This window comes from Blastococcus litoris (assembly GCF_003075095.1).
Taxonomy (GTDB): Bacteria; Actinomycetota; Actinomycetes; order Mycobacteriales; family Geodermatophilaceae; genus Blastococcus_B; species Blastococcus_B litoris.
On the sequence record NZ_QCZF01000009.1, the window covers coordinates 1 to 189017 of the forward strand.

General features: G+C 74.1%; 178 protein-coding genes and 5 tRNA genes. 147 read left to right on the forward strand and 36 right to left on the reverse strand.

From position 1 onward, the window contains the following. Window positions 1-3740: DNA polymerase III subunit alpha (locus DCS98_RS17885; protein ID WP_164704640.1), on the forward strand; the 3740-nt coding region annotated here is incomplete at its 5' end. A gap of 3 nt (window positions 3741-3743) precedes the next feature. Here DCS98_RS17885 and DCS98_RS17890 read toward each other — a convergent pair. After that, complete coding sequence (locus DCS98_RS17890; RefSeq protein WP_116452758.1) at window positions 3744-3950, reverse strand: hypothetical protein; 207 nt, start codon at window positions 3948-3950, stop codon at window positions 3744-3746. A 231-nt stretch (window positions 3951-4181) separates the two neighbouring features. On the opposite strand from DCS98_RS17890, the gene DCS98_RS17895 reads away from it, so the two are divergent. From DCS98_RS17895 to DCS98_RS17910, 4 genes are all read left to right on the forward strand, one after another. Further along, window positions 4182-4667 carry a VOC family protein gene (locus DCS98_RS17895; protein ID WP_116452759.1) on the forward strand — a complete coding sequence of 162 codons (486 nt, stop codon included), beginning with the start codon at window positions 4182-4184 and terminating at the stop codon, window positions 4665-4667. Between the two features lie 84 nt (window positions 4668-4751). Next, window positions 4752-6275, forward strand: coding sequence for an LCP family protein (locus DCS98_RS17900; protein ID WP_116452760.1), 1524 nt, complete (start codon window positions 4752-4754; stop codon window positions 6273-6275). A gap of 50 nt (window positions 6276-6325) precedes the next feature. Then, window positions 6326-7078 carry a class I SAM-dependent methyltransferase gene (locus DCS98_RS17905; RefSeq protein ID WP_116452761.1) on the forward strand — a complete coding sequence of 251 codons (753 nt, stop codon included), beginning with the start codon at window positions 6326-6328 and terminating at the stop codon, window positions 7076-7078. Next, the gene (locus DCS98_RS17910; protein ID WP_116452762.1) at window positions 7075-8247 is read left to right on the forward strand and encodes an alkaline phosphatase family protein; all 1173 of its coding nucleotides are present in this window, start codon (window positions 7075-7077) and stop codon (window positions 8245-8247) included. Before DCS98_RS17905 ends, DCS98_RS17910 begins: the two co-directional genes overlap by 4 nt. Window positions 8248-8250: 3 nt before the next feature. Here the strand turns inward: DCS98_RS17910 and DCS98_RS17915 are convergent, their stop codons facing one another. The 3 genes from DCS98_RS17915 to DCS98_RS17925 form a co-directional block, all read right to left on the reverse strand. Then, a complete protein-coding gene (locus tag DCS98_RS17915) occupies window positions 8251-9219 on the reverse strand; it encodes a sucrase ferredoxin (RefSeq protein WP_116452763.1) in 969 nt (322 codons plus the stop codon). Beyond that, a complete protein-coding gene (locus DCS98_RS17920; RefSeq protein ID WP_241038298.1) occupies window positions 9216-10400 on the reverse strand; it encodes a cupin domain-containing protein in 1185 nt (394 codons plus the stop codon). Before DCS98_RS17920 ends, DCS98_RS17915 begins: the two co-directional genes overlap by 4 nt. An 80-nt stretch (window positions 10401-10480) precedes the next feature. Further along, on the reverse strand, window positions 10481-10732 hold the full coding sequence (locus DCS98_RS17925; protein ID WP_116452909.1) for a BatC protein: 252 nt from the start codon (window positions 10730-10732) through the stop codon (window positions 10481-10483). A gap of 226 nt (window positions 10733-10958) precedes the next feature. Between DCS98_RS17925 and dinB the strand changes: the two genes are divergently transcribed. Then, on the forward strand, window positions 10959-12239 hold the full coding sequence (dinB, locus tag DCS98_RS17930; RefSeq protein WP_241038301.1) for a DNA polymerase IV: 1281 nt from the start codon (window positions 10959-10961) through the stop codon (window positions 12237-12239). A gap of 125 nt (window positions 12240-12364) precedes the next feature. Beyond that, window positions 12365-12775, forward strand: coding sequence for a DUF3040 domain-containing protein (locus DCS98_RS17935; protein WP_116452764.1), 411 nt, complete (start codon window positions 12365-12367; stop codon window positions 12773-12775). A 69-nt stretch (window positions 12776-12844) separates the two neighbouring features. On the opposite strand, the gene DCS98_RS17940 is transcribed toward DCS98_RS17935, so the two are convergent. From DCS98_RS17940 to DCS98_RS17950, 3 genes are read right to left on the reverse strand one after another with little or no spacing between them, the layout of a single operon-like run. Continuing rightward, window positions 12845-15205: a transglutaminase TgpA family protein gene (locus DCS98_RS17940; RefSeq protein WP_116452911.1), complete on the reverse strand. Its 2361-nt coding sequence runs from the start codon at window positions 15203-15205 to the stop codon at window positions 12845-12847. Further along, the gene (locus DCS98_RS17945; RefSeq protein ID WP_116452765.1) at window positions 15202-16584 is read right to left on the reverse strand and encodes a DUF58 domain-containing protein; all 1383 of its coding nucleotides are present in this window, start codon (window positions 16582-16584) and stop codon (window positions 15202-15204) included. The genes DCS98_RS17940 and DCS98_RS17945 overlap by 4 nt, the downstream gene beginning before the upstream one ends. A gap of 6 nt (window positions 16585-16590) precedes the next feature. Then, window positions 16591-17574 carry an AAA family ATPase gene (locus tag DCS98_RS17950; RefSeq protein WP_116452766.1) on the reverse strand — a complete coding sequence of 328 codons (984 nt, stop codon included), beginning with the start codon at window positions 17572-17574 and terminating at the stop codon, window positions 16591-16593. A gap of 270 nt (window positions 17575-17844) precedes the next feature. Between DCS98_RS17950 and mraZ the strand changes: the two genes are divergently transcribed. From mraZ to DCS98_RS18040, 18 genes are all read left to right on the forward strand, one after another. Continuing rightward, window positions 17845-18279, forward strand: coding sequence for a division/cell wall cluster transcriptional repressor MraZ (mraZ, locus tag DCS98_RS17955; RefSeq protein ID WP_116452767.1), 435 nt, complete (start codon window positions 17845-17847; stop codon window positions 18277-18279). Between the two features lie 287 nt (window positions 18280-18566). Then, entirely contained in the window at window positions 18567-19556 is a 990-nt protein-coding gene (gene rsmH / locus DCS98_RS17960; RefSeq protein ID WP_116452768.1) for a 16S rRNA (cytosine(1402)-N(4))-methyltransferase RsmH, read from the forward strand. Next, window positions 19553-20035 carry a cell division protein FtsL gene (gene ftsL, locus DCS98_RS17965; protein WP_164704641.1) on the forward strand — a complete coding sequence of 161 codons (483 nt, stop codon included), beginning with the start codon at window positions 19553-19555 and terminating at the stop codon, window positions 20033-20035. The genes rsmH and ftsL overlap by 4 nt, the downstream gene beginning before the upstream one ends. Before the next feature lie 3 nt (window positions 20036-20038). After that, on the forward strand, window positions 20039-21862 hold the full coding sequence (locus DCS98_RS17970) for a peptidoglycan D,D-transpeptidase FtsI family protein (protein ID WP_116452770.1): 1824 nt from the start codon (window positions 20039-20041) through the stop codon (window positions 21860-21862). Between the two features lie 101 nt (window positions 21863-21963). Next, entirely contained in the window at window positions 21964-23484 is a 1521-nt protein-coding gene (locus DCS98_RS17975; protein WP_116452771.1) for a UDP-N-acetylmuramoyl-L-alanyl-D-glutamate--2,6-diaminopimelate ligase, read from the forward strand. Beyond that, window positions 23481-24890 (forward strand): UDP-N-acetylmuramoyl-tripeptide--D-alanyl-D-alanine ligase, encoded by a 1410-nt coding sequence (locus DCS98_RS17980; RefSeq protein WP_116452772.1) that lies wholly within the window; start codon window positions 23481-23483, stop codon window positions 24888-24890. The genes DCS98_RS17975 and DCS98_RS17980 overlap by 4 nt, the downstream gene beginning before the upstream one ends. Then, window positions 24887-25966 carry a phospho-N-acetylmuramoyl-pentapeptide-transferase gene (gene mraY / locus DCS98_RS17985; protein ID WP_116452773.1) on the forward strand — a complete coding sequence of 360 codons (1080 nt, stop codon included), beginning with the start codon at window positions 24887-24889 and terminating at the stop codon, window positions 25964-25966. The genes DCS98_RS17980 and mraY overlap by 4 nt, the downstream gene beginning before the upstream one ends. Before the next feature lie 112 nt (window positions 25967-26078). Beyond that, window positions 26079-27617 carry a putative lipid II flippase FtsW gene (gene ftsW, locus DCS98_RS17990; RefSeq protein WP_241038303.1) on the forward strand — a complete coding sequence of 513 codons (1539 nt, stop codon included), beginning with the start codon at window positions 26079-26081 and terminating at the stop codon, window positions 27615-27617. Then, the gene (gene murG, locus DCS98_RS17995) at window positions 27614-28726 is read left to right on the forward strand and encodes an undecaprenyldiphospho-muramoylpentapeptide beta-N-acetylglucosaminyltransferase (protein ID WP_116452774.1); all 1113 of its coding nucleotides are present in this window, start codon (window positions 27614-27616) and stop codon (window positions 28724-28726) included. Before ftsW ends, murG begins: the two co-directional genes overlap by 4 nt. Beyond that, a complete protein-coding gene (gene murC / locus DCS98_RS18000; RefSeq protein ID WP_116452775.1) occupies window positions 28723-30189 on the forward strand; it encodes a UDP-N-acetylmuramate--L-alanine ligase in 1467 nt (488 codons plus the stop codon). The genes murG and murC overlap by 4 nt, the downstream gene beginning before the upstream one ends. Then, window positions 30186-31037, forward strand: a complete 852-nt coding sequence (locus tag DCS98_RS18005) for a cell division protein FtsQ/DivIB (RefSeq protein WP_116452776.1) — start codon at window positions 30186-30188, stop codon at window positions 31035-31037. Before murC ends, DCS98_RS18005 begins: the two co-directional genes overlap by 4 nt. Window positions 31038-31422: 385 nt before the next feature. Next, window positions 31423-32742 carry a cell division protein FtsZ gene (gene ftsZ, locus DCS98_RS18010; RefSeq protein WP_116452777.1) on the forward strand — a complete coding sequence of 440 codons (1320 nt, stop codon included), beginning with the start codon at window positions 31423-31425 and terminating at the stop codon, window positions 32740-32742. Between the two features lie 23 nt (window positions 32743-32765). After that, entirely contained in the window at window positions 32766-33506 is a 741-nt protein-coding gene (gene pgeF, locus DCS98_RS18015; RefSeq protein WP_206340329.1) for a peptidoglycan editing factor PgeF, read from the forward strand. Between the two features lie 62 nt (window positions 33507-33568). Then, window positions 33569-34303: a YggS family pyridoxal phosphate-dependent enzyme gene (locus DCS98_RS18020; protein WP_116452778.1), complete on the forward strand. Its 735-nt coding sequence runs from the start codon at window positions 33569-33571 to the stop codon at window positions 34301-34303. A gap of 91 nt (window positions 34304-34394) precedes the next feature. After that, window positions 34395-35087, forward strand: a complete 693-nt coding sequence (locus DCS98_RS23950; protein ID WP_277394626.1) for a cell division protein SepF — start codon at window positions 34395-34397, stop codon at window positions 35085-35087. Between the two features lie 66 nt (window positions 35088-35153). After that, window positions 35154-35453 (forward strand): YggT family protein, encoded by a 300-nt coding sequence (locus DCS98_RS18030; RefSeq protein ID WP_116452780.1) that lies wholly within the window; start codon window positions 35154-35156, stop codon window positions 35451-35453. 100 nt (window positions 35454-35553) lie between these two features. Beyond that, entirely contained in the window at window positions 35554-36276 is a 723-nt protein-coding gene (locus tag DCS98_RS18035) for a DivIVA domain-containing protein (protein WP_116452781.1), read from the forward strand. Between the two features lie 95 nt (window positions 36277-36371). Next, on the forward strand, window positions 36372-36938 hold the full coding sequence (locus tag DCS98_RS18040; protein ID WP_116452782.1) for a hypothetical protein: 567 nt from the start codon (window positions 36372-36374) through the stop codon (window positions 36936-36938). On the opposite strand, the gene ileS is transcribed toward DCS98_RS18040, so the two are convergent. Beyond that, window positions 36935-40093: an isoleucine--tRNA ligase gene (gene ileS, locus DCS98_RS18045; RefSeq protein ID WP_116452783.1), complete on the reverse strand. Its 3159-nt coding sequence runs from the start codon at window positions 40091-40093 to the stop codon at window positions 36935-36937. The genes DCS98_RS18040 and ileS overlap by 4 nt on opposite strands. A gap of 113 nt (window positions 40094-40206) precedes the next feature. On the opposite strand from ileS, the gene DCS98_RS18050 reads away from it, so the two are divergent. The 13 genes from DCS98_RS18050 (at window position 40207) to DCS98_RS18110 (ending at window position 56605) form a co-directional block, all read left to right on the forward strand. Further along, window positions 40207-41718, forward strand: a complete 1512-nt coding sequence (locus DCS98_RS18050; RefSeq protein ID WP_116452784.1) for a potassium/proton antiporter — start codon at window positions 40207-40209, stop codon at window positions 41716-41718. 140 nt (window positions 41719-41858) lie between these two features. Continuing rightward, window positions 41859-43097: a DUF4032 domain-containing protein gene (locus tag DCS98_RS18055; protein WP_116452785.1), complete on the forward strand. Its 1239-nt coding sequence runs from the start codon at window positions 41859-41861 to the stop codon at window positions 43095-43097. Between the two features lie 242 nt (window positions 43098-43339). Beyond that, window positions 43340-44611 carry an extracellular solute-binding protein gene (locus tag DCS98_RS18060; RefSeq protein ID WP_241038305.1) on the forward strand — a complete coding sequence of 424 codons (1272 nt, stop codon included), beginning with the start codon at window positions 43340-43342 and terminating at the stop codon, window positions 44609-44611. Beyond that, the gene (locus DCS98_RS18065; RefSeq protein WP_116452787.1) at window positions 44608-45567 is read left to right on the forward strand and encodes a carbohydrate ABC transporter permease; all 960 of its coding nucleotides are present in this window, start codon (window positions 44608-44610) and stop codon (window positions 45565-45567) included. The genes DCS98_RS18060 and DCS98_RS18065 overlap by 4 nt, the downstream gene beginning before the upstream one ends. Before the next feature lie 3 nt (window positions 45568-45570). Then, entirely contained in the window at window positions 45571-46404 is an 834-nt protein-coding gene (locus DCS98_RS18070; protein WP_116452788.1) for a carbohydrate ABC transporter permease, read from the forward strand. Between the two features lie 47 nt (window positions 46405-46451). Next, the gene (locus DCS98_RS18075) at window positions 46452-47708 is read left to right on the forward strand and encodes an ABC transporter ATP-binding protein (protein ID WP_116452789.1); all 1257 of its coding nucleotides are present in this window, start codon (window positions 46452-46454) and stop codon (window positions 47706-47708) included. Between the two features lie 20 nt (window positions 47709-47728). Then, window positions 47729-49363, forward strand: a complete 1635-nt coding sequence (locus DCS98_RS18080) for a glycoside hydrolase family 13 protein (RefSeq protein ID WP_476727146.1) — start codon at window positions 47729-47731, stop codon at window positions 49361-49363. Between the two features lie 35 nt (window positions 49364-49398). Further along, window positions 49399-49962 (forward strand): signal peptidase II, encoded by a 564-nt coding sequence (gene lspA / locus DCS98_RS18085; protein WP_116452914.1) that lies wholly within the window; start codon window positions 49399-49401, stop codon window positions 49960-49962. 35 nt (window positions 49963-49997) lie between these two features. Next, the gene (locus tag DCS98_RS18090; RefSeq protein WP_241038307.1) at window positions 49998-50936 is read left to right on the forward strand and encodes an RluA family pseudouridine synthase; all 939 of its coding nucleotides are present in this window, start codon (window positions 49998-50000) and stop codon (window positions 50934-50936) included. A gap of 11 nt (window positions 50937-50947) precedes the next feature. Further along, window positions 50948-51727, forward strand: a complete 780-nt coding sequence (locus DCS98_RS18095; RefSeq protein WP_116452792.1) for a CPBP family glutamic-type intramembrane protease — start codon at window positions 50948-50950, stop codon at window positions 51725-51727. Beyond that, on the forward strand, window positions 51724-52167 hold the full coding sequence (locus tag DCS98_RS18100; protein ID WP_116452793.1) for a GNAT family N-acetyltransferase: 444 nt from the start codon (window positions 51724-51726) through the stop codon (window positions 52165-52167). The genes DCS98_RS18095 and DCS98_RS18100 overlap by 4 nt, the downstream gene beginning before the upstream one ends. A gap of 185 nt (window positions 52168-52352) precedes the next feature. After that, the gene (gene dnaE, locus DCS98_RS18105) at window positions 52353-55913 is read left to right on the forward strand and encodes a DNA polymerase III subunit alpha (protein WP_116452794.1); all 3561 of its coding nucleotides are present in this window, start codon (window positions 52353-52355) and stop codon (window positions 55911-55913) included. Window positions 55914-55960: 47 nt separating this feature from the next. Beyond that, window positions 55961-56605 carry an LPXTG cell wall anchor domain-containing protein gene (locus tag DCS98_RS18110; RefSeq protein WP_164704642.1) on the forward strand — a complete coding sequence of 215 codons (645 nt, stop codon included), beginning with the start codon at window positions 55961-55963 and terminating at the stop codon, window positions 56603-56605. Here DCS98_RS18110 and DCS98_RS18115 read toward each other — a convergent pair. Next, on the reverse strand, window positions 56598-57431 hold the full coding sequence (locus tag DCS98_RS18115) for an LON peptidase substrate-binding domain-containing protein (RefSeq protein WP_116452796.1): 834 nt from the start codon (window positions 57429-57431) through the stop codon (window positions 56598-56600). The two genes, DCS98_RS18110 and DCS98_RS18115, sit on opposite strands and share 8 nt — an antisense overlap. Before the next feature lie 82 nt (window positions 57432-57513). Between DCS98_RS18115 and hisD the strand changes: the two genes are divergently transcribed. The 6 genes from hisD to DCS98_RS18135 are packed head-to-tail and all read left to right on the forward strand — an operon-like array spanning window position 57514 to window position 61729. Further along, entirely contained in the window at window positions 57514-58818 is a 1305-nt protein-coding gene (hisD, locus tag DCS98_RS18120) for a histidinol dehydrogenase (protein WP_116452797.1), read from the forward strand. Next, a complete protein-coding gene (locus DCS98_RS18125; RefSeq protein ID WP_116452798.1) occupies window positions 58815-59936 on the forward strand; it encodes a histidinol-phosphate transaminase in 1122 nt (373 codons plus the stop codon). Before hisD ends, DCS98_RS18125 begins: the two co-directional genes overlap by 4 nt. Then, on the forward strand, window positions 59933-60529 hold the full coding sequence (hisB, locus tag DCS98_RS18130; RefSeq protein WP_116452799.1) for an imidazoleglycerol-phosphate dehydratase HisB: 597 nt from the start codon (window positions 59933-59935) through the stop codon (window positions 60527-60529). The genes DCS98_RS18125 and hisB overlap by 4 nt, the downstream gene beginning before the upstream one ends. 4 nt (window positions 60530-60533) lie before the next feature. Beyond that, window positions 60534-60710, forward strand: coding sequence for a hypothetical protein (locus DCS98_RS23115; protein ID WP_164704643.1), 177 nt, complete (start codon window positions 60534-60536; stop codon window positions 60708-60710). 24 nt (window positions 60711-60734) lie between these two features. After that, window positions 60735-61106 (forward strand): DUF7674 family protein, encoded by a 372-nt coding sequence (locus DCS98_RS23120; RefSeq protein WP_164704644.1) that lies wholly within the window; start codon window positions 60735-60737, stop codon window positions 61104-61106. After that, window positions 61103-61729: a nucleotidyltransferase family protein gene (locus DCS98_RS18135; RefSeq protein ID WP_241038309.1), complete on the forward strand. Its 627-nt coding sequence runs from the start codon at window positions 61103-61105 to the stop codon at window positions 61727-61729. Before DCS98_RS23120 ends, DCS98_RS18135 begins: the two co-directional genes overlap by 4 nt. Here DCS98_RS18135 and DCS98_RS18140 read toward each other — a convergent pair. Continuing rightward, window positions 61677-62426 carry a hypothetical protein gene (locus DCS98_RS18140; protein ID WP_116452800.1) on the reverse strand — a complete coding sequence of 250 codons (750 nt, stop codon included), beginning with the start codon at window positions 62424-62426 and terminating at the stop codon, window positions 61677-61679. The two genes, DCS98_RS18135 and DCS98_RS18140, sit on opposite strands and share 53 nt — an antisense overlap. Window positions 62427-62543: 117 nt before the next feature. Between DCS98_RS18140 and hisH the strand changes: the two genes are divergently transcribed. Beyond that, window positions 62544-63182: an imidazole glycerol phosphate synthase subunit HisH gene (gene hisH / locus DCS98_RS18145; RefSeq protein ID WP_116452801.1), complete on the forward strand. Its 639-nt coding sequence runs from the start codon at window positions 62544-62546 to the stop codon at window positions 63180-63182. A 40-nt stretch (window positions 63183-63222) separates the two neighbouring features. Further along, window positions 63223-65553: a M20/M25/M40 family metallo-hydrolase gene (locus DCS98_RS18150; RefSeq protein ID WP_206340330.1), complete on the forward strand. Its 2331-nt coding sequence runs from the start codon at window positions 63223-63225 to the stop codon at window positions 65551-65553. Here DCS98_RS18150 and DCS98_RS18155 read toward each other — a convergent pair whose 3' ends face one another. After that, on the reverse strand, window positions 65554-66315 hold the full coding sequence (locus tag DCS98_RS18155) for an SDR family NAD(P)-dependent oxidoreductase (protein WP_116452802.1): 762 nt from the start codon (window positions 66313-66315) through the stop codon (window positions 65554-65556). Beyond that, entirely contained in the window at window positions 66302-66901 is a 600-nt protein-coding gene (locus DCS98_RS18160; protein WP_116452803.1) for a nitroreductase family protein, read from the reverse strand. The genes DCS98_RS18155 and DCS98_RS18160 overlap by 14 nt, the downstream gene beginning before the upstream one ends. A 61-nt stretch (window positions 66902-66962) precedes the next feature. Here DCS98_RS18160 and priA point away from each other — a divergent pair, with 61 nt between their 5' ends. The 3 genes from priA to hisF are packed head-to-tail and all read left to right on the forward strand — an operon-like array spanning window position 66963 to window position 68877. Further along, complete coding sequence (gene priA, locus DCS98_RS18165; protein WP_116452804.1) at window positions 66963-67694, forward strand: bifunctional 1-(5-phosphoribosyl)-5-((5-phosphoribosylamino)methylideneamino)imidazole-4-carboxamide isomerase/phosphoribosylanthranilate isomerase PriA; 732 nt, start codon at window positions 66963-66965, stop codon at window positions 67692-67694. After that, a complete protein-coding gene (locus DCS98_RS18170) occupies window positions 67691-68083 on the forward strand; it encodes a RidA family protein (protein WP_116452805.1) in 393 nt (130 codons plus the stop codon). Before priA ends, DCS98_RS18170 begins: the two co-directional genes overlap by 4 nt. Further along, window positions 68080-68877: an imidazole glycerol phosphate synthase subunit HisF gene (hisF, locus tag DCS98_RS18175; protein ID WP_116452806.1), complete on the forward strand. Its 798-nt coding sequence runs from the start codon at window positions 68080-68082 to the stop codon at window positions 68875-68877. The genes DCS98_RS18170 and hisF overlap by 4 nt, the downstream gene beginning before the upstream one ends. A 24-nt stretch (window positions 68878-68901) precedes the next feature. Here the strand turns inward: hisF and DCS98_RS23125 are convergent, their stop codons facing one another. Both DCS98_RS23125 and DCS98_RS18185 read right to left on the reverse strand, forming a co-directional pair. Next, window positions 68902-69180 (reverse strand): hypothetical protein, encoded by a 279-nt coding sequence (locus tag DCS98_RS23125; RefSeq protein WP_164704645.1) that lies wholly within the window; start codon window positions 69178-69180, stop codon window positions 68902-68904. Window positions 69181-69496: 316 nt separating this feature from the next. Beyond that, the gene (locus DCS98_RS18185; protein ID WP_116452808.1) at window positions 69497-70108 is read right to left on the reverse strand and encodes a TIGR03085 family metal-binding protein; all 612 of its coding nucleotides are present in this window, start codon (window positions 70106-70108) and stop codon (window positions 69497-69499) included. A gap of 102 nt (window positions 70109-70210) precedes the next feature. Between DCS98_RS18185 and DCS98_RS18190 the strand changes: the two genes are divergently transcribed. From DCS98_RS18190 to DCS98_RS18275, 18 genes are all read left to right on the forward strand, one after another. Then, window positions 70211-71986 carry an ABC transporter ATP-binding protein gene (locus tag DCS98_RS18190; RefSeq protein ID WP_164704646.1) on the forward strand — a complete coding sequence of 592 codons (1776 nt, stop codon included), beginning with the start codon at window positions 70211-70213 and terminating at the stop codon, window positions 71984-71986. Further along, window positions 71983-73818, forward strand: coding sequence for an ABC transporter ATP-binding protein (locus DCS98_RS18195; RefSeq protein WP_241038311.1), 1836 nt, complete (start codon window positions 71983-71985; stop codon window positions 73816-73818). The genes DCS98_RS18190 and DCS98_RS18195 overlap by 4 nt, the downstream gene beginning before the upstream one ends. Window positions 73819-73836: 18 nt before the next feature. Next, the gene (locus DCS98_RS18200; protein ID WP_164704647.1) at window positions 73837-74244 is read left to right on the forward strand and encodes a hypothetical protein; all 408 of its coding nucleotides are present in this window, start codon (window positions 73837-73839) and stop codon (window positions 74242-74244) included. Between the two features lie 608 nt (window positions 74245-74852). Continuing rightward, window positions 74853-75401: a hypothetical protein gene (locus DCS98_RS23710; protein ID WP_241038313.1), complete on the forward strand. Its 549-nt coding sequence runs from the start codon at window positions 74853-74855 to the stop codon at window positions 75399-75401. A 119-nt stretch (window positions 75402-75520) separates the two neighbouring features. Further along, window positions 75521-76012: a hypothetical protein gene (locus DCS98_RS18210; RefSeq protein ID WP_116452811.1), complete on the forward strand. Its 492-nt coding sequence runs from the start codon at window positions 75521-75523 to the stop codon at window positions 76010-76012. Between the two features lie 10 nt (window positions 76013-76022). Next, window positions 76023-77696, forward strand: a complete 1674-nt coding sequence (locus DCS98_RS18215; RefSeq protein WP_116452812.1) for an FAD-binding dehydrogenase — start codon at window positions 76023-76025, stop codon at window positions 77694-77696. After that, entirely contained in the window at window positions 77693-78373 is a 681-nt protein-coding gene (locus DCS98_RS18220) for a DUF6264 family protein (RefSeq protein ID WP_116452813.1), read from the forward strand. The genes DCS98_RS18215 and DCS98_RS18220 overlap by 4 nt, the downstream gene beginning before the upstream one ends. Before the next feature lie 25 nt (window positions 78374-78398). Beyond that, window positions 78399-78761: a phosphoribosyl-AMP cyclohydrolase gene (gene hisI / locus DCS98_RS18225; RefSeq protein ID WP_116452814.1), complete on the forward strand. Its 363-nt coding sequence runs from the start codon at window positions 78399-78401 to the stop codon at window positions 78759-78761. After that, window positions 78758-80254: an anthranilate synthase component I gene (locus DCS98_RS18230; protein ID WP_116452815.1), complete on the forward strand. Its 1497-nt coding sequence runs from the start codon at window positions 78758-78760 to the stop codon at window positions 80252-80254. Before hisI ends, DCS98_RS18230 begins: the two co-directional genes overlap by 4 nt. Next, window positions 80251-80805, forward strand: a complete 555-nt coding sequence (locus DCS98_RS18235; RefSeq protein WP_116452816.1) for a Trp biosynthesis-associated membrane protein — start codon at window positions 80251-80253, stop codon at window positions 80803-80805. Before DCS98_RS18230 ends, DCS98_RS18235 begins: the two co-directional genes overlap by 4 nt. Window positions 80806-80965: 160 nt before the next feature. Next, the gene (gene trpC / locus DCS98_RS18240; RefSeq protein ID WP_116452817.1) at window positions 80966-81775 is read left to right on the forward strand and encodes an indole-3-glycerol phosphate synthase TrpC; all 810 of its coding nucleotides are present in this window, start codon (window positions 80966-80968) and stop codon (window positions 81773-81775) included. A 16-nt stretch (window positions 81776-81791) separates the two neighbouring features. Then, window positions 81792-83144 (forward strand): tryptophan synthase subunit beta, encoded by a 1353-nt coding sequence (gene trpB / locus DCS98_RS18245; protein ID WP_116452818.1) that lies wholly within the window; start codon window positions 81792-81794, stop codon window positions 83142-83144. Further along, window positions 83141-83926, forward strand: coding sequence for a tryptophan synthase subunit alpha (trpA, locus tag DCS98_RS18250; RefSeq protein WP_116452819.1), 786 nt, complete (start codon window positions 83141-83143; stop codon window positions 83924-83926). The genes trpB and trpA overlap by 4 nt, the downstream gene beginning before the upstream one ends. Next, window positions 83923-84807 carry a prolipoprotein diacylglyceryl transferase gene (lgt, locus tag DCS98_RS18255; protein ID WP_116452820.1) on the forward strand — a complete coding sequence of 295 codons (885 nt, stop codon included), beginning with the start codon at window positions 83923-83925 and terminating at the stop codon, window positions 84805-84807. The genes trpA and lgt overlap by 4 nt, the downstream gene beginning before the upstream one ends. Window positions 84808-85152: 345 nt before the next feature. Beyond that, window positions 85153-89808 (forward strand): glutamate synthase large subunit, encoded by a 4656-nt coding sequence (gene gltB / locus DCS98_RS18260; RefSeq protein WP_116452821.1) that lies wholly within the window; start codon window positions 85153-85155, stop codon window positions 89806-89808. A gap of 53 nt (window positions 89809-89861) precedes the next feature. Beyond that, complete coding sequence (locus DCS98_RS18265) at window positions 89862-91352, forward strand: glutamate synthase subunit beta (RefSeq protein WP_116452822.1); 1491 nt, start codon at window positions 89862-89864, stop codon at window positions 91350-91352. Between the two features lie 78 nt (window positions 91353-91430). Continuing rightward, complete coding sequence (gene pyk / locus DCS98_RS18270) at window positions 91431-92846, forward strand: pyruvate kinase (protein WP_116452823.1); 1416 nt, start codon at window positions 91431-91433, stop codon at window positions 92844-92846. After that, window positions 92843-93712: an acyl-CoA thioesterase gene (locus tag DCS98_RS18275; RefSeq protein ID WP_116452824.1), complete on the forward strand. Its 870-nt coding sequence runs from the start codon at window positions 92843-92845 to the stop codon at window positions 93710-93712. The genes pyk and DCS98_RS18275 overlap by 4 nt, the downstream gene beginning before the upstream one ends. Here DCS98_RS18275 and DCS98_RS18280 read toward each other — a convergent pair. Both DCS98_RS18280 and DCS98_RS18285 read right to left on the reverse strand, forming a co-directional pair. Beyond that, complete coding sequence (locus DCS98_RS18280) at window positions 93693-95327, reverse strand: aminotransferase class V-fold PLP-dependent enzyme (RefSeq protein WP_241038315.1); 1635 nt, start codon at window positions 95325-95327, stop codon at window positions 93693-93695. The two genes, DCS98_RS18275 and DCS98_RS18280, sit on opposite strands and share 20 nt — an antisense overlap. A gap of 142 nt (window positions 95328-95469) precedes the next feature. Then, window positions 95470-95543 (reverse strand) — tRNA-Leu (locus DCS98_RS18285). Between the two features lie 74 nt (window positions 95544-95617). Between DCS98_RS18285 and DCS98_RS18290 the strand changes: the two genes are divergently transcribed. The 3 genes from DCS98_RS18290 (at window position 95618) to DCS98_RS18300 (ending at window position 98287) form a co-directional block, all read left to right on the forward strand. Next, on the forward strand, window positions 95618-96241 hold the full coding sequence (locus DCS98_RS18290; protein WP_116452826.1) for an ANTAR domain-containing response regulator: 624 nt from the start codon (window positions 95618-95620) through the stop codon (window positions 96239-96241). A gap of 220 nt (window positions 96242-96461) precedes the next feature. After that, window positions 96462-97790, forward strand: coding sequence for an ABC transporter substrate-binding protein (locus DCS98_RS18295; protein ID WP_116452827.1), 1329 nt, complete (start codon window positions 96462-96464; stop codon window positions 97788-97790). 140 nt (window positions 97791-97930) lie between these two features. After that, on the forward strand, window positions 97931-98287 hold the full coding sequence (locus DCS98_RS18300; protein ID WP_116452828.1) for a hypothetical protein: 357 nt from the start codon (window positions 97931-97933) through the stop codon (window positions 98285-98287). 313 nt (window positions 98288-98600) lie between these two features. On the opposite strand, the gene DCS98_RS18305 is transcribed toward DCS98_RS18300, so the two are convergent. The 4 genes from DCS98_RS18305 to DCS98_RS18320 are packed head-to-tail and all read right to left on the reverse strand — an operon-like array spanning window position 98601 to window position 102909. Then, a complete protein-coding gene (locus DCS98_RS18305; protein WP_206340332.1) occupies window positions 98601-99455 on the reverse strand; it encodes an ABC transporter ATP-binding protein in 855 nt (284 codons plus the stop codon). After that, complete coding sequence (locus DCS98_RS18310) at window positions 99452-100555, reverse strand: ABC transporter ATP-binding protein (protein WP_116452829.1); 1104 nt, start codon at window positions 100553-100555, stop codon at window positions 99452-99454. Before DCS98_RS18310 ends, DCS98_RS18305 begins: the two co-directional genes overlap by 4 nt. Further along, a complete protein-coding gene (locus DCS98_RS18315; protein WP_116452830.1) occupies window positions 100545-101543 on the reverse strand; it encodes a branched-chain amino acid ABC transporter permease in 999 nt (332 codons plus the stop codon). The genes DCS98_RS18310 and DCS98_RS18315 overlap by 11 nt, the downstream gene beginning before the upstream one ends. Before the next feature lie 4 nt (window positions 101544-101547). Continuing rightward, complete coding sequence (locus DCS98_RS18320) at window positions 101548-102909, reverse strand: branched-chain amino acid ABC transporter permease (RefSeq protein WP_206340333.1); 1362 nt, start codon at window positions 102907-102909, stop codon at window positions 101548-101550. 215 nt (window positions 102910-103124) lie between these two features. On the opposite strand from DCS98_RS18320, the gene DCS98_RS18325 reads away from it, so the two are divergent. Further along, on the forward strand, window positions 103125-103721 hold the full coding sequence (locus DCS98_RS18325; RefSeq protein WP_164704649.1) for a GNAT family N-acetyltransferase: 597 nt from the start codon (window positions 103125-103127) through the stop codon (window positions 103719-103721). A gap of 4 nt (window positions 103722-103725) precedes the next feature. Here the strand turns inward: DCS98_RS18325 and DCS98_RS18330 are convergent, their stop codons facing one another. Further along, window positions 103726-104127 (reverse strand): PaaI family thioesterase, encoded by a 402-nt coding sequence (locus DCS98_RS18330; RefSeq protein ID WP_116452832.1) that lies wholly within the window; start codon window positions 104125-104127, stop codon window positions 103726-103728. Between the two features lie 46 nt (window positions 104128-104173). Between DCS98_RS18330 and polA the strand changes: the two genes are divergently transcribed. After that, entirely contained in the window at window positions 104174-106912 is a 2739-nt protein-coding gene (gene polA / locus DCS98_RS18335) for a DNA polymerase I (protein ID WP_116452833.1), read from the forward strand. Window positions 106913-107097: 185 nt separating this feature from the next. On the opposite strand, the gene DCS98_RS18340 is transcribed toward polA, so the two are convergent. Then, window positions 107098-107940, reverse strand: a complete 843-nt coding sequence (locus tag DCS98_RS18340) for a class I SAM-dependent methyltransferase (RefSeq protein WP_116452834.1) — start codon at window positions 107938-107940, stop codon at window positions 107098-107100. A gap of 220 nt (window positions 107941-108160) precedes the next feature. On the opposite strand from DCS98_RS18340, the gene rpsA reads away from it, so the two are divergent. Continuing rightward, entirely contained in the window at window positions 108161-109627 is a 1467-nt protein-coding gene (gene rpsA / locus DCS98_RS18345; protein ID WP_116452835.1) for a 30S ribosomal protein S1, read from the forward strand. A 118-nt stretch (window positions 109628-109745) separates the two neighbouring features. On the opposite strand, the gene DCS98_RS18350 is transcribed toward rpsA, so the two are convergent. Beyond that, window positions 109746-110021, reverse strand: a complete 276-nt coding sequence (locus tag DCS98_RS18350) for a hypothetical protein (RefSeq protein ID WP_116452836.1) — start codon at window positions 110019-110021, stop codon at window positions 109746-109748. 161 nt (window positions 110022-110182) lie between these two features. Between DCS98_RS18350 and coaE the strand changes: the two genes are divergently transcribed. After that, entirely contained in the window at window positions 110183-110779 is a 597-nt protein-coding gene (gene coaE, locus DCS98_RS18355) for a dephospho-CoA kinase (protein WP_116452920.1), read from the forward strand. Continuing rightward, the gene (locus DCS98_RS18360; protein ID WP_206340334.1) at window positions 110776-110994 is read left to right on the forward strand and encodes a hypothetical protein; all 219 of its coding nucleotides are present in this window, start codon (window positions 110776-110778) and stop codon (window positions 110992-110994) included. Before coaE ends, DCS98_RS18360 begins: the two co-directional genes overlap by 4 nt. A 44-nt stretch (window positions 110995-111038) precedes the next feature. Here the strand turns inward: DCS98_RS18360 and DCS98_RS18365 are convergent. The 4 genes from DCS98_RS18365 to DCS98_RS18380 form a co-directional block, all read right to left on the reverse strand. Continuing rightward, a tRNA-Val gene (locus tag DCS98_RS18365) sits at window positions 111039-111110 on the reverse strand. 54 nt (window positions 111111-111164) lie between these two features. Continuing rightward, window positions 111165-111235 (reverse strand) — tRNA-Cys (locus tag DCS98_RS18370). A gap of 41 nt (window positions 111236-111276) precedes the next feature. Then, window positions 111277-111349: transfer RNA gene (locus DCS98_RS18375), tRNA-Gly, on the reverse strand. Window positions 111350-111444: 95 nt separating this feature from the next. Then, a complete protein-coding gene (locus tag DCS98_RS18380; protein WP_116452837.1) occupies window positions 111445-111912 on the reverse strand; it encodes an SsgA family sporulation/cell division regulator in 468 nt (155 codons plus the stop codon). 184 nt (window positions 111913-112096) lie between these two features. Here DCS98_RS18380 and DCS98_RS18385 point away from each other — a divergent pair, with 184 nt between their 5' ends. From DCS98_RS18385 to DCS98_RS18400, 4 genes are all read left to right on the forward strand, one after another. Next, window positions 112097-112738 (forward strand): sigma-70 family RNA polymerase sigma factor, encoded by a 642-nt coding sequence (locus tag DCS98_RS18385; protein ID WP_241038317.1) that lies wholly within the window; start codon window positions 112097-112099, stop codon window positions 112736-112738. Then, the gene (locus DCS98_RS18390) at window positions 112735-113574 is read left to right on the forward strand and encodes an anti-sigma factor (RefSeq protein WP_116452839.1); all 840 of its coding nucleotides are present in this window, start codon (window positions 112735-112737) and stop codon (window positions 113572-113574) included. Before DCS98_RS18385 ends, DCS98_RS18390 begins: the two co-directional genes overlap by 4 nt. 104 nt (window positions 113575-113678) lie before the next feature. Further along, the gene (locus tag DCS98_RS18395; RefSeq protein ID WP_116452922.1) at window positions 113679-114056 is read left to right on the forward strand and encodes a TIGR02611 family protein; all 378 of its coding nucleotides are present in this window, start codon (window positions 113679-113681) and stop codon (window positions 114054-114056) included. 43 nt (window positions 114057-114099) lie between these two features. Next, a tRNA-Val gene (locus DCS98_RS18400) sits at window positions 114100-114171 on the forward strand. A 54-nt stretch (window positions 114172-114225) separates the two neighbouring features. On the opposite strand, the gene DCS98_RS18405 is transcribed toward DCS98_RS18400, so the two are convergent. The 3 genes from DCS98_RS18405 to DCS98_RS18415 form a co-directional block, all read right to left on the reverse strand. After that, a complete protein-coding gene (locus tag DCS98_RS18405) occupies window positions 114226-114786 on the reverse strand; it encodes a dihydrofolate reductase family protein (RefSeq protein WP_116452840.1) in 561 nt (186 codons plus the stop codon). A gap of 67 nt (window positions 114787-114853) precedes the next feature. After that, the gene (locus DCS98_RS18410) at window positions 114854-116248 is read right to left on the reverse strand and encodes a multicopper oxidase family protein (protein ID WP_116452841.1); all 1395 of its coding nucleotides are present in this window, start codon (window positions 116246-116248) and stop codon (window positions 114854-114856) included. A gap of 13 nt (window positions 116249-116261) precedes the next feature. After that, window positions 116262-117095 (reverse strand): hypothetical protein, encoded by an 834-nt coding sequence (locus DCS98_RS18415; protein ID WP_116452842.1) that lies wholly within the window; start codon window positions 117093-117095, stop codon window positions 116262-116264. A gap of 201 nt (window positions 117096-117296) precedes the next feature. Between DCS98_RS18415 and DCS98_RS18420 the strand changes: the two genes are divergently transcribed. The 21 genes from DCS98_RS18420 (at window position 117297) to DCS98_RS18520 (ending at window position 138469) form a co-directional block, all read left to right on the forward strand. Further along, window positions 117297-117830 (forward strand): MOSC N-terminal beta barrel domain-containing protein, encoded by a 534-nt coding sequence (locus tag DCS98_RS18420; RefSeq protein WP_241038319.1) that lies wholly within the window; start codon window positions 117297-117299, stop codon window positions 117828-117830. Window positions 117831-117839: 9 nt separating this feature from the next. Further along, complete coding sequence (locus DCS98_RS18425; protein ID WP_116452843.1) at window positions 117840-118937, forward strand: CapA family protein; 1098 nt, start codon at window positions 117840-117842, stop codon at window positions 118935-118937. Window positions 118938-118974: 37 nt separating this feature from the next. Further along, window positions 118975-121017, forward strand: a complete 2043-nt coding sequence (gene thrS, locus DCS98_RS18430; RefSeq protein WP_116452844.1) for a threonine--tRNA ligase — start codon at window positions 118975-118977, stop codon at window positions 121015-121017. After that, a complete protein-coding gene (locus DCS98_RS18435; protein WP_116452845.1) occupies window positions 121014-121565 on the forward strand; it encodes an HIT family protein in 552 nt (183 codons plus the stop codon). The genes thrS and DCS98_RS18435 overlap by 4 nt, the downstream gene beginning before the upstream one ends. Further along, complete coding sequence (gene pgsA, locus DCS98_RS18440) at window positions 121565-122203, forward strand: phosphatidylinositol phosphate synthase (RefSeq protein WP_116452846.1); 639 nt, start codon at window positions 121565-121567, stop codon at window positions 122201-122203. The genes DCS98_RS18435 and pgsA overlap by 1 nt, the downstream gene beginning before the upstream one ends. Further along, window positions 122200-123144 (forward strand): phosphatidylinositol mannoside acyltransferase, encoded by a 945-nt coding sequence (locus tag DCS98_RS18445; protein WP_116452847.1) that lies wholly within the window; start codon window positions 122200-122202, stop codon window positions 123142-123144. The genes pgsA and DCS98_RS18445 overlap by 4 nt, the downstream gene beginning before the upstream one ends. Continuing rightward, complete coding sequence (locus tag DCS98_RS18450) at window positions 123144-124316, forward strand: glycosyltransferase family 4 protein (RefSeq protein WP_116452848.1); 1173 nt, start codon at window positions 123144-123146, stop codon at window positions 124314-124316. Before DCS98_RS18445 ends, DCS98_RS18450 begins: the two co-directional genes overlap by 1 nt. Before the next feature lie 11 nt (window positions 124317-124327). Beyond that, the gene (locus DCS98_RS18455) at window positions 124328-124864 is read left to right on the forward strand and encodes a LemA family protein (RefSeq protein WP_116452849.1); all 537 of its coding nucleotides are present in this window, start codon (window positions 124328-124330) and stop codon (window positions 124862-124864) included. A gap of 53 nt (window positions 124865-124917) precedes the next feature. Then, window positions 124918-125814 (forward strand): pyridoxal 5'-phosphate synthase lyase subunit PdxS, encoded by an 897-nt coding sequence (pdxS, locus tag DCS98_RS18460; protein ID WP_277394627.1) that lies wholly within the window; start codon window positions 124918-124920, stop codon window positions 125812-125814. Then, on the forward strand, window positions 125811-126923 hold the full coding sequence (locus DCS98_RS18465; protein WP_116452851.1) for a heparan-alpha-glucosaminide N-acetyltransferase domain-containing protein: 1113 nt from the start codon (window positions 125811-125813) through the stop codon (window positions 126921-126923). Before pdxS ends, DCS98_RS18465 begins: the two co-directional genes overlap by 4 nt. 11 nt (window positions 126924-126934) lie before the next feature. Further along, the gene (pdxT, locus tag DCS98_RS18470) at window positions 126935-127573 is read left to right on the forward strand and encodes a pyridoxal 5'-phosphate synthase glutaminase subunit PdxT (protein WP_116452852.1); all 639 of its coding nucleotides are present in this window, start codon (window positions 126935-126937) and stop codon (window positions 127571-127573) included. Next, window positions 127570-128322: a YebC/PmpR family DNA-binding transcriptional regulator gene (locus tag DCS98_RS18475; protein WP_116452853.1), complete on the forward strand. Its 753-nt coding sequence runs from the start codon at window positions 127570-127572 to the stop codon at window positions 128320-128322. Before pdxT ends, DCS98_RS18475 begins: the two co-directional genes overlap by 4 nt. Window positions 128323-128599: 277 nt before the next feature. Beyond that, a complete protein-coding gene (locus DCS98_RS18480; protein WP_164704650.1) occupies window positions 128600-129436 on the forward strand; it encodes a L,D-transpeptidase family protein in 837 nt (278 codons plus the stop codon). A gap of 84 nt (window positions 129437-129520) precedes the next feature. Continuing rightward, window positions 129521-130087 (forward strand): crossover junction endodeoxyribonuclease RuvC, encoded by a 567-nt coding sequence (gene ruvC, locus DCS98_RS18485; RefSeq protein ID WP_116452855.1) that lies wholly within the window; start codon window positions 129521-129523, stop codon window positions 130085-130087. Beyond that, on the forward strand, window positions 130084-130716 hold the full coding sequence (gene ruvA / locus DCS98_RS18490; protein ID WP_116452856.1) for a Holliday junction branch migration protein RuvA: 633 nt from the start codon (window positions 130084-130086) through the stop codon (window positions 130714-130716). Before ruvC ends, ruvA begins: the two co-directional genes overlap by 4 nt. Next, the gene (ruvB, locus tag DCS98_RS18495; protein ID WP_116452857.1) at window positions 130713-131858 is read left to right on the forward strand and encodes a Holliday junction branch migration DNA helicase RuvB; all 1146 of its coding nucleotides are present in this window, start codon (window positions 130713-130715) and stop codon (window positions 131856-131858) included. The genes ruvA and ruvB overlap by 4 nt, the downstream gene beginning before the upstream one ends. Before the next feature lie 167 nt (window positions 131859-132025). Further along, on the forward strand, window positions 132026-132358 hold the full coding sequence (gene yajC / locus DCS98_RS18500) for a preprotein translocase subunit YajC (protein WP_116452858.1): 333 nt from the start codon (window positions 132026-132028) through the stop codon (window positions 132356-132358). Between the two features lie 14 nt (window positions 132359-132372). Continuing rightward, window positions 132373-134013 carry a protein translocase subunit SecD gene (gene secD / locus DCS98_RS18505; protein WP_116452859.1) on the forward strand — a complete coding sequence of 547 codons (1641 nt, stop codon included), beginning with the start codon at window positions 132373-132375 and terminating at the stop codon, window positions 134011-134013. Continuing rightward, window positions 134010-135341: a protein translocase subunit SecF gene (gene secF, locus DCS98_RS18510; RefSeq protein ID WP_116452860.1), complete on the forward strand. Its 1332-nt coding sequence runs from the start codon at window positions 134010-134012 to the stop codon at window positions 135339-135341. The genes secD and secF overlap by 4 nt, the downstream gene beginning before the upstream one ends. Further along, window positions 135338-135919: an adenine phosphoribosyltransferase gene (locus DCS98_RS18515; RefSeq protein WP_116452861.1), complete on the forward strand. Its 582-nt coding sequence runs from the start codon at window positions 135338-135340 to the stop codon at window positions 135917-135919. The genes secF and DCS98_RS18515 overlap by 4 nt, the downstream gene beginning before the upstream one ends. Window positions 135920-136012: 93 nt before the next feature. Continuing rightward, the gene (locus DCS98_RS18520) at window positions 136013-138469 is read left to right on the forward strand and encodes a RelA/SpoT family protein (protein ID WP_116452862.1); all 2457 of its coding nucleotides are present in this window, start codon (window positions 136013-136015) and stop codon (window positions 138467-138469) included. A gap of 65 nt (window positions 138470-138534) precedes the next feature. Here the strand turns inward: DCS98_RS18520 and DCS98_RS18525 are convergent, their stop codons facing one another. After that, the gene (locus tag DCS98_RS18525) at window positions 138535-139374 is read right to left on the reverse strand and encodes a peptidylprolyl isomerase (protein WP_116452863.1); all 840 of its coding nucleotides are present in this window, start codon (window positions 139372-139374) and stop codon (window positions 138535-138537) included. Between the two features lie 150 nt (window positions 139375-139524). Here DCS98_RS18525 and DCS98_RS18530 point away from each other — a divergent pair, with 150 nt between their 5' ends. The 4 genes from DCS98_RS18530 to aspS are packed head-to-tail and all read left to right on the forward strand — an operon-like array spanning window position 139525 to window position 144273. Next, window positions 139525-140220 (forward strand): MBL fold metallo-hydrolase, encoded by a 696-nt coding sequence (locus DCS98_RS18530; RefSeq protein WP_116452864.1) that lies wholly within the window; start codon window positions 139525-139527, stop codon window positions 140218-140220. Continuing rightward, the gene (gene hisS / locus DCS98_RS18535) at window positions 140217-141479 is read left to right on the forward strand and encodes a histidine--tRNA ligase (RefSeq protein ID WP_116452865.1); all 1263 of its coding nucleotides are present in this window, start codon (window positions 140217-140219) and stop codon (window positions 141477-141479) included. Before DCS98_RS18530 ends, hisS begins: the two co-directional genes overlap by 4 nt. An 8-nt stretch (window positions 141480-141487) precedes the next feature. Beyond that, a complete protein-coding gene (locus DCS98_RS18540) occupies window positions 141488-142471 on the forward strand; it encodes an aldo/keto reductase (protein WP_116452866.1) in 984 nt (327 codons plus the stop codon). Between the two features lie 26 nt (window positions 142472-142497). Beyond that, window positions 142498-144273 carry an aspartate--tRNA ligase gene (gene aspS / locus DCS98_RS18545; protein ID WP_116452867.1) on the forward strand — a complete coding sequence of 592 codons (1776 nt, stop codon included), beginning with the start codon at window positions 142498-142500 and terminating at the stop codon, window positions 144271-144273. Window positions 144274-144276: 3 nt separating this feature from the next. On the opposite strand, the gene DCS98_RS18550 is transcribed toward aspS, so the two are convergent. Both DCS98_RS18550 and DCS98_RS18555 read right to left on the reverse strand, forming a co-directional pair. Continuing rightward, window positions 144277-144759 (reverse strand): hypothetical protein, encoded by a 483-nt coding sequence (locus DCS98_RS18550; protein WP_116452868.1) that lies wholly within the window; start codon window positions 144757-144759, stop codon window positions 144277-144279. A gap of 41 nt (window positions 144760-144800) precedes the next feature. Then, a complete protein-coding gene (locus tag DCS98_RS18555) occupies window positions 144801-145298 on the reverse strand; it encodes an ASCH domain-containing protein (protein WP_206340335.1) in 498 nt (165 codons plus the stop codon). Window positions 145299-145316: 18 nt separating this feature from the next. Here DCS98_RS18555 and DCS98_RS18560 point away from each other — a divergent pair, with 18 nt between their 5' ends. Then, on the forward strand, window positions 145317-146405 hold the full coding sequence (locus DCS98_RS18560) for a pyridoxal-phosphate-dependent aminotransferase family protein (protein ID WP_116452869.1): 1089 nt from the start codon (window positions 145317-145319) through the stop codon (window positions 146403-146405). 9 nt (window positions 146406-146414) lie between these two features. Then, a complete protein-coding gene (locus tag DCS98_RS18565) occupies window positions 146415-147359 on the forward strand; it encodes a hypothetical protein (RefSeq protein WP_116452870.1) in 945 nt (314 codons plus the stop codon). Here the strand turns inward: DCS98_RS18565 and DCS98_RS18570 are convergent. Then, complete coding sequence (locus DCS98_RS18570; protein ID WP_241038329.1) at window positions 147319-148152, reverse strand: aldo/keto reductase; 834 nt, start codon at window positions 148150-148152, stop codon at window positions 147319-147321. The two genes, DCS98_RS18565 and DCS98_RS18570, sit on opposite strands and share 41 nt — an antisense overlap. Before the next feature lie 59 nt (window positions 148153-148211). On the opposite strand from DCS98_RS18570, the gene DCS98_RS18575 reads away from it, so the two are divergent. The 15 genes from DCS98_RS18575 (at window position 148212) to nusB (ending at window position 162406) form a co-directional block, all read left to right on the forward strand. Beyond that, complete coding sequence (locus DCS98_RS18575; protein WP_116452872.1) at window positions 148212-149546, forward strand: replication-associated recombination protein A; 1335 nt, start codon at window positions 148212-148214, stop codon at window positions 149544-149546. 114 nt (window positions 149547-149660) lie between these two features. Further along, window positions 149661-150086 carry a DUF948 domain-containing protein gene (locus DCS98_RS18580; protein ID WP_116452873.1) on the forward strand — a complete coding sequence of 142 codons (426 nt, stop codon included), beginning with the start codon at window positions 149661-149663 and terminating at the stop codon, window positions 150084-150086. Next, window positions 150086-150367 (forward strand): hypothetical protein, encoded by a 282-nt coding sequence (locus DCS98_RS18585; protein ID WP_116452874.1) that lies wholly within the window; start codon window positions 150086-150088, stop codon window positions 150365-150367. The genes DCS98_RS18580 and DCS98_RS18585 overlap by 1 nt, the downstream gene beginning before the upstream one ends. Before the next feature lie 46 nt (window positions 150368-150413). Beyond that, complete coding sequence (gene alaS / locus DCS98_RS18590; protein ID WP_116452875.1) at window positions 150414-153101, forward strand: alanine--tRNA ligase; 2688 nt, start codon at window positions 150414-150416, stop codon at window positions 153099-153101. A gap of 5 nt (window positions 153102-153106) precedes the next feature. Next, a complete protein-coding gene (gene ruvX / locus DCS98_RS18595) occupies window positions 153107-153778 on the forward strand; it encodes a Holliday junction resolvase RuvX (RefSeq protein ID WP_116452925.1) in 672 nt (223 codons plus the stop codon). Next, window positions 153775-155589 carry an endolytic transglycosylase MltG gene (gene mltG / locus DCS98_RS18600; RefSeq protein WP_241038339.1) on the forward strand — a complete coding sequence of 605 codons (1815 nt, stop codon included), beginning with the start codon at window positions 153775-153777 and terminating at the stop codon, window positions 155587-155589. Before ruvX ends, mltG begins: the two co-directional genes overlap by 4 nt. Before the next feature lie 10 nt (window positions 155590-155599). Next, window positions 155600-156403, forward strand: a complete 804-nt coding sequence (locus tag DCS98_RS18605) for a shikimate dehydrogenase (RefSeq protein ID WP_116452876.1) — start codon at window positions 155600-155602, stop codon at window positions 156401-156403. 6 nt (window positions 156404-156409) lie between these two features. Then, window positions 156410-157072 carry a prepilin peptidase gene (locus DCS98_RS18610; RefSeq protein ID WP_116452877.1) on the forward strand — a complete coding sequence of 221 codons (663 nt, stop codon included), beginning with the start codon at window positions 156410-156412 and terminating at the stop codon, window positions 157070-157072. 39 nt (window positions 157073-157111) lie between these two features. Further along, window positions 157112-158290, forward strand: a complete 1179-nt coding sequence (aroC, locus tag DCS98_RS18615) for a chorismate synthase (RefSeq protein ID WP_116452878.1) — start codon at window positions 157112-157114, stop codon at window positions 158288-158290. After that, window positions 158287-158820 (forward strand): shikimate kinase, encoded by a 534-nt coding sequence (locus DCS98_RS18620; protein ID WP_116452879.1) that lies wholly within the window; start codon window positions 158287-158289, stop codon window positions 158818-158820. The genes aroC and DCS98_RS18620 overlap by 4 nt, the downstream gene beginning before the upstream one ends. After that, window positions 158817-159878 (forward strand): 3-dehydroquinate synthase, encoded by a 1062-nt coding sequence (aroB, locus tag DCS98_RS18625; RefSeq protein ID WP_116452880.1) that lies wholly within the window; start codon window positions 158817-158819, stop codon window positions 159876-159878. Before DCS98_RS18620 ends, aroB begins: the two co-directional genes overlap by 4 nt. Continuing rightward, window positions 159875-160309, forward strand: a complete 435-nt coding sequence (gene aroQ, locus DCS98_RS18630) for a type II 3-dehydroquinate dehydratase (RefSeq protein ID WP_116452881.1) — start codon at window positions 159875-159877, stop codon at window positions 160307-160309. The genes aroB and aroQ overlap by 4 nt, the downstream gene beginning before the upstream one ends. Then, the gene (locus DCS98_RS18635; protein WP_116452882.1) at window positions 160306-161409 is read left to right on the forward strand and encodes a M24 family metallopeptidase; all 1104 of its coding nucleotides are present in this window, start codon (window positions 160306-160308) and stop codon (window positions 161407-161409) included. Before aroQ ends, DCS98_RS18635 begins: the two co-directional genes overlap by 4 nt. Then, entirely contained in the window at window positions 161409-161969 is a 561-nt protein-coding gene (efp, locus tag DCS98_RS18640; RefSeq protein ID WP_116452883.1) for an elongation factor P, read from the forward strand. Before DCS98_RS18635 ends, efp begins: the two co-directional genes overlap by 1 nt. A gap of 14 nt (window positions 161970-161983) precedes the next feature. Further along, entirely contained in the window at window positions 161984-162406 is a 423-nt protein-coding gene (nusB, locus tag DCS98_RS18645; protein ID WP_116452884.1) for a transcription antitermination factor NusB, read from the forward strand. Between the two features lie 106 nt (window positions 162407-162512). On the opposite strand, the gene bldD is transcribed toward nusB, so the two are convergent. Continuing rightward, entirely contained in the window at window positions 162513-163067 is a 555-nt protein-coding gene (gene bldD / locus DCS98_RS18650) for a transcriptional regulator BldD (protein WP_116452885.1), read from the reverse strand. Between the two features lie 251 nt (window positions 163068-163318). Here bldD and pyrR point away from each other — a divergent pair, with 251 nt between their 5' ends. The 24 genes from pyrR to DCS98_RS18770 all read left to right on the forward strand — a co-directional run bounded on the left by pyrR (window position 163319) and on the right by DCS98_RS18770 (window position 186136). Continuing rightward, the gene (pyrR, locus tag DCS98_RS18655; protein WP_116452886.1) at window positions 163319-163918 is read left to right on the forward strand and encodes a bifunctional pyr operon transcriptional regulator/uracil phosphoribosyltransferase PyrR; all 600 of its coding nucleotides are present in this window, start codon (window positions 163319-163321) and stop codon (window positions 163916-163918) included. After that, entirely contained in the window at window positions 163915-164838 is a 924-nt protein-coding gene (locus DCS98_RS18660) for an aspartate carbamoyltransferase catalytic subunit (protein ID WP_116452887.1), read from the forward strand. The genes pyrR and DCS98_RS18660 overlap by 4 nt, the downstream gene beginning before the upstream one ends. Further along, on the forward strand, window positions 164835-166124 hold the full coding sequence (locus DCS98_RS18665; protein WP_116452888.1) for a dihydroorotase: 1290 nt from the start codon (window positions 164835-164837) through the stop codon (window positions 166122-166124). Before DCS98_RS18660 ends, DCS98_RS18665 begins: the two co-directional genes overlap by 4 nt. Beyond that, window positions 166121-167236: a glutamine-hydrolyzing carbamoyl-phosphate synthase small subunit gene (gene carA, locus DCS98_RS18670; RefSeq protein WP_116452889.1), complete on the forward strand. Its 1116-nt coding sequence runs from the start codon at window positions 166121-166123 to the stop codon at window positions 167234-167236. Before DCS98_RS18665 ends, carA begins: the two co-directional genes overlap by 4 nt. Next, window positions 167223-170516, forward strand: a complete 3294-nt coding sequence (gene carB / locus DCS98_RS18675; RefSeq protein ID WP_116452890.1) for a carbamoyl-phosphate synthase large subunit — start codon at window positions 167223-167225, stop codon at window positions 170514-170516. Before carA ends, carB begins: the two co-directional genes overlap by 14 nt. Next, window positions 170513-171388: a dihydroorotate dehydrogenase electron transfer subunit gene (locus DCS98_RS18680; RefSeq protein ID WP_206340336.1), complete on the forward strand. Its 876-nt coding sequence runs from the start codon at window positions 170513-170515 to the stop codon at window positions 171386-171388. The genes carB and DCS98_RS18680 overlap by 4 nt, the downstream gene beginning before the upstream one ends. Before the next feature lie 5 nt (window positions 171389-171393). Continuing rightward, window positions 171394-172323 (forward strand): dihydroorotate dehydrogenase, encoded by a 930-nt coding sequence (locus DCS98_RS18685; RefSeq protein ID WP_241038341.1) that lies wholly within the window; start codon window positions 171394-171396, stop codon window positions 172321-172323. Beyond that, complete coding sequence (pyrF, locus tag DCS98_RS18690) at window positions 172320-173135, forward strand: orotidine-5'-phosphate decarboxylase (RefSeq protein ID WP_116452891.1); 816 nt, start codon at window positions 172320-172322, stop codon at window positions 173133-173135. The genes DCS98_RS18685 and pyrF overlap by 4 nt, the downstream gene beginning before the upstream one ends. Continuing rightward, window positions 173132-173440: a hypothetical protein gene (locus tag DCS98_RS18695; RefSeq protein WP_116452892.1), complete on the forward strand. Its 309-nt coding sequence runs from the start codon at window positions 173132-173134 to the stop codon at window positions 173438-173440. The genes pyrF and DCS98_RS18695 overlap by 4 nt, the downstream gene beginning before the upstream one ends. Before the next feature lie 317 nt (window positions 173441-173757). Further along, on the forward strand, window positions 173758-174087 hold the full coding sequence (gene mihF / locus DCS98_RS18700) for an integration host factor, actinobacterial type (protein ID WP_116452893.1): 330 nt from the start codon (window positions 173758-173760) through the stop codon (window positions 174085-174087). 36 nt (window positions 174088-174123) lie between these two features. Then, on the forward strand, window positions 174124-174711 hold the full coding sequence (gene gmk, locus DCS98_RS18705) for a guanylate kinase (RefSeq protein ID WP_206340337.1): 588 nt from the start codon (window positions 174124-174126) through the stop codon (window positions 174709-174711). Window positions 174712-174787: 76 nt separating this feature from the next. Continuing rightward, complete coding sequence (rpoZ, locus tag DCS98_RS18710) at window positions 174788-175051, forward strand: DNA-directed RNA polymerase subunit omega (protein WP_012949163.1); 264 nt, start codon at window positions 174788-174790, stop codon at window positions 175049-175051. A gap of 133 nt (window positions 175052-175184) precedes the next feature. Beyond that, window positions 175185-176411, forward strand: coding sequence for a bifunctional phosphopantothenoylcysteine decarboxylase/phosphopantothenate--cysteine ligase CoaBC (gene coaBC, locus DCS98_RS18715; RefSeq protein WP_206340338.1), 1227 nt, complete (start codon window positions 175185-175187; stop codon window positions 176409-176411). A 67-nt stretch (window positions 176412-176478) separates the two neighbouring features. After that, window positions 176479-177675 (forward strand): methionine adenosyltransferase, encoded by a 1197-nt coding sequence (gene metK / locus DCS98_RS18720; RefSeq protein ID WP_116452896.1) that lies wholly within the window; start codon window positions 176479-176481, stop codon window positions 177673-177675. A gap of 38 nt (window positions 177676-177713) precedes the next feature. Then, on the forward strand, window positions 177714-179669 hold the full coding sequence (locus tag DCS98_RS23955; protein ID WP_116452897.1) for a primosomal protein N': 1956 nt from the start codon (window positions 177714-177716) through the stop codon (window positions 179667-179669). 8 nt (window positions 179670-179677) lie between these two features. Next, window positions 179678-180403 carry an aspartate/glutamate racemase family protein gene (locus tag DCS98_RS18730; RefSeq protein WP_116452898.1) on the forward strand — a complete coding sequence of 242 codons (726 nt, stop codon included), beginning with the start codon at window positions 179678-179680 and terminating at the stop codon, window positions 180401-180403. Continuing rightward, window positions 180400-180945 (forward strand): peptide deformylase, encoded by a 546-nt coding sequence (def, locus tag DCS98_RS18735; protein WP_116452899.1) that lies wholly within the window; start codon window positions 180400-180402, stop codon window positions 180943-180945. Before DCS98_RS18730 ends, def begins: the two co-directional genes overlap by 4 nt. After that, the gene (gene fmt, locus DCS98_RS18740) at window positions 180882-181871 is read left to right on the forward strand and encodes a methionyl-tRNA formyltransferase (RefSeq protein WP_241038343.1); all 990 of its coding nucleotides are present in this window, start codon (window positions 180882-180884) and stop codon (window positions 181869-181871) included. The genes def and fmt overlap by 64 nt, the downstream gene beginning before the upstream one ends. Further along, window positions 181868-183244: an RsmB/NOP family class I SAM-dependent RNA methyltransferase gene (locus DCS98_RS18745; RefSeq protein ID WP_116452900.1), complete on the forward strand. Its 1377-nt coding sequence runs from the start codon at window positions 181868-181870 to the stop codon at window positions 183242-183244. Before fmt ends, DCS98_RS18745 begins: the two co-directional genes overlap by 4 nt. 1 nt (window position 183245) lies before the next feature. Continuing rightward, a complete protein-coding gene (locus DCS98_RS18750; RefSeq protein WP_116452901.1) occupies window positions 183246-183743 on the forward strand; it encodes a GNAT family N-acetyltransferase in 498 nt (165 codons plus the stop codon). A gap of 95 nt (window positions 183744-183838) precedes the next feature. Beyond that, the gene (locus tag DCS98_RS23130) at window positions 183839-184228 is read left to right on the forward strand and encodes a hypothetical protein (RefSeq protein ID WP_164704651.1); all 390 of its coding nucleotides are present in this window, start codon (window positions 183839-183841) and stop codon (window positions 184226-184228) included. Window positions 184229-184252: 24 nt separating this feature from the next. After that, window positions 184253-184843 (forward strand): DUF2589 domain-containing protein, encoded by a 591-nt coding sequence (locus tag DCS98_RS18760; RefSeq protein WP_116452903.1) that lies wholly within the window; start codon window positions 184253-184255, stop codon window positions 184841-184843. After that, window positions 184840-185523 (forward strand): hypothetical protein, encoded by a 684-nt coding sequence (locus DCS98_RS18765; RefSeq protein WP_116452904.1) that lies wholly within the window; start codon window positions 184840-184842, stop codon window positions 185521-185523. Before DCS98_RS18760 ends, DCS98_RS18765 begins: the two co-directional genes overlap by 4 nt. A gap of 10 nt (window positions 185524-185533) precedes the next feature. After that, window positions 185534-186136: a DUF2589 domain-containing protein gene (locus tag DCS98_RS18770; RefSeq protein ID WP_116452905.1), complete on the forward strand. Its 603-nt coding sequence runs from the start codon at window positions 185534-185536 to the stop codon at window positions 186134-186136. A gap of 2 nt (window positions 186137-186138) precedes the next feature. On the opposite strand, the gene DCS98_RS18775 is transcribed toward DCS98_RS18770, so the two are convergent. Further along, window positions 186139-187611, reverse strand: a complete 1473-nt coding sequence (locus tag DCS98_RS18775) for an aldehyde dehydrogenase family protein (RefSeq protein ID WP_116452906.1) — start codon at window positions 187609-187611, stop codon at window positions 186139-186141. A 97-nt stretch (window positions 187612-187708) separates the two neighbouring features. Here DCS98_RS18775 and rpe point away from each other — a divergent pair, with 97 nt between their 5' ends. Together rpe and ribD are read left to right on the forward strand one after the other, a co-directional pair. Then, window positions 187709-188380 (forward strand): ribulose-phosphate 3-epimerase, encoded by a 672-nt coding sequence (gene rpe / locus DCS98_RS18780; protein WP_241038345.1) that lies wholly within the window; start codon window positions 187709-187711, stop codon window positions 188378-188380. Continuing rightward, window positions 188377-189017: bifunctional diaminohydroxyphosphoribosylaminopyrimidine deaminase/5-amino-6-(5-phosphoribosylamino)uracil reductase RibD (gene ribD, locus DCS98_RS18785; protein WP_241038347.1), on the forward strand; the 641-nt coding region annotated here is incomplete at its 3' end. The genes rpe and ribD, both read left to right, overlap by 4 nt.

Here is a 189017-nt window from a genome sequence, read left to right on the forward strand (position 1 = left end):
ACCCCTTCGTCCACCTGCACGTCGCCTCCGGCTACTCCATGCGGCACGGGGCCAACCACCCCGCCGACCTGGTGGCCCGCCCCGCCGAGCACGGCATGTCGGCGCTGGCGCTCACCGACCGCGACGGCCTGTACGGCGCGGTCAAGTTCGCGCTGGCCTGCCGGTCGGCCGGGGTGCGGCCGATCTTCGGGGTGGACCTCGCCGTCGCGCCCGCGCTCGACGCCACCGTGCCGCCGGCGCTCGCACACGCCCTCGGCGGTGCGGAGTCCGGCGCGCGCCCGCCCCGGCTGCGGGCGCCCGCCCGCAAGGTCCCGGCCCGGGGCGGGGCGAGCGTCGACCCGCGGCTCCCGCGGGTCACCTTCCTCGCCCGGGACGGCGCCGGGTGGCGATCGCTGTGCCGGCTGACCAGCGCCACCCACCTGCGGGGCACCCGGGGGGAGCCGGTGAGCTCGCTGGCCACGGCCGCCGAGCACGCCGGCGGGCTGATCGCGCTGCTCGGGCCCGACTCGCCGGTCGGGCGGGCGCTGCTCACCGGCCGCACCGACCACGCCGCCGCGCACCTGGACGCCTGGCGGGCCGCTTTCGGGCCGGGCCGGCTGGTGCTCGAGCTGGTCCACCACCGCGGCCGCGGTGATCGCGCACGGGCGCAGGCGATGCTGCGGTTCGCCGCCGATCAGGGCGTGCCGGTGGTGCTCAGCAACGCCGTCCGCTACGTCGACGCGCTGGACGCCCCGACCGCCGACGTCCTGGACGCCTCGCGCCGCCTGGTCGCGCTCGACGAGCGGCACGTCGACCGCCGCACCGCCGAGGGCTACCTGAAGTCGGGCAAGGAGATGGCCGCGGTGGCCGAGGACGTCGCCGGTCCCGACCGGGACGCCGCCCTGCGACTGCTCGAGGGCACCGCCCGGCTGGCCGAGCAGTGCGTCGTCGACGTCCGCGCGGACCTCGGCATCGGCAGCGTCCGCTACCCCGAGCTCGACGTCGTCACCACGCCGGCGGAGCGGGGGATGGGCCCCTCGCAGGTGCTGCGGGCCCGGTGCGAGGCGGGCATGGGCCGGCGCGGCATGACGCCCTCGGAGCGGGTGCGGCAGCGGCTGGACGAGGAGCTGGCGGTGATCGACCAGCTGGGCTACCCGTCCTACTTCCTCACCGTCGCCGACGTCGTCGACCTCATCAAGAGCTTGAGGGTCCGGGCGGCCGCGCGGGGGTCGGGCGCCGGCAGCCTGGTCACCTACCTGCTCGGCATCTCCGACGTCGACCCGCTGCGCTACGGGCTGCTGATGGAGCGCTTCCTCTCCCCGCTGCGCCACCAGCTGCCCGACATCGACATCGACGTGGAGTCCGCGCGGCGCATGGAGGTCTACGACGCGGTCATCGACCGCTTCGGCGCCGACCGGGTCAGCTGCATCTCGATGATGGACACCTACCGGGTGCGGCACGCCATCCGCGACGTCGGGGCCGCGCTCGGGCTGCCCCCGGCGGAGATCGACGCGGTCGCCAAGGCGTTCCCGCACATCCGGGCCAACCAGGTGCACGCCGCGCTCAAGGACCTGCCGGAGCTGCGCGCCAGCCGGCTCGGATCCAAGCGCAGCGGCGGCTCTGGTGACCTCGACCTGATGTTCGACCTGGTCGCCCGGCTGGACGGGCTGCCCCGGCACATCGCGCTGCACCCGTGCGGGGTGCTGCTGTCCGACGCCACGCTGCTCGACCGCACCCCGGTGGAGAACAGCTACCTCGGCTACCCGATGAGCCAGTTCGACAAGGACGACGTCGAGGAGCTGGGGCTGCTCAAGCTGGATCTGCTGGGCATCCGGATGCAGTCGGCCATCGCGCACGCGCTCTCCGAGGTGCAACGGGTGGACGACGAGGCAGTCGACATCGACGCCATCCCGCGCGACGACCCGACGACGTTCGAGCTGATCCGCAGCACCCGCACGCTCGGCATGTTCCAGATCGAGTCGCCCGGGCAGCGGGAGCTGGTCGGCAAGTTCGGGCCGCAGACGTTCGAGGACATCGTCATCGACATCTCGCTGTTCCGGCCCGGGCCGGTGAAGAGCGACATGGTCACCCCGTTCCTCATGGCCCGGAACGGCTGGCGGGAGGCGGAGTACCCGCACCCCGACCTCGAGTTCTGCCTCGCGGAGACAGCGGGGGTGGTGGTCTTCCACGAGCAGGTGCTGCAGATCGTGGCGCGGATGGCCGGGGTGACGCTGGCCGAGGCCGACGAGGTGCGTCGCGCGCTGGGGGAGAAGGACGCCCACGCCGAGGTGCGCGCCTGGTTCGTGCCCCGGCTGCTCGACAACGGCTACCCGGTCGAGGTGGCCGAGCGCGTGTGGGAGGTGCTGGCCGCGTTCGGGTCCTTCGGCTTCTGCAAGGCCCATGCGGCGGCGTTCGCGCTGCCCACGTACCAGTCGGCGTGGTTGAAGACCCACCACCCGGCGGCCTTCCTCGCCGGGGTGCTCACCCACGACCCGGGCATGTACCCGAAGCGGCTGATCCTCGACGACGCCCGCAACTTCGGGATCCGGGTGCTCGGGCTGGACGTCAACGCCTCGGCCGACACCTACCGCGTGGAGCTGCTCGAGCGCGACCCTGAGGCTGAGGTCGAGGTCGAGGGCTGGCCGCGTCCGGAGTGGATGCCGGCGGGCATGCGCGACCCGTCCCGCTACGGGATCCGGCTGGCCCTGGCCGACGTGAAGGGCATCTCCGAGGACGAGGTGGCCCGGATCGTCACCGGGCAGCCTTACCGGTCGCTGACCGACTTCTGGCACCGCGCGTCGGTCTCGCGGCCGGTGGTCGAACGCCTCGTGCTCGCCGGGGGCTTCGACTCGCTCTACGGCTTCGGGGTGCGCGACCGCGAGGCCGGCCGGCCGACCCACCGCCGCAAGCAGGTGACCAGGCGCGACCTGCTGCTGCAGATCGGCGAGCTGGACCGCTGGAGCCGCAGCGGCGCCCGGGCGAGCTCGAACGGGCAGCTGAGCCTGGACCTGATGGGCCTGGAGCTGCCGGAGGAGGAGAGCGGGCCGGAGGATACCACGCTGAGCTGGGCGGAGGGCAGCGGGCTGCCGGAGTTCACCGACGCCGAGCTGGTGCGCGCCGAGCTGGAGGTGCTGGGCCTGGACGCCAGCCGGCACGTCGTCGACTTCTACCGGCCGTTCCTCGCCGCCCTGGGCGCGGTGCCGGCCGGCGAGATGCTGGGCTGCCGCAGCGGCGCGGAGGTCCTGGTCGCCGGGGTCAAGGTGGCCACCCAGACGCCGCCGATCCGGTCGGGCAGGCGGGTGGTGTTCGTGACCCTGGACGACGGCACCGGCTGCACCGACTCGACCTTCTTCGAGGACGCGCAGGGGCCCTACGCCGCCACCGTCTTCCACTCGTGGCTGCTGGTCATCCGCGGGGTGCTGCGCCGCACCGGCCCGCGCGGGGTCTCGCTGCGGGCGACCGGCGCGTGGGAGCTGCCGGCGCTGCACGAGGCGTGGGAGGCCGACGGGCTGGACGGCGTCCGCGAGCTGATGACCGCGCCGGGGGAGTACACGGAGCGGGCCATCGCGGGAGCGGCCGCCTCGCACGGCGCGCGTCCCGTCGTCGTCCGGCCGGTGCTCGTGCACCCGACCGGCTTCCGCATGTCGCCCTACGCTGACATCAAACCGGCCGGGGAGGACTCGAAGGTCGCAGCCCGGCGGGCGGCGTCCGGTCCGCCCCGCAAGCTGTGGCACTCCAGCCCCGGCAGCTCCGGCCACTGAGTCCTACGGACGTGCGTGATCCACCACGTCGGGGAGCGCCCGGACGGCGACCGCATGGACCGGCGCGGTCACCGCCGCGCCCCCGATCACCGCTGCGTAGGAGGTCCACGCCGGCCTGCCCAGCTCGACGACGATCGCTCCGGCCACGAGGAAGGCCGCGATGCCGAGATCGGAGGCGTACCGCTGCCCCCGGGGCAGTGCCGCGGACACGTGCCCCGGCCGGACCGGCCCCCCGCGTCGACCGGGCCACCCAGCGCACCTGCAGGACCGCCGCGACGGTCCCCAGCAGGATCAGCACCAGACCGAGTGCGAGCGTCATGCCGCGCAACCTGGCGTCGCGCGTGCGGTCCGCACCGGCGCCGGCCCGAGCCCGATGACTTCGCGGGCCGGCGGGGGTCTACTCGTCAGCCGGCGCACCAGCCGGGAGAGGGAGGAACTCCGATGCCGAAGCAGATCCCGTGCCTCTGGATGGACGGAACCGCCGAGGAGGCCGCGCACCACTACACGTCGATCTTCCCGAACAGCTCGATCGGCACCGTCACGCGCTACGGGCCGGACATGCCCCCGCCCATGGAGGAGGGCGACGTCCTCACCGTCGACTTCACCTTGGACGGGCAGCCCTACACCGCGCTCAACGGCGGCCCGCAGTTCCCCTTCACCGAGGCCATCTCCTTCCAGATCGTGTGCGCCGACCAGGAGGAGTCCGACCGCTACTACGACCGGCTGCTCGAGGGCGGCGAGGAGAGCATGTGCGGCTGGCTCAAGGACAAGTTCGGCGTCTCCTGGCAGGTCTTCCCCGAGGAGCTGAACCGGCTGACCAACGATCCCGACCCCGGCCGGGCACAGCGCGCCACCCAGGCGATGCTGCAGATGAAGCGCATCGACCTGGCCGAGATCCGGCGCGCTGCCGACTCCGTGCCCGTCTGACCTGGGCCGACACCGCGCGGCGAGCAACCACCCTCCGCCCCGGGTGCGCGATGATGGTGGCGTGACGGATGTGGCGGGCTCCCGATGAGCCGGGACGAACGGCGTCCCCTGCCCGCCCACCTCGACCCCCGGGCGGGCCGGGAGCCCCGGGGCGGCCGACCGGCCCCGCGCCCGGCGTCGGGCCGGGCGCCCGGCCCCCGCAGGTCCCCCCGCGGGGTCGTCATCGCCCGCTCGCTGTCCGCGGTGCTCGCCGTCCTCGTGCTCGCCGGCAGCGGATGGGGCTGGTACCTCACCAAGGTCGCCGAGGCCAGCGTGAGCCGCACCGACGCCATCCCGGACTCGGGCAACTCCGACGTCAACGGCAGCGACCACGCCGGCTCGGAGATGAACCTGCTCCTGGTCGGCATGGACTCCCGCGACGGGCTCACCGAGGAGCAGAAGGCGCAGTTCAGCACCGGTGACGCCGACGGCGTGCTGAACACCGACTCGATGATGCTGGTGCACGTGCCCGCCGACGGGTCCGCAGCGTCCTTCGTCTCGCTGCCACGCGACACCTACGTCGAGATCCCCGGTCACGGCGAGGGTCGGCTGAACTCCGCCTACTCCCGCGGCTACAACGACAACCAGGGCACCGACGAGGAGAGCGCCGCCGCCGGCGCCCAGCTGCTCGTGCAGACGGTCAGCCAGTTCACGGGGCTGCAGATCGACCACTTCGCCGAGATCGACCTGCTCGGGTTCATCAACCTCAGCACGATCGTCGGCGGGGTGGAGGTGAACCTCTGCCAGGCCACCAGCGATCCGCTCTCCGGCGCGGACTTCCCGGCCGGCGTCCAGACCATCAGCGGCGCGGACGCGCTGAAGTTCGTCCGGCAGCGCCACGGCCTGCCCGGCACCGACCTCGACCGCGTCGTCCGCCAGCAGGTCTACATCGCCGGGATGCTGCGGAACATCCTCTCCACCAACACCCTGTTCGACCTCGGCAAGCAGAAGCAGATCGTCGAGCAGGTCGGCAGCAGCATCACCTTCGACCGCGGGCTGGACATCTTCGACCTGGCGGCGCAGATGCAGAACGTGCAGCCCGGCAACATCACCTTCCAGACGGTCCCCGGCCTCACGCCGGTCCGGATCGACGGCGCCGACGTGCTGGAGCCGCCGAGCGAGGCGGACATGCACGCGTTCTTCGCCGCTCTCGCCGCCGAGACGGAGCCCGAGGAGGAGGCGCCGGCCGACGACGCCCCGCAGGTGGAGCCCGCCGACGTCACCGTCAGCGTCCTCAACGGCTCGGGCATCTCCGGTGCCGCGGCCACGGCCGCCACCGCGCTCGCCGACGCCGGCTTCGCGGCCGAGAGCGGCGGCAACGCCGACTCCACGGAGACGACGACCGTCCTGCACGCACCCGGCGACGAGGCCGCCGCGGCGCTGGTCGCGGCGCAGATCCCGGGGGCGGCGGTGGCCGTCGACGACAGCCTGACCGCCGGCACGGTGCAGCTGGTCATCGGCGGCGACTGGAACGGCGTGGGCCAGGGCGTCACCCCGCCTGAGACGACCTCCGGCGGCGAACCGGCGACCAACGAGCGGACGGCGACCGACACCGCCTGCATCAACTAGGCCCGCGTCGACCGGGCGCCCCTCCGCGGGCCGCCACTAGGCTCCCTGGGGTGCCGACCGCCCCCGCCTCGCCCACCTCGGAGCAGCTGCCCGCACGGACCGCTGCCGTGTGGGCCGCGCTCGACCCGCTGGTCGGCGCCGGCACCCCGCTGCGGGTCCTCGACGTCGGGGGCGGCAGCGGCATGTTCGCCGTCCCGCTGGCCCGCCTCGGCCACGACGTCACCGTCGTCGACCCCAGTGCCGACGCCCTCGCCACCCTCGCCCGCCGCGCCCAGAACGACGGCGTCGGTGCCCGGGTGCGCGGGGTCCAGGGCGACGGCGACCTGCTGCACGAGGTCCTGCCCGCGGCCGACGACGCCGCGGCGGGCTACGACCTGGCGCTGTGCCACTACGTCCTGGAGGTCGTCGACGACCCGGCCGTCACGCTGCGCGAGATCGCCCGGGTGCTGCGGCCGGGCGGCCAGGTGAGCGTGGCGACGGCCAACCGCGCCGGCGCCGTCCTCGCCCGGGCCGTCGCCGGGCACCCCGTCGAGGCGCTCGCGCTGGTCGAGGACCGCGACCCCGAGCCCGGTCGCGCCAAGCCCGCCCGCCGCCGCTTCACGCCCGGTGACCTGCTCGCGCTCGTCGAGGGCGCCGGGCTGCGCCCAGGCCCCTGGCGCGGGGTCTCCGTCGTCGCCGACCTGCTCGACGCCACCTCGGGGGCCGACCCGCGGGCGGTCCGCGCGCTGGAGGTCGCCGTGGCCGAGACCTCGCCCTACCGCGACATCGCCACCGGGCTGCACGTCCTGGCCGCGCGGGCGTGACACCTCTGCCGCCCGACCTCGCGGCCCCCCCGTACGGCACCGGCACCCTCGCCGACGTCCTGCCCGGTGCCGCCGCCGCCGTGGGGGTACCGGTCGAGCGCGGCGACCTCCCCGCCGACCCGCTGGACCTCACCGGCGCGCTCGGCGGCGCCCGGCGGGTCGCCGTCCTGCTCGTCGACGGCCTCGGCGCCGACCTCGTCCGCGCCCACGCCGATCTCGCGCCGACCCTCGCGGCCCTCAGCAGCCCGGCCGGGGACCTGTCCGCCCCGTGCCCGAGCACCACCCCGGTCAGCCTGGCCACCCTCGGCACCGGTCTCCCGCCCGGCGCCCACGGCATCCTCGGCTTCGTCACGGCCGTCCCGGGGGAGGACCGGGCGCTCAACCACGTCCAGTGGGCCGACGACCCCGACCCCGACGTCTGGCAGGCACGGCCCACCGTCTTCGAGCAGGCGGAGGCGGCGGGCGTCCCGGCCACGGCGGTCGGCCCCTACGCCTACGCGGGCTCCGGTCTCACCCGGGCCGTCTACCGCGGCGCCACGTACACCGGCGCGGTCAGCCACGGCGACCTCTGCGCGCTCGTGCTCCGCTCCCTCGCCGCGGCTCCGCGCGCGCTCGTCTACGGCTACATCCCCGAGCTCGACCTCACCGGCCACGTGCGGGGCGTCGACTCGGCCGCCTGGCGCGCGCAGCTGGCCTTCGTCGACCGCGTCGTCGAGCAGCTGGTCGCCGGCCTGCCCGACGACGCGGCGCTCGTGGTCACCGCCGACCACGGCATGCTCGACGTCCCCGACGACACCCGGTTCGACCTCGACGAGGAACCCGCGCTCGCCGACGGCGTCCGGCTCCTGGCCGGCGAACCGCGGGCCCGCTACGTCCACGCCGAGCCGGGCGCGGCCGGCGACGTCCTGCACCGGTGGCGCGAGGTGCTGGGGCACCGGGCCTGGGTCGCCAGCCGGGACGAGGCCGTCGCCAGCGGGGTCTTCGGGCCGGTCGACGACGACCTGGCGGGACGCATCGGCGACGTCGTCGCGCTCGCCCGGGGCACGTGGGCCCTCACCACCCCGCGGCTGGAACCGGGCCCCAGCAGCCTGGTCGGCTACCACGGCTCGCTCACCGCGACCGAGCTGGCCATCCCGCTGCTGACCGCCCGGGGCAGCGCGCTGCACTGACCGTCAGCGGGACCCGGCCGCCGCCACGGTCACGTGCCAGGTGCGCGAGTGCGCCGGATGCGTCGCCCGGCAGGTGAGACGCGCGGCGACGGCGGAGGGACGGCTCTCCACCCGGGTCACGACGTCACCGTCCGGGCCGGCGAGGGTCACGGTCCACCGCTCGACCTCGGCGCCCGCCGCGGTCTCCTGGACGACCCCGACCACGGGCAGCGCGTCCACGTCCAGCAGGCCCAGCTCCTCGCGGGCGACGTGCTGGGCGGCCTGGCCCGGGATCGGGACTCCCGCCCGGCCCCGGAGCCACGGCAGCGCGACCCGGCCGCCGGTGTGCGCGGCGACGATCTCGGCGCCGTCGCCGGGCACCTGGCCGTAGTAGAAGCCGTGCGGCAGCACGAGGACGTTCGCGGCGAAGCGGTCGCCGCCCAGGTGGCTGCACTCCCACACGTCGGTGGGTCCGGGCGCGGGCAGGGCCCGGGCCAGCGGCCGCCCGCGCAGTGCGCAGCAGGCGTCGTGACCGCCGTGCGTGCAGACCAGGTAGACGGGGCCCGGTGCGGCCTCGCCGACGGAGCCGTCCCACGGCGCGGTGAGCAGGTCGGCGTCGGTGGAACGGACCGACCACCACAGCCCCTCGGACCCGGGCCGGCCGTCGACGTAGGCCCAGCGCCGGCCGGAGTCGGCCAGCCGGTCGCCGGGACGGCGGACCAGCAGCAACCGCACCCCCTCGGCGCGGGAGCGCCGCGCGAGCAGGGGGGCCACCTCGGGGTCGAACCGGGACTCCGTCAGCGCGTCCCGCCCCCAGGGCCCGGGCTGCTCGATGAGCAGCCAGCGCTGGGCGGGTGAGGCGGTGGCGACGGGGGAGTCCCCCCGGGCCAGCGCCTGGACGGAGCAGCGGGTGTCGTCGAGCCGCCCGATTGGGCGCGCGGGGACCTCCGTCCGGCAGAAGTCGTCGGAGGCGGCCGGGTGGCTTTCGCTCACGGGGCGGGGACGGTGGCGATCGCCTCGGTGACCAGCCGCCGCGCCAGGGTGATCCCGTCGGCGGGCTCCAGACCGGGCAGGTCGCCGACCTTGAGCTCCCCGACGTCGAGCAGTGCCTCCAGCGCCGGCCGGACGTCACCGGGGAACGAGTGCGACCGCCTGCCGGCGACCAGCGTGATCCGGCCGTCGGCAGCGTCCCGGAGGGTGCACCGCAACCGCCGGCGCAGCCGCAGGACGGAGTCCGGTTCCAGCGCCGCGGCCGCGGCCGACTGCGCCAGCGGCGCCACCGGCTCCGGGCGCACCTGCGCCCAGGTGGAGGCCCGCAGGCGGTCGGCCACCTCGGCGGGGTCGACGCGGCCCAGCCACTCCTGGAGGCCGGCGATGACGGCGGCGACGTCGTCCCGCACGGACGCGGGGTCGCCCAGGTCCAGGCCCAGCGGCAGCGAGCCGCGCAACTCCGGGTCCTCGGTGGCCAGGGTGCGGACCAGGTCCAGGGCGGACTCGGCGGCCGCCCACCGGGTGACCGAGTGCACGCCGATCGTCAGGTGGGCGCTGATCTCGCCGAGCGCCACGGCAGAGTGCAGGAAGCCGCGCGGCAGGTAGAGGGCGTCCCCGGGGCGCAGCACCGCGTCGATGACCGGCTCGCGCCCGGCCGCGGCGGCCACCTCGGCGGCGCGGTCGTTCCAGGGCTGGGTGCGCAGCGGGTCGCGCAGCACCGGCTCGTGGATCGTCCAGTGCTTCTCGCCGGCCACCTGGAGCACGAAGACGTCGTGCACGTCGTAGTGCGGGCTGAACCCGCGGGAGGACGGCGGCGTGATGTAGGCGTTCACCTGCGTGGGGTGCCCGAGGTCGGCTGCCAGCTGGTCGGCGAACTCGATCAGCGGGGGCCAGAGCCGGTGCAGGCCCTGCAGGACCACGGTGCTGCCGTCGGCGAACAGCCGCAGCACGGCGTCCGAGGACACCTGGTCGGCGATCTCCGCGCCGGCGCCGCCCGAGGTGGTGAAGCGCTTGGTGTCGACGACGGCGCCGTCCTTGGCGATGCGCAGGAAGGGCGCGCGCAGGCCGCGGGTGGACAGCAGCTCGTCGACGGCGGCGAGGTCGAGCAGGTCGGTGAAGGAGTTGCCGGTGTCCTGAGCCCGGGTGAGCAGTGGGCGTCGGGCCCAGTACTCGTCGGCGAACACCTGGGGCTCGATGTCGGTGCACCGCCGCAGGGCCGGGCGGAGCTCCTGCTCCGCCCGGCCCTGCGTGGTCGGGCTCTCGCTCAGGCCGAACCGTCCGCGCCGCCGTCGGCACCGCCGTCCGCGCCACCGTCGGCACCACCGTCGGCGCCACCGTCGGCACCGCCATCGGCGCCACCGTCGGCGCCACCGTCGGCGCCACCGTCGGCCGGGCCGTGGTGGGCGCCACCGTCGGCGCCGCCGTCCGCGCCGCCGTCGTGCGTGCCGGGGGTGCCGGACGCGCCGCCGTCGGCGGGGCCCTCCGTGCTGGTCATGTCGTCGTCGTCGAGAGCCATGCCGTCTCCGTCCAGGTCGATCCGGGGCTGCCGGACGGCAGCCCCCGTCGCTGCTTACCTCCCTCATCCTTCTCCGACACCTGCCTCCCCACCAGCCCGGACCTGCTGCGACGGGGCCCAGGTCACGAGGACGACACGACACGGGCCGGGCGCGCGCGCCCCGCAGACCGCGCCGGTACTGTCCGGGACGAGGGATCGAACGTGTGTTCGAATTGGAGGAGGGGCAGTGGGATCGGGCCGGGCGGAGGGCTGCGGCGTCCTGCACGTGGACATGGACGCGTTCTTCGCCAGCGTCGAGGTGCGCAAGCACCCCGAGCTGGCGGGCACCCCGGTGATCGTCGGTGGGTCGGGGAACCGGGGGGTGGTCACGTCCGCGACCTACGAGGCGCGCCGCTACGGGGTGCACGCGGCCATGCCGACCGCCCGGGCGCTGCGGCTGTGCCCGACGGCGACGGTGCTGCCGGGGGACATGGCGCTCTACAGCGAGGTGTCCCGGTCGGTGATGGCGCTGTTCCGCTCGATCACCCCGGTGGTCGAGCCGCTCTCGCTCGACGAGGCCTTCCTCGACGTGTCCGGTGCCGGGCGCCGGCTGGGGGACGCGGCCGAGATCGGCGAGTACATCCGCGCCCGGGTGTTCGACGAGCAGGGGATCACCTGCTCGGTCGGGGTGGCCGGCACCAAGTTCGTCGCCAAGCTCGCCTCCACCCGCGCCAAGCCCGACGGGATGCTCGTCGTCCGCCCGGCCGAGGTGATGGACTTCCTGCACCCGCTGCCCGTCGGCGCCCTGTGGGGCGTGGGCCCCAAGACCGAGGAGCAGCTGCTCCGCCTCGGTCTGCGCACCGTCGGCGACCTGGCGCACGTGCCGGCCAAGACCCTGCAGCGGGCCGTGGGCGTGGCCGCCGGCAGCCACCTGCACGAGCTGGCCTGGGGCCGCGATCCCCGGCGGGTCGTGCCGAACGAGCCGGAGAAGTCCACCGGCCACGAGGAGACCTTCGGCACCGACGTCGACGACCCCGAGGTGATCCACCGCGAGCTCCTCCTGCTCGCCGAGCGGACGGCGGGCCGGCTGCGCGCCGGGGGGTGGCTGACCCGCACGGTGAGCATCAAGGTGCGCTTCGCCGACTTCGCCACGATCACCCGCAGCCGCACCCTCGACGTCCCCACCGACGTCGGGCAGGAGCTCTACGAGACCGCCCGCGCCCTCTTCGACGCGCTCGGGCTGGAGCGGGCGCGCATCCGGCTGGTCGGGGTCCGGGCCGAGCGCCTGGTCGAGGCCGGCAACGCACCGCAGCAGCTCGAGCTCGGCGCCCGGGAGCACGGCCGGCGCGAGGCCGAGCTGGCCGCCGACCGCGCCGCCCGGCGCTTCGGGGCCGGCGCGGTCCGCCCCGCGACGCTGCTCCACCGGGCGGGCCGGCCGGGCAGCAGCCGCCCGACCAGCGCGGATAGCCCTTCGCGGACGATGCGGAACCCGGGCGCGGGCCCGACCGTTGGCTACCCGAAGGAGTGATCGGACGACGATCCCGACAGGTCGCCGCACGGTCGCCTTTCGCACCCTGCGAAGGGCTCGTATCCTCGATGCCACCGTCGGCGGATGCCTCCGACGGCAATGGCTAGGCCCTACTGGAGGTCGACGTGCCGCTCTCCGAGCACGAGCAGCGTCTGCTGGAGCAGATCGAGCGCGCCCTCGTCGATGACGATCCGAAGTTCGCTTCGTCCGTCCGCACCGGCGATCGCCGGCTGAAGGCCCGGCGCAAGCTGCAGCTGGGCGCGGTCCTCGTCGTGGTCGGCCTCGCCGTCCTCGTCGGCGGTGCCGTCGCCCAGTCGGTCCTGATCGGCGTGCTGGGCTCGCTCATCGCCTTCGGCGGGCTCGCGCTCGGCGTCCTGAACTACAAGACCGCCACCGGTGCGGTCGAGGCCGGCAGCGCGCCGGCCGGCAACCGCGGCCCGGCCGGTCCCGGTCGCTCCGGACGGAGCGCCCGCGCCGGGCGCCAGCCGCTCAAGAGCCGCCTCGAGGAGCGCTTCCGCCGCCGCTACGACCAGTAGCCCCCGCACCCACCGAGAGCCGCCGTCCCCCGGGACGGCGGCTCTCGCCGTTCCGGGGGCCCCTCCGGGTCACACCGGGCGCGTGCCGCCCCGCCGGACGAGGCGCGGGAGCCGCCGGCTCAGCGACCCGGCCACCCGCCCCGCCGCTCCGGAGACCAGGGACGCGGGCCACAGCCGGGCCCGCAGCCGGTCGCGCCGCGGAAGGGCGGCCAGCAGGCCCCGGCGTGCGGTGTGCAGGGCCCCGGGCAGGTCCGGGTGCACCCGCTGCGCTCCCGCCGGGCCGTAACTGGCGGTCTCCTCGGCCAGGGCGAGCCGCAGGACGGCGTCGGCACCCTCCTCGGACGTCGCGGAGCGGCCGAGCACCGTGCCCAGCTCCCGCGCCACCTGCCGTGGCGTCCACGCGGGCTGCAGGCCCAGGCCGCCGTCCAGCGCGGTCGCGGTCAGCTCGTCCCACAGGGCGCCCGCCGTCCCGGTCGCGATCCGGCGACGGCGCTGGAGGGCACGGAGGGCTGCAGGGGTCGCGACGACACCGGCGGCCAGCAGTGCCAGCCCCGCCCAGCGGGCCACCGGCGCCAGCAGGCCGTCGTCCGAGCCGCCGGAGGAGCTCCCCGGGACACCTCCCGCCGCGCGGTCCCGCTGCGTCGTGGGGACCGGCTGGGACGGCGCCGTCGGCACCGGGACCTCGGCCTGGCTGTCGGGCTGCTCCTCCTCGCCGGCCCGGGGCGCCCACGGGAGGTCGACAGCGCGGTCGCGGGCGATGGGCGTCGGGTCGAAGGGCACCCAGCCCAGGTCCTCGAAGTAGACCTCGACCCACGCGTGCGCGTCGTCGCTGGTGATCAGCCGGCTGCCGTCGCTCTCCTCGGTGCCCGGCGTGTAGCCCAGCGCCACCCGCGCCGGCACCCCCGCGGCCCGGGCCATGACCGCCATGGCGCCGGCGTACTGCTCGCAGTAGCCCCGCCGCAGCCGCAGGAAGTCGACCAGGTCGTCGCCGCTGGTGCCCGGCTCCGTGGAGAGGCTGTAGATGAAGCCGTTCCCGCGGTCGGTCAGGAAGTCGAGGATCGCGCGCACCCGCTCGTAGGGGGACCCCGCGTCGGCGGTCACCGCGGCCACGACGTCGGTGACCGCGGGATCCAGCAGCGGCAGCGCGGTGAACTGCTGCTGCACCGGGTCGTCCGGGGGGAGCTGCGCGGCACCGGCCAGCTGGGCCTGCGTCGGCCGCGGCTCGTTCGCGGTCACCGTGTAGGTCAGGCCGGCGCTGGTCACGTCACGGCCGTAGACCGTGCCCGTCTCGGGGTCGAACCGCCAGCCCTCGTCGCCGCCGCCGGCGAGCTCGACCGACTGGGGCGAGAACAGCGTCGGCAGGAACCTGTCGTCGTGCTGGAGGACCGAGATGTCCGCGCGGACGGTGCGCGAGGACTGGCGGCCGGGCAGCGGGGCCAGCTCGCCCTCGTCGGCGATGGACTCCTCGCCCCGCAGGTTGGACAGCGTCCAGCCGGACTCGTTGTCGTACTCGTCGATCGCCACCGCACGCAGGTAACCGGGGTCGGCGACCGAGGCGTCCAGGCGCAGCAGGTCGATCGGCTCCGGCAGGGTCAGCTGGCCCGACATCGTGGCGACCGGGTCCAGCGAGGTCCCGGTGGCCCCGCCGGCGCCCCCGCCCAGACCCGTGGCCAGGGAGCCCTCGGCGAGCACGGGGACGAAGGCGCCGAGCACCAGACCGGTGGCGAGCGCGGCGACCCCGATCCGCAGGGCGGCGAGCCCGCCGGTGGGTCCGGTACGGCGGGTGGTGCGCCCCGCGGCCGCCAGCCGTCGTCGCTGGTCGGTCCACATCAGGAGGGCCAGGCCCGCGGCCGGGGCGGCCACGGCGACCAGGCCGATCGTCCCGGTGACCGTGGCGACGGGCACGCAGAAGAGGACGAGCAGCCCCAGCCCGGCCAGGGTGGCCTGGCGCCCGGCGACGGTCACGAGGTCCACGAGGACGGCGATCAGCCCGACGAAGACGGCGGTGAGCGCGAGCAGCCCGGTCAGCGGCAGGGCGGGGGTGGCCTGCTCCTGCAGCTCGGCGGTGCCCTCGGTCAGCACCGCGTTCAGGTCGCCGAGGCTGCCCGGGGTGGGGACCAGCCCGGCGATGGCGTGGTCCGGTGCGAAGAGGGCGGTCAGCACCGCGAGCAGGAGGAGCAGCTGCCCGGCCGGGACCAGGGCCGTGCCGATCGCCGTCGCCGCGGCACCCGGGGTGCGGCCGCGCGTGAGGGCCGCCCACAGCGCGGCGCCCCCGCTGCGCAGCAGCAGGCCACCGGCCAGGACGGTGAGGACGACGGCGAGCACCGGGCCGAACCAGGCGCCGGAGGTGAAGACGGGGGTCAGCGCCGCCGCGCCGAGCAGCGTGGCGAGGGCAGCGGCCACCGCCGGGCGGACGTCCACCTCGCTCATGCCGGCACCCCCGCCCGGCCGGCGACCGGCGCGGCCTGCGCGGGCCCGCCGAGGCCCGCCCACACCTCGGCGACGGTCAGGTCGGCGCGGGCGACGGCGACCCGCCAGCCCGCTGCGCGCAGGAGCGTGGCGGCGTCCTCCCGCTGGGCGGCCAGCGCGCCGCGCGAGGCGGCGGACATGGCGCGCCGGCCCCGTGCCGGTGCCGGGTCGGCCCAGCTCTCGATGTCGGTCAGCACCGCCAGGTCCGTGGTGGGACCGGAGCGGCTGCGGATCAGCTCGACGACGTCGTCCGGCCCGACGGCGCCCAGCAGGCAGACGACCGGGCCGTCACCGGCGGCGCGGCACACGTGCTCGACGCCGACGCCGAGGGCGGGCATCCGGGACGGGCCGATGCCGGCCAGGCGGTCGAGCAGGTCCTCGGCCGAGAGGCGGCCACGACCGTCGGCGGGGACGAGCTCCCCGGTGTCGGTGACGGCCCGCAGCACCGCGCCGCGCCGGGCCAGCTCCGTGCCGATGCTGGCGGCCGCCTCCACGAGCCACTCGAAGCTGTCCGCCGGCGGGGTGTCGTCGCCGGCCGGCCCGGGGTGCAGGACCGCCGCGTCGCGGGTGCGCGGGGCGACCAGGTGGGCGCGCGCCCGGGTGTCGAGCAGCAGGGTGGCCTGCGCGCGCCACGGGCGCTCCTCGAGCCGGACCATGAGCTCCCCGGTCCGCGCCGTCGCCCGCCAGTGCACCTTCCGCAGGTCGTCGCCGTGGCGGTACTCCCGGGTGCTGACGTCGTCCTCGCCGTGGACGGCGATGGTGCGCCGGCTGCCCTCGCCGCCGCCGCCCTGACCACCGGCCGGGCCGCCCTCGCCGAGCGGCCGGACGCGGGGGACGACGAGCAGCGGTGCGCTGTCGGAGCCGACGGCGCTCCGCTCGACCAGGCCGAACGGGTCCACCAGGCGCAGCCGGACCGGACCGAGGACGTGCCGGCCCCGCCGGTGGCCGTCCACGCGGTAGCGCAGCGCCGACCGAGAGCCCGGAGCGAGGTGGTCCACCACGAACCGGGGCGAGGTGCCCAGGTCGCCGGGCAGCTGCTCGGTCAGCACCCAGAGCCCGCCGGGGCGGGTGTCGGCGTTGGCGATCTCGAGGACCACCTCGGCGGACTCGCCGCGGGGGACGCGCGGCGGCGAGACGCTGCGGCGGGCGCTGATGCGGAACCGCTGCCGGGCGACGGCCACGGCCGACAGCAGGGGCAGGGCGAGGGTGAACACCGCCAGCTGCACGAGCGGGCGCTCACCCAGGAGCGCCCCGACCAGGAGCAGCGCGGCGGCGGCCGCGACGACGCACCGGCCGCGGAGGGTCAGGGAGGAGAGGACCCGGCCAGCCTGCGTCGGCACGGCGGCTCAGCGCCCGCGGGGGACCGGGACGGTGGACAGCAGCTCGGCCACCACCTGCTCGGTGCTGCGCCGGCCCAGGGCCGCGTCCGCGGTCAGCAGGAGCCGGTGCGCCAGGACGGGGGCGGCCAGCTGCTGGACGTCGTCGGGGAGCACGTGGTCGCGCCCCGCGAGGGCGGCCGACGCCCGTGCCGCCCGGAGCAGCTGGAGGCCGGCGCGCGGCGAGGCGCCCAGGCGCAGGTGCGGCGACCGCCGGGTGGCCTCGACCAGGCCGACGACGTAGCGCCGCACCGCGTCGGAGACGTACAGGGTGCCCACCGCCTCGACGAGGTCGCGCACGGTGGCGGCGTCGGCGACGGGGGAGAGGGAGGTCAGCGGGTCGGCGGTCGCCCGTTCGTCGAGCATCGCCAGCTCCGCCTCGCGGCCCGGGTAGCCCATCGAGACCCGCGCGGTGAACCGGTCGCGCTGCGCCTCGGGCAGGGGGTAGGTGCCCTCCATCTCGAGCGGGTTCTGGGTGGCCATCACCATGAACGGCCGGGCCAGCTCGTAGCTGACGCCGTCGACGGTGACCTGGCGCTCCTCCATGCACTCGAGCAGGGCGGACTGGGTCTTGGGGGAGGCGCGGTTGATCTCGTCGGCCACCACGATGTTGGCGAAGATCGCACCGGGCTTGAACTCGAAGGCCCGCGATTCCTGGTCGTAGACCGCGACGCCCGTGACGTCGCTGGGCAGCAGGTCGGGCGTGAACTGGATCCGCCGCACCGTGGCGTCGACCGAGGCGGCGAGCGCCTTGGCCAGCGTCGTCTTGCCCACGCCCGGCACGTCCTCGATGAGCAGGTGCCCCTCTGCCAGCAGGACCACCAGGGCCAGCCGCACCACGTCGTCCTTGCCCTGGACCACCCGGCCGATGTTGGCCGCGATCCCGGCCCCTACCTCCGCGATGTCGAGCGACGGACCGGCCGCTCCGCCAGCGGTGCGTGTCGCCTCCGTCACCTCTCCACCGTACGTGGCGGAACGGCCCTGTGACCGTTCCTGCCCACGGCGTCCCACCGGGCCCCACCGGATGGCGCCCCACCGGCCCGTGACCTGCGCGCTCGCCCCTCCGGCGGCAGGTGCGGGGAGCGGTGGGGGGAGCAGGTCACGACACGGCGTCGAGTGGTGTCGAGTGGGGGCTGGTGGGTTACTGTGTCGCCCGGTGGGGAGGCAGGGGCCGGCCAGGGGTCGCTGCGGAGCCAGTGGAGGACAGATGCGGGAGGTGATCCGGTGTTCGTCGGCAGCTATCCGCTGCGGCTCGACGAGAAGGGCCGGCTCGCCCTCCCCGTCCGGTTCCGCGACCAGGTGGCCGACGGCATGGTGATCAAGAAGGGCCAGGAGCGCTGCGTCTACGGCCTGACCATGGCCCGGGTCGCCGAGCAGAGCGCCGCGATGGCCGCGATGGCCCCCTCCGACACCGCCCGGGCGCGCATGGCCGCCCGCATGAGCTTCGGGTCGATGGTCGAGATCGAGCCCGACAAGACCGGCCGCATCACGATCCCCGCGAGCCTCCGCGAGTACGCCGGGCTGGACCGCGACGTCGTCGTCGTCGGTGTCGACACCCGCTTCGAGATCTGGGACGCCGCCAACTGGGAGGCCTACGTGGCCGAGCTGGAGGCGGCCTACGCCGACCTGGAGAGCGAGGGGATGCCGACGCTGTCGTGATCCCGGGAACGCCTCCACCCGCCGACGGGCCTGCGAGGACACCTCCCGTTCGAGCCGCCTTCCCCGCGGCTCGACCGGCCCGGGCCCCAGCCGCCTTCCCCGCGGCTCGGTCCCTCGTCCTCAGCACGTCGCCCCGAGCGGGCGGGCGGACCACCCCGCCCCACGGTCCCCACTCCGCCCCACCATCCCCACCCCGCCCCACCGGAACCGCTGCGTCCCACCCCCGGGCCCGGCAGCGCAGCACCATTCCGGGAAGCAAGCCCGGATCCCCTCGGAAGGCAGTCACGATGAGCAGCACGGATGCTGCGGCGCCGGAACCCGCGCGCCCCGTCCACGTGCCCGTGCTGCTCGAGCGGGTCACCGAGCTCCTCGGTCCCGCCTGCGCCGCCGACGGCGCCGTGCTCGTCGACGCCACCCTGGGCCTGGCAGGCCACTCGCTGGCGATGCTCGACGCCCACCCCGGCCTCCGGCTGATCGGCCTGGACCGCGATCCCGACGCCCGCGCCGAGGCCGCCCGCCGCATCGAGGCCGCCGGCCACTCCGACCGCGTCACCCTCGTCCCCGCCGTCTTCGACGAGCTGCCCGACGTCCTCGAGCGCCTCGGCATCGACGAGGTCCAGGGCGTCCTCTTCGACCTCGGCGTCTCCTCGCTGCAGCTCGACCGCCCCGACCGCGGCTTCAGCTACTCCGCCGACGCCCCGCTGGACATGCGGATGACGCCGGGCACCGGCCGCACCGCCGCCGACGTCGTCAACACCTACTCGCCGAAGGAGCTCGCCCGCGTCCTGCGCGTCTACGGCGAGGAGCGCTTCGCCTCGCGCATCGCCGCCGCCATCGACCGCGAGCGCGCCCGCGAGCCCTTCACCAGCACCGGCCGGCTCGCCGACCTGGTCCGCGAGGCCATCCCCGCGGCCACCCGCCGCACGGGCGGGCACCCGGCGAAGCGGACGTTCCAGGCCCTGCGCATCGAGGTCAACGACGAGCTGGGCGTCCTGGAGCGGGCGCTGCCCGCCGCGATCGAGGCCCTCGCCGTCGGCGGCCGCGTCGTCGTCATCACCTTCCACTCCCTGGAGGACCGGATCGTCAAGCAGGCGCTCGCCGCCGACGCCGTCGACCGGACCCCCCCGGAGTTCCCCATGCCCGTGCCCGAGCTGGGGCCGGTGCTGCGCCTGCTGACCCGCGGCGGCGAGGCCCCCTCCGAGGCCGAGCTCGCCGTCAACCCCCGGGCCGCGTCCGCGCGCGTCCGTGCCGCCGAACGCATCCGGAGGGCCGCATGACCCGCGCCACCGCCCGAGTTCCCGCGAGCCCGCGCGTAACCGCCCGCCCCGCACCGCGGTCCGCACCGCGTCCCGAGCTGCGCCTGGTGACGGCGGCCCCCGCCGCGCGCTCCCGTGGCCGGCGTGCCCCGCGGGCGCTGCGCCACCCGCGGGCGCCGTTCGTCCTGCTCGTCGTGGCGATGCTCGTGGGCACCACGCTGGGTCTGCTGATCCTCAACACCGCGATCGCCGTCGACTCGCTCAAGGCCACGCAGCTGCGCGCGGACAACGCTGCCCGCGCCCAGGAGGTGCAGCGGCTCGAGCAGCAGGTGGTCAGCGGCGCGACCCCGGCCCAGATCGCCGCCGCGGCCGTCGCCGCCGGCCTGGTCCCGGCCGGACCGGCCGCCTACCTCGTGATCGACCCCGACGGCGGGTCCGTGCTGCGCGGGACGCCGGAGCCCGCCGGCACCGACGGCGAGGCCGCCCAGGGCGGGAACTGACCGGTGCCTCCTCCTCCGCGCGGCAGCGGCCCCCGGCCCACCGGCCGGCCGGGCCCCTTCACCCCCCGGCGGGCTCCCGGCAGCCGGCGCAGCGGCGTCGGCCTGTCGGTCGGCCAGCGCGCCGTGCGCAACCAGTGGGGCCTGGCGTTCATGGTCCTGCTGCTGGTCCTCGTCGTCGGCCGGCTGGCGATCCTCCAGGGCGTCGACGGCGCGGCCTACGCCAACGCCGCCGAGCAGGACCGGCTCCGCACCTTCTCGGTCGCGGCGCTGCGCGGCGCCGTCCTCGACCGGGACGGCAACCCCTTCGCCTACACCGTCGACGCCTCGAAGGTGGTCGCCGACCCCGAGGTCGTCGAGGACCCCGAGCGCACGGCCCTGGCGCTGACCACGCTGCTGGGCACGCCCGTGCCCGAGCTCACCGAGAAGTTGTCGGCGGACAGCCGCTACGTCGTCCTGGCGACGCAGGTGCCGCCGGAGACCTCGGACGCCATCGAGGCGCTGGAGCTGTTCGGGATCTTCCTCGAGGACGACCCGGTCCGGCTGTACCCGGCCGGTGCCGTCGGCGGGCAGGTCGTCGGCTTCGTGGGTCGCGACGGCGAGGGCCTGGCCGGGATCGAGCGGACCTTCCAGGACGAGCTGGCCGGCACGCCGGGCACCCGCCGCGTCGAGGTCGGCAGCGGCGGCAACCCCATCCCGTCGGGCATCGACGAGTCCACGCCGGCCACCGACGGCGACTCGGTGACCCTCACCCTGGACCAGGACCTGCAGTACGTCACCGAGCAGCGGCTGGCCGAGGCCTGCGCCGACGGCGCGACGACGCGGGCCTCGGCCGTGGTGCTCGACGTCCGCACCGGCGAGGTCGCGGCCATGGGGTCCTGCCCCGGGTACGACCCCGGCAACTACTCGCAGACCGACCCGGACCTGCTCGGCAACCCGGTCGTCTCCGACGTCTTCGAGCCCGGCTCGGTCATGAAGGCGGTGACCATGTCGGCCGCGCTCGAGGAGGGCGTCGCCGACCCGGACACCGTCCTCTCGGTCAACGGGCACATCGAGGCCGGCGACAAGGTCGTCACCGACGCGCACGACCACGCGCCGATCGACTGGACCGTCACCGGGATCCTCGCGAAGTCCAGCAACGTCGGCACGATCATGCTGGCCCGCGAGGTCGGGGACGAGAAGCTCGAGCACTACCTCCGGGCGTTCGGCATCGGCGACACCAGCGGCATCGAGCTGCCGGGGGAGAGCGCCGGCATCCTGCAGGACTCCGACGACTGGAGCGGCATCCGCGCCGCCAACGTCGCGATCGGGCAGGGCGTGTCGGTGACGACGCTGCAGATGGCCTCGGTCTACCAGGCCATCGCCAACGACGGCGTGCGGATCCCCCCGCGCATCGTGGACTCGGTCACCGGCCCCGACGGCCGGGTGGCCGAGACCCCGGAGCCCGAGGGCACCCGCGTCATCAGCGAGGCCACGGCCCACGAGATGGCCTACATGCTGGAGGCCGTCGTCGGGCCCGACGGCACCGCGCCGCGGGGCCAGATCGAGGGCTTCCGCGTGGCGGGCAAGACCGGCACCGCGCAGCGGGCCAACCCGGAGTGCAACTGCTACGCCGGCGGCGGCTACGTGACGACCTTCGTCGGCTTCGCGCCGGCCGACGACCCGCAGTACGTCATCGCGGTCGACCTCGAGCGCCCGACCAGCGAGGCGGAGGGTGGCCAGGTCGCGGCGCCCGTGTTCGCCGACATCATGCGGTTCGCGCTGACGGCCGACGGCGTCGTCCCCTCCGGCGCCGCGCGGCCGGACTTCGTCATCACTCCCACCCCCTGAGCCCCACCGTCCCCGCAGGCCGCGGCGGTCGCCGTCTCCGACGGGGCGCGGCGGCCCTGCTGTGCGGGCCACCCGGTCTCCCGCCGGTAGATTGGAGCCCCGTGACCCCGGCCCACCCCGTGACGCTGGCCGACCTGGCCGATCTCGTCGGCGTCCCCGCGACCGGGACCGCGGAGGGCACGGCCGTCACCGGCGTCACCCTCGCCTCCGGCGAGGTCCGGCCCGGTGACCTGTACGCCGCCCTGCCGGGCGCGCGCACCCACGGCGCGCGGTTCGCCGTCGACGCCGCCGGGCGCGGTGCGGTCGCCGTCCTCACCGACCCCACCGGCCTGGACACCGCGCGCGGGACCGGGCTGCCGGTGTGCGTGGTCGACGACCCGCGGGCGGTCCTCGGCCGCGTCGCCGACCGCGTCTACGGCGAGCCCAGCCGGGCCCTGGCCGTCATCGGCATCACCGGCACCAACGGCAAGACGACGACGGCCTACCTGGTCGAGGCGGGGCTGGCCGCCGCCGGGCTGGGCACCGGGCTGATCGGCACCGTGCAGACCCGCACCCGCGGCCGCGCCGCGGACGGCACGCCGACCGAGACGGCGTTCCCGAGCGTGCGCACCACGCCCGAGGCGCCGGCCCTGCACGGGCTGCTCGCCACGATGGCCTCCTCCGGGGTGTCGGCCGTGGTCATGGAGGTCTCCAGCCACGCGCTGGTGCTGGGCCGCGTCGGCGGCGTGCGGTTCGCCGCCGCCGGGTTCACCAACCTCGGTCGCGACCACCTGGACTTCCACGAGACCCTCGAGGAGTACTTCCGGGCGAAGGCGCTGCTCTTCGACGGGCGGGCCGCCCGCGAGGTGGTCACCGTCGACGACGACGCGGGCCGCCGCCTGGCCGCCCAGCGCCCGGACGCCGCCACCGTCTCGATCACCGGCGCGGGGGACTGGACGGCGACCGACGTGGCGCCGGCCGCCGACGGGGGATCGACCTTCACGCTCACCGCTCCGGACGGCCGCACCCTGCCCGGGCGGTTGCGGCTGCCGGGGCTGTTCAACGTGGCCAACGCCGTCCTCGCCGTGGCCCTGCTGGACGCCGTGGGCGTCGCGGTGGAGGACGCGCTCAGCGGCATCGCCGCCACCGTCGTCCCGGGCCGGATGGAGCCGGTGGAGGCCGGCCAGCCGTTCGTGGCCGTCGTCGACTACGCGCACACGCCGGACGCCGTCACCACGGCGCTGGACGCCCTGCGGGGACCGACCACGGGGCGGCTGATCACCGTGCTCGGCTGCGGCGGCGACCGCGACCCCGGCAAGCGGGCGGCGATGGGCGCGGCCGCCGCGGCCGGCAGCGACGTCCTCGTGGTCACCGACGACAACCCGCGGTCGGAGGACCCTGCGCTGATCCGCGCCGCGATGCTCGCCGGGGTGCAGGACGTGCCCGCCGACCGCCGGGCCGAGGTGCACGAGGTGGCCGGCCGCCGCGACGCCCTCGCGGTGGCGGTGGGGCTGGCCCGCCCGGGGGACACGCTGCTGGTCGCCGGCAAGGGGCACGAGACCGGCCAGGAGGTCGCCGGCACGGTGCACCCCTTCGACGACCGGGACGTGCTCCGCGAGGTGCTGGCGGGGGCGCGGGCATGATCGAGCTCTCGCTGGCCGAGGTGGCCGAGCTGACCGGTGGCCGGCTGACCGGCCGGCCTGACGTCCGCGTGACCGGCCGGGTCACCCTCGACTCGCGCACCGTGGGCGCCGGCGACCTGTTCGTCGCCGTCCCGGGGGAGCGCGTCGACGGGCACGACTTCCTCGGTGCGGCCGCCGCTGCCGGCGCGGTCGCGGCGCTGGCCACCCGGACCGACGACGCCCTGCCGACGGTGGTCGTCCACGACCCGGTCGAGGCCCTCGGCCGGCTCGCCACCGGCGTGCACACCCGCCTGGTCGAGGGCGGCCTGGTGACGCTCGGCATCACCGGCTCCTCGGGCAAGACCTCCACCAAGGACCTGCTGGGCCAGGTGCTGGCCACGGCCGGGCCGACGGTCAGCCCGCCCGGGTCGTACAACAACGACATCGGCCTGCCCCTCACCGTGCTCGACGCCGACGCCTCCACCCGCTACCTCGTCCTGGAGATGGGCGCCCGCGGCGTGGGGCACATCGCCCGGCTGTGCCGCGTTGCCCGGCCGCGCATCGGCGTGGTGCTCAACGTCGGGTCGGCCCACCTGGGCGAGTTCGGCAGTCCCGAGGGCACGGCGCAGGCCAAGGGCGAGCTCGTGGAGGCGCTGCCGGCCGACGGCACCGCCGTCCTCAACGCCGACGATGCGCGGGTGATCGGCATGGCCCCGCGCACCGCGGCGACGGTCGTCACCACCGGGCTCGGCGACGACGCCGACGTGCGCGCGGCCGACGTCAGCCTCGACGACGCCGCCCGGCCCCGCTTCGCCCTCGTCGCGGCGGGGGAGGAGCACCCCGTCGCGCTCCAGGTCGTCGGGCAGCACCAGGTCGCCAACGCGCTGTCGGCCGCCGGCGCGGCCATCGCCGCGGGCATGGCCCCGGCCGACGTCGCCGCCGCGCTGTCGGCCGCCACCGCCCGGAGCCGCTGGCGCATGGAGGTCGACCGGCGGGCCGACGGCGTGACCGTGGTGAACGACGCCTACAACGCCAACCCCGAGTCGATGCGCGCCGCACTGGCCGCGCTCACCGGGATGCCCGCAACCCGCCGGATCGCCGTCCTCGGCGCCATGGGCGAGCTGGGGCCCGGAGCCCCGGCCGAGCACGAGCGGCTGGGCCGGGACGCGGCCGCCGCGGGCGTCGACCTGGTCGTCGCCGTGGGCGCCGATGCGGTAGGCATAGCCGAAGGCGCGGCCGCCGCTGGCCGCCGCGCAGGAGAGGAGTCGGTGCACGTGCCGGACCGGGCCGCTGCCCGCGAGCTGCTGTCGGAGGTGCTCCGTCCCGGGGACGTCGTCCTCGTGAAGGCCAGCCGCGCCTACGGGCTCGAGCTGCTCGCCGCCGACCTCCTGACCGCCGACCTCCCGACGGGTGGGACCGGCGCATGAGGTCGGTCCTGATCGCGGCCGGGTTCAGCCTGATCATCTCGATCCTGCTCACCCCGCTGGCCATCCGCGCCTTCCGCAGGCAGGGGCTCGGCCAGGAGATCCGCGACGACGGCCCCGAGAGCCACCTGTCCAAGAAGGGCACGCCCACGATGGGCGGCACGGTGATCGTCGGCGCGACGGTCGGCGGCTACGTGATGGCGCACCTGTTCCTCAGCGACCAGGACAACTGGGGCTTCACCGCCAGTGGCCTGATGCTGCTGTTCCTGATGGTCGGCATGGGCACGGTCGGGTTCCTCGACGACTACCTCAAGATCCGGCACCGGCGCAGCCTCGGGCTGAACAAGACCGCGAAGCTCGTCGGGCAGCTGGTGGTGGGCGTCGCCTTCGCCGTGCTGGCCATCAACTTCCCCGACGGCCGCGGCGTCACGCCGGCGTCCACGGTCGTCTCCTACGTCCGTGACATCGCCCCGTTCGCGCTCGGCTCGATCGCGTTCGTGATCCTCGCCTACCTGTTCATCGCGGGGTTCTCCAACGCGGTCAACCTCACCGACGGCCTCGACGGGCTGGCCGCGGGCGCCTCGGCGATGGTGTTCGCCTCCTACGTCTTCATCTCCTTCTGGCAGTTCACCCACGACTGCGCCAACGAGCTGATCGAGGGCTGCTACACGGTCCGCGACCCGCTCGACGTCACGCTGGTGGCCGCCGCGGGCCTGGGCGCCTGCCTCGGGTTCCTGTGGTGGAACACCAGCCCGGCCCGCATCTTCATGGGCGACACCGGTTCCCTCGCCCTCGGTGGCCTGCTGTCGGGGCTGGCGATCGTCACCCGGACGGAGCTGCTGCTGGTCGTCCTGGGTGGCCTCTTCGTCGCGGTGACCCTGTCGGTGGTCATCCAGGTGGCCTTCTTCCGCGCCACCCGCCGGCGGGTGTTCCGGATGGCGCCGCTGCACCACCACTTCGAGCTCGCCGGCTGGACGGAGAACACCGTCATCGTGCGCTTCTGGCTGGTGACGGCGATGGCCGTGGCGTTCGGGATCGGCCTGTTCTACGCCGACTGGCTCAGCTTCGTCGGGCTGTGAGCGGCCCGCACCCGGCCCTCTTCTCCCCGCGACACGCGCGGGGGTTCGCGGGGACCTCGAGTCACACCCGTCACGATGGGCCCATGCGTCGCGACGGGTCGGGTGGTCCCCGATGACCACCAGCACCCGTCCGCGCGCCGCGGGCGGCGAGCGCACCGCCGCCCGGGACCGCGCCACGCCCACCCGCCACGAGCGCGAGCCGCGCTTCCGCGGCCCGGCCTGGCTCGACGGGCCCATGACCAGCTCCCACCTGGTGCTGGGCTCCGCCGGCCTGCTGCTGGCCATCGGCCTGGTCATGGTCTTCTCCGCCTCCGCCATCGAGGCCGCCCTCGCCGACGAGCCGGCCTGGGCGCCCGGGGTGAAGCAGGTGGCGCTGGCCTGCGTCGGCCTGGTGGCCATGTTCGCCGCCCTGCGGATGCCCGTCGGGTTCATCCGGCGCTGGGCGCCGATCGCCCTGCTGGCCAGCTTCGGGCTGCTGCTCGTCGTCCTGATCCCCGGCATCGGGGCCGAGCTCAACGGCGCCCGCCAGTGGATCGACCTCGGCGTCACCTACTTCCAGCCCTCCGAGCTGGCCAAGCTGGTCTTCGCCCTGTGGGGCGCCCACGTCCTCGCCCTGCGCGAGCGGTACCTGACGACGACGTCGCTGCTCGTCCCGGTGCTGCCGGTGTTCGGCATCCTCTCGCTGCTGCTCATCGCCGAGCCCGACTTCGGCGCGGTGGTGAGCCTCGGCCTGGTGCTGGTCGGCCTGCTCTGGGGCGGGGGCATGCCGCTGCGCTGGTTCGGGTGGTTCGCCGTCGCCGCCGCCGTCGTCCTGACCGCGATGGTGAAGCTGGCGCCCTACCGCATGGCACGCATCACCGCGTTCATGGACCCGTTCGCCGACCCGACCGACGGCGGCTTCCAGGCCATCCGGGGCATGTACGCGCTGGCCACCGGTGGGTTCTGGGGCGTCGGGCTGGGCAACAGCGCCATGAAGTGGAACCTGCTGCCGCACGCGGAGTCCGACTACATCTTCGCGATCATCGGCGAGGAGCTCGGGTTCCTCGGCTGCCTGGTCGTCGTGGCCCTCTACGGCGTCCTCGCCTGGGCGGGCTTCCGCATCGCCCGCCGGTCCGCCGACCGGTTCGTGCAGCTGGCCAGCGTGGCGATCACCGTCTGGCTGGTCGGCCAGGCCGCCATGAACATGGGCTACGTCGTGGGGCTGCTGCCGGTCACCGGCGTGCAGCTGCCCCTCATCTCGGCCGGCGGGACGTCGCTCGTGCTCACCCTCTTCATCGTCGGCCTGCTCGCCCGCTTCGCCCGCGCGGAGCCCGCCGCCATCGAGTTCCAGCGCCGGCAGGAGCGCAGCCGGGTGGCCCGGTTCCTGCTGCCCGTGCCGGCCGCCGCCGTCGACCCGGTGCGGCCCCGCCGCCGGCCGGAGGACCACCAGCCCGCGCGCTCGGTGGGCGGGCCCGGCCGCACCGTCGTGCACACGCGGTCCGGTCCTCCGCGCCGGCTGCCTCCCCGCGACGTCCGGCCCGCAGCCGTCCCCGGCCGGGACGAGCCGAGGTCCCGCGTGGTGACCCCGCGCGAGCGCCGTCCCGCCGGCCCGGGCGGCGGTCGCCGGCTGCCCCCCTCCGGAGCCCCCCGGCGGCCGGGAGGTCCGCGATGAGCGACCTGTCGAGCGTCGTCCTCGCCGGGGGCGGCACCGCCGGGCACATCGAGCCGATGCTGGCCCTGGCCGACGCGCTGCGCCGCCGCGACGCCGATCTGCGCATCACCTGCCTGGGCACGGCTCGCGGCATGGAGACGCGGCTGGTCCCGGCCCGCGGGTACGACCTCCGGCTGATCCCGCCGGTGCCGCTGCCGCGCAAGCCGACCGTCGACCTGCTGCGGGTGCCGGGCCGCGTCCGCCGGGCGGTCGCGGACACCCGCGCGCTGCTCGACGAGCTGGCCGCCGACGTCGTCGTCGGCTTCGGCGGCTACGTCGCCCTGCCGGCCTACCTGGCCGCCCGCCGTGCGCGGATACCGGTGGTGGTCCACGAGCAGAACGCCCTGCCGGGGCTGGCCAACCGGATCGGTGCGCGGCTGGCCGCGCGCGTGGGCGTGACCGCGCCCGGCACGCCGCTGCGCGGCGCCGAGCACGTCGGCATGCCCCTCCGGCGGGCCATCGCCGGTCTCGACCGGTCCGCGCTGCGCGCCGGCGCACGGGCCGAGCTCGGCCTGGACGCCGACCGGCCCACGCTGCTGGTCTTCGGCGGCTCGCAGGGGGCGCAGACGCTGAACCGGGCCGCCGTCGCGGCGGCCGACGCGCTCACCGCGGCCGGCGTGCAGGTCCTGCACGCGCGCGGGCCGAAGAACACGCACGTGACCGTCCCGGCCCGCCCGTCGGGTAGTGCCCCCTACGTGCTCGTCGACTACCTGGACCGCATGGACCTCGCCTACGCCGCCGCCGACTTCGCCCTGTGCCGCTCGGGGGCGGTGACCGTCGCCGAGCTCTCGGCCGTCGGGCTGCCGGCCGCCTTCGTGCCGCTGCCCATCGGCAACGGCGAGCAGCGGCGCAACGCGCTGCCGGTCGTGGAGGCCGGCGGTGGGCTGCTGGTCGAGGACGCCGAGCTGGACGCCGATTGGATCACCACCCACCTGGTGCCCCTGTTGAGCGACCCGGACGCCCTCGCCGGCTACGCGCGGCACGCCGCCGCCGCCGGGGTGCCCGACGCCGACGAGCGGCTGGCCGACCTGGTCGCCGAGGCGGCCGCGTCGCGGGGGAGCGGGCGATGAGCGCCGCCGACGTCGCCGCGTGGAACGGGCCCGTGCCCACGCCGGACGAGCTGGGCGCCGTGCACTTCGTCGGCATCGGCGGTGCGGGGATGAGCGGGATCGCGCGGATCCTGCTGGCCCGCGGCGTCCGCGTCTCGGGCAGCGACCGGCGCGACACCCCGACCCTGCTCGCGCTCCGGGCTCTCGGCGCGCGGGTGTCGGTGGGTCACGACGCGGCGAACCTCGGCGACGCCGACACGGTCGTCGTCTCCACCGCGATCCGCCCGGACAACCCCGAGCTGGCGACGGCGCGGGAGCGGGGACTGCGGGTGCTGCCGCGCGCCGTGGCCCTGGCCGCGGTGATGGCCGGGCGGCGCAGCATCGCGGTGGCGGGCACCCACGGCAAGACCTCGACCACGTCGATGCTGACCGTCGCCGTCCAGGCGTGCGGCGTCGACCCGTCGTTCGCGATCGGCGGCGACCTCAACGAGTCGGGCAGCAACGCGCACGCGGGGGAGGGCGACGTCTTCGTCGCGGAGGCCGACGAGAGCGACGGGTCCTTCCTGCTCCTGGCCCCCTACGGCGCGATCGTCACCAACGTCGAGGCCGACCACCTGGACAACTACGGCGACCTGGCCGCCGTCGAGGCCGCCTTCGACAGGTTCCTCCAGACCGTCGACCCCGCGGGCTTCGTCGTCGTCTGCGCCGACGATCCCGGCGCCGCCCGGCTGCGCGGGGTCCCCACGCCGGCCCGGCTGCGCACCTACGGGTTCGCCGAGGACGCCGACCTGCGGCTCACCGCGCTCGAGGTGGGGGGCGACGCCACCAGCTACACCGCCACGCTCGACGGCGCCGACCTGGGGCGCGTCCGGATCCGGGTGCCCGGCGAGCACATGGCGCTCAACAGCGCCGCCGCCCTGCTCGCCGGGCTCGAGCTCGGCCTGCCGGCGGCCGGGTTGATCGAGGGTCTCGGCCGCTTCGGCGGGGTGCACCGCCGGTTCGAGCTGAAGGGCGTCGTGGCCGGGGTCCGCGTCTACGACGACTACGCGCACCACCCGACCGAGGTGACCGCCCAGCTCAAGGCCGCCCGCGCCGTCGCGGGTGACGGGCGGCTCGTCGTCGCCTTCCAGCCGCACCTCTACAGCCGGACGCAGGAGTTCGCCGCCGGCTTCGGCGAGGCCCTGGGGCTGGCCGACGAGGTCGTGGTCATGGACGTGTACGGCGCCCGCGAGGACCCGGTTCCCGGGGTGACCGGCGCGATGGTCGCCGACGCGGTGCGGCTGCCGGCCGGGCGGGTGGTCTTCGAGCCCTCCTGGTCGGCCACCGCGCCGGCGCTGGCCGCCCGCGCCCGCCCCGGAGACCTGGTGATGACCATGGGCGCCGGCGACGTGTCGATGGTGGGACCCGAGGTGCTCGCCGCGCTCCGGAGCGCGGCCGCTGGTGACGCGTCGGCGCCGGACGACGCGGCGGGCCCGGACCGGTGAGCCGGTCGGGCTCGACGACGCGGGACCGGACCGCGCGGTCGCGCCGTGGGAAGGGCACCGAGCGGCCGGTCGCCGACCGGCACGCCACGCGGCGGACCACCCCCCGCCGGCCCCCCGCTCCGGTCACGTCGATCGCCGGCCGGCGCCGCGGGCGGCCGCGCGGGCGCCGTCGCCGCGCCCTGCAGCTGGGCGGTGCCCTGGCGGCGATCGCCGTCGTGGCCTGGCTGCTGCTGGCCGGCCCGGTGCTCGCCGTCCGCGCCGTGCACGTCGACGGGCTGGTCACGCTGCCGGCCGAGCAGGTGCAGGAGGCGGCCGGCATCGGGTCCGGGACGCCGCTGCTGCGGGTCGACGTGGCCGCCGCCGAGACGCGCGTGGCCCGGCTGCCGCAGGTGGCCTCGGTCGAGGTGACCCGCGACTGGCCCGACAGCGTCGTCATCACCGTGGTGGAGCGCGTCCCGGTCGCGGTCGTCGGGGAGCCCGGCAGGCGGTCGCTGGTCGACGCCGACGGCGTCCTCTTCGACATGGTCACGGGGGAGACCCCGGACGGGGTGGTGCCGCTCGAGGTGGCGGCGCCCGGCCCCGACGACCCCGCGACACGGGCCGGGATCGCGGCCATCGCCTCGCTGCCGGCCGACGTCCGGGTGCAGGTGGGCGCGGCCGCAGCGGCGAGCCCGGACGACATCACCCTGACCCTCGCCGACGGCACGGTCGTCCGGTGGGGCGACGCCTCGGAGTCGCGGGCCAAGTCGGCGGCGCTCGTGGGGCTGGTCGAGCAGATCCGGACGGGCGGGCTGGAGCCGGCCGGCACCATCGACGTCAGCACCCCCGACGCGGTCGTCCTCCGCTGAGCGCCGCCGCGCGGCGGCGGGGGAGTGCGCAGGTCACCCGGGGTGTCCCCGCGCCTGCGCACCGCGTCCGGCGACCCCGTGGACCGACACGCGGACGGGCGCGACACGCCCGACACGCAAGTTCTCTTTCCGGGTTCCCGTCCCAGGAACCTCACAGGGTCTCCACCCCGGGATGAGACGTTCGCGGGGCGGGTCGTCACAGCTAGTGGTGCTGATGTGACCAACGGGTCGCCAGTGTTCGGTGCGATCCGCTCCGACCGACACGCCGACCCCGTGAGGGTGTTTGTGCAGCCCTCTTCGCCGCACCTAACTTCGTCCTCGTCGACCGAGTTGACATAACTGTAAGGCTGAACTTGAGGATGAGGGTCCAGTTGGGGAGCGCCGCATGACACCTCCGCACAACTATCTAGCGGTCATCAAGGTCGTCGGCATCGGCGGCGGCGGGGTGAACGCGGTCAATCGCATGATCGAGGTCGGCCTCAAGGGGGTCGAGTTCATCGCGATCAACACCGACGCGCAGGCGCTGCTGATGAGCGACGCCGACGTCAAGCTCGACGTCGGACGGGAGCTCACGCGCGGTCTGGGCGCGGGTGCCCAGCCCGACGTGGGCCGCCAGGCCGCCGAGGACCACCGCGAGGAGATCGAGGAGGTCCTCAAGGGGGCCGACATGGTCTTCGTGACGGCGGGCGAGGGCGGTGGCACGGGCACCGGGGGTGCGCCGGTCGTCGCATCCATCGCGCGCAAGCTCGGCGCCCTGACCATCGGTGTGGTCACGCGCCCGTTCGCCTTCGAGGGCAAGCGGCGCGCGGTGCAGGCCGAGTCGGGCATCGAGGAGCTGCGCAACGAGTGCGACACGCTGATCGTGATCCCGAACGACCGGCTGCTGCAGCTGGGCGACCGGAACGTCAGCGTCATGGACGCCTTCCGCACCGCCGACCAGGTGCTGCTGTCCGGTGTCCAGGGCATCACCGACCTGATCACCACGCCCGGCCTGATCAACCTGGACTTCGCCGACGTCAAGTCGGTCATGTCCGGCGCGGGCTCGGCGCTGATGGGCATCGGCAGTGCGCGCGGGGACAACCGCGCGCTGCTGGCGGCGGAGCAGGCCATCGCCAGCCCGCTGCTCGAGGCCTCGATGGAGGGCGCCCACGGCGTCCTGCTGTCGATCTCGGGCGGGTCGGACCTCGGCCTCTTCGAGATCAACGAGGCGGCCTCGCTGGTGTCCGACGCCGCGCACGCCGACGCCAACATCATCTTCGGCGCCGTCATCGACGACGCCCTGGGTGACGAGGTCCGGGTGACGGTCATCGCCGCCGGCTTCGACAGCGGCCGGCCCAGCGCCCGCAAGGACGCCGGTGCCGCCGGTGTGGTCACCGGGGCGCCGGCAGGCGCTCCCGCGGCCGCACCGGCCGGCCTGCCGCCCTACCGGCGCCCGATGACCCCGGCGGCCAACCAGCCGTCGGGCGAGCGGCGGGTCGTGCCGCAGGCCGCTCAGCCGGCCGCCGCGCCGGCTCCGGCCAACGGCTCCGCTCCTGCGGCCGCCCCGGCCACCGCGGCGCCGGCCCGCCCGGCGCCCGCGGTCGCCGGTGGGGGCATCACCGTGCCCCCGCTCCCGCCGATCCCGGGTCCGGTCGCCGGCCGTCGTCCGCTGTCCAGCGAGGACTTCGAGGAAGAGCTCGACATCCCGGAGTTCCTCAAGGGCTGAGGCACGACCGTCATGCTGGACCCATGACGCGCAGCGACACACCGGCCGCTCCGACGGCGGTGCGACCCCGACGGGTCGTCACCGACCGACGGGGCGGCCGGTCCCGTTCCCCGTACGAGTCGTTCAACCTGGGCGACCACGTCGGCGACGACCCGGCTGACGTCGCGGCCAACCGCAGCCGCGTCGCCCGTGAGCTGGGCGTGCCCGAGGACCGGCTGGTCTGGATGCAGCAGGTCCACGGCACCGGTGTGGCCGTGGTCGACGGGCCGCAGGGCGCGCCGGTGGCGGGGACCGACGGGCTGGTGACGGCGACGCGCGGGCTGGTGCTCTGCGTCCTGGTCGCCGACTGCGTCCCGGTGCTGCTGGCCGACCACGAGACCGGCGTGGTCGCGGCCGTGCACGCCGGCCGAGAGGGGCTCCGCGCGGGGGTGCTGCCCGCGGCCTTGTCGGCCATGGCGAGCCTCGGGGCCCGCGCCCGGTACGTGACCGCGCTGCTGGGGCCCGCCGTGTGCGGCGCCTGCTACGAGGTGCCCGCGCAGATGCAGGCCGACGTCGCCCGCGTCGCGCCGTCGGCCGCGGTGCGCACCCGCGCCGGGACCACCGGCCTCGACCTCCGCGCCGGCGTGGCGGAGGTCCTCCGGCGGGCCGGGATCGCCGAGGTGGTCCAGGACCCGCGGTGCACGGTCGAGGACCCCACCCTGTTCTCGCACCGGCGCGATCGCGTCACCGGCCGGCAGGCCGGGATCGTGTGGCTCGACGCCTGACCGCGCCGCCGTCCCGGAGTCGATGATCAACCACGGCTGACCGCGCCTGGGAGGATCGGGGCATGGCCGGCCTGGAGGAGAACCTGCTCGCGGTGCGGGCCCGCATCTCCGACGCCGCGCGGGCGGCCGGCCGCGACCCGGCCACGGTGGCGCTCCTGGCGGTGAGCAAGACCTGGCCCGCCGCCGACGTCCGCGCGCTCGCCGCGCTGGGGCAGCACGACTTCGGCGAGAACCGGGCCCAGGAGCTCCTGCAGAAGGCGGGCGAGCTGCCCGACGTCGACCTGCGGTGGCACTTCGTCGGCCAGCTGCAGCGCAACAAGGCGGCCGCCGTGGCCCGCCTCGGGGCGGTGGTGCACTCGGTCGACCGCACGTCGCTGGCGCAGGCGCTCGGCCGCGCGGGGGAGGGGAGCGGGCGGCTGGTCGACGTCCTGCTCCAGGTCGACCTCGGTGGGCCGGAGGGGGAGCTGGGCCGTCGCGGAGGAGCCGACCCGGCGTCGGTGCCGGAGCTGGCCGACGCGGTGGCGCAGCTGCCCGGGCTGCGCCTGCGCGGTCTCATGGCCGTGGCGCCCCGCGGGGAGGAACCCCGGCCGGCGTTCGACCGCCTGGCCGCCCTCGCCGCACGCGTGCGGGAGGACCATCCCGGGGCGGTGGAGATCTCCGCGGGCATGAGCGGGGACCTCGAGGAGGCGATCGCAGCCGGCGCGACGATCGTGCGTGTCGGAACCGCGCTCTTCGGAGACCGGCCCCTACCCTGCGGGGGAGATCGAGCACACCAGCCTCACGAGTCACACCGGTAACACGGGCCACGGACGGCCCAGAGCTGCGTGCGGACGCGACACCGAGAACGCCAGCAGAGGGGGAGGTCCGATGGCCGGAGCCATGCGGAGGATGGGTATCTACCTGGGGCTCGTCGAGGACGACGACGCCCGCGCCTACGGCCGGTACGACGCCCGTCAGTCCGAGCACACCGACCACGACCGCCGGTACGGCGGTCGGTACGCCGACGACCGGTACGACGACCGCTACGACGACGAGTACGCCGGTGGCTACGCCGACGAGGACCTCGACGACGAGCCCCCCGCGGCCCGCGAGCCCGAGGCGCTGCCGGCCCGCCGGGAGCGCGCAGCCCGCCCGATCGGCCTGGCGCCCGCCGGCGCCGGTCCCTCGCGGGTCAGCGCCATGGGTGGCTCGGCCGGCGGTTCCGCGATGGGTAGCGGCCCGGTGGGCGCCACCGCGGCGAAGCTCGTCGTCCGGGAGCCGGTCGCCGTCGTGGCCGAGCCCGCCCCGGCGCCCGCACCGCAGCCCTACCGGATCACCACGCTGCACCCGCGCACCTACAACGAGGCGCGGGTCATCGGCGAGCGGTTCCGCGACGGGATGCCGGTCATCATGAACCTGACGGAGATGGACGACTCCGACGCGAAGCGGCTCGTCGACTTCGCTGCGGGTCTGTCCTTCGGACTGCGCGGTAGTATCGAGCGCGTCACGGCGAAGGTCTTCCTGCTCAGTCCGCAGAACGTCGACGTGACGGCCGAGGACAAGGCGCGGATCCGCGAAGGCGGGTTCTTCAACCAGTCCTGAGGCACGCGTGAGGGGAACCCGCGCGACTGGCAACGGCACGCGCAGTGCCCCGAACGAGCGAGGACCGTGGCTCTCTTCTGGCAGATCGTCTCGTCGGTGCTGCTCGTCTTCCTCGTCCTGCTGTTCGCGCGGTTCGTCGTCGACTGGGTGATGGTGCTGGCGCGCAGCTGGCGTCCCTCGGGCATCGTCGCCGCGGGTCTCGAGGTCGTCTACTCGACCACCGATCCGCCGCTGAAGGCGGTGCGCCGGGTCATCCCGCCCCTGAACCTGGGGTCCATCAGACTGGACCTCGGGTTTATGGTGCTGTTGATCGCCGTGTTGTTCCTCCGTGGCCTCACGACCTCACTCGCCGCCGCAGCCGCGTGACTCCTGAACCCATCCGGGCCAGGGCCGTGGAACGGGCGGCGCCCGCCGCCGCTCGTCCGAGAACGTCCCTGTTCCCGCCGTCCGACCCGAGGTGACCCCGATGCCACTCACGCCTGCCGACGTGCACAACGTCGTCTTCAAGAAGCCGCCCATCGGCAAGCGGGGCTACGACGAGGACGAGGTCGACGCCTTCCTCGACGTCGTGGAAGCCGAGCTCGCCCGCCTCATCGAGGAGAACAACGAGCTGCGTGCGGCGGTCGGCCGCGGCGGGGCCCGCGCCGAGGAGGCCCCGGTCCCGGCGCCCGCGCCGGTCGCCGCGCCCCCGCCGCCGGTCCAGCAGCCGCGCGAGGACGACAGCGCCCGCGCCTCCCGCATGCTGGCGCTGGCCACCGAGACGGCCGACCGGTACGTCAACGAGGCCAAGGCGCAGGCCGAGCAGATGCTCACCGGCGCCAAGACCAACAGCGAGCGGCTCATGACCGATGCGCGCGCCAAGAGCGAGCAGATGGTCACCGAGGCCAAGCAGCGGGCCGAGTCCATGGTCGGCGAGGCGCGCACCCGCGCCGAGACCATGGAGCGCGAGGCGCGGGCCAAGGCCGCGGCTCTCGACCAGGACGCCGAGCGCCGGCACGTCGAGGTCATGGGCAGCCTCGAGGAGAAGCGCAGCAGTCTGGAGCGCAAGATCGAGGAGCTGCGGACCTTCGAGCGCGAGTACCGCACCCGCCTGCGGTCCTACCTCGAGTCGCACCTGCGCGACCTCGACAGCCGCGGCTCCGCCGAGCCGGCGGCAGCGGGCCGGCAGAACCAGCACGCTCCCGCCTGACGCGACGCACCACCGACAGGGCCCCCGGACACCGTCCGGGGGCCCTGTCGCGTGCCGAGGGGTGGACGACCGCGATCCGCCCTACAGTCGCACCCGTGATCTTGGCTGCCGGCCTGCTCGTGCTCGCGGGCCTCGGGCTCTTCGTCGGAGGCGTGCTCACCGGGGTGACCGCGCTCTACTGGGGCTGCGTCGCCGCCTGCGTGGTGGCGGCGGTGCTGCTGCTCCTCGCCCGGCGGCAGATCGCCACCGCCCCGGCGAAGGCGCCCGCAGCCCCCGGGCCGCCGCCGGCCGAGCGCACGACGGCCGGCACGACGACGGCGCCCGCGGCGGACGAGGGCGAGACCGCGGGAGCGGCAGCCGGGGCCACGGCCGCGTCGGCGGCCGAGACCGCGGTCGAGGAGCCGGTCGCCGAGGCCGGGGACCCGCCGGTCGAGGAGGTGGAGGTCACCGACCTGCTCATCGTGGTCGACCTCAAGGACGAGGTGCTCGTGGTCGACGAGCACCCGCGCTACCACCTGGCCGGCTGCCGCTACCTGGCCGGGCACACACCCATCCCGCTGCCGCTGGACGAGGCGCGGACCGACGGCTTCACGCCGTGCGCCGTCTGCGCGCCCGACCGCAACCTCGCCCAGCGGGCGCGCGATGCGAAGGCGGCGGGTTAGCTCCGCGCCACCCAGAAGCGCAGGCCCTCGGGGCCGTCGAACCCGGCACCCTCGCCGGCGGTGCCCGCGTGGACCGCGGAGGCGAGCACCTCCCCGGCGACCTGGTCGCCGTGCTCGGTGAGCGCCGTGCGGATCCGAGCTGCGCCGTCGCCGTCGGCGGTCCACCAGAGCGCGATCCGGTCGCTGACCTCCAGGCCGCTGGACTTGCGCGCCTCCTGCACCAGCCGGACCACCTCGCGGACCAGGCCGGCGCGCTCGAGCTCCGGGGTCAGCGTGAGGTCCAGGGCCACGGTGAGCCCACCGCCGCTGGCGACCGTCCAGCCCTCCCGTGGCGTCTCGGTGACGACCAGGTCGCCCTCCTCCAGCGCCACCCGCGTCCCGTCGACCTCGACCGCGGCGGTACCGGCGCGGTAGGCGGCGGTCAGCTCCGCGGCGTCGGCCGCCGCGACCGCCGTGGCCACCGCCTGCACCTGCTTGCCCAGCCGGCGGCCCACGGCGCGGAAGTCCACCTTGAGGCTGACGTCGACCAGCTCGCCGACCGCCGACAGCTCCGCGAGCTCGGCCACGTTCAGCTCGTCGGCCACCTCGGCGACGAGGTCGCGGGGCAGCGACGTCCAGCCGGGCGCCGCCACGACGGCGCGGGCCAGCGGCTGGCGCGTGCGCACCTTGGCCGAGGTGCGCGCGGACCGGCCCAGCTCGACGAGCCGGCGGACCAGGTCGACCTGCGCCACCAGGGCGTCGTCCCGGGCCCCGGTGTCCACCTGCGGCCACGCGGCCAGGTGCACGGAGTCCGGCGCGCCCGCGGCGAGGCCCGGGAGCACCGCGCGCGTCCAGACCTCCTCCGTGACGAACGGGGTGAACGGCGCCATGAGGCGGGTCAGCCCGTCGAGCACCTCGTGCAGGGTGCCCAGCGCGGCCGGGTCGCCGTCCCAGAACCGGCGCCGCGACCGGCGGACGTACCAGTTGGACAGGTCGTCGACGAACTGCGCGATGAGCCGCCCGGCGCCCTGGGTGTCGAAGTCCTCCAGCGCGGTCGTGACGCCGTCGGTGACCGCCGCCAGCTCGGCCAGGGCCCACCGGTCCAGCAGCGGCCGCTCGGCGGCCGGCGGGGCCGGGGAGGCCGCCGGGTCCCATGCGTTGGCCGACGCGTACAGGGTGAAGAAGCTCGCGGTGTTCCAGTAGGTGAGCAGCACCTTCCGGACGACCTCGGACAGCGTCTCGTGCCCGACCCGGCGCGCCGACCACGGCGAGCCGCCGGCCAGCATGAACCAGCGGACGGCGTCGGCGCCGTGCCGGTCCATCAGCGGGATCGGCTCGAGGATGTTGCCCAGGTGCTTGCTCATCTTGCGGCCGTCCTCGGCGAGGATGTGGCCGAGGCACAGCACGTTCTCGTACGAGCTCTTCTCGAACACGAGGGTGCCGACCGCCATCAGCGTGTAGAACCAGCCGCGGGTCTGGTCGATCGCCTCGGCGATGAACTGCGCGGGGTAGCTCGCCTCGAACTCCGCCCGGTTGCGGTGCGGCGCGCCCCACTGGGCGAAGGGCATGGAGCCGGAGTCGTACCAGGCGTCGATGACCTGGCGGACCCGCCGGAACGTGCCCTCCTCGCCGGGCAGCGTGAAGGTGACGTCGTCGATGAACGGCCGGTGCGGGTCGACGTCGGACAGGTCGCGGCCGGTCAGCTCGGAGAGCTCGGCCAGCGACCCGACGGCGACCAGCCGCTGCGGGTCCGCGTCGTTGCGCCAGATCGGCAGCGGGGTGCCCCAGTAGCGGTCGCGGGACAGCGCCCAGTCCACGTTGTTGTGCAGCCAGTCGCCGTAGCGGCCGGTCTTGATGCTCTCCGGGTACCAGTTGGTCTTCTCGTTCTCGGCGAGCAGCTGGTCCTTGATCTGGCTCGTCCGGATGTACCAGGACGGCTGCGCGTAGTACATGAGCGGCGTGTGGCAGCGCCAGCAGTGCGGGTAGCTGTGCTCGTACCGCAGCTCCCGGAAGAGGACGCCACGGTTCTCCAGGTCCTCGACGAGGGCGGCGTCGGCCGCCTTGAAGAAGTGCCCGCCGACCAGCGGGACCTCGGGCAGGAAGTGCCCGGACGGGTCGATCGGGTTGACCACGGGCAGCCCGTAGCCCCGGCAGACCGCGAGGTCCTCGGCGCCGAACGCGGGGGACTGGTGCACCAGCCCCGTGCCGTCGTCGGTGGTGACGTAGTCGGCGAGGACGACGTAGTGGGCGTCTCCCTCGGGGAACTCCACCAGCTCGAAGGGCCGCTGGTAGTGCACCCGCTCCCAGTCGCGGCCGGTCGTGCGCGCCAGCACCTCGGCGTCCTCACCGAGGACGGCGGTCAGCAGCGGCTCGGCGACGACGAACGTCCCCGCGTCGGTCCGCGCCACCAGGTAGGTGACGTCGGGGTGCACGGCGACCGCGGTGTTGGACGGCAGCGTCCAGGGCGTCGTCGTCCAGACCAGCAGGTCGGCCTTGCCGGCCCACTCGCCGTCGGTGACCGGGAGCCGGACGTAGACCGACGGGTCGGTCAGCGTCTCGTAGCCCTGGGCGACCTCGTGGTCGGACAGGCCCGTCCCGCAGCGCGGGCAGTAGGGCGCGACGCGGTGGTCCTCGACGAGCAGCCCCTTCTCGAAGATCTGCTTGAGCGACCACCAGACGCTCTCGATGTAGGCCGGGTCCATGGTCCAGTAGGCCGTGGACATGTCCACCCAGTAGCCCATGCGCCGGGTGAGGTCGGAGAACGCGTCCACGTGCCGCTCGACCGACTCGCGGCACCGGGCGTTGAACTCGGCGATGCCGTACCGCTCGATGTCGGGCTTCCCGGCGAACCCGAGCTCCTGCTCGACGGCGATCTCGACCGGCAGGCCGTGGCAGTCCCAGCCCGCGCGGCGCGGCACGTGGTAGCCCTGCATCGTCTTGAAGCGGGGGAAGACGTCCTTGAAGGCGCGCGCCTCGATGTGGTGGGTGCCGGGACGGCCGTTGGCGGTGGGCGGCCCCTCGTAGAAGACCCACTGCGGCTTGCCCGCGGACGCCTCGAGCGTCCGGTCGAAGACCTTGCCCTCCTCCCAGCGCTGCAGGATCCGCTGCTCCACGGCCGGCAGGTCGACCTGCGGGGGGAGCGCGGCGAAGGGACCGGCGGGGGAGGGAGAACTCACGCCACCATTCTCCCCGACCCGCCAAACCGGTTGCGGGCGCGTCCGGATGCGGGCCCGTCGGGGAACGGGTGGGGCGCACCCGTACGGGACACTGTCGCCGTGGACGGTGCCTGGTGAACACCACAGTCACCGTCGCCCTCGCCGTCGGGGCGCTCGTCGTGCTCGTCGCCGCGGTCGCGTTGCGACTGGCCGACCGCGTCGGACTGCCCAGCCTCCTGCTGTACCTCGCGCTCGGCCTGGCGCTGGGCGAGAGCGGCCTGGGGGTGCAGTTCGAGGACGCCGAGCTGACCCAGACCCTCGGCGTCGCCGCGCTCGTGATCATCCTGGCCGAGGGCGGGCTGACCACCCGCTGGGCGGACGTGCGCCGGGCGATCGGGCCCGGGATCTCCCTCGCGACCGTCGGGGTCGTGGTCAGCGTGGCCGTCACGGCGTCGGTCACCGTCGCCCTGCTCGACGTGTCGTGGGGATTCGCGCTGCTGCTCGCCGCCGTCCTCAGCTCGACCGACGCCGCCGCCGTCTTCGCGGCCCTGCGCCGGCTGCCGCTGCCCCGCCGCCTCGCCGCCTCCATCGAGGCGGAGAGCGGCCTCAACGACGCCCCCGCCATCCTGCTGGTCACCGCGATCGCCGCGGAGCTCACCGAGGCCGCCGAGCACGCCTGGTGGCTGATCGCGCTCGAGGTCGTCGCCGAGCTGGCCGGCGGCGCGGCGATCGGCGTCCTCATCGGTGTCGCCGGCGCAGAGCTGCTCCGCCGGGTCGCGCTCCCGCTGGCCGGCTTCTACCCGCTGGCCATGCTCGCCCTCTGCGTCCTGGCCTTCGCCACGGCGTCGCTCCTGCACACCTCCGGCTTCGTCGCCGTCTACCTGTGCGGGGTGGTCCTCGGCAACGCCGCGCTCCCGCACCGGTCGGCCAGCATCGGGTTCGCCGAGGGCATGGCGTCGCTGGCGCAGATCGGGCTGTTCGTGCTGCTGGGTCTGCTGGCGTCGCCGGAGCGGCTGCTCGGCGCGCTGGGGCCGGCGCTCGTGGTCGGCGGCGTGCTGCTGCTGGTCGCCCGCCCGATGTCGGTGGTGGTCAGCCTGCTGTGGTTCCGCATGCCCTGGGCGCAGCAGGCGTTCGTGTCCTGGGCGGGGCTGCGGGGGGCGGTCCCCATCGTGCTGGCCACCTTCCCGCTCACCCTCGACGTCCCGGGCGCCACGGTCATCTTCGACACCGTCTTCGTGCTGGTCGTCGTCTTCACGCTGGTCCAGGGGTGGTCCCTGCCCTGGGTGGCCCGCCGGCTGCGCATCGCCGCACCGGTCACCCCGCGCGACGTCGAGGTCGAGTCGGCGCCGCTGGAGGAGCTGGAGGCCGACCTGATGCAGCTGACGGTGCCGCCGGGGTCGCGGCTGCACGGCGTCTACCTGCCCGAGCTGCGCCTCCCCGAGGACGCCGCCGTCGTCCTCATCGTCCGCGAGGGCCGCTCGTTCGTGCCCGACCCGTCCACCCGGCTGATGCGCGGGGACCAGGCGCTCCTGGTGTCGGCCCGGCGCTCCCGCCCCGAGGCGGAGCGGCGGCTGCGCGCGGTCAGCCGGGCCGGTCGGCTGGCCACCTGGCGCGGTGAGGACGGCCGCGCGACGGGGGCCGACTGATCGGAGGACCCTCCTGCAGGGGCCCACCACTCGCGAGCTCGTGGCGGGCCCCTGCAGGAGGGCCGTTCCACCACGTCACCGGCGTCTCTGGCATCGTGGACGCGGGGTGGACGGCGCCGTCCACGGGTCAGGAGCGCGCCATGCGGTTCCTCTTCCGTCCCCCGGCCGCCGAGGCCACGGGGCTGCTCAGCCTGCCCTGGGACCGGCCGCTGGCCGAGTGGGACGCAGGCCTGCTCATGGAGGTGCCCCAGCGCGGCATCTCGCGGCACGTCGTCCGCTTCGCCGCGAGCGGCGGCCACGTCTTCGCGCTCAAGGAGATCAACGAGCGCCTCGCCCGCCACGAGTACGCGCTGCTCGGCGAGTTCGAGGAGGAGGGGCTGCCGACGGTCTCGGTGCTGGGCATCTGCGTCGACCGGCCCGACGACCAGGAGGCCATCCTGGTCACCCGGTACCTCGAGTACTCGATGTCCTACCGCTGGCTGTTCTCCAGCCCCCGTGCCGGGCACTCGGCCGAGCGGCTGCTCGACACGATGGTCGAGCTGCTCGTCCGGCTGCACCTGGCCGGCGTCTTCTGGGGCGACTGCTCGCTGTCCAACACCCTCTTCCGCCCCGACGCCGGCGCGCTGGCGGCCTACCTGGTCGACGCGGAGACCGCCGAGCGCTACCCCACGCTCTCGCCGGGCCAGCGGGCCTACGACGTCGACCTGGCGCGCGAGCGGGTCGGGGCGGAGCTGCTCGACCTCCAGTTCGGCGGGCTGCTCCCCGAGGGCATCGACCCGATCGCCACCGCCGAGGGGCTGCCGGCCCGGTACGAGGCGCTCTGGGACGAGGTCACCCACGAGCAGGTCTTCGGCGTCGACGAGCAGCAGTGGCGGATCGCCGAGCGGCTGCAGCGCCTCAACGACCTGGGGTTCGACGTCGGCGAGGTGGAGCTCATCACCTCGCCGGAGGGGGCCAAGCTGCGCGTGGAGACGCGGGTGGCCGAGCCCGGCCAGCACCGCCGGGAGCTGCTCCGGCTCACCGGGCTCGAGGTGCAGGAACGCCAGGCGCGCCGGCTGCTCAACGACATCGTCGCCTACCGCGCCTGGCTGGAGCAGAAGTCCGGGAAGCCGGTCGCGGAGTCCCTGGCGGCCCACCGGTGGCTGGCCGAGGTCTACCAGCCGGTCGTGGAGTCGATCCCGCCGGAGCTGGCCGGCCGGCTGGCACCGGCCGAGGTGTTCCACGAGGTGCTCGAGCACCGCTGGTTCCTGTCGGAGAAGGCCAAGCGAGACGTGGGGACGGCGGCGGCCGCCCGGTCCTACGTCGACAACGTCCTGCCGCAGACGCCCAAGGAGGTCACCACGCCGTCGGTGATCGCCGGGCTCACCCCGGACGCCTGAGCGGCGCGACGCGCCGGAGCGACACGCGGGCACGTCTCGGTCAGGTCCCGATCCGGCGGATCCGCATCGCTTCGAATTGACACCCCCTGTGAGCTGCACCACGCTCCGAAGATCGCGGTGACCACCCGTCGCTGTCGCGCCAACGGAGGCGATGACCGATGCAGAAACCTGCTGGCCACGGACGACCCAGCCCCGGGTCGACCACCCACCGGAGTGCCGGGGGGAGGTCTCGGAGGCGAGGCGTGGCGGGCGCCGCGGTCCTTCTCGTCACCGCGGGGACGCTCGCCGCGTGCGGCGGCGACAGCGGCGGCGCGTCCTCGCTGACGTGGTACATCAACCCCGACTCCGGCGGACAGGCGGAGATCGCCAGCCGGTGCACCGAGGAGGCCGGCGGCGCGTACACGATCAGCACCGCCCAGCTGCCCCGCGAGTCGGCCCAGCAGCGCGAGCAGCTCGTCCGACGGCTGGCCGCCGAGGACGACTCCATCGACCTGATCAGCCTCGATCCGCCCTACATCCCCGAGTTCGCGCAGGCCGGCTTCCTGGCCCCGGTGCCGGAGGACGTCGCGGAGCGGGTGACCGAGGGCGTCGTCCAGAGCGCCATCGACGGGTCCACCTGGAACGACGAGCTGGTGGCCGTCCCGTTCTGGGCCAACACCCAGCTGCTCTGGTACAAGAAGTCGGTCGCCGAGGCGGCCGGGTTGGACCCGGAGAACGAGCCGGTCACGTGGGACCAGCTCGTGCAGGCCGCCGAGGAGCAGGACACCACGATCGCGGCCCAGGGCATCCGTGCCGAGGCCCTGACCGTGTGGCTCAACGCGCTCATCGAGTCGGCGGGCGGTTCCATCATCGAGGAGACCGCCGACGACCCGGCCGACATCCAGCTCGGTCTCGAGTCCGACGCCGCGGTGGCGGCCGCCGAGGTCATGAAGTCGGTGAGCACCGTGGGCGGGCCCGCCTTCTCGACGGCCGGTGAGGACGCCAACGTCACCGACTTCGAGGAGGGCGACGCCGCCTTCATGGTGAACTGGCCGTTCGTCTGGGGTCGTGCCCTGGCGGCGGTCGAGGCCGGCACGCTCGACCAGTCGGTCCCCGACGACTACGGGTGGGCGCTGTACCCGCGGGTGCTCGAGGACGAGCCGAGCGCGCCCCCCTACGGCGGGATCAACCTCGTCGTCGGGGCCTTCAGCCGGAACGTCGACGCCGCCTACGAGGCCGCCGAGTGCATCGTCTCGGAGGAGAACCAGGCGTACTACTTCACGACCAACGGCAACCCGGCGTCCAAGGCCTCCGTGTACGACGACCCCGAGGTGATCGACGTCTTCCCGCAGGCGCCGGTCATCCGCGAGTCCCTCGAGGCCGCGGCGCCGCGACCGCAGACCGTCTACTACAGCGAGGTCTCCGGCGCGCTCCAGCGCGAGTACCACCCGGCGAGCTCGATCGATCCGCAGACCGTCGGCACGCAGGCCGCCGACCTGATCACCGCCGTCCTGGCAGGGGAGCAGCTGCTGTGAGTACGACGACCCTTCCCCCCACCGAGAAGACCACACCGGTCTCGGCACCCAAGGGCACGATCAGCGACCGCGCGCGCAGCGAGCGCAAGCTCGGCTGGCTGCTGGCCGGGCCGGCGTTCATCGTCATGCTGGCGGTCACCGCCTACCCGATCCTGCAGGCGGTCTACGAGTCGCTGTTCTCCTACCGGCTCACGGACCCGGACAACCGCGAGTTCAACGGGCTGACCAACTACGGCGTCATCCTCAGCGACCCCCTGTGGTGGCAGTCGATCTGGGTCACCGTGCTGATCACCGTGGTCACCGTCGCGGTGGAGCTCGTCCTCGGCTTCGCTCTCGCGATGGTCATGGCCAAGGCGCTCAGCTCCATCCGGCCGATCCTCCGGGCGGCGATCCTCATCCCGTACGCCGTCATCACCGTGGTGTCGGCCTTCGCCTGGCAGTTCGCCTTCGACATCAACACCGGCTTCGTGAACAGCTGGTTCGCCTGGCTACCGGGGGTGTCGGCCGACACCGACTGGTTCGGCTCGTTCGGCACGTCGATCCTCGTCATCTGCCTGGCCGAGATCTGGAAGACCACGCCGTTCATCTCGCTCCTGCTCCTGGCGGGCTTGGCGCAGGTGCCCGAGGTGCTGCAGGAGGCGGCCCAGGTCGACGGGGCGACGTGGTGGCAGCGGCTGTGGCGGGTGACCATCCCGAACATGAAGGCGGCGATCATGGTCGCCCTGCTCTTCCGCACCCTGGATGCGTTCCGCGTCTTCGACAGCATCTTCATCATGACCGCCGGCGCGAACGGCACCGAGTCGGTCTCGTTCCTGGCCTACCGGCAGACCATCGCCCGGTTGGAGATCGGGCTGGGGTCGGCGGTCTCGGTGCTGCTGTTCATCACCGTGGTGCTCATAGCCCTGGGCTTCATCAAGGGCTTCAAGGTCGACCTGTCTTCGGCGCGGGGGGAGTGACCGGTGTCCACTCGGAAGAAGGTCCTGTGGTGGATCGGCGGCGTGGTCATCGTGCTCTACGCGCTCTTCCCGATCGCGTGGATCATCTCGATCTCGCTCAAGGCGCCGTCGGACATCGCCAACGGGCAGTTCCTGCCGACCAACGTCTCGTGGAGCAACTACGAGGACATCCTCACCGGTAGCGCCAGCGATCTGTTCCTGCCCGCGCTGCGCAACTCCTTCGGCATCTGCCTCATCGCGACGGCCATCAGCTGCCTGCTCGCCATGTTCGCCGCCTACGCCATCGCCCGGCTCGATTTCCCGGGCAAGCGGCTGATCCTGTCCACGGCGCTCGCGGTGGCGATCTTCCCGGTCATCTCGATCGTGACGCCGCTGTTCAACGTGTGGCGCCAGATCGGCCTCTACGACACCTGGCTCGGGCTGATCCTCCCGTACCTGTCGCTGACCCTGCCGATCTCGATCTGGACGATGTCGGCGTTCTTCCGCGAGATCCCGTGGGAGATGGAGCAGGCCGCCCAGGTGGACGGCGCCACCACCTGGCAGGCGTTCCGCAAGGTGATCGTGCCGCTGGCCGCGCCGGGGGTGTTCACCACGGCGATCATCGCGTTCTTCATCGCCTGGAACGACTTCGTCTACGGCATCGTCCTGACCTCGACCGAGGCGGCCCGGCCGGTGCCCGCAGCGCTGGGCCTGTTCAGCGGTGCGTCGCAGTTCGAGGACCCGACGGGCGCCATCGCCGCGGCCGCGCTGATCGTGACGGTCCCCGTGGTCGTCCTCGTCCTGCTCTTCCAGCGGCGCATCGTCGCCGGCCTCACCAACGGCGCCGTCAAGGGCTGACCGTTCCCGACTCCGTTTCCGACCCACCCACCGAAGGGGACGAACCGATGGCCTCCATCGAGATGCGCAACATCGTCAAGCAGTACGGGGACGGTTTCCCCGCCGTGAACGACGTCAGCCTGGACATCGCCGACGGCGAGTTCATGATCCTGGTCGGCCCGTCCGGCTGCGGGAAGTCGACCCTGCTGCGGATGATCGTCGGCCTCGAGGACATCACCAGTGGCGACATGATCATCGGGGGGAAGCGGGTCAACGACCTGGCTCCCCGCGACCGCAACCTGTCGATGGTGTTCCAGAACTACGCGCTGTACCCGCACATGACGGTGTTCGAGAACATCGCCTTCCCGCTGCGGCTGTCGAAGACCCCGGATGACGAGGTGCGCCGCCGGGTCAACGAGGCCTCCGACGTCCTCGAGCTCAAGGACCACCTCGAGCGCAAGCCGGCCAACCTCTCCGGCGGTCAGCGCCAGCGCGTCGCCATGGGCCGGGCGATCGTCCGCCAGGCCGAGGCGTTCCTCTTCGACGAGCCGCTGTCCAACCTCGACGCCAAGCTCCGCGGCCAGATGCGCACGGAGATCTCCCGGCTGCAGCGGCGCCTGGGCATCACCACCGTCTACGTCACCCACGACCAGACCGAGGCGATGACGCTGGGCGACCGGGTCTGCGTCCTGCGGAAGGGCAAGATCCAGCAGGTCGCGTCGCCGCGCGAGCTCTACGAGCAGCCGGTCAACCTGTTCGTGGCCGGCTTCATCGGCTCCCCGCCGATGAACTTCCTGCCGGCGACGCCGAAGGGCAACACCCTGGAGATGCCCTTCGGCACGATCGAGCTCGACGAGAAGCGCGCCGGCCAGATCGCCGGCCGCGACCTGGTCCTGGTCGGCATCCGTCCCGAGTACTTCGAGGACGCGACGCTGGTGGAGGAGTCCAAGCGGCCGCACGGGTCGACGTTCACCGCGCGCGTCGACGTCACCGAGTGGCTGGGCGACTCGCAGTTCGCCTACATCCCCTACGAGGCGCCCGAGGCCGTCACCTCCCAGCTGCGCGAGCTCTCGCGCGAGCTGGACTCCGAGGAGCTGCGCACGCAGGCCATCGTGTCGATCGACTCCACCAGCAGGATCCGCGAGGGCCGCGACGCGGAGTTCTGGCTGGACACCCGCAAGGTGCACGTCTTCGACCCGCAGACCGGCGAGAACCTGACCCGGGACGCCGAAGCCGGCGCCGAGCTCACGCGCATGGCCACGCAGGACCGGGTGGAGCAGGTCGACGAGGCGCGGGGCGAGACCACCTCGCTCGGAGCCGCCTGAGCCGCGCGCCGGACGCCGGGATCGCCGGTCCCGGCGTCCCGTGGTGGCGCGACGCCGTCGTCTACGAGGTCTACCTGCGCAGCTTCGCCGACTCCGACGGCGACGGCATGGGCGACCTCGGGGGCCTCCGCCGGCGGCTGCCCTACCTGGCCGACCTCGGCGTCGACGCCGTCTGGATCACCCCCTGGTACCCGTCGCCGATGGCCGACGGCGGGTACGACGTCGCCGACTACCGGGACATCGACCCGCGCTTCGGGACGCTCGCCGACGCCGACGCGCTGCTGGCCGAGGCGCACGCCCTCGGCCTGCGGGTGATCGTCGACCTGGTGGCCAACCACACCTCCGAGCAGCACCCGTGGTTCGCCGCGGCGCTGGCCGCGGGGCCGGGCTCGCCCGAGCGCGAGCGGTACTTCTTCCGCGACGGCCGGGCCGGCGGAGCGGAGCCGCCCAACGACTGGGTCAGCGCCTTCGGTGGCGGTGCGTGGACCCGCGTCACCGAGCCCGACGGGCACCCGGGGCAGTGGTACCTGCACCTGTTCGCGCCGCAGCAGCCCGACCTCGACTGGTCGACCCCGCAGGTGGCCGACGAGTTCGACGCGATCCTGCGCTTCTGGTTCGACCGCGGGATCGACGGCGTGCGGGTGGACGCCGCACCGGCGATGGCCAAGGCGCCGGGCCTGCCCGACGCCGGGCACGCCCCCGGGGCGGCGTTCGAGTCCCGGAACTGGGTGGGCAACCCGCACTGGGACGTCGACGCAGTGCACGACATCCTCCGGCGCTGGCGCCGGATCGGGGACTCCTACGGCGGTGACCGCCTGTTCGTGACCGAGGCGGTGGTCAACGGCCCCGAACGGCTCAGCCGCTACGTCCGCCCCGACGAGATGCACACCACCTTCAACTTCGACTACCTGACCTCGCCCTGGGACGCGGCCGCGCTGCGCCAGGTGGTCGACAGCACGCTGGCCGCGCTGGAGCCGGTCGGCGCACCGGCCACGTGGGTGTTCTCCAGCCACGACGAGACCCGGCACGTGACCCGCTTCGGCCGGGCGTGGACGGGCGCGGCCTTCGGGGGCGCCGCCCTGCCGGCCTCGGAGACCGATCTCGAGCTCGGCCTGCGGCGGGCGCGGGCGGCCGCCCTGCTCACCCTGGCCCTGCCCGGCTCCGCCTACGTCTACCAGGGGGAGGAGCTGGGGCTGCCGGAGGTGGAGGACCTGCCGGAGGAGGCGCTGCAGGACCCGACGTGGGAGCGCTCCGGGCGCACCGTGCGGGGACGGGACGGCTGCCGCGTCCCCCTTCCCTGGGAGGGCGACCGGCCACCGTTCGGGTTCACCACCGGTGCCGCCACCTGGCTGCCGCAGCCCGCGGGGTGGGCGCGCCTCACGGCCGCGGCCCAGCACGACGACCCGGGCTCGACCCTCTCGCTCTACCGGGCGGCGCTGCGGCTGCGCCGCCGGCTGCGGGGCACCGGGATGAGCTGGCGCGACGCCCCGGAAGGGGTGCTCGCGTTCGACCGCGGACCCCGGTTCCGGTGCGTCGTGAACCTCGCCGCCGAGCCGGTGGACCTCGCCGGGCAGGGCGAGGTGCTCCTCGCCAGCGGCCCCTGCGGCGCGGAGCTGCCGGCTGACACCGCGGTGTGGCTCGCGCCCGGCGGATGACCTCGGCGCCGCCGCGCGCGGCTATCGTCGTCGGCGTGACCGAGCAGCCCGAACCCGTGGGAGCGCCGGCGCCCGCGCGCCGGCCCCGCACGCGGCTGCTGCTCTCGCTGGCCGCCGCCGTCCTCGTGACCGACCTGGTGACCAAGCTGGTCGTGGTCGCCACCATCGAGCCGGGGGAGGACATCCGGCTGCTCGGGGGCGCGCTCTACCTCACCAACCTGCGCAACACCGGGGCGGCGTTCTCCTTCGCCGAGGGGTTCACGGTCCTGTTCACGCTCGTCGCCGTGGCGGTCGCGGTGGTCATCGTCCGCACGGCACGGCGGCTGTTCTCCACAGCCTGGGCGGTGACCCTCGGGCTGGTCCTCGGCGGCGCGCTCGGCAACCTGGTCGACCGGATCTTCCGCGACCCCGGCTTCCTGCGCGGGGGAGTGGTCGACTTCCTCTCCGTCTTCGGCCCCGACGGCAACGTCTGGCCGGTGTTCAACGTCGCCGACTCCGCGATCGTCTGCGGCGGGATCCTCGGGGCCCTGCTGGCCCTGCGCGGCATCGAGTTCGACGGCTCGCGGGCCAAGGACAGCGCCGCGGCCGATCCCGCCTGAACCGGTCGGCCGCGCACGCAGGTCACAATGGGGACGTGACCTCCACTGCCGGCATGCACCGGGCGCTCCCGGTGCCCGACGGGCTCGAGGGGCAGCGGGTCGACCAGGCGCTCTCCCGGCTCTTCGGGCTCTCCCGGACCGCGGCGGCCGACGTCGCCGACGCCGGCAACGTCGTCGTCGACGGCAGGGTGCGGGGCAAGGGCGACCGGCTGAGCGCGGGCAGCTGGCTCGAGGTGGAGCTGCCGCCGCCGCCCGGCGACCCGGTGGCGCCCGAGCCGGTCGTCGGGATGACCGTCCTCCACGACGACGACGACCTGGTCGTCGTCGACAAGCCGGTCGGCGTGGCGGCCCACCCGAGCCCGGGCTGGGACGGCCCGACCGTGATCGGCGGGCTCGCGGCCGCGGGCTACCGGATCTCGACCTCGGGTGCCGCCGAGCGCCAGGGGGTGGTCCACCGCCTCGACGCCGCCACCACCGGTGTCATGGTCGTCGCCAAGAGCGAGCGCGCCTACACCGCGCTGAAGGCGGCGTTCAAGCAGCGCACGGTCGAGAAGGGCTACCACGCCCTGGTCCAGGGCCACCCCGACCCGTCCCGGGGCACCATCGACGCGCCGATCGACCGCCACCCGAAGCACGACTGGCGGTTCGCCGTCGTGCAGGGCGGGCGTCCGTCGGTGACCCACTACGAGGTCGTCGAGGCGTTCCCGGCGGCGAGCCTGGTCGACATCAGGCTGGAGACGGGGCGCACCCACCAGATCCGGGTGCACTTCTCCGCGCTGCGCCACCCGTGCGTCGGCGACACGACCTACGGTGCCGACCCGACGCTCGCGGCCCGTCTGGGGGTGTCGCGCCAGTGGCTGCACGCCGTCCGGCTGGGGTTCCCGCACCCCGCCGACGGGCGCTGGGTCGAGTTCACCAGCGAGTACCCGCCCGACCTCGCCGGCGCGCTGGCCGTCCTGCGCGCCGAGGCCTGAACGGCCCCGTCGTGACCGGCCTGCCGGTGGCCCTGGGCGACTTCGGCCCGGCCGCGCTCGCGGCCGTCGTCGTCGCCGGGTACCTGGTGGTCGGCGAGCCGCTGGTCGGGCACGTCCTGCACCGCCGGTTCGAGGGGCGGCTGCGCAGCGACCCGGGGGCCCGCCGCTCCTTCTACCGGCGGCTGCTGGTGCTCGAGTGGGGGCTGGCCGTCCTCGCCTACGTCGTCTGGCTCTCGGCCCCGGGCGTCGATGCGGGCGCGGTGGGGCTCCGGTGGCCGCAGCGGTGGCCGGGCCTGCTCACCTCCGTCGTCGTGGTGCTCGTGGTGCTGTTCGTCTGGGTGTCCACCCGGGCACTCCGCGGCGGCGCCCTGCTCGAGGCGCCACCCGTGCGCCGGCCGGGCGAGGGACGGCACAGCGAGCCGCCCGGCCACGCCACGCTCGCCCTGCTGCCCCGCACCACCGGGGAGCGGCGGCTGTTCACCCTCGTCGGCCTCACCGCCGGGGTCTGCGAGGAGTGGCTCTACCGGGGCTTCTTCCTCGCCGTGGTCGCCGCCCTGGCCGGCGGGCTGCCGGACCCGGCGCTGGTCGTCGTCGCCGCGGCCGCGTTCGGGCTGGCCCACGCGTACCAGGGCACTGTCGGGGTCGTCACGACCGGCGTCCTGGGCGGGGTCATGGCCGCCGTCTATCTGGACACCGGGTCGCTGCTGCTGCCGGTCGTGCTGCACGCGCTCATCGACCTCCGGTTCCTGCTCGTACCGGCCCGGGTGCTCCCGGCGGGGCGGACGGCGTGACCGCCCGGATCGCGGAACCGGCCGACTGGGCGGAGATCGTGGCCCTGCGCACCCGCGTCTTCGTCGACGAACAGGGGGTGCCGCCGGAGATCGAGCAGGACGACGCCGACGCGACGGCGGTGCACGGGGTGTCCCGGGACGCCGGCGGTGCCGTCGTCGCCACGGGCCGGCTGCTGCTCCGGGACGACGGGACGGCGGCGATCGGGCGCATGGCGACCGACGCGGCCGCCCGCGGCCGGGGGCACGGAGCGGCCGTCCTCGCCGTGCTCCAGGACGAGGCCCTGCGGCGGGGCGCGGCCGCCGTGGAGCTGCACGCGCAGGTCACCGCCCGCGGCTTCTACGAGCGCGCCGGCTACTCGGCGGTGGGCCCCGAGTACCTCGAGGCGGGCATCGCCCACCTGACGATGCGGCGGGTGCTGCGCCCGCCGGGGCGGGTGTGACGGATCGGTCCGCCTGTGAGGAGACACGTCCTGTCAGACCCTCGGCGTAGACACCAACCAGTGCGAGGATCGGGGTCACCCCCGAGACCCTCTCCGGAGGCCTCGCACGCCGGTCTTCCCCGCCGGTCGCCCGCCGGAGTCCCTGCCGGCCGGGCACGCACGACCATTGAGGAGCACGACCGCCCGTGAGCAGCTCGTCCGATTCGTTCGCGCACCTCCACGTCCACACCGAGTACTCGATGCTGGACGGCGCGGCCAAGCTGCCCGAGGTCACCGCGGCCGCGGCCGCCCAGGGCATGCCCGCGCTGGCGATGACCGACCACGGGAACGTCTTCGGCGCCTACGACTTCTACAAGCAGGCGACCGGCGCGGGCGTGAAGCCGATCATCGGCATGGAGGGCTACTACACGCCCGGTTCACGGTTCGACCGCGCGCCCTTCGACTTCGGCGACAACCTCATCGACGAGGAGGGTGACGGCGGATCCAACCGCGGCAAGGCCGCCTACACCCACATGACGCTGCTGGCCCGCACCACGGAGGGCATGCACAACCTCTTCCGCATCTCGTCGCTGGCCAGTCTCGAGGGGCAGTACCGCAAGCCACGCTTCGACCGCGACCTGCTGGAGCGGTACGGCGCGGGCCTGATCGCCACGACCGGCTGCCCGTCGGGCGAGGTCAACATGTGGCTGCGCGCGGGCAAGGAGGACAAGGCCCGCCAGGCGGCGGCGGACTTCCAGGACATCTTCGGCAAGGAGAACTTCTACGCCGAGCTGATGGACCACGGCCTGTCCATCGAGAAGAAGACCCGGCCGGCGCTGCTCGCGATCGCCAAGGACCTCGGCATCCCGCTGCTGGCCACCAACGACCTGCACTACACGCACAAGGAGGACGCCGCCGCCCACGACGCCCTGCTGTGCATCCAGACCGGCTCCCGCCTGAACGAGACCAACCGCTTCCGGTTCAACGGCGACGGCTACTACCTGAAGAGCGCCGCGGAGATGCGTGCGCTGTTCCCCGGCGACCTCCAGGTCGCCTGCGACAACACGCTGCTCGTGGCCGAGCAGTGCGAGGTGACCTTCACCGAGGGCGCCGACCTCATGCCGCGGTTCCCGCTCCCGCCGGGGGAGGACGAGACCTCCTGGTTCATCAAGGAGGTCGAGCGCGGGCTGCACAAGCGCTACCCGGGCGGCATCCCCGACCACGTGCGCAAGCAGGCCGACTACGAGACCGGGATCATCTGCCAGATGGGCTTCCCGGGGTACTTCCTCGTGGTCGCCGACTTCATCAACTGGGCCAAGGACAACGGCATCCGCGTGGGTCCCGGCCGTGGCTCGGCCGCCGGGTCGCTCGCCGCCTACGCGATGGGCATCACCGACCTCGACCCGCTGGCCCACGGACTGATCTTCGAGCGGTTCCTCAATCCCGAGCGCGTCTCCATGCCCGACGTCGACATCGACTTCGACGACCGCCGGCGCGGCGAGGTCATCCGCTACGTCTCGCAGAAGTACGGCGAGGAGCGGGTCAGCCAGATCGTCACCTACGGCACCATCAAGGCGAAGGCCGCGATCAAGGACGCCGCGCGCGTGCTCGACCGCCCGTACTCGGTGGGCGACGAGCTGACCAAGCTCATGCCGCCGGACGTCATGGGCAAGGGGATCCCGCTGTCGGGCGTCTTCGACCCCGCGCACCCGCGGTACAAGGAGGCCGCGGAGTTCCGGGCCCGCTACGAGTCCGACCCCGGCGCCGCGGAGGTCGTCGACCAGGCGAAGAAGCTCGAGGGCCTGAAGCGGCAATGGGGCGTGCACGCCGCCGGCGTCATCATCGGCCGGCACCCGCTGATCGACAGCATCCCGATCATGCGGCGCGAGGCCGACGGCGCCGTCATCACGCAGTTCGACTACCCGACCTGCGAGACGCTCGGCCTGCTCAAGATGGACTTCCTGGGCCTGCGCAACCTGACCGTCCTCGACGACGCGCTGCGCAACATCGTGGCCAACGGCAAGGAGCCGGTGGACCTCGACGAGATCAGCAAGGACCTCACCGACAAGGCCACGTACGAGCTGCTGTCCCGCGGTGACACCCTCGGCGTGTTCCAGTTCGACGGCGGGCCGATGCGCTCGCTGCTGCGGCTCATGCGGCCGGACAACTTCGAGGACATCTCCGCCGTCGGCGCGCTCTACCGGCCGGGCCCGATGGGTGCGAACTCGCACACGAACTACGCGCTGCGCAAGAACGGCCAGCAGGAGATCACGCCGATCCACCCGGAGCTGGCCGAGCCGCTCGAGGAGATCCTGGGCCAGACCTACGGTCTGATCGTCTACCAGGAGCAGGTCATGGCGATCGCGCAGAAGGTCGCCGGGTACTCGCTCGGCAAGGCCGACCTGCTGCGCCGCGCGATGGGCAAGAAGAAGAAGTCGGTCCTGGACGCCGAGTACGTCGGCTTCGAGGCCGGCATGAAGGAGAACGGGTACTCCGCCGCGGCGGTCAAGACGCTCTGGGACATCCTCGTCCCGTTCGCCGACTACGCCTTCAACAAGGCGCACTCCGCCGCCTACGGCCTGATCTCGTACTGGACGGCCTTCCTCAAGGCCAACTACCCGGCCGAGTACATGGCCGGCCTGCTCACCAGCGTCCAGGACGACAAGGACCGACGCCCCGTCTACCTGGCCGAGTGCCGCCGCATGGGCATCAAGGTGCTGCCCCCGGACGTCAACGAGTCGTCGTGGGACTTCACCGCCGTCGGCACCGACATCCGCTTCGGCCTGGCCTCGGTGCGCAACGTGGGGCACAACGTCGTCGAGTCGATCGTCAAGGCGCGCGAGGAGAAGGGCGCGTTCAAGGACTTCGCCGACTTCATGCGCAAGATCGACACGGTGGCCTGCAACAAGAAGGTCATCGAGTCCCTCGCCAAGGCCGGCGCCTTCGACTCCCTCGGCCACTCCCGCCAGGGCATCGTCGCCATCCACGCCCAGGCCGTGGACTCCGCGATGGGGCTCAAGCGCAGGGAGGCCGAGGGCCAGTTCGACCTCTTCGGCAGCTTCGGCGGGGACGACCCGGCCGACGACCCGTTCGGCACCGCCCTCGACATCGTGATCCCGACCGCGGACTGGTCCAAGAGCGAGCGGCTGATGTTCGAGCGCGACATGCTCGGCCTCTACGTGTCCGACCACCCGCTGCACGGCGTCGAGCACGTGCTGGCCGCCAACGCCGACACCCCGATCGCCGAGATCAACGCCGGCGGCGTCGAGGACGGCGCAAACGTCACCATCGCCGGCATCCTCACGGCGGTCTCCCCGCGCACCAACAAGCAGGGGGCACCGTGGGCGATCGCCACGCTGGAGGACCTCGAGTCCGGCATCGAGGTGCTCTTCTTCCCCAAGACCTGGGCGGAGGTCTCGGAGAAGATCGTCCGCGACCAGATCGTCGTGGTGAAGGGGCGGATCAGCCGGCGCGACGACCAGCCCTCGCTCTTCGGCTCCGAGGTCATCATCCCCGAGCTCACCGAGGGCCCGCGCGGTCCGGTGCTCGTCTCGATGGCGGCGGCGCGCTGCACGCCGCCGGTGGTGGAGCGCCTGCGCGAGGTGCTCGGCAGCCACCCGGGCACCACCGAGGTGCAGCTCAAGCTGGTCAACGGCAGCCGCGAGACGGTGCTGCGGCTCGACCAGGGGCTGCGGGTGCGCCCGAGCACGGCGCTCATGGGCGACATCAAGGCCCTGCTCGGGCCGACCAGCGTCGCCCTGCTGTGACGGAGGACGGGGCGGCGGCTGCCAGGAACCCGATGTTCACTGGGGCGGTGAGCTCCTCGCCGCCGTTCGCCGCTCCCACGACCGAGGGGGACCCGCCCGGCCCGCCGCCGGCACCCGGATCCTGGGCCCCGGCGTCGGCGATGTGGCGCGGCTGGCCCGAGGTGCGGGCCGACCTGCGCAGCTCGGTCCTGCTCGTGCTGGCCCTCGCGCTGGCCGGAGTCCCGGCCGGCCTGCTGTGGTGGGCACTGGCCCCGCGCGCGGACTTCCGGGTCACCGACGCCGGGCCCGAGGCGATCGGCCAGGTCAGCGGGGAGCTGCTCGTCGCCGACGACGCCGTGTACGCGCTGGTGCTGCTCGGTGTCGGCCTGCTCGCCGGTGCGGCCGCCTGGTTCCTGCGCCGGCGCAGGGGCGTGGCCACCGTGCTCGCGCTCGCCCTGGGCAGCTGCGCGGCCGCCGTCGTCGCCTGGCAGGTCGGCGAGCTGCTGGGCGCCGGGCCGTCGGAGGCCGAACTGGCCCAGGTGGGCGCCCGCGTGACCACGTCGCTGACCCTCGGATCGCCACCCGCGATGGCGCTGGCCCCGTTCGGGGCGTTGCTCGCCTACGTCGCCGCCGTCCTCTACGCGCGGGACGACGGCCTCGGCCGCACGGCCGAGGCGTCACCGGCCCGGACGGACCAGCCGACCGTCAGTTGACCGTCATCGGGGTCGCGAACTGGTGCAGCGGCACCGGCACGGCGCCCAGGGTCTGCAGCAGGGTCAGCTCCCGCCGCAGCAACCGGGCCTCGTGCGCCAGGCGCCGCCGGGTCGCCGACTCCGCGAGCAGCGCCTGCCGGTCCTCGGTCGTGAGCAGCGCCGCCGACGCGACCAGGTAGGACAGCGCAGCCGGGTCGTCGCTCACCGCCTCCAGCAGCACCGCCGTCTCCGCGTCGACGGTCGGCTCGCCGTCGTCGTCGCCCCCGCCGCTGCCCAGGTCGGCCACCTCGGCCACGTACCGGGTGAACAGGTCGCGCACCCCCGAGCAGAGGACGTCGAGCGAGCCGCGGGCGACCGCAGCCACGACCTCGTCCAGGCCGTCGTCGCACGGCGGGCCGCTCTCCGCGGTGCCGGGGACGACGAGACCGTCGGTGTCGCCGGCGGCCTCCTCGGCCGCCTCCTCCTCGGACAGCCACTCGACCACGCCCTGCAGGTACGGCGGGTCCTCACCCACGACCACCTCGAGCAGCCGGAAGCGCTCGCCGCCCACGGTGACGATGCGGAAACCGCCGTCGGGCTGGGGACGGACGGCCTGCACCCGGGCGGTGCAGCCGACGTCGTAGAGGGCCTCGGCGGGGGCGACCTGCTCCACCTCCCAGCCCTGCCGGATGGCCACGACGCCGAAGAACCGCCTGTCGCCGGACTCCGGATGGCCGAGCAGATCGCGCATCAGCCGGCGGTACCGGGGCTCGAAGATCTGCAGCGGCAGCACGATGCCGGGGAACAGGGGCGTCCCGAGCGGGAACAGCGGGATGAGCTCACCCATGACCCCACCGTACGGGCGCGGGGCAGCGGGACACCGGCGCTGGCTACCCTGGAGCCCCGACCCCGTCACCTCGGAGGCCCCCGTGCTCGCCCGCATCGACCTGCGCGGATCCGCGCTGCCCGGGCAGCGGGACCTCGCCGGGCTCCTTCCGCGCGCCGCCACCGACATCGACTCGGTCATGGCGACCGTCCGCCCGCTCTGCGAGGACGTCCGGATCCGGGGCGCCCAGGCGGTGCGCGAGATCACCGCCCGCCTCGACGGCGTCGACGCCGAGGACTTCGCCGTCCCGCAGGAGGCGCTGGACCGGGCGCTGGCCGAGTGCGACCCGACGCTGCGCGCCGCCCTCGAGGAGGCGATCAGCCGGGTCCGGACGGTGCACGCCGACCAGCGCCGCACCGACGTGACCACCGAGGTCGTCCCCGGCGGCACGGTGACCGAGCGCTGGGTCCCGGTGCGCCGCGTCGGCCTGTACGTCCCCGGTGGCCTCGCACCGCTGCTGTCCAGCGTCGTGATGAACGTCGTTCCCGCGCAGATCGCCGGCGTGGAGTCGATCGCCGTCGCCTCCCCGCCGCAGCGCGACCACGGCGGTCTGCCCGACCCCGGCGTCCTCGCCGCGTGCGCGCTGCTCGGGATCACCGAGGTCTACGCGGTCGGCGGCGCCCAGGCGGTGGCGGTCTTCGGCTACGGGGCCGGGTCCTGCGAGCCGGTCGACATGGTCACCGGTCCCGGCAACGTCTACGTGACGGCGGCCAAGCGGCTGCTGCGCGGGCGGATCGGCATCGACTCCGAGGCGGGCCCGACCGAGGTCGCGATCCTGGCCGACGACACCGCCGACCCCGCGCACGTGGCCGCCGACCTGATCAGCCAGGCCGAGCACGACCCGCTGGCGGGCGCCGTCCTGGTGACCACCAGCGAGGAGCTGGCCGACGCCGTCCTCGACCTGGTGCCCGGCCAGGTCGCGGCGACCAAGCACTCCGACCGGATCACCGTCGCCCTGGACGGCACCCAGTCGGGCATCGTGCTGGTCGACGACCTCGACGCCGGCGTGCGCGTCGTCGACGCCTACGCGGCCGAGCACCTGGAGATCCAGACCCGGGACGCGCGGGAGGTGGCCGCGCGCGTGCGCAACGCCGGCGCGATCTTCGTCGGCGCCTGGTCGCCGGTGTCGCTGGGCGACTACTGCGCCGGGTCCAACCACGTGCTGCCGACGGGTGGTTGCGCCCGGTTCTCCAGCGGCCTGTCGGTGCAGTCGTTCCTGCGCGGCATCCACGTCGTCGAGTACGACCAGCAGGCGCTCGCCGGCGTCGCCGGGCACATCGACGCCCTGGCCGGGGCCGAGGACCTGCCGGCCCACGCGGCTGCGGTCAGGATCCGGCAGGGCCGGTGACCGACCCGACCGAGCTCCCGCTGCGGCCGGAGCTGCGGGGGCGCTCGCCCTACGGCGCCCCGCAGCCGCCGGCCGCGCACCGGCTCAACACCAACGAGAACCCGCACCCGCTGCCGGCGGAGCTGCTCGCCGACCTCGGTGCCGCACTGGGCTCCGCGGCACTGGAGCTCAACCGGTACCCGGACCGGGACGCCCTCGCGCTGCGCGCCGACCTCGCCGCCTACCTCACCCGCACCAGCGGCGAGCAGATCGCCCGGGAGCAGGTCTGGGCGGCCAACGGCTCCAACGAGGTCCTCCAGCAGGTGCTGCAGGCCTTCGGCGGAGCGGGCCGGACCGCGCTGGGCTTCACGCCGTCGTACTCGATGCACCCGATCCTGTCGGCCGGCACCGGCACGGCCTGGGTCGACGGCACCCGGCGGGCCGACTTCACCATCGACGCGGCGGCGGCGGTCGCCCAGGTGCGCGAGGTGCGACCCGACGTCGTCTTCGTGACCAGCCCCAACAACCCGACCGGCACCGCGGTCGCACTCGAGACGGTCGTGCAGATCCACGACGCCACCGGCGGCGTCGTGGTCGTGGACGAGGCCTACACCGAGTTCGCCCGGCCGGGAACGCCGTCGGCGCTGACCCTGCTGCCCGGTCGGCCGCGGCTGATCGTCAGCCGCACGATGAGCAAGGCGTTCGGGATGGCCGGCCTGCGGCTGGGCTACCTGGCCGCGGACCCCGCCGTCGTCGACGCCTTGCAGCTGGTCCGCCTGCCCTACCACCTGAGCTCGCTCACCCAGGCCGCCGCGCGCACCGCCCTGGCGCACACCGACGCGCTGCTGGCCACCGTCGACGCGGTGAAGGAGCAGCGCGACCGGATCGTGGCCGAGCTGCCGGCGATGGGGTTGACCAGCGTCCCGAGCGACGCCAACTTCGTGCTGTTCGGGCACTTCGCGGATGCGCACGCCGCCTGGCAGGCGCTGCTCGACCGGGGGGTCCTGGTCCGTGACGTCGGCCTGCCCGGCTGGCTGCGGGTGACGGCGGGGACCAAGGACGAGACCGACGCGTTCCTCACCGCGCTGGGTGAGATCGCGCCGGAGCACCGCACGACTCTGGGAGACTCACCGGCATGAGCCGCACCGCACGCGTCGAACGGGCGACCAACGAGACCAAGCTCGTGGTCGAGCTCGACCTCGACGGCACCGGCACCAGCTCGATCAGCACGGGCGTGGGCTTCTACGACCACATGCTCACCGCGCTGTCGAAGCACAGCGGCATCGACCTCACGGTGCGGGCCGACGGCGATCTGCACATCGACGCGCACCACACCGTCGAGGACGTCGCGATCGCGCTGGGCCAGGCGTTCGCGCAGGCGCTGGGCGACAAGCGGGGGATCACCCGCTACGGCGACGCGACGATCCCGATGGACGAGGTGCTCGCACAGGCCGCCGTCGATCTCTCCGGCCGGCCGTACTTCGTGCACGCCGAGCCCGAGGGCATGACGCCGATGATCGGGCCGGACTACCCGACCAGCCTGACCAAGCACGTGCTGGAGTCCTTCGCGTTCAACGCGCGGATCAGCCTGCACGTGCGGGTCCTCTACGCCGGCCGGGATGCCCACCACATCGTCGAGGGCCAGTTCAAGGCCCTGGCCCGCGCGCTGCGGCAGGCGGTCGCGATCGACCCGCGCGTCACCGACGTGCCCTCCACCAAGGGCGCGCTGTAACCCGGTGAACACCGGTCTGCTCCTGCTGCTCCTCGGCGGGTTCCTGCTCGGCGGCGCCTGGAGCGTCTGGCGCACCGACGAGGAGCACCCCGACCGCGGCGGACCGCAGGTCACGATGGCCGTCGTCCTGCTGCTGGCCGCCCTGATCGCCAGCGCGGCGGGCATCCTGCGCCTGGTCTGACCGCCCGGGCCGGCGAGAGGTGCGATGACCGACGACCTGCGCGCGAGGGCGAGCAACCTCGCGCTCGTCGGTGCGCTCACCTACGAGCACCCGGAGCTGCTGCCGATCCTCCACGGACACCTGGCGGACAACGGCGGCGAGGTCCTGCCCTACCTCTACGTCGCCGATGTCATGCGGTGGCTGGTCCTGCACCGGGAGGATCGACCGGACGTCTGCCGGGAGGTCTTCCGGTGGATGGAGGCCGCCTGGGACCGTGCGGACGACCACCAGCGGGACCTGATCGGTGCGGGCTTCGTCGAGGCGCTGCCGAACCCGGGCGAGGCCGGCGCCGCCGAGATGCGAGCGCTTCTCGGGCCGGACCTCCGCCGTCTCGACGCCTGGAACCCGCCGACGTGACCGCCACCGGGCGGTCGGCCCGAGGAACCGACGAGGAGCAGTTCCTCGGCATCGTCCTGGCCGATCCCGCGGTGCGGGCGGTGCTCGACCGGGCGCCCGGCCTCGGGGTCGGCGACTGGTGGTTGACCGCGGGCGTGTTGTTCCAGACGGTCTGGAACCACCTCACCGGCCGGCCCGGCGGCACCGGTATCCGGGACGCCGACTTCTTCTACTTCGATCCCGACACGTCGTGGGCCGCCGAGGACGCCGTCATCCGGGCAGGGGCGGAGCTGTTCGCCGACCTCCCGGTGCCTGTGGAGATCCGGAACGAGGCCCGCGTGCACCTCTGGTACGCCGACCGCTTCGGCATCCCGGCGCCGCCCTTCCGCGACTGCGCGCACGCCATCGACTCCTTCGCGGCGGTCTGCTGCTGCTACGGGGTGACGGTGGACGGCGCTGGGCAACCGCGGGTCTACGCGCCGCACGGCTACGCGGACCTGTTCGCGATGACCGTCCGGCCCAACCGCGGGCTCGCCCCTCGGCACGTCTACGAGGCCAAGGCGGCGCGCTGGCAGCAGGTGTGGCCCGAGCTCACCGTCCTGCCGTGGGATGCCGAAGCGCTGCACGTCCCCGGAACGCCGTGACCACGACGACGACAGCGCCCAGCGTCGCTGCGGCCGCCGGCACGGGACGACGTCGGCGCAGGTTCCGGGCCGCCGTGCCGCCCAGCCCCCACGCGACAGCCGCCGGGTAGCCGGGCGACCCGGGAACGGAGCGGGTCGTCGCGACGGCCGCAGCGGTCGCGACGGCGAGCACCCCAACACCCCAGGAGTCCCGCCGCGACGGTGCCGCGTCCCGGCCTTCGGCGAGGAGCACCTCGGTGGTGGCGGCCGCTGCGGCCAGGGTGATCCAGCCGGCGAACAGGCCCAGGGGCTCCCGGACGGCCCAGCGGGTGCCCCGGGAGCCGGGGTCGTCCGGGCTGTCGGCGCGCGACCGCCGGTACGCGGTCACCGCGGCGGCAGTCGTGGCGGCGATGGCGGGGAGCTGAAGCCGCGGCGGGTGCTGGAGGCGGACCCAGGCGCCGGCGAGCAGGTACCCCAGCGCAGCCGGCCATCCGGTCCGACGCAGGAGCGGCCCGTCGCTCCTCCCCGGACGCAGGGTCCTCACCGCGTAGGCCAGTGAGCCGGCGTAGATCGGGATCCAGATCCCGAAGGCGGCGTCGGCCGGCAGGACCACGCTCGGGCTCTCGTCGGACTCGCCGTAGTCCCCGGTCGCCCCGCTCACCAGACCGCCCACCACCGCGGCGGCCACCGCGCCCTGCCTCGCCCGGTCCCGGTCCATGCCCGCTCCTCCGTCGTCACCGCGACTGGTGCACCCGGCACTTCGGGACGCCCGGATCCGGTGGATGCGACGGGAACAGACCGGGGCCCGATCCCGCTGGTGGGTAGCGTGGCAGGCGTGAAGAAGGTGACGATCCTCGACTACGGGTCGGGCAACCTCCGGTCCGCCGAGCGGGCGCTGGCCCGCGTCGGCGCGGACGTGACGGTGACCGCGGACCCGCAGGCGGCGCTGGACGCCGACGGGCTGGTCGTCCCGGGCGTGGGTGCGTTCGCCGCCTGCATGCAGGGTCTGCGCGCCGTCGACGGCCCGCGCATCATCGGCCGCCGGCTGGCCGGTGGCCGCCCGGTCCTCGGCATCTGCGTGGGCATGCAGATCCTGTTCGACCGCGGCGTCGAGCACGGCCACGACGCCGAGGGCTGCGGCGAGTGGCCGGGCGTCGTCGAGCCGCTCGAGGCGCCGGTGCTGCCGCACATGGGCTGGAACACCGTCGAGGCGCCGCAGGACAGCGTGCTGTTCGACGGCCTGGCCGACCAGCGCTTCTACTTCGTGCACTCCTACGGCGTCCGCGAGTTCCCCCTCGCCGCCGACGGCCCGCCCAGCCCCCTGGCCAAGCCCAAGGTCACCTGGGCCGAGCACGGCGACAGGTTCGTCGCCGGTGTGGAGAACGGCACCCTCTCGGCCACGCAGTTCCACCCGGAGAAGAGCGGCGACGCGGGCGCCCAGCTGCTGACGAACTGGCTGCAGACACTCGACTGACCTGCGCGGGACGGCGCATCCCCGCACCTAGGGTGACGCCGTGCGCGTCGAACGGTCACGGCCCGCCGCGCGCCCGAACCGTGTCGCCGGGCTGGTCGTCGTCGCCCTGCTGCTGGGCCTGGCCGGGTGGTCGGCCCTGGCGCTGTCACCGCCCGCACCCGCGCCGGCCGACGCCGCGCCGACGGACTTCAGCGCCACGCGGGCCTTCGCCCACGTCGAGCAGCTCGCCGCGGACGTGCACGTCGCCGGCAGCGCCGCGAGCGCCGACGTCGTCGACGGGCTCGTCGCCACCCTGAGCGGACTGGGCCTCGACACCCGCGTGCAGAGCGCCGTGGGTGCGGTCCGCACGGCGTCGGGGGAGACCCGGATGGCGCGGGTGCGCAACGTCGTCGCCGTCCTGCCGGGCAGCGCGCCCACCGGCCGGATCTTCCTCACCGCCCACCACGACTCCGTGGAGACCGGCCCGGGCGCAGCCGACGACGCGGCGGGTGTGGCCGCCGTCCTCGAGTCGGCGCGGGCCCTCGTCGCGGGCCCGCGGCTGCGCAACGACGTGGTGGTCGTCCTGACCGACGCCGAGGAGGCCTGCTCCTGCGGCGCGGAGGCGTTCGCCTCCGCGCACCCGCTCGCCTCCGCCGGTGGGGTCGTCCTCAACCTGGAGGCCCGCGGCACCGGCGGGCCGCCGATCATGTTCGAGACGTCGCCGGGCAACGCCGCCCTCGCCGAGGTGTACGCCACCGCCGTCCCGCACCCGGTCGCGAGCAGCTTCGCCGTCGAGGTCTACCGGGTCATGCCGAACTTCACCGATTTCAGCGTCCTGCTGGACGACGGCGACTTCACCGGCCTGAACACCGCCTTCATCGACGGCGCCGCCGCCTACCACTCGCCGCAGGACGTGCCCGGGCGGCTGGACCGCGGCACGCTCCAGGCCCTCGGCGACAACGCCCTGGCCACGGCGCGGGCGCTGGGCGAGGCCGACCTCGGCACGCTGTCCGAACCGGCCGAGGGCGACGCGACGTACTTCCCGGTCCTCGGCGAGCTGGTCCGCTACCCCGGGACCCTGGTGTGGCCGGTGGCCGGCGCCGCGCTGGCCGCCGTCGGCCTGCTGGTCCTCGTGCTGCGGCGGCGCGGCACCAGCTCGCTGCGCCGGACGGCCGGCGCGACCCTGCTGGCCGCGCTGCCGCTGGTGCTCGCCCCGCTGGCCGCGCAGGGCCTCTGGGCGGCGCTGGTGCTGGTGCGCCCCGGGTACGGCCAGCTGGTCGACCCGTGGCGGCCCGGCTGGTTCCGGCTGGCGGTCGTCGCGCTGCTGGCCGCCGTGCTGCTGAGCTGGTACGCGCTGCTGCGGCGTCGGGTGGGCGCCGCGGCGCTGGCCGCCGGCGCGCTGGTGTGGCTCGCCGTCCTCGGTGCCGTGCTGGCCGCCGTCGCCCCGGGTGGCTCCTACCTGGCCGCCTGGCCGGCGCTGGCCGGCGCGCTGACCGGCCTGGTCGCCGCGGTGACCGCCTCGCCGGTGCTGCGGCTGCTCACCGCCCTGGCCGGGGGAGCGGTCGCCGTCGTCGTGCTCGCGCCCACGGTCGTCCTCTTCTTCCCGGCGCTGGGGCTCGCCACCGCGGCGGCGCCCGCGGCCGTGGCCACGATGCTGCTCGTCGCGCTGCTGCCCGCCGTCGAGCTGCTGTTCCCGTCCCCGGAAGACCGCCGCCCGTGGTCGGTGGCGCTGGTCCCGGCGGTCGCGCTCGGCCTGGCCGTCGCCTGCACGGCGACGGGCCTGTCCGTCGACGGGTTCGACGCCGACCACCCCGTCCCCAGCCGGCTGGCCTACGTGCTCGACGCCGACACCGGGCAGGCCTCCTGGGTGAGCACCGAGGGCTCGCCGGGTGCGTACACGGCGGAGGTCGTCGGAACCCGGGCGGAGCTCCCGGTGCGCCTGCCCTACCTGACCGGCGAGGTCTGGTCCGGTTCCGCGCAGCCGGCCGACCTCGCGCCGGCCGAGGTGAGCGCGGTGTCGGACTCCGTGCTCGGGAGCCGCCGGGAGCTGTCGGTCCGCGTCACCCCGCAGCGCCCCGGGGTGCGCGTCCTCGTCCTGGACCTGCGGGTGGAGAGCGGCACGGTCGCCGCCGCGCGCGTAGCCGGGCGGGCGGTGCCCGAGGAGGAGCTGGGGGAGGACCGGGCGTGGATCGTCTTCCACGCGCCACCGGACGGGGGGCTCCCGGCGTCGTTCAGCATCGAGGGCGGCGGCGCCGTCGAGCTGCGGGTGATCGACGTGAGCGACGGGCTGAGCGGCCTGCCGGGGTACCGGCCGCGTCCCGACGGCGTGGATGCCGCCGGATCGCACAGCTCCGACGTCGTCCTCGTGTCCGAGACCAGCGAACTGGGCTGATCAGCTGCGCAGGTACGAGGCGCCGTTGACGTCGACGATCGTGCCGGTGGAGAACCGGGCCTCCGGCGAGGCGAGCCACAGCACGGCGGAGGCGACCTCCGCAGGTCTCGCCACCCGGCCGTAGGGCGACTGCGCGCGGACGGCGTCGCCGCCGGGCCCGTCGAGCACCTCGCGCGCCATCTCGGTCTGCACGAACCCGGGCGCGACGCAGGTGACGGAGATGCCGTGCGGCGCGAGGGCCAGCGCCATCGACTGGGCGAAGGCGTTGAGCCCGGCCTTGGAGGCGCCGTACGCGGGGTTGTCCGGCTCGCCGCGGAAGGCCCCGCGGCTCGAGACGTTGACCACCGCGCCGCCGCCGGCTGCGATCAGGTGCGGGACGGCGCGGAAGGTCGCGTTCGCCGCGCCCACCAGGTTGGTCGCCAGCGTCTGGGCCCACGCGGCCTGCCACTGGTCGTAGGAGGTCTCCAGCGGCGGGCGGGCGGTGAAGACGCCCGCGTTGTTGACCAGCACGTCGAGGCCGCCGAGCGCGCCGGCCGCCTCGTCGACCATCGACCCGACCTGGTCGGCGTCGGTCATGTCCGCCCGCACGAGGACGTGCCCCTCGCCCGGCAGCTCGGCCAGGACCGCCTCCGCCCGCTCGCGCGAGCTGCCCCAGTGCACCGCCACCCGGTCGCCCCGCTCGGCGAACGCGCCGGCGACCGCCCGGCCGATGCCGCGGGAGGCGCCGGTGACCAGCACCGCCCGTCCCTCACCAGCTGCCACGGTGCACGACCTCCTCGACGGGGCGCCGTCCACGGCGCAGCGAGGGGGAGCGGCGGTCGCCGTCCCCCGGGTAACCGACGGACACGCAGCCGATCGGCCGGAAGCCCGCCGGGACGCCGAAGGCGGCACGGAACGCGTCCACCCGCTCCGGGGGGATGCCGAAGAAGCAGGCGCCGAGCCCCTCGTCGACGGCGGTGAGCAGCATCAGCAGCGACGCCATGCCGGCGTCGACGTCCCAGTACGGAACCGGCCAGCGCGACTCGTCGCGGTCGGTCCAGCCCTTGTCCGGCTCGGCGTACCGGTCCAGGTAGGCGTCCTTGTTCGCCAGCGGCACGACCAGCAGCGGCGCGCGGCGCATGCGGGTCAGCCACCCGTCCGGTGCGCCCTCCCCGCTGGTCGCGGTCCAGAAGCGGTCGCGCTCCTCCGGCGTCTCCAGCACCAGGAACGCCCAGCCCTGGCTGAACCCGGCCGAGGGCGCCCGGATGGCGTGCTCGAGCAGCCGCTCGCGGATCTCCGCGGGCACCGGCCGGTCCGGGTCGTAGTCGCGCACCATGCGCCGGCGGCGGACCACCTCGGCGAACTCCATGCCGACACCCTGCCGCAGGGTCCGGGGAGGGCCGCGCGCGGGCGTCCCTACGCTGTCCGTCGTGCCGAAGCTGCAGCTGCTCCCCGCCGTCGACGTCGCCGACGGCCAGGCCGTCCGTCTCGTGCAGGGGGAGGCCGGCAGCGAGACGTCCTACGGCGACCCGCTCGAGGCCGCGATGCAGTGGCAGACCGACGGCGCCGAGTGGGTCCACCTCGTCGACCTCGACGCCGCCTTCGGGCGAGGCTCGAACCGGGAGCTGCTCGCCCGCGTGGTCGGGGAGCTGGACGTCGACGTCGAGCTCTCCGGGGGGATCCGGGACGACGAGTCGCTGGCCGCCGCGCTGGCGACCGGCTGCCGCCGCGTGAACCTGGGCACCGCGGCGCTCGAGTCGCCCGAGTGGTGCGCCCGTGCGATCGCCGAGCACGGCGACCGGATCGCCGTCGGCCTCGACGTGCGCGGCACCCGGCTGGCCGCCCGCGGCTGGACGCAGGAGGGCGGCGAGCTCTACGAGACGCTCGCCCGCCTGGACGCCGAGGGCTGCGCGCGGTACGTCGTCACCGACATCACCAAGGACGGCACGCTGCGCGGACCCAATCTCGACCTGCTGCGCGAGGTCTGCGCCGCCACGCCGAAGCCGGTCATCGCCTCCGGTGGCGTCAGCTCGCTCGACGACATCCGCGCGCTGGCCGGCCTGACCGCCGTCGGCGTCGAGGGTGCGATCGTCGGCAAGGCGCTCTACGCCGGCCAGTTCTCCCTGCCGGAGGCGCTGCGGGTCACCGAGGAGCTGGCGTGAGCGTCATCCGGCTCGGATCGGGGGCGCCGTGGGAGGGCGTCGTCGGCTACAGCCGCGTCGTCGTCCGCGGCGAGGCGGCGTGGGTGAGCGGGACGACGTCGGTCGTCGACGGCCAGGTGGTGCACCCGGGCGACGCCGGCGCGCAGGCCCGGCAGTGCCTGGCGACGATCGAGGAGTCGCTGGAGCGGGCCGGCTTCACGCTCAACGACGTCGTCCGCACGCGGATGTTCGTCACCGACATCTCCCGGTGGGAGGAGGTCGGTCGGGCGCACGGCGAGTTCTTCGGCGACATCCGCCCGGCCACCACGATGGTCCAGGTGGCCGCGCTCATCGACCCGGCGATGCTGGTCGAGATCGAGGCCGACGCGGTGCGCGGGGTGCCGGCGTGAGTCTGGCCGTGCGGGTGATCCCGTGCCTGGACGTCGACGCCGGCCGGGTCGTCAAGGGCGTGAACTTCGTCGACCTGCGCGACGCCGGCGACCCGGTGGAGATGGCCCGCGTGTACGACGCCGAGGGCGCCGACGAGCTCACCTTCCTCGACATCACCGCGAGCTCCGGTGACCGGGCGACCACGTACGACGTGGTCAGCCGGACGGCGGAGAGCGTCTTCATCCCGCTGACCGTGGGCGGCGGCGTGCGCAGCCCCGAGGACGTCGACCGGCTGCTGCGCGCCGGGGCGGACAAGGTCGCGGTGAACACCGCCGCCGTCGCCCGGCCGGAGCTGATCGCCGAGATCGCCGACAGGTTCGGCAACCAGGTGCTGGTGCTCTCCCTCGACGCCCGCCGCGTCCGGGACGGCGCGGAGACCGAGTCCGGCTTCGAGATCACCACGCACGGCGGGCGCCGCGGAACCGGTCAGGACGCCGTCGAGTGGTGCATCCGGGCGGCCGAGCTCGGGGCGGGGGAGATCCTGCTCAACTCGATGGACGCCGACGGCACCCGCGCGGGCTTCGACACGGAGCTGATCCGGCAGGTCCGCCGCGAGGTGCGGGTGCCGCTGATCGCCAGCGGGGGAGCGGGCGCCGCCGAGCACTTCCCCCCGGCGGTGGAGGCCGGCGCCGACGCCGTGCTCGCCGCGAGCGTCTTCCACTTCGGCGTCATGCGGATCGGCGAGGTGAAGGACGCCCTGACGAAGGCCGGCGTGCCCGTCCGCCACGAGGCGGACAGGCCGCTGACCGACTGACGCCCGGTCGTCGGCGGCGTCGGGTCAGGGACGGCTTCCGTTCCGCCGCATCAGGAACGCGCTGGTGCCCATGACGGAGAGCGACAGGGCGGCCTGCGTCCAGGTCCACCAGCCCACGGGCGTGTGACCGGCCAACGGGCAGATCGTCGTCTCGATCGCCATGAACGACCCGGCGAGCGCGCCGAGCCGGGCGCTGCCCCGCCAGCCACGCCACAGGGCGGTCACCGCGACCACGATCGACACGAGGGCGGCCAGGTCGATCGGCAGCTGCCACAGCGCGGGGCCGAGGTCCCCGCTGGGCATCGGCTCGATGGAGGGGCACAGGACGAAGGCGATCCCGAAGGCCGCCGCGGCGAGGCGACCGGCGTCCCGGCTCAGGCCGTCACGCCGGGGTGAGGGCCGTCGTTCCCAGGGCGCAGGCGCCTGTGGAGGGGGCGTGGGCCCGACCGGTCCGATCAGGGGCGCTGCAGGCGTCGACGGCGACCCGGGAACTGGGACGACCGGAGGGACGACCGAGAACGGAACGGGCGCGTCGGCGACGGACATGCGCGCACCGTAGAGGTCGGCGGCACCGGGGGGCACGCACCTCCGCCCCCGGTCCACCCGAAATGGCGGAGGGTCAGCCGACATCCACCCGCGCGATGTCGCGGCGGCCGGACACCCAGAGCAGGAGCTCGAGCGGTTCGCCCTCGACGGTGCGGCCGCCGGCGCCGTAGCGCTTCTCGACCCCCGGGACGTCGCTGCGCCGCAGCACCAGCCCGCGGCGGCCGGCCGCCCGCCGCGCGAACAGCTCCAGCGCCGTCCAGATCTGGTCCTGCTCGGCGCGGGGCAGCGTGCGGGCGGTCCAGCCCGGCTGGGCCCGGCGGACGTCCTCGTGGTGGATCGCGTACTCGGTCGTGTTCAGAATCCGCGCGACAGGCGGCCAGGCCATCGGCGACCATGGCGCCGGTCCCGACCGCACGCGGTCGACGACCTCCCGGAACGGCGTCGACTCCCGCAGCCGGTCCTCCAGCCGGTGGGACCACGCGCTGAGCGGCTGGGCCACGCCCAGCTGCTCCACGCCGTAGCCGGGCAGGGCGTCGGGGCGGTTGTCGCGGACCACCAGGTGCGCGGCGAGGTGGGCGGTGGTCCAGCCCTCGCAGCACGTGGGGGCGTCCGGCCCGAGCTTCCCGAGCAGGTCGGCCAGGGCGGTGCGTTCGCTGTCGGCGACGGTGGGGGAAGAGGGAGCCATCGGCGGAGGTTACCGAGGAGCACCTGCTGCGGCGCGGCGAGGATCGTTTAGCCGCCCTAACCAACGCGTAGCATCGCCAGGCCTACGACCCGAAGGAGAACAGTGACCCGCCGCCGAGACGCCGTGGTCCGGCGCGGTCTCCGACACGTGCGGCGCGCCATCGTCGAGCAGCCCGGCATGTTCACCCTCGCCGTCCTGGCCAGCAGCGTCTACGGCGCGATGACCGTGGCCAGCGCCTACGTGATCGGCGAGATCACCGACCGGGTCCTCCTGCCCTCGTTCGCCGACGGCGCGACCACGGCCGCGGCCCTCTCGCTCGCCGCGGCGGCCATCATCGGGGTGGCGCTGCTCAAGATCGTCGGCATCCTCGGCCGCCGGCTGTTCGCCGGGATCATGAGCTACCGGCTGCAGGCGGACTACCGGCGTCGGGTCACCCGCCAGTACCTGCGGCTGCCGCTCTCGTGGCACCAGCGCCACCCGACCGGTCAGCTGCTGTCGAACGCGAACTCCGACGTCGAGGCCGCCTGGTTCTTCGTGGCCCCGTTGCCCTTCGCCTGCGGCGCGATCGTGATGATCGCGATCACCGTCGTGGCGCTGTTCGTCACCGACCCGCTCATCGCGCTGGTCGGGCTCGTCGTCTTCCCCCTGGTCTTCGTCGTCAACGTCGTCTACTCGCAGGTGATGAGCCCGCGCATGCAGCGGGCCCAGCAGTTGCGCGCCGAGGTCAGCGAGATCGCGCACGAGAGCTTCGACGCCGGGCTGGTGGTCAAGACGCTGGGCCGGGAGGCCTCCGAGACCGAGCGCTTCGGGGCCCGTGCCGAGGAGCTCCGCGACGGGCTGGTCGCCGTCGGCCGGGTGCGCGGCCTGTTCGACCCGCTGATGGAGGCGCTGCCCAACCTCGGCACGCTCGCCGTCCTGCTCATCGGGGCCGGCCGGGTGGCCGACGGCAGCACCGACGCCGGCGAGCTGGTCTCCATCGCGTACCTGTTCACCCTGCTGGCGCTGCCCATCCGGGCCATCGGCTGGGTGCTGGCCGACCTGCCCCGGGCGCTCGCCGGCTTCGACCGCGTCACGCCCGTCCTCGAGGCGACCGGCGAGACCCCGTATGGGTCCGAGTCGGCGACCGCCGCCGGCGGAGGTGCGGGAGTGGCCGTGGACGGCGTCGACTTCGCCTTCGCCGACGCCGCCGCACCGACCCTGCGCGGGGTCACCTTCGACGTGCGGGCCGGCTCGACCGTCGCCGTCGTCGGCCCCACCGGGTCGGGCAAGTCGACGCTGGCCGGGCTGCTCGTCCGGCTGGTCGACCCGGCCGACGGGTCGGTCCTGCTCGACGGCGTCGACGTGCGCCGGCTGCGCGAGGGCGAGGTCAGCGGCCAGGCCGCCTTCGTGGCGCAGGGCACCTTCCTCTTCGACGACACGGTGCGCGGCAACATCACCCTCGACGAGCCGTTCGGCGACGACGAGGTCTGGGCCGCTCTGCGGGTCGCCGCGGCCGACGATTTCGTCGCCGCCCTGCCCGAGGGGCTCGACACCCGGGTCGGCGAGCGCGGCGCGACCCTCTCCGGCGGTCAGCGGCAGCGGCTGGCCCTCGCGCGGGCCGTCGTCCGCCGTCCGCGGCTCCTGGTCCTCGACGACGCGACCAGCGCCGTCGACCCTGCCGTGGAGGCGCGCATCCTCGACGCCCTGCGCGGCAGCGACGAGCCCTCGACGGTCGTGGTGATCGCCTACCGGCAGGCGACGATCTCGCTCGCGGACGAGGTGGTGTGGCTCGAGCACGGGCAGGTCCTGGCGCGCGGCACCCACGAGGAGCTGCTCGACGAGGTGCCCGGCTACGCCGCCCTCGTCCGTGCCTACTCGCAGGCGGAGGTGGCCGCGTGACCGAGCCGCCCGTCCTGCCCGCCGACGACCGCCGCGAGGGCGCGCTCGCCACCCTGCGCCGCGGCCTGCGGATGATGCCCGAGTTCCGCCGGGGCCTGCCCGTCACGTTCGCGCTCGCCCTGGTCGCCACCGCCGGCCGGGTGGTCGTGCCGATCGCCGTCCAGCAGGTCATCGACCGGGGTCTCGCCGGCGGCGACCCCGACCTGGACCTCGTCACCCGCCTCGTCCTGCTCTGCGCGGTCGTCGTCCTGGTCACCGCGGTCGCGGTCTACCGGATGAACGTCCGCCTCTTCCGGACGACGGAGACCGCCCTGGCCGGGCTCCGGGTCCGGGCCTTCCGCCACGTGCACGACCTGTCGGTGCTCCACCAGCAGGGCGAGCGCCGTGGATCCCTGGTCTCCCGGGTGACCAGCGACGTCGACCAGCTCTCGACGTTCATGCAGTGGGGCGGCGTCCTCGGCCTGGTCAGCGTCGGCCAGCTCGTCGTCGCGACGGTGGTCATGGCCGTCTACTCCTGGCAGCTGACCCTGCTCGTGCTCGTGTGCTTCGTGCCGCTGGCGATCGCCGTCCGGTGGTTCGCCCAGCGCCTGGCGGTCGCCTACGGCGTCGTCCGCGAGCGGGTCGGCGACGTGCTGGGCGCGGTCGCCGAGTCCGTCGTCGGTGCCTCGACGGTGCGGGCCTACGGCGTCCGCGCCCGGACGGCGGCCCGCATCGACGGCGCCATCGACCGCCAGTACCGCGCCCAGGTGGACGCGCAGAAGGTGACCGCGGCGGTCTTCGTCAGCGGCGAGTTCGTCGCCGCCCTCGCCAACGCCGCGGTGGTCGTCGTCGGCGTGCTCCTCGGCCTGGCCGGGAACATCACCGCCGGGACCCTCGTCGCCTTCCTCTTCCTCGTCACCCTGTTCGTCGCCCCGGTCCAGACGGCGAGCGAGGTGCTCAACGAGGCGCAGAACGCCGTGGCCGGCTTCCGCCGCGTCCTCGACGTGATCGACACCGCCCCCGACGTCCGCGACCCTGCCATCGCCGACCCCGCGGGCGTGCGCGAGCTGCCGCCGGGGCCGCTGGGGGTCCGCTTCGACGCGGTGTCCTTCCGCTACGCCCCCGGCGCCCGCCTGGCGCTCGACGGCGTCGACCTCACCATCGCGCCGCGCCGGCGAGTGGCCGTCGTGGGGGAGACGGGGTCGGGCAAGACGACCTTCGCCAAGCTGGTCACCCGGCTGATGGACCCGGTGGACGGCCGCGTGCTGCTGGGGTCGGACGCCGCGGGGTGGGTGCCGCTCGACGAGGTGGCCTTCGGCTCGCTGCGCGCGCGGGTGGTCATGGTCCCGCAGGACGGGTTCCTGTTCGACGCCACGGTGGCCGAGAACGTGCGCTACGGCCGGCCCGGGATGACCGACGACCAGGTGGCCGCCGCCTTCGAGGAGCTGGAGCTCGGCGCCTGGCTCGAGGGCCTCCCCGACGGCGTGCGGACCCCGGTGGGACAGCGCGGCGAGTCGCTGTCCTCGGGCGAGCGGCAGCTGGTCGCGATCGCCCGCGCCTACGTCGCCGACCCCGACCTGCTGGTGCTCGACGAGGCCACGAGCGCGGTCGACCCGGCCACGGAGCAGCGGCTCACCCGGGCGCTCGACCGGCTGACCACCGGCCGCACCACGCTGACGATCGCGCACCGGCTGTCGACGGCCGAGCGTGCCGACGAGGTGCTGGTCGTCGACGCCGGCCAGGTCGTCCAGCGGGGCACCCACGCGGAGCTGGTCGACGCCAACGGCCCGTACGCGCGGCTTCACGCGTCGTGGCGGCGCTCCGCTTCCGGTAGCCCCGCACCGACGGGCTGACCGCCTAGGCTCCGCGCTGTGGAGACAGTTCCCGGGCCGCTGAGCCGCATGCCGCCGATCCCGGCCATCGCCGCCGCTGTGCTCGGGCTGCTGAGCGCGTTCGTCCCGGCGGTCTTCCTGCTGGCGGCCGTCGCGTTCTCCGGCGGGGAGTTCGAGGGGAGCGGCTGGCTGCTGGTCGCCGTCCCGATCCTGCTGTTCGTCGGGCTGCTCGTCGGTGGCGTGCTGCTGCTCCTCGGCAGGGCGTGGTGGGTCCTGACCGTGACCGCCGGCGTCCTGACCGCCCTGCTCTTCTACGGCTTCGCGTCCGGTGGCTGGGGTGCCGGCGCGTTCGGCGTCCTGACCGTCGTCGTCCCGTTCGTCACCGCCGTGCTGGCGGCGCTGCCGCGGGTCCGGCAGTGGGTGGCCGCCCGGCGCGCGGCCCGCTAGCTCACCCCTCGCGCGGACCTCACCGTCGGGTCGCCGTCCTCGTGCTCGAGCGCGAGGACGGCGACCCTGCGGCGAGGTCGGTCGTCCCCAGGGGGCGGCGCGGTCCACAACCCCACCGGCTGCGGCGCGTCCGGTACGGGCGACCCCCAGCATGGGCCGATGCATCCAGCCCTGCGCGCCGCATCGGAGAAGCGCCTGGGGGTCTTCAGCACTGCCGAGGCCCTCCGCGCCGGCTACGACGCCTCCGAGATCCGGGCCCTCCGTCGCTCCGGGACGTGGGTCGGCCTCCGACGCGGCATCCTCGTCGAGGCGGCGTCGCTGGCCGCGGCCGAGGCGCGCGGACGGCGCTACGACGTCGACTGCCTGGCCCTCGTCCTGGGCCTGGCCAGGCCCACGACGCTGCTGAGCCACGTCTCGGCCGCCCGCCTGTGGGAGCTGCCGACGCCGCGGACGGTCGATCCGGTCTTCCGGCTCACCGATCCACGGCAGTGGCGGCGGGGCAGTGACTACCTGATGACGTGCGCGCCGCTCACTCCGGCCGAGCGATGGCGGACGGGCTCGCTGCCGCTCACCTCTGCGTCGCGGACGCTCGTCGACTGCTCGCGGGAGTGGCCGCTGGAGGACGCCGTGGTCGCGATGACGCCGCCCTGCTGGCCGGCCGCACGACGCCGGCGGAGCTGCATCAGGCCACGGCCGCGGTCCGGCACTGGCGCGGGTCCGGACGCGCGGCACGGGCAACCGCCCTTGCCGACGGGCGGGCCGAATCGCCGCTGGAGACCCGCGGACGGCTGCGCATCCTCGGTGCCGGGCTCCCGGCTCCGGAGCTCCAGGTGGAGATCGAGGCCGGTGGACGACTCGTGGGGGTGGTCGACGCGTGGTTCGAGGCGGCCGCCGTCGCGGTGGAGTTCGACGGACAGGTCAAGTACACCGATCCCTGGCGGGGCCGGGATCCCCAGCGGGTGCTCTGGGAGGAGAAGCGCCGGGAGGACGAGCTGCGGGCCCTGGACATCCGCGTGGTCCGGCTCACCGATGCCGACACGCGAGCAGGCTGGCCCGCCGTCGAGCGGCGGTTGCGGGGCCTGCTCGCCGCGCCCGGCCCCGCGGTGCGGCAGTTCACCGCCGTGCCGCGGGTCCGTGGCGTGCGGCGGGCCGGCTGACCCGCCGTCCTCACCGTCGGGTCGCCGTCCTCGTGCTCGAACGCGAGGACGGCGACCCTGCGGCGGGGCCGAGGGCCGGCTCCCGGCCGATGTCCGGCCGGGCGTCCTAGTCTCCGGCCATGCCGTCCTCCGCCTCGCGCAGCCGCGCCGCGGTGCGGCGCTCGCCCCGACCGGCACAGCGCACGACCGTGGCCCCGCCGCGCGAGCGCCCGCTCGCCGTCCCGTTCGCCGCGTTCTTCGGCCTGCTGCTCGCGGCCGAGGCGGTGTGGTTCGCCTGGCTGCTCCGAACACCGGGCGTCGGCTGGGACTGGTTCGTCGCCGTCCCGCTGGCCCTCGCGGTGCTCGCCCTGGTGGGTGCGGCCCTCGTGCTCGCCGGCCGGGGCCGGGGGTGGGCCGTCCTCGCCCTGGCCGCCCTGCTGTCCGCCGTGGGACTCCTGCTGGTCGCCCTGTTCTTCGCGGTGCTGGGCGGCGATCTCGCCGTGGGTGCGACCCTGCTGCTGCTCGTCGGTCCGGGAACCTCGCTGGTCCTGGCCCTGCGGCGCCCGGTCCGGGAGTGGACACGGGGGCATCGCCCACAGGAGGGAGAGCGCAGCGGCGCCTCGGCCCGCTAGCGTCCTCGCCGTGACCAGCAACGAGACGGGCCGGGCGGAAGCAGACGTCGTCGTCGTGGGTGCGGGGCTGGCCGGCCTCGTCGCCACGGCCGAACTGGCCGACGCCGGCAAGCGCGTGATCCTCCTCGACCAGGAACCGGAGGCCTCCCTCGGCGGGCAGGCTTTCTGGAGCTTCGGCGGCCTGTTCCTGGTCGACTCGCCCGAGCAGCGCCGGCTGCGGGTGCACGACTCGCTCGAGCTCGCCCGCCAGGACTGGTTCGGCACGGCGGCCTTCGACCGCGACTCCGACCACTGGCCCCGGCAGTGGGCCGAGGCGTACCTGCAGTTCGCGGCGGGGGAGAAGCGGTCCTGGCTCAAGGAGCAGGGCATCGGCTTCTTCCCGGTCGTGGGCTGGGCCGAGCGCGGTGGCTACACCGCCACCGGGCACGGCAACTCGGTGCCGCGGTTCCACATCGTGTGGGGCACCGGCCCCGCGATCGTCGAGGCGTTCGCGCGGCGGGTGCGCGCCGCCGCCGAGGCCGGCCGGGTGGAGCTGCGGTTCCGCCACCGGGTGGACGAGCTGGTCGTCACCGGTGGTGCGGTCACCGGCGTCCGCGGCGGGGTGCTCGAGCCCAGCCCGGTCGCCCGCGGCGAGGCCAGCTCGCGCACCCAGGTCGGCGACTTCGAGATCACCGCGCAAGCCGTCGTCGTCACCTCCGGCGGCATCGGCGGCAACCACGAGCTGGTGCGCAAGAACTGGCCGGCCCGCCTGGGCCCCGCCCCGAAGCGGATGCTCTCGGGCGTCCCGGCGCACGTCGACGGCCGCATGCTGCAGGCCACCCAGGACGCCGGCGCGAGCGTGGTGAACGGCGACCGCATGTGGCACTACACCGAGGGCATCGCCAACCACTCGCCGGTCTGGGAGAACCACGGCATCCGCATCCTCCCGGGCCCCTCGTCGATGTGGTTCGACGCGACCGGCTCACGGCTGCCGGTGCCGCTGTTCCCGGGGTTCGACACCCTCGGCACCCTCGCCCACATCGGGACGACGGGCCACGAGCACACCTGGTTCATCGCGACGCACAAGATCGTGGAGAAGGAGTTCGGGCTCTCGGGCTCCGAGCAGAACCCCGACCTGACGGGGAAGGACATCCGGCTGCTCGCGACCCGCGTCAAGGCCGGGATGGCCGCTCCGGTGCAGGCGTTCCTCGACAAGGGCGAGGACTTCGTCGTCGCGGACACGCTCCCGGAGCTGGTCGCCGGCATGAACCGGATCACCGGCGGGAGGCCCGAGCTGGACCTGGGGCAGATCGAGCGGGAGATCGTCTGCCGCGACCGGGAGATCGCCCACGAGTTCGGCAAGGACATGCAGATCAACGCCATGCGGGCCGCGCGCAACTACCTGGGCGACAAGCTCATCCGCGTTGCCCAGCCGCACCGGATCCTGGACCCGGAGGCCGGCCCGCTGGTCGCCGTGCGGCTGAACATCATCACTCGCAAGACCCTCGGCGGGCTCGAGACCGACCTCTCCGCCCGGGTGCTGCGACCCGGTGGCGACGTCTTCCCCGGCCTGTACGCGGCCGGCGAGGTCGCCGGCTTCGGCGGTGGCGGCATGCACGGCTACCGCTCGCTCGAGGGGACGTTCCTCGGCGGCTGCATCTTCTCGGGCCGGGTCGCCGGCCGCGCGGCCGCGGCGGCGCTGTGACGACCGGCGGCTGGGGCCCGCCCGGGCGGAGTCCCTGGGCCGACCCGAGCACCCCGACGGAGCAGGGCGCCCCCTACGCGGGCCCGCCGCCGACGGCTCCGGTCTACGGTGCGCCGCCGCCGGCCTACGGCTACCCGCCGCCGTACGCCGCGCCGCCCTGGGGCGCTCCCTACGGCTACGCGACGCCACCCCGGCGACCGCAGCGGCCCGGCCAGGTCATCACCGCGGCGGTGCTCGCCTTCGCCCAGTCGGTCGTGGTGCTCATCGCCTCGGTCTACGTCTGGTTCTTCGCCTCCGTCGCCGACATCGCCACCACCGGCGCCGACGGCGTCTACGACCCGGCCGCCATCGACGCGCTGGCCACCGAGGGCACCGTGCTGGCCATCGTGCAGCTGGTGTCGGTCGTGCTGCTCATCGGCGCCGGGGTCTGGGTGCTCAACAGCCGCCGCCGCGCCGCCGCGCTGCTGCTGGTCACCGGACTCGCCGTCCAGGTGGTGCTGGCCGCCTACTGGATGGTGCGGCTGCAGTCGGAGATCGGGGGCTTCGACACCGACGGCTCGATCATCGCCGTCTCCCTGTTCTTCGCCGCCGCGCCGCTCGTGGGGCTCGGCATGCTCCTGATCGGTCCGGGCCGCCGGTGGTTCGACGGCACCACCCCGGCCACCTGGCAGCCCTGACCCCCGAGCACGGCAGACTGGAGGCATGCCCGAACCCGCGCTCGCCCCGGAGGTCGCCGCGCTGCTGAAGCACGACCCGGCCGGCCTGGTGGCCGCCGTCGTCCAGCAGCACGACACCGGCGAGGTGCTCATGGTCGCCTGGATGGACGACGAGGCCCTCCGCCGCACGCTCACCACCGGCCGGGCCACCTACTGGTCGCGCAGCCGCGGCGAGTACTGGGTCAAGGGCGAGACGTCGGGCAACCGGCAGTGGGTCCGCGAGGTCCGTCTCGACTGCGACGGCGACGCGCTGCTGGTCCTCGTCGACCAGGAGGGCGCCGCCTGCCACACCGGCGAGCGCAGCTGCTTCCACCGCCCGCTCCCGGCCGTCGCGGGGCGGGCCTCGTGAGGTTCGGCTTCACCAGCCCGACCGCGGAGGAGTACGCCGCGCTGGACCAGGCGGTCGTCCCCGTCACCCGGCGGCTGCTCGCCGACAGCGAGACCGCCGTCGGCATCTACCGCAAGCTCGCCGGCAACCGGCCGGGCACGGTGCTGCTGGAGTCGGCCGAGCAGGGCAAGCGCTGGGCGCGCTACAGCTTCGTCGGGGTGCGCAGCGCCGGTGTCCTCACCGAGCGGGACGGCGTCACGCAGTGGCTGGGCGAGCAGGTCCCCGGGCTCACCGACGACCTGCCCGCCGACCCGCTCGCCGCCGTCCGCACGCTGGCCCGCCGGTTCCGGTCACCGCGTCACGAGGACCTGCCGCCGCTCACCGGCGGCCTGGTCGGCTACCTCGGGTACGACGTCGTCCGGCGGCTGGAGCGGCTGCCCTCGACGAGCGCCGCCGACCTGGGCATGCCCGAGCTGGCGATGATGCTCGTGACCGACCTGGCGGTGCTCGACCACACCGACGGCTCGGTGCTGCTCATCGCCAACGCGCTGCGCGGGGGAGCGGGGTACGAGGACGCCGTCGCCCGGCTGGACGCGATGGCCGCCGACCTCACGAAGGCGGTGCCCCCGGGCCTCGCCGTGTTCGAGCGGGCCGACCCGCCGCCGGTCACCAGCAACCTCGCGCCGGGCCTGTTCGAGGACGGCGTCGAGCGGATCCGCGAGCACATCCGGGCCGGCGACGCCTTCCAGGTCGTGCTCGCCCAGCGCTTCGAGCTGGCCACCGACGTCGAGGCGCTGGACCTCTACCGGGTGCTGCGGGCGACCAACCCGTCGCCGTACATGTACCTGCTGCGCTTCGCCGGCCGCGAGTCGCCGTTCGACGTCGTCGGCTCCTCGCCCGAGGCCCTGGTGACCGTCACGGGCACCTCGGCGGTGGTGCACCCGCCGGCCGGCACCCGGCCGCGTGGCGCGACGCCGGAGGAGGACGTCCGGCTGGCCGACGGCCTGCTCGCCGACCCGAAGGAGCGGGCCGAGCACGTCATGCTCGTCGACCTCGCCCGCAACGACCTGGGGCGGGTGTGCGTGCCGGGCACCGTGGAGGTGCCCGACTTCATGCGGGTCGAGCACTACAGCCACGTCATGCACCTGGTCTCGACCGTGACCGGCACGGTGGCGCCCGAGCACGATGCGCTCGACGTCTTCGACGCCACCTTCCCGGCGGGGACCGTCTCCGGCGCCCCGAAGCCGAGGGCCATGGAGATCATCGAGTCGCTGGAGCCGACCCGGCGGGCGCTCTACGCCGGCACCGTCGGCTACGTCGACTCCAGCGGGGACATGGACATGGCGATCGCCATCCGCACCGCCGTCCTCCACCAGGGCCGGGCGTACGTGCAGGCCGGCGCCGGGGTCGTCGCCGACAGCGACCCCGCGACCGAGGAGGCGGAGACCCGCCACAAGGCCCGGGCGGTGCTCTCGGCGATCGCCACGGCCGAAGGACTGCGGGAGCTCCGGTGAGCGCCGCACGGCGGGAGCTCGGCGCCGCCGTCGTCGGGGCGGTGCTGGCGGGCGCTCTGGCCCTCGTGGCCGGTGGCCAGGCGTGGGCGGAGACCACCGTCGACCGGCGGCCGCCGCTGCCGCCGGTGGTCGAGACCCTGTCGGGGGCCGACGCCGCGCCGCTGGTCCCCGCGACGGGGCTGGTCCTGCTCGCGGCGGCGGTGGCGCTGCTCGCCGTGCGCTCCGCCGGCCGCGTCGTCGTCGGGCTGCTGATGGCGGTCGCCGGTGGCGTGCTGGCCTGGTCGGGGGTCCGGGCGCTCGCCGGAGGGCTCGACGTCGACGGCGCCGCCGTCGACGTCACTGCGTCCTGGCCGGTCCTGGCCGTGCTGGCCGGTGTGCTGGGCGTCGCCGCAGGAGTCGTCGTCGTGCTGCGCGGCCGGTCCTGGCCCGGCATGGGCCGCCGGTACGAGCGGGCGCCGGCGGACGCACCGCCCGCCCGGGAGCAGACCGACGAGGACAGGTCGCAGGCCGCCTGGAAGGCCCTCGACCGGGGCGAGGACCCGACCGCATAGCCGAACGCGACCCGCTCGGTCCACCCGCCCCCCGGCCGGGGCGCCGGACCACCGCCCTTACAGTGGATCTCGCCCATCCGCCCGGCGAGGGGACGTGTTTCGTGCGACATCCGGAGGACCGCGTGAGCAGCCGCGCAGCGCTGTCGACAGGCGCGCGACCGTGAACGTGCTCGACGAGATCGTCGCCGGCGTCCGCGAGGACCTCGCCGCGCGCGAGGCCGTCACCCCGCTCGAGGAGATCAAGGCCGCCGCGCGCGACGCCCGTCCCTCCCTGGACGCGCTCGCCGCGCTGCGCGCCCCTGGCGTCGGCGTGATCGCCGAGGTCAAGCGGCGCAGCCCGTCCAAGGGCGAGCTCGCCGACATCCCCGACCCCGCCCAGCTCGCCGTCCAGTACGCGGCCGGCGGCGCCCGGGTGATCAGCGTCCTGACCGAGCAGCGGCGTTTCGGCGGCTCGCAGGCCGACCTCGACGCCGTCCGGGCCGTGGTCGACGTGCCGATCCTGTGCAAGGACTTCGTCGTCAGCAGCTACCAGGTCCACGAGGCGCGGGCGCACGGGGCCGACGTGGTCCTGCTGATCGTGGCCGCGCTCGAGCAGAACGCCCTGGTCGGTCTGCTGGAGCGGGTGGAGTCGCTCGGCATGACCGCGCTGGTCGAGGTGCACACCGAGGCCGAGGCAGACCGCGCCCTGGACGCCGGCGCCTCCGTGATCGGGGTCAACGCCCGCGACCTGACCACGCTGCAGGTCGACCGCTCCACCTTCGAGAAGATCGCCCCCGGCCTGCCGTCGGGCGTGGTGAAGGTGGCCGAGTCCGGTGTCCGGGGGCCGCACGACCTGATCGGGTACGCCGCGGCCGGCGCGGACGCCGTCCTCGTCGGCGAGGGGCTGGTGACCGCCGGCGACGCCCGCCAGGCCGTCGCCGACCTCGTCACGGCGGGCGCGCACCCCGCTACGCCGAGAACCAGCCGCTGATCCCTACTCTGGTCGCATGACGACGACCAGCCCAGCGACGCAGACCGGAGAACTCCCGCTCCCGGCGCGCCCGGGCTGGCCCGACGCGACCGGCCACTTCGGCGTCTTCGGCGGCCGCTTCGTGCCCGAGGCGCTGATCGCCGCGCTCGACGAGCTGACCGAGGCCTACGAGGCCATGCGGGTGGACCCCGCGTTCCTCGCCGAGTTCGCCCGGCTGCAGCGCGACTACACGGGGCGGCCGAGCCCGATCACCGAGGTGCCCAAGTTCGCCGAGCACTGCGGCGGCGCCCGTGTGCTGCTCAAGCGCGAGGACCTCAACCACACCGGCTCGCACAAGATCAACAACGTGCTGGGCCAGGCGCTGCTGACGCGTCGGATCGGCAAGACGCGGGTCATCGCCGAGACCGGCGCCGGGCAGCACGGCGTGGCGACAGCGACGGCAGCCGCGCTCATGGGGCTCTCCTGCACCGTCTACATGGGCGAGGAGGACACCCGCCGGCAGGCCCTGAACGTCGCGCGCATGCGGCTGCTCGGTGCAGAGGTCATCCCGGTGACCACCGGCTCGCGCACCCTCAAGGACGCGATCAACGAGGCGTTCCGCGACTGGGTCACCAACGTGGAGACGACCAACTACGTGTTCGGCACCGTCGCCGGTCCGCACCCGTTCCCGGCGATGGTGCGCGACTTCCAGCGGGTGATCGGCGACGAGGCCCGTGTCCAGCTGCTCGAGCGGGAGGGGCGGCTGCCCGACGCCGTGCTCGCCTGCGTCGGCGGCGGCTCCAACGCGATCGGCATCTTCACCGCCTTCGTCCCCGACGACGGCGTCCGGCTGGTCGGGCTGGAGGCGGCCGGGGACGGCGTGGAGAGCGGGCGGCACGCGGCGACGATCACCGGCGGCACGCCCGGTGTGCTGCACGGTGCACGCTCGTACCTGCTGCAGGACGAGCACGGCCAGACCATCGAGTCGCACTCGATCAGCGCCGGGCTGGACTACCCGGGCGTCGGGCCGGAGCACTCCTACCTGCACGACATCGGCCGCGCCGAGTACCGGCCGGTGACCGACGCCGAGGCCATGGAGGCCTTCGCCCTCCTGTGCCGCACCGAGGGCATCATCCCGGCGATCGAGTCCGCGCACGCCCTCGCCGGCGCGATGACGCTCGGCCAGGAGCTCGGGCGGGACGCCCTGCTCCTGGTGAACCTCTCCGGCCGGGGCGACAAGGACGTGGAGACGGCGTCGCGCTGGTTCGGGCTGGGCGACCGCGAGGAGGTCGACCCGGGGCCCGGTCTGGACACCGACCAGCAGCCGACCGAGGGCGCGGTCAGCAACGACGAGGGCGTGAGCGGCCAGGACGCGGGGGAGACGGCGTGAGCGCGCTGGCCGACCGCATCGCCGCGGCGAAGTCGCACGACCGGGCCGCGCTGGTCGCCTACCTGCCGGTGGGCTACCCCGACGTCGACACGTCGATCGCGGCGATGGTCGCGGCCGTCGAGGGCGGGGCCGACGTCGTCGAGATCGGCGTCCCCTACAGCGACCCCGGCATGGACGGCCCCGTCATCCAGGAGGCGGTGGACGTCGCCGTCCGGGCCGGGGTCGGCATGCGCGACGTGCTGCGTGCGGTCTCGGCGGTCGCCGACGCGGGCGCTGTCCCGGTGGTGATGAGCTACTGGAACCCGATCGAGCGGTACGGGGTGGCGCGGTTCGCCGCCGACCTCGCCGCGGCCGGCGGAGCGGGCGCGATCACCCCCGACCTCATCCCCGACGAGGCCGCCGAGTGGCTGGCGGCCTCGGACGAGCACGGGCTGGACCGGGTGTTCCTCGTCGCGCCGTCCTCGACCGGCGCCCGCCTGCGCTCGACCACCGCGGCGTGCCGGGGCTTCGTCTACGCCGCCTCGACCATGGGCGTCACCGGCACGCGGGAGACCGTGGGTGACACGGCCGAGGCGCTGGTCGCCCGGACCCGCGAGGCGGCGCCCGGTCTCGCCGTCTGCGTCGGGCTAGGCGTCTCGAACGGTCAGCAGGCCGCCGAGGTCGCGGGCTTCGCCGACGGCGTGATCGTGGGGTCCGCCTACGTCCGCGAGCTGCTCGAGGGGCGGGGCGTCGACGGCGTCCGGGCGCTGTCGGAGGACCTGGCGAAGGGAGTCCGGGCATGATCCTGGCGAGCATCCCCAGCCCCACGCAGGGCGTCTGGGAGCTGGGCCCGCTGCCGCTGCGGGCCTACGCCCTGTGCATCGTCGCCGGCATCGTCGCCGCGGTGCTGATCACCGAGAAGCGGTGGGTGGCCCGGGGTGGCGCGCCCGGCGACGTCCTCGACATCGCCGTCTGGGCGGTGCCCTTCGGGATCATCGGCGGGCGGCTGTACCACGTGATCTCCAGCCCGCGCGCCTACTTCGGCGAGGGCGGCGACCCGCTGCGGGCCTTCGCCATCTGGGAGGGCGGCTTGGGCATCTGGGGCGCCATCGCCCTCGGTGGCGTCGGTGCCTGGATCGCCTGCCGGCGCCGCGGCATCCCGCTGCCGGCGTTCGCCGACGCGCTGGCTCCGGGTCTGCTGGTCGCGCAGGCGATCGGCCGCCTCGGCAACTGGTTCAACAACGAGCTCTACGGCGGGGCGACCGACCTCCCCTGGGCGCTGAAGATCTACGAGTGGGACGGCGGCCGGGCGGTGCTCGACGCCGACGGCCAGCCGGTGCTGCTCGGCACCTTCCACCCGACGTTCCTCTACGAGCTGCTGTGGAACCTGGCGGCGGCTGCCTTCGTGGTCTGGGCCGACCGCCGGTTCCGGCTGGGTCACGGCCGGGCGTTCGCCCTGTACGTGGCCTCCTACTGCGCAGGCCGCCTGTGGATCGAGCTGCTCCGCACCGACCCGGCGGAGACCTTCTTCGGCGTCCGCATCAACGTCTTCACGTCCGTCGTCGTGGGTGTGCTCGCGCTGGCCTACTTCTTCTGGCAGCGCGGCCGCCCGCGGGAGGTCATCACGCGCGGTCAGGACGTGGCCGCCCGCGAGGACGATCCCCGGCCCGCCGAGCCGGGCTGATCAGCCGTTCCCGCCAGGCAACGCGTCGATCCTGCCGACGCGCCGGATGTGAGGTTTATCCGGCCTGAGCCCGTGTTACGGCTGTGTACCCTTCGCGTCAGGCCCGCCAGTGATCCTGGTCGGGCCGAACAGTCGGACCGGGCCAGCGTCGCCCCGCGGACGACAGCTCGTCGGCACCACACCCGACGGGCTCCAGCCAGCCGCAGCCGGGGCCGACGTCCCCCCGGCAGCCGGCCTCCGCAGTGCCGCCCCCTCCGACCACCGGCCCCTTGACCACCGGCCAGGGCTCCGTGCCCCCGTCCGCGACCTGCCCAGGCGTGGACGGCCGCCGACGACGGGAGTGACATGCCCGACCTCACCGCCCCCGCCGCTGCGACGTCAGCAGTCCCGTTCTCCGCCGTCCCGGCGAAGACCGGCCTCTACGACCCGGCGAACGACAAGGACGCCTGCGGCGTCGCCTTCGTGGCCGACGCCCGCGGCCGTCGTTCCCGGGCGATCGTGGCCCAGGGCCTCACGGCGCTGCACAACCTCGACCACCGCGGTGCCGCGGGCTCCGAGCCCAACTCGGGCGACGGCGCCGGCATCCTCACCCAGGTGCCCGACGCGCTGCTGCGCGCGGGCGTCGACTTCGACCTGCCGCCGCAGGGGGAGTACTCGGTCGGCATCGCCTTCCTCCCGACCGACGACGCCGAGCGGGCCGCCCGCTACGAGGACGTCGCCCGGCTCGCCGAGGAGGAGGGGCTGACCGTCCTCGGCTGGCGCGACGTGCCGATCGACCCCGACGGCGCCGACCTCGGTCCCACCGCCCGCGCGGTCATGCCGCACTTCGCCCAGCTGTTCGTCGCCGAGACGATGGGTGCGCGGGCCGACGAGAAGGCCTTCGGCGGCAACGTCGAGTGCAACGGCGTCACGCGGCTGGAGCGGCGCTCCTTCGTGCTGCGCAAGCGGGCCGAGCGCGCCGCCGTCGAGGCCGGCAGCTCCCTCTACATCGCCTCGCTGTCGTCCCGGACGATCACCTACAAGGGCATGCTGACCACCGACCAGCTGCCGCTGTTCTTCCCCGACCTGCGCGACGAGCGCTACGAGTCGGCGATCGCCCTGGTGCACAGCCGCTTCTCGACCAACACCTTCCCGAGCTGGCCGCTGGCCCACCCGTTCCGCTTCATCGCGCACAACGGGGAGATCAACACGATCAAGGGCAACCGCAACCGCATGCGGGCCCGTGAGGCGAAGCTCGACACCCAGCTGTTCGACGGCCCGGCCGGTCCCGCCTCCGAGCTCGGCCTGGAGCGGATCTTCCCGGTCACCGCCAGCGACTTCAGCGACTCCGCGACGTTCGACGAGGTGCTCGAGCTGCTGCACCTGTCGGGCCGGTCGCTGCCGCACGCCGTCCTGATGATGATCCCGGAGGCGTGGGAGAACCACGACGAGATGGACCCGGCCCGCCGGGCCTTCTACCGGTTCCACTCCTCGATCATGGAGCCGTGGGACGGGCCGGCCGCGGTCTGCTTCACCGACGGCACGCTCATCGGCGCCGTCCTCGACCGCAACGGTCTGCGCCCGGGTCGCTGGTGGCACACCAAGGACGACCTGGTGGTGCTGGCCAGCGAGGTCGGTGTCCTCGACATCCCGCCGGCCGACATCGTGGCCAAGGGCCGCCTGCAGCCCGGTCGCATGTTCCTGGTCGACACCAGCTCGGGGAAGATCGTCTCCGACGAGGAGGTCAAGGGGGCCCTCGCGGCCGAGCACCCCTACGAGGACTGGCTGCACGCCGGCCTGGTGCACCTGCCCTCGCTGCCCGAGCGCCGCCGCTCGCGGCCCAGCCACGAGTCCGTCGTCCGCCGGCAGATGCTGTTCGGCTACACGGAGGAGGAGCTGCGGGTCCTGGTGACGCCGATGGCGTCCTCGGGTGCCGAGCCGATCGGCTCCATGGGCACCGACACCCCGGTCGCGGCGCTGTCGGACCGCTCGCGGCTGCTCTACGACTACTTCGGGCAGCTGTTCGCCCAGGTGACCAACCCGCCGCTGGACGCCATCCGCGAGGAGCTGGTGACCAGCCTGGGGCGCACCTTCGGGCCGGAGCAGAACCTGCTGCAGGCCACCCCGGCATCCTGCCGGCAGGTGTACCTGCCGTTCCCGGTCATCGACAACGACGAGCTGGCCAAGATCCTGCACATCGACGACGACGGCGACCTGCCCGGCTACGCCGCCGTCCGGATCACCGGTCACTTCGACGTCGACGGCGGCGGTGCCGCGCTCGCCGAGGCCGTCGAGCAGCTGCGCACCAAGGTCTCCAAGGCGATCGCCGCCGGGGCGCGGATCATCGTGCTCTCCGACCGCGACTGCGACGAGAAGCGCGCCCCGATCCCGTCGCTGCTGATGACCGCGGCGGTCCACCACCACCTGGTGCGCGAGAAGACCCGCATGGAGGTCGGCCTCGTCGTCGAGTCCGGCGACTGCCGCGAGGTGCACCACGTCGCGCTGCTGCTCGGCTACGGCGCCGCCGCGGTCAACCCGTACCTGGCGTTCGAGTCGATCGAGGACCTGATTCGCGACGGCGCGCTCACCGGCGTGGAGCCGGCCCAGGCAGTCCGCAACATGGTCAAGGCGCTCGGCAAGGGCGTCCTCAAGGTCATGAGCAAGATGGGCATCTCGACCGCCGGGTCGTACACGATGGCGCAGATCTTCGAGGCCGTCGGGCTCTCGCAGGACCTCGTCGAGGAGTACTTCACCGGCACCTCCTGCCCGCTGGGTGGCGTCGGCATCGACGTCCTCGCCGAAGAGGTGGCCATGCGCCACCGCCGCGCCTACCCCGTGAACCCGACCGAGCGGGCCCACCGCCGGCTGGAGACCGGTGGCGAGTACCAGTGGCGCCGCGAGGGCGAGGTGCACCTGTTCAACCCGGAGACGGTGTTCCTGCTCCAGCACGCCACCCGCTCGCGGCAGTACGACGTCTTCGAGAAGTACACGCAGACTGTCGACAAGCTGTCGGAGGAGGCCGCGACGCTGCGCGGGCTCTTCACCCTGAAGACCGGCGTGCGCGAGCCCGTCCCGCTCGACGAGGTCGAGCCGGCCAGCGAGATCGTCAAGCGGTTCAACACCGGAGCCATGAGCTACGGCTCGATCTCGGCGGAGGCGCACCAGACCCTCGCCATCGCGATGAACCGGCTCGGTGGCCGCTCCAACACCGGTGAGGGCGGCGAGGACCCCGACCGCTTCACGCCCGACGCGAACGGCGACCTGCGCCGCTCGGCGATCAAGCAGGTCGCCTCGGGGCGCTTCGGCGTGACCAGCGAGTACCTGGTCAACGCCGACGACATCCAGATCAAGATGGCGCAGGGCGCCAAGCCCGGCGAGGGCGGCCAGCTGCCCGGCAGCAAGGTCTACCCGTGGGTGGCGCGCACCCGGCACTCGACGCCGGGCGTCGGGCTGATCAGCCCTCCGCCGCACCACGACATCTACTCGATCGAGGACCTCAAGCAGCTCATCCACGACCTCAAGAACGCCAACAACGACGCGCGCGTGCACGTCAAGCTGGTGTCCGAGGTCGGGGTCGGCACGGTCGCGGCGGGTGTGAGCAAGGCGCACGCCGACGTCGTCCTGATCTCCGGGCACGACGGCGGCACCGGGGCCGCGCCGCTCACCTCGCTCAAGCACGCCGGTTCCCCGTGGGAGCTGGGCCTGGCCGAGACGCAGCAGACGCTGCTGGCCAACGGGCTGCGCGACCGGATCGTCGTGCAGGTCGACGGGCAGATGAAGACCGGCCGCGACGTCGTGATCGCCGCGCTGCTGGGCGCCGAGGAGTTCGGGTTCGCGACCGCGCCGCTGGTGGTCTCCGGCTGCGTGATGATGCGGGTCTGCCACCTCGACACCTGCCCGGTCGGCGTCGCGACCCAGAACCCGGAGCTGCGCAAGCGGTTCACCGGGCAGCCGGAGTTCGTCGTCACGTTCTTCGAGTTCCTCGCCGAGCAGGTGCGCAGCTACCTGGCCGAGCTGGGCTTCCGGTCGATCGACGAGGCGGTGGGCCACGCCGAGCTGCTCGACACCCGCAAGGCCGTGGGCCACTGGAAGGCGCAGGGGCTGGACCTCTCGCCGATGCTGGTCGTGCCGGAGCTGCCCGAGGGCGCGCCGCTGCGCCAGGTGAAGAACCAGGACCACGGGCTGGACGTCGCCCTCGACCAGACCCTCATCCAGCTGTGCGAGGGCGCGCTGCTCGACGCGCGGCCGGTCACCCTCGAGCTGCCGGTGCGCAACGTCAACCGCACCGTCGGCACGATGCTGGGCTCGATGGTCACCCGCCGCTTCGGCGGCGAGGGCTTGCCCGACGGCACGATCGACCTCACCTTCGGCGGGTCGGCCGGGCAGTCGTTCGGCGCCTTCCTGCCGCGCGGGGTCACGATGCGGCTGTTCGGCGACGCCAACGACTACGTCGGCAAGGGCCTGTCGGGCGGCCGGATCATCGTCCGGCCGCACCGCGAGGCGCCCTTCGCCGCCGAGGACAACGTCATCGCCGGGAACGTCATCGGCTACGGGGCGACGGGCGGGGAGATCTTCCTGCGCGGCCGGGTCGGCGAGCGGTTCTGCGTGCGCAACTCCGGTGCGCTGGCCGTCGTGGAGGGCGTGGGCGACCACGCGCTGGAGTACATGACCGGTGGCCGCGCGGTGATCCTCGGCGCGACCGGGCGGAACATCGCCGCGGGCATGTCGGGCGGCATCGGCTACGTGCTCGACCTCGCCCGGCACCGGGTGAACACCGAGATGGTCGACGTCGAGCCGCTGGACGGGGAGTCCGCGCAGTGGCTGCGCGACGTGCTGGTCCGGTACGCGGGCGACACCGAGTCGACGGTGGCGCAGGCGCTGCTGGCCGACTGGGGACGCTGGTCGGAGCAGTTCAGCGTGATCATGCCGCGCGACTACAAGCGGGCCCTGGACGCCCAGCGGATGGCCGAGGCGAACGGGACAGACGTCGACCTCGCAGTGATGGAGGCCGCTCGTGGGTGACACGCGCTGCGCAACCGGATGTCTCACGCAACTCGCGCAGGAGGAGGCAGCTCGTGGCTGACACCACCGGATTCCTGAAGTACGAGCGGGAGCTCCCGCCGCGCCGTCCGGTCGACGTCCGGATCATGGACTGGAAGGACGTCTACCTGTCCCGCCAGAACGGGGAGGACGCCGTCTTCCCGGTCGCCGCGGTGCGCAAGCAGGCGGCCCGCTGCATGGACTGCGGCATCCCGTTCTGCCACCACGCATGCCCGGTGGCGAACCTGATCCCGGAGTGGAACGACCTCGCCCGCCGCGACGACTGGCACGAGGCGATCGAGCGGCTGCACTCGACCAACAACTTCCCGGAGTTCACCGGGAAGCTCTGCCCCGCGCCGTGCGAGGGCTCCTGCGTGCTGAACCTGCAGGAGTCGCCGGTGACGATCAAGCAGATCGAGTGGGAGATCATCGACCGCGCCTACGACGAGGGCTGGGTGCAGCCGCAGACCCCGGCCGAGCGGACCGGCAAGAAGGTCGCCGTCATCGGCTCGGGCCCCGCGGGCCTGGCCGCCGCGCAGCAGCTCACCCGCGCGGGGCACGACGTCACCGTCTTCGAGCGGGCCGACCGGGTGGGCGGGCTGCTGCGCTACGGCATCCCCGAGTTCAAGATGGAGAAGGCGCTCCTCGACCGGCGGCTGGACCAGATGCGCGCCGAGGGCACCCGCTTCGTGACCGGTGTCGAGGTCGGTGGCTCGGGGGAGCACGACCTGTCCACCGAGCAGCTGCGGGCGGAGTACGACGCCGTCGTCCTGGCCGGTGGCGCCACCATCGGCCGCGACCTGCCGGCGCCCGGGCGCGAGCTGCGCGGCATCCACCTGGCGATGGAGTACCTGCCCTACGGCAACCTCCAGGCGCTCGGCGAGCTCGACGACCCGCCGATCAACGCCCATGGCAAGCACGTCGTGATCATCGGTGGCGGCGACACCGGAGCGGACTGCCTCGGCACCTCGCACCGCCAGGGCGCGGCCTCGGTGACGCAGCTGGAGATCATGCCGGCGCCGCCGGACCGCCGGGACGCGGGCGCCAACCCCTGGCCGACCTACCCGATGATCATGCGCGTCTCCAGCGCGCACGAGGAGGGCGGCGAGCGGCTCTACTCGGTGAACACCGAGCGGTTCCTCGACGACGGCAACGGCAACGTGCGGGCGCTGCTGCTGCACGAGGTCGAGCGGGTCGAGGGGCGCTTCCAGAAGATCGAGGGCAGCGAGCGGGAGCTGCCGGCGGACCTGGTGTTCCTGGCCATGGGCTTCACCGGGGCGCAGCGCGAAGGTCTGGTCGACTCCCTCGGCGTCGAGGTCGACGGTCGCGGCAACGTGGCCCGGGACGCGGAGTTCATGTCCACCGAGCCGGGCGTCTTCGTGGCCGGGGACATGGGTCGTGGCCAGTCCCTGATCGTCTGGGCCATCGCCGAGGGCCGGGCCGCGGCAGCGGCCGCCGACACCTGGCTCACCGGCAACTCGATGCTGCCCGCGCCGGTGGCCCCGACGACGGTCGCGCTGCGATGACACCGCTCGCGGCCCGGCCGACACACCGGGGCCGGGCCGCGAGCGAGATCATTTCGGCTAGCCACTAGCGTTATCGCCATGTCCCGCCGCGCGAAGATCGTCTGCACCCTCGGACCTGCCACCAGTTCGCTGGAGCAGATCACCTCCCTCGTCGAGGCAGGGATGGACGTCGCCCGGCTGAACTTCAGCCACGGCGCCCACGAGCACCACGCCACCGCGTACGGCAACGTGCGGCAGGCCTCGGACTCCACCGGTCACGCCGTCGCCGTCCTGGCCGACCTGCAGGGCCCCAAGATCCGGCTGGGCACCTTCGCCGACGGGCCGGTCGAGTGGCCGACCGGGGCGCAGGTCTGCATCACCGTCGAGGACGTGCAGGGCACCGCCGAGCGGGTCTCCACGACGTACAAGAACCTGTCCGACGACGTCCGGGTCGGCGACCGCCTGCTCGTCGACGACGGCAAGCTCGCGCTGACCGTCGTCCGCGTCGAGGGGCCCGACGTCTTCTGCCTGGTGGTCGAGGGCGGCGAGGTCTCCAACAACAAGGGGCTGTCGCTGCCCGGCGTCGCCGTCAGCGTGCCGGCCCTCTCGGACAAGGACGAGGAGGACCTGCGCTTCGCGCTGCAGCTGGGCGTCGACTTCATCGCCCTGTCCTTCGTCCGCTCGCCGGACGACGTCGAGCTGGTGCGCGACATCATGCGCCAGGAGGACATCACCGTCCCGGTGATCGCCAAGCTCGAGAAGCCGGAGGCGGTCGAGAACCTCGAGGCGATCGTCGAGGCCTTCGACGGCATCATGGTCGCCCGCGGCGACCTCGGCGTGGAGCTGGCCCTCGAGCAGGTGCCGCTGGTGCAGAAGCGGGCGATCCAGGCAGCGCGCGAGCGCAACAAGCCGGTCATCGTCGCCACCCAGATGCTCGAGTCCATGATCCAGAACTCGCGGCCCACGCGCGCCGAGGCCTCCGACGTCGCCAACGCCGTTCTCGACGGGGCCGACGCGGTGATGCTGTCCGGCGAGACCTCCGTCGGCGCCCACCCGATCGGCGCGGTGCGGACGATGGAGCGGATCATCGACGCCGTCGAGAGCGACCAGCTGTGGGTGCCCGACGTGGTCCGGCGCTCCCGGTCGCGCTCGGGCGCCATCGTGCGCGCGGCCCGCGACATCAGCGAGAGCCTCGACGTGAAGGCGCTCGCCACGTTCACGCAGACCGGCGAGACCGCTCGCCGGCTCGCCGCCCTGCACCCGCGCCAGCCGCTGCTCGCCTTCACCGTCGACGCGCGGGTGCGCAGCCAGCTGGCGCTGTCGTGGGGCGTCGAGACGTTCCTGGTGCCGATGGTCGAGCACACCGACGACATGGTCGACCAGGTCGACTTCTCCCTGCTGTCGATCGGCCGGCTGAAGGTCGGCGACCGCGTCGTCGTCGTCGCCGGCAGCCCGCCCAACACGGTGGGCTCGACCAACCTGATCCGCGTGCACGAGGTGGGCACCGACTCGTGACCGGTGGCAGCCAGGCCGCGGCGCTGCTGGCCGTGCTGGAACTGGAGGAGCGCAAGCCCGACGTCTTCGTCGGGCAGACCCCGAGCACCGAGCGGCAGCGCATCTTCGGCGGCCAGGTCGCCGGGCAGGCGCTGATGGCGGCGGAGCGCACCGCTCCCGAGGACCGCGCCGTGCACTCGCTGCACTCGTACTTCCTGCGGCCCGGGGACCCCTTCGAGGAGATCCGCTACGAGGTCGACCGCATCCGCGACGGGCGGTCGTTCACCACGCGCCGGGTCGTGGCCCGGCAGTACCGCAAGGGCGAGGACGTCGCGATCTTCGCCCTGACCGCGGACTTCCACGCGGGCGAGGAGCCGGTCGCGGAACACTGCCTGCCCATGCCGGAGGTGCCGCGGCCGGACACCCTCCCGGGCACCGACGAGATCGTCGCCCGCCACGGGGAGCGCGCCGCGTGGATGGCCGCGATGGGCAAGGTCGTGGAGCAGCGGTTCCTGCAGGACCCGTTCACCGCGCCGCCCAAGTCGCCACCGGACACCAAGAGCTACACCTGGCTGCGGGTCGCGGGGGAGCTGGGGGAGGACCGGGCCGCGCACGCGGCGGCGCTGACCTTCGTCAGCGACCTGACGCTGCTCTCGGCCGGGTTCGCCCGGCTGGGCGGGGGCTGGCCGGACTTCATCGGCGCCAGCCTCGACCACGCCGTGTGGTTCCACCGGCCGGTGCGTGCCGACGACTGGTTCCTCTACGAGACCGACAGCCCGGCGGCGTCCTCCGGGCGGGCCCTGTGCTTCGGGCAGATCTGGTCGGCCGACGGGACGCACGTCGCCACGGTGGCCCAGGAGGGCCTGATCAGGTCGCTGAAGGACTGAGCTCCTCCGGCGTGGGCTCCTCCGGCGTGGGCTCCTCGGCCGCCGGCGCCTCCTGAGCGGCCTCGGCCCGCTCCTGCTCGGCCCGTTCCAGCTCTGCCCGCTCGCGCTCCCGACGGCGCTCCTCCTCGAGCTCCGCGGCCGCCGCCGCGAAGTCGGTGGCGAGGAAGTCGTGGTGCTCGCACAGCAGCGCCCACAGCCGGTCGACGTGGGCCGGCGTGGTCGCCGGGGAGCCGACCGCGACGCGCAGCACCGCCTTCCCACCGACGTTGGTGTGGGTCAGGAACACCTCACCGCCGTCGTTGAGCCGCTCGAGCAGCGTCATGGTGGCGACGTCGGCGTCGACCTCGCCGTCCCACCGCGGGCGCAGGCACACCAGCGAGAACGGGTGCTTGGTGACGACGTCGAACCGCTCGTCGGCCTCGGCGCGGGCAGCGAGGTCCTGCGCCATGGCGACGTGCGAGCGGATGTGCGCGCGCAGCCCGTCGGCGCCGTACCAGCGGAGGACGAACCACAGCTTGAGCGCGCGGAACCGGCGGCCGAGCGGGATCTGCCAGTCGCGGAGGTCGACGACCGCGCCGGCGTCGGTGGCGGCGTTGCGCAGGTACTCGGGGAGGATCGCCAGGGCGCCGGTGAGGGCGCCGCGGTCGGCGACCCAGAAGAGCGTCGCGTCGAAGCCGGTGAGCAGCCACTTGTGCGCGTCGGTGGTGTAGCTGTCCGCCCACTCCACGCCCGCCTGCAGCTCCCGCAGCTCGGGGACGACGGCGCTGACCCCCGCGTAGGCGGCGTCGACGTGCAGCCAGACGCCGTGCTCCCGGCAGATGGGGCCCAGCGCGGCCAACGGGTCGATCGCCGTCGTCGACGTCGTCCCGACCGTCGCGCAGACGAGGACGGGGGTGTAGCCCCGGGCGACGTCCCGTTCCAGCCGGGCGGCCAGCGCGGCGGGGCGCATGGCCAGGTCGTCGTCGACCTCGACGATGCGGACGGCGTCGCTGCCCAGCCCGGCGATCCGCGCCGCCTTCACCATCGAGGAGTGGGTCTCGGCGGAGACGTAGACGGTGGCGCGGTCGGGGTCGACGCCGTGGCGGACGGTGGCGCCCGTGCTCGCCCGGTGCAGGGCGGCCAGCAGGGCGACGAGGTTGGCGCCCGAGCTCGAGTCCTGGACGACGCCACCGCCGGTACCGGTGGAGAGGAAGGACTCGGGGAGCCCGAGCAGGCCGGCGAACCAGTCCATGACGTGCTGCTCGAGCTCGGTGGCAGCGGGGCTGGTCACCCACGACATGCCCTGGACTCCGAGCCCGGCGGAGACCAGGTCGCCCAGGACGGACGGCCCGGACGTGTTCGCCGGGAAGTAGCCGAAGAAGCCGGGGTGCTGCCAGTGCGTGGTGCCCGGCAGGACGACGCGCTCGAGGTCGGAGAGGACGGCGGAGAAGGGCTCGCCCTGCTCGGGGGGCGCGGCCGGGAGGGACGCGCGGACGTCGCCGGGGGAGACCTGCGACCGCACGGGGAACTCGCCGATCCGCGTCCAGTAGTCGGCGATCCAGTCGACCACCTCGTGGCCGTGCTGCCGGAACTGCTCGGGCGTCATGTGCGGGACAGGCACGTCAGAGGCGCTCACGGGCCCACGGTATTCACCGCACGGCATCGTCGTGCCGAGTGGGGCCCGGCGGGTCCCGCGCAGGAGCGACGCAACGGCTCATCGAGCCAGGGGGACGGCGCGTGGCCGCGGTGCCGATCCGGAGGATCGGCGATCCAGCAGGTGCCCCCGGTGCGACTCGAACGCACACTGCGCGGGTTTTGAATCCGCTCCCTCTGCCGATTGGGGTACGGGGGCGTGCCGGGGTGCCCGGCCGCCCGAGCAGCGTAGCGGTGAGGTGCCGGCAGCCCGACGTCGCTAGGCTTCCGCCCGTGAGCAGCGAGACGATCCGGGTCATCATCGCCGAGGACGAGGCCCTCATCCGCCTCGACCTCAAGGAGATGCTCGAGGAGGAGGGCTACTCCGTCGTCGCCGAGGTGGGGGACGGCCAGCAGGCCGTGGACCGCGCCACCGAGCTGCGGCCGGACCTGGTCATCCTCGACATCCAGATGCCCGTGCTCGACGGGTTGTCGGCCGCCGAGCAGATCGCGTCCGCCCGCGTCGCGCCCGTCATCGTGCTCACCGCCTTCAGCCAGCGGGAGCTGGTGGAACGGGCGCGTGACGCGGGTGCCATGGCCTACCTCGTGAAGCCCTTCTCCAAGAACGACCTGGTCCCGGCCATCGAGGTCGCGCGGGCGCGATTCACCGAGATGACGGCGCTGGACGGCGAGGTGCGGACGCTCGAGGAGCGGCTGGAGACCCGGAAGGTCGTCGAGAAGGCCAAGGGGCAGCTGATGGCCGAGCAGGGCATCACCGAGGCCGAGGCGTTCCGCTGGATCCAGCGGACCGCGATGAACCAGCGGACGTCGATGAAGGCCCTGGCCCAGTCGATCATCGACGCGGGCGCCGTCGCCGACGCCGTCCCGGGTGCGACGGGCGAGGGCCCGACCGCCTGAACCGTCGGGAGCGCGGCGGTTCCCGAGGAGCCGGTGACCCCGCGTCCGGGGGCCGGATCGCCGGTAAATCCGTAGATCACAACCCCATCACTATCGGTTGAACGCCGGGTGCATCGCTTCGCGGGCCAGTTAGGTTCTCCGCACCGATCGGCGTCCGAGCGGCGGATTTCCTGTGAATCCTCCCGGCGACGCAGAGAACGATGACACTGGGAGTTGCTTGATGCGCACTGGCACCACTGCCCGCAGCATCGCCCTCGCCGGTGCCGCCCTGCTCGCTCTCACCGCCTGTGGCGGCGGCAGCGACGACGAGGGTGACACCGGCTCGGCCGACAGCGGTGAGAAGCAGGTCAACATCTACGGCACCGACGGCAACATGGGTAACGCCCTCGGCGAGGACTTCTCCGAAGAGGGTGCCCTGGCCGGCATGAAGGGCACCACGCCCCTCACCGACCTGTCGTCGGACTTCAAGGACCGGCTGCTCGCGGTCGACCCCGAGCTGCAGGACTACAACTACGCGGGTGAGACCTACGACGCCGTGGTCCTGACGGCGCTGGCGGCCCAGGCGGCCGGCACCAACCAGGCCAACACGTTCAAGGACTACGTCAACGGTCTGACCTTCGGTGGCGACGCCTGCACCGACTACGCCAGCTGCGCCGAGATCCTGGCCGGCGGCGGCAACGTCGACTACGACGGTGCGTCGGGCCCGCTGAGCTTCGCCGACGCCGGTGAGCCGGCCGAGGCCAGCTTCGGCATCCTCCAGTTCGGTGACGACAACACCCTCGACGACGACGCCACGGAGTTCGTGCTCGCCGGCGACGAGGCCAACGCCGCCACCGACGAGGGCCCGGACCCGGTCCCGACCGCCACGGCCGGCGCTCCGCTGGTCATCGGCACCCTGCTCCCGCTGACCGGGAACCTCGCGTTCCTCGGCCCGCCGGAGGTCGCCGGTGCCAAGCTCGCCGTCCAGGACATCAACGAGGCCGGCGGCGTCTTCGGGCAGCCCGTCCAGCTCGTCGAGGGTGACTCCGGCGACGCCTCGACCGACACCGCCACGCAGACCGTCGACCGCCTGCTCCAGTCCGGCGTCAACGCGATCGTCGGTGCCGCGTCCTCGGGCGTGAGCCTCACCGTCATCGACGCCATCACGCAGGCCGGCGTCATGCAGATCTCCCCGGCGAACACGTCCGACCAGTTCACGACCTACAACGACAACGGGCTGTACTTCCGCACGGCCCCGCCGGACACGCTGCAGGCTCGGGCCCTGGCCGACCTGATCATCGAGGACGGCAACAACACGGTCGGGATCCTGGCCCTCAACGACCCGTACGGCACGGGTCTGGCGGAGAACACCCTCAACAACCTGGTTGACGCGGGTCTCTCCGAGGACGACATCCAGAGCATCACCTACGACCCGCAGGCGGCGAACTTCGACTCCGAGGTCCAGCGGATGGTGGACTTCAACCCCGACGCCATCGTGGTCATCGGTTTCGAGGAGTCCTCGCGGATCCTCGAGGGCCTCAACGCGAACGGCGTCGGCCCGCAGCGTTGATCCCCGCTGCCGGATCCTGATCCGGTAGGAGCCACCACAGTGGCCCGGCACCCTCGCGGTGCCGGGCCACTGTGCTGTCCACAGCCGTCCTCTCCGCTGGTGAGGGCGGCGCGCGCACCAGGACCGGACGCGTTTTCGACATGCCGTCCGACGGCGCCGCCTCCGGCGTGGAGCAGCGGCTGCCCAGCTGGCGCGAGGCCCGACCGCAGCGCATCGACCCGCTGATCCCGCGCCGGACCGTGCTGGTGGACCTGCCGCTCCGGCATGTGGCCGTGGAGCCGGAAGGCGCCCGGCCGGCGTCGCTGCTGGAGACCGGCGGGCCGCACCTGTCAGGTGCGCGAAGGCCGCGCAGCGGCGCGCGTGGCGGGACGCGGCGGTGCACGCCCGGGCACGGGCGGCGGTCGCCGGGGCGCGTCCGGCTGCCGAGCTGGACCGCCCCGACGGCGAGATGGGCGCGGCTGCGGTGGCCACCCCGGCGGCGCGGCCGTCGGCGCTGACCGCGGGCGGTGAGCGGGCGGTGGACGAGGTGATGGCGCGCTCGCGCTGTCGGCGCCCTGGTGGAGCTGCTGCCGGCCACGCTGACCGCGCTGGGGGCCGGGGTGGTCACGCCGGCGCACGCCCGCATGCTGACCGAGGTGCTCGCACCGGTCGCCGACGACGGGATCCGTGCCAGGTGGAGGCCGCGGTGCTGGCTCGGGCGGCCGGCGCCCCGACCCGGCGACGGACCGGCACCCTTCGAAGAAGGGTGGAACGACCCGGCGCCGGCCCCCCGAGGGGAGCCGGCGCCGGGAGCGGTGCTGTGCGGTCCGGTCAGGTGGCCTTGGCCAGCGTCCCGAGGTAGAGCTCGATGACCTTCGGGTCGTGCATCAGCGACTCCCCGGTGTTCGTGTAGGCGTTCCGCCCCTGGTCCAGGACGTAGCCGCGGTCGCAGATCTGCAGGCACCGGCGCGCGTTCTGCTCGACCATGATGATCGAGACGCCCGTCGCGTTGATCCGGCGGCAGCGGATGAAGACCTCGTCCTGGTACGCGGGGGAGAGGCCGGCCGACGGCTCGTCGAGCAGCAGCACCGACGGGTCCATCATCAGCGCCCGGCCCATCGCGACCATCTGCCGCTCACCGCCCGACAGCGTCCCGGCCTTCGCCTTGCGGCGCTCCCCGAGCAGCGGGAAGAGGTCCACGACGTAGTCGAAGCGGTCCTTGAACGTCTTCGGCCGCAGGTAGACGCCCATCTGCATGTTCTCCTCGAGGGTGAGCGAGGGGAACACGTTGTTGTTCTGCGGCACGTAGCCGACCCCGAGCGACACGAGCCGGTGGGCCGGCGCCGAGGTGATGTCCTCTCCGCGCAGCGTCACGGTGCCCGAGCGCACCGGGATCAGCCCGAAGAGCGCCTTCAGCAGCGTCGACTTGCCGGCACCGTTGGGGCCGATGATGCCGACCAGCTCGCCGTCCTGGAGGTAGAAGTCGCAGCCCCGCAGGATGTTGACGCCGGGCACGTACCCCGCGACCAGGTCGTCGGCACGCACGAGCGCGCCTTCCGCCAGGCGCACGTGCTCCTCGCGGGTGGCTGCCTTCTCCGCGGGCGACATCTCCGTCGTCGTCGACGCGCTGTCGGCGCGGGTCAGGTCCTCGCCGGACTCGTCGACCGTGAACAAGGGGTCGCTCATCGGTCGTTCCTCCGGTCGTCTGCGGACGCGGTCTCGGTGCTCAGGACCTCGCCGTCGGTCGCCTCCTCGCGGGCGATCGCCCGCTCGGCCTGGGCGAGGACCTGGTCCTCCTCCTCGACCGTCAGCGGAGCGTCGTGGTGGGCACCGAGGTAGGCGTCGACCACGGCCTGGTTCTGGCTGATGGACTCCGGTGGCCCCTCGGCGATGATCCGGCCCGCAGCCATGACCACCACCCAGTCGCTGATGTCCCGGACGACGTCCATGTCGTGCTCGACGAAGATCACCGTCATGCCCTGCTCGCGCAGGTCCTTGACGTGCCCGAGCAGGCTCTGCGTCAGCGCCGGGTTCACCCCGGCCATCGGCTCGTCGAGCATGACGACCTGCGGGTCGCTCATGAGCGCCCGCGCCATCTCCAGCAGCTTGCGCTGACCACCGGACAGGGTTCCGGCGAAGTCGTCCTTCTTGGCATCCAGCTTGAACCGCTTGAGCAGGTCCATCGCCTTCTCGGTGTTGGCCTTCTCCTGCGCCCGCCAGGTGCCGGGCACCAGCGCGCGGAAGAAGCTCTCACCGCGCTGCCCCTGCGCGCCGAGCAGCATGTTCTGCAGCACGGTGAGGCGGGACAGCGCCTTGGTCAGCTGGAACGTCCGGACCACACCGAGCCGCGCCACCTGGTGCGGCGACATCTTGCCCAGGTCCTTGCCGTTGAACGACCAGGTCCCCGTGTCGGGCTGGTCGAACCCGGTCAGCAGGTTGAACAGCGTCGTCTTGCCGGCACCGTTCGGACCGATCAGGCCGGTGATGCCGCCGCGCTGGACCTCCAGGTGGTCGACCGCGACGGCGGTCAGGCCACCGAAGGTCCGCGTGACGCCGTCGACGACGACGGCCGCATCCGGCTTGGCGACACCGACCTCCCACGGGAGGTCCTTGAGCGCGGTCTGCGCCAAGCGCTGGGGAGCGTCGCCGCTGTGCCAGCCGCCGGACCGCTCCGGTCGGTAGCCGGTCTCGTCGCCGCCGACGCGGGAAGCGCCGGCCCCGGACGAGCCGGCGGAGGAACCAGCACCGGATGCCGAAGCACCGTGGGGTGTGGGCTCAGCGGGCATCGAGCATCACCTCTCGTCGATCGCCGAAGATGCCCTGCGGGCGGAAGATCAGCAGCAGCATCAGTCCGACACCCACCAGGATGAACCGGATCTGCGCCACGTCGGTGGACGACAGCAGGTCCTCGGGGATGATGCCGTTGCTGATCAGCAGGCGGAGCCCGGTGTCGGCGAACTGCAGGATGAACAGCAGGATCATCGCGCCCACGACCGGACCGAGGACGCGGGCGGCCCCGCCCAGGATCAGGGCGGCGTAGGCGAGGAACGTGTTGGCGTTCTGGTACTGGTCCGGCACGGCCGACCCGGTGCCCACGGCGTAGACCATGCCGCCGAACGCACCGAGCACACCGCCCAGCACGAGCGCCTGCATCTTGTAGACGTAGACGTTCTTGCCCAGCGAGCGGACGGCGTCCTCGTCCTCGCGGATGGACTTCAGCACGCGTCCCCACGGGCTGCGCATGAGCGCCCACACCAGGAGGCTGGCCAGGATCACCAGGAGCCAGCCGATCAGCGCCACCCAGAGCTCACCGCCCGACCAGCTGGTGCCGAGGATCCGGTACCGCTGGGAGGTGTTCCACGGTGCCAGCGAGATGAAGTCCTGGTTGAAGCCGGACAGCCCTCGCGTGCCGTTGGTGACCGGCGTCGCCGAGACCGACCGGAACAGCAGCCGTAGCCCCTCGGCCGTCGCGATGGTCGCGATGGCCAGGTAGTCGGCGCGCAGGCGCAGCGTCGGCAGACCGAGCAGCAGGGCCAGCACGACGGCGGCCGCGACGCCGACGAGGACACCGACCCAGAAGTTCAGGCCCCACTTGCTCACCGAGATCGCGATGCCGAACCCACCGAGCATCGCGAAGGCGATCTGGCCGAAGTTCAGCAGCCCGGCGTAACCGAACTGCACGTTGATGCCGATGGCCAGCAGCGCGAAGAAGATCGCCTGGAACCCGAGCGCGGACTTGCCGGCGACGGCCAGGGCGTTGACGAGGTCAGCCATCGCCTCAGCCGATCCGTACCCGGCTGCCCAGGATGCCCTGGGGCCTGATGACGAGGATGACGATCAAGAGCAGCAGCCCTCCGACGTACTTCACGTCATTCGGAATGACGAGGGTCGACATCTGCACGAACACGCCCACGATGAGGCTCCCGACGAGCGCGCCGTAGGCGGTGCCCAGACCGCCCAGCGTGACGCCGGCGAACATGAGCAGCAGCAGGCGGAAGCCCATGTCCCACTGCACCTGGTCGGACAGCCCCAGGAGCACGCCGCCCAGCGCCGCCAGCGCCCCACCCATCATCCAGACCACCAGGATCACCCGGTTGACGTCGATGCCGGAGGAGGCAGCCAGGTCGCGGTTGTCGGAGACGGCCCGCATGGCCTTGCCGATCTTGGTGCGCTGGAGCATCACCGCGACCAGCACGAGGACGACGACGGAGATGACCACCGACACGAGGTCCTTGTTGGTCATCGTGAACAGGCCGTAGTCGACGGCGCGCCCGCCCTGGTAGCCCTGGTACGGGCTGGACCGCCCGCCGTAGATGACCTGGATCAGGTAGCGCAGCAGGAGCGACAGGCCGATCGAGACGACGAGCGCGGCGATCAGGCCGGTACCGCGCCGGCGCAGCGGCCGCCACAGGCCGAGCTCGTTCAACGCGCCGACCGCGGCGCCGACGATCATCGCGAGGATCGTCGCGACGATCAGGTTCACCCCGCCCGAGACGTTGATGTACCAGGCGGCGACCGCGCCGATGGTCACCAGCTCGCCGTGCGCGAAGTTCGTCAGCCCCGTCGTCCCGAAGATCAGGGACAGGCCGACGGCGGCCATCGCGATCAGGAGGCCGAACCGGATGCCGTCGACGAGCAGCTGCACGGCGCGCACCGAGCCGCCGCCGGAGTTCCGGCTGCCGTCGCTGAGGCCGATGATCACCGCCTGCCGGCGGCCCTCGTCGACGGTGACGGTCCGGTTGTCCTCACCGGCCAGCTCCACGCCGTCGGGCAGGTCGTCGGCGTCGATGGAGACCGTGTACTCACCCGGCCCGGGCAGGTCGACCGACCAGCGACCGTTCTCGTCGGTCTCGACCTCGTCGATCCGCTCGCCGCTCGCGTCCTCGACGAGGACCTCGACGCCCTCGATCGGGCCGCTCCGGCTGGTCTGCAGGGTTCCGGCCACCTGCTCGCTCGCCTCTTCGGCCTGGGCGACGCCCGGCGTGAAGGCCGCCAGGCCGAGTCCGAAGGCCAGGACCAGCAGCAGCCGGACGACGACGTGCCCTCCGGGCGGCCGACCGCGACCTCCCGGTCGCTGCAGGAACCCGGCGGGTCCCGATCGTCGACCGTGCCGGCGGGCACGGTTTCCCGCGTGCGTCACTCGACCTCCCAGGGCGGATGATTGAGCACGGACCCTAACCCGCGGTGGTTGTCCTGCTGTCCCTTCGTGCTGACCTGTGACCTTTCCGCGACACGCCGCGGTGGTGACGGTGCGTGCCGTTGCGGCGCGTCGGCGTGATCACGGCAGTTCAGCGGTGCAGTCTTCCCCCACTTCCAGGGGAGGTTCCGGTGCCAGGTTCGGGTTCGCGGTCCCGCGTGGTCACGCGTACGGCTCGTGCGGGTGACCTGCCCGCCGTCCTGGCCCTCGTCCGCCAGCACCGCGCCGACGCGCACGCCGAGGACGTCCTCACCGGCCACACCTCGCTGAACGCCGCCGCCTCCGGCTTCCGCCGGCTGCTCGAGGACCCGGGTCACCGCGTCGTCCTCGCCGTCCTCCCCGGGCCCTACGCGGCGGACGGCGCGTCCGGCGCCGAGGTCCCCGTCGGCCTCGCGGTGCTGGGGCTCGACCCGCTGTCCCTCGTGCTCGGCAACCCGCAGGTCACGGTGGACACCTTCGTCGTCCACCGCGAGCACCGGCGGCGGGGTGCCGGCGCCGTCCTGCTGGAGGCAGCCGCGGCCTACGCGCGGGAGAACGGCGCGGCGTACGTGGTCGCCGCCGCAGGCGGCCACGAGGCGGAGCGGCAGCGCTTCTTCGCCCGCATGGGCTTCGCGCCGCTCACCACCCGCCGGGTCGTGGCGGTCGACTCGCTCGTCAGGTCGCTGGCGTCGTGGCAGCGCGGTGGGGTGCCCCTGCCGTCGCCGCGTCGGCCGGCCGCCCGGCGACGGCCGGTCCCGCGCGGCCTCACCGCCTGAGTGCTCAGTCCTTCGTCAGGGTCGTGAGCCGGCCGGTGGCGGTGGGCCGGCCCTGGTCGTCGGTGATCTCGATGAGGAACGTCGAGAGCGTCCGACCGCGGCGGACCGGGGTGCAGACCGCGGTGACGACGCCGGACGTCGCCCCGCGCAGGTAGCTGGCGTTCAGCTCGATGCCGACCACCTGCTTGTCCGGGCCGGCGTGGATCGCGCCGGCCCACGAGCCGATCGTCTCCATGAGGGCGCAGCTGGCGCCGCCGTGCAGCAGGCCGAAGGGCTGCTCGTTGCCCTCGACCGGCATGGTCGCGACCATCCGGTCGGGGTTGTAGTCGGTGATCCGGATGCCCAGCTTGTCGTCGAGCGGGCTGAGCTTGTCGGCGGGGATCCAGTCCGGGCGAGCTGTGGTCACGGAAGGCACGGTAATCAGTCCGACCCCCCACCTAGGATCGGCCCCGATGTCCGCACCGGTCTCCACCTCCGCGCCCGCCGTCCCGTCGAGCACTGGCGAACGCCCGCGCCTGCTCCTCCTCGACGGCCACTCGCTGGCCTACCGCGCCTTCTTCGCCCTGCCGGTCGAGAACTTCTCCACGACCACCGGCCAGCCGACCAACGCGGTCTACGGCTTCACCTCGATGCTGATCAACATCCTGCGCGACGAGAAGCCCAGCCACCTCGCGGTCGCCTTCGACGTCGGGCGGAAGACCTTCCGCAGCGAGATCTACGCCGAGTACAAGGCGAACAGGTCCGAGAGCCCGACCGACTTCCGCGGGCAGGTGAGCCTGGTCCAGGAGGTGCTCGCCGCGTTGCACGTCCCGGTGATCACCGCCGAGGGGTACGAGGCCGACGACGTCATCGCGACGCTGACGGTGCAGGCCGTGGAGCAGGGCATGGACGTGCTGATCGCGACCGGTGACCGCGACGCCCTGCAGCTGGTCAACGAGCACGTCACCGTGCTGTACCCGCGCAAGGGCGTCTCGGACATGACCCGTTTCACGCCGGAGGAGGTCGAGACCAAGTACGGCCTGAGCCCGGTCCAGTACCCCGACTTCGCGGCCCTGCGGGGCGACCCGAGCGACAACCTCCCCAGCATCCCGAGCGTCGGCGAGAAGACGGCCGCCAAGTGGGTGCGGGAGTACGGCTCGCTCGACGCGCTGGTCGACCAGGTCGACACGGTGAAGGGAAAGGTCGGCGAGAAGCTGCGCGAGCACCTGTCCTCGGTGCTGCAGAACCGGCGGCTCACCGAGCTCGACCGCGCCGTCCCCCTCGACCTCGGTCCGGCCGACCTCGGCGTCCAGCCGTGGGACCGCAACGAGGTGCACACGCTCTTCGACAACCTGCAGTTCCGGGTGCTGCGCGACCGCCTCTTCGCCACCCTGACCAGCGCCGAGCCGGAGGTCGAGGGCGGCTTCGACGTCGCCGAGGACGAGCTGGAGCCCGGGGGCCTGGGGGCGTGGCTGGACGCGAACGCCCGCAGCGGCCGCACCGGCCTGATCTTCCGCGGCACCTGGGGGCGGGGCACCGGCGAGCTGACCGGGCTGGGCCTGGCCGCCGCCAACGACCGTGCCACCTTCGTCGACCTGGGCCCCGACCTCGACACCGCCGACGAGCAGGCGCTGGCCGCCTGGCTGGCCGACCCGTCGGCGCCCAAGGTGGCGCACGAGGTCAAGGGCCCGCTGCTGGCGGTCTGGTCCCGGGGCTGGGAGCTGGAGGGCCTGGTCAGCGACACCGCGCTCGCCGCCTACCTGGCCAACCCCGGCCAGCGGTCGTTCGACCTCGGAGACCTCTCCGTCCGCTACCTGAAGCGGGAGCTCAAGGACGCCGCCGAACCCGAGGGCCAGCTCACCCTGGACGGGCTCGGGCCCACCGAGGACGACGTCGCCCGCGAGGCGGCGCACGCCGACGTCCTCAAGGCGGTCGCCGTCAACGACCTGTCCGACGCGCTGGAGTCGGTGCTCGGCCAGCGGGGCGGGGACGCGCTGCTGGGCGGCATCGAGCTGCCGCTGACCCGTGTGCTCGCGGCGATGGAGCACCGCGGGATCGCCGCCGACCTCGACTTCCTGCACGACCTGCAGAAGGAGTTCGCCGACGGCGTCGCCGCCGCGGCCGCCGAGTGCTACGCGGTGATCGGCCGCGAGGTGAACCTCGGCTCGCCGAAGCAGCTGCAGGCGGTGCTCTTCGACGAGCTGGGTCTGCCCAAGACCAAGAAGAACAAGACCGGCTACACGACCGACGCCGAGGCCCTCACGTCGCTGCTGGCCACCACCGGCCACCCGTTCCTCGAGCACCTGCTGCGGCACCGCGACGTCACCCGGCTGCGCACCGTCATCGACGGGCTCATCCCGATGGTCGACGACGCCGGGCGCATCCACACCACGTACCAGCAGACGATCGCCGCCACCGGCCGGCTGTCGTCCACCGACCCGAACCTGCAGAACATCCCGATCCGCACCGCCGAGGGCCGTCGCATCCGGCAGGCGTTCGTCGTCGGCCAGGGCTACGAGTCCCTGATGACGGCCGACTACAGCCAGATCGAGATGCGGATCATGGCGCACCTCTCCGGCGACGAGGGCCTGATCGAGGCGTTCACGTCGGGGGAGGACCTGCACTCCTTCGTCGCGTCCCGGGCCTACGACATCCCGATCGAGGACGTCGACCCGGAGATGCGCCGCCGCATCAAGGCGATGAGCTACGGCCTGGCCTACGGGCTCTCGGCCTACGGCCTGTCGCAGCAGCTGCGGATCACCCCGGAGGAGGCGCGCGGCCAGATGCACGCCTACTTCGAGCGCTTCGGCGGGATCCGCGACTACCTCGACACCGTCGTCGAGGAGGCCCGGCTCACCGGCTACACCGAGACGACCCTCGGCCGCCGTCGGTACCTCCCCGACCTCACCAGCGACAACCGCCAGCGGCGCGAGATGGCCGAGCGGATGGCGCTCAACGCGCCCATCCAGGGCTCCGCCGCCGACGTCATCAAGGTGGCCATGCTGAACGTCGAGAAGGCGATCGCCGCCGAGGGGCTCCGCTCGCGGATGCTGCTCCAGGTCCACGACGAGCTGGTCCTCGAGGTGGCCGCGGGGGAGCGAGAGGCGCTCGAGGCCCTCGTCCGGCGCGAGATGGCCGGCGCGGCGGAGCTGTCGGTCGCCCTGGAGGTCTCCGTGGGCTTCGGCGAGAGCTGGGACGCCGCGGCCCACTAGGACGTGATCGGTCTCCGGCCCGCACCGACGCGATGGCGAGCACGGCCGACGGGATCACCGCCCACCCAGGGCCTCTCGGGGATCACGGAGAGGGTCCTCGACGGGTTCTCGCGGACGTCGGTCGGCTCAGCCGCCGCTGTGCCGCGGTGCCGTGACCGCTGCGACAGGACCGCGCGCGCTCCCGGTCACCGCGGCTTCCTCGTCACCAGGACCAGCGTGCCCGGCACCAGGGCGCCTCGTTCGGGGGACCACTGGCCCCAGTGCTGCGTGCGCCCCGGCGTCCACTCGGGCTCGACGAGGTCCTCCAGCACCAGGCCGGCACCGACCACCGCGCGCACCCAGTCGCCCACGGTGCGGTGGTGCTCCACGTAGACCGCCCGGCCGGCGCCGTCGGTCTCGACGTACGGCGTGCGGTCGAAGTACGAGGAAACGATGCGCAGGTCCTCGGGGTCGGGGGAGTCCGGGAAGGGCCAGCGCATCGGGTGGTTGACCGACGCGACGAAGCGCCCGCCGGGCCGCAGCACGCGGGCGACCTCCGCCAGCGCCCCCTCGACGTCGGCCACGAACGGCAGGCCGCCGAACGCGGAGCAGGCGAGGTCCACGGCCCCGTCGGCGAGCGGGAGGGCCCCGGCGTCCGCCTGCAGCAGCGGCACCGCGATGCCGGTCGACCGGTTCAGCTCGGCGGCCCGCGCGAGCATCCCCGCCGAGAGGTCGAGAGCCACGACGTCGGCACCGGCCGAGCGCAGCCAGCGCGAGCACGGCGCCGATCCGCAGCCGATCTCCAGCACGCGGCGGCCGGCGACGTCCCCGAGCAGGTGCGCGTCGGCCTCCCGCAACCCTTCCGGGCACCACAGGAAGTCGGCGTCCCCGAGGTCGGAGCCGTGCTCGGCCAGGTACGCGGGCGCGGCGGCGTCCCACCAGCGGCGGTTGGCCCGCGTCGACTCCTCACTGCCCGCGGACCGGCGGGCGACGCCGCCTGCCGCCGGGTAGCCGTCGTCGGCGAGGGGGAGGGGGGAAGGGCGGTCCATGACGCGCCGATGGTGACACGCCGCGGCGGCCGATCGCGGACCGGAACCCAGGTGGACCCGGGCGTGCGCGCGTCCGTACCATGGGGAATGCGCCAGAGGTCTGTCGTGCTCTTCCCCACAGGGAAGGCCCGCGCCGGTTCTCCCCGCTGATCATCCCCACGGCCGAACGGCCGAGGGTCGTCCTGTCCCTACGCATAAACCGTCCGGAGCAACCAACCACATGACCTCCACCCAGGTCCGTCCTTCCAGCACCCCCCAGGTCGCCGTCAACGACATCGGCTCCGCCGAGGACTTCCTCGCGGCGATCGACCAGACGATCAAGTACTTCAACGATGGCGACATCGTCGAGGGCGTCATCGTCAAGGTCGACCGGGACGAGGTGCTGCTGGACATCGGCTACAAGACCGAGGGCGTCATCCCCTCGCGCGAACTCTCCATCAAGCACGACGTCGACCCGAACGAGGTCGTCAAGGTCGGCGACGAGGTGGAAGCCCTGGTTCTCCAGAAGGAGGACAAGGAAGGGCGTCTGATCCTGTCCAAGAAGCGCGCGCAGTACGAGCGCGCCTGGGGCACGATCGAGGCCAAGAAGGAAGCCGACGAGGTCGTCACCGGCACCGTCATCGAGGTCGTCAAGGGTGGCCTCATCCTCGACATCGGCCTGCGCGGGTTCCTCCCCGCCTCGCTGGTCGAGATGCGCCGCGTGCGCGACCTGCAGCCCTACGTGGGCCGCGAGCTCGAGGCGAAGATCATCGAGCTCGACAAGAACCGCAACAACGTCGTGCTCTCCCGTCGCCAGTGGCTGGAGCAGACCCAGTCCGAGGTGCGCAGCGAGTTCCTCAACAAGCTCGCCAAGGGCCAGGTCCGCACGGGCGTCGTCTCCTCGATCGTCAACTTCGGTGCGTTCGTGGACCTCGGCGGCGTCGACGGCCTGGTGCACGTCTCCGAGCTGTCCTGGAAGCACATCGACCACCCGTCCGAGGTCGTCGAGGTGGGCCAGGAGGTCACCGTCGAGGTCCTCGACGTCGACCTCGACCGCGAGCGGGTCTCCCTGTCGCTGAAGGCGACGCAGGAGGACCCGTGGCGTCAGTTCGCGCGCACGCACCAGATCGGTCAGGTCGTCCCGGGCAAGGTCACCAAGCTCGTCCCGTTCGGTGCGTTCGTGCGCGTCGACGAGGGCATCGAGGGCCTGGTCCACATCTCCGAGCTGGCCGAGCGCCACGTCGAGATCCCCGAGCAGGTCGTGCAGGTCGGCGACGAGATCCTCGTCAAGGTCATCGACATCGACCTCGACCGCCGTCGCATCTCGCTGTCGCTCAAGCAGGCCAACGAGGGCGTCGTCGGCGAGGACGACCAGTTCGACCCGGCCGCCTACGGCATGGCCGCGTCCTACGACGAGCAGGGCAACTACCTGTACCCGGAGGGCTTCGACCCCGACACGGGCGAGTGGCGCGAGGGCTTCGACGCGCAGCGCGAGGAGTGGGAGCGGCAGTACGCCGAGGCCCAGGCCCGTTTCGAGGCGCACCGCAAGCAGATCGCCGCGGCCAAGGAGGCCGACGCCGAGGCCGCCGCTGGGGGCAACTACTCCAGCGACGGCGCCGAGTCGGTCGGCGCCGAGGTCTCCGGCGGCACGCTGGCCAGCGACGAGGCCCTGGCCGCGCTGCGGGCCAAGCTCGCCGGCGGCGAGTGAGCACCTAGCTCCACGAGTCCGGAGGCCCGGCACCCCCTCGGGGGTGCCGGGCCTCCGGCGTTCCGCGGGCACGAGAGAGGCCCCACGGACGTCGTCCGTGGGGCCTCTCGTCGTCCGGCTACAGGCTGAGGATGATCGCGAACGCGGTGCGGGGGCGGCCGCCGGAACCGGCGAGGAAGCTCCACGTGTGGCGACCGGCCGGCGGGGCCTGGAACAGCCACTCCACGAACGAGCTGCGGCGCCGCGTCGCGGGGCGCTGGAACTCCATCCGCTCCCGGACCGCGGGGATGTCGGCGCAGCGGATCCCGGAGGCCGAGCCCAGGCGGTGCCGGCCCGCGCCCTGTCGGCGGGCGGCGCGCGTCGCGGTGGGTGCGTCAGCGGTGGTACGGGACATGTCGGGTTCTGCCTCTCTCGGCGGGGGAAGATCGCCGAGGCGGACGTTATGCGCGTGACGCGTGTGACTGGTGCGACGCGCCGGACGAGCGGGGCGGCTGTTACCCGGCCGTGACCTCGGCCCGTCCCGAGGGCGTCCGCGCGGGCAACTACTGTCCGGTCGTGCTGCGGATCGGGCTGACCGGCGGGATCGGATCGGGCAAGAGCACCGTCGCAGGCCTCCTGGCCGCGCGCGGTGCCGTCGTCGTGGACGCCGACCGCATCGCCCGTGAGGTGGTGGAGCCCGGGACGCCCGGCCTGGCGCAGGTCGTCGAGGCGTTCGGCGACGGCGTCCTGACCGCCGACGGTGCCCTCGACCGGGCCGCGCTGGCCGCGGTGGTGTTCAGCGACCCCGCCGCCCGAGCCCGGCTCGACGGCATCGTGCACCCGCTGGTGCGCGCCCGGACCGCTGAGCTCGTCGCTGCGGCCCCCGAGGGCGCCGTCCTGGTCAACGACGTCCCCCTGCTGGTCGAGACCGGTCAGGCGGGCTCCTACGACCTCGTGCTGGTCGTCGAGGCCGACCCCGAGATCCGCGTGCGCAGGCTCGTGGGCCGCGGCATGTCCGAGGAGGACGCCCGTGCCCGCATCGCGGCGCAGGCGTCGGACGAGCAGCGGCGCGCGGTCGCCGACGTGGTGCTCGACAACAGCGGCAGCTCCGAGCAGCTCGCCGGGCAGGTCGCCGGCTTCTGGGCCGAGCACGTCGCCCCGGTGGCGGGATGACCCGCCCGGCAGGGGAGGTCGTGCCGCCCGAGGTCCGGCGGGCGCAGACCGGGACGTGGGTGGGTCTGCTCCTGATCACCGTGGGGACTGCGTTCGGGGCCTTCTTCGTGGACGCGGACGTCGACCCGCTCGTGCCTGGGCTGTTCGCCGTCGTCGCCGCCGTGGAGGTGTGGCTGGCCCTGCGGTGGTGGCGGTCGCGCCGCCGCCGGCGCTGAGAACGAGAGAACCCCCAGGCCGAGGGCCTGGGGGTTCTTCTCTGTGGGCGATACTGGGATCGAACCAGTGACCTCTTCCGTGTCAGGGAAGCGCGCTACCGCTGCGCCAATCGCCCGTCCCGGCCTCGCGACCGGACCCTCCTCCGCGCTCGTGCTCCGCAGAGGAGACGAGGTGGAGACGGGATTTGAACCCGTGTAGACGGCTTTGCAGGCCGTTGCCTCGCCTCTCGGCCACTCCACCGCACGCGGGCGCCAGTCTCTCGACCAGCGCCCGAGGTTCCGAGCGGACGACGGGATTCGAACCCGCGACCCTCACCTTGGCAAGGTGATGCTCTACCAGCTGAGCCACGTCCGCGTTGCGAGGAGAACTCTAACCGACGGCCCTGAGCCCTCCAAGCAGGGGGGTCTCCACGGGCCCGTCAGGGGCCGGCGGGAGACCGAAACCGCAGGTCAACGGCCCGAGGGGTCCGCCCCGCCGTTGGAGAGGAGCACGTGCAGCTCGTCGTCGAGGTCCAGCAGCTCGCTCTCGCTGCCGGACGGCACGAGCGCCTCCGTCTGCCGGAGGAAGGCGGCCACGGTCGCCCGCGACAGCTCGAACAGCGCCTCGCCCGACGGTGCGCGCAAATGGAGGAACAGGACGTCGGTCGCCGCGTGGGCCGGCCAGAGCCGGACGTCGCCGTCGCCGGCGGGGCCCTCGAGGCCGGCCTGCAGGAGCTCGCGGCTCAGCAGCCAGGCGATGCCGCCGTCATCGGGGTCGACGACGCCGTTCTCGTCGCCCACGTCGCCGAAGGCGATCCGGACGGCGAACGGGTCGGCCGCGTCGTAGCAGAGCAACGCCGGTACCTCGGTCCACGACTGCGGACCGACCAGCTGGAGCGTGATGGGGGACGAGTACCCGGGGGTCCAACCGCTGCGCATGTCAGGTCAACGACCGTCGGTTCTCGAAGGTACGAGGCATTGCACTTCCTTCACATCCGTCCCACCCGTCACACGCGGGCGGGGCTTGTCGCCCCCTGCCATGCCCGGACGGGGGGCCGGCGAACCCCGAACACCCGCAGGAATGAACCGCTGTGGCAGCAGTGCACGAACGGGACGTGTGATCATGGGAGCCGTGACCTCCCCGGTGCGGCGTCCGGACGACGCCTCCGGGGACGCCGACGTCATGCGCCGCATCCGCGCGGGCGACCGCGGCGCGATCGACGACCTCTACGCGCGGTTCCGCCGACCGGCCTTCGCCCTGGCCCGCCGGATCCTCGCCGACGACGCGCTCGCCGAGGACGTGCTCCAGGAGGTGTTCCTCAGCGTGTGGCGGGACCCGTCGGCGTTCGACCGGGCGCGGGGGAGCGTGGCGTCGTGGTTGCTCGCGGTCGTCCACCACAAGGCGGTGGACGCGGTGCGGCGTGAGGAGTCCCAGCGGCGCAGGCAGGCGCAGGCGGAGGACGAGATGGCGCTGGACGCCCCCACGGCCACCCGCGACGTGGAGGAGGACGCCTGGTCCCGGGTGGTCGCCGAGCAGGTCCGGACGGCGATGGCCGCGCTGTCCCACCCGCAGCGCGAAGCCCTGACGCTGGCGTACTACGGCGGCTACACGCAGCGCGAGGTCGCCGCGCTCACCGGCACCCCGCTGGGAACGGTGAAGACCCGGATGCTGGCCGGGATGCGGCGGCTCCGCGAAGAGCTCGGTGGTCCGGCGGGGGCGGGAGCCCTCGGCGGGGTCCGGCCGGCAGAGGAGACGCAGCGATGAGCGCCGACCACCAGCGGTTCGACGAACTCGCCGTGGGCTGGGCGTTGCGCGCGCTGGAGCCCGAGGACGAGGCGGTCTTCGCCCGGCACCTGCCCGGCTGCACCCGGTGCACGGCGACGGTCGCGGAGACGACCGAGGTCATGGGTGCACTGGCCGCGGACCTACCGGCCGTCGAGCCCTCCGACGCCCTGGCCGTGCGGATCCGGGAGGCCGTGGCGGCCACCGAGCAGGTGGACCCGGCGCCCGCAGCGACGCCTGTGCCTGGCATGCCTCCGTCCGCCGTGCCCCCGACCGCCGTGCGCCCGACGGCCGTTCCCGCGAGCGCCACGCCTGCGCCCCTCGTCCCGGCGCCCCGCCGCCGCCCCCGTTCCCTGGCGCTCGGCCTCGTGGCCGCTGCCGTCGCCGCCGTCCTCGGCCTGGGCGTCTGGAACGTCGTGCTGCGCTCGGACCGCGCCGAGCTGAGCTCCACGGTGGCCGCGCAGCAGGACGCCGTCGAGGCGTTGCTGGACCCCTCCGCGACGGTCGCGCCGCTCGGCGACGAGGGCGCCCCCGTCGCCACCGTCGTGGCCCGGGACGGCGAGCTGCAGGTGATCACGCTGGGCCTCCCGGCCAACGACACCGACGACTCGACCTACGTGGTCTGGGGTCTGGGTGGCGACGCTCCGGAGGCTCTCGGCACCTTCGACGTGGATGGGTCACAGATGGCGCTGCGAACCGTAGAGTCCCGGCTGACCGGCCTCGACGGGTTCGCCACCTACGGCATCAGCATCGAAGCCGGTCGGGAAGCTCCGTCGGAACCGACGGAGGTGGTGGCGACCGGGCAGGTGACCAGCTGAGCGAGCACGGGACAGCGGCTCCCCCCGAGCACGGGCACCGGGAGACCCGCGACGAGCGGCGGGCTCGCTACGACGCCGACGAGGTGCGCAGCCTCCGCGAGCGCGTGGCCGACACGAAGTGGCGCCGCCGGCTGGCCGCGCGCCGCAGCGTCAACCACGGCTACCGCGTCGCCGTGGGGATCGTCGGCGGTCTGATCGTGGCCCTGGGCCTCGCGACGATCCCGCTGCCCGGTCCGGGGTGGCTGACCGTCATCGCCGGCCTGTTCGTCCTCGCCACCGAGTTCACCTGGGCCGAGCGGCTGCTCGAGTTCACCAAGGAGCACGTCAAGCGCTGGACCGACTGGGTCACGGCCCAGCCGGTCTGGGTGCGGCTGCTGATCGCGGCGGCCACGGCCGCGTTCGTGTACGGCGTCCTGGTCGTGACCCTGCACCTCACCGGGGTGCCCGACTGGGTGCCGGGGTGGGTGCCGCTCTGGCGGTGACCTTCTGGCACAATCACAGTGCGCGGTCGTCGATGGCCGCAGCGGGCGATTGGCTCAGTGGTAGAGCGCTTCGTTCACACCGAAGAGGTCACTGGTTCGAACCCAGTATCGCCCACCGGATCGAAGGGCCAGGGCACCCCGGGGGTGGGGTGCCCTGGCCCTTCGTCGTTCACCGGGGTCGGTAGCGGGCGTGGATCAGCCCGCTGGCGAAGGCGCGCTGCTCCACCAGGTCGAGCTCGAGGCGCACGCCGTCGGGGAAGAAGCGCTTCCCGCCGCCGACCACGGTGCTCGTCAGGAACAGGTGGTACTCGTCGACCAGGCCGGCCGCGATCGCCTGGGCGGCCAGGGTCGGGCCGTCGACGGTCAGGTCGGACTCCGACGCCTCCTTGAGCCGGCGGACGGCCTCGGGGTCGAAGGTCCGCTCGATCCGGGTCCGCTCGCTCGACACCGACTCCAGCGTCGTGGAGTGCACGACCTTCTCGGCGGCCTGCCAGTCCCGCGCGTACTGCACGACGTGCGGCGGCGCACCGGGCTCGGTGTGCGCGGTCTCCCAGAACACCATCGTCTCGTACATGCGCCGGCCGTAGAGGTACGTGCCGACGTGCCGGAAGGTGTCGCCGATGAAGCTGTGCACCTCCTCGTCGTCGGCCGCTCCCCACCCGAGGTCGCCCTCGGCGGCCTCGGCGTAGCCGTCGAGCGAGGTGATCATCCCGTAGATGAGCTTGCCCATGCGTCTCCCGTCCCCGTGGTCGTCGGGGTTGTGACCTGCGGGAGGCGCGGAAGTCATCGAACGGGGGTCAGCCCCGGCCGTACTCCACGAGCCGGAGCATGCCGTCCTCCATGTGGTGGTGGTTGTGGCAGTGGAACAGCCACCGGCCCGGGTTGGTCGCCAGGAAGTCGAAGGTCACCTCGCCACCCCGGGCGGGGACGGCCACGGTGTCCTTCACCGGCCCGCGGCCGGACGGCGTCAGCACCTGGAAGTGGTGGCCGTGCAGGTGCATCGGGTGCCACTTCGCGCTCGTGTTGCGCATGGTGAAGCGCACCCACTCACCCTCTGCCACGGGGAGCGGGTCGGCGTCCGGGTAGCTCTGCCCGCCGATCTGCGTCCCGGTGAGCGTGAGGTCGTACACGCGGTCCGGGCTGCCCGACGGCAGGTCGAGCGGCTCCCGCGCGAGCAGGTCCTCGTACCTGACCAGCTGCCCATCCAGCTCCGCCGGCCGCTCGGCGACCGCGGGCGCGCTCGAGGCGTCGCTGCCGGTGTAGCGCAGCACCGCCCGGCCCCACCCGTCGCGGCCCTCCGGACGCACGCCGACCTGCCAGACGCCACCGGGCTGCGCCGCGTCGACGAGGACGTCGTACCGCTCGCCCATGCCCAGCCGCAGCGCGTCGACCGTGACCGGCTCGACCGGCATGCCGTCGGAGTGCGTGACCGTGAGCCGGTGACCGGCGATGGCGAACCGGAAGCCGGTGTCGGCGGCGATGTTCATGACCCGCAGCCGCAGCCGGTCACCCGGCCTCGCCTCCAGGACCGGCGGGTCGTCGGGTGGACGGCCGTTGACCAGGAGCAGCGGGTAGGAGCGGCCGCCGAAGGAGACGGCGTCCGCAGGGTCGGGGTCCCCCGAGCCGGCGTCGTCGCTCCCGGAGCCGGCGTCGTGCCCGGCGTGGTCGTCCATCCCGTCCCGCCAGTCGTCGAGCATCAGCGTGTACTCGCGGTCGTAGGCCAGCTCCTCGGTCCGCGGTTCCACGATCAGCGGCCCGTACAGCCCGCGGTCCAGCTGCATGCCCACGTGCGCGTGGTACATGAACGAGCCGGGGATCGGCGTCTCGAACTCGTAGCTGAAGCCGGCGCCGGGAGCCACCGGGTCCTGGGTGATCCGCGGGACGCCGTCCATGGCGTTCGGGGGCGCCAGGCCGTGCCAGTGGACGGTGGTGTCCTCGGGCAGCTCGTTCTCCAGCTGCACCCGGAGCACGTCCCCGGCCCGGAGGCGGAGCTCCGGGCCGGGGACGGTGCCGTAGCCCCAGGTCGGGACGGGGTGCCCGGCCAGGTCCAGCCGCATCGGTGCGGCCGTGAGCCGCAGGGCCCCCGCGGAGGAGGGACCTGCGGCCGAGGGCTCCCGGCCGGAGCAGCTGGTGACCAGTGCGAGCCCCGCGGCGGCGGTCAGCCCCAGGAACTGGCGTCGGGTCGCCGGCATCCGGAGAACCTCGTCACTCGACGGTGAACTCGGCGAACATCCCGAGGGTGAAGTGCGGCGGCCCTTCGCCCTCGTGGTCGTGCGTCGTCCCCTGCGGGATGAAGCACGCGGCGCCGTACCGTCCGGGCTCCATGCGCAGGAAGGTCGTCTCCGACTCCCCGGGCATGGCGAACGTGACGCCGGCCAGCTGGATCATCGAGAAGACCTGCTCCTCGGGCTGGGCCAGCACCTCCTCGACGGGCATCGTGACGTCGTCGTTGATGCGGGCCAGACCGATCTCGTGCATCTCCTCGCCCTCGTTGGTGAAGGTGATCGCGACCACGCCGCCGGGGATGGTGTCCGGAAGGCCCTCGTACTCGTAGTCGACGCCGGTCGCCTCGACCTGCTCGTAGCCGCACTCGGCGAGCATGTACTCGTCGATCTCGTCGTCGGCCTGCTGGAACTCCGGGCCCTCCAGGATCGAGGGGTCGCCGCCGGACAGCGCCTCGCGAACGATGCCGGTGGCCTGGGTGACGGTGTCGGAGATCTCCTCGGGCGCGGTGTCCTCGACGTCCCCGAGCAGCGGTTCGACGGTGGCGCCGAACTCCTCGAGTGCGGCCTGCTGCTCCTCGGGCGGTGCGGTCTCGTCGGCCCCGGGCCCCATGGAGAACGCCGCCTCCAGGTCGACCGACGCCTCGCAGAACTCGGCCGGATCGGCGCTCGCCTCCGAGGCGCTGGTCCCTGCGGCCGAGGTGTCCTCACCGCCGGAGTCGTCCGATCCGCAGGCCACCATCGTGGCCGCGAGCGCGAGCGACGCGCCCCCGAGGACCCAGCGGCGGATGCCCCGGGTCCCAGTCGTCCTGTGCATGGTCTCCCAACCTCTCTCCTGGTGGCGGCGGACGCCGGCCGATAGCGGTGCAGGTTCGCGAGGAGGAGCGGCACGTGGCGGTGCCGGATACACGGTCGGTAGCCGATCCGGTGACTTCCCAGCGATCCGTCACGCGACGTCAGGGCGTGAGCCCGCTGCGTGGTACCGCTCGGTACCGGAGGGCCCGGTAGCGTCGCGGGGGTGACGGCGGAGCAGGCGGTGGGCCGGGTCGCGGAGATCCGCATCTACCCGGTGCGGTCCCTGGCCGGCACCGCGGTCGACCTGGCCCAGGCCGGGCCGGACGGCCTGGACGGTGACCGCGTCTGGACGGTGGTGGGCGAGGACGGGCCGGTCCGCGCGAAGGACGCGCCCGCCCTCGCGTCGCTGACCCCGGCCGAGGCCGATCCCGCGACCCTCTCCGCGGCGCTCGGCCGGCCCGTGCACCTCGAGCAGCTCCCTCCGCAGCCGGGCGTGGCGCCCGTGCACCTCGTGTCCCGCGCGGCCGTCGACCGCGCCGCCGCGGGCGAGGTGCCCGAGGGGTGCTCGGCCGACGACCCGCGCGCCAACCTGCTCCTCGACCTCGACGGCGACGAGCGGGCGTGGGTCGGCCGCCACCTCCGCATCGGGGAGGCCGTCCTGCAGCTCACCCGCAGGCCGAAGCACTGCCTGGGCGTCTACGCCGACGTCCTGACCCCCGGCGTGGTGCGCACCGGGGACCCGGTCGTCCTCGTCTAGGTTCCCGCCGTGGCTCGCAGGCCGGCGGCACTGGCCGCCCTCGCTTTGGTGCTGGCGGCGTGCTCGGCGGACCCCGTCGCCGCCCCGGCGCCGTCGTCGTCGGAGCCACCACCCGCGCCGCAGTCGTTCACGCTCCTCGCCACCGGCGACGTCCTGGTGCACCAGGACCGGGCGCTCACCGCCGGCGCCGAGCAGCCCGACGGCGGCTACGACTTCTCGGGGGTGCTCGCACCGGTGGCCCCGATGATCGGTGACGCCGACCTGGCGATCTGCCACCTCGAGACCCCGGTCGCCCCGGCGGGCGGCCCGTACCGCGGCTACCCCAGCTTCGCCGTCCAGCCCGAGATCGTGGACGCGCTGGCCGGTGCCGGGTACGACCTGTGCTCGACCGCGTCGAACCACTCGCTGGACGACGGCGTCGACGGGCTCGTCCGGACTCTCGACGTCCTCGACGCCGCCGGCATCCGGCACACCGGCACCTACCGGACGCAGGCCGAGGCGCTCGAGCCCACGCTCGTCGACGTCGGCGGGGTGACCGTCGGGCACGTGGCGGGCACGTTCGGGCTCAACGGGGTGCCGCTGCCGGCCGGGCGGGAGTGGTCGGTGGACGTCGCCGACGTCCCGGACGTCTCCGGGATGCTGGCGGCCGCCGCGCGGGCGCGGGCCGCCGGCGCCGAGGTGGTCGTCGCCAGCCTGCACTGCTGCGTCGAGTACCGGAACGACCCGACGGAGACCCAGGTGGCCGCGGTGCAGGCGCTGCTGGCCTCGCCGGACGTCGACCTCGTGCTGGGCCACCACGCGCACGTCGTGCAGCCCGTCGAGCGGATCGCGGGGGAGTGGGTCGCCTACGGCCTCGGCAACCACGTCGCCGAGCACGCCACGCGCGGCTACCCGACCGAGGACTCGCTGGCGGCCCGGTTCACCTTCACCCGGGGCGCCGACGGCCGTTTCGCGGTGACCACGGCCGAGGCGGTGCCGCTCACCATCGACCTGGGGGAGGACGCCGTGTCGGTGCGGCCCGCCGACCCGGAGACGTTCGACCGGGTCGCCGAGGTGCTCGGCCGCCGGGGCGGCGTCGGGGCGGGACTCCAGGTCGTCCCGCACTAGGCTCAGGGCGACTGTCCGTCGATCCTCTGGAGTCCTCGTGTCCGCCCCGCCCTCTCCCACCGCCGTCACCCCGATCCGGGTCCCGGCCGGGACGACGGCGCTGCAGGCGCTCAAGGACGCCGGGATCCCGCTGAAGGGCGCCGACGGCGCCGTCGTCGTCCGCGAGGTCGCCACCGGTGAGCTCAAGGACCTCGCCTGGGTGCCCGACGCCGAGGCGGAGGTCGAGCCGGTCCCGGCCGCCAGCGCGGACGGCCGCGCCGTCATCCGGCACTCGACGGCGCACGTGCTCGCCCAGGCGGTGCAGGAGCTGTTCCCCGGCACCAAGCTGGGCATCGGCCCGCCGGTCGAGAACGGCTTCTACTACGACTTCGACCCCGAGCGGCCCTTCACGCCCGAGGACCTGCAGGCCCTCGAGAAGAAGATGACCGAGATCGTCCGCGCCGGGCAGAACTTCTCCCGGCGCGAGATCAGCGACGCCGACGCGCAGGTCGAGCTGGCGCAGGAGCCCTACAAACTGGAGCTGATCGGGCTCAAGGGCGGTGCCGGCGAGGACGCCGAGGGCGCCGACGTGGAGGTCGGCGGCGCCCAGCTGACCATGTACGACAACCTGGACCCGCGCACGGGCGAGCGGATCTGGACCGACCTGTGCCGCGGCCCGCACCTGCCGCGCACGAACGCCATCCCGGCGTTCAGCCTGACCCGGAGCGCCGCCGCGTACTGGCGCGGGAGCGAGAAGAACCCGCAGCTGCAGCGGATCTACGGCACCGCCTGGGAGAGCAAGGACGCCCACAAGGCCTACCTCGAGCACCTCGCGGAGGCCGAGCGGCGCGACCACCGGCGCCTGGGCGTCGAGCTGGACCTGTTCAGCTTCCCCGACGAGATCGGCTCGGGGCTGGCCGTGTTCCACCCCAAGGGCGGTGTGGTCAAGCGGGAGATGGAGGACTACGTCCGCCGTCGGCACATCGAGGAGGGCTTCGACTACGTCGGCACCCCGCACATCACCAAGGAGCACGTCTTCGAGCTCTCGGGTCACCTGCCGTACTACGCCGACACCATGTTCCCGCCGATGGAGCTGGACAACGCGCAGTACTACCTCAAGGCCATGAACTGCCCGATGCACAACTTGATCTTCCGGTCGCGCGGGCGGTCCTACCGCGAGCTGCCGCTGCGGTTCTTCGAGTTCGGCACCGTCTACCGGTACGAGAAGTCCGGCGTGGTCCACGGTCTGACCCGCGTGCGCGGCCTGACCCAGGACGACTCGCACAGCTACGTCACCCCCGAGCAGGCGCCGGGGGAGGTGCGCCACCTGCTGGCGTTCGTCCTCGGCCTGCTGAGCGACTTCGGCCTCGACGACTACTACCTGGAGCTGTCCACCCGCGGCGACGACGCCGGCAAGCAGGACAAGTTCATCGGGTCCGACGAGCAGTGGGCCGTCGCCACGGCCGTCCTCGAGGAGGCGGCGAAGGAGACCGGCCTGGAGCTCGTGCCCGACCCCGGCGGCGCGGCGTTCTACGGCCCCAAGATCTCGGTGCAGGCGCGCGACGCCATCGGCCGCACCTGGCAGATGTCCACCATCCAGTACGACTTCAACCAGCCCGCCGGCTTCGGCCTGGAGTACAGCGCCGCCGACGGCACCCGCCAGCAGCCGGTGATGATCCACTCGGCGAAGTTCGGCTCGATCGAGCGCTTCTTCGGCGTCCTCACCGAGCACTACGCCGGCGCGTTCCCGGCCTGGCTCGCGCCGGTGCAGGTCGTGGGCATCCCGGTCACCGACGAGCAGGTGCCGTACCTGACCGACGTCGCGCTGAAGCTCAAGGCGCGCGGCCTGCGGGTGGAGATCGACGACTCCGACGACCGGATGCAGAAGAAGATCCGGACGGCGAGCAAGCAGAAGGTGCCCTTCGTGCTCATCGCCGGCGCGACCGACGCCGAGGCGGGCGCGGTGTCCTTCCGCTACCGCGACGGCTCGCAGCAGAACGGCGTGCCGGTCGACGAGGCGGTCGAGCAGATCGCGGCCTGGGTCGCCTCCCGCTCCAACGCCGACCCCACCGCCGCCGACCTGCCGGAGGCCGCCGGATGACCGACGACGGGCCGGGCAAGCCGTTCGAGCACCTGTGGACGCCCTACCGGATGGCCTACATCCAGGGCGAGGGCAAGCCCACGGGAGCCCACGACTGCCCGTTCTGCGTCATCCCGACCATGAGCGACGAGGACGGGCTGGTCGTGGCCCGGGGGGCGACGGTCTACGCCGTCCTCAACCTCTACCCGTACAACGCCGGCCACCTGATGCTGGTCCCGTACCGGCACGTGCCCGACTACACCGACCTCACCGCCGAGGAGGTCGCCGAGCTCGGGGCCTTCACGCAGACGGCGATGCGCACGGTGCGGGCGGTCAGCGGCGCCCACGGCTTCAACATCGGCATGAACCAGGGCTCGGTCGCCGGTGCCGGCATCGCCGACCACCTGCACCAGCACGCCGTGCCGCGCTGGGGCGGCGACACCAACTTCATGCCGGTGATCGGGCTGACCCGGGTGCTGCCGCAGGTGCTGGCGGAGACGCGCACGCTGCTGGCCGGGGCCTGGTCCCAGGAAGCGGCCGAGCAGGCGGTCCCGGTGCGGGGCGCCTGATGCTCGGCAGCAACGCACGCCCGGCCGTCGCCCGTTTCTGGGCGCCGGTCGTGGCCCGTCTCGCCCGGGCCGGGGTCACCCCCGACATGGTGACGGTCACCGGCACGGTCGGCGCCGTCCTGTCGGCGGTCCTCCTCATCGCCGACGGGGAGCTGTGGTGGGGGGCCGTCGCCGTCACCGCCTTCGTCCTGCTCGACATGCTCGACGGGGCGCTGGCGCGGGCCCGCGGCAGCGGCTCGGTGTTCGGCGCCGTCCTCGACTCGGTCGGCGACCGGGCCGCCGACGCCGCGGTGTTCGGCGCCCTCGTCTGGTGGTACTCCGGGGACGGCGACAACCGGCTGCTCGTGCTCCTCGCCCTCGTCTGCCTGGTGCTCGGCGTCCTGACCTCCTACATCAAGGCGCGCGCCGAAGGGGTGGGCCTGTCCGCCGACGTGGGCGTCGTCGAGCGCACCGAGCGGCTCATCCTCGTGCTCGTCGGAACCGGGTTCGCCGGCCTCGGCATCCCATACGCCCTGCACGTCACCCTGTGGGTGCTGCTCGTCGGCAGCGCGGTTACGGTCGGGCAGCGGTTCCTGGCCGTCCGTCGGGAGGCCGGCGGTCGTGCCGTCCCCGTCGAGCCGTCCCCGCCGGCGTCGTGAGCGCCCTGAACGCCCGGCTCACCGATGCCGGGTTCGCCGCCGGCTGGCACGCCGTCCGGCTGCTGCCCGAGCCGGTGGCCCGCGGTGCGTTCGACCGGGCCGGCCGGTGGGCGGCCGGGCGCGACGGCAAGGGCACGCGGCAGCTGCGGGCCAACCTGCGGGTGGTCACCGGGGGAGCGCTGGACGAGGACGGGCTCGCCGAGCTGACCGCGCGGGCCGTGCGCTCCTACGCCCGCTACTGGCAGGAGGCGTTCCGGCTGCCGTCGCTGCGCAGCGAGCGGATCGTGGCCGGGACCGAGGTCGTCGGCCTCGAGCACCTGGAGAAGGCGCGTGCGGGCGGCCGGCCGGTGATCATGGCCCTGCCGCACAGCGGCAACTGGGACGCCGCCGGGGTCTGGTTCATCGACTGGCTCGGCGGGCCGTTCATGACCGTGGCCGAGCGGCTCGAGCCCGAGTCGCTGTACGAGCGCTTCGTCGCGTTCCGTGAGTCGCTCGGCTTCCGGGTCGTCCCGCTCACCGGCGGCTCGCGCCCGAGCACCGAGGTCCTCCGCGAGTGGCTGGGCGACGGTGGCGCCGCCTGCCTGCTGGTCGACCGGAACCTGGGCAGCGGGGGAGTGCCGGTCGAGTTCTTCGGTCGGCCGGCCGGCCTCCCCGGCGGCGCGGCGCTGCTGGCCGACCGGACCGGTGCGGCCGTCGTCCCGACCGTCTGCCAGTTCACCGCCGACGGCTGGCGCCTGGTGTTCTCCCCGGAGGTGCCCGTCGCCGGCCCCGGCCGGCTGCGGGACCGGGTGACCACCGCCATGCAGGGCGTCGCCGACGCGTTCGCCGCCTCGATCGCCGACCGGCCGGAGGACTGGCACATGCTCGGCCGGATCTGGGCGGACGTACCACCGGACCCGCCCGCCCGCCCCGCACCCCCGGACCCGCCCGGGCGGCCCTGATGCGCATCGGCCTGGTCTGCCCCTACCAGTGGGACGTCCCCGGTGGGGTCCAGTACCACGTGCGGGACCTGGCCGAGACGCTGCGCGGCATGGGGCACCACGTCGAGATCCTGACGCCGGCCGAGCGCGAGGAGTCGCTCACCGACCCGTGGATCACCTTCGCCGGGCGCACGGTCCCGATCCCGTACAACGGCTCGATGGCCAGCGTGCAGTTCGGCCCCGTGTCGGCCGCGCGGGTCCGACGCTGGCTGCGGGAGGGCCGCTTCGACGTCGTCCACGTGCACGAGCCGGCGCCTCCGTCGGTGGGGCTGCTCGTCTGCATGATCGCCGACGGGCCGATCGTGGCCACCTTCCACGCCGCGACCACGCGCTCGAAGTGGCTGGCGGCCTGGGGACCGGTCGTGCGCCCCTGGCTGGAGCGGATCAGCGGGCGGATCGCCGTCTCCGACTTCGCCCGGCGGGTCCAGGTCGAGCACCTGGGCGGCGACGCGGTGATCATCCCGAACGGCGTGCACGTCGGCTTCTTCGCCGACGGGCCGACGCTGCCCGGGTACGCGCGCGGCGTCGACGGGCCGACCATCGGCTTCCTGGGCCGCTACCTCGAGCCGCGCAAGGGCCTGCCCGTCCTGCTGGCGGCCATGCGCTCCGTCGTCCGGGAGCACCCCGGTGCCCGCCTGCTGATCGCCGGCCGCGGCCACGCCGACGAGCTGTGGCAGCTGGTCGGCGAGGACCTGCGACCGCACGTCTCGCTGCTCGGCGAGATCTCGGAGGCGGACAAGGCGGCCCTCCTGCGCTCGGTCGACGTGTACTGCGCCCCGAACCTGCTCGGCGAGTCCTTCGGCGTCATCCTGATCGAGGCCATGGCCGCCGGCGCGCCGATCGTGGCCAGCGACCTCGACGCGTTCGCCCGGGTGCTGGAGGACGGGCAGGCCGGGGTGCTGGTGCGGCGCGGCGACGCCGCCGCGCTCGCCCGGGCGCTGTCCGGGCTGCTCGCCGACCCGGCGCGCCGGGCCGAGCTCGCCGCCGCGGGTCCGCGCGCCGCGGCGGCCTACGACTGGCAGGTGCTGGCCCGCCGGATCCTCGCCGTCTACGAGACCGTGGTGCTGCCCGGCGGCGGGGCGGTCAGCGCGGCGGAGGACGCGGACGTCCCACCGGGGCCGACGCACCGCTAGCCTCCGTCCCCGTGACGCCCGACGCCTGGTTGCTGCTCGTCGGCGCGCTCGTGCTCCTGCTCGCCGCCTGGGTCGCCTGGACGCTCACCCGGCTCGGCCGGCTGGAGGACCGCGTCGAGCGGGCCTGGCTGGCCCTCGACACCCAGCTGCAGCGGCGCGCCGGCCTGGCCGAGGAGCTGGCCCGCGACTACCCGGCGGCCGTCGGGGAGGACCGCGCCGAGTACCTGGCCGCCTTCGCGGCGGACGCCCGCCGGCCGGTGGACGGCGACCGCGAGCTGTCCGAGAACGCCCTCGGCCGCGAGCTGCGCGAGCTGCCGGGGGACCTGCGGGGGGTGCCGCACTCGCTCCGGACCGACCTGGAGGGCACCGGGATCCGGGTGGGCCTCGCCCGGCGCTTCTACAACGACGCGGTGCGCGACACCCGCGCGCTGCGCCGCTCGCGGCTGGCCCGCCTGCTGCGCCTGCACGGCCGCCGCCCGGTGCCGCGTTTCTTCGACATCGACGACCGCGTCGAGCAGGCGGCCGGGGCCGGTCGGCCCGCTCGCTGACCGCCGTAGGATCGGCCTTCCGAAGATCGTCCGACGACCGGTTAGGCATCCCCGTGTCCGCGCAGACCCCCTCCACCGGCACCGACCGCGTCAAGCGCGGCATGGCCGAGCAGCTCAAGGGCGGCGTCATCATGGACGTCGTCACGCCCGACCAGGCGAAGATCGCCGAGGACGCCGGCGCGGTGGCCGTCATGGCCCTGGAGCGGGTCCCCGCCGACATCCGGGCCCAGGGCGGCATCGCGCGGATGAGCGACCCCGACATGATCGAGGGCATCATCGGCGCCGTCTCGATCCCGGTGATGGCGAAGGCCCGCATCGGCCACTTCGTCGAGGCGCAGGTCCTGCAGGCGCTCGGGGTCGACTACATCGACGAGTCCGAGGTGCTGACCCCGGCCGACGAGGCGCACCACATCGCCAAGTCGCAGTTCACGGTGCCGTTCGTGTGCGGTGCCACCGACCTCGGCGAGGCGCTCCGGCGGATCTCCGAGGGCGCGGCGATGATCCGCTCCAAGGGCGAGGCCGGCACCGGCAACGTCGTCGAGGCCACCCGGCACATGCGCTCGATCCGTGCCGGAATCAAGGCGCTCGGCACGCTCGACGAGACCGAGCTCTTCGTCGCGGCCAAGGAGCTGCGCGCGCCCTACGACCTCGTCGTCGAGGTGGCGCGGCTGGGCAAGCTGCCCGTCGTCCTGTTCACCGCCGGCGGCATCGCCACGCCCGCGGACGCCGCGATGATGATGCAGCTCGGCGCCGAGGGCGTCTTCGTCGGTTCCGGCATCTTCAAGTCCGGCGACCCCGCGCAGCGGGCCGCCGCGATCGTGCAGGCGACGACGTTCCACGACGACCCCGACGTCATCGCCAAGGTGTCGCGCGGCCTGGGCGAGCCCATGGTCGGCATCAACGTCTCCACGCTCCCGGAGAGCGAGCGGTACGCCACTCGGGGCTGGTGAGCACCGCGGGCGACGACCGCGTCCGGGGGATCGACCTCGCCCGCGGTCTCGCCGTCCTCGGCATGTTCGGGGCGCACCTGCGGATCGGCACCGAGCTGACGGCCGATCCGTCGAGCTGGGCGGCGGTCGTCGACGGCCGCTCGTCGGTCCTGTTCGCCACGCTCGCCGGCGTGTCGATGGCCCTGCTCTCCGGGCGCGGACGCCCGGCCGAGGGCGTGGACCTCGTCCGCGCCCGGGTGCGCATCCTGGTCCGGGCCGCCTGGGTGTTCGCCATCGGCGCGGCGCTGGAGTGGCTGGACACCTTCGTCGCGATCATCCTCCCCGTCTACGCCGTCCTCTTCGTCCTCGCGCTGCCCTTCCTGCGCTGGTCGCCCGGCCGGCTGTTCGTGACCGCGGGGGCGATCGCGCTCGTGGGCCCGCCGCTGGACGCCCTCCTCGGGCAGGTCCTCTCGGTCGCCGACGCGGAGTCGCACTACGTCGCCGAGCTGCTGGTTACCGGCACCTACCCGGCGATGCTGTGGCTGGCCTTCGTGCTGGTGGGCCTCGGTGTGGGTCGGCTCGACCTGGCCAGCGGGGGCGTCCGCGCGCGCCTGGCCGGCGCCGGCGCCCTCGCCGCGGTGCTCGGCTACGGCGGCGGCTGGATGAGCACCCGGGCCCTGGCCGACGGTCTGCCCTCGGCCGGGCCCGAGGAGGGCTTCGCCTCGCCGGTGGGGGAGTGGCGGGCCGCCTGGTTCTCCGGCGCGGAGCCGCACAGCGGCACGACGTTCGAGCTGGTCGGGTCCTGCGGGTTCGCCGTCCTCGTCGTCGCCGCCTGCCTGGTCGTGGCCGACCGGCTGCCGCTGCTCACCTACCCGGTGCGGGCCGTCGGGGCGTTGGCGCTGTCGGTGTACACCGCCCAGATCGTCGTCCTCTGGGCGTTGCTGCAGGTGGGGGACGACCGGCCGGAGGGCGTCGGGCTGTGGCTGGGATTCGTCGTCAGCGCCCTCGCCGGTGCCGGCCTCTGGTGGTGGCGGATCGGCCGCGGCCCGCTCGAGCGGCTCCTCACCTGGAGCTCCCGCCGGGCCGCCGACGTCGGCCCGGCGTCCCGGACGCCGGAACCGCGGACGTAGCCTCGTCGGTCGTGCCCGCCGTCCCTGCCCGCCCGTCGATCGGCGTCCTGGCCCTGCAGGGCGACGTGCGCGAGCACCTGGCCGCCCTGGCCGACCTGGGTGCCGAGCCGCGCGCGGTGCGCCGCCCGGAGGAGCTGGCGGGGGTCGCCGGGCTGGTGCTGCCGGGCGGTGAGTCGACGACCATCGTCAAGCTGGCCGCCCGCTCCGGGTTGCTCGAGCCGCTCCGGACGGCGGTGCGCGCCGGTCTGCCCGCCTACGGGTCGTGCGCCGGGATGATCCTGCTGGCCGACCGCATCCTGGACGCGCCGCCGGACCAGGAGACGGTCGGCGGGCTCGACGTGACCGTCCGCCGGAACGCCTTCGGCCGCCAGGTCGACTCCTTCGAGTCCGACGTGGAGCTGGGGCTGGACGGAGGCCCCCTGCACGCGGTGTTCATCCGCGCCCCCTGGGTGGAGGAGGCCGGTGCCGGCGTCGAGGTGCTCGGCCGCGTCGTGGGCGGAGCGGCCGACGGTAGGATCGTGGCCGTCCGCCAGGGAAACCTGGTGGCCACGAGCTTCCACCCCGAACTCACCGGGGACCGCCGGGTGCACGCGCTGTTCGTCGACATCGTCCGCCGTCACCTGGCCGAGCGCAGCGAGGAGAACTCATGAGCGGCCATTCCAAGTGGGCGACGACGAAGCACAAGAAGGCCGGCATCGACGCCAAGCGCGGCAAGCTCTTCGCCAAGCTGATCAAGAACATCGAGGTCGCCGCCCGCACCGGCGGCGGTGACCCGGCGGGCAACCCGACGCTCTTCGACGCCATCCAGAAGGCGAAGAAGAGCTCGGTCCCCAACGACAACATCGACCGCGCGGTCAAGCGCGGGTCCGGCGCCGAGGCCGGTGGCGTCGACTACCAGGGCATCACCTACGAGGGCTACGCCGCCGGCGGCGTCGCGGTCCTCATCGAGTGCCTGACCGACAACAAGAACCGGTCGGCCATGGAGGTCCGCACCGCCATGACCCGCAACGGCGGGTCGATGGCCGACCCCGGCTCGGTCTCCTACCTCTTCTCCCGCAAGGGCGTCGTGGTCGTGCCCAGGACCGACAGCGCCGACGAGGACACGGTGCTCATGGCGGTCCTCGACGCCGGCGCCGAGGAGGTTCGCGACCTCGGGGACGCCTTCGAGGTGGTCAGCGAGCCCGGTGACCTCGTCGCCGTCCGCACCGCCCTGCAGGACGCCGGGATCGACTACGACTCCGCCGACATCGGCTTCGTGCCGAGCGTGACCGTCGAGCTCGACGAGGACGGCGCCGGCAAGGTCTTCCGGCTCATCGACGCCCTCGAGGACCTCGACGACGTGCAGAACGTCTACGCCAACTACGACGTCTCCGACGAGGTGCTCGAGAAGGTCGGCTGAGTCCCACCCGCCACATCCGGCACGGGAGGACCGGCGCGTCGACTTGCGCAACGGGAGCGTCTCGTTCCCCTGGTAGCTTCGCCGCCGCAGGCGCACGGGCCCTGCACGAGCGACGCGGGGGCGTGCGGTGGCGGGGACAGCGGGGCGTCGGGGCGGTCGCGCCCTCCGGGCACTGGTCGTGCTGGCGGTGGCGACGGCGGGTGCGGGCGGACTGGTGCCCAGCGGACCGCCCCCGGTGGCGGCCCTGGTCGATCCGGCGTCCGCGGACCGGCCGCCGGTGGCGACCCCGAGCGCGCCGCCGGCCCCGGATCCGCTGCGACTGCGCCTGGAGCTCCCGCGGGGCTACGGCACGGTGGCCGCCCGCGCCGCCCGGGCCGCGGCCGAAGCCGGAGCGGCCCGGGTCGCCGCCGAGGCGGAGGCCGCCGCCGCAGCCGCTGCCGCGGAGGCGGCGGGCTCGGCGGCCGCCCGGCGCTCGCCCGCCCCCCGGACGGGTGCCGCACCGTCCGCTGCCTCCACCCCTGCGCCGGCACGGCTCCCCCTGGGGGTCGACCCGGGGTCCTCGACCCAGGTGGTCACAGTGGTCGCGCCGTCGGCCGGGTCGACGAGCGCGACGCTCACCGCCTGGGAGCTCGGGGCGGGCGGCTGGACGGCGGTCCTGGGCCCGGTGAGCGCCCGGATCGGGTCGGCAGGGGTCGGGCGGGCCAGCGAGACCAGCACGAGGACGCCCGCCGGCACGTTCACGCTCACCGAGGCGTTCGGCCGCGCCGGCGATCCCGGCACGGCGCTGCCGTACCGCGTGGTCGACGGCGACGACTGGTGGGTCTCGGACGTGAACAGCCCCCGCTACAACCAGTACGCCGAGTGCGCGCCCGGGACCTGCGACTTCAGCGAGGCGGCGAGCGAGAACCTCTACGCCGAGCCGGCGTACCAGTACGCCGTCGTCATCGACTACAACCGCGGTGGCACCCCCGGCGCCGGGTCGGCCTTCTTCCTGCACGTGAGCAACGGGGCGGCGACGGCCGGGTGCGTCGCGATCGACGCCGGTAGCCTGACCTCCCTGCTGCGGTGGCTCGACCCGTCGGCGCGTCCGCTGATCGCCATCGGGGTCGGCTGACCCGTCCCGCGTGTTGCGCGTCCACCGTCGGCAGCTGCGGTTAGCGTGGGTCGAACAGGCGTTCGGCTGACCAGGGGGCTCCACATGCGCGTGCTCGGCATCGACCCGGGCCTCACCCGGTGCGGGTGGGGCGTGGTCGACGGGCGTCCCGGCGCCCGGCCGACCGCGGTCGGGGTGGGCGTCGTCCGCACCATGGCCGAGCTCGACCTGGAGCTGCGGCTGCTGGAGCTGCACACGGCGGTGACGGGGCTCCTGCGCGAGCACCGGCCCGACGTCGTCGCGATCGAGCGGGTGTTCACGCAGAACAACAAGGGCACCGCGACGGGGACGGCGCAGGCCGCCGGCGTGGCCGCGCTCGCCGCGGCCCAGGCCGACCGGCCGGTCGCGTGGCACACCCCGAGCGAGGTCAAGGCCGCCATCTCCGGCAACGGCCGCGCGGACAAGGAGCAGGTCACCCTCATGGTCACCCGGGTCCTGGGGCTCGCCTCCCCGCCGAAGCCGGCCGACGCCGCCGACGCCCTCGCGCTGGCCGTCTGCCACGCCTGGCGGGGCCCGGCGCAGCAGCGGCTTCGCGTCGCGGCCCTGGCCGGCGGCATCGGCGCTCCCGTCGTGCAGCGGACGCTGCCGCGCTGGACGGGGGTGGCCCGGTGATCGCCTCGGTGTTCGGCCGGGTCGCCGCCGTCTCGCCCGACGGCGCGGTCGTGGAGGTCGGCGGCATCGGCCTGGCCGTGCAGTGCACCCCGGGCACCATCGCCCGGCTCCAGCCCGGGGAGACCGCCCGCCTGTCGACCAGCCTGGTCGTGCGCGAGGACTCCCTCACCCTCTACGGGTTCGCCGACGACGACGAGCGACAGCTGTTCGAGCTCCTGCAGACGGCCAACGGCGTCGGCCCTCGGCTCGCGCAGGCGGTCCTGGCCATCCACCCACCGCGCGAGGTGCGCCGCGCCGTCTCGATGGCCGACGTCAAGGCGCTCATGCAGGTGCCGGGCATCGGCAAGAAGGGCGCCGAGCGGCTCATCCTCGAGCTCCGCGACCGGCTGGGGTCCACGACGAGCGACACGTCCCTGGACGCGCCGTCCGGGCTGCCCTCGGTGACGCCGGTCGCCCCGTGGCGCGACCAGCTCACCTCCGCCCTCGTGGGGCTCGGCTGGTCGGCCAAGGAGGCCGACACCGCGCTGGGCCAGCTCGCCCCCGTCGCCGACGAGCAGCTCGCCGCGACCGGCGCGGTCGAGGTCGCGGTCCTCCTGCGCCAGGCGCTGCAGCTGCTGGGCCGGCAGTGAGCACCCCGTTCGACCGGCCGTTCACCGGGTCCATCGCCGACGCGCTCGGCAAGGAGACGGCTGTCTCCCCGCAGGCGGGGGACGAGGAGCGCGTGGTCGAGTCGGCCCTGCGGCCGCACTCGCTGCACGACTTCATCGGCCAGCCCAAGGTGGCCCGCCAGCTGGCCCTGGTCCTCGAGGGGGCCAAGCGGCGCGGCCGGCCGCCGGACCACGTCCTCCTCTCCGGCCCGCCCGGGCTGGGCAAGACCAGCCTCGCCCTGATCATCGGCTCGGAGCTGGGCACCTCCGTGAAGATCACCAGCGGCCCGGCGATCGAGCGCTCCGGCGACCTGGCCGCCATGCTGTCCAACCTCGCCCCGGGCGACGTGCTGTTCATCGACGAGATCCACCGCATCGCCCGCCCCGCCGAGGAACTGCTCTACATGGCGATGGAGGACTTCCGCGTCGACGTCGTCGTCGGCAAGGGACCCGGCGCCACCGCCATCCCGCTGGAGATCAGCCCGTTCACCCTGGTCGGCGCGACGACGCGCGCCGGTCTGCTGACCGGACCCCTGCGCGATCGGTTCGGCTTCGTGGGCCAGATGGAGTTCTACGAGCCGGCCGAGCTCCAGCAGGTCCTCCGCCGCAGCGCCGACCTGCTCGGCGTCGAGCTCACCGAGGACGGGTCGGCCGAGATCGCCGGGCGCTCGCGCGGCACCCCGCGGATCGCCAACCGCCTGCTGCGCCGGGTGCGCGACTACGCGGAGGTGGAGGCCGACGGACGGGTCACCCGCGAGGTGGCGCAGGCGGCGCTGGCGCTCTACGACGTCGACGTCCTGGGCCTGGACCGGCTCGACCGCGCCGTGCTCGAGGCGCTGGTCGTCCGCTTCGGGGGCGGACCTGTCGGCGTCGCGACCCTGGCGGTCGCCGTGGGGGAGGAGCCCAACACCGTCGAGGAGGTCTGCGAGCCGTTCCTGGTGCGCGCCGGGCTGCTGGCCCGCACCCCGCGGGGACGCGTCGCGACCGAGGCGGCCTGGCACCACCTCGGTCACCCGCTGCCCCGAGGTGGAGCGCTGATCAGCGGGGCAGGCGGAGGGTTCGGCGGGGGTGGCGGCGCACCGGGTACCCCGGGTGCGTCGTCAGAGCCGCTGTTCGGCGCATAGACTCCCGCACGCTGGCGCGCAACTCGTCCCGGCCGCGGCCGCGCGCGTCCGTCCGGTCGCCCCTGGGCGTGAGCCGCCGTGCACGAGGCAACCGATGCACCCGAGCGGTCCCACCCGGGACCGCACCCACCGCGGAGCAGGACGCGCGGTAGAGAGGCACACCTGTCGTGGAGTACTTTCCGATCCTCGTCTTCGTCGCGCTGGCGCTGCTGCTGTTCGTGCTGCCGGCCCGGCAGCGCAAGCGGATGCAGCAGCAGGCGCAGGAGCTGCAGAACTCGCTGACCATCGGTACGCCGGTGATGACCAGCGGGGGTCTCTACGGGACCGTCGCCGCGCTGGACGAGAAGACCGTCGACCTGGAGATCGCGCCCGGCGTCGTCGTCACCTTCCTGCGGCCGGCGATCGTGGAGGTCCGCACGCCGGCCGGCACGCTCGACGAGGGCACCGACTCCGGCACGCCCGGCACGGCCGGGGAGCGCCCCGCCGACGGCACCCTCTGAGCCGGGGGACCACCGTGGCCAACCGCTCCCTGCCCGCGGGCCGCTACTTCGCGGCCTTCGCGCTGATCGTCGCCATCCTCTACGGCCTCATCTACTTCACCGGCAGCACCCGCACCCCCCAGCTCGGGCTCGACCTGCGCGGCGGGACGACGGTCACGCTGACCGCCCGGACCCCGGACGGGCAGTCGCCGGCACCGGAGGACCTCGAGCTGGCCCGCCAGATCATCGAGCAGCGGGTCAACGGCCTCGGCGTCGCCGAGGCCGAGGTGGTGACCGAGGGCGACTCGAACATCGTCATCTCGGTGCCCGGCGACGACGGCGAGCAGGCGCGTGAACTGGGCCAGACCGCGCAGCTGCGCTTCCGGCCGGTCCTCAGCGGACCGGAGCCGGCCACCCCGGCGCCGGAGAGCGCCACGCCGACCGACACCGCCGCGCCGACGGACAGCGCGGCGCCCACCGACACCGCGGCCCCCTCCGACAGCGCGGCGCCCACCGACCCCGCCGCGGCCACCGGGTCGGCCGCACCGTCGGGCGACGCGGTCGAGGACCCCGAGGCCGACACCGACCGCCCCGCCGTCACGCAGGAGGAGGCCCAGGCCGAGTACGCGACCCTGACCTGCGACACCGAGGCCGCCGGGACCGTCGACCGGCCCGAGGACTACGTGGCCTCGTGCAGCGAGGACGGCACTGCCAAGTACCTGCTCGGTCCCGCGGTCGTCGAGGGGACCGCCGTCACCGACGCGTCCGCGGGCACCCGGTCCGGGACCGGCGAGTGGATCGTCCAGCTGGACTTCGACAACGACGGCTCGGCCGCCTGGGCCGCCTACACCGCGGCGAACATCGGCCAGAGCGTCGGGATCACCCTCGACGGCCGGGTCATCTCCGCCCCGACGATCAACTCCGCCATCTCCGGCGGCACCGAGATCTCGGGCAGCTTCGACCAGGAGTCGGCGACGGAGCTGGCGAACCAGCTCAAGTACGGGGCGCTCCCGCTGAGCTTCACGCAGGCGACGGCGCAGTCGATCTCCACCGAGCTGGGTGAGGAGCAGCTGCGCGCAGGCCTCATCGCCGGCGCCATCGGCGTCGCGCTCGTCTTCGTGTACTCGCTGGTCTACTACCGCCTGCTCGGCCTGGTCATGATCGCCAGCCTGGTGCTGTCCGGTGTCGTGGTCTACGCCTGCCTGGTCCTGCTCGGGCGGCAGATCGGGTTCACGCTGAGCCTCGCCGGGATCGCCGGCTTCATCGTGGCGCTCGGCATCACCGCCGACTCCTTCGTCGTCTACTTCGAACGGCTCAAGGACGAGATCCGGGAGGGGCGCAGCTTCCGCTCGGCCGTCCCGCGGGCGTGGGTCCGGGCGCGCCGGACGATCCTCTCCGCCGACGCGGTGAGCTTCCTCGCCGCCGCGATCCTCTACCTGCTGGCGATCGGTGACGTGAAGGGCTTCGCGTTCACCCTGGGCATGTCGACGGTGCTCGACCTGGTCGTCGTCTTCCTCTTCACCCACCCGCTGATCGCGGTGCTGTCCCGCTTCCGCTCGTTCGGGAGCAGCCGCATCTCCGGGCTGGGCAGGGTCGAGCACACCCGCCGGCCCGCAGGCGCGTCCCCCGTGGCCGGACGAGACCTCGTCGGCGCGGCAGACAGGAGCACGTCATGACCCGCACCCCCGACGACGACCGGCTGGTCGAGGACGCCGAGCTCGACGAGCAGACGGCCGACGAGCAGGCGCTCGCCGACGCCGGGCTGCCGCAGGAGGTGGGCGATCCCGGCGTCCGCGTCCGGAGCCTGCGGGGTCTCGGGCACCGGCTGTACAACGGCGAGGCCGGGCTCGACGTCGTCGGCAAGAGCCGGCTGATCTACCGGGTCACCGCCGTGGTCATCGCCCTGTGCCTGCTGTCGATGATCTTCCGGGGCTTCAACTTCGGCATCGACTTCGAGGGCGGCAACAGCTTCCGCCTGCCCGGGAGCGAGCAGCAGCTCGCCGAGGTGCGCACCGCTGCGGAGGACGCCGGCGCCGAGGTGGCGACCGCGCAGGTCGTCGGTGGCGACACGCTGCTGCTGCGCACCGGCACCCTCGACAACGACACCGAGCGGTCCGTCGTCGACGCGGTCGCCGCGGCCGCCGGGGTCGAGGCGAACGAGGTCAGCCCCGAGTCGGTCAGCGCCGAGTGGGGCAGCGACATCACCGACCAGGCGCTGATCGCCCTGGTCGTCTTCCTGGTCGCCGTCGTGCTGTTCCTCGCCGTCCGGTTCCAGCCGAAGATGGCGATCGGGGCGATGGCGGCCCTGGTCCACGACATCATCGTGACCGCGGGCATCTACTCGCTCGTCGGCTTCGAGGTCACGCCCTCGACGGTGATCGGCTTCCTCACCATCCTCGGCTTCTCCCTCTACGACACCGTCGTCGTCTTCGACAAGGTCGACGAGAACGTCAAGGACCTCGACCGCAGCGCCCGGATGACCTGGGGCGAGGCGGCGAACCTGGCGGTCAACCAGACGCTGATGCGGTCGATCAACACCTCCGTGATCGCGCTGCTCCCGGTCGCCGGCCTGCTGTTCGTCGGCGCCGGCCTGCTGGGCGTCGGCACGCTCAAGGACCTGGCCCTCGTGCTGTTCGTGGGTCTGGCGGCGGGCACCTACTCCTCGATCGTCCTGGCGACGCCGATCGTGGCCGACCTCAAGGAGCGCGAGCCGGAGGTGCAGGCCCTGCGCCGGCGCGTCCAGGCGCGGCGGTCCTCCGCAGCCCGCCAGGACGGGCGCGCCGCGGTCCCGGCCGGTCCGGTGGCCAGCGCGCGGCGGGCCCGTCCCGCGCGTGGCGGCGTGGCCGTCGCCGAGCTGCCGGACTCGGTGGAGGCCGACGTCGTCGTCGAGTCGCCGGCGTCAGTCCGGCCCGAGGTCGGCGGAGCCACGGCGGCACCCCGACCGGGGGCCCGGCCGCAGCGACCGGGCGGCAGGGGCCGGCCGGCGGGCAAGAAGCGCCGGTGACCGCGGCCGGCCCCGAGGAGCCGCTGGACGAGCTCATCGCGTCGCTGACCGTCGACGTCCCCGACCACCCGGAGCCGGGCGTCCTCTTCCGGGACCTGACGCCGGTGTTCGCCGACGGGCCGGCGTTCCGGCGCATGGTGGACGGGCTCGCCGCGCCGGCGGCGTCCGACCCGCGGGCGGCCGCTGTCGCCGAGGGGACCGGTCCCGACTTCGACGTCGTCGTCGGCGTGGAGGCCCGCGGCTTCCTGCTGGCGGCGGCGGTGGCCCTGGACGCCGGCGTGGGCGTCGTCCCGGTGCGCAAGGCGGGCAAGCTGCCGCGGGAGCGCATCGCGGCCGACTACTCGCTCGAGTACGGGACGGCGACGCTGGAGCTGCACGCCGACTCGATCCGGCCGGGTGCCCGGGTCCTCGTCGTCGACGACGTGCTGGCCACCGGCGGGACCCTGGGCGCGGCCATCGCCCTCGTGGAGCGGCTCGGCGGGATCGTCGCGGCCGTCTCGGTGGTCGTCGAGCTCGCCGCGCTCGGCGGTCGGCAGCGGCTGGCGCCGCACGCCGTCCACGCGCTCTGGACCACCTGAGCGGGGGAGACGTTCGTCCCGTCCGGGGCCTGACGGGGCTGCGCCCCGCTAGCATGGGGAGGGTCATCCCTCGTCAGCAGGGCAGGAGTAGCCGTGGCCTCGGACGTAGCCGCAGACGCGGCTCCCGCACGGCCGGGTGAGCCCACCGCCGAGGCCACCGGAGCTCCGGCCGCCGGGGCTTCGGCTGCCGGTGCGCCGGAGCGCGCGCCGCTGCCCGACCGGCCCGCCGTCCGCCGTCCCGACGACGTGGGCTCCGAGCCCGGCGATCCCGACGGCGCCCCCCGCCGCCGCGTCCGCGACCGGCTGACCCGCCGCATCATGGCCAGCCCGCGCACGCCCGTCGTGCGCCCGGTGCTCGAGCCGCTGGCCGCGCTGCACCGGCAGAGCCACCCGAAGGCGGACCTGGCGCTGCTGCAGCGGGCCTACGACGTCGCCGAGGCGGCGCACGCCAGCCAGAAGCGCAAGAGCGGCGACCCCTACATCACCCACCCGCTGGCCGTCGCCACCATTCTCGCCGGCCTGGGCATGGACACCACGACGCTGGTGGCCGCGCTGCTGCACGACACCGTAGAGGACACCGGGGTCACCCTGGAGTCGATCACCGCGGACTTCGGCTCCGAGGTCACCCACCTCGTCGACGGCGTCACCAAGATCGACAAGGTGAAGCTGGGCGACGCCGCCCAGGCCGAGACGATCCGCAAGATGATCGTGGCGATGGCCCGCGACCCCCGCGTGCTGGTCATCAAGCTGGCAGACCGGCTGCACAACATGCGCACGCTGCGCTTCCTCCCGCCGGAGAAGCAGGAGAAGAAGGCGCGCGAGACGCTGGAGATCCTGGCCCCGCTGGCGCACCGGCTGGGCATGAACACGATCAAGTGGGAGCTCGAGGACCTCGCGTTCGCGACCCTCTACCCCAAGCGCTACGACGAGATCGTGCGCCTGGTCGCCGAGCGCGCGCCGTCGCGGGACACCTACCTGGCCGAGGTCACCTCGCAGGTCCAGGAGCAGCTCAAGGCCGCGAAGATCGAGGCGGTCGTCACCGGCCGGCCCAAGCACTACTACTCGATCTACCAGAAGATGATCGTCCGCGGCCGCGACTTCACCGACATCTGGGACCTGGTGGGCATCCGGATCCTGGTCGACTCGGTGCGCGACTGCTACGCCGCGCTGGGCATCATGCACGCGCACTGGCAGCCGCTGCCCGGGCGCTTCAAGGACTTCGTCGCGATGCCGAAGTTCAACATGTACCAGTCGCTGCACACGACGGTGATCGGCCCGCACGGCAAGCCCGTCGAGCTGCAGATCCGCACGCACGACATGCACCGCACCGCCGACTACGGCATCGCCGCGCACTGGAAGTACAAGGAGAGCGCGCGGGCCGGCGGCAAGCCGAGCGCCGGCGAGTTCGGCGCGCCGCCCAAGGTCGGCTCGCCCGACGACATGCTCTGGCTCCGGCAGCTCCTGGACTGGCAGCGGGAGGCGCAGGAGCCCGGCGAGTTCCTCGAGACGCTGCGCTACGACCTCGGCCCGCAGGAGGTCTTCGTCTTCACGCCCAAGGGCGACGTGATCAGCCTGCCCGGCGAGTCGACGCCGGTCGACTTCGCCTTCGCGGTGCACACGGAGGTCGGCTACCGCACGATCGGCGCCCGGGTGAACGGCTCGCTGGTCTCCCTGGACAGCAAGCTCTCCAACGGTGACGTCGTCGAGGTCTTCACCTCCAAGTCGCCGAACGCCGGCCCGTCGCAGGACTGGCTGTCGTTCGTCGGCTCCTCCCGGGCGCGCACGAAGATCCGGCAGTGGTTCACCAAGGAGCGCCGCGAGGACGCCGTCGAGGCCGGCAAGGAGGCGCTCACCCGCGCGATGCGCAAGGCGGGTCTGCCCCTGCAGCGGCTGCTCGGCGGCGAGGCGCTGTCGACGCTGGCGAAGGACCTGCGCTACGCCGACGTCACGGCGCTGTACGCGGCGGTGGGGGAGAACCAGATCTCCGCGGCCTCGGTGGTGGAGAAGCTCATCACCGCCCTGGGCGGCAGCGAGGGCGCGGTCGAGGACATTGCCGAGACCGCCATCCCGACCCGGCGCGTGCCGCGCCGGAGCGCGAGCGGCGACCCGGGCGTCGTCGTCCACGGGATGAGCGACGTCTGGGCGAAGCTGGCCAAGTGCTGCACCCCGGTCCCGGGGGACGACATCCTCGGCTTCGTGACGCGCGGCGGGGGCGTCAGCGTGCACCGCACCGACTGCACGAACGCCGCGGACCTGCAGCGCAAGCCCGAGCGGCTGGTCGAGGTCGAATGGGCCTCCCAGCCCGGCTCGGTCTTCCTGGTCGCCATCCAGGTGGAGGCCCTCGACCGGCACCGCCTGCTCTCCGACGTCACCAAGGCCCTGGCCGACGAGCGGGTCAACATCCTCTCGGCCTCCGTGCAGACCAGCCGGGACCGTGTCGCGATCAGCCGCTTCACCTTCGAGCTGGCCGACCCGGCGCACCTGGGTGCCGTGCTGCAGACGGTCCGGAACGTCGACGGCGTCTTCGACGTGGAGCGCGTCACCGCCTGAGCGAGGACCCCGCTGCCCCCACGCTCGGCGTGGGCCCTGCAGCGGGGCCGTCCCCGCTCGTCGCGCTACGCGACGACGGACAGGGTGGAGATGGTCACCGGGGTGGCGGGGGCGCCGTCGCCCTCGGCGCCGACGTCCTTGATCCCGCCGGCCGCGACGGTGTCGAGGACCGCGAGGCCGGCCTCGTCGACGGTGCCGACGACCGTGTACTCCGGCGGGAGCGTGGTGTCGGCGAAGCAGAGGAAGAACTGGCTGCCCGTCGTGCCCGGCGCCATGGTCTTCGCCATGGCGATCGTCCCGCGCGGGTAGGTGGTCTCCGGGGTGACCTCCTCGGCGTACTTGTAGCTCGGGCCGCCCGAGCCGGTGCCCGTCGGGTCACCGCACTGCAGCACGCCGAAGCTCGGCTGGACGACGAGCCGGTGGCAGGTGCTGCCGTCGAAGAACGACTGCTGCGCCAGATAGGTGAAGCTGGCGGCGGCGCAGGGGGCCTTGGCCTTGTCGAGGGTCAGCGTCAGGTCGCCCTGGTCGGTGCTCATCAGCAGGGTCGTGGTGCCGGTGGCCGGGGTCGCCTCCGGGTCGGGCGGCGTGCCGACATCCGTCAGGTTGGTGTTGCCCGACGTGTCGGTCGCGTAGGTGCAGCTCACGGTGCCGTCGGCGTTCGTCGACGGGGCGGCGGCGCTGGTCGGCAGGTCCGCCGACGGGGTGGGGTCGCCCGCGGCCTGGGTGTCGTCGCCGTCGAAGACGCCGGTGATCAGCAGGGCGGCGCCGACCACCACGACCACCGCGATCACGCTGGCCAGGATGCCCAGGTTCCGGCGGCGCTTCTTGGCCTGCTCGGCGCGGCGCTCGAGCTGGCGCTGCAGGTGGCGCTGGGCGGCCTGGCGCCGCTGCTTGTTCGTGGGCACGGTGCGGTACTCCTCGGGCGGGTGCTGGTGCTGGGCGGACGCGGCCCCCGTGGACCCAACGCCTGCTGCTCGGCGGCGAGTCTAGGGGGCGAAGCTGGGCGTTCCCTGGCGGCGCCCGGGGCGCGATCGTCTCCCGCGTAACCTGCACGGGTGCTCATCCGCTCCTTCCCCGCCGGCGCGTTCGGCACCAACTGCTATGCCGTCGCCCCCGGGCCCGGGCAGGAGTGCGTCGTCGTCGACCCCGGCATGGACGCCGTCGAGCCCCTCGCCCGGATGCTCGCCGACGACGGCCTCAAGCCCGTCGCCGTCGTCCTGACCCACGGTCACCTCGACCACACGTTCTCCGTGCTGCCGGTCTGCGACGGCTACGACATCCCGGCCTACCTGCACCCGGCCGACAACGGCATGCTCGCCGACCCGGCGCGCTGGCACGGCCCCGCGCTGGCCCCGCTGATCACCGGCGTCCGGCTGCCCGACCCGTCGGAGGTGCGGCCGCTCGACGACGGCGCCGTCCTGTCGCTGGCCGGGGTCGAGCTCACGGTCCGGCACGCACCCGGTCACACGCAGGGCTCGGTGGTGTTCTCCGTCGACCTGGGGGAGGCTCCCGGCCTGCTCGCCGGCGACGTCCTGTTCGCCGGTTCTGTCGGCCGGGTCGACCTGCCCGGTGGGTCGTGGGACGCGATGCTGCGCTCCCTGCGCGACGTCGTCCTGCCCCTCGACGACGAGACCGTCGTGCTGCCCGGTCACGGGCCGGCCACGACGATCGGCCGGGAGCGGGCGACGAACCCGTACCTCGCCGAGGCCGCTGCCGGCGCCGGGGCCGCACCGAAGGGCCGCGGGCTGTGAGCGGACTGACCGCCCCGAAGGGCACCTTCGACACCCTGCCCCCGGAGTCGGCGCGGTTCCTCGCCGTCCGGGAGACGCTGACCGCGCCGCTGCGCCGGGCCGGGTACGGCTACGTCGAGACGCCGGTGTTCGAGGAGACCGCCGTCTTCTCCCGCGGGGTGGGGGAGTCCACCGACGTGGTGACCAAGGAGATGTACACCTTCGCCGACCGCGGCGGCCGCTCGCTCACCCTCCGGCCGGAGCTCACCGCGGGGCTCATGCGGGCCTTCATCGAGCACCGGCTGCACGACGGCGCGCTGCCGGTGAAGCTGTGGACCGTCGGGTCGGCGTTCCGGTACGAGCGCCCGCAGGCCGGCCGCTACCGCCACTTCACCCAGGTGGACATGGAGGCGCTCGGCATCGACGACCCGGCCCTGGACGCCGAGGTGGTGGCGCTGGGGGTCCAGGGTTTCCGCGACCTCGGACTGCGGGACTTCGAGCTGCTGCTCACCTCGCTGGGCGACAGCACCTGCCGCCCGCAGTACCGCGAGCTGCTGGTCGAGTACCTGGCGAAGCTGGACCTCGACGAGGAGACCCGCCGCCGCGCGGCGATCAACCCGTTGCGGGTGCTCGACGACAAGCGGCCCGAGGTGCAGGCGCAGCTCGACGAGGCGCCGCTGATGGTCGACCACCTGTCGGACTCGACGAAGGCGCACTACGACGCCGTCCGCCAGCACCTGACCGACCTCGGGGTGACCTGGACCGAGGCGCCGCGGCTGGTGCGGGGGCTCGACTACTACACGAAGACGACGTTCGAGTTCGTGCACCACGGGCTCGGGGCGCAGTCGGCGATCGGTGGCGGTGGGCGCTACGACGGCCTGTCGGCCGCGCTCGGCGGACCGGACGTCTCCGGCATCGGCTACGCCGTCGGCGTCGACCGCACCCTGCTCGCCGTCCAGGCGGAGGGGCTCGACATCGGGGACACCGCAGGCGTGCAGGCGTTCGTCGTCCCGCTCGGGGCCGAGGCCAAGCGGCTCGCCGTCCGGCTGGTCGGGCAGCTGCGGCAGTCCGGCATCGCCGCCGACACCGTCTACGGCGACCGCGGGCTCAAGGGCGCGATGAAGGCCGCCGACCGGTCCGGCGCCTCGCACGTCGTCGTCGTGGGGGACCGCGACCTCGCCGCGGGCGTGGGCCAGCTCAAGGACATGCGCAGCGGGGAGCAGCGGGCCGTTCCCGTCGGTGAGCTGTTCGACCGGCTTCGTGAAAGCGTGGGGGAGTGACTTCTTCGATGGAACAGCGGCCGCTGGGGCGGACCGGGGCGGACGTCAGCGTGATCGGGCTGGGCACGTGGCAGCTCGGTGGTGACTGGGGCGACGTCGACGACGACGCCGCGGCCGAGGTCCTCGACGCCGCCCTCGACGCCGGCGTCACGCTGCTCGACACCGCTGACGTCTACGGGGACGGCCGGTCGGAGGAGCGCATCCGCCGGTCGCTGGCCGCCCGTTCCGACCGGCCCTTCGTCGCGACCAAGGCCGGCCGCCGCGCCGACCCGTTCACCGCGGAGCAGTACACGCCGGAGAACCTGCGGGCGTGGATCGACAGGTCCCGCCGCAACCTCGGCGTCGACACCCTCGACCTCGTGCAGCTGCACTGCCCGCCGACCGCCGTCTACTCCGACCAGCGGGTGTACGACGCGCTCGACTCGTTCGTCGAGGACGGTGCCATCGCCGCGTACGGCGTCTCGGTGGAGACCGTCGCCGAGGGTCTGACCGCACTCGAGCACCCGGGCGTTGCCACCATCCAGGTGATCCTCAACGCGTTCCGGCGCAAGCCGCTCGAGGAGCTGCTGCCGGCCGCGCGCTCGGCGGGCGTGGGCATCCTGGCCCGCGTTCCGCTGGCCAGCGGGCTGCTGACCGGCAAGTACGACGAGTCGACCGAGTTCCCGGCCGACGACCACCGGAACTTCAACCGGAACGGCGAGGCCTTCGACGTGGGCGAGACCTTCTCCGGGGTGCCGTTCGAGGTCGGCGTGGCCGCCGCCCGCGAGGTCGCCGAGATCGCCGGCGACACCGTCCCCACCGCCGCCTTCGCGCTGCGCTGGGTCATCGACCAGCCGGGCGTCACCACCGTCATCCCCGGCGCCCGCAACGTGACCCAGGTGCGCGGGAACGTCGCCGCCGCCTCGCTCGCCCCGCTGTCCGAGTCCCAGCTCTCCGACCTCGAGCGGGTGTACGACGAGCGCATCCGCGCCCACGTGCACGACCGCTGGTAACCCCTCCCTCCGAAAGGGCACCTGAGTTGCTTCGCACCCACGACGCCGGAACGCTGCGCGCGTCCGACGCCGGCACCACCGTCACCCTCGCCGGCTGGGTCGCCCGCCGCCGCGACCACGGCGGCGTGGTCTTCCTCGACCTGCGCGACGCCTCCGGCTACGTCCAGGTGGTCGTGCGCGAGGAGGAGGCCCACCACCTGCGCAACGAGTACTGCGTGCTCGTCACCGGCGAGGTGCGGCGCCGCCCAGAGGGCAACGAGAACCCCGAGCTGCCCACCGGCGAGGTCGAGGTCGCCACCACTTCGCTGGAGGTGCTGTCGGCGTCGGCCCCGCTGCCGTTCCCGATCGAGACCGACCAGGCCGCCTCGGACGACGTCCGCTACACCTACCGCTACCTCGACCTGCGGCGGCAGGGCCCGGCCCGGGCTCTCCGGATCCGCTCGGAGATCAGCCGGATTGCCCGCGAGGTGATGCACCGGCACGGGTTCGCCGAGGTCGAGACGCCGAACCTCACCCGCTCGACTCCCGAGGGCGCCCGCGACTTCGTCGTCCCGGTCCGGCTCCAGCCGGGCAAGTGGTACGCCTTGCCGCAGTCGCCGCAGCTGTTCAAGCAGCTGCTGATGATCGGCGGCCTGGAGCGCTACTACCAGATCGCCCGCTGCTTCCGGGACGAGGACTTCCGCGCCGACCGGCAGCCGGAGTTCACCCAGCTGGACTTCGAGATGAGCTTCGTCGACCGCGACGACGTCCTGGCCATCGCCGAGGACGTGGTGCGGGCGCTGTGGCGGGACCTGGCCTCCTACGACGTCCCGGAGATCCCGCGGATGACCTACCGCGAGGCGATGGACCGCTTCGGGTCGGACAAGCCTGACCTGCGCTTCGGTGTCGAGCTGACCGAACTCACCTCCTACTTCGCCGACACGCCGTTCCGGGTGTTCCAGGCGCCCTACGTCGGGGCGGTCGTCATGCCCGGTGGTGGCTCGCAGCCGCGGCGGGCGTTCGACGCGTGGCAGGACTGGGCGAAGTCGCGCGGGGCCCGCGGCCTGGCGTACGTGACCATCGGGGAGGACGGCGAGCTGGGCGGGCCGGTCGCCAAGAACATCTCCGACGCCGAGCGGGCGGGGCTGGTCGAGGCCGTCGGCGCGAAGCCCGGTGACTGCGTCTTCTTCGCCGCCGGTCAGCGGCGCTCCTCGCAGGAGCTGCTGGGCGCCGCCCGCAACGAGATCGCCAAGCGCCTGGAGCTCATCGAGCCCGGCAGCTGGTCGTTCCTGTTCGTCGTCGACTTCCCGATGTTCGAGGAGACCGAGGACGGCTCCTGGACCTTCATGCACCATCCCTTCACCTCGCCCACGCCCGAGTGGCGGGAGCGCTTCGCCGAGGACAAGGGCGCGGCGCTGTCCGACGCCTACGACATGGTGATCAACGGCAACGAGGTGATGAGCGGGTCGGTGCGTATCCACGACGCCGGGCTGCAGGAGCGGGTGTTCGAGACGCTCGGCATGTCGCGCGAGGAGGCCCACGAGCGGTTCGGGTTCTTCCTGGAGGCGTTCGCGTACGGCCCGCCGCCGCACGCCGGTGCTGCGCTCGGGTGGGACCGGCTCTCGGCGCTGCTCTCGGGCGTCGAGTCGATCCGCGAGGTCATCGCGTTCCCGAAGACCGGCGCGGGCTACGACCCGCTGACCGGTGCGCCCACCCCCATCACGGAGGCGCAGCGCAAGGAGGCCGGCATCGACGCCAAGCCGGAGGAGCCGGCGCTGCCGGGCGAGCCCGGAGCCCCCGGGCCCACGAACCCGGCGCACTGACGCTCACCCCTCGCGGCTGAGGGTCATCGTCCAGTTCTCCCGCCAGGTCGCCCCGCCGTCCCAGGAGAACGACTGGTGCCAGCTGGGCCGGTCGGTGCCGACGCGCCACTCGAAGCGCACCCGCACCGGCCGGCCGGCCAGCACGTCCTCGCCCTCGAAGGTCCCGAGCCCGTCGGCGAACCGGCCGACCACGGGCGGGTCGAGCCGCCCGGGAGCCCGGGTCGAGCTCCAGTGGATCGACCAGGTGGCCGTGGCCGGGTCGAACAGCCGCAGCGTCATGCCCTCGAAGGGCGCCCCGTCCGGCGGGTCGGGCACGGTGATCCGGTCGAGGTGGCCGAGGCCGTGCAGCACCGGGAACGCCTCGCTGGTCGCGTCGAACTCGACCCACTCGTTGCAGGCGGGGTCGGTGTTGTCGCGCAGCTTGCGGTTGTGCACGTGCCACCGGCCGAAGACGAAGTCGAACGCGTCGGCTCCTGGGGTCGTCATGCCGGGGACGGTCGCACGGGGGTACGACAGATCCGCTCGGCTCAGTCGGCGACGTCGGGCGGCCACACCACGCCGAAGCGCTCGAAGACGACCTCCAGGTCGTCGGACCACTCCTCGCCGCGGGCCGCCTGCGTCCGCCGGAAGTAGCGCTCGTGCCCCTCGAGCCAGCTCGCGCGGGTGCGGTCGCCCTCGCCCTCGTCCCAGGCGAAGGCGTCGTCGACGCTCGACAGCCGGCCCAGGCGCAGCTCGGTCGACCGCAGGACGCAGCGCGGGACGCCGGCCCCGTCGCAGGCGATCCAGTGGCCGCCGATGCGGGGGAGCGGCTCGCCGTCGGCGGCGAAGTCGGCCACCAGCCCGGCGGTGGCCCGCTTCGTGCCCGCCAGCACGAGGCCGAGCAGCTCGTCGGCGAGCGCGATGCCGTCGCCGAACCGCTCCACGGTGTACTCCTCGAGCGGCGGGCGAGGCAGGGTGGCGGCGTACTCGCGCCACATCGCTGCGGCGGCGGGGCGGTCCAGGTCGCCCGGCTGGTCGGCGGTCACGCCGGTAGTTTGCTGGACATGCCGCTGCGCGCCCGCACCCTGCTCGGACCCGGCCCGTCGAACCCCTACCCGGAGGCGCAGGTCGCGCTGGCCCAGCCGCTGCTGGGTCACCTCGACCCCGTCTTCCTCGGCGTCCTCGACGAGACGTCCGAGCGGCTGCGCCAGGTCTTCGGGACGGCGAACCGGCGCACGCTGCCGCTGTCGGCCACCGGCTCGGCGGGCATGGAGGCGGCCTTCGTCAACACCGTCGGCCCCGGCGACGTCGTCGTGGTCGCCGTCAACGGGCTCTTCGGCCAGCGGATGGTGGAGGTCGCCTCGCGCTGCGGTGCCGAGGTCGTCGCCGTCGAGCACGAGTGGGGGCAGCCGGTCGACGCCGAGCGCGTGCTGGCCGCACACCACGCTCCCAAGCTGATCGCCGCCGTGCACGCCGAGACCTCGACCGGCGTGCGGTCGGATCTCGAGCCGCTGGCCGCCGGCAAGGGGGACGCGCTGCTGCTGGCCGACTGCGTCACCTCGCTGGGCGGTATCCCGGTGCGCCTGGACGACTGGGGTGTCGACCTCGCCTACTCGGGCTCGCAGAAGTGCCTGGGCGTGGCCCCGGGGCTGGCGCCGTTCACGATCGGCGACCGGGCGTGGGAACGGCGGATCGAGAAGCCGCAGAGCTGGTACCTCGACCTGGGCCTGCTCGGCGGCTACGCGGGGGAGGCCGCGGGCTCGGGCCGGACCTACCACCACACCGCGCCCACCGGAATGGTCGTCTCGCTGCACGCGGGGCTCGGCCGGATCCTCGACGAGGGGCTGGACGCCGTCCACGCCCGGCACGAGGAGGCCGGCCGGCTGCTGCACGCAGGACTGCAGGAGCTGGGGCTGGAGCTGTTCGCCGCCGAGGGCCACCGCCTGCCCGAGCTGACGACGGTGAAGGTGCCCGACGGCGTGGACTCGGCCGCCGTCCGCAAGGAGCTGCTGGAGCGCTACGACCTCGAGATCGGCGGCGGGGTCGGCGCCTACGCCGCGACCGTGTGGCGGATCGGGCTGATGGGATCGAACGCGACACCCGACAAGGTGACGCTGGTGCTGGGGGCCCTGGCGGAGGTGCTCGACCGCTAGAACTACCCCGTGATCGACGCTCCCGCCCCGCAGTCGGCGTCCCGTCCGCCGGCACGCGCGGCGCTGCTCGTCGCGCTCGTCCCGCTGGCCGCGGTGACCTGGTGGCTGGCCGGGTCCCTCAGCGGCCTGCTCCTGATGGCGTCCGACTCCCTCGCGGACCTGGCGCGCAGCCCCTCCGGATCGCCGGTGCCCCGGCCGGACGTCGTCGCGCTGCCCCTGATCTCCGTCCTGGGGCTGCAGGTGGCGAACAGCCTCCTGGGCGGCATCCTGGCCGGCCTGCTCGGCCGGGTCGCGAGAGGGCACCGACCTGCGCTGGTCGCCGGCGCCACGCTGGGCGGTGTGGTCCTCGGGCTCGCCGTGGTCCTGCTGTACACCGCCGTGGTCCCGGGAGCCGGTGGGGTGTGGCCCCCCGGCAGCCGCGAGGGCGTCGCGATCGGGGTCAGCGTCGTCGTGTCGTCGCTGCTCGGCTGGCTGCTCGGCTCGTGCGTCGTGCTCGGCCGGCTCGGCTCGGGCGCCGCCCTCGGGGCCCTCGCCGGGGCGCTGCCGTCGTGGCTCGTGGGGCTCTCGCTGGCCGTGACCGACCCGGCCTCGCTCCTGGACGGCTTCAGCACGACGTGGACCACCTGGGCGGGTGCACTCGTGCTGGTCGCCGCCCTGGTCGTGGTCGGGGCGCGCCCGCTGTCGCGGGTGGCCTGGTGGCCGCCGGTCGTCGTCCTCTCGTGGCTGGTCTTCCCCGTTCCGCTCGCGGTGCACTACCTCCTCGTCGAGGCGCTGGTCGGCCCGCTGGGGACCCCGCCGCTCTGGCGGGTCCCGGGGGACGCCGTCGTCGCGGCCCTGCGCGACCCGCTCCCGTGGGTCGCTGCCGTCGTCGTCGCGGCAGCCGTGTCGGTCGGGCTGGCGCGGTGGCGCGGCGTCAGGCGTCCAGCCGGCGGAGCTGGTCCTCGCTCAGCCTGAGCCCGGCGGCGGCCGCGGAGTCCTCGATCGACGCGCGGCGCGAGGCCCCCGGGATCGGGATGACGACGTCGGCCTGCGCGAGGTGCCACGCGAGCGTCACCTGGTAGACCGAGACGCCGAGCTCCTCGGCCACCTCGGCGAACGCGGGCGCCGTCGCGTCCAGGGAACCGGCGGCCGACACCCCGCCGAACGGGCTCCACGGGATGAAGGCGAGGCCGTGCGCCGCGCAGTGCGCCAGCTCGTCGGCCGAGAACCGCCACCCGGGCGAGAACTGGTTCTGCACGCTCACGAACGCGCCGCCGATGACCGAGCGCGCGACGTCGATCTGCGCGATGTCGGCGTTCGAGATCCCCACCATCCGCACCAGCCCGTCGTCGGCCAGCGCGCGGAGCGCCCCCATCGAGTCCTCCCACGGGGTCCCCGGATCGGGGCGGTGGTACTGGTACAGGCCGATGGCGTCGACCCCGAGGCGGCGCAGCGAGGCCTCGCACGCGCGGCGGAGGTAGTCCGGCGAGCCGTCCAGCCCCCACTCGGTGCCCTCGCGGGTGTGCCCGCCCTTCGTGGCGACCAGCACGTCGGCTGCGCCGGGACCGTAGGAGCGCAGCGCCTCGGCGACCAGTTCCTCGTTGTGCCCGAACTCCGCCTCGTCCAGGGAGTAGGCGTCGGCGGTGTCGATGAGCGTCACGCCGGCGTCGAGCGCGGCGTGGACGACCCCGACCGCCTCCTCCCGCGAGGGCCGGGCCGACTTGGTGGACAGCGGCATGGCGCCCAGGCCGATGGCGCTGACTGTCACGTCTCCGATGCGTCGCTTCTGCACAGGCCTGTCGTGCCCCGCGGGTAGCGTCGGGAACCGTGAGCAGCCTGTTCGACCAGCCCGCGGACGACGGGCCCGCGGCCGTCGACCCGGGGGCGCCGCTCGCGGTGCGCATGCGCCCGCGGTCGCTCGACGAGGTGGTCGGCCAGCAGCACCTGCTGGGTCCGCGCGCCCCGCTGCGCCGGCTGGTCGAGTCCGACGAGCCGATGTCGCTGGTGCTCTACGGCCCCCCGGGCACCGGGAAGACGACGCTCGCGCACGTCATCTCCCTGGCCACCAAGCGCCAGTTCGTGCAGCTCTCCGCGCTGGACTCCGGGGTCAAGGAGGTGCGGGCGGTCATCTCCAGCGCCAAGCGCGAACTGACCTTCTCCGGCCGCCGCACCGTGCTCTTCATCGACGAGGTCCACCGCTTCTCCAAGACCCAGCAGGACTCGCTGCTGTCCGCGGTGGAGGACCGGATCGTCAGCCTGATCGCGGCGACGACCGAGAACCCGTTCTTCTCCGTCGTCAGCCCGCTGCTCAGCCGCAGCCTCGTGCTGGCGCTGCAGCCGCTGTCCGACGACGACGTGCGCACGCTGCTGCACCGCGCGCTCACCAGCGATCGCGGGCTCGACGGGGCCGTCACGCTCAGCGCGGAGGCGGAGGAGCACCTCGTCCGCATCGCCGGCGGCGACGGGCGCAAGGCGCTCACCGCGCTCGAGTCGGGCGCGGGCGCGGCGCAGGCCGTCGGCGCCACCGAGATCGACCTCGCCACCCTCGAGACCGCGGTGGCCCAGGCCGCCGTGCGCTACGACCGGCAGGGCGACCAGCACTACGACGTCGCCAGTGCGCTGATCAAGAGCATCCGCGGCAGCGACGTCGACGCCGCCATGCACTACCTGGCGCGGATGGTCGAGGCGGGGGAGGACCCCCGGTTCATCGCCCGCAGGCTGGTCATCTCCGCCAGCGAGGACATCGGCATGGCCGACCCGACCGCCCTGCTCACCGCTGTCGCCGCCGCTGACGCGGTCGCCTTCATCGGCATGCCCGAAGGCCACTTCCCGCTCGCGCAGGCGGTCGTCCACCTGGCCACCGCGCCCAAGTCCAACGCGGTGACGGTCGCGATGGGGGAGTCAGTGGCCGACGTGCGCAAGGGGCTGGCCGGGCCCGTGCCCCCGGGCCTGCGCGACGGCCACTACGCCGGGGCCAAGAAGCTGGGCCACGCGCAGACCTACGTCTACCCGCACGCCCACCCCGACGGCGTCGTGCCGCAGCAGTACCCGCCCGACGCGCTGGTCGGCAAGGACTACTACCGGCCGACCAGCCGCGGCGTCGAGGGGCGGCTCGCCGAGCGGCTGGCCAAGCTGCGGGCCATCGTCCGGCGCACGCGCTGACGAGGCTGCCGATACAGGTCCGGGGGTCGGGGACGGCGCGACTACTGTGACCACGCCGGGCCGGAGCCGTTCCACGAGCCGGGACCGACCACAGACCGAGAAACAGGAGTGCGCGTGTCCGTAGGAGAGATCGCCGGGCTGATCGCAGCCGGCGCCCTGGTGCTGCTGGTGGTGCTGGTCGCCGTCCCGCTGCTCAAGCTCGGCCGCACGCTCGACGAGACCACGCTGACCATCCGGCAGGTCCGGGAGCAGAGCGCCCCCATCCTGACCCAGGCGAGCACGACGGTCACCCACGTCAACAGCAACCTCGAGCGGGTGGACGACATCACCGGCAACGCCGCGAACGTCTCCAGCAACGTGGCCGCGCTGACCAGCGTCGTCGCCGCCACCCTGGGCAGCCCGCTGATCAAGGTCGCGGCGTTCAGCTACGGCGTGCGCAGCGCGACGAAGAAGAAGCGCGAGGGCCAGGCGGTCGCCGACGCCGCCGCGCGCGACAAGGCCGCGCGCCGCGAGCGCCGCGCCGCCCGGCGGGCCGCCTGATGCGCCGGCTCTTCTGGCTGGCGATGGGCATCACCATCGGCGCCCTCGTCGTCCGCAAGCTCAGCCGCGCCGCCGAGAAGATGACGCCGGCCGGTATCGGCGGGTCGATCGCCGAGGGCCTGCGCGAGCTCGCCGACGCCATCGGCGACTTCGGTGCCGACGTCCGGGCCGCGATGGCCGAGCGCGAGCAGGAGCTGCGCGCCGGCACCGGCCTCGACGCGCCGCTGCCCGCCGGTGACGCCGCCGCGCTGCGCCGCGGCGCCCACGCAGCCGACAGCTGAACCCCGTTCCGGCCCCAGCCGGATCCCCAGAACCGAGTAGGGCCTGATGCAGACCGCCGAGATCCGCCGCCGCTTCCTCGAGCACTTCGCCGAGCGCGGGCACACCGTCGTCCCCAGTGCCTCGCTGGTCTCCCCGGACCCGTCGCTGCTGTTCACGGTGGCCGGCATGGTGCCGTTCATCCCGTACCTCACCGGCCGGGAGCCCGCGCCCTTCCCGCGCGCCACCAGCGTCCAGAAGTGCGTCCGCACCCTCGACATCGAGGAGGTGGGCAAGACCACCCGGCACGGCACGTTCTTCCAGATGAACGGCAACTTCTCCTTCGGTGACTACTTCAAGGAGGGGGCGATCCAGTACGCCTGGGAGCTGATCACCGGGTCGGTCGAGGACGGCGGACTGGGTTTCGACCCCGACAGGATCTGGGCGACGGTCTACCTGGACGACGACGAGGGCGCCGACGCCTGGCACCGCATCGCCGGCCTGCCCAAGGACCGCATCCAGCGCCTGGGCAAGAAGGACAACTACTGGCACACCGGTGCGCCCGGCCCCGGCGGTCCCTGCTCCGAGATCTACGTCGACCGCGGTGCCGAGTTCGGCCCCGACGGCGGCCCGGCGGTCGACACCGCGGGGGACCGGTTCCTGGAGATCTGGAACCTCGTCTTCATGCAGTACGAGCTCGACGAGGTGAAGAGCAAGGAGGACTTCCGGGTCCTCGGCGAGCTGCCGAAGAAGAACATCGACACCGGCATGGGCCTCGAGCGCGTGGCCTACCTGCTCCAGGGCGTCGACAACATGTACGAGATCGACGAGGTCGCCCCGGTGCTGCGCCGGGCCGCCGAGCTCGCCGGCGTCACCTACGGGCGGGGTGGGCGGGACGGGCACGCAGACGACGTCCGGCTGCGCGTGGTCGCCGACCACGTGCGCAGCGGCCTGATGCTCATCGGTGACGGCGTCACCCCCGGCAACGAGGGCGGCGGCTACATCCTCCGCCGGCTGCTGCGCCGCGCCGTCCGCTCGATGAAGCTCCTGGGCGTCGACGAGTCCACGCTGCCCGAGCTGCTGCCGGTCTCCCGCGACGCGATGAGCGCCAGCTACCCGGAGCTGGCGACCGACTTCGACCGGATCTCCGCCGTCGCCTACGCCGAGGAGGAGGCGTTCCGCCGCACCCTGTCGGCCGGCACGACGCTGTTCGACACGGCGGTGAAGCAGGCGAAGGCGGCGGGCACGCCGGCGCTGTCCGGGGACCAGGCGTTCTCCCTGCACGACACTTACGGGTTCCCGATCGACGTCACCCTCGAGATGGCCGCCGAGCAGGGCGTGACCGTCGACGAGGAGGGCTTCCGCGCGCTGATGAAGCAGCAGCGGGACCGCGCCCGTGCCGACGCCCGCGCCAAGCGCACCGGCTCGGTCGACGTCCTCGCCTACCGCCAGCTGCTCGCCGAGCACGGCCCCACCGACTGGCAGGCCTACGACACCCTCCGCACCGACTCCCACGTGCTCGCGGTCGTCCGGGACGAGGAGGGCCCGGAGGTGGCCGCTCCCGGCGACATCGTCCGGGTCGTCCTCGACCGGACGCCGTTCTACGCCGAGTCAGGTGGTCAGATCGCCGACGCCGGCGTGCTGACCTGGGACGGCGGCCGCGCCGAGGTGATCGACGTGCAGCGGCCGGTCAAGGGCCTGGTCGCCCACCAGGTCCGGGTGCTCGAGGGGGAGCTGCGCGCGGGCGCGGAGCTGACCGCCGAGGTCGACTACGAGTGGCGGCTCTCCGCCTGCCAGGCGCACTCCGGCACCCACGTGGTGCACGCGGCGTTGCGCCAGGTGCTCGGCCCGCAGGCTCTGCAGTCGGGCTCGTACAACCGGCCCGGCTACCTCCGGCTGGACTTCGCCTGGCAGGGCGCGCTCACCCACCAGCAGCGCACCGACATCGAGGACGTCGCCAACGCGGCGGTCCGCGCCGACCACAAGGTCACCGCGCAGTACATGACGCTGCCGGAGGCGCGGGCCTTCGGAGCGCTGGCGCTGTTCGGGGAGACCTACGGCGAGCAGGTGCGCGTCGTGGAGATCGGTGGCCCGTGGTCGCGCGAGCTCTGCGGAGGCACGCACGTGCGCGGCAGCGCGCAGATCGGCACGCTCGCCCTCACCGGGGAGTCCTCGGTGGGCTCGGGTGCGCGCCGGGTCGAGGCGGTCGTCGGGCTGGAGGGCTTCCGCTACCTGGCCCGCGAGCGCGACCTGGTCCGGCAGCTCGCCGACCTCCTCAAGAGCCCCACCGACGGGCTGACCGAGCGGGTCTCCGGGATGCTGACGCGCCTGCGCGACGCCGACAAGGAGCTCGCCGAGCTGCGCGCCCAGCAGTCGGTCGCCGCCGCCGGGCAGCTGGCCGCGGCCGCGAAGGACGTCGGGGGTGTCGCCGTCGTCACCGGGTCGCCGGCCGGCCTGGGCGGGGGCGACCTCCGCACGCTGGCCCTCGACGTCCGGGGACGACTCGCCGACCGGCCGGCGGTGGTCCTGCTGGCGTCGGAGTCCGGTGGCAAGGTGGCACTGGTGGCCGCGCTGAACCCGGCGGCCCTCGAGCATGGGCTGTCGGCCGGCGACGTGCTGCGGGCAGCCGCCGCACCGGTCGGTGGTCGCGGCGGGGGCAAGGCAGACGTCGCCCAGGGCGGCGGCACCGATCCCGCGGGTATCCCCGCGGCACTGCAGGCCGGCGAGCAGGCGGTCGCGACCGCCACGGGAAGGTGACCAACGTGTCCGACACCGAGTACAACCCCGAGGACACCGGCCCGGTCGGCGGACCGCGGCGCGAGCTCCCGGCCGTCCCGCCGGCCCGCCCGCGCACGTCGCCCGCCCAGCCGGCGTACCACCCGACGACCGAGCTCGACCTCAGCCGGGGCTTCCCGCCGGTCTCCAACGAGACCAGCGAGATCGACCTGTCCGGCGGCTGGCCCGAGCACCTGAAGGTGCCGCCGCGCCGCCCCGCGGCGCAGCAGGCGGCCGGGCGCGTGCTCGGCGTGGACGTCGGCACGGTGCGCGTCGGGCTGGCCCTGTCCGACCCGACCGGCACCCTCGCCAGCCCGCTGGAGACGCTCCGCCGGGCCAAGGACAGGTCCGATCTGGACCGCCTCGCCGCCCTCGTCGTGGAACACGAGGTGACGGAGGTGGTCGTGGGGGAGCCGGTGCACCTGTCAGGTGCGTCGGGCGCCTCCGCCCAGGATGCCGCCGATTACGCTCAGGAACTAGCCGACCGCATTCCGGATGTGCCGGTGATCCTGATCGACGAAAGGCTCTCCACCGTGACCGCAGCCAGTCACCTGCGCGAGGGCGGCATCGACAGCCGCAAGCAGCGAGCGGTGATCGACCAGGCGGCAGCCGTGGTCATCCTGCAACAGTTCCTCGACAGCCGGCGGCCCCGCACGTGACCGACGTCGGCGGGCGGCACTCCTCACCCGAGGGCCCGTTCCCGCCCCGCGGCGACCTGGGCTTCGGCGTCCCGCGCTACGAGCCGTCCCGCTACGAGGTCCCCCCGTACGTCACGGGCGGATTCGGGGCGGTCGGCCGGGACACCGCGGACACCTCCCGCCCCGCTCCCCGCGTCCTCGACCGGTACGACGACCAGACCGGTCCGCTGGTGGAGCCGGACTGGTGGTCCTACGGCTCCAGCGACCACCCCGACCACCCCCTGAGCGCCCGCCACAGCGGCGGGTGGGACGACGACGCGGACCTCCCGTCCTCCCACCCGTCCGCCCCGCTCCCGCCGCGCCCCGCGGGCGTCTGGGACAAGCTGCACGCCCGCCAGGACGCCGACGGCGACGACGACCGGACCGTCGCCCAGCCTCTGCTCCCCGGATCGCCCCTCGACACGGCGGCGCATCGAGAGCAGACTTCCGGCCCCGTGGGCGGTTCCCACTCGTCCGACGACGAGGACGACGACCGGCACGACGACGCGGCGACCGACGCGCACCTCCTGGACGACTCGTCCTGGGAGGACCGCACGGGTGGCCTCGAGGTCATCGGTGCCCACGTCGAGGAGGAGCCCCGCGGTCGCCGCGGGCGCCGTGGCCGGCGGTCCGGCCGGCACGAGGCCGCCGGGGTCGACCCCGCCGACCTGGACGAGGACTCGCTGGTCCACGACGAGGAGTCCGGCGAGGTCATCCCGGTCAAGCCCTACGACCGCCGGACCGGCCGCGGACGACGCCGCCGCAACCCGGTCGCGATCGTCCTGTCGCTGCTCGTGCTCGCCGGCCTGGTGGTCGGCATCGTGCTGGGCGGCCAGAAGCTCATCGAGCTGGTGAACCCGATGGCCAAGGACTACACCGGCCAGGGCTCCGGCGACATCTCCATCCGCGTGCAGGACGGTGACACGCTCAGCGACATCGGCCGCACGCTGGTCGACGCGGACGTCATCGCCTCCGTCGGCCCCTTCGTCGACGCGGCCGAGGAGAACGCCGCCTCGGTGGGCATCCAGCCCGGCGTGTACTCCATGCGGCTGCAGATGAGCGGCCGGGCGGCGCTGGAGCAGCTGCTCGACCCCGCGGCGCGCCTGCTGTCCCGCGTGACCCTGCCGGAGGGCCTGACCGTCGAGCGCACGCTGGCCCGCATCGCCGAGGAGACCGGGCGTCCCATCGAGGAGTTCCAGGCGGCCGCCGCCGACACGGCGTCGCTGGGCCTGCCCGCCTACGCCAACGGTCAGCTGGAGGGATTCCTCTTCCCGGCGACCTACGACGTCGAGCCCGACACCACGGCTACCGACCTGCTGAGCCAGATGGTCGCCCGGGGCACCGAGGTGCTCGCCGGCCTGGGCATCCCGGAGGCCGACCGGCTCACCGTGGTGACCAAGGCCAGCCTGGTGCAGGCCGAGGCCGGCTCGGTCGAGGACATGGGCAAGGTCGCCCGGGTGCTCGAGAACCGGATCGCCGACGGGATGGCCCTCCAGCTGGACACGACGGTCAACTACGCCAACGGCAAGGGCGGCATCACCACCACGCCGGAGGACCGGGCCAACCCCTCGCCGTACAACACCTACCTCTACCCCGGGCTGCCGCCGGGCGCCATCAACAACCCGGGCGAGGACGCGCTGCGCGCGGTGCTCGCCCCGACCCCGGGCGACTGGCGCTTCTTCGTGGTCGTCGATCCGGACACCGGCGACACGCGGTTCGCGGCCACCAAGGCCGAGCACGACGCGAACGTGGAGCTGTTCCGGCAGTGGCTGCGGGAGAACCCCGAGGGATGAGCGGGCAGGCATGAGAGCGGCGGTCCTCGGGCGTCCGGTGGGCCATTCGCTCTCCCCGGCCCTGCACCGGGCGGCCTACGCGGCACTCGGGCTCGCCGACTGGACCTACGACGCCCTCGACATCGGGGCCGAGGACCTGCCGGTGCTCCTCGCCGGGCTGGACGAGGAGTGGCGCGGGTTCTCGGTCACGATGCCCTGCAAGCAGGCGGCCGTGGACGTCGCCGACGTCGTGGAGCCGCTGCCGCGGCTGCTGCATGCGGCCAACACCCTGGTCCGGACGCCGGAGGGCTGGCGGGCGGAGAACACCGACGTCACCGGCATCGGCATGGCGCTGCAGCTGGCCGGCGTCGAGGAGGCCGGGACGGCGGTCGTGATCGGCGGGGGCGGGACCGCGGCCGCCGCGGCCGTGGCGCTGGCCTCGCTGGGGGCCGAGCACGTCGAGGTCGTCGTCCGCGACCCGGCGCGGGCCGGCGACGTCCTCGCCGTCCTGGACACCCTCGGCGTGCCGCGCACGGTCACGCCCCTCGGGGAGGCGGCGCTGGACGCGCCGCTGGTCGTCAGCACCGTGCCGATCGAGGCGCAACCCGCCCTCCTGGCGCTGCCCTGGCGCGGCGACCACACGCTGCTCGACGTCCTGTACGCGCCCTGGCCGACCGTCGTGGCCGAGCGGGTCGCCGACCTCGGCGGCACGGTCGCCGGTGGGCTGGACGTGCTCTTCTGGCAGGCGACGGTGCAGGTCGAGCTGATGACCGGCCTGCCCGCGCCGATCGAGGCGATGCGCACGGCGCTCGACGCCGCCGTCGCCTCCCGCTGACCTCCGGTGGAGCTCTCCCGGCCGGTGCTGCTCGGCGTCGTCCTCCTGGTGGCGGTGGCCGTCGGGCCGTGGTTGGCCCGGGTCGCCGTGCGCCTGGCCGGCCGCGACCCCGCCGCCGTCCCGTCCGCCACCCGCGTCGGGGTCATGACCGCCCTGCTCGCGGGGCTGCTCGCCGGGGCCGTCGAGCTCCTGGGGCTGCGTCCGGCGACCGCGGCGCTCGCCTGGGGCGCGGGAGCCGCCGTCGTCCTGGGGGCGGTGGACCTGCTCTGCCACCGGCTGCCCGACCGGGTCACCTATCCCGCCGTCGCCGTCTGCGCGGCGGCGTTGCTGGTGGACGCCGCCGTGCTGGGCACCTGGGCCGCGTTCGTGCGGGCGCTCGCCGCCGCCGCGGTCGCGTTCGCGGTGGGCGTGGTCGCCGCGGTGCTGTCCCCGGACGGGTTCGGGTTCGGCGACGTCAAGCTGCTCCTGCTGCTGGGCCTGGTGCTCGGCTGGTTCGGCTGGGGCGTGCTCATGACCGGCATCTTCTTCGGGCTGCTGACCGGGGCGCTGGTCTCCCTGGTGCTGCTGGCGACCCGGCGGGCCGGCTGGCGGACTGCCATCCCGTTCGGCCCGCCGCTGCTGGCCGGCGCCGTCCTGGTGCTCTCGCTGGGCGCGGTCTCCCTCACCTGAGCGACGGCGTCGTTCCCCCCGACTGGCAGAATCGAGCCCATGTTGCGCTGGCTGACCGCAGGTGAATCGCACGGTCAGCAGCTCACCGGCATCCTCGAGGGGCTGCCGGCCGGCGTCGAGCTGCAGACCTCCGACATCGACCTGCAGCTGGCCCGCCGCCGGCTGGGCCACGGTCGCGGCGCCCGCATGTCCTTCGAGCAGGACGAGGTCACGCTCACCGGCGGCGTCCGGCACGGCCGCACGCAGGGCGGTCCCATCGCCATCCAGGTCGGCAACACCGAATGGCCGAAGTGGTCGACGGTCATGTCCGCCGACCCGGTCGACGCCGAGGTGCTCGCGGGGCAGGCGCGCAACGCGCCGCTGACGCGCCCCCGGCCCGGTCACGCCGACCTCGCCGGCATGCAGAAGTACGGGTTCGACGACGCGCGGCCGGTCCTGGAACGGGCCAGTGCGCGCGAGACCGCGGCCCGCGTGGCGCTCGGCGCGGTCGCCCAGGCCTTCCTCCGCCAGGCGCTCGGCGTCGAGGTGGTCAGCCACGTCGTCGCCATCGGCCCCGTCGTCGTGCCCGACGGCGTGCTGCCCGGGCCGCAGGACAACGCGCGCATCGACGAGGACCCGGTCCGCTGCGCCGACCCCGCGACCAGCGAGCGCATGGTGGCCGAGATCGACGACGTCCGGAAGAACGGCGACACCCTCGGTGGGGTCATCGAGGTCGTCGTCCACGGCCTCCCGCCGGGCCTGGGCAGCCACGTGCACTGGGACCGGCGGCTGGACTCGCGGCTGGCCGGGGCGCTGATGGGCGTGCAGTCGGTGAAGGCGGTCGAGGTCGGCGACGGGCTGGAGACAGCGCGCCGCCGCGGCTCGGTGGCCCACGACGAGATCGATCTGACCGACGGCCAGGTCACGCGCCGCACCGACCGCGCCGGCGGCATCGAGGGCGGCATGACCAACGGCGAGGTGCTGCGCGTGCGGGCGGCGATGAAGCCGATCTCGACCGTGCCCCGGGCGCTGGCCACGATCGACACCGCGACCGGCGAGCCGGCGGTCGCCATCAACCAGCGCAGCGACGCCTGCGCGGTGCCCCGCGGCAGCGTCGTCATGGAGGCGATGGTGGCGCTCGTGCTCGCCGACGCCGTCCTGGAGAAGTTCGGCGGCGACTCGGTGGCCGAGACGCGGCGCAACGCCCAGGCCTACCTCGCCGCCCTCCCGATCCGATGACCCCTCGGCTGGTGCTCGTCGGCCCGCCGGCGTCGGGCAAGACGACGGTCGGTACGGCGGTGGCCGGGCTCCTCGACCTGGCCTTCCGGGACACCGACTCCGATGTCGAGGCGGTCGCGGGAGCGAGCGTGGCCGACCTGTTCGTGCAGCAGGGCGAGCCGCACTTCCGGGCCCTGGAGGAGCAGGCGGTGGGTCGGGCGCTGGCCGAGCACGACGGCGTCCTCGCCCTCGGCGGCGGAGCGGTCACCAGCGCCGCGACCCGGGAGCTGCTGGTGGCCCACGGCCGCGGCGGTGGCGTGGTCGTGTGGCTCGACGTCGACGTCTCCTCGGCCGCCAAGCGGGTCGGGCTCTCCCGCGACCGCCCGCTGCTGGCGGTCAACCCGCGCGCGATGCTGCGCACGATGCTCGAGGAGCGCGCTCCTCTCTACGCCGAGGTGGCGACAGCGACGGTGCCGACCGGCGGCCGGGAACCCGGCGACGTGATCGCCGACGTCGCGGCCCTGGTGCGGGCCGGGCAGGACGCGCGATGAGGCGGGTCACCGTCCCCGGCGACAGGCCCTACGACGTGGTCGTCGGGCCGGGCGCGCAGGCGGAGCTGGGGGTCGTCCTGGCCGGGACGGCGAAGGCCGCCGTCGTGCACACGCCGCCGCTGGCCGCGCTGGCCGGCGCCGCGGTGGAGACGCTGCAGACCGCGGGCGTGTCCGCCGAGGCGCTCGTCGTCCCCGACGGGGAGGCGGCCAAGACGGCGGAGGTCGCGGCCGGGCTCTGGGAGGAGTTCGGCCGGCTGGGCATGACCCGCTCCGATGCGGTCGTGGGCGTCGGCGGGGGAGCGGTGACCGACCTGGCCGGTTTCGTCGCCGCGACCTGGACCCGCGGTGTCCGCGTCGTGCAGGTGCCCACGAGCCTGCTCGGCATGGTCGACGCCGCGGTGGGCGGCAAGACCGGCATCAACACCGCGGCCGGGAAGAACCTCGTCGGGGCCTTCCACCCCCCGGTCGCGGTGCTGGCCGACACCGACGTCCTCGCCGGTCTGCCGGAGGCGGAGTTCCGCTCGGGCCTGGCCGAGGTGGTCAAGTGCGGCTTCATCGCCGACGGCGCGATCCTCGACCTGCTCGACGGCGACCCGACCGGCCGCCGCGACACCGCCGAGCTGATCGAGCGGGCGGTGCGGGTGAAGGCCGAGGCGGTGGGCGAGGACCTCTACGACACCGGGCGCCGCGAGTTCCTCAACTACGGCCACACGCTGGGGCACGCCATCGAGCGGGTGGAGGACTTCGGCTGGCGCCACGGCGAGGCGGTCGCCGTCGGCCTGGTGTTCGCCGCCGAGCTCGCCGGCCAGGCCGGTCTGCTCGACCGTGCGGACGTCGACCGGCACCGCACGCTCGTCGACCGCATGGGCCTGCCCACCCGGTACGCCGGCGACTGGGCCACGATCCAGCCGGTGATGCGGGTCGACAAGAAGGCCCGCGGCGCCTCGCTGCGGTTCGTCGTCCTCGACGGCCTCGGCAATCCCACGATCCTGACCGATCCCGACCAGGCCTGGCTCGACGCCGCCTGGGCCGCAGTCTCCGGAGGAGCCCCCGCATGACCATCCAGGTCCTCAACGGTCCGAATCTCGGCCGGCTCGGCCTCCGCGAGCCGGCGAAGTACGGGACGACCACCTACGCGGAGCTGGTCGAGCTCGTCGAGTCGACCGGCCGCGAGATGGGCGTCGAGGTGCGGGTCCGCCAGACCGACGACGAGGGCGAGATGCTGCGCTGGATCCACGCGGCGTCCGACGCCGGCGACCCGGTGCTGATCAACCCCGGCGGCTGGTCGCACACCTCCGTCGCGCTCCGCGACGCTCTCGCCGGGCTGAACGCCCCGCTGGTCGAGGTGCACATCACCAACATCCACGCCCGCGAGGAGTTCCGGCACCACTCCTACGTCTCCGGCGTGGCCGACGGCGTGATCGCGGGCCTCGGCGTGAGCGGCTACATCCTGGCGCTGGGCTGGCTGGCGCAGCAGGGCGTGCAGTGACGAGGACGGCCGACCGGCGCGAGGCCCTCCGGCGGACGGCGGCCGAGCGGGGTCTGGACGGCGTCCTGGTGACCAACCTGCTCAACGTCCGCTACCTGACCGGCTTCACCGGCTCCAACGGGGTCCTGCTCGTCCGCGCCGTCGGCGCCGATCTGTTCGGGACGGACGGCCGCTACACCACGCAGGCAGCGGCGCAGGTGCCCGACGTCGAGGTGCTGGTCGACCGCGCCACGGTCGCGGGCGTCGCCCGCGAGGCCGTCCGCCGCGGCGCCGGGCGGCTCGGCTACGAGTCCCACGACCTCACCGTCGACGGGCTGGCCCAGCTCGAGAAGGTGCTCGCCGACGCCGTCGACGGCGGCACGGTGCCCGAGCTCTCCTCCGTGCGGCGGGCCGTGGAGGCCCAGCGGGCCATCAAGGACGACGACGAGATCGAGTCGCTGCGCCGTGCGTGCGCCGTCGCCGACCAGGCGCTGGCCGAGCTGGCCGCCGAGGGGGCGCTCCGGCCCGGCCGCACCGAACTGGAGGTCGGCCGGGAGCTCGACGCCCGCATGCTGGTGCTCGGAGCCGAGGCGGTGTCGTTCGAGACGATCGTGGCGGCGGGGGCGAACTCGGCGATCCCGCACCACCGGCCCGACGCGACGGTGCTGCGCGACGGGGACTTCCTCAAGCTGGACTTCGGCGCGACCGTCGACGGCTACCACTCCGACATGACGCGCACCGTCGTCCTCGGGCACGCGGCCGACTGGCAGCGCGAGATCTACGAGCTGGTGGCGGCGTCGCAGGCGGCCGGGCGGGCGGCGCTGGCGGTCGGCGCCGACGTCGTCGCCGTCGACGCGGCCTCCCGGGACGTCATCGTCGCGGCCGGCCACGGCGAGCACTTCTCCCACGGACTGGGACACGGGGTGGGGCTGGAGATCCACGAGGCGCCGGGCATCGGCCCGCTGGGCGCGGGTACGCTTGCCGCCGGCATGGCCGTCACCGTGGAGCCGGGCGTCTACCTGCCCGGCCACGGCGGTGTCCGGATCGAGGACACCTTGATAGTCACGGACGACGAGCCCGAACTGTTGACACTCACGAGCAAGGAACTGCTGGTCCTCTGATGGCTACCACCAACGACCTGAAGAACGGCATCGTCCTCAACCTGGACGGCCAGCTCTGGACGGTGACCGACTTCCAGCACGTCAAGCCCGGCAAGGGCGGCGCGTTCGTGCGCACGACGCTCAAGAACGTGCTCTCGGGCAAGGTCGTCGACAAGACCTTCAACGCCGGCACCAAGGTCGAGACGGCGAACGTCGACAAGCGCGGCATGACCTACCTGTACAAGGACGGCGCCGACTTCGTCTTCATGGACGGCGACACCTACGACCAGATCCACGTCTCGGCCGAGACGGTGGGCGACGGGGCGAGCTACCTCCTCGAGAACACCGAGGTCACCGTCGCCGTGCACGACGGCACCCCGCTGTACGTCGAGCTGCCGGTGACCATGGAGCTCCTCGTCGAGCACACCGACCCGGGTCTGCAGGGCGACCGCTCCACCGGCGGCACCAAGCCCGCGACGCTCGAGACCGGCGCGCAGATCCAGGTCCCGCTGTTCATCACCACCGGCGAGAAGCTGAAGGTCGACACCCGCGACGGCCGGTACCTCGGCCGCGTCAACTGAGTCCGGCGCCGTTCATGGCTGCCCGCTCCAAGGCGCGCAAGCGCGCCGTCGACGTCCTCTACGAGGCCGACGTGCGGGGGGACGACCGGCTGGCCGTCCTGCGCGACCGGATCGAGACGGCGAACCCTCCCGTACCCGAGCACACGGTCCGGCTGGTCGAGGGCGTGGCCGAGCACTCGGCACGCATCGACGAGCTGATCGCCGCGCACGCGAACAACTGGTCCCTGGACCGGCTTCCCGACGTCGACCGCGCGATCCTGCGCATGGCGGTGTTCGAGCTGCTCTGGGCCGACGACGTCCCCGATCTCGTCGTCATCGACGAGGCGGTCGAACTGGCGAAGGCGCTGTCCACGGACGACTCGCCGGCCTACGTCAACGGCGTCCTGGGCGCGATCCTCGCCGCTGAGGTGCCGACCCAAGGGCTACCGAACGCCTGAGCCCCGCGACGCGGGCCCCGGAGGGGTCCCGGCGCGGGGCTCGAAGCGGACTCAACGGCGCTGGGGGACGGCACGTGGCCGCGGTGTCGCCCGGAGGGCGACGGGGTCATCGCGGTGAGCGGCGGCGCTCCCAGTTCGGGTCGAGCTCCTCGTCGTCGTCGTCCGGGCCGCCGAAGCCGACGACGCTCTCCATGCCGGGGTTGAGCACGCCCCACTCGATCAGCCGCGAGGTCAGCTCGTCGGGGCTCATGTCGTAGATGATCGCCAGCGACTTCAGGTCCTCGGCGCGGATCGACAGCACCTTGCCGTTGTAGTCGTGGCGCTGCGCCTGGATGGTCGAGGCGTAGCGGGCCAGCGGGCCGGCCTCGTCGGCGGGCAGCGAACCCAGCGACTCGAGGTTCAGCACGATCTTGGTGCTCGAGGTCACCGCGGAGCTCGGCCGCGGGTCGGGCAGCAGCTCGGAGACCGGCACGCCGTAGAACACCGCCAGCTCGGAGAGCCGCTGGACAGTGACCGCGCGGTCGCCGCGCTCGTAGGAGCCGACGACGACTGCCTTCCAGCGGCCGTGCGACTTGTCCTCCACCCCCTGCAGGGACAGACCCTGCTGGTTGCGGATGGCGCGGAGCCGGGCGCCGAGGGCCCGTGAGTAGTCGGTGCTCATCGCTGTCTGCTCACTGTCCGTCGTCTCGGATAGGTCAAGTTGGTCACTGAGCGTACTGGTCGTGGGGTTCCTGCAACAGCAGCAGTCCACTGGTGTGTCAGTGATGTGTCCGCGACGCTGCGTGAGCGGTTGCGGCCCCGGTGCGGCACGGAACGGTCGGCGCGAGGCCGCGCCGGACCGTGCAGTACCGTCGTCGGCGGTCCACCCAGCTCCTTTAACGACCCGTCCAGTGAGGCGGGGAAGGAGGCCACATGGCCGGCTCTCCCGAGCGTGCCCGCGCACAAGCGCCCGGCGCACTGCTCTCCTCCGCCGACGTCGCCCGCGTCGTCGACCGCATGGCCCACCAGCTCATCGAGCGGGCGGCGACGATCGAACCGGGAGCGGTCGACGGCGGCCTCTCCGACCTCGTGCTGGTGGGGATCCCCACCCGCGGTGCGCCGCTCGCGCGCAGGCTCGCCGCGCGCATCGAGGCGTTCACCGGCACCCCGGTCGACGTCGGCACCGCGGACATCACCCTCTACCGCGACGACCTGCGCCTGCGGGGCGTCCGCGCGCTGGAGCCGACCGTGCTGCCCGACGCCGGCATCGACGGCCGGCTCGTGGTCCTGGTCGACGACGTCCTGTTCTCCGGCCGCTCGGTCCGGGCGGCGCTCGACGCCCTCCGCGACCTCGGGCGCCCCCGCAGCGTGCAGCTGGCGGTGCTCGTCGACCGCGGCCACCGCGAGCTGCCCATCCGCGCGGACTTCGTCGGCAAGAACGTCCCGACGTCGCGCAGCCAGCAGGTGCGGGTGCACCTGAGCGAGATCGACGGCACCGACGAGGTCGTCGTCACCGAGGGGGAGGGCGCGTGAAGCGGCACCTGCTGGAGGCGGCCGACCTCGACCGCGACGACGCGACGCTGGTGCTGGACACCGCGGCGCAGATCGACCAGGCGCTGGCCGGCCGCGAGGTCAAGAAGCTCCCCACCCTGCGCGGCCGGACGGTGGTGAACCTCTTCTACGAGGACTCCACGCGCACCCGCATCTCCTTCGAGCTCGCGGCCAAGCGCCTCTCCGCCGACGTCATCAACTTCTCCGCGAAGGGCAGCAGCGTCTCCAAGGGCGAGAGCCTCAAGGACACCGCGCTGACCCTCGAGGCGATGGGCAGCGACGCCATCGTCGTCCGGCACGGCGCCTCCGGGGCCCCGCACCGGCTGGCGAACTGGGTGCGCGGCAGCGTGGTCAACGCCGGCGACGGCACCCACGAGCACCCCACCCAGGCGCTGCTGGACGCCTACACGATCCGGCAGCGGCTGGGCCGGCTCGACGGCGTCCGGGTGGCGATCGTCGGCGACGTCCTGCACAGCCGGGTCGCCCGCTCCAACGTCGGGCTGCTGCACACGCTGGGCGCGGAGGTCACCCTCGTGGCCCCGCCCACGCTGCTGCCCGTCGGCGTCGGCAGCTGGCCGGCCGAGGTCAGCTACGACCTGGACGCCGTGCTGCCCAAGAGCGACGTCGTGATGATGCTGCGGGTCCAGGCCGAGCGGATGAACGCCAGCTTCTTCCCGAGCGCCCGCGAGTACAGCCGCCGCTACGGTCTCGACGCCCGCCGGATGGCCGCGCTGCCCGACGACGCCATCGTCATGCACCCCGGCCCGATGAACCGCGGCATGGAGATCGCCGCCGAGGTGGCCGACTCCGTCCGCTCCACGATCGTCGAGCAGGTCGGCAACGGCGTCTCCGTCCGCATGGCCGTGCTCTACCTGCTGCTCGGAGGCAATGAGCCCGCATGACGAACTACCTGATCAAGGGGGCCAGGCCCTACGGCGGGGACGCCGCCGACATCCTGGTCAAGGACGGCCGGATCGCCGCGATCGGCGACTCTCTGTCCGCCACCGGCGCCGAGGTCGTCGATGCGGCCGGGCTGATCGCGCTGCCCGGCCTGGTCGATCTGCACACCCACCTGCGCGAGCCCGGTCGCGAGGACGCCGAGACGGTCGAGACCGGCAGCCGCGCCGCCGCGCTCGGCGGGTTCACCGCCGTGCACGCCATGGCCAACACCGACCCGGTCGCCGACACCGCCGGCGTCGTCGAGCAGGTCTGGCGGCTGGGCGAGCAGGCCGGCCTGGTCGACGTCGTCCCCGTGGGCGCCGTGACGGTCGGGCTGAAGGGCGAGCGGCTGGCCGAGCTCGGCGCGATGGCCGACTCCGCCGCCCGGGTGCGGGTGTTCTCCGACGACGGGCACTGCGTCAGCGACCCGGCCCTCATGCGGCGCGCGCTGGAGTACGTGAAGGCCCTCGACGGCGTCGTCGCCCAGCACGCCGAGGAGCCACGGCTGACCGCCGGCGCGCAGATGCACGAGGGCGACCGCTCCGCCCGCCTCGGCCTGACCGGCTGGCCGGCGGCGGCCGAGGAGGCGATCATCGCCCGCGACGTGCTGCTCGCCGGGCACGTCGGCGCCCGGCTGCACGTGTGCCACGTGTCGACGGCCGGCTCGGTGGAGATCCTGCGCTGGGCCAAGGGCCGCGGCGTGCAGGTGACCGCCGAGGTGACCCCGCACCACCTGCTGCTCACCGACGCCTGCGCCGAGAGCTACGACCCGGTGTTCAAGGTCAACCCGCCGCTGCGCACGGACGACGATGTGGCAGCCGTGCGGGCCGGCCTGGCCGAGGGCGTCATCGATGCCGTCGCCACCGACCACGCGCCGCACGCCGTCGAGGACAAGGAGAGCGAGTGGGCCCAGGCCCGCCCGGGGATGCTCGGCCTCGAGCAGGCGCTGTCGGTCGTCGTCGAGACGATGGTGGAGACCGGCCTGCTCGACTGGGCCGGCGTCGCCGACCGGATGTCGGTCCGGCCGGCCGCCATCGGCCGGCTGACCGGCCACGGGCGGCCGCTCGCCCCGGGCGAGCCCGCCAACCTGCTGCTGCTGGACCCCGCGCACCGGGCGCCCGTCGACCCGGCCGCGCTGGCCAGCCGCAGCCGCAACAGCCCGTACGCCGGCCGGGAGCTCCCGGGCCGCGTGGTCGCGACGTTCCTGCGGGGGACGCCGACCGTCCTGGACGGAAAGGCAGTCAAGTGAAGGAAGCGCTCCTCGTGCTGGAGGACGGGCGCACGTTCCGGGGCGAGGCCTACGGGGCGACCGGGACGACGGTCGGCGAGGCGGTCTTCGCCACCGGGATGACCGGCTACCAGGAGACGCTGACCGACCCCAGCTACCACCGCCAGGTCGTGGTCATGACCGCCCCGCACATCGGCAACACCGGGGTGAACGGCGAGGACGACGAGAGCCGCCGGATGTGGGTCGCCGGCTTCGTGGTGCGCGACCCCGCGCGCCGCCCGGCGAACTGGCGGGCCACCGGCACGCTCGACGACGAACTGGTCGCCCAGGGCGTCGTCGGCATCAGCGGCATCGACACCCGCGCGCTGACCCGCCACCTGCGCGACCGCGGCGCGATGCGCGTGGGCATCTCCACCGAGCTCGACCAGGACCAGCTGCTCGAGCACGTGCAGGCGGCCGAGAGCATGACCGGCGCGGACCTCGCCCCGCAGGTGAGCACCGACCAGCCCTACGTCGTCCCGGCGGTGGGGGAGAAGCGGTTCACCATCGCCGCGCTCGACCTCGGCATCAAGACCGCGACACCCCGCCACCTGGCCGCCCTGGGCGTCGAGACCCACGTCCTCCCCTCCACGGCGTCCGCCGAGGAGCTGCTGGCCGCGGGCCCGGACGGCGTCTTCCTCTCCAACGGCCCGGGCGACCCCGCCGCCGCCGACTACGCCGTGGAGGCGGTGCGCGGCGTGCTCGACGCCCGCCGTCCGCTGTTCGGCATCTGCTTCGGCAACCAGATCCTGGGCCGCGCGCTGGGCCTGGGCACCTACAAGCTCCGGTTCGGGCACCGCGGCCTCAACCAGCCGGTGCTCGACCGGGTCAGCGGCACCGTCCGGGTGACCAGCCACAACCACGGCTTCGCCGTCGACGCCCCGCTCGACCGGCCCACCGACACCCCGTACGGGCAGGTCGAGGTCAGCCACGTCGGCCTCAACGACGACGTCGTCGAGGGCCTGCGCTGCCTGGAGGTGCCGGCCTTCAGCGTCCAGTTCCACCCCGAGTCGGCGGCCGGGCCGCACGACGCCGCCCCGCTCTTCCAGCGGTTCGTCGACCTGATGGAGGAGCAGCGCCATGCCGAAGCGTGACGACATCGAGCACGTGATGGTGATCGGCTCCGGGCCGATCCTGATCGGCCAGGCGGCCGAGTTCGACTACTCCGGCACCCAGGCCTGCCGGGTCCTGCGCTCGGAGGGTCTGCGGGTCAGCCTGGTCAACAGCAACCCGGCGACGATCATGACCGACCCCGAGGTCGCCGACGCCACCTACGTCGAGCCGCTGACGCCGGAGTTCGTCGAGAAGGTCATCGCCAAGGAGCGGCCCGACGCGCTGCTGGCCACGCTCGGAGGGCAGACGGCGCTCAACATCGCCATCGGCCTGTACGAGAACGGCGTGCTGGAGAAGTACGGCGTCCAGCTCATCGGCGCCGACGTCGACGCGATCAACCGCGGCGAGGACCGGCAGCTGTTCAAGGACATCGTCCGCTCGATCGGCGCCGACGCCCCCCGCTCGACGGTGTGCTCGACCGTCGAGGAGGCGCTGGCCACCGCCGAGGAGGTGGGCTACCCGGTCGTCATCCGGCCGAGCTTCACCATGGGCGGCCTGGGGTCGGGCTTCGCCACCGACGAGGCGATGCTGCGGCGCATGGCCTCCCACGGCCTCGCGGACTCCCCGGTGCACACCGTCCTCATCGAGGAGTCGGTGCTGGGCTGGAAGGAGTACGAGCTCGAGCTGATGCGCGACCGCAGCGACAACGTCGTCGTCATCTGCTCCATCGAGAACATCGACGCGATGGGCGTGCACACCGGCGACTCGGTGACCGTCGCCCCGGCGATGACGCTCACCGACGTCGAGTACCAGAAGATGCGCGACGTCGGCATCGCGGTGCTGCGCGAGGTCGGCGTCGACACCGGCGGCTGCAACATCCAGTTCGCCGTCAACCCCGCCGACGGCCGGCTGGTCGTGATCGAGATGAACCCGCGCGTCTCCCGGTCCTCGGCGCTGGCGTCCAAGGCCACCGGCTTCCCGATCGCGAAGATCGCGGCGAAGCTGGCCATCGGCTACACCCTCGACGAGATCACCAACGACATCACCGGCGTCACCCCGGCCTCGTTCGAGCCGTCGCTGGACTACGTCGTGGTCAAGATCCCCCGGTTCGCGTTCGAGAAGTTCCCCGGCGCCGACCCCCGCCTGACCACGACGATGAAGAGCGTCGGCGAGGTCATGGCCATGGGGCGCAACTTCCCCGAGGCGCTCGGCAAGGCGATGCGCTCCACGGAGACGAAGGTCGCCGGGTTCTGGACCGGCGGCGACGACGCGCGGTCGGCCGAGGAGCTCCTCGACGCGCTGCGCGTCCCCGTCGACGGCCGGCTCTACCTGGCCGAGGCCGCGCTCGCCGCCGGTGCCACCGTCGAGCAGGTCGCCGCCGCCAGCGGGTTCGACCCGTGGTTCGTCGACCAGATCGCGCTCGTCCGCGAGGTCGGCGACGAGGTGCGGAACGCGCCCGCGCTCACGCCGGAGGTGCTGCGCCGGGCCAAGCGGTACGGGCTGTCGGACCGGCAGATCGCGGCGCTGCGGCCCGAGCTGGCCGGTGAGGACGGCGTGCGGTCGCTGCGCTGGCGCCTCGGCATCCGGCCGGTCTACAAGACCGTCGACACGTGCGCGGGCGAGTTCGCCGCCCGCACGCCATACCACTACTCCTCCTACGACGAGGAGACCGAAGTCGAGCCGCGCGAGAAGCCGGCGGTGCTGATCCTCGGCTCGGGTCCGAACCGGATCGGGCAGGGCATCGAGTTCGACTACTCCTGCGTGCACGCCGTCATGGCGCTGCAGGACGCCGGCTACGAGGCCGTGATGGTCAACTGCAACCCGGAGACGGTCTCGACCGACTACGACACGGCCAACCGGCTGTACTTCGAGCCGCTCACCTTCGAGGACGTCCTCGAGGTCGTCGAGGCCGAACGGGCGGCCGGCCCGGTGGCCGGGGTCATCTGCACCCTCGGCGGGCAGACACCGCTCGGCCTGGCCCAGCGGCTCAAGGACGCCGGGGTGCCCGTGCTGGGCACGTCGCCCGAGGCGATCGACGACGCCGAGCACCGCGGCGCGTTCTCGCGGGTGCTGGCCGACACCGCTCTCCGCGCGCCGGAGCACGGCACCGCGACCACCTTCCCCGAGGCCGCGGAGATCGCGGCGCGCATCGGCTACCCGGTGCTGGTCCGCCCGTCCTACGTCCTCGGCGGGCGCGGTATGGAGATCGTCTACGACGACGCCACGCTCGAGGCCTACATCGCCAAGGCCACCGACGTCAGCGCGGCCCACCCGGTGCTGGTCGACAGGTTCCTGGAGGACGCCGTCGAGATCGACGTCGACGCCCTCTACGACGGGACCGACCTGTACCTGGGCGGGGTCATGGAGCACATCGAGGAGGCCGGCATCCACTCCGGCGACTCGGCGTGCGCCCTGCCGCCGATCACGCTGGGGTCGGCCGACCTGCTGAAGATCCGGGCGGCGACGGAGAAGCTCGCCGCCCGGATCGGGGTGCGCGGGCTGATCAACGTCCAGTACGCGATCAAGGACGACATCCTCTACGTCATCGAGGCCAACCCACGGGCCAGCCGCACGGTGCCGTTCGTCTCCAAGGCGACCGCCGTCCAGCTGGCCAAGGCGGCGGCCCGGATCGCGGTGGGGGAGACCATCGCCTCGCTCCGCACCGCCGGCGTCCTGCCGGCGACCGGGGACGGGACGGACCTCCCCGAGCACGCGCCGATCGCGGTCAAGGAGGCGGTGCTGCCCTTCCACCGGTTCCGCACGGTGGAGGGCCACGGGGTCGACACCGTCCTCTCGCCGGAGATGAAGTCCACCGGCGAGGTGATGGGGCTCGACACCCAGTTCGGTACTGCCTTCGCGAAGTCGCAGGCGGCCGCCTACGGCTCGCTGCCCACCGGCGGCACGGTGTTCGTCTCGCTGGCCAACCGCGACAAGCGCTCGGCGATCTTCCCGATCAAGCGGCTGGCCGACCTCGGATTCCGCGTCCTCGCCACCACCGGCACGGCGCAGGTGCTGCGCCGCAACGGGGTCGACGCCGAGGTGGTCGGCAAGTTCAGCGAGGGCCCGGGCAACGTCGTGGAGCGGATCCTCGCCGGCGAGGTCGACATCGTCGTCAACACGCCCTTCGGATCGCCGGGCAACAGCGGCCCTCGGCTCGACGGGTACGAGATCCGCACCGCCGCGGTGGCCGCCGGGATCCCCTGCATCACGACGGTCCCCGGGATGGCCGCGGCCGTGCAGGGCATCGAGGCGCTGCGCGGCGGCGACATCGGTGTCCGGAGCCTGCAGGAGGTCCACGCGGCGCTCGGGGCGCAGCGGTGAGCTCCCTGACCACGCCGGCTCCCCGGGCGGCGCACCGGCCGGTGCAGCGCATCGTCGAGGTGGCGCGCCGGCGGCCGGTCGGGGCCTACGTCGAGCTGGTGCTCGCCGCCCCCGAGATCGCCGAGCGGACGGAGCCGGGGCAGTTCGTGGCATTCGCCGTCGGCGGCGGCACCTCCGCCCACCTGCTACGCCGCTCGATCGCGATCGCCGGGGCCGGGAACGGGGAGGTGACCGTCGTGGTCGCCCCGCACGGGCCCGGCTCCACGTGGCTGGCCGGGCTGCGGGTGGGCGATCCCGTCGACGTCGTCGGGCCGCTGGGCCGGCCCTATCCGGTGCCGGCGCCGGGCACCCCGGCGCTGCTGGTCGGGGGCGGCTACGGCGCGGCGGCGCTCGTCGGGCTCGCCGCGCACCTCCGGGAGGCGGGGTCCACGGTGACCGCCGTCTGCGGGGCGGCGTCCGCCGACCGGCTCTCCTCGGTCGACGAGCTGGGTGCGCTGGGCGAGGTCGTCGTGACGACCGACGACGGCAGCGCCGGGCGGCAGGGGTGGGTCACCGACGCCGTGGCCGACCTCGTCGGCCGGGTCGGCGTCGTCTACGCCTGCGGGCCCATGGGGATGCTCCGCGCGGTCGCCGAGCAGGCCACCGCGGCGGGAGTCCCCTCCTACGTGGCGGTGGAGGAGTCGATGGCCTGCGGGATCGGGGTGTGCATGACCTGCGTGCTGCCGGTCGTCGGGGAGGACGGCCGCACCCGGTTCGCCCGGTCCTGCACCGAGGGGCCGGTGTTCGGCGGCGACCGGGTGCGCTTCGCCGACGTCGGGACACTCCCGTGGGACGTCGTGGGCGCCGACGCGATGGGGGTGGTGGCACCGTGACGGCGGTGGAGACTGCGGTCGACATGTCGACGGCGCTGGGCTGGGCCCCCGTCCCGAGCCCGGTGCTCACGGCGTCGGGCTGCTCGGCGAACGGGGCGGAACTCGAGCCCTTCGTCGACCTCACCGCGATCGGGGCGGTGGTCACCAAGTCGATCCAGCTCCGGCCGCGGTCGGGGCGGCCCACCCCGCGCATGGCCGAGACGCCGAGCGGGATGCTCAACTCCATCGGCCTGCAGGGCCCCGGCATCGACGGCCTCCTCGCCGACGACCTGCCGTGGCTGGCCGAGCGGGGCGTGCGCGCCTTCGTCTCCATCGCCGGCACGCGGGTCGAGGACTTCGCCGAGCTCGCGCAGCGGCTGCGCGGCGTCCCGGGCGTCCTGGGCCTCGAGGTGAACATCAGCTGCCCGAACGTGGAGAGCCGCGGCGAGGTGTTCGCCTGCGACCCGGTCGCGGCCTCCGACGTCGTCTCCGCCGTGCGGGCCGCTGCCGACCCGGCCCAGCCGGTCTACGCCAAGCTCAGCCCGGACGTCACCGACATCGTCGGCGTCGCCCGCGCCGTCACCGACGCGGGCGCCGACGGCCTGTCCATGATCAACACGCTGCTCGGACTGGTCATCGACCCCGACACGATGCGGCCGGTGCTCGGCGGGGTGACCGGAGGTCTCTCGGGCCCCGCGATCCGCCCGGTCGCGCTGCGTTGCGTGTGGCAGGTGCACCAGGCGCTGCCCGACGTGCCGATCCTCGGGATGGGCGGCATCCGCAGCGGCCTGGACGCGCTGCAGTTCGTCCTCGCCGGGGCCTCGGCGGTCTCCGTGGGGACGGCCGTCTTCAACGATCCGTCGGCGGTCGCCCGGGTGCACGACGAGCTCGCGGCGGCGCTCGCCGAGCGGGGCTTCGGCAGCCTGCGCGAGGCCGTCGGGTACGCGCACCGGTGAGCGCCACCTTCGGCGTGCGGCTCGCCGACGCCGTGGCCGCCCGCGGGCCGCTGTGCGTCGGGATCGACCCGCACGCCCCGCTCCTGGAGCGGTGGGGGCTGCCGGACTCGCCCGAGGGCCTGGCCCGCTTCACCGACGCCGTCGTCGACGCACTGGCGGGTTCGGTGGCCGTCCTCAAGCCGCAGCTGGCCTTCTACGAGCGGCACGGCTCGCGGGGCATCGCGGTGCTGGAGGGCGCCGTCGTCCGTGCGCGGGCAGCCGGCGCGCTGGTGCTGCTGGACGCCAAGCGCGGTGACATCGGCTCGACGATGGACGCCTACGCCGACTACCTGCGCCCCGAGCACCCGCTGCACGTCGACGCCATGACGGTGAGCCCCTACCTCGGGCCCGGCTCGCTCCAGCCGGCGGTCGACACCGCCCGCGCCCACGGTGGCGGGCTGTTCGTGCTGGCCCGCACGTCCAACCCCGACGCCGGCACCTTCCAGCACGCGGTGCTCGGCGACCGCACGGTGGCCCAGGCGGTCGTGGACACCGTGGGCGGCTGGAACGCCGAGGACGCCGGACCCGGCTCCTTCGGCGTGGTCGTCGGCGCCACCCTGCCCGAGCTGGACGTCGACCTCGCCCGGCTCGGCGGACCGGTGCTCGCGCCGGGGCTGGGCGCGCAGGGCGGCTCGGTGGCCGACCTGCGCCGCCTGTTCGGCAGCGACGTCCCCGTCGTCCCCACCGTGTCGCGCGACGTGCTGGCCGCGGGCCCCGACCGGGCCGCGCTGCGGGCGGCCGCCGACCGGTGGACGGCGGAGCTCGCGGGGTGAGGCAGGCGCTGCCGGCGCTCCTGGCCGCGCTGGGTGCCGCGCTGGTCGTGGCGGGGGTGGCGGTCTTCTGGCGGGCGAACACCGTGGGCTGGGTGGGGTACGGCGGCAGCTATGCGCCCCTGGAGCCCGGATCGGCGTACGAGAGCCGGCTCACCCTCGAGGTCGACCGGTCCTGGACGGTGCTCTGGACCGGCGGTCACCTCGTCGGCGCGCTGCTGCTCGTGCTCGGTCTGCTGGTCCTCGCCGCGACGGGCGGGTGGCTGCTCGGGCGGCGGTCGCGCAGGGGGAGTGGCGGCGCGGCCTGACCGGCGTGTCGTCTCCCGGCGTGTCGCGGCGGTGGCCGCACGGGATCCTCCGCGTGGCGGCACGGTGCCCCATGTGGAACGAGACCGAACGGTTCCGATCCCCACCTGCGCCGATCACCGATCGTCACCGCGTAGGTGAACGCCGTGCGAACGGCTACGACACGCGAGCAGCGGGATTCCGCGCGGGGGTGCGCGTGACCAGCGGATTTGCCGGGAACTAGGTTGGTCGTGAGGCTCAGAGGCGAGCCGCTTCCTACGACTCCCGGACGACGACTGACCGGCCGAACCCGCGCCGGCACCGACACGATTGGGTCGCCATGCCTTTGCCTGACCTTTCCCCCGAACAACGCGCAGCAGCCCTCGAGAAGGCCGCCGCGGCGCGCAAGGCCCGCGCCGAGCTGCGCGAGCGGCTCAAGAGCAAGGGCGCCACCGTCGGCGACGTCCTGAAGCAGGGCGAGACCGACGAGGTGATCGGCAAGATGCGCGTCTCCGCGGTCCTCGAGTCCCTGCCCGGAGTCGGCAAGGCACGGGCTGCGAAGATCATGGAGCGCCTCGAGATCTCCCCGACCCGTCGCGTGCGCGGGCTCGGCGCCAACCAGCGCAAGGCGCTGGAGGCCGAGTTCGCGGACGAGAAGGTCGAGCCCTGAGGCGCCCCGGATAGCTGGATCGGACGAGGACGGCGAGTGGTTTCAGGCACTGCGGCACGGCTGACCGTGCTGTCCGGCCCCTCGGGGGTCGGCAAGGGCACGGTGGTCGCCGAGGTCCGGCGTCGGCATCCCGACGTCTGGTTGTCGGTGTCGGTGACCACCCGCCGTCCCCGCCCGGGCGAGGTCGACGGCGTGCACTACCACTTCGTGGACGACGCGGAGTTCGACCGGCTGGTCGCCACCGACGGTCTGCTCGAGTGGGCCGAGTACGCCGGCAACCGCTACGGCACGCCCGTCGCCCCGCTGAAGGAGCGGTTGGCGACCGGCGCCCCGGCCCTGCTGGAGATCGAGCTGCAGGGCGCCCGCCAGGTCCGGGCGCGCGATCCGCTGGCGCAGCTGGTATTCCTGGCCCCGCCCTCGTGGGCCGAGCTGGTCAGCCGGCTGGCCGGCCGGGGCTCGGAGCCGCCGGCCGTGCAGGAGCGCCGGCTGGCCCTCGCCCAGGCCGAGCTGGACGCCTCCGGGGAGTTCGACGTGGTCGTGGTCAACGACGACGTGGCCCGGGCCGCGGACGAATTGGTAGGATTGCTGACTGCGCCCTCGCCCGGCCTCGTGCCAGGGGAGTAGCGCCCACGAGGAAGAGCGTCGCCGGTCGTCCCGCCGGCCGCTTCCTCCCGCCATCGAATGAGGAGCACGCCCGCCCGTGTCCGGAGTCGCACCTGCCCCCGAGGGCATCACCAACCCGCCGATCGACGAGCTGCTCGAGCGCACCAGCAGCAAGTACGGCCTGGTCATCTTCGCCGCCAAGCGCGCGCGCCAGATCAACGCCTACTACAGCCAGCTCTCCGAGGGCCTGCTGGAGTACGTCGGCCCGCTGGTCGACACCGCCCCGCAGGAGAAGCCGCTGTCGATCGCGCTGCGCGAGATCAACGAGGGTCTGCTGACCCACACCGCCGGCGAGAACTGAGGAAGGACCCCCTCGCCCCCCACCGCTCGCTCCGCTCACGGAGGGACCCTGCGGGGGGCCGTTCCATCCCTTTCTGGTGACGCCCCCGGCCTTCGGCCGGGGGCGTCGTCGTGCGTGGGGGAGGATGAGCGTCGTGAGTTCGATCGTGCTGGGTGTCAGCGGGGGAGTGGCGGCCTACAAGGCCGCTGTCGTGCTGCGCGCCTTCACCGAGGCCGGTCACGACGTGCGCGTGGTCCCGACGCCCGGGGCCCTGCACTTCGTCGGCGCCGCCACCTTCGAGGCGCTGTCGGGCAACCCCGTCACCACCGACGTGTGGTCCGACGTCCCCGAGGTCGCGCACGTGCGCATCGGGCAGCACGCCGACCTGGTCGTGGTGGCGCCGGCGACCGCCGACCTGCTCGCCCGCGCCGCCGCGGGCCGCGCCGACGACCTGCTCACCGCCACGCTGCTCACGGCCTCCTGCCCGGTCGTCTTCGTCCCGGCCATGCACACCGAGATGTGGCTGCACCCGGCGACGCAGGACAACGTCGCCACGCTGCGCCGCCGCGGGGCGGTCGTGCTGCCCCCGGCCGTCGGCCGCCTGACCGGCCCGGACTCGGGCCCCGGGCGGCTGCCCGAGCCCGCCGACATCGCCGCGCTGGCCACCGTCGTGCTCGAGCACGGCGCCGCTGCCCTCGCCCAGGACCTGGCCGGCACGCGGGTGGTCGTCAGCGCCGGTGGCACCCGGGAGCCGCTGGACCCGGTCCGCTACCTCGGCAACCGTTCCTCGGGCAAGCAGGGCTGGGCGCTGGCCCGCGTGGCCGCGGCCCGGGGTGCGGACGTGGTCCTGGTGGCCGCGAACGTGGAGCTCCCGGCACCGTTCGGCGTGCGCGTGGTCCCGGTCGGCACGGCCGAGGAGCTGCGCACCGCCATGCGCACGGAGGCCAAGGAGGCCGACGTCGTCGTGATGAGCGCGGCGGTGGCCGACTTCCGCCCCGCCAGCGTCGCCACCGCCAAGCTCAAGAAGGACTCGGCGAGCGAGCCGGGATCGGTGGCCCTGGTGCGCAACCCCGACGTCCTCGCGGAGCTGGTGGCCGAGCGCCCGGCCGGTCAGCTCGTCGTCGGGTTCGCCGCCGAGACCGGCGACGACGACGCCGACGTGCTCACCCACGCCCGCGCCAAGCTGGCGCGCAAGGGCTGCGACCTGCTCGTCGTCAACGACGTGTCGGCCGGCCAGGTCTTCGGGCGGCCCGACAACAGCGTCGTCGTCCTGGCGGCCGACGGCTCGGCCACGGAGGTCCCGCGCGGGAGCAAGGACGCCGTCGCCGTCGGCATCTGGGACGCCGTGGCGCCGCGTCTCGTGGACCGCGGCCGAACCTGACAGCCCGCGCCGGTAACGTTCGCACCGAGTTACCCGCCCACCCACCCCCGTCCTCAGGGAGTACCGAGTGCCACGCCGTCTCTTCACCTCCGAGTCGGTCACCGAGGGCCACCCGGACAAGATCGCCGACCAGATCAGCGACTCGATCCTGGACGCCATGCTCGCGCAGGACCCGCGCAGCCGGGTGGCCGTGGAGACCATGATCACCACGGGGCAGGTGCACATCGCCGGTGAGGTGACCACCGCCGGCTACGTCGACATCGCCTCGATCGTCCGCGACACCGTGCTGCGCATCGGCTACGACTCCTCGCGCAAGGGCTTCGACGGCGCCTCCTGCGGCGTCAGCGTGTCCATCGGTGCCCAGTCGCCCGACATCGCGCAGGGCGTCGACACCGCCTACGAGGCCCGCACGTCGGGCTCGGCCGAGGACGAGATCGAGCGCCAGGGCGCCGGCGACCAGGGCCTGATGTTCGGCTACGCCACGGACGAGACCCCCGAGCTCATGCCCCTGCCGATCGCGCTGGCCCACCGCCTCGCGCGCCGGCTGTCGGCCGTCCGCAAGGACGGCTCGGTGCCCTACCTGCGGCCCGACGGCAAGACCCAGGTCACGGTGGTCTACGAGGACGACCAGCCGGTCGCCGTCGACACCGTCGTGGTCTCCTCGCAGCACGCCGAGGACATCTCGATCGAGCAGCTGCTCGCCCCCGACATCCAGGAGCTCGTCGTCGAGCCGGAGCTGGCCGCCCTCGGGCTGCCCACCACCGGCTACCGCCTGCTGGTGAACCCGACCGGCAAGTTCGTGATCGGCGGCCCGATGGGCGACGCCGGCCTCACCGGCCGCAAGATCATCGTCGACACCTACGGCGGCATGGCCCGCCACGGCGGCGGCGCCTTCTCGGGCAAGGACCCGTCGAAGGTGGACCGCTCCGGCGCGTACGCGATGCGCTGGGTCGCGAAGAACGTCGTCGCCGCAGGGCTGGCCCGCCGCTGCGAGGTGCAGGTCGCCTACGCGATCGGCGCCGCCCACCCGGTCGGTCTCTTCGTCGAGACGTTCGGCACGGGCATGGTGCCGACCGACGTCCTGGAGAAGGCGATCAGCACCGTCTTCGACCTGCGGCCGGGCGCGATCGTGCGCGACCTCGACCTGCTGCGGCCGATCTACGCGCCGACCGCCGCCTACGGCCACTTCGGCCGCACCGACGTCGAGCTGCCCTGGGAGCGCGTGGACCGCGTCGACGCCCTGCGCGCGGCCGTGGGCGCCTGACGACGGGTCCTTCCACCGACGACCCGGGCCGCCCGCAGGTGGCCCGGGTCGTCGTCGACGTGCCGCTGGCGCACCTCGACCGGCCGTTCGACTACGCCGTCCCGGAGAAGCTCGCCGGCACCGTGCAGGCCGGCTGCCGGGTGCGGGTGCGCTTCAGCGGGCAGCTCGTCGACGGGTTCGTGCTCGAGCTCGCGGACTCCACCGAGTTCACCGGCCGGCTGATGCCGCTGGCGCACGTCCCGTCGGGGGAGCCCGTCCTCACCCCGCAGGTGGCCCGGCTGCTGCGGGTCATCGCCGACCGGTACGCCGGCACGATGAGCGACGTCCTGCGCCTGGCCGTGCCACCGCGCCGGGCGGCGGCGGAGAAGAAGCCGACGCCGACGCCGGAGTCGTTGCCGGGCCCACCCGAGCCCGCGGGCTTCGCCCGCTACCCGGCCGGCCCCGCCCTCCTGGACGCCCTGGCGGAGGGGCGCCCGGCGCGTGCGGTGTGGACGGCGCTCCCGGGCGAGGACTGGCCCGCCCGTCTGGTCGAGCTCTGCCGGGCCACGCTGGCGGGACGGCGGGGCGCGCTGGTCGTCGTCCCGGACGGCAAGGACCTGGACCGGCTCGAGACCGCCGCCGCCCGGCTGCTGCCCGAGCACGCCTGCACGGTGCTGCGCGCCGACGACTCGCCCGAGAAGCGCTACCGGCGGTTCCTGGCCGCCTCCCGCGGCGCCGCGCAGGTGGTGCTCGGCACCCGCGCGGCGATGTTCGCCCCCGTCCGGGACCTCGGCCTGGTCGTCGTCTGGGACGACGGCGACGACCTGCACTCCGACGAGCACGCGCCCTACCCGCACGCGCGTGACGTGCTGGTGCAGCGGGCGTACCTGGACAACTGCGCCGCCGTCGTCGCCGGGACGTCGCGCACCGCGGAGGCCGAGCTGCTGGTGGAGTCCGGCTGGGCCCACGAGCTGGTCGCCGACCGCGCCGTGCTCCGGTCGTCCGCGCCTCGGGTGCAGGCGCTCGGCGAGGACTTCGAGCTGGCCCGGGACCCCGCGGCCCGCTCCGCGCGCCTGCCGTCCCTCGCGCACGAGGCCGCCCGCAAGGCCCTGGCCGCCGGGGCGCCCGTGCTGGTGCAGGTACCGCGCCGCGGCTACGTGCCGTCGCTGGCGTGCGCCCGCTGCCGGGCCCCCGCACGCTGCGCCCACTGCTCCGGGCCGCTGGGGATCTCGCCCCGCCCCGGTCCGGGCGGCACCCGGATACCGGCCTGCCGGTGGTGCGCTCGGCCGGCCGCCACGTTCGACTGCCCGCACTGCCACGGCACGAAGCTGCGGGCCTCGGTCGTGGGGGAGTCGCGGACGGCCGAGGAGCTGGCCCGCGCCTTCCCCGGCGCTGCCGTGCGCACCTCGGGCAGCACGTCCGGCGTGCTCGCGACGGTTCCCGGCGGGCCCGCCCTCGTGGTGGCGACGCCCGGAGCCGAGCCGGTGGCCGAGGGCGGCTACGGCGCCGCGCTGCTGCTCGACTCGTGGGCGTTGCTCGGCCGCGCCGACCTCCGGGCCGGCGAGGAGACGCTGCGCCGCTGGATGAACGCCGCGGCGCTGGTGCGGCCGGCGTCGTCCGGGGGACTGGTCGTCGTCGCGGCCGACGCCGCGCACCCCGTCGTCCAGGCGCTGGTCCGCTGGGATCCCGCGTGGCTGGCGGCGCGGGAGCTCGCGGACCGGCGGGAGCTCGGCTTCCCGCCGGCGACGCGGATGGCCTCGCTCACCGGGTCACCGGCGGCGCTCGCCGAGTTCCTGGAGGCGTTGCGGCTCCCGGACACGGCCGACCTGCTCGGCCCGGTGCCCGAGCGGCCGCGGCCGGGGCAGGAGGGAGAGCGGGAGCGCTACCTCGTGCGGGTGCCGCGGAGCGAGGGGGGCGTGCTGGCCCACGCGCTCGCCGAGGTGCAGGGCGTGCGCAGCGCCAAGAAGTCCCCGGAGCACGTCCGGGTGCAGCTCGACCCGCTCGAGCTGGTCTGATCACCGGTATGAGGACGATCGGGCTGCTGGGCGGGATGAGCTGGGAGAGCAGCGCGCTGTACTACCGGCTCCTGAACGAGGCCGTGCGCGAGCAGCTGGGCGGGCTGCACTCGGCGCGGTGCGTGCTGCTGTCGGTGGACTTCGCCGGGATCGAGCGGCTGCAGGCCTCCGGCGACTGGGCTCGTGCCGGCGAGCTGCTGGCGACCGACGCCCGCTCGCTGCAGGCGGCGGGGGCGGACCTGGTCGTCCTGTGCACCAACACCATGCACACCGTCGCCGACGCGATCACCGCGGCGATCGACGTCCCGTTCCTGCACATCGGCGACACCACCGCGGAGGCGGTCGCCGCGGCAGGGCTGACCCGGATCGGCCTGCTCGGCACGCGGTACACGATGGAGCAGCCGTTCCTGGCCGACCGGCTCTCGGCCGCCGGGCTGGAGGTCCTGGTCCCCGACGAGGCCGACCGCGACCTGGTGCACCGGGTCATCTACGAGGAGCTCGTGCTCGGCGTCGTCCGGGACGGGTCCCGACGGGCGTACCAGCAGGTGGTCGACCGGCTGGTCGCCCGTGGGGCGCAGGGCGTGGTGCTCGGCTGCACGGAGATCGAGCTGCTGATCGGCCCCGACGACGTCGACGTCCCGACCTTCCCGACGACCGCCCTGCACGCCGCGGCGGCCGTCCGGGCCGCGCTGGCACCGGCGCCCTCAGCGGGGCCACCTACGATCGTCGGGTGAGCGTCACCCCCATCCGGCTGATGGGCGACCCCGTCCTGCGGACGCCGGCCGCCCCCGTGGCCGACTTCGACACGGAGCTGCGGCAGCTCGTCGCCGACCTGACCGAGACCATGTTCGCCGCGGGCGGTGCCGGCCTGGCAGCGCCGCAGATCGGCGTGGGTCTGCGCGTCTTCACCTGGTACGTCGACGGCGAGGTCGGGCACCTGGTCAACCCGGACGTCGTGCCGGTGGGCGAGGAGGAGCAGATCGACGCGGAGGGCTGCCTGTCGATCCCGGGCTACCGCTGGGACTGCCGGCGCCACCTGCACGTCGTCGCCAGCGGGTGGAACATGCACGGCGACCCGGTCCGCATCGAGGGCTCGGAGCTGCTGGCCCGTGCCATCCAGCACGAGACCGACCACCTCGACGGCGTCCTGTTCGTCGACCGGCTCGACCCCGACGCGCGGGCGGCCGCGCTGGCCGAGCTCGAGGCCGCCGAGTGGGCGGGCATGGCCGCCTGGCTGCCCGCACCGCCGCCCGTCGTCAAGGTGAGCCCCCACTGAAGCTCCTCTTCGCCGGCACGCCGGCACCGGCCGTCCCCTCGCTCGACGCGCTGCTCGCGTCCGGGCACGAGGTCGTCGCCGTCCTCACCCGGCCCGACGCCCGCTCCGGCCGTGGCCGGAGGGTCAGCCGCTCACCCGTGGCGGAGCGTGCCGACGAGGCCGGTCTGCCGGTCCTCCAGCCGCGGTCGCCGCGGGAGCCGGAGTTCCTCGAGCAGCTGGCCGGGCTGGGCGTCGACTGCGCCCCCGTCGTCGCCTACGGCGCGCTGGTCCCGCAGGCGGCGCTGGACCTCCCCGCGCACGGCTGGGTCAACCTGCACTTCTCGCTGCTGCCTGCCTGGCGCGGCGCCGCCCCCGTCCAGCACGCGATCATGGCCGGCGACGAGATCACCGGCGCGTCGACGTTCCGTCTCGAGGCGGGCCTCGACACCGGGCCCGTCTTCGGCACCGTCACCGAGGCCATCGGCCCGCGGGACACCGCCGGCGACCTGCTCGGGCGCCTGGCGGTCAGCGGCGCGGAACTGCTGGTCGCGACGCTGGACGGCATCGCCGCCGGCACCCTGGTCGCGCAGCCGCAGCCCGCCGACGGCGTGAGCCTGGCGCCGAAGGTGGAGCCCGCCGACGCGCGGGTCGACTGGTCGCTGCCGGCCCACGTGGTCGACCGCCGGGTCCGCGGGGTGACCCCGGCACCCGGCGCCTGGACGACGTGGCGCGGCGACCGCCTCCGCCTCGGCCCGGTCGAGCCGCTCCCCGCCGCGCTCGGGCTCGAGCCGGGTGAGGTCTCCGCCGCCCCGTCGGGCGTCCTGGTCGGCACCGGGCGGGGCGCCGTCCGGCTCGGTGACGTCCAGCCGGCCGGGAAGCGCATGTTCCCCGCCACCGACTGGGCCCGCGGGGCGCGGTTCGAGCCCGGCGAGCGGGTGGGCGCGTGAGCCCCCGCCCCGCCGGCCGCCGGCACCCCGCCACCCGTCGTCCCCGGCTCGACGGCGCCCGGCTGACCGCCTACGACGTCCTGGACGGCGTCTCCTCGCGCGGCGCCTTCGCCAACCTGCTGCTGCCCCAGCTGCTGCGGGAACGGCCCGAGCTCGACGCGCGTGACGCCGCCTTCGCCACCCAGCTGGCCTACGGCACGCTGCGGGCGCAGGGCACCCTCGACGCGATCCTCGCCGGGCTGGTCTCGCGCCCGCTGGCCGACCTGGACCCGCGGGTGCTCGACCTGCTCCGGCTCGGCACCCACCAGCTGATCGACCTGCGGGTGCCCTCGCACGCCGCCGTCGACACCAGCGTCGACCTGACCCGCGCGATCGTGGGGCCCGGAGCCGCCGGGCTCGTCAACGCGGTCCTGCGCAAGGTCGCCGCGGGCGGGGACCGCGAGCAGTGGCTGGCCGCCCTCGGCGGGGACGCCGAGCGGCGGCTGGCCCTCGCGACCGACCACCCGCGCTGGATCGTCGACGCCTGGCGGGACGCGCTGGGTGCCGACGACGAGCTGGAGCCGGCCCTGCTCGCCGACGACGTCGCACCGGAGGTCCACCTGGTCGCGCGGCGCACCGGGCGCGACGCCCTGGTGGCGGAGTCGGGCGGCGAGCCCGGCCCGTGGTCGCCCTACGCGGTGCGCCTGCCCGGCGGCGGCGACCCCGGGCGGCTGGCCTCGGTGCGGTCGGGCGTGGCCGCCGTGCAGGACGAGGGCAGCCAGCTGGCCGCTCTGCTGCTCGCCCGCGCACCGCTCGAGGGCCGCGACGAGGCCTGGCTGGACATGTGCGCCGGGCCCGGTGGCAAGGCCGGACTCCTGGCCGCCGTCCGGCCGGCCGGCGTGCGGCTGACCGCCGCCGACCGGGCGCCGCACCGCGCCGACCTGGTGCGCACGACGCTGGCCGGCGAGGCCGACGTCGAGGTGCTGGCCGCCGACGGCCGAGAGGCACCCTGGGCCGCAGGGGCCTTCGACCGCGTGCTGCTCGACGCGCCCTGCACGGGCCTCGGAGCGCTCCGGCGCCGCCCGGAGGTGCGCTGGCGCCGCACCGAGGAGGACGTCGTCCCGCTCGTGGAGCTGCAGCTCGAGCTGCTGGCGGGCGCGCTGGCGTCGGTCCGGCCGGGCGGGGTGGTCGCCTACGTGACCTGCTCCCCGCACACCGAGGAGACGACGGGGGTCGTCGACGTCGCCGCGGCGCGCGACGACGTCGAGGTGCTCCCGGTGGCGCCGCTCTTCCCCGAGGTACCGGGCATCAGCCGCGGTGACTACGGCCAGCTGTGGCCGCACCGGCACGGCACCGACGCGATGTTCATGGCCCTGCTCCGCAGGGTGCGCTGACATGGGCTGGCTCCCCGAGGACTTCGCGCACCCGCTGCGCGTCGAGCTGCCGACCGGGCACCACCTGCGTCCCATCCGCGCCGACGACGTGGACATCGACTTCCCGGCCGTCATGGGCTCGCGCGAGCGGCTCTGGGGCATCTACGGCGAGGCGTGGGGCTGGCCGCCGGCGACGATGACGCCCGACGAGGACCGCGACGACCTCGCCCGGCACGAGCGCGAGATCGAGGCGCACGAGAGCTTCAACTACGCCCTCCTCGACGAGGCCGAGAGCGAGCTGCTCGGCTGCGTCTACGTCGACCCGCCCGAGAAGGACGGCGACGCCGACGCCGAGGTGTCCTGGTGGGTGGTCGACAGGCTCGTGGGCAGCGAGGTCGAGCGGGCGCTCGACGCGTTCGTGCCCGCGTGGCTGGCGGGGGAGTGGCCGCTGCGCCGTCCCCGCTACGTCGGGCGCGACCTCTCCTGGGCGGAGTGGATCGCCCTGCCCGACCGGGACTGACCGGAACGAGGCCGTCCGCTCCGCCGTGGCGGAGTGCCTTGTCCGCCGCCCGCGGCGGTCCCCATACTCGCCGGCAGGCTCGTGGGGGAGGCACGATGGCGAGCACCGGCCGGTCGTCGCGCGCGGTGGGTCGCCCGCGCCGCGAGCACCCTCCGGACGCGCTGGCCGCCGCCACCGCGGTGTGGACGTCGGTGTCCGCCGGGCTGGAGTCGGCGCGCTATGCCGAGGCCGGCGCCGAGTACGCCAAGCTCAGCGCGCTGCTGATCCAGCAGCGGACGGCCCAGGGACTCGCCGGCGCGCCCCCGGACGAGCGGTGGACCGAGCTGTCGCGGGCCGCCCAGCGCGCGCTCGACCTCCTGGAGCCCCTGCTGGGCGCCGCCCGGCTGCTGGCGACGGCGCCGGCCCCGGTCCGCGCTCCCTCCCGCCGTCGCTCACCGTCCACCCCACCAGCACCCGCCCAGCGGACGGCGGGGAAGAGGTCCTGACCCCGAGCGCGAAGGAGCACCGTCATGCCGATCAACATCGGGCAGGAGATGGCCCTGCCCATGGAGCAGATCATCGGCGGCCCCCTGCAGGCGGTGGTCAAGGCCCAGGCGCTGGCGGCGTCCAGCACCGTCGACTTCATCCAGCAGGTGGGCCTGAACCCGGCTCCGGGCGGTGGCGGGGCGCAGACCGCGCGGACGGTGGACTTCTCCTTCCAGCGGCGGGTGCCGGCCCGCGAGGACGACGACGGCCCCAGCGACGTCCTCACCACGGAGACCGTCGCGCTCACCGTGCCCCTGCTGACCGTCGTCCCGGTGCCGTTCATCCGGGTCAAGGAGGCGACCGTCGACTTCGAGGCGCAGGTCAGCAGCAGCACCCTGAACACCACCGACTCGACGTTCGGCATCAGCGCGGAGGCCTCGGGCGGCTTCTGGGGCGTGAAGTTCACCGTGAAGGCGAACTACACGCGCAACACGAAGAGCTCCGACCAGGTCAACAGGTCCTCGACGCTCAAGGTGCACGTCTACGCCGTGCAGGACGAGATCCCGGCCGGTCTCGACCGCGTCCTCACGATCCTGCAGACGGCGATCGACGACGGCGTGGACGCGCCCGCGTGAGCGTCGAGTTCGGCGATGCGGTGTCGGCGCTGGCGTCCTCGCTGGTCGCCGCGCGCCGTGCCCTGGACGCGGCCACCGCCGAGCTGTCGGCTGCCTACGCGGCCGACGAGCGGCTGCGCTCGCTGCCCGTGCCGGCCTTCGCGCTGGCCGAGGCGCACTTCGACGTCCCGTACGTGGTCGACTCCGTGGAGGAGGTCGGCCCGCCGCGGCTGGAGCTGCCGCGACGGCCGGTCGTCGCCATCGGCGAGCGGGAGATGGCCTCGCTCCTGCGCGGCGTCGGCGCCGACGTCGGGGCGCGGCTGCAGCAGCTGGTCGACCAGCACGCCCGGCTGCGGGACCTCTACGACCGCGCCCGCGACGACCCGGAGTCGATGCGCGACGAGCGGGTGCCCGAGCCCGTCCGGCTCTCCCGCGCGGACCTCGCCGCGCTGCGCGCGTCGGCCAGCGGCCCGGCTCGCGAGCAGCTCACCGCGGTCGTCCGCGACGTGCAGGAGCTGCAGAAGCTGCTGCAGGACGTCGCCCAGAAGAGCCGGCCGACGCAGCGGGTGTTCATCCGGCTGGATGCCGACTCGCTGTCCGGCGTCCCGCCGGAGCAGATCCAGCGCGCGTCCCTGACCTTCCGGGACGTGCCCAAGGCCATGGTCGACGTCGGCGGCGAGCCCGTCGTCGTCCCGGACTGAGGGGGACGCCGTGGCCGAACCGGTGAGCGGGACCGCGCGGCTCGTCGAGGACTACCTCGGCTCGACGCTCGGGTCGTTGGTCAAGGCGCAGGGGCTCCTGTCGAGCCAGCTGGCCGAGTTCGTCGAGCGCGTCGGCTTCGAGCCGGCCGAGGACGACGACGCCCCGCTGCGGGCGCGCACCTTCAGCTTCGCCTTCGAGCGCACCGAGGTGGACGGCGAGGAGTTCGTGACCAGGCGGGTCACCGCCTCGCTGCCGCTGCTCAGCATCGTCAGCCTGCCGTCGCTGGCGATCGACGCGGCCGACGTCCAGATGGACCTGCGCATCGTGGCGACCGAGGCACCGCCCGACCCGCCCGAGCCGGAACCGCGGCCGCCGGGCCGGCCGCCCGGCGGACCGCTGGTCCCGCCGGTGCGGCCGCCCCTGCGGATGTGGGCGATCCCGGTGCGGCCGGCGCCCCTGCCGCTCCCCGGTCGCCCGGCGGCACCCGACCCGGCGACCGTCGGCAGCATCCGCGTCTCGGTGACCCTGCGCCGGCTCGACCTGCCCCTCGGGCTGGAGCGGGTCGAGCGCCTGCTGAACGAGGGCTACCGGGAGGAGATCGACGAGGCCTGAGCTCAGAAGGGGAACGCCCGCTTCGTGTGCTGGACGCTCACCCAGTGGTCGGTGGTGAACTCCTCGATCGCCCACTCCCCGCCGAAGCGGCCCAGGCCCGACTCCTTCTCGCCCCCGAACGCGGTGTTGTTCTCGTCGTTGAGCGGCGAGTCGTTGACGTGGGTCATGCCGGCCTCGACCCGCAGCGCGAAGTCGACGCCGCGCGCGACGTCCCGGGTGAAGACGGCGCTGGACAGGCCGTACTCGGTGTCGTTGGCGATGGCCAGGGCGTCGTCCTCGTCGCGGGCGCGGATGATCGTCGCGACCGGGCCGAAGACCTCCTGCCGCGCGGTCGCGACGTCGTTGGTGCCGAGCAGCACGTGCGGGGGCAGCACCGAGCCGATGGGGCCGGTCGGGTCGCCGCCGAGGAGCTGCTCCGCGCCGTCCTCCCGCGCCTTCGCCACCTTCTCCTGGATCCCCTCCAGCTGCTTGTGGTTGATGATCGGGCCGATCACGGTGTCGCCCTCGCGCGGGTCGCCGGCCTTGAGCCCGCGCACCCGCTCGACGTAGCGCTCGACGAACTCGTCGTGCACGCCGGCGTCCACCACGATCCGGTTGGTGATCATGCAGACCTGGCCCTGGTGGAAGAACTTCCCGAACACCGCGGCGTCGACGGCGTACCCGAGGTCGGCGTCGTCCAGCACGACCAGGGGCCCGTTGCCGCCGAGCTCCAGCGAGAGCTTCTTCAGCCCGGCCTTCTCGGCGATGCCCTTGCCCACCGGCGTCGACCCGGTGAAGGAGACGACCCGCGGGGTGGGGTGCGACACGATCGCGTCGCCGATGTCGGAGCCGGAGCCGATCACGACCGACAGCAGCCCCTCGGGCAGCCCGGCCTCCTCGTACACCTTGGCCAGCAGCAGGCCGCCGGTGACCGGGGTGTCGCCGGCCGGCTTGAGGACGACGGCGTTGCCGAGGGCCAGCGCCGGGGCGACCGAGCGGTTGGACAGGTGCATCGGCACGTTCCACGGGCTGATCACCGCCACGACGCCGACCGGACGCCGGTAGACGCGGCTCTCCTTGCCCTCGATGTCGGCGGGGAGGATCCGGCCCTCGACGCGGTACGGATAGGACGACGCCTCGTGGAAGTCGCGGAGGGTGATGGCGTACTCGAACTCGGCCGCGGGGGCGGCGGCGCCGCTCTCGCGGATGTGCCAGTCGACGATCTCGTCCTTGCGCGCCTCCATGATCCGGGCGGCGCGGCGCATCACCTCGGCGCGCTCGGAGGGGAGCCGGGCGGCCCAGTCGCGCTGCGCCTCCTTCGCGCGGGCGTAGGCCTCGTCGAGGTCGTCGGCGTCGGCCAGCGGGATCTCGGTGAGCGTCTCGCCGGTGTAGGGGTCGGTGTCGGTGGCCGTCTTGCCGGAGCGTCCGGCGCGCCAGGTGCCGGCGATGGGCATGCGGTCGAAGCCGTCGTACAGGGTGGGGGTGGCGTCAGGCATGCGTCGCCCCCTACCCGGCCGGGCGCAACGGACACCCGGCCCCGCCCTCGTCCACGCCGGGGAACGGCGGGAAGCCGCCCACCTAGACTCGGCGGACGTGTCCCGGGAACCGTTGATCGCCCCCAGCCTCCTGTCGGCGGACTTCGCGCGCCTCGGCGAGGAGGCACAGCGGGTCGCCGACGCCGACTGGCTGCACTTCGACGTGATGGACGCGCACTTCGTGCCGAACCTGACCTTCGGCCTCCCGGTGATGGCGGCGCTGCAGAAGGTCAGCCCCGTGCCGCTGGACTGCCACCTCATGATCGAGGACCCCGGACGCTGGGCGCCGGGCTACGCCGAGGCCGGGGCGCGCAACGTCACCATCCACGCCGAGGCGACCGCCGACCCCCGCGCGGTGGCGCGCGACATCCGGGCCGCCGGTGCCCTGGCCGGCCTGGCGATCAAGCCCGGCACCCCGCTGGAGGACCACCTCGACGTCCTCCGCGACTTCGACACGCTGCTGGTCATGAGCGTCGAGCCGGGCTTCGGCGGGCAGTCGTTCATCGCCGACGTCCTGACCAAGGTGGCGACGGCGCGGCGGCTGGTGGACGCCGGCGACATGACGCTGCTCGTCGAGATCGACGGCGGCATCAACGCCGACACCATCGAGCAGGCGGCCGAGGCGGGCGTCGACATGTTCGTCGCGGGCTCGGCCGTCTACGGCGCCGAGGACCCCGGCACGGCCATCGCCGCGCTTCGCGCGCAGGCCGCCGCGGCGATGCGCGGGTGAGCACCAGCGGCGCCGAGCGCGACGCCATGGCCCGGGCGCGCGAGTCCAGCGCCATCTCCCGGGCGCGCGAGTCCAGCGCCATGGCCCGAGCGCGCGAGTCCAGCGCCATGGCCCGGGCGCGCGAGCTCGGTACGTCCGTGCTGGGCACCACCAGCCCCAACCCCGCCGTCGGTGCCGTCGTCCTCGATGCGGACGGCGTCCCGGTGGGGGAGGGCGCCACCGCGCCGCCCGGCGGGCCGCACGCCGAGATCGCCGCCCTCGCGCAGGCCGGGCCGCGGGCGCGCGGCGGGACCGTGGTCGTCACCCTCGAGCCGTGCGCGCACACCGGCCGGACCGGCCCGTGCGCCGACGCGCTGATCGAGGCCGGCGTCGCGCGGGTCGTCGTCGCCGTCCCCGAGCCCACCGAGCCGGCCGGAGGCGGTGCCGACCGCCTGAGGGCCGCCGGCGTCGAGGTCGAGGTGGGCGTCGAGCGCGAGGCCGCCGAGGCCGGCGCCCTGGCCGGGTGGCTGACCGCCGTCCGCGAGCAACGGCCCTTCGTGGTGTGGAAGGTCGCCGCCACCCTCGACGGCCGGGTCGCCGCGGCCGACGGCAGCAGCCGGTGGATCACCGGCGAGCAGGCGCGCCCCCCGCTCCACCG

Coding starts and splice junctions, on each gene's coding strand:
- DCS98_RS17895 (WP_116452759.1), top strand. CDS start 4,182: ATGCCGAAGCAGATCCCGTGCCTCTGGATGGACGGAACCGCCGAGGAG.
- DCS98_RS17900 (WP_116452760.1), top strand. CDS start 4,752: ATGAGCCGGGACGAACGGCGTCCCCTGCCCGCCCACCTCGACCCCCGG.
- DCS98_RS17925 (WP_116452909.1), bottom strand. CDS start 10,732: ATGGCTCTCGACGACGACGACATGACCAGCACGGAGGGCCCCGCCGAC.
- DCS98_RS17940 (WP_116452911.1), bottom strand. CDS start 15,205: ATGAGCGAGGTGGACGTCCGCCCGGCGGTGGCCGCTGCCCTCGCCACG.
- rsmH (WP_116452768.1), top strand. CDS start 18,567: ATGAGCAGCACGGATGCTGCGGCGCCGGAACCCGCGCGCCCCGTCCAC.
- ftsL (WP_164704641.1), top strand. CDS start 19,553: ATGACCCGCGCCACCGCCCGAGTTCCCGCGAGCCCGCGCGTAACCGCC.
- DCS98_RS17980 (WP_116452772.1), top strand. CDS start 23,481: ATGATCGAGCTCTCGCTGGCCGAGGTGGCCGAGCTGACCGGTGGCCGG.
- mraY (WP_116452773.1), top strand. CDS start 24,887: ATGAGGTCGGTCCTGATCGCGGCCGGGTTCAGCCTGATCATCTCGATC.
- ftsW (WP_241038303.1), top strand. CDS start 26,079: ATGACCACCAGCACCCGTCCGCGCGCCGCGGGCGGCGAGCGCACCGCC.
- murG (WP_116452774.1), top strand. CDS start 27,614: ATGAGCGACCTGTCGAGCGTCGTCCTCGCCGGGGGCGGCACCGCCGGG.
- murC (WP_116452775.1), top strand. CDS start 28,723: ATGAGCGCCGCCGACGTCGCCGCGTGGAACGGGCCCGTGCCCACGCCG.
- ftsZ (WP_116452777.1), top strand. CDS start 31,423: ATGACACCTCCGCACAACTATCTAGCGGTCATCAAGGTCGTCGGCATC.
- pgeF (WP_206340329.1), top strand. CDS start 32,766: ATGACGCGCAGCGACACACCGGCCGCTCCGACGGCGGTGCGACCCCGA.
- DCS98_RS18020 (WP_116452778.1), top strand. CDS start 33,569: ATGGCCGGCCTGGAGGAGAACCTGCTCGCGGTGCGGGCCCGCATCTCC.
- DCS98_RS23950 (WP_277394626.1), top strand. CDS start 34,395: ATGGGTATCTACCTGGGGCTCGTCGAGGACGACGACGCCCGCGCCTAC.
- DCS98_RS18035 (WP_116452781.1), top strand. CDS start 35,554: ATGCCACTCACGCCTGCCGACGTGCACAACGTCGTCTTCAAGAAGCCG.
- DCS98_RS18055 (WP_116452785.1), top strand. CDS start 41,859: ATGCGGTTCCTCTTCCGTCCCCCGGCCGCCGAGGCCACGGGGCTGCTC.
- DCS98_RS18075 (WP_116452789.1), top strand. CDS start 46,452: ATGGCCTCCATCGAGATGCGCAACATCGTCAAGCAGTACGGGGACGGT.
- DCS98_RS18115 (WP_116452796.1), bottom strand. CDS start 57,431: ATGGGTGAGCTCATCCCGCTGTTCCCGCTCGGGACGCCCCTGTTCCCC.
- hisB (WP_116452799.1), top strand. CDS start 59,933: ATGAGCCGCACCGCACGCGTCGAACGGGCGACCAACGAGACCAAGCTC.
- DCS98_RS23120 (WP_164704644.1), top strand. CDS start 60,735: ATGACCGACGACCTGCGCGCGAGGGCGAGCAACCTCGCGCTCGTCGGT.
- DCS98_RS18140 (WP_116452800.1), bottom strand. CDS start 62,426: ATGGACCGGGACCGGGCGAGGCAGGGCGCGGTGGCCGCCGCGGTGGTG.
- DCS98_RS18160 (WP_116452803.1), bottom strand. CDS start 66,901: ATGGAGTTCGCCGAGGTGGTCCGCCGCCGGCGCATGGTGCGCGACTAC.
- DCS98_RS23125 (WP_164704645.1), bottom strand. CDS start 69,180: ATGCCCAGCGGGGACCTCGGCCCCGCGCTGTGGCAGCTGCCGATCGAC.
- DCS98_RS18185 (WP_116452808.1), bottom strand. CDS start 70,108: ATGGCTCCCTCTTCCCCCACCGTCGCCGACAGCGAACGCACCGCCCTG.
- DCS98_RS18210 (WP_116452811.1), top strand. CDS start 75,521: ATGCCGTCCTCCGCCTCGCGCAGCCGCGCCGCGGTGCGGCGCTCGCCC.
- hisI (WP_116452814.1), top strand. CDS start 78,399: ATGCCCGAACCCGCGCTCGCCCCGGAGGTCGCCGCGCTGCTGAAGCAC.
- trpB (WP_116452818.1), top strand. CDS start 81,792: ATGACGACGACCAGCCCAGCGACGCAGACCGGAGAACTCCCGCTCCCG.
- lgt (WP_116452820.1), top strand. CDS start 83,923: ATGATCCTGGCGAGCATCCCCAGCCCCACGCAGGGCGTCTGGGAGCTG.
- gltB (WP_116452821.1), top strand. CDS start 85,153: ATGCCCGACCTCACCGCCCCCGCCGCTGCGACGTCAGCAGTCCCGTTC.
- pyk (WP_116452823.1), top strand. CDS start 91,431: ATGTCCCGCCGCGCGAAGATCGTCTGCACCCTCGGACCTGCCACCAGT.
- DCS98_RS18295 (WP_116452827.1), top strand. CDS start 96,462: ATGCGCACTGGCACCACTGCCCGCAGCATCGCCCTCGCCGGTGCCGCC.
- DCS98_RS18300 (WP_116452828.1), top strand. CDS start 97,931: ATGCCGTCCGACGGCGCCGCCTCCGGCGTGGAGCAGCGGCTGCCCAGC.
- DCS98_RS18305 (WP_206340332.1), bottom strand. CDS start 99,455: ATGAGCGACCCCTTGTTCACGGTCGACGAGTCCGGCGAGGACCTGACC.
- DCS98_RS18310 (WP_116452829.1), bottom strand. CDS start 100,555: ATGCCCGCTGAGCCCACACCCCACGGTGCTTCGGCATCCGGTGCTGGT.
- DCS98_RS18315 (WP_116452830.1), bottom strand. CDS start 101,543: ATGGCTGACCTCGTCAACGCCCTGGCCGTCGCCGGCAAGTCCGCGCTC.
- polA (WP_116452833.1), top strand. CDS start 104,174: ATGTCCGCACCGGTCTCCACCTCCGCGCCCGCCGTCCCGTCGAGCACT.
- DCS98_RS18340 (WP_116452834.1), bottom strand. CDS start 107,940: ATGGACCGCCCTTCCCCCCTCCCCCTCGCCGACGACGGCTACCCGGCG.
- rpsA (WP_116452835.1), top strand. CDS start 108,161: ATGACCTCCACCCAGGTCCGTCCTTCCAGCACCCCCCAGGTCGCCGTC.
- DCS98_RS18350 (WP_116452836.1), bottom strand. CDS start 110,021: ATGTCCCGTACCACCGCTGACGCACCCACCGCGACGCGCGCCGCCCGC.
- DCS98_RS18360 (WP_206340334.1), top strand. CDS start 110,776: ATGACCCGCCCGGCAGGGGAGGTCGTGCCGCCCGAGGTCCGGCGGGCG.
- DCS98_RS18380 (WP_116452837.1), bottom strand. CDS start 111,912: ATGCGCAGCGGTTGGACCCCCGGGTACTCGTCCCCCATCACGCTCCAG.
- DCS98_RS18385 (WP_241038317.1), top strand. CDS start 112,097: ATGGGAGCCGTGACCTCCCCGGTGCGGCGTCCGGACGACGCCTCCGGG.
- DCS98_RS18390 (WP_116452839.1), top strand. CDS start 112,735: ATGAGCGCCGACCACCAGCGGTTCGACGAACTCGCCGTGGGCTGGGCG.
- DCS98_RS18405 (WP_116452840.1), bottom strand. CDS start 114,786: ATGGGCAAGCTCATCTACGGGATGATCACCTCGCTCGACGGCTACGCC.
- DCS98_RS18410 (WP_116452841.1), bottom strand. CDS start 116,248: ATGCCGGCGACCCGACGCCAGTTCCTGGGGCTGACCGCCGCCGCGGGG.
- DCS98_RS18415 (WP_116452842.1), bottom strand. CDS start 117,095: ATGCACAGGACGACTGGGACCCGGGGCATCCGCCGCTGGGTCCTCGGG.
- DCS98_RS18435 (WP_116452845.1), top strand. CDS start 121,014: ATGACCGACGACGGGCCGGGCAAGCCGTTCGAGCACCTGTGGACGCCC.
- pgsA (WP_116452846.1), top strand. CDS start 121,565: ATGCTCGGCAGCAACGCACGCCCGGCCGTCGCCCGTTTCTGGGCGCCG.
- DCS98_RS18450 (WP_116452848.1), top strand. CDS start 123,144: ATGCGCATCGGCCTGGTCTGCCCCTACCAGTGGGACGTCCCCGGTGGG.
- DCS98_RS18475 (WP_116452853.1), top strand. CDS start 127,570: ATGAGCGGCCATTCCAAGTGGGCGACGACGAAGCACAAGAAGGCCGGC.
- ruvC (WP_116452855.1), top strand. CDS start 129,521: ATGCGCGTGCTCGGCATCGACCCGGGCCTCACCCGGTGCGGGTGGGGC.
- secF (WP_116452860.1), top strand. CDS start 134,010: ATGACCCGCACCCCCGACGACGACCGGCTGGTCGAGGACGCCGAGCTC.
- DCS98_RS18540 (WP_116452866.1), top strand. CDS start 141,488: ATGGAACAGCGGCCGCTGGGGCGGACCGGGGCGGACGTCAGCGTGATC.
- DCS98_RS18550 (WP_116452868.1), bottom strand. CDS start 144,759: ATGACGACCCCAGGAGCCGACGCGTTCGACTTCGTCTTCGGCCGGTGG.
- DCS98_RS18560 (WP_116452869.1), top strand. CDS start 145,317: ATGCCGCTGCGCGCCCGCACCCTGCTCGGACCCGGCCCGTCGAACCCC.
- DCS98_RS18585 (WP_116452874.1), top strand. CDS start 150,086: ATGCGCCGGCTCTTCTGGCTGGCGATGGGCATCACCATCGGCGCCCTC.
- alaS (WP_116452875.1), top strand. CDS start 150,414: ATGCAGACCGCCGAGATCCGCCGCCGCTTCCTCGAGCACTTCGCCGAG.
- DCS98_RS18605 (WP_116452876.1), top strand. CDS start 155,600: ATGAGAGCGGCGGTCCTCGGGCGTCCGGTGGGCCATTCGCTCTCCCCG.
- aroC (WP_116452878.1), top strand. CDS start 157,112: ATGTTGCGCTGGCTGACCGCAGGTGAATCGCACGGTCAGCAGCTCACC.
- DCS98_RS18620 (WP_116452879.1), top strand. CDS start 158,287: ATGACCCCTCGGCTGGTGCTCGTCGGCCCGCCGGCGTCGGGCAAGACG.
- aroB (WP_116452880.1), top strand. CDS start 158,817: ATGAGGCGGGTCACCGTCCCCGGCGACAGGCCCTACGACGTGGTCGTC.
- aroQ (WP_116452881.1), top strand. CDS start 159,875: ATGACCATCCAGGTCCTCAACGGTCCGAATCTCGGCCGGCTCGGCCTC.
- efp (WP_116452883.1), top strand. CDS start 161,409: ATGGCTACCACCAACGACCTGAAGAACGGCATCGTCCTCAACCTGGAC.
- nusB (WP_116452884.1), top strand. CDS start 161,984: ATGGCTGCCCGCTCCAAGGCGCGCAAGCGCGCCGTCGACGTCCTCTAC.
- bldD (WP_116452885.1), bottom strand. CDS start 163,067: ATGAGCACCGACTACTCACGGGCCCTCGGCGCCCGGCTCCGCGCCATC.
- pyrR (WP_116452886.1), top strand. CDS start 163,319: ATGGCCGGCTCTCCCGAGCGTGCCCGCGCACAAGCGCCCGGCGCACTG.
- DCS98_RS18665 (WP_116452888.1), top strand. CDS start 164,835: ATGACGAACTACCTGATCAAGGGGGCCAGGCCCTACGGCGGGGACGCC.
- carB (WP_116452890.1), top strand. CDS start 167,223: ATGCCGAAGCGTGACGACATCGAGCACGTGATGGTGATCGGCTCCGGG.
- mihF (WP_116452893.1), top strand. CDS start 173,758: ATGCCTTTGCCTGACCTTTCCCCCGAACAACGCGCAGCAGCCCTCGAG.
- DCS98_RS18730 (WP_116452898.1), top strand. CDS start 179,678: ATGAGGACGATCGGGCTGCTGGGCGGGATGAGCTGGGAGAGCAGCGCG.
- DCS98_RS18750 (WP_116452901.1), top strand. CDS start 183,246: ATGGGCTGGCTCCCCGAGGACTTCGCGCACCCGCTGCGCGTCGAGCTG.
- DCS98_RS23130 (WP_164704651.1), top strand. CDS start 183,839: ATGGCGAGCACCGGCCGGTCGTCGCGCGCGGTGGGTCGCCCGCGCCGC.
- DCS98_RS18760 (WP_116452903.1), top strand. CDS start 184,253: ATGCCGATCAACATCGGGCAGGAGATGGCCCTGCCCATGGAGCAGATC.
- DCS98_RS18775 (WP_116452906.1), bottom strand. CDS start 187,611: ATGCCTGACGCCACCCCCACCCTGTACGACGGCTTCGACCGCATGCCC.